This window comes from Allofrancisella frigidaquae (genome assembly GCF_012222825.1).
GTDB lineage: Bacteria > Pseudomonadota > Gammaproteobacteria > Francisellales > Francisellaceae > Francisella > Francisella frigidaquae.
In genome coordinates this window covers 173,015-403,700 of record NZ_CP038017.1, presented here as the reverse complement: position 1 = coordinate 403,700, position 230,686 = coordinate 173,015, and the positions used below count along the sequence as shown (strand labels likewise).

Genomic DNA, 230,686 nt, shown 5'->3' with positions numbered 1-230,686 from the left:
TCTCTCCTTTTAAGACTCCAGTATCTTTAAGGTTATTATACTCTCTCAAAGCAGAACAAAAAATTATAGACTTACCGAAAATATTTTCTTTATGTTGTAAGTAATATTCATATAGCTTTTGAATATGATGCCCCGCCCAAAAAAGCTTATCGAACCTGGCTTGTTCGTGTTTATATTTCTTTACACGACCGTTAACTTCTAACATTATAGCCCATGAATAAACAGACATAGCCACCAAAGCTAACATTATCAATTGTACAATAAAATTTGCGTGCCATATTAACTGAATCAACGATAACGAGTTATCTTGCATAAATTTACCCTAAAAATTTTATGTTTATAATTTTTATAAATGCTACGAATATTATACGTAAACTGATATAAATTATAAATACTTTAATTTACTTATCAAATTATAGTTTAATATTAATAAATAATTCTGCTATTATTTTAGTTATCCAACAAAATTATAGTATTAAAAAATGTTAAATATAAAAAAACCTTATAGATCTCTTATATTTTGTTTAGTAAGCTTTGCTTTAATATCATGTTCAAACTCCCAAGGAGACTCATTTGGATATGCTTCACCTCCACCTACTCAAAGAGATATGTACTCTAACGAAGCAGGACCCTTACAACAACCAGGTGGTGTAGCTGCTGAAATAGAAAGTGAGCAAGGAAATCCTATGGATAATTCGGACTTTACAGTAAGATACTAAGATTCTGCATCAATTATTTTTTACCATCTACACTTGATGATTTATTAATATAATCATTTTCTGTTTTTTTCTTATATTTATAGTGAGAAACTGGTCCTGAAAGTGCATAACCTATCATTATTAAATAAAGGAGTTTCTCAGGCATAGTAAACAACATCAAGATTATAAGTATAAAACAGATTACATATAATTTACTAATATTACCTTTGCCATCACTATCCTTAAAGCTTCTAAACTTAATATCACTTATCATCATAAAAGCTAAGTACAAAGCTGTAAATGAAGTTAATAACACTGTAACAAAAGCGTAGCCACCTACAAATGTTTCTTGGCCCAACCAGATAAGTCCAGAAATAGTAACAGCACCAGCAGGACACGGCATACCATAAAAATATAGCCTTTTTTCTATTAAGCCTTCTTCTGTAAGCTCTTTTGGCTCTTGCTGGGTATCAAACTTAGCTAATCTAAGAGCTACTGCTAACAAATACAAAAATGAAATCGCCGCCCCTAAAGGACCAATATTATGCAAACTCCAAAAATATATCACTAATGCTGGAGTTGCTCCAAAAGAAACAACGTCAGCTAGGCTATCCAATGCTGCGCCAAACGCTGTTTGAGTTTGTGTGTAGCGTGCAATCCTCCCATCAAAAGCATCTGCAAATCCTGACAAAAGCATATAACCCGCACTTGATATAAATTTGCCTTGGAAAGCTGCAATAATTGCTAAAAAGGCAAATAACAAACTAGCACTAGTAAATAAGCTAGGTAGTATGTACTTTGATTTTTTCATATCGATATTTTCTAATAACCACATAAGTATAACCTCTTATTTCTTCGTCAAATCTGGTCTTAAGATTTTAGCACCATGTAAATATATGTGGCTAATTTCTTTTTGATCTTTGTTAGTATTATAAGTCAACATTATCCTGATACAAAGATCTAAAGCATCTTTAACTTTCATTTGTTGACAATCTAATAACGGTACATCTACTAAGCCTAACTCTCTTGCAGCTACAGCAGGAAATTCTGAACTTATATCAGATGTTACTGTAAATATAATATTTACTATATCTTTATGTGCTACAACGTTATCTTCAAGCATTTTTTCAAGCAACTCTTTAGTAGCAGCCAGTACATCTTCTTTTGTATCTTTATTTATAGTTGTAGCACCCCTGATAGATCTTTGCATTATCTATACCTTAGTAAATTTTTGCTTTAGTAATCTAGGCAATGGAAAATAAACTTCCTCTTTTATGCCCTCAAAGTCTTCAACATCAACATCTTTATCACAAATATTTGATATTTTAGCTACTATTTCCTGTACCAAATACTCTGGTGCTGACGCTCCAGCACTGACTCCACAAGTGTTTTTGTTATCAAACCATGATCTATCTATATCTAAAGGATTATCAACCAAATAGGAATCAACACCCTCTAATTTAGCAAGCTCTCGTAATCTGTTTGAGTTTGAACTATTATGAGAGCCAACCACAACAAGTATATCTATATGTCCTAACATTGCTTTAATTGCTGCTTGTCTATTTTGAGTAGCATAACAAATATCCTCTTTTTTAGGACCTTTAATGTTAGGGAATTTTTTGTTTAAAGCTTCTATAATATTTTTTGTTTCATCTACAGATAAAGTTGTTTGTGTAGCATAATATAAGTTATTCGGGTCTTTAACCTCTAGTTTGGCAACATCGCTCTCATTCTCAACCAAGTATATCGCTCCTTTTTTGCTACGATATTGTCCCATAGTTCCTTGAACCTCTGGATGTCCCTTGTGACCAACTAGTATACATTCAGCATCATTATTGCTAGCTAGTCTAACTCCTCTATGAACCTTTGTAACAAGTGGGCAAGTTGCATCATACAATATTAGGTTTTTTGTCGCTGCAGCTTGCTCAACCTTAAGCGAGACACCATGAGCACTAAATATACACACTGAATTATCAGGAACTTCATCTATCTCTTTAACGAAAATGACTCCTTTTTTCTTAAGTGAGTCTACGACAACTTTATTATGCACTACCTCATGTCGTACGTATACTGGTGATTTTTCTACTTCTAAAACTTTCTCTACGGTTTCTACTGCTCTACTTACACCCGCACAAAAACCACGTGGGTTAGCCAACAGTATCTTCATTTAGATCTTCCTCATTTTTTGCAATACTAAGTATTTTTGCCTCAAACACTATTATCTGACCAGATAATGGATGGTTAAAATCAACCGTCACATCATCATCACCAATTTCAGTTATCAGACCTGGCAACTTTGTACCATCTTTTTGACTAAAAGAGACTATAAGCCCCTCTTCTAACTCTATACTTTTAGGAAACCTAGTTTTTGGAACTGAGTAAATACTCGCTGGATGCTTCTCACCGAATGCTTCTTCTGGCATTAAAACCACCCTTTTACTAGTACCTACTTCTGCTCCTATAAGCTCTTTTTCAACTTTTTCAGTAAAACATCCTTGCCCCATTTGAAAAACAAAAGCACGGTTATAATTTTCTGTATCTTCAGCTATAGAGCCATCTTTTAGTCTAAATTTAAAATGCATTTTAACAAAACTATCTGTAGTTACTTTCATTACAAAAACCACATTAAAACCTTTTTGAACAAGATACCATATTTACGTAAGTTAGTCATCTTATTGATATAGAAATTAAAGTTTATGCTAATAGAAACCACCAAGCTCCAAAATAAGTGTTATAAATACTGCTAGTTATAGTACAAAATACTGGTGTCACATAGTTTGACAACAGTGACTTCTTTCTCTACTCTTAATATTATCTTATATTACACGCCTTTAATTTTCTTAAAACACAGTAATTATAAAAAAGGGGAAAGGTAATGAATAAATACACAAAACAGCATTTAGAAAAGCATGAAATTTTAGAATATAGCGCCGAAGTTAGCAATTGGCTTTTCCTTATCCCAGCTACCATGGCTTTATTTTTCATTTTTGCAGGTACAGCAGAACCAAAAACTGCTGGAATAATGTATTTTATAGCTCTTTGCTACATTTTATACCCTTATATTATCAAAACATCTACTGAGCTTGCTATAACTAATGAGAGAATTATAGGAAGAGTTGGTTTTCTACATGCTAAATTTTTGAATTTAAGGTTTAATCAGATTGAAAGTGTTAAACTGTCTCAAAGCCTTTTTGGTAAACTTTTAGATTATGGAGATATCACTATTTATAGCTCAAATTCTACTAGATACAGGTTTAAATTTCTCTCTAATCCAATAGCACTTAAAGCTTTTATAAGTGAAAAAAATATAATTAAGAACTTTAACTCTAATATTTAAGTGATATATTATGGACAAAAGTTTAAACTTACAATACCTACCTTCGCAAGTATAACGGTCTATTTGTCATTCTTACTTCACACTGTCAGTAACATAGTTGATGATGGGATGTATAGTACACACTAAGCTTTCACTGTTTTATTCAACAATTTTTATAAAGACTATTTTAAGGCGAACGTTTATAGTAAAATTATTAGTTAAGAAATAATTTTAAGTTTTATCAGTATGAAAAAGCATGTATACACTTTATCTGTAGCACTTCTATCAACACTCCTAATAAGCTGCGCTTCTATGGATAAAGATCAAAAACCTACAACTTATCCCACTCTTGACTCATGTACTCCAGATTTACTTCAATCTCAACAATCCTTCATATGTCTAAAAAGAGTAAAAGGACCTGACTTCATAGAGACAAATATTAAATTTAGTGCAGATAGCTTTACTTTAAACGACCAAGCTAAAGAAACTCTTAATAAATTATATGCGTACCTAAAACTAACTGGTGATACTAACTTTGTAATCAAAGGGTACGCTGGAAAAATAGACTCTAAACTAATAAAACATAATGATCTATTGACAAAACACGATCTTCGCCTTTCTAAAGATAGAGCTTCTAGCGTTAGAGAATACCTAATAAACAAGGGTATAAAGCCTGACGGTATCGAAATTCAAGCTTTAGGATACCAAGACCCTATAGCTCCTAATGATTCTAATGATAATAGAGGGATCAATCAAAGGGTAGAAATAACCCTCAAGAGTAAACTTATAGATCAAATTGACAATATTAATGATCGCATCAAACACGTTAAAATTAGCAATTATACAAAATTTTTCTCAAACATTTATCTACTTAACGATAATCAAGTAGATGAAATGGCTAAGATATATGACAGTCGTGAGAAAAGACCTGTTTTGGGTATTAATTTCAAAATCTTTGTAGATAAACAGTATCCTGCTAGAGAGGACAATAAAAACTTTAGTATCATCTCTGAACCAAAACCTATAAACGCGTATAACCCTGATAAAAAAGTGTATAAAATAGGGTCAGCTCAATACAACTATACCTACAAAGGTATAACTGCTCTTACTATCAGCGATCTTAAACAGGAAGCTTCTGTAGGTGACTACGTAATTCCAAACGACATCGTTTTTTCCAATCCACTACCAGCAGAAAGCTTTAAAATGGACAGTAAAATAACTGCTAATGTAATGCAAGATATTATGAATACAGGTACATTCTCGTTTAGCTACAATAGTATCTTAATCAACAAAGGAGCCACTGATGGTCTAAAACTTGGTGCTGAAATGATACTTTATGAACCAGAATCAAGAGCTGATGGCTATCCAGTTCCTCCAAAGTACATTGGTCATGGCTTTGTATATCGTCAATCAGACCATTATGCCCTTGTTTTGATAGTCAATTCTCTCCAAGAGATCACAAAAAACTCTATGGCTACTACAATTTTGTAATGAAAACTACAACAAAAAATTGCCTAATACTAACTATATCTCCTTACTTTGGTAATAGTCGCTTTAATGCTGCTATTAGTAACGGTATTGATTTGGAGGATTTGGTAAATAGCCCATCACACTATCAAAAACAATTATCTCTCCATAAAGAAACTTTAGATTACTTAGTAGAGAAAAAATATTTACCATATTTGGACAAAGTTAATAAGTGGCTAAGCAAATCAAGCAACTCTCTGGTAACGTATTTTGATAAAAAATATCCTTTTGAACTAAAGCAAATTTCTAATCCGCCTATAGTATTATATTGTTTGGGTAATGTTGATTTACTTGATACTTACCAACTAGCTATTGTCGGGGCTCGTAATCACACTAATTATGGAAAAAATGTTACACAGAAAATCATTAGTGATCTAGCTTATCACAACATAACTATAACCAGTGGCTTAGCTTATGGTATTGACACTTTGGCGCACCAGTACGCTTTGGAGAATAATCTTAAAACCATAGCAGTTATAGGCACAGGCATTGATGTTATTTACCCTAAATCTAATACCATCTTACACCAAAATATCCTATCTAACCAAGGTCTTATTATTTCTGAATTTAGCCTTGGAGTAGAGCCTCTTAGACACAATTTTCCGCAAAGAAATAGAATAATTAGCGCTTTGTCTAAAGGTGTTTTAGTAGTTGAAGCAGCACAAAAAAGTGGCTCTTTAATTACTGCTGAGCTAGCACTTGAGCAAAATAAAGAAGTATTTGCAGTTCCTGGAAGCATTTTTAATACCTCAAGTAGTGGTTGTAATGAACTAATAAAAAAAGGTGCAAAATTAGTTAGTAATGCTTCTGACATCCTAGAAGAACTAAATATCAATAATAGCCCTAGAATTATTAATACTTTCGATACTATAGAAATTAGTGATGAGCAAAAAGCAGTTCTTAATAGTATCAATACCAGTCTAACCACTATTGACCAAATCATTAATAATACTTGTTTACCTTACCATAAAATTAGTGAGATACTATTTGAACTAGAAATGAAATCTCTTGTTGAAACAGTGCCCGGTGGATACACCAGAGGACAACTATCTTAGTCTTGCTCTTTTATTGTTTGGATTAGGGTTTGGGGATCATCAGCATTACCAGGTAACTCAGCTTTTGCATTACGAAGCTGGATGCTTATATCTTTAGACTCATCAATATCATTTGCTTTAGTGTCACCATCTAAGTTAGCCAAGTCAATAACTTTGCTATCATTAGAGTAGCTCTGATCAAAAGCTTCATCCACCTGAGAAGCTTCATTTATTTTATCTAACTTACTCTTAAGCATCATAGGCGGTTCTACAGATTTATTCGTAGACACATTCCCACTTGATGCCATTTGTGACGCCACATTGTCACCCTCGTAACCTAAAACACCAAGTACAGCCTTATCTGTCTCTAGAGCATCACTATCTGCTTTTAGTTCTTGTTTAAGAATCTTTGCCATACCATAGTCATAGTTTTGTAAATACGCATTACGCATAGCTATATATGGATCTATCGAAACTTCTTTTAAATTAGAGTATGCTGGTAAGTAAGCCACTCCTTGGTTAATTTGGTAGGTTCCATATATACCCCAGGTTACTATATACGATGCTGCTGTACCAATTGGCGCGAAGAAAAATACATACGTAAGAGGATTAAACAAAGCATCCACACCATTTGCTACATCCTCTAAAGTGCCTGGACCTAAAAGTGGCCAAACAACATAAGGAGATGCTTCATTCTCATCATAGACACCCCACTTATGTAAAGTTACAGCAAAACTTTGATGGTATCTCATCTGCTTACCAAACCAATCATCTGCTACATCAAAGAAACCTAAAACCCCAAAAGTTGTATTTGTTAAAAACCTAATACTATCATCACCAGCATAGCTTAACTGCCCCTGAAACATATCATTGACTACTCTTGCAGGTTCAAGCAGGTTCTGAAACATATTAAAAATTCCTGTTTGTACAGAATCTGGCATCACATAATCATAACCTTTCGCAACTGGAGTGAGAGCATCATAAGCTTTATCATTAAAAGAATACATGCCTCTGTTATAGTTTTCAAAAGGGTCTCGCTTATCCTTTGTAGTTTTCATATTAGAACAACCACTAATTGTTATTCCAACTGCTGAAAGTAATAATATAAAATTTATCAACTTCATTAAGCTTATCTCTTTTTATAGTTAGTAAAAACACAACCTACCAATTATAGTAAATTAAGTCCCAAAACTCTAATAAAAATTTTCTTAATAGCTGATCTTTGATATCATTGGTTCAAGTATTTTAAAAAAATCTATAGCTTTAGTGGCCATGAATAACTTAGATAACAATGAAGTGGATAAATTTTCACGCTTAGCAAACGGTTGGTGGGATCCAAATGGTGAGCTAAAGACCTTACACCAAATTAATCCTTTACGTTTAGAATTTATAAAACAACATACTACTTTTGATAATAAAAAAGTTTTTGATATAGGCTGTGGTGGTGGAATTCTTACAGAGTCACTTGTCACAAAAAACAATAAAGTTTATGGTCTTGATGCCTCAGGTGAAGCCATAAGTGTGGCCAAAGGGCATGCTAAAAGTAATAATCTGGACATAAACTATATAAACTCAACTATAGAAGAGTTTGCTGCAGTTACAGAGGATCAGTTTGACGTTATTACATGTATGGAAATGTTAGAACACGTTCCAGATCCTGAGAGCGTGGTAACCTCGATATCCAAACTTGCTAAACAAGGAAGTTTATTTTTTGCCTCAACGTTAAATAGAAACCTTAAATCCTATCTATTATCGATAGTAGCAGCTGAACACATTTTAAAAATAGTGCCCAAAGGCACTCATCAGTACAACAAGTTTATAAGGCCCTATGAGCTAATAAAAGTAGCCGAAAAATATGGTTTTAAACCTTTAGAAATAATTGGCATTCACTATAACCCTATTACTGATTCTTTTAAACTGGGTAAAAACGCCGATGTTAATTACATAGTAGCTTTTGAAAAGGTATAAAATGCAATATAACTATTTTCATTATCCAACTGATAAATTACCAAACTACGGAAGTGTTGTATACTTCGCTTACCGTAAACTTAATGATGGTAAAAAAGAAATACTTTACTTATTGGATCAAATAAAATCGCAAATTATATCTTGCACAGAGCTGTATAATAATATTGAAGTTGCTAATGAAAAAATGAACTGGTGGTTAAAGGAAATAAATAGCTTAAAAGATGATAGAACCATATCCTCACCACAACTAAAAAAATTAGCTGAAATCTTTGATAAAAAGATATTATATAAACACCTGACAGCAGATATCAGCTATTCAATAGAAAATAGTAGCAAAACTGAGAGAGACTTTTATTTTCATATTTACAACAATTTCTTAGGTATAGAAACTCTTAAAGCCCTTTTTTTAAATAATTTTAATGATGTAAACATTGATGATGTAAAACAATCAAATGCTAATAATGAAATAATCAGACATATTTTTTGTATACCTAAACATTTTTATAATCATATAATTTTTGATGAAAGGATAATACCTAACATATCTAAAACTGAATTTGACCAAATTGCTCTACAATGGTTAAGTAATTACAAACCAGTTAAACTAGATAACAAATATAAACCTCTAGAAAAGATAAATAAAATTCACTACAAAATGCTCAAAAAACACCTCAAAAAAGTTAATAATCCTTTTAAGGAGGCTATAGATTTTAGTCCTTTGGCTTTGTTGTATTATTCGATTTAGAGAAATGTATTGTAATTTCTTAAATTGTAGTCTCAAAGTTATAAAATAGTTGAAAGAGAGTTCCAGATGTAGTTTATTAGATTTTGACGAACAAAATAAACTTATAAGGAACTAAAAAATGTAAGTAGAATATCGTAAAATGTCACTATTCCTATTCCTTAAATTCTAGGCTGTATTTTAAGTTTCAAACACTTCGTTACATGTAACACCAGTTATAGGAGTTGACATTCCACTCTCACTATAGCTATTGGTGTATCCTAACCAGTCCATATCGTAAAAATCATCAACATATACTCCGCCATCTTGTCTTAGAAAAAATGCCGCGTCCCGACCAGGATAACTATCCTCTACCTTATTACCCGGAGTTGGAGAAAGGACTGAAGCTAAAATCCCATAACCACTTGGACACGTAAAAGTAATTGCACTTCCAGTATTTACCCAAGTAATACCTGTAACCTCACCGACTCCGCTTGATGCTATCTGAGAATAATTACCGCCTACCATAGTCATTTTTGGTACGAAAGCGTCTCCTGTATTGATGGGAGTAGCAGCTGTTACAGCTCCGGAACCACCTGGTGGTGTAGCTGTCAATGTTACAGTATAAGTTGTATTATAATTATCAAATGTTACATTTGTATAAGCTGATGTAGGTGCAGAAAATGTTGCCGATGATGGATTTGAACTCCACTGTAGTGTCCAAGCATCAGTTATCCCAGTACCTGCTAAATCTACCGATAAGGAATAATCTAAAAATCCAAATCGAGAACTACTTAATCGTGGTGCTACAACTGTCCCAGTAGTTATATTTTTTGTAGATGTCGTTACTACTTCTCCATCCACAGAAACCTCCAAAGTTACATTATAGGTTGTATTTATGTTTGGAAAAAGATAATCTATCTCTTGGCCTGTACCGATTTCAGTACCATCTACTTTCCAAGTAAAGGTTGCATCATCTGGTATACCTGTATCTGTTATATTAGCTGTAAATTTATAGTCTAATACAGAGCTCCCTATAACCTCAGATTCTATTTTAGCTTTACCATAATTAATATTTACTGTTTTTACTAAATCAATTTTTTCAATAGAACCATCTGGATTTGTTAGCGTCCCAGAAACACCAATCTGATGTGAGCCTACTGAATTAAATATCCAGCTGGTCGGATTAGAGTCATATGTACAATCACCATTACATGTTGCTAAATCATTATCACTTAACTGTTGGTCTGTAGCAAACTGACCATCTGACATAACCCAAGTTATGTTATATCTTGGCTCAGATACAGCCTCTTGCTTTAGTACCTTATCCACAGATTTGCCTACTACATTTGTATATCTAAGCAGGTCAACATTATCTAATTCTATACTGCAAATTATACCTTGACAATTTGTTAATATCTGCTGCTCACTGTGCTCCTCCTGTGTGCAGCTATTTAACAGTGAAGCTAATGCCAGCATAATAGCCATTGCTCCTATTAATTTTTTATTCATAACACAGCCCTCATTATTGTAATTAACGCATTTATTTTTACAACAAATTATTCTTATATTTTAAAATAAAAAAATTTATTCTCAAGTTAAATCGTTATATTGTGTTAAATTTAAAAATTTATTCCACACTTTATTTTAAACAAGCTTAATATATGTTTTATAAATTTTATTGAATTTATCGTTAAAACAACTAACTTGAGATTAACGTAAAAGTGACAGCAATAAGCAGAGTTGATTATATTGTCACTAACGACAAATCTCAAATCACTCAACCTTTCACTTTCAGGTTATATATTAGAGACAAAGCAGTAGAAGATATCGTTACTAACTTAAAAATTTAAGAGCACTAGATCTTTCAAGTTGTTACATTAACGACCAAAAGCTCAACATTATAGCTACAAACCTAAAACGTTTAAAGTCACTAAATATTTCACATTGTGAATATAATATAGAAAGTGGTGTTATCGATCATGAAATAACAAATCTTATTCCAAAATTAAAAATATTAGGATGCACGGACGTTAATTATCATAATCAAATCTCAAGACACCCTGCTTCTGATTTCCCACTTTTATTGCTTAATAGTTCAGATTGCCGTAAGTATTTTAATAAACAATATCATATATACTCAAACTAATAAGAACTAAACTTTACTTTTTTTATAAACATACTTTGGGTTTATAGTATCTGCTAAAAGCTTGTTTTCAAAGTCAATTCTAAGCAAAATACCTATTGTGTAACACATAATCAACAAACTACTACCACCGTAACTTTATAAATGGTAATGTTAAGCCTTTTGTGGGCAATATTCCTGTATTAGCTCCATCAGAATATGACTTACTTTTAGTTAATTTCTCGTTCATAAAAATAAATTAAATGACTACATTTTATTAATATGAAAATTTATATTTAAATTAAAATTTTATATAAAAATTTACAAAAAAATTACTTTTTAAAAAAATTTATGTATTATTAAATAATAATAAAAACAAATATAACTAAGTTAATATTATTAAATGATATGTAGTGATAAAAAAGAGAGTAAAAGTGGTAGCTTCTGTCAGTCTATAAGCTTATCTTATAGCGGCTCATCTGGTGAGGAAATTTTAACAAAGCTTAAATACGAAACTGAAGCTAAGAAAAATACTATAACCGAACTCTACCTTTCAGATTGTAATATCGGAGATATCAGTATAATGTCTATTCCTTGGTACCTGAGAGAAACAAGGTCGCTAAAACTTTCAAATTGTTATATTGGACACAGAGGAATAGAAGCTATTGCCAACCTAGCAGAAAATCTAACTTCGCTAGAGCTCTCAAGTTGCAATATTGGTGATAAAGAAGTAGAGCTTATTACTAAGAACCTAACAGATTTGAAAACCCTCAATCTTTCAGATTGCAATATCACCCATGTAGGAGTAGAAGCTATTGCTGACAAATTACCATTTCTAGAATCTTTAAACCTCGCAGGTTATGTGGATAATGAAGATGGTGACGGACTTATTGCAATTACTAGTAAACTATCAAATCTTGAATCACTTAACCTTTCAGGCTGCAATATTGGAAATGGTGGAGCATTTGGTATTGCTAATAAACTAAAAAAATTAGTATCACTAAACCTTTCGGATTGTAATATCAGTGAGAGTGGGGCATCTAATATTGCCAGAGGGCTAAAAAAACTACAAGTGCTCGACCTTTCAGGTTGTCTTATTGAATACCAAGGAGTAGAAATTATAGCTACACAATTAAAACAGTTGAAAGTGCTAAATCTTTCAGTTCGTAAGACTGGAATACTTGGGTTATCCAATATAAATAATAAACTTACGTTCTTAAAAGAGTTAACCCATTCAGATTGTACTATACACTCAAGTTTCTTTAACAATTTAAAAAATTTGGAAGCGCTAGATCTTTCAGGTTGTAAAATTAAGTATTTTGACCTCCTTGCAGTGTTAATTAGCCAAAAAAACTTGAAATCACTTAACCTCTCAGGTCTTTTAAAGCGTAGTATAGATATATTACCTGCGGCTTTTGGTATATCTGAAATCCAAAATTTGGAGGTGTTAGATCTTTCAAGTTGTAACCTTACGGACCAAGCAGTAAGAATTATAGCTACAAAATTAAAACATCTAAAAACACTAAATCTTTCAGGTTGTAATATTGGAAACCAAACAGTAAAAGATATCGCTACAAACCTAAAATATTTAAGGTCCTTCAATCTCTCAAGATGTGGAATAGGATATAACGCCGTATTTAATGTTATTGATAAACTTACAAGTTTGGAAACACTAAATCTTTCAGGTTGTAATATTGGATATAACGCGGTGCTATATATCGCGATAAAGTTACCAAATTTGAAAGTGCTAGATCTTTCAGATTGTAAGATTGGAAACCAAGCAGTAAAAGATATCGCTACAAAATTAAAACATCTAAGAGCACTAAACCTTTCAGGTTGCGAGATTGGAGGCCAAGCAGTAAAAGATATCGCTACTAATTTAAAACATTTAAGAGTTCTAGATCTTTCAGGTTGTAGGATTGGAATGCAAGGAGTAGAAGTTATTGCTACAAATTTAAAATATTTGAGAGCACTAAACCTTTCAGGTTGTCTTATTGAAGACCAAGCAGTAGAAAATATCGCTACAAATTTAAAATATTTAAGGGCGCTAGACCTTTCAGGTTGTGACATCAAAAACCAAAGGCTCAACATTATAGCTAAAAACCTAAAACATTTAAAGTCATTAAATATTTCAAATTGTAAATATAGTAAATATATTATAGAAAACTATAATATAGATAACGATATAGTAACCCTTGTTTCAGAATTAAAAAATTTAAAAATATTAGGATGCACTGAGGTTAGTTATCATAATCGAATCTCAAAATACCTCTCTTCTCATTTCCCACTTTTATTGCTTAATAGTTCAGATTGCCGTAAGTATTTTAATAAACAATATCATATATACTCAAACTAATAAGAACTAAACTTTACTTTTTTTATAAACATACTTTGGGTTTATAGTATCTGCTAAAAGCTTGTTTTCAAAGTCAATTCTAAGCAAAATACCTATTGTGTAACACATAATCAACAAACTACTACCACCGTAACTTATAAACGGTAACGTTAAGCCTTTTGTGGGCAATATTCCTGTATTAACTCCTACATTTACAAATACCTGAAAACCCATCCAAAAGCCTACGCCATATGCTAAAAATGCTTGATAATATCTTTTTAATTCAAATGCTAATTTAGCAATATTAATAGCTTTTAAAACTATAAACAAATACACCACCAATAATATCATTAGACCAACTATGCCTATCTCTTCAGCTATAACTGATGTAATAAAGTCCGTATGAGCTTCTGGTAAAAAAAACTGCTTTTGTACACCATTTCCTAGCCCATCACCAAACCAACTTCCTCTACCAAATCCAATAAGTGCTTGAACTAACTGATAACCTGAGCCGTTGGCATTTTCCCAAGGATCTAAAAAACCTGTGATTCTATGCATACGATAAGGTGAGATAATCACTAACATAGCAGCCATAGTTACCATAGCCACTAAAAGTAAGCCATACCATCGTACTTTACTACCAGCAACAAAAAGCATCCCCAAAACACAAATTGATATAACCACTGTTGAACCAAAATCAGGTTGCATGAGTAAGAGCATCGCTATACAACCTAATAGAGTTATAGGTACTAAGATACCTTCTTTAAAATTTCTCATTTTCTCAAGGTTTGTAGCAACATACCCAGAGAAAAATATTATTGCTAAAAGTTTAGCTAATTCTGCAACTTGAATATTAATAATTACCAAAGGAATCCAGCGTCTTGCTCCATTAACGCTTTTACCAACTCCAGGCACTAATACAGCTACTAGCACTATAAGCATTATAAAAAAGAAAGCGTTAAAATTTTTCTCATAATTTTTTGTAGGAACTAGTAAAGCTAATAAAAATAAAAATATCGACACAATAGCAAAGAAACCTTGTCGGATGGAATAGAAAAAAGGATTGTTATAATCATCTAATGCAACAACCATTGATGCAGAAGTTACCATAATCCAACCAAATGCAAGTAACCCTAGCATTATAAAAACTAAGGAAATATCTATCTCAAGTTTTGCTCTGACTCTTTCTCTCTTTGCGTTCTGTTTTGTTAATAAAAGCTTTAATCTATAGAGCATTAAGTTAATTTCCTAATTACTGTTTCAATTGTAGAACTAATTTTTCAAATACTTTGCCACGTTCAGCATAACCACTAAATTCATCAAAACTAGCACATGCTGGAGATAACAATACTATATCACCATTTTGAGACTTTTGATGTGCTAGAACAAAGGCATCTTTCATGTTATCATAAAGCTGATACTCACAGTAGTTACTAATTTGCTGTTTAATATAATCTTTATCCCTACCGTATATAACTACAAATTTCACAAATTTTTGTAAAACCTCTTCCATCAAGGTAAAATCACCTCCCTTAGCGATGCCACCCAATAGAAGAATAATATTTTTACTAACTGTAATACTCTTTAGTGCTGCTATTGTAGCACCAACATTTGTTCCCTTAGAGTCATTAATATAGCTAACATGATTAACCTTATCGACAAATTTACAGCGGTGATCAAGACCATTAAAAGTTTTTATTATCTCAATAGCTTTATTGGTATCTACATTTAGTTTTTCTAGGATGTTGAGTGCCACTACTATATTTTCTAAATTGTGTAGACCATACAATTTTGTTTGTGTTGTATCCAATAACTTTGAAGAGCCGTTGTAGATACTATTATCTACTAAAGTATACTTTCCAGTATACTTTAAGCCTTTACCCTCAACATCATATATAATGAAATCTTTGCTAAAATTCGCTAAATTTAGCTTCGATTGAGTGTATTCGGCTAAATCTTTGTATCTATCTAGATGATCTGGGGAAATATTAATCACGCACCCTATTGCAAAACTTGCTTCTTGTAATAAATCAATTTGAAAACTTGATAATTCTATCACACAAAAATCAAACTCATCTGCTAGCTTAGAAAGTGGCGATATACCAATATTACCAGTAAGAATGCTTTTATGACCTAATTGGTTTAAGACATAGTTAAGTAGTGTTACTATTGTACTTTTACCATTAGATCCAGTAATTGCTATAGTTTTTACATCTGTATGTTGTATTTGTTTATAGAAGATATCTATATCGTTAGTTAATTTAGCCTTATAGTCTTTAAGTTGGTTATATGGATATTTATTCGTTGGAATACCAGGGCTTAATGCTATTAGATCATAAGTGTCCAAGTCATAATCTAGAAACTCTTGATCGTTATGGGAAATATCTATCTTTAAATTATTAAACTGTTGCAAAAAATCATATATAGCTTTTCCAGTAGTACCAAACCCCACTAGTAAAATTTTATTGATTTTATATCCATTAAAATAAAAGTCAGACACTATCTAACCTTAATAGCGATCAAGCCTATTAGAAATAATACCACTGAAATTATCCAAAAGCGCACTACTACTTTTGTTTCTGGCCAGCCTTTTAGTTCAAAATGGTGGTGGATTGGAGCCATTTTAAAAATTCTTTTGCCATTTCTCAGCTTATATGATCCTACTTGAAGGATTACAGAAATAGCCTCTACTACAAATAATAATCCCATGATAAAGAATATTAACTCTTGACGGATCATAATAGCTATTACACCAAGTACAGCTCCTAGCGTGAGTGAACCAACATCCCCCATAAACACTTCCGCCGGATGAGAATTAAACCATAAAAAGGCCAAACCAGAACCACAAATAGCCGCGCAAAATACAGCCACTTCTGCCAAACCTTGTTTACCAAGGTAGTTAAATAACAAATAGCTTGATAAGTTATAATTAGTTTCAATATATGCGTATATTCCTAACCCAGCAGCAACAAGCACAACTGGCAAAATTGCCAACCCATCTAAACCATCTGTTAGGTTAACAGCATTACTACTACCGTTTATAATAAAAAAAGTTAATACGGTAAAAAGCACTATTCCCATAGGAATGTATAAATCTTTAGAAAACGGTATAGACAAATTCATTTGGCCGTTTTTTTCTAATAGAACAAATAAAACAATCGCTAGGATAATAGAGAAAACAGATTGTAAAGCAAATTTATGTTTTGCTCGCAGTCCTTTTGGATGCTTAAGCACAAGTTTCAAATAATCATCGAAAAAACCAATAGCTCCAAAAAATAAAACTACAAAAATTAAAATCCAAAGATAGATACTACTTAGATCACCCCATAGTAGTGACGATATAACTATAGATGATAAGATTAAGACACCGCCCATTGTAGGGGTATTTTTTTTAGAAAAATGACTTTTTGGACCTTCATCACGAACTACTTGGCCAATTTGCATTTTTTGAAGCCAACGTATCATGGGAGAGCCGAGTAATAAAGTTATAAGTAACGATGTAATAGTAATCATAAGTATTCTCATAGAAACATAACTACTAAATACGTCAAAAGCCGAGAAATACTGACTAAGCCATTTTAAAAGATAGATTAACATACAATTTTTATCTGAAAATAAATTAGCTACATTATAATATATCCTGTAATACTTTTACAGAGCTTTAGAATCCTTAAGTTAACACTATATATAGCCAGACCCATTACAGCAAGTGCATTTAGTATTTTGTCCAATAAAACCAGCTCCTTTACAATAAACACAAATAGGATGAAATTTAGCATTATGTTCTCTACCTACAGTTACTCCCCCTTTTTGCTTATTTGGAAGGAATTTAACATCTTCTCCTCTACCTATAGTTATTCCTCCTTTTTGCTTATTTGAATAAAATTTATCGTCAGATTTTTCTATAGCTATTCCCCCTTTAGAAATACGCGTTTTTTCCATTTGCATCGCGCTTCTAGTAGCCTGCCCTCTATATATAGATTGAATTTTTGTAACTGCTTTTGTCCGTGTTTGCTGTTCTTTATACCACTGCTCATTTAGCCCCGGAAATGTTGGAGTTAGGCATTCATCGTTATAATCATCCTGGTTATAAAAGTTACCTCGTCGCGTATTTATAAATCCTTTCTTTTGTTTTTTTTCACTCTCTAAAATCTCTTCGGACGAACGAAACTTATTACCATAGAATATTGCATTCTGCTCAACTATAAGCCAATCAAGAGCTTCTTTATGTAATTTAAATACCTTACCAGTATCAACAAAATTATAGCCTGAATCATTCAAATCATAGTATTTTGAGGTCTGTAAGTATGCTCTTATAATCTCAGCTGTACTTGGGGAACACTCTGAGAAACCCTTATAGTTCCAAAAACCTCCTCCAATTTTAAGTGAAATACAAGCTGTTTTTATATTTCCTAGCCTACAAAACTGTTCTTTTAGCAACTCATCAGGAAAATCTTCATACTCAGGTCCTATTTTATTCTCATAGTAACCAAAAAAATCATCACCCATCACTAATTTAATTATTTCACTATTAGAAGAACTTCGTCTGGGAATATATGGTTTGACAAACGAACCAATTCCTGATTCCTCTAAACCTCTTATCGGAACCCAAGTATTAGTAAACCCAGCTTTAGCAGAATTTTTACCACTTGACAAATAAAAAATATACCCCTCTATAACACATATTTTCCTTTCCTTAAATGTTGCCAATAAAATATTCATTTTCCTTCCTCTATCAATTACTATTTTAAACCGCGGTCAGCAATCTAACGAATACTAAATTATAGTTAATCCGACCGTATATTAGTTACAAAATTTATCATCTCCATACTTATAGCCGCTATCCTACTAAAGTAAGAGTATACAAATATAAGAAATTCTTTATAGGTAGTAAATTTAACAAGAGATTGTTTTTTTAAATAACAATGTGACGTGTGTGATACGCAAAAAAACATTTATATACAAAGAAAAAATACTATTCTTACTATCTTTTATAGCAATTTTATAATATTATCATCTTTGTAAGGATAAAAGAAACTTCATTGATTTGATTTTTATGTGTAATTTTAGTTTTTGTTTGAACCTGAAATTATCATTACTTCGTCCATACAACTAGTCAGATTTAATATCTGGATATAATAAACCAATAAAAATTAAAGAGAATAAAATGAACAATAAATTACAAGGTACAGTTAAATTTTTTAATGAACAAAAAGGTTTTGGATTTATAACTCCTGACAACGGAAGTAAAGACGTTTTTGTACATATTACTAAACTAAATGGCTCAACTCTTTCTGAGGGTCAACAAGTTGCTTTTGAAACACAAGAAGGTAGGAAGGGTCCTGAAGCTATAAATATTGAGGTGCTATAATGCCTAGTATTAGAGTAGATGAACGTAAGCCATTTGATATAAGTCTAAGAAACTTTAAACGTGCTTGTGAAAAAGCGGGTATAAAGCAAGAGCTACGAGACAGGCAACACTACACCAAACCAACAGAAAAAAGAAAAATAGCTAAGCGCTTAGCTATTAAAAGAGCTAAAATCGCTACTAGAAAAGCTTTTAGTTACTAAATTATAGAACTCACTTCTACTTATATGTTTGGTAGTATAATCTAAAAATTAATCTCTTCATGCAAGCTAGAAGATGTTAGGTCTATAGCTAATTTAATTTTTTGAACTCATTGTAACCTGTTTTTTTTACCATATTGTTTAATATGGTTAATGTCCTCATTTCATTCCTATATTTGTTCACTGTACTGGTAAAATATAGTTAATCCGAGTAATTAATGTAGAAAAATGCTCGTTATTCCAGACTCTGATCTAAAACTTACTTACCAAGAGCTGCTGCAAGCTAAATTTAGAGCTCTAAGGTTAAAAATACACATCCCCTAAAAAGTTAATAACATGGTTGATTTTACGATAAGCATTAATTTTATTGAGATCGGTCAAATGAAACCAAGGTGACAAAGTGTATTAGTTTTATATAAAGTTAGCTTAATTATACAAATTTTTGTAATAGTAGGATTTTTGTGTAGTAATAATTCCTTATGGTTACCCTATCTTTATTATTTAAATCTTGTCATAAAAAGCCAGCCTTAAATGTCTCCTACTTTAAATCAACAACCCTTTCCAACTAATTCCATCACTCAACATTTAAACAAATAATTAATCATAAAATCTTTTTATTTAAAATATAAAAAATTATACTTAATATTAAAATACACTTGAACAAAAATATAAAAAAGTATATTATTATATAATTATAAAGTTAGTATTAATACACATATAAATTTAAGAAACAAAAGGAGTATAATATAAATCATGTCAGTTAATGAAACTATACCTAAATCTCGTGTCAATATCACTTATGATATGGAAGTTAGTGGTACAAAGAAGGCTAAAGAATTGCCACTTAAGCAATTAGTTATTGGGGATTTTTCTCAAGGCTCTTCAAAAGAGAAATCTCTAGAACTAGCAAATCGTAAAGTATATGAAATAGAAAGTAATAATCTAGATTCTGTTATGCAAGAAATGGGTATACAACTTGATATTAATGTTGAAAACCATGTTGAACCTGCTAGTGGTGTACTAAATGTAAAGATCCCTCTAAAGTCTATGAAGTCTTTTAACCCAAACAGTATAGCTCAAAACATACCTGAACTTTCAAAATTACTGAAAGTAAAAGAACTTCTAAAAGAATATATTTCCCTAATTGATAACAACAGAAAATTTAGAAATCTAGTGAATAATTTATCAGCTAGCCCAGAATCCCTAGAAAGCTTAATAAAACAGTTAAAGCTAGACGATAATAGTGGCTATCGTATAGAAAGTTCTCCAGAAAACAAAGAGGTGTAAATATTATATGAGTGAAATAAAAGAGAAACTGGCATCTTGTAGTGATATTTTACAGGCGGCAAACTTGGAGCCTAAAGAAAATTTCGAAATAGTCAATTACGGAAGCATTGATACTATTGAACCAACAAATTATGAAGGCAGAATGCTATCGGCATTAGCTTTTTTGCTATCTAATTCAAAAGACTCTATAAATAAGGTATCTGCTCAAGATTTAATGGATAAAATAGATAATGTTATATGCTCCCAAGTCCAGGAAGTCTTACAAGATGATACTTTCAGAAAGTTGGAAGAAAGTTGGCGCAGTATTTATGAATTAGCAAGTTCTATAGATAATAATAAAACTAAATTAGCTATTCTAGATGTGGATAAAGAAGAATTAGCTGAAGATTTTGAAATGAACGCAGCTGATATATTAAGTAGTGATCTTTTCCAAAAAACATATGTTCACGAGTATGACCAATATGGTGGAGAGCCTTTTGGTTCTATAATAGGACTTTATGAATTTGATAAGACTCAAGAGGATATTGAATGGCTTATGACCATGGGTAAAATAGCTGAGGCTTCCCATGCTCCTTTTATAGCTGCAATCTCCCCTAATTTTTTTGGTGGTGAAGATTATAACTCTCTTTCTGAAATAAAAGATATAGATAGTATGATGGCTCATCCACGCTTTGGCAGATGGAACGCTTTTAGAAAGACTAAGTCAGCAGGTTACATTGGCCTGACACTGCCTAATTTTATGCTAAGAGCCCCATACCACCCGGATACAAACCCAGTGGGTAAAGGAGTCATCTCTAACTTTAAAGAAAGTGTAGATATTTCTAAACCTTATGAAAGTTGTCTATGGGGTAATGCAGCTGTTTTATTCGCTAAGAACTTATATAGATCATTTACAGTAACTGGGTGGTGCCAATCTATTTGTGGGCCTACTAGTGGTGGATTAGTAGAAGGTCTACCTATATATAATTATAACAGTCATGATGCTAATGCTTATGTTTTACCTACTAATTATTTGATTCCAGATCATAAAGAGTATGGTTTAGCTAAAGCAGGATTTATACCTTTGGTTTATGAGAAAAAGACTGCTAATGCTTGCTTTTTTAGTGCTCAATCACTTAAGTTGGCAGAGGAGTTTGAAAATGATAATGATTCAGAAAATAGCCAAATGGTAACCAAGTTACCTTATACATTCTCTATGTCAAAAATAGCACACTATGTTAAATGTATGACAAGGGATGTTATAGGGTCAGAAGCTGATGAAACCGTGGTTAAAAATAGTATAACGTCATGGTTAAATCAGTATGTAACCACAGCACCAAATCCTAATTCTTTAACTAAATCCTACTATCCATTTAAAAAAGTAGATGTAGGAGTAGAAAGGAATAGGGGGATGGCGGGTCACTACAAGTGTCATATTGAAGTTTTACCACATATCAAATTTGAAGGTATGGAAGTAACAATGAAAATAGATACGCGTTTAGATTCGTAAAAAATAATAATTAAATCAAACAAAACTTAGAGGAACAAAAATGAAACCTACAGAATGTGTAAAATACGATAGATCAGGTTTAGATATAAACAGCTATTTTGGGTGTGCAGAAAGCGAGATGTTTATTAAAAATGAATCCCCTTTACTATTGATTGAAAAGGGAGGACTTGAAGTAAAATCTGGCAGCTTAAAAGTAACTATAGAAGATATAGCAGGTATATATAATAGAGAAAAAGATGATGGCTCAACAAAAGCTATTGCTGGTGCTATATTAGGGCTTAGAGCAAGACGCAATCCAGGTGAAGTTTATGATTTAAACATATGTTTATCATCAAAAACTAAGATTGAAAAAAAGCAAGGTAGTTCAGACTCCCTAACTATCACTATAAAATCAGGAAAATTGAATAAAGAGCAAATAACGCTTGAAAACAATAATGGAACTGTATGGGCGAGCGTATTTGATGTGAAAACTGACTTTGAAATAATAGTATCAGCTGATGACTACTATGTTGAGAGTGCATCACATCCTGGACTACAAATACTTCGTATCAATTATGGACGTATAAAAGGTGTGACTCAGCTTAGTATCCCAGCAACAAATGAAGAAAACTCTGTTCAAGTTATAGAAATGGGTGATCCAACAGTAAGCAGGTAAATAACATGTCATTAATACACTGGCAAATAGGTCAGTATTTATCACCTGAACACTTCTCTTGTCAACAAGATGGAGTTTTAGGTTTAAACACTGACATTTCTTTAAAACTTCTTAATTATAATGATGGGTTGTTTGATATAGCTTTAGATATGGAACAATTCATTTATAATATCGTTGATTTAAAAAGCCTTATCCTAGTACTTCCTGAGTTTAAGCCGGTAGTACTAGGACATAACGCTAGAGTAGAAAAATATAATCTAATAAAGAAAAGTAACAATAATCACGTATCACTACATTTAAACATTAGCAAAGAAAAAATTATTGAAAATGTAAAAGTTAATGGTACCAATATTAAATTAGAATATTTAAGCATCTATTTTTCAGAATCATTTGATAACGAGGCTAAATTTTCGTTTAAAATAATGGACCTAGAGTTTGCTGAAGATACACATAAGTGGGAAGTAAAACAAGGTTTTTTTCCTAGGCTTATAGCTTTACCATACATGTACAGTAAAGAGATATTAACCCGTATGAGTGTTTGTATTAATGAAATTAATTCTTTTATTAATATAGAGGTTTCCAAAACTAATAATTTTTGGCGCTATGCTCATTTATATCTAAAGCTTTCAGAGATAGATAATTGGCTTAAGTCTAGTATTAACATAGAAGGTCAACCCCCTATTTTATTTAAAGATATAATAAAACATATTCAAGGATTATCTTCGATAGCATTTATCCTTAAAGGGCAAAACCCTAATTTGTTTATTCCAAACGGTTTAGATATTTATAATACACTTGAAGCTCTTAAAGAATTACAATTTCAAATAAGGAAACTTAATCTAATAGAGCATAAAATTTGTCCTCTTGAATATAGAGAAGGTATATATAGAAGTAAAATTTTACCAGCTAACTTCTTTGAATCTAATAATAAATATATAGTCATTGAAAGTAGCCAAAATTTAGATTCCTTAGACCTCTCTCTAATGAAAGTTTTCGCGCCTTCTGAAATTAGAGATATTGTTATAAACTCTATAAACGGTGTTGAAGTAGATAGTGTTGAAGACAACATTTCACAAAAAATATTCCCTGAAGCAAAGAAAACTTTACTTATAAAGCCTTATGGAGATAGGTGGAATGCAATACTCCATGACAAGTTAATATGCATAAAAAGCTTTCAAGAAAAAAATAATACTTTTGATAGGGTATATATAGCGTATGATTAGAAAAGAATTAAATATAAATATTTTAAACTTATTATCAAAAGCCAGTGAGGCTGAAGAAGTAGCCTATATTGCTCTACCAGATGAGTTTGAACAGGCATATATTTGTATCAGTGAAGAAGACTATTTAGCTGCGCAAGATATATGTATAAATATCATAAATAAAGGCTGTATAGATGCAAAAATAATTTGTTATCTAGTTTTTTGTATGTGGTTTAATAGTCAAGATGTTAATGAATACAGTTTAATCTTAGAAGAGCTGTACCAAATTTATTTATTTTTAACAGAGCTCATCAACCAAAAAAAAATAAAACCAAGATATTGTAAGTCTGCTACAAAATGGCTATATAACATGTTGTGCATGCATGCAGATTTTCTAAAATCTAAAGAAACTTTTTTACCCGAAGATAAAGCGTCCATAATAGCCGCAATAAAAGTATTTATTGATCAGACTAGTAAATTAGAGTTAGATGAGCAAGAACATTTTGCCTTATTGAATAAGTTTATGCAAAAATGGCAGGAAATAAAAACAAAACAACTAAATGATGATCTTAATGATATAGACATCTCTAATAACCAAAATCAACAATGCAATGTTCAAGTCAAATCAACTTTAACTACTGATCAATTAGTAGATTTGACAAACTCGGACGTTAAAAATGAACTTCAAGGTAGCTACGAATGGAATAAGCTTTTAAATGAAATCAAACAATTTGATAATTTCATTATTAACGATAATTTTCTTCCTGCTGCTATATTACAGAAAAAAATACAGTCTAAAATAGAAAGTTTTGACCCTTTGGTATACTTCCCTAACTTTTTTAATTCTTATTTAAATTCCAAATTAAAAGGTTTTGAAAAAATTGTAGAAACATCTACTCTACAAAACCATTACCTTTGGAGTTTATTAGATAATTTATATGAGGTAGATAGAATAAGTTTCTCTAAATTAGACTTCGAACAGTATATAAATATTATGATGAAAGAAAATATCGCTAGTAGTTATCCAGAGGATGAACACGATAGGTTAGATAATGCTGAACACCGCTACAATCGTGGTATGAGCCAGCATGATGATGATTTTAATAATGATGATTTTTAACTTTTAAAGGCATATATGAGTACAGCAATACCTAAATATTTAGAAGCCTCTATATTCAGTCTACAAGATGATAGATCTATAGATAATGATAGCGAGAAAAAGATAATTGCTTCAGATATAAAATCTTTTGATATCTGTTTTGACATGTATGGTTTTCGTGGTGAAATAACGTTCCAGTTACCATATAACAGAAGTAAAGAACCTTTATGGGATAAGCTTATAGAGGAAGATTTTTTTGCTATTAAGCTTAAATATTATCAGGAAATAATAAAAGATAATAAATACGAAATAGATGAAAAATTCCAATGGCAAATAATAGGTTATACTGACACCTCAGAACGTGGTCACTGTCAACTAGTTGAAAAATTCGAAGCAAATTCAAGTTATTTAGAAATCTCTGTAAAATTCACAGATTCTATCAAAGCTTTTTTTAATAACCATTATATACAAAAAATTTTTTTCCAAAGAAGCTATCAGCAAATTTTTAAAGATACATTAAAAGATTTTTCTAAGATTTTTGAACTAAAACTTGAAGGCCAACTGCCACCTGAAATAAAAGAAAGCAGGCCATGGTTAGCAGTAAATTGTGAAAAAAGTTGTCAATGGTCATTTTATAAATATATGATGAACACTTTCCAATATTATCATTTACAGCCGTATTATGTTTATAACAATGAAGACAACGAAGAATACAAAGTTAAAAGCCTAGATGAGTTTAAACAAGATTTTGATAATAAAGATGCTTACAAAATAGATAGATTTTATATCGATAATATCTATTTTAATAAAAATTCTAGCAATCTAGCTTGTTACACTATCAATAATTCTTTTTGGGATAAAAATAAACAGTCTACAAATTCGAAAGAGTTAAAATTAGAAAAAACAAAAGATTCTCCAATAAAAGCTCAAGAAAGTTACCAGTATGGAAATGGAAAAGATTTTGATGCATTTGTCAAAAAATATGAGAAAAACATTGAGCTGGATTCAAAAAATGGGAAGTCGTACGAGCTTTATTTCAAGTCTCACCTAGCGGAAATTAACTTTTTACCCATGAACATCATAAGCTTAAAAGATGGCAATAAAGATGAAAACAAAGTTATAGATGAATATCAGTACCCTAATTTCTTTATTACGATAACACATCTTAAATATGTTAATTTGCAGGTAAAAAACAAAAATGTTTATATCGAAAATCATAATAAGAGTTTAGGTAAAGATGATAATAATCTTCATAAAGATTACTTTCAGCTAAAAGGCGACTTTTCTATAAACATAGAAGCACAAAATAAAAAAGATATCTCCAGATACTATCCAGTATTTAAAAAGGAAAATCCAGCAATAAAAAGTTATGGCGAAATTTTTGGTACTGATGACGATAAGAAATTAGATTATTTTTTAGGCGTAGAAAGTAAAGATGAAATTAAGGAAAGTAAAGTCAATGATTCTTTAGTGAAAAGTTTTGGTATGAATACAATGTCTCCATTAACGGTAACAAGCTTATATTATCTAGTGTCTATACCTGAAAACCTAAGTCCTGGGACAAAAGAAAAACAACGCAAAATTTCTGTACCGTTTTCTTTTAGTAACAGTTATGGATTTATGCCACTGAAAAATAAAACCCCTGTTAGACTTAACATATTCCAAGAACACTCAAATATAGAGAGTGTGGTTTGGATGCCTATGACAGAAAATAAAAACTTTGAAACCACTGATAAAGAAAGCAAAAATACTATATTTATGGGTATGGATGATAAAAGTTATACGAAAATGGAGCATTTATCCTATGAAGAAAAAGATAAATCTAAATTTTCTATCGAATCAAAAAACAACAAAATCAAAACGAACCTAAATTTTGACGCTAAAAGTTTTAATATAACTATTTCTAGCACAGAAAAAAATAAGTAAAGAGGATAATATGAAAGCGCTACTCTGTTTGATTACTCTAGCAGTAATAATTATCGTTAGTTATAAATTAGTAAGAATTTGGTTAATGAAAGTATTTAAAAAATACACCTTAGGTAAATATAGAAAACTTATATTGTATATATTTAAAGTGAATGAATTAACCGCTATATATTCAGAATTTCGAAGAACACTACCTATAAAGTATAGAATATTTAGTTCTTTTAGGCTTAAAAAAAAGGTTATTGTAACTGAAACTATAACCTCTGAGAGAGGATTTGAACTCACCTTGATATCAAATAATATTGTGCTATCAATAAACCCTGACCAGTTTTTAGGTAGTAACCTCGACATAAAAGAAATTAGAGCGTTTTTTAAGTTTTTTTCAAAAGGTGTGTTAAATAGTATCATATATGAAGTCAATTTATCTAAACATCTTAGTGATACTGGTATAAACGAGAAAAAAATTAATAATATCGTACAAGTATTAACTATTTTAGCTAATCTCTTTAGGAATAAAATTTCTTTACAAATAGCTCTAATATATAGTAAAAAAATTCCTGGTGCAGTAGCTTGGGATAAATTACAAAAAGGCCTTTCTAGCTTCCCGTTTTGGCAAAAATTTTTACCGGATGAAGGATGGGCCGAATCGCTGCTAACTCAAGATCAGTTAAAGACTTTAGTAATGGATGAAGGATCTAATACCCAAGAAATTACTGAATTATACAAATTCTTGATGAGCTGTACAAAAGTTACTCCTTATTTACAAAAATTATACTCTGGTCTTGAGGAAAAAACAGCGCCTAAAGTTAAAGGTTTTTATTTGATTGAACAAGAAAATATTAACAGGTTTGTAGGATCAAATGATAATCTTGATGAAATTTATATGACTTCTAAAATTATTAAGTATGGTGGGTTAACGGCTCTAAGTTTAGGGATAGCAATATCCTTACCTATGGCTTATCAGTTAGAGAAACAAGAGCTTAAAGACAAGATACAGTATGGTTTTGAAACTCGCAGTTTAAAATTGAATAAATTTACTTCTGATTTATATTTTCATATTCTCAATGAAAGTTTTTCCGTAGCTGCAAAACCAACCCTTTATTTTAGAAATCATCAAAAAGATTATGACGAAATTTTTGATAATAGTCTTTATGAGAATTTCTTTAAACAACAAGAATATACAAAAGTTTCTGCTATCAATATGCTAGCATTAGCAAGTATTAAGGACTATAGAACATTATCTTTCTTAAGTAAAAATATCCCTATAAGTAGTAATTTTTGGGCAGACCTAACAGATCTTCCTTTGTCAGTTATAATATCTTCTAATATTTTAAATGAAAGATTCGGAGTAAAAACTGGTCAAGGTCTCTCATTAAGCGTTGACATGATTAATAGTAATAAAATAGCTTTAAATAAAGCTCAAATACTTGATGAAGCTGAAAAAAATATAAGTAATATTGCCCAGACTAACGATGCAGTTGTAAGTAAACTATATACAGATATATCAGAATTACTATTTTTGAATATTTTAGGTAGTAACTACGTGGTCAACGATTCTCTGGTAAAAAAAGATATTAGAAGTTTTGCAAAAACATTATTGCTAAATTCTAACCTTGTTTTAACTTCCCAACAGATAATAACCTTGAGTAATAAATTAGCTATCTTGAACTCTATAGTACTGTTACAAGAGTTACATAATTCACAAGATCTATATACATTTAATTACATATTAAAAGAATTTGCGAGCCAGACTAAATTTTTGGGTGAAGAAGATAAAGAATACTTGTTAGAACAAATTTTAGTAGCTATGGATAATTTAGGTACACTTGATATAGTACCCTATACTGATCCTTCAAAGATGTATTCTAAAAGGTACTACTTAAACGTGATTCTTCCTTTTTATAACGAATACACAGATACAATACAACTTTACGAAGGTAACAAGTTTAAGGAAACTCTAGAAGCTTTTTTCGTCAGATCAAAAAGTGCATATGAGTTAAAGTATTTAGTTTACAACTTAAATCGTATAAAAGACCAACTGGATATAGCTTCTTCATCAAATAAGGAAAGTATAGATAAATTATATAGCTTAGCTAAAACACAACTTTTAAACAATTTGCTCGAAGAAGTAAATAATAATTTATCCTTCTTTGCTAAAAACAATAAAACTATAAGCTCTTATATAATTAGTTTGAACGCCTTTGAAAAAACTTTAAATAAATATAAAGAGATCTTGGAAGAAATGGGCGATATATTATCTAAACTTTTTTCAGATCCTAAATCGTATATAGAAAAACGTGATGAATTAGAAAAAGAAATTGACATAAAATTTGACAAATACATTTCTAGCCTTAGTTTAGATCCTAAAATATCTACGATAGTCAGGTTACCGATTAAACAGCTTCGAGAGGTGGCTAATTCACTTATATCTTTATACATAAATGAATATTGGACGATACATATATCTCCTATATACAACCATGTTTACTCTAAATTTCCTTTCAATGTGAATTCAACTGACGAAGCAACGACAACATATCTGACAGAAGTATTAGCTAAAGGTGGCGCTTACGATGGAGAAATCCACTTATTGAAAACTCAGTTTGCATTAAATGAGGATATTATTAGCTATTTGTATCCAAGCAATAAAAACCAACTTTTAGCACTAGAAGAAATTAAAAATACATTATGGGATAAATCAGGTGTTATAAAACCTTTAAGCTTAACCGTTACCTCTGTTAATGGATTAGTCATAAATAGTCTAGATACAAACCCAGCAAAACCTCTAGCTTATATTGGCTTATTCTCTTATGACAACGAAGATATTTATAATATGGGAATAAATAATATAAAGAAAACGTTTAAAATCAACTGGTGGGAAACAGGTGTATGTAGTATTGAGATAGTAGATACAAACAATAACATGTTAAATTTTAAAACAAACTCTGGGAGTTGGTCTTGTTTTAAACTACTAAAGCAAGCTTCAAACAATAATGATGTATTTACGTGGAAATTTAAAGAAGGAAATGTCAGCTTTTATATTCCTTTAAATAGTTTCATGTTTAATCAATAAAATAGGAACCGGTATTTTTGTAAAAAAGGAAATAGAAAAACATATGAATAATAATATTGAAGTTGATAAAGTTGCAAATAGCATATTAACAAAACTATCAGAATGGAAAGAGAATGCTAACGCGAACTTTGTTAAATATGCTCACCAAATATATGCTTCTAAAATACAAAACAAATATAGTAGTTTACTAACACCCTGCCCTAAGGGGGTCTTTCTTAAGGTTACAGATATCGAATATAATAACGATTCTGAATATATTGACCTTTATCAAGAGCTTCAGGTTAATCGTCCAAACTGTCAGGGTTCTTTGTTTTCTATGTTAGATACTAGCTTGATGCCATTTGGTGTCCACCGAGTTCGAAAACTTTCTGATAACTCTATAAACCTAACTTTTAGTAATAATGATAAAACATTCACTTTAGCTAACCAGCGCTTAGTTTTTTGGATTCACTCAGATACTAGTAATATTAAGCGGAGCCTGCAAATATTTAATAATCTAAAGGAAAAAGCCAAGCTAACATACTACAGTGGCTCAGTTGAATCTTGCCTGGAAGTTAATTTAGAACTTGGTCACTCATATAAACAAAAAGTGAACATGGCTATTAAAAATAATATCTATGACCCTAGACTCCAATTTATAGTTAGTATTGATTTTAGCGCAATAAAAGAAATATCTTTTGAGAAATTAGACTTAGAACTAAAGTTTGATACACTAAGTATTCCTGAACATGAATTAATAAAATGTTTTCATACTAATTTAATTCCTATGATGAACCAAGCTGTAGTTAATATTAAGCCTTTTAAGCTAGATGGTAATGATGACATATATTGGCTAAGAACTGATTCTGAGTTAAAGTATCAAGCTTGTGAGTTACGAGGTTTATACTCAAATAATTATTTAATAAACCCCAGTGCGTATCGTATCGTGTATAACGATAACCAGATTGGAGTTGAGTTTAACCAGATAGAGGAGTATTTTAATACTAATATAACAGGCTCAATGTATATCGATTATAACCTAGATGATTCTTTGTATGCAACAGACACAAATTTAAGATGGTACGGGCATAACATTAATCGCTATAAAATTAATGCTATTAGCTCTATTCACAATCATTCTACTAGCGTGGATGAAATAAAAATACGGGCTCTCATCTCATTATTGAGTATCTCCGAGCTAACTAAGTGGACGGTTGATATGTGGAAACACTTATTGACATTTTTTGACAAATTTGCCTACATTAAAATAAACTACTTATTAAATAAAGTTGAAGTCAAAGGAAAGGAAATCGTATTGAATTTTATAACTGATGACGCGGTTATACAAAAATGGATAATATTTTATATACATCAGCTTAAACTTTTTATTAGTCACAATGTACCATATTTAGATACTAAATTAGAGGTGGGCTTTTAGAATGGAAATAAAAGAGATACCTCTTAGCTACCGTAGTTGTATAAAATTTTTGCAAGAAACTTATCCTGACTATCGCTTGGATTATAAGATAAATTGGGATATGGTTACTAGCAAATACATAATCTGTAAAGTAGAGTTATTAGATAATGAAATAATAGTTTATATAAATGCATCATTTTTTATCCACCAAACTACAGATATGTATGATTTATATAACAATATCGAATATATAGCTAGTCATGATAAGGAGTTTGAAAAAAAGCTTTGGACTATGTGGTTTGAATGTTTTAATTACTACATGTATCCATGTTTAACAGATCTTAATAAGTATTATTTAGATTCATCACTATTTTTCTCTTCTCTAGATTATAAAAAAAACTTATTAAGCTTAATAGAACATCAAATTATTCAACTATTTCCTAAAATATTAGTATCTGTTGATATCCATTACGAAAAAGCTACTCTTAATAAAACTTCTTTACTAACTAAAGCAAGCTTTATAGAAAATGTCCGCCTAGCTATAGATATAGAACCTAATTTGTATGTTTGTGGAGTAATTACTTTTTATTTGAAAGATCAAGAGGATGACTATAAAAATGATATAACGTTGTTAAAAGAGAAATTAATTGAAATGTCCCAATTTTCTGGATTAAAGTTTAATAATTTAATGTGCTTAATAGACTATGGACCATTACAATGTAGCATTAATAGTAAATTACAGAATTGCTATTTGGATGGTGGTAAATATTTGGAGAGAATAATATGATTTTTAAGAAAAAATGCCTACTATTGTTAACAATAATTTTGTTATGTTCGTGTGCAAAAGACATTACTGTTGAAATTGCAACAAATAAAAAAGTAAATAAAGGAGCTCCCTTTTTTGTTCTTATCAATAGAAATGATAATATTGCTGACTTCAAAAAAATTACTCCAGATAAGCTACAAAACCAAATTCTCGAAGATGCTTCTTTATATCTATCATATTTAGTAACACCAGGTGTTAAGAAAGATATTACACTTAAAGACCAAAGAGGTGACTTTAGTATATTTTTTATGCTACAAGATGCTGGTACCAAAGTAAATAATTGGAACTATTATATAAAAGATCCTATTGACAAATTTTATAAATTCACTCTAGACAACAATAAAATAACCTTAAATAAACAAAAGGAAGAAAATTATGTGGAAGACTTGTTTTTTTAACATTATTAATGCAGTTGATGATTTTGTGCCAGAAACACAAGGTACGTTTGATATATGTAGAAATACTATATTATCAAAAATCAATAAATTAGAATCAATATTCTTATCGGAGAATGATACTACTGATAATAGCTTTTGCCATTTAATAATTTTTGCTACTGTAGCTTATTGTGATGAATTATTAAGCTTGAAAGCTATTGAACATAACTTTAACTATAAACCAATGCAAGTTGAGTTATTTAATGTTGCTAATGCTGGTGATGTATTTTACGAATATGTTGATTCTATTTTGCAAAGAAAGAAAAATTTAGACTTTATATACCTAATTTACTATTTTTTATTAGAGCATGGATATAGAGGACGTTATGAACTTAATAACCCTAAAAGGTTAATGTATATTAGGCAGTTAGCTTTTTACATTAAACCAACAATAAAGGTTACAAAGTTTGCTTTTAATCAAGATACAAAAAAAAACCTGCTCTGGGCAAAAGTACCAAAGAATATTTTTGCGTTTTCTTCATTTATAGTGTTGATAGTAACTTTCTTTGTTACACAGTACATTTAATAACCCATATGAGGATGTAACCTATGTCAGATACTTTTAACCATACAATTGACGCAGATAAAGATAAAATTGAAATTTCTGGAGAAGCACACAGCCACACCCAAAAGATAACTTTGGATTTTAAGTCAAAGAAATTAACCTTAGAAAATAAAGAATTAAAGGTTTGTATCGATTCCGAAGAAGAATACATCACCCTCCATAATGGCGAATCTAGCATTAAAATAGAAAAAAATAAAATTACATGCAAGGCACCTACGTTTGAAATAGACTGTGATAGCTTTGCCATTAACTCGAAAGAAACCGAAATTAAAGCTAGTAAGAGTGTTGATATAAAATCACCTAAAGTAAATACAGGTTAGTTTTCACCAACGTTACAAATGATTTTTTATTCTATAACAATTTAATACAGGATTATTTTATGTTTGACATTAATAAGTCTAAAGCTACTATAGCTAAACTTGAAGAAGTTTATAATAAGTTACCTTCAGAGGTTGCTAAAACTATTGATTTAAATAAATTACTGGAAAAAGAAAAAACTTTCGTTGAGTATGATAATTTTCTTAGCAAAATTCCAACGGATAATCTGGAAGATATCTACCAAAAATTATCTGACCAAAAACTTACTTTTTTAGATGATGGATATACTGATGGCTTAATGGAATCTATAGAGACAGATCTACACAAGTTACTAACGTTAGCAGATGAAAACTTGAATCGTTCTCCCAATATAGAGCTAAAAGGAATATTTAACGAGATAGATTTTCAACAAATATCCAGAGAAGAGTTATATAAAATTAATTATAAAGCTTTAGGTAATGCCATCCAAGCTCATAGTGTCGATGTTGTAGCTCCTGGAGTTGCCATATTACAAAATATAATTAATAATTCAAACGCATTATTTAATATTACCGCACCTCAAATTCTTCTAGACAACGAATTGTTTCAGCCGGCTACCTCATACAACATTGAAATTAATAAACTAGGCTCTTATTTAGCCAAAAACTCTGCTAACCCTGATGTAGAAAAAATAAAAAATAGTATACTTAATTCCTTACAGCATTTTGAACAGATAAAAAATAACCCTAACATAAAGGGATATGCAGATAAAAATGTAGAAGCTTATTATACCATATCAAATTTTAAAAATAATTTTAAAGGTAACGTTAATGACGAGGTTAGTGTTGACAAAGTAAGTTCTTTAATTAATACATTAAGCTCCCAAGTTACAGATGTTAAGAATCTTAAAATAAATAATAGCTTATTACTTAATCAAACCAATAGCATCAATCCTGATTTATTACAAAATTCTCTTACATCTTTAACTAGTCTAAACAATATCAATCAAAAATTAGATTTTTTAAGTACTGCAAATTGCTGTTCTGATTTTGAAAAACCAGAATTCCAGCTTGAAATAGCAAATGTTGATACAAGTTTTGAAGAATTTACTTCAAGCTTAGATAATATAAATCAACTTTCTGAAATCAACCCTTTAGGAGAAGAGTTAGTCGATTTAAATAGTAAAGTTTCTGATATGCAGCAACTACTCGATACTCAAAATCTACAGAATATTAATATAAATGATATGGATATAAATGCTAATGTGTTAAATCAAATGGACGCCTTAAGTGGGGACATCCACAGTTCTTTTTGTGACTTAGATCATCCAAATATGAAGTTAGATTTAGGAATGACACCAGCTCTACCATCGTTTCTAATTCCAGATATACAAGATTTATTACCAGAACTTCCTGCAGACCTCTCAATTGATTTACCTGTTTTAGATCAACCAACCTTAGATTTACCATCTTTAGATTTGCCAGACTTACTTTTAGACTCAAAATTTAAATTAGCTTCGCTACTTAATGATTTTGGTTCATGTCCTAACTTATCACCCAAACTTTCAGGCTGGTTAAATAAATTGGATACGCCTATACCGTCCATAGATAGCCAATTTGGTACAGCTAAGCTAGCTGTTAATTTACTCTCTCTTAATACTAGGGTTATGGATTTGTCATTAGCTTCACCTACGTTAGATACGCCTACGTTAAATATACCTACGTTAGATATACCTAACTTAATGGTTTCTTCAGTTGCTATGCCTGCGTGTGTGATTGGTTTACTTGGTAAAAATCGTAGTACTACTTCTGGTTCAAAAGAATTATACGTAGTTTCTGGTGCTAAAGTTAAATGTTCTTTTGGGTCTTCTGAAATGCCTTTAAATGTACTCCCTACAGGTGTTTTTATAGAAAAATTGGCTCCCACATTACCTATTAACTTTATTCCTTACCTTAATATCCCATCATTTGGTACATGCAAAAATCCTATGCACCCAGTTGTGATGGCAACAGGTATGCCACAGCCTTGTATACCTATTGTTTCACCTTGGTTACAGTTAGCTCAAAAATCTCAAGTTAAAGGTTTGCCAGTTGTTAGAGCTAATAGTTGTTCTTATTGTATTTATACAAGCATGACTGGTAAAGTAACAATAAGTAACCCAGGACAGAAGAAAACCGTTGCAGAATAAAAACCAATATAAGTAGCCATCAAATTTATTTGTTCTTAAATAATAGCCAAAGTCTTAATCCCTTATACCTGTATTAAAATATTAAACGGCATCAAAAAAAGTTTGCACCCTAGCTACTCAACTGTTACAGATTTTGCTAGGTTTCTAGGTTGGTCAACATCTGTACCTTTGATAATAGCCACATGATATGAAAGAAGTTGTAATGGTATAGTAAATACGATCGGAGCACTAAAGTCACTACCTGCATCTAGCTCTAACACTATACTGTTATCAAAGCTAACTCTATCTTTTATTGCTTTGTCAACGAAAAGAACAAGCTTGCCTCCTCTAGCATGAACTTCTTGGAGGTTAGATAAAGTTTTATCCAATAACTCATCATTAGGTACTACTGCCACAATTGGCATATTTTTATCCACTAAAGCTAAAGGACCATGCTTTAACTCTCCTGATGGGTAAGCTTCTGCATGTATATAAGATATTTCTTTTAGTTTAAGTGCTCCTTCTATAGCTATTGGAAAATACAATCCTCTACCTAAAAATATCGTATGTTCCTTATCAGAAAAATACTCACTTATTCCATCAATTTCAGCATCTAGCTTAAGGGCTCCTAAAGCTAAAGCTCTAATGTTTTTTAACTCTTGTGTATAACGCGATAATTCGCTATCTGAAAGTTTTCCTTTTAGTTTTGCCATAACTAATGTAAATAAAGCTAAAGCCACCAGTTGTGTAGTAAAAGCTTTTGTAGATGCTACACCAATTTCCACTCCTGCTTTAGTCATAAAAACAACATCTGACTCACGCACAAGAGAGCTATTTGGCACATTACATATACACATACTCCCTATGTAATTTTGTTTTTTACTTTTTCTTAGTGACTCTAAAGTGTCAGCTGTCTCTCCAGATTGAGAAATACTCACAAACAAAGATCCATCTACTACAACATTATCTCGATATCTAAGCTCACTAGCAATCTCTACACTACATGGAATTTTAGCGTACTTCTCTATCCAATATTTTGCTGTTAAACCAGCATTGTAACTTGTACCACAAGCAACTATACAGATATGTTGTGTTTTTTCAAACAGCTCTTGTGTCTGTTTATTGAAATTTTCTAAACAAATTTCGCCATCCTCACTAAGGCTTGATGTAATAGTATTTGATATTGCTTCTGGCTGCTCATATATTTCTTTAAGCATATAGTGCTTATAACCATCTTTTGAGGTACTCATAGAAGAGTAGTTATACTCTTCTACTTCAAGGTTTTTAGGTGCCCCTTGACTATCAAACACCTCTATATTATCCCGAGAAATTATCGCAATATCGCCTTCGTCAAGGTAAGAAAACTTATTTGTAACTGGAAGCAATGACAAAGCATCTGATGAAATAAAATTCTCATCAATGCCAACTCCTATAACCAATGGAGACCCCGAACGAACAGCTACAATCTTGTCTAAGAATTTTTGTGAAATTATAGCTAGAGCATAAGCACCCTTTAACATTGAAACAGTATGTTTTATGTTTTCTATTATCGTCTTATCATCACTCCACTCTCTATCTAGTAAATGTGCTACCACTTCTGTATCAGTGTCTGATTTAAAGGCGTAACCTTCAGCAATTAGAGACTTTTTTAATTCTGCAAAATTCTCTATTACACCATTATGAACTATACAAAAATTATTTGATGCATGAGGATGAGAGTTGGCTTTAGATGGCTTACCATGAGTCGCCCATCGAGTATGAGCAATACCAATATTACCCTTTAACTGCCCTACTAAAGCATGAACTGATTTTTCAAGCTCTACAACTTTACCAACTTCTTTACACACATCTATTTTATCGCTTATTACAGCAAGACCTGCTGAGTCATAACCACGATATTCTAGCTTTTTAAGCCCTTCAATCAAAATGTTTGTTACATTTCTCGTTGAATTTGCTCCGACTATCCCACACATAAATTAATATACCCTATGATTTTTTTATTTATCTTACTTAGTAACTTTTTTAACAGGCCTTTCCCATGTATCTATATGACGCTGTCTAGCTCGTGAAATTGCTAGATTATCAGCAGGCACATCTTTAGCTATCGTTGATCCTGCTCCTATTGTAGCTCCTTGACCAATATTGACAGGTGCTATAAGTTGTGAATCTGAACCTACGAAAACATAATCCCCAATTATTGTTTTATGTTTATTTGCTCCATCATAGTTACAAGTAATTACCCCTGCGCCAATATTGCAATTTTGCCCTATCTCACTATCTCCAAGATACGTAAGGTGTGAAGCTTTTGACCCCTTACCAAGAGTGACTTTTTTAGTCTCAACAAAATTACCAATAACTGCTTCTTCTTTAATATCACATTCTGGACGCACTCGTGCAAAGGGTCCAACTATAGCTCCATTTCTAACAATAGAACCATCTATCATGCTATTTGCCTTTATCTTAACATTATCCTCAATCGTGCAGTTTTTGAGGATACAATTAGCTCCAATAACAACATTATTGCCTAATTTTACATTTCCTTTAATTATTACATTTATATCTATCCAACAGTCTTTACCAACTTCTAGATTACCTCTAACATCAAATCTATTTGGGTCAGCAATACTCACACCTTGTGCCATAATTTTTTCTGCTACATTTCTCTGCCATACTCTTTCTAAATTTGCCAATTGAGCCCTATCGTTGACACCTAAAATTTCGAACTCTTCTATCGGATGAGTTACATTTATAGAAACTGAGTCATTTTTTGCAAATGTAACTATATCTGTTAAATAATATTCTCCTTGGGCGTTATTTGCTTGTAGCTTAGGTAACCATTGTTGCAATAAGTTTTTATGAACACAGTATATGCCTGTATTAATCTCTTTTATTTGACGCTGGACATCATTAGCATCTTTTTCTTCGACTATACCAGTCACAGCTCCAAATTTATCCCTTACTATACGTCCTAACCCAGATGGGTTATCAACAAATGCTGTCAAAACTCCCAAATCATGATTATGGGTAGTACTTACTAAGTTATCTAAAACCTCAGTTGAAATAAGTGGTACATCCCCGTAAAGTATAAGTACTTTTTGCTCCTGCAGATACGGTAAGGCTTGTAACACGGCATGACCTGTACCTAACTGCTCAGCCTGATGTACAAAAGTAATGTTTCTATTGGAAAGTGTTTGCTCAAGTTGCTCTTTTAGATGTCCATTTACTACTACAATATTAGTAGGATTTAATTTCTCCACAGACTCAATAACATGTTTTATCAATGGTTTAGAAGCTAAAGTCTGTAAAACTTTAGGTTTATTTGAATTCATTCTAGATCCTTTGCCTGCTGCTAAGATCACTACTGATAAGCTCATAAAAATCTCCTTATAATACTTTGCCACATTGTTCTAACAAAATAGTGATTATCTGGTAATGATCATCAAACATTTTATCATACATGTTTTCTACTATAGACTTTATATCAATCCATTTTGCACCTTTAGCATCATCTGCTGGCGCTATATTTGGTAGACTATTATACCCCTCTAATACAAATAAACCAACGTGTGTAATAGTTTGCCCTCTTATAGAACGTGATGGATAATCAAAAACAAAATTGCCTCTATTAGCTAAAGCCAGCTGTTCTGTAGATATATCTATATTTGTCTCTTCATATAGCTCTCTAACTATTGCTTGTGCGATAAATTCCCCATGATCCAGGAATCCACCTGGCAATGCCCATAAATTTTTACCTGGAGCTTGCTTTCTTTGAATAAGTAAAACATGATCATTTACCATAACTAAAGCATCTACAGTTACAAATATTGGTTTATGTGGTGCAAATGCCCACTTAGCTTTATAGTCTACTACTAGCTGATTCTCTTCTTTTAAAAGATGGTACTGATCGGTAAGCATAAATTCCTGTAGCATTTTGTAAGTACCAGCTGTTGGGTCTTCACAACACATGTATTCTGCTAAAATGGTACCTTTATAATACTGCTTCCTAAAATTTGTTGCATTGAACTTCTTATAATTATCAACGGATAAATAGTCCCACTCACTGAAGCTTTTTAGATAGTAACTTGATGCATCCTTTTCATGTCCTACTACTACTATGCTATCATTAAATACAGTATGTTTATTTACATTAGCACGTAAATCATCTTCCCATTTTTGCTCTTGGTAGTAATAATCAGCCAAAGGTTCTATCTCTACCAAGCTTAGATCTATACCTAAAATATCTAAATCAGCTTCTATCATCTGCTTTCTTTGCTCAAAAGAAAACGGGTTTTTTATATTAGAAGCGCAATAAGAACTTCCCACGTTTATAATTATTCTTTTACTAAGAGATAGAGCCTTTAAAATATTATGCAAATGCCCCTTGTGAAAAGGTTGAAAACGCCCTATAAACACTGATACATCATACATTTTTCTGCCTATGTGCTTAAAACTTGTGGTGTAACATCGCTATTATATACCTGACTACCAGACGGTGCTGTTATATTAGTATAGTTATCTTGACTTTCAATATTATCATCAGTATCTTGTTGTTTACTTTTTTGAATAGTTCTATCATACGAACCAAAACCTATAGAGCTTATTGCTCCTGCCAAACCACCTAAACCAGACTTACTATTAGATGTATCTGATAAACTTGAAGGCTTTAATGAACTTGAAGTAACACTAGCTTGGGCAGCTTTTGCTAAATTGATATTATCCTGACTTTTTAGTACTTGTCCATCCAAGGCTTTACGAATTTGATTTAATAATCCAACCTCCTGATCTATATGGTTATCTGCCAAAGTTTTACCATCAGCATTAAATACCGCCGGTACAGTCACGAGACTTGATAACTCATCTATTTTACGTACTTTTATAACAAAAACTAAATTTTTTGTATTATCTTTAACTGTTATAATATGTCCTGTTAAGACCTTATCTTCTAACGATAAAATTTCATAACGGTCCGAATAGTTTTTAAAATAGCTTTCTAACAAATTAATAGTTACTAGCAACGGTTCACGAAATACTAGCTTAAGCGCTCCTTTATCATCATAAACTACACTGATAGATATTTTAGATATTTGATCAGCTACTATCTTACTCATATCAAATTTATCATTGTAATTTGGAGGCAGCATTCCTTTTTCTGCTTCTTCTACTTGAGACTTGGCAAAAGTATTATCACCTTCTGGTAAGGTAAACTTAGGATCTATTAGTTCACCATTTAAGCCAGCAGGCATTTTTAAAGATGGGTTTTCAACTACTTCTGCTCGGGCATAATCAAGCTTTCTATTTCTAAATGGAGAACCTTCAACAGTATCTGATAAACTTTCGTAAGAAAAATCGTTCTCTACCTGATTCATCGAGCAACCTTGTAGTAAAGTAACAAAACTTACCAAAACTACTATTTTGGTTATTTTTTTCATTGTTTAACACTAATTAACTTAACAAAATTTGTTAGCTAAACATTATAACACAGTGCTATACTTAAATATAATAAAAAGCTTAGGTTGTAGACAACATAGGAAGGTTATGCAAGATTTTTTATTTATATTTATACAGTATATTCTACCTCATGGTTTTATATCACGCCTGGTAAGCAAATTAGCTAACTCAAAAAACAAGTTTATAAAGAATTTCCTAATAAATGCTGCTGTTAAAAAATTTAAGATAAATTTAGCGGAAGCAAAGTACTCTGAAATTAGCAAGTATAATTCTTTTAATGACTTTTTTACCAGAGAATTGGCAGATGACTTTAGACCACTAGAAGATGATCCTAAAGTAATCAGCTCTCCGGCTGAGGGTGTACTAAGCCAGTTTGGACAAATAGATAATAGAACAACACTCATACAGGCTAAAGGAAAATTATTTTCTCTTGATAAGCTAATCGCAAATAGTTCTAAAACTCACTTCACTAAATTTGCAACTATATATTTATCACCTCGTGACTATCATCGTGTGCATATGCCTATTGATGGAAAACTTACTAAAATGGTTTATATACCTGGCAAATTATTTTCGGTTAATAAACTTACTACTGAGAAAGTAGATAATATTTTCGCTAAAAATGAAAGATTAATTTGCTACTTTGATACAAAAATTGGAGAAGTTGCTGTAATATTTGTTGGGGCATTATTAGTTGCTGGAATTGAAACTATTTGGCATGGCAAGATAGCTCCTAATTACTACAGTGAAATACAAACTTGGTTTTATAATGATAGTAAATATAACCTTGAGTTTAAAAAGGGAGATATCTTAGGATGGTTTAATTTTGGTTCAACCATCATACTATTATTGCCAAACGACAATGTAGCCTTTACACTTAAAAACAACAATACCCCTATTCACGTTAATCAAAACTTAGCCTTTATTACTGAATAAAGTTTTACGTTAACCCAACAACGACTAAAGATATTTGAATTACTTACTCTTTTTGACCTACATTCATTAATATAAGCTTCTTCATTTTGGTTTTCTCTGAACTGATTCTCTTGAGTTCTAAACCTAGCAGGCAATTTAATACCAAACCTTTTTGCCCATTTTCTAATAGTTACATGTTTAAATCCAAGTACTTTTTCAGCGTCTTGGTAACTAAGTCCTTGTTTTTGACATTTTAATAATACCTCTTCAGCTGAACAATTAAATCTATCCTGAATTATTAGTTCAAAATTACCTGTGTATTGGTTTGCCATAAATAAGTCTCCCTTAAACTTAGGTTTTATTACTGTTACAACCAACTATAAATATCGATATTATAGAGTAGTATAGTTTGAGCCCTCACTTTGATATTACAAGCTATCAAGAAATGGCTATAACTTTTTATACAGCAAATTTTAGAGTTTAATTTTAAGGGAAAAATTATTTAACTTTCAAGTTAAAAAAAATTATGCCACAGCTGAATAGACTGGTTTGTCCTAACTTATAAGTAGCTTTATATGTCTGTAAACTTAAACTGCAGCCCAAGCCTTTAAATTACAAAGGTTTTTTACCTATATTAGTCAATCTAAGGTACTCTAAATTCATAAAAAACAAATTTTTATTTAGGTTTTTTTTAAACCAAAAAATTAAATAGCTAATTTTTAGTAAATAAAAAGATTTAGCGCGTTTTTGAAGTAATTTGAAAGAGTAATTAAAAAATTTTATTTAAGTGAACTTTAATCAATAGGAATAAGTCCAGCTAAGTAAGTTTTTTGTATACAGTCATTTTTATCTAGGTATTTTGCACCATTTGAATCAGTTTTAGTTGGACATTGATTACTTGTTACACATGAGCTTAAGACTATAGAACATAAAATAATTATTGCGATTTTTTTCATAAATACTCTCCTTTACTTAGCTGTTTGTTGCTCAGTAGGTTTGTTATCAGCAGGTAACGGTTGGTATGTTGATACACATGAAGCTAATATGCTAGATATTAGAACGATTAATGTAATTTTTTTCATGATACATCTCCTCATAGTTTATTCAATTTTGAGTAGGTCATTAACAAAAAGCCTCTCACATATGTATTATTTATAACACATAGTTTATATATACTCAACATTTTATATTACTTTTTAACAGGATTTAAATCTATTAGTTTAGAGATATTGGAGAACCTTCCTGGATTGTTTGTAATAGCATATTCCCATATTTCTTTATCTGAAACTATAGTAACAGCTAGCTTAGCTCTAGTTACGCCAGTATAAACTAGCTTATTTGAAAGAATTTTATTTGCTTTTTGAGGCAAAATTAGCATTACTTCATCAAACTCGGAACCTTGAGCTTTATGTATTGTCATTGCATATGCTATTTCATGCTTTGGTAGCAGAGATATATTTATTTTTTTAAAACCAGTATTTGAATTTTCAAAATAAACCTCTTGATTATAAACCAAACCGACATCTCCATTAAAAACGTCTAGAGTATAATTATTTTCTGTTATCATAATCGGCTTACCATCATAATAATCAGTATCTTTTTTACCTAAAAGTTTTACTATCTTCTTATTAAAGTTATCTACTCCTATCTGAGTATTTTTATTAGCCAACAATATCCTGAAAGATTTTAAAATTTCAAAAGATTTTTTAACATCCTTAAGTTTCGAAAGTTTAATATAATATTTATGGACAAAATCAGATAAAACAACGTCTAGTTTACTAAGTGAATGGAAATTTATTGAACCATAAATATTACTTTCGGAATACAAATTTTTATAATTTTCATTAATTATACTGTTAGCAAATTCGGATATCACTCTATTTGAACGGTAATTTTTTTGTAGATATATGATACATTCATTAATCAGCTCAAAATCACTGTAGCCAGTTACTTGGCCAATAACTTTCTTAGTCTCATTAAGATTATCTCTAATACTTTTTATTTTAGTAAATTCCACTAATAAATTACCAACTTCTACTGCAGGTAGTTGATTAACATCTCCAACTAATATAAGTTTGCAACTAGGTTTAATCGCTTGAAGAATTTTCACGAACAAACCTATATCTAGCATAGATGCTTCATCTATAATCAAAGCATCACAATCAGCTAGATTGTCTTTATGGTATTTAAGTTTAGAAGAATTATTTCGCACACCCAAAAATCGATGTACTGTCATAATTTCTATATCAGTATTGACATTAAGTTGATCTAGTTCTAATGATTCTATTAATCTATTAGTTGCTTTACCCGTAGGGGCTAATATTTGAATGCTTAACTTAGTATTTGAATTTATATATTCTAGGGCTATTAAAAGCTTCATGATAGTAGTAGTTTTCCCTGTACCAGGGCCTCCAGAGATAATACTAAAACCTCTAATAAGACTATTTGCTACTGCTATCTTTTGGTAATTAATAGTCTCAGACTTATCAAATAACTCTTTTAATATTTTTTTAGCTTTTTCAAAATCTAAATTTTTAAGGTCTAGTTTTAATTTACTGGATACAACTTCTGCAATTTCATTTTCATATAACCATAGCCTTCTAAAATATAAGCAGTCAAATTTATAAACTATTGGATATTCTTTACTAGCAAGGTTCAAGCTTTCAATTTTTTGCTGTAACTTAGCCAAGCTTTCAAATTTATAACCCACTTTGGATGTATCTTGTTGAGGTTCAGACCATAAAGTTTGATCTGCTATCTCAATTAAATCTAAACAGCTATGACCTTGTCTATAACTTTCGCTTAAAGCGATTAAAAGATGAAAAATATCAGGGTTATCGTTGTTTAAGAAATCAGAAATTTCTTTTGCAAGAAAATAATCTATAGCCTGTATGTCTGATAAATAGCTTTGACAGTCTTTAAGAGTTTTATAAACCATTATCCTCTCCAAACAAACTGTCTAAGGTTAGAACGATTTGCTTTTCTAAAATAACACTATAAACACCGTATCCATCCTTGAAACCTCTTAAATAAAAATAATACACTCCACCAAAGTTTTTATCAAATTCATAATTTTCTAGATTTTGTCGTAAAAAGCGGTGTAGTGCTACACCATATATTAAATATTGTAAATCATACATGCTTTGCTGATTTTTTATTTCCATAGCCTCTTGATTATAGTCACTTATTTTATCACCCAGGTAATTAGTTTTATAATCAGCCACATAGAAACGTCCCTCATACTCAAATATAAGATCTATAAAGCCATGTAACATCCCAAATAATCTTTGGTAATCACACTCTAAACTATTTGAATTTCTATACTTAGCTAAAATTTGGTAAATATCTTTTTTAAATAGTGATACATTCGTTACAGGCAAATAAAACTCAGCCTCTCTTAAGGTTCTTTCCATAGTTAAATTTTGCAACTTGAAATAATTATCTCTTTTATATAAGTTTGGAATATCAGCTCGTACAATCTCTTCTATCCAAGCCTTTAAATGAACAAAATCAGCTTCCTCTATAACCTTATAAATCATCATTTGTTCTTTTATTATCTGATCATCTAAAGGCTTACTAAAGTCACTTAACTCAAGTATATTATGTAGTAAATTACCTGTATCAGCTCCTTTGGCCGCCCTAAATTTTAGTTCTGAACTAGTGTTGGTACCTTTATCATCTTCCTTTAATTCATCAATTTTAAAATCTAAGGGCTGTTCATATTGGGTATGAATTGATCTAGTAATACTTGAAAATGACATCAGCTGCCAATCTTTTTCAACCTTTTTTGTAAATCTTTTTGCTACAAGCTTATCTAAATCTATAGAGCTATTTCTAGATTTATATCCAATAAAATCGATCTCATCAAAAATTATTAACTCACTATAATTATTTGGATTATTCGTCACTTTTTGAATCTTATCTTTCCAGCTAGCAGTCTCTGTATACTCCAAAAATAATGCTAATGGACTATATTGTGACTTATTAAAATTAGCAACACCAATATAGCATCTATCAACTGCTCTAGTAACTGCTACATATAAAAGCCTCATAGCCTCTTCTAAGCCTTGTAATCGAATGTTTTTTATAACTAACTGGTCTTCACCGATCTGATAGTAAGTTTTCTCAAGCATACTAATTTTATTTATAGGAGAGTTTTTTTCTAGTTTAGCATCACTAGCAAATGGCACAAAAACTACAGGATATTCAAGGCCTTTAGAGCCATGAATAGTAACTATTTTTATTAGCTTTTCATCACTTTCTAGCCTAAGTTCAGTTTGACCTGATGAACTTTGATTATTCATCTGCTTTTCTAACCAATTAATAAGCTGATCTTTTGATTTATACTTGTTTTCAGCTATTTTTATTAACTCTGCTAAATGTAAAATATTTGTAAGGATTCTTTCTTTGTTAAATTCTCGGACAACAAAATCATTATGCAAAAGCTCCATAATCAAAGCCATAACACCTTGAGTAAACCATATTTTCCTTAATTGCTTAACTCTTTCGACTATTTGCTGCCATTTCAAGCTTGTATCAAAGCTTCTATAATCTAAAAAATCATCTGCCGTTTTACCAAAAAATGCTGTAGCTAAAGCTTGCCTTAGGAGTTTTTGGTCTTGATGATTGCTAAGACCATTTAATAAAGTATATAACTGACAAGCCTCATCTGTAGCATAAATATTACTTCTTTCACTTAAATATACTGAACTAAGACCAACTTCCTTTAAGTTTTCTGTAATAAGTTTAGCTTGGTTTGAATTTTGTACTAATATAGCTATATCTTCTTCTTGGACTTTTTGAGTTTTTAATAATTTAACTATCTCACTTGCTGTCCACTTAGCAAGTTGTAGTCTTAAATCATCTGTTGTTAGGTTTTTTTCAGCATCCTCATGCTTTGGATCATAAAGAAAATAGTTAATTGCTGCCAAGTTATCATCAAAGTTTCTCTCACCTAAAGTTTTAGCAGCTTTGATTACTTGATAACCAATACCTTGACTAAAAACATCTTCTTTATAATCTTTAGATGCTGATAAAATGTCACTTTTATAAAATAATCTATTATAAGCTGCTATCATCTGATTAGTAGAGCGCCAATTTGTATCCATTGTCCAAATATATTTTGCACTTTGCTTAGCTCTTAGATAAGTATAGATATCTCCACCCCTAAATCTATAAATAGCCTGTTTAGGGTCACCTATCATCACTAAAAATAGCTCTTCTTTTTTAAGGGGATAAATAGTATCTAATATTTCATATTGCTCATTATCAGTATCTTGAAATTCATCAATTAGTGCTACAGGATACTCTTTTTGTAAAAATAATGCTAACTCTTGCGAAGTTTTTAGAGCGTCTCGTAACTTTATAATCAAATCGTCAAAATCTAAAACAGCGTTTTTGGCTTTAAGGTTTTTGAACTCTTCTCTAATATCCAAACAAATTTGTTTTGCTAAAACATATGCTTTGAAAACCTGCTTGTAAGTATCAATATCTTTAATTTCTTTAATGTATTTATCTTTAAGTGCTTTTAAATTACAAAAAATCGGCTCAAACTCTTCTTTTAAGTTTCTATAACGATTACCATTTACAAAATTTAAAAGCTCTTTAGGAATACTAGTTAACTTATAATCTAAACACCATTCTTTTATAATGTTCCATTCTTGTTCTCTTTCACTCTTCTTACTATGATTATTTACTAATTTCTCAAATATAAAATCGCAATGAATAGAGACCTCTTCAAAAGCTTTTAGCTTCTCTTCATATAATTGTTTTTCAATAACCTCAAAAGATAAAGCTTCAATTTCATTATTAGAAAGTATAACCTCCCTGAAACCTTTAGAGCTTTGACCAGATCCATTTATAAAATTTTCAGGAGTGTGCCAATTTGCAGACCTAAGCAGATTAAACTTTGCTTCGTTAGAGTTAATGTATTTACGAAAATATTCCCGTGTGGCTTCTAATAATAGCTCGGATGTATCAACTTCCATAGATACATCCATATCTATACCACTTGCAAAAGCTTGCTCACTTAGAACTTTTTTACAAAATCCATGTATGGTAAAAATAGCAGCCTCATCTATTTCTAAAAGTGCTTTTTTTAGGTGCTTACGCTCTGAAGAATTATTATCATAAGTTGTTAACTTTTCTCTAATTTTACTTTCTACTCTACCAATAATTTCTTGAGTAGCATCTTTCGTAAATGTCATCACAAGGATATTTTTAGGTAAAAGGTTTTTCTTCAATAATAAGCGAACGTATAGTTCTGTAATATTATAAGTTTTACCAGTACCGGCACTAGCTTCTATAATATGGCGACCGGTTAAAGGCATTTCCTTTATATCTAATGGTTGCATCAATAAGATTGTCCCTACTTATATTTCTTTAAATATCTTACAGCTTCATATTTACCCTAACAAGTACTATAATTCTTTTAACATTTAAAAAATAATTATTAATCATGGATATAAATCAACTACTTTTAACTATCTTAATGGCTGGTATTCCTCTAATATTTGCTATAACTATGCATGAAGCTGCTCATGGGCTTGTAGCAAAATTACGCGGAGATAATACAGCTTATATGCTTGGTCGTGTAACGCTTAATCCTGTACCTCATATAGATCTAATAGGCACAATTCTAGTTCCTGGGCTTATGTTATTATCATCACTTACTGCTGGCTTTCCTTTTATCTTTGGTTGGGCAAAACCTGTACCTGTTGATTACAGTAAGCTTAAAAATCCTCGTTCAGATATGGCTTTAGTTGCTCTAGCTGGTCCTATGACAAATTTTCTAATGGCTTTACTTTGGGCTTTAGTTGCCAAATACGTAACTTTACGTCCTTATTTTCAGAGCATGGCTTTATATGGTGTGATGATAAATGTAGTTTTAATGGTGTTAAATTTGCTACCAATTCCACCATTAGATGGTAGTAAAGTTATTTCAGCATTTTTATCACCTAACGCAGCCCATAAATATAATAGTTACCAACACTATGGGTTTATTATTCTATTGGTACTAATTATCATCCCTTTTGCTGGCTCAAATCTTTTATTTTATATTATGGATCCATTTATAACTGGTGTTATGAAGCTTATACAACTAGTTATTTTTTAATTTTAATAACGTTTTAGACATGCTACTTTGAAATTAAATATATAAGATGGTGCCGGAGGCCGGACTCGAACCGGCACTCTGTTGCCAGAACCGGATTTTGAATCCGGCGCGTCTACCAATTTCACCACTCCGGCAAGAATGGTTGTTTTATTATAAACTATTATAAGCCTTCTGGCCAATTATTTATGATAGTACCTAAAGATAAATCCAATTCTACTAATTTATCTTTGATTTCATTTAAAGATTTTTTACCAAAATTTGGTGCTTTTAGTAACTCTGTTTCTGTTTTTTGTACAAGCTCACCTATATACCTAATATTTACTGCTTTTAAACAGTTTGAGGATCTTGCTGTTAGATTCAACTCTTCAACGTGCTTTAACAATAAAGGATCTATATTTTTAGTAGGGTCTTCTACAAAAACACCTTGGTTTATTTCATCAACATTAACCACATTAACTAATTGACTTTGAATCTTAGCAGCTGCTAGTCTTAAAGCATCTTGAGAAGTTATATTACCATTAGTTTTAATATCAAAGCCTAAACTATCAAGATCTGTACGTCTGCCAACACGGGCATTTTTAACTTCAAACTCACAAAAAGTGACTGGCGAAAAAGTAGCATCTAGCAAGAATTCACCATCTTTGAAACTTTCTAATGCTGGTCTATAGCCAACGCCCTTTTCAACTTTAGCTTCTATTTTAAGTTTTTTACCACCTATGTAGCTACAAATAAACACATCTTCATTTATAGTCAAACCTTCAGTTAATTTAGCTTCTTCAGAAAAAATCTCTTCAGCAGAACCTGATAAATCAAAAATAATAGTTCCTGTATCTACATTATCAGCTAATGTTACAGCAAGAGCTTTAACATTTAGGATAATATCAGCAACAGTTTCTTCACATGGAATTATATCTTCTAAAGAAGTAACTTTACCATCGTTAATTTTGATACTAGTAATACACGCTCCGCCAATAGAGTAAAGCATAGTCTGCTTTAAGGCAAAACCAAGAGTGTAACCAGCACCTCTATCTAGCGCTTCAAAAGAGAATTTAGTTGCATTTTTACCGTAGTCATTTATCTTAATATTAGTAGGGTGTAGTAAATTTTCTATAGCCATAGTTGTTGAGAAACCAAGTATATTTATGTAGAGATATTTTCAATTCCAAAGATTATAACACATAAATTCAATTTTTTAATAGATTAATTGAGCCTTATTTTATTTATACTATCAAGCTTTGTTTTAATCTTACTTTCAAAACCATTTGCTGTGGGTGTATAAAAATGCTGATCTATATCTACAGGTAAATATTGTTGCTTCACATACGAGTTTGGGTAATCATGAGGGTATAAGTATTTGCTGTCTTTATAATTTTTAAGATGTTGAGGTACATCTATATTTCCTTTACTCTTAATTACCTCTAAAGCTTTCTTATATGCCTTATAGCAAGCATTACTTTTAGGTGCTACTGCTAGGTATATAGCTGCTTGAGATAAAGCTAACCTACCTTCAGGCATACCTAGTTTCTCATAAGCATTCCAAGCATCTAACGCGACTCTTAAAGCTTGTGGATCAGCATTACCAATATCTTCAGAAGCTATACAAAGCATTCTTCTAGCTATAACTAAAGGATCTACTCCATTTTCTAACATCAACCCTAACCAAAATATAGCCGCGTCAGAATCAGTCCCTCTTATAGATTTATGAAAAGCTGATAATTGCTCATAAAATTCTTTACCATCACGGTGAAAATTTCTAGTTGTTTCACCAACAGCCTTATCAAACAACTCTTTGTTGAAAACAATAGTATCTGACTGGTCACTAATCAAAAACATTCTTTCTACTAAGTTTAAAATCTTACGACAATCGCCTTCACTATAATTATATATCGCGCTAGTAAGATCGTTTTCTAAAGAAATATTATATTTTGAAAGTATAGCATCTTGTTTTAGTGCCCTTTGAATTAAGTTTTGCGTACCTAATTGATCTAGTCTTTTTAATCGTAGTATAAACACTCGAGAGATTAAAGCATCATTTAAGTAATAAGTTGGATTCTCGGTAGTAGCCCCTATTAAAATTATTCTTCCTGACTCCACATACGGCAAAAGCAAATCTTGTTGAGATTTATTAAAGCGATGAATTTCATCTAAGAATAAAACAAAACTATCTAAATGCTCGTTATCAGCTATTATTTTTTTAACCTCTTTCACCCCTGAGTCTACAGCTGATAATTCAAAAAATTCCAAGTCTTTTGATTTAGCTATAATCCTTGCAACAGTAGTTTTACCAACACCTGTTTTGCCGCATAAGATTAGAGAACAAACACTATCAGCTTTACTAAATATCTTGGTTAAAACGCCATTTTCAGTAAGTAGATGCTCTTGCCCAGCTACTTCCTCAATATTTTGTGGTCGCAATCTAGCAGCTAGTGGAATGTGTTTCATATTTTAAGCCTTATAAAAACATGTAATGAATTCTAAAATGTTGTGTCATTTCTGGCTTGATCCGGAACCTCTTTACTATTGGCTATGATTTAAAAGATTCCCTCTTTCGTGGAAATGACAATTTTTTATTATAATTTACTTACTATTTTCAATTTAGTTTATAACAATCTTATACTTACTCTTAACCAACTCATAAAGCATACCTTCTCGTACCGCACCATTTGATAAATTCATTTGAGAAACTCCCAAACAGTCAAATATCGCATATAGGATAGCCACACCACCAGCTAATACACTTTCTCTGTCTTCACGCAAACCTTCAAAGCTGATATTTTCAACTTGCCTCTTATCCATCATCATGGTGATCAAATTGTTCAGAAATTCTTTAGTAATAGCTGATGACCCTGTCATTTGCTGACAAATATTCGTTACTGATATAATTGTTCCCGAAGATCCTAATACCACATCCCAACCAACTTTTTTATATTTAAGAATAATCGGTCCTAATATCTTTTTAGCTCTAGCAACTGTTGTGTAAAAATTACTAAAATCCAACTTATCATTGCCAAAAAAATCTTTCTGCATCCCCACACAACCCATATCCAAGCTACGCGCTATCAGTATTTTATTACCTCTACCAATTACAAGCTCAGTTGAGCCACCTCCGATGTCTATAACTAAAGTCTTCTGATGAATATCTTGGTTATCTCTAGCACCAACATAAACTAATCTTGCCTCTTCTGCACCTGAAATAATTTTTATTTTTGTGCCTAATGCCTTATCAAGCCTTTTTTTAAACCCTTTAATGTTATTCTTGGCTTTTCTTAGAGTATAAGTTCCTACAGCCCTAATGTATTCTACATTATAAGCTTTTATTTCCTTTGCGAAGAACTCTAGACATTCAATAGCACGGTCTTGCGCTTCTTTACTTATTGTAAGATTGTTATTTAATCCTGCTCTTAGTTGTACTTTTTGTTTTTGTTTAGAGAGTATAACTACCTCACCACTAGTTTTGATCTCACTTATAAGCATGTGAAAACTATTTGAACCTAAATCTATGGTAGCTACTATCTTAGACATTTTTAAAACCTACTTTTGTTACTATTACTCATTATAAAAAAATATCAGCAAAATAGCTAAAAAAATTTGTTTGAAGAGTTTTTTTGTTTATAATGAACATTATAAATTTAACAACTAAACTAGTCTTTATATAAAAAACAAATCCATAACTAGTTTAAAGTAATCCTACAAAAATCAGCTTTTTATAAAATCAATGTATTAAAATAAAGGAAAAACAAAATTATGTCAAAATGCATCAATATAACAGACAGCCAATTTCAAGATGAAGTGTTAAACAGCAATATCCCAGTTTTATTAGATTTTTGGGCTCCTTGGTGTGGGCCATGCAAAATGCTGTCTCCTATACTTGACCAAGTAGTTGAACACTACGGTGATAAAATCAAAGTTTGTAAGATAAATATTGATGATAATGAAGAAACTGCAACAAAATTTGCCGTTCGTGGTGTTCCTACTCTTATGGTTTTTAAAGATGGTGGACATAAAGAAACTAAAGTTGGTGTAGTACAAAAAAGTCAACTTGTATCAATCTTAGATAAGTATCTATAAGTCATAGCTTCGTTCAACCTATTATTATTTACAATATATACAAACAGAGAATCACGAATGAATTTAAATGAATTAAAGTATAAATCTGTAAACGAGCTAATGGATATAGCTCAAAGCTTAGATCTTGAGTCACTACGTGCAAGAAAACAAGAACTTATTTTCTCTATCTTAAAATACCATGCTGATAATGGCGAGGACATTTATGGTGAAGGTATTCTTGAAGTTTTACAAGACGGTTATGGTTTTTTAAGATCTTCTGATAGCTCATACTTTGCCAGTCCAGATGATATTTATGTATCACCTGCTTTTATTAGAAAACTAAACCTACGCACTGGTGATAGTATTGTTGGTAAAATTCGACCTCCTCGTGATAGCGAAAAATACTTTGCTGTTAAACACATCGATAGTGTTAATTTTGATTCTCCTGAACTTGCTAGAAAAAAGATTCTTTTTGAAAACTTAACGCCAGAGTATGCTAAAGAAAGGCTAACCATGGAGATCGGCAACGGTTCTAGTGAAGATCTCACAGCCAGGGTTATAGATTTAGCAGCCCCATTCGGTAAAGGTCAACGTGGTTTGATTGTGGCACCACCTAAAACTGGTAAAACAATTATGATGCAAAATATCGCAACCTCAATTGCTAAAAACCATCCTGAATGTAACTTAATTATGCTTTTAATTGATGAACGCCCTGAAGAAGTAACTGAAATGCAACGTTCAGTACGTGGTGAAGTTGTAGCTAGTACTTTCGATGAGCCTGCTGCACGCCACGTTCAATTAGCTGAAATTGTGATAGAAAAAGCTAAAAGACTAGTCGAGCATAAACAAGATGTTGTAATCCTACTAGACTCTATCACAAGGCTTGCACGTGCTTATAACACTGTATCACCAGCATCTGGTCGTGTGCTATCTGGTGGTGTTGAAGCAAACGCTTTACAAAAGCCAAAAAGATTCTTTGGTGCTGCTCGTAACACTGCTGAAGGTGGTAGCCTAACAATCATTGCTACAGCCCTTGTAGAAACAGGTTCTAAGATGGACGAGGTTATTTTCGAGGAGTTCAAAGGTACTGGTAACATGGAGCTACACCTTGATCGTAAGATTGCTGAGCGTCGCGTGTATCCTGCGATTAGCTTTGATAGGTCTGGTACGCGTAGAGAAGAGCTACTTACTACTCCAGAAGAATTGCAGAAGCTTTGGATTTTACGTAAGATTCTTGGTGGTATGGAAGATGTTCAAGCTATGGAATTTTTGACTGAAAAAATGAAAGGCACATTAACAAATGAAGAGTTCTTTGAGACTATGAAGAGAGGGACTATTTAATTTTAATGTTTGCTAAATTGTACCTCTCAACGTTTAGGTTGATTCTAAAAGCAATTCATTAAGCTCATTAGGCGCTAAGTTTAAGTTGTTTTTACTCAAAAATTTTACCATTTGAATTCACACTATTGGGGGCTCATAAACTAATATCACTAAAGCATATCATTTTGCTTTTTCATATGTTTTTTTGAAAAAAGTATATTGCTCCTGTTGATTTCTAGATTGGCAATACTTTTCTGCTTTTTCTAAGTTTTTATGGTCTACTACAATTTTTTCTTTTCTAGCTTTAATATAATAATCAGCTACCCCTATTCCACAATACAGATTAACCAACAGATTCTTTTTAAAATCCTCTAACAATTCATTGGTTGATGATTTCTTTATATCATCAATTCTAAAATTCATAACTATAATTGGATTATCTAGAGCTTGTATTTTGAAATAATATGTACCATATTTCACAACATCACAATAGTGACAATTACCACCCAAATCATAATGTTTTTTATATTCATACTTATAATTTAATAATTTAAATGGCTGATTATATTCTTGTTTAAGGAGTTGCATAACTTCTTGCTTAACTTGTTCTTGTTGCTGTTTTGTTGCTTTATCACTAAGCTTATTACCTAGCCATAATGATTTAGCACATGATGTGAGCAACATAATACTTAACAACAAAGTTAAAAATAAAAACTTTTTGAAATCTTAGTTATCATCCTTAAATGCCTCTCTAAAACTTTGTATATCTTTATAATTTGCTGAAAGCTTAAATATTTTTAGATTTTTCTTATCGATCTGATTAGGAATTAAGTCACCGTTCTCAGCATATGCATTATATCTATACCAACCTATCTTATGTATAGTCAATCTTCTTAACAACTCAAATAAAAACTGTGGTACAGCTATTAATCCACTTGTTTGCTGTGGTATATAGTTATAGTAATTATTATTAATGTTTGTTGCTAATTTTATTGAATCACCTATTTGCGCTGACAACTCAGCTATTATATCGCCTTGCCTTATAAAATTCTTAATATTGTTTGCTATAAATTTAGCATTTCTTTGATACTTATGGATTAATCTATCACTTAGTTCTTGCCAACTATTACATTTCCAATCTATACCCACATTACATACTTGAGAACGAAAACCCTTCCATAAGTTAATATCAGAATAATAATATTTATTTTTAAACCTAAAGCCAAAACTTGGATCAACCTCTGACTTGGTTCCAAAAGGCTCAAAACACTTAGTCGGAGCTAAGCTTAAGCCTTTTTTATAATCAAAAAATCTTATGCTTTGGATTTGCGCTATTGAGCCACCTAAACTATGACCGCTAAAACCGATACTTCTTACTTGGTATTTAGCTAATACCTCCCCTGTAAATTTTATACCTGCTATCATATGCGGAATGATTTCAGCACTTGGTATTAATTTACCGTGACCCATTTTTAAATCTGACCAATAATCCCAGGCTTTGTCAGTACCTCTATTAATAATATAAATACCTTTATTCTCTTTATCATTAACATTCGCCACTACAATTGCATAATAACTTGGTGCTGTACCAAAAAAATTTGATTGAGTCTTTGATACAAAATCAAAACTTGTAGCTACTAACTTATATTTTGCTAATATTGGATAGTAGTGATGAGAGTATTGTTCTAAGGCATCTTTTATATCTGAAATAAAAGAGTCGTAGAAATTTTATTTAAAGTTTTTTTATCTAGGTTATAAATAAGATTCGAAATAGTTTTTTCTTTCCCTGCTCTATTATTAACAATATTCTCCAGCATCATACTCTCATACACCAACTCACAAAGCACGCTCGCATCTTTATCTGGCAAGTTTGTTAATATTTTATTTTTATAATACTCTATAGTTATATCATTATTATTCTCATATGGGTGAAAACGCATTAAACACCGCCAACACATTTTTTTAGTTTTAAATTATTTATACATAAAATTAAATAAAAATACAATATTTAAAATTATTATTAATATAACTTTAGAGACATTTTGCGTCTGTGAAACTTCAAATGTTATTACTATTAGCTGATATATTTTTTTATAAATATAATTAATTTATTATAAGAGTTTAAGTAATTTACATTTTTTTTAGGTTTATAATTACCAAAATACTAACAAATGTTTAAAATTTATCTTGTGCACGTATTTCAGCTAAGGTTTGTTCAAGAATAATACGACCATTTTCATAATAAGTTAGTAGCTGACTATCAGGATGGTACTGCCCAAGTTGATAATTTTCATCAAGGTGTATAGTCTCATACTTTCCATCAGTATTTTTAATAAGGTCTAACCTACCTTTTTTTGATTTTTTAGCAGGATCTGTACTAGGGTTTTTTAGTACACCAATAACATTATTTTCTCGCTTTATAGCTGAACATTTTATTGCAAATTTAAAACTGTCACGATTTACAGATGACTCAAAATTACCCTGTAATAAAGCTCCTCCCATACCAAAAGCAATATTTTCAGCAGAGTATCCTTTTTCTTTCATTAGACTCAATACTCTATCTATCAATTGAATATTAACTCCATCTCCCTGTATTAGGCTTACCTTATTTATTACTTTATAACCTTTTGAGTTAACAGTGCTACCATAGCCTTTTTCTAACTCTTCTAAAGCATAAATAATATTTTTAACTGCATCACCTGAATCAGGGCGTATTACAAGGTTTGCTTTTTGAGCATTTACTTTATCTTTTAAAGCCACCCAACTTTTTATTGCTTGTTTAAAATCCCAACTATCAGAAACACAAGCATAGAGTACGCTATTATCTCCAAATTGCTCTATCATATTTTTAAAAGCATGATATTCACAATGACTACCCTCACCCCAGCTAGTCATAGTTGAGTGCTCACTTGCTGGTATTGAAAAGCCTGCCATGTTGTCATAATAGTATTGCTTACAAAACTGTAAAGCTGCCAAAGTATCTGTACCTAAAAAATTAACCAGATGTGCTGCTGACCCAATGCCGGCTGATTCCTCTGATGAAACCCCTCTATAGCCAAAATCATGTAGCATAAATCCAAGCTTATCTAAACTATCTGCTGTCTCTAATAGATATTTTTTTATAAGTTTTTTTATATTAAAACTAACAGTAGCAACAGTGGTTGGATACCATACTTTTAGTAATAAAGTTTCTAAAAAACCAGGTAACCAAAATAATTCTTCATCCGTACTTTCTATAGTCATCAAAACATTATGTACTGGAACAACACTTCCTTCTTTAACAGCTCTAATACGTATAGGCAAAAAACCACTATATTTTCTAATTACTTTTTCAAACCCTTGTCTATGAAATGGCAATCCATGAGCGTTTAAAATGTTCTCAGCTTCATCAACCATATCTATAGTTATTGGTTTGGACAAATACTTTTTAATGTAATATTGCAACCCAAAAAATTTCGTTTGAGATCCTAAACTAGCATTGTTAGCTCCTCTACTTTCTAAGTAAAAATGTAAATAATTAGTATCTTTCGGATATTGAAAAGGATGAGAATGTTTATAGCTATCTGTCATTAAAAGGATATTGTTATGAGTCATTATCTAGAGTAAAACGCTAATAAAGAGTTGGTTAGATAATTATATAGTTATAAAAAATAGAACACAAAGTTATTATAGTTTTAGATTTTTGATCTTGCCCTCAACAAGCCTTAAAACCTTCTCCATGTATTCTAGAGAAAGCCCTGTTTTATCTAACATAGGATTATATTCCGCCACTTCAAAACAGATTAATTGACTATAATCTATTTTAGAAAGAGTTTCATAAAATGTTTCAGGCTGTATACCATTTTCCACAGGAGTGCCAACAGCATCCATTTTTAAAGGATCTAATCCATCTAAGTCAAAACTAATTCCTACATTTCCATTTGTAACTTTTGCTAAACGCTCAAATTCCCTCAAAAAAAACTGCTCAAAATTTTGGCTATTTAAATCTCTCTGATAATAAATTTTTACACCTAATGAGTTTAAAAATTCCTCTTCTGCTGGTTCATATGATCTTATACCAAAAAAAACTATATTTTCTGGTTTTAACTTTGGTTGTTTATTCAAAATGTTTTTAAATTCTTGGTAACCATAACCTAGCAAATGTGCAACTGGCATACCATGAATATTACCAGTTTCTGATGTATCTGGCCTATGACTGTCCATATGAGCATCAATCCATATTAAGCCCAACTCATTGCCATGCTTTTTAAGGTGATCATATACCCCACTCCATGTTGCTATCGCGCAAGAATGATCCCCACCTAACACTAATGGGAAAACACCTTCATCAAGCTTTTGTGATATTGCTTTAGCAGCCTTTGTAAAATATTTTGCCATCGCTTTAATCTCTGTACGACCGCCGATATAATTGATTATCTGAGAGTCTAATTTTCTATCTCTTATAGCATTCAAAAAAACATATGGCGCTTTAGCACAACCTACCCTTCTACCAGCGTTACCAATAGCAACGCCTACTGCTTCAACTTTTTTCATTAAGTCCTCCAGATAAAAACCACACTCCTATTTACACCCATATCAAGCCTGTATTTAGCAATAATGCTAGACTCACCTTGCGTAGATACTAACATCATATTTCTCAAAAAATAAATTCAAATCTAGCATTTAAAAACATCTAAGTAATATCACATTGTTAAAGCTTCTGATAGTGGGCTAGTTACTTATAATAATTGAAAATAATAGATAACTAATGAATATTACCAAAACATATTTGAACGCATTGGCTTTATTGCAAATACCATTATTAATAGCAGATAAATATACCACGGCACTAAACTTAAGATTGGCACTAAAGTTACTAGCATACACCCAAAAAAGAATTGGGTAAAAAATAACAATACCTGATAGGCTGGCTTATTTGTTTTTAGATATTGTCTTGCTTTTTCTAAATAAGAACCTTGAAATGAAAATAAATGTAATATAAGCGGCATTGCTGCGATTAAAAACATTACTAAATAGAAAACCCAGCTAACTTCACTAAGTGCAAAATAACTAGTTGCTACAAGCAACCCTACTAAAAGATATACTATTTTAACTAAAACCAAATCTACTAGTGTAAATTTTTGCAATTTCTCTGATAAATAATCTTCTTCAAACATAACCTACTCCATAGTTTATATAGTTTAATTCTAGTCTATGCTTTAAGAAGTTAAAAGGATTTTTAAATAGAGCAGGCAAAAAAGTAATTAGGCTCACCGTCAAGAAAGATAACTTTAAGCTGGCTTGCTGGAACTTATTTGCTTTTTGCAATTAAATCAACAGTCTCCATTATTTTTGCTATAATATAAACACTATATCAGCAAATTTACGGCTGCCCTTAAATGACTATAAAACCCAAAGTTTTAGTTGCTGATGATGATAAACAAATTGCCGAATTTATAAAAACTAAATTTGAAGAAAATAATATCGAAACGACTCTAGCCTACGATGGTAAAGAAGCTTTGTTTCTTATTAATACTAATGAATATGATATTATTGTTATCGACTGGATGATGCCATATTTAGATGGGATATCATTACTTAAAATTCTTCGCAAACAACAATTAGTAACCCCCATTATCATTTTAAGTGCTTTAGATAGCACTGAAAATAAAATACAAGGGCTCAAATCTGGTAGTGATGATTACCTAACTAAACCTTTCTCTATTGAAGAGTTAATTATCCGTGTAAACATACTCTATAAAAGAACTAAATTAATTGCTCAAATAAATACTCACAAAATAATTTGTAGTGACATAGTGTTAGATGAGCTAGCTCACGAGGTAAGAAGAAATAACGTGCTCATACCTCTTCAGCAAAGAGAATATAAGATTTTACATTTACTTTTAAAGCATAAAAACGAAGTAGTTAGTAAAAACATGATTTTGAAAGAAGTCTGGGATTATGAGTTTGATCCCCAAACTAATGTAGTTGAAGTACATATTTCACGTTTACGTAATAAGCTTACTGAAAATAACCTTCCTGACCCCATAAAAACCATGCGCGGATTTGGATATGTCATCCAAGAACAATCTTAATAAAACTATTCAACGTAAATATATAATAAGCTCTAGCTTCAAAATGGCTATGCTTTTTACTATTTTGCTGAGCTTAAGTATTATTTCTTGGATTTATGTAGTAGTTTCATCTATTAGTGGTGATAAAATCTCTCAGCACGTTATACCTCTAGTCACCGGACTTAGTACGGCAGCTAGCGTTGTCATTATTAGCTACTTTGTAAGCATATTTGTTGTAAGAAAAATAAATCATATAGCAACAACCGCTGCAGCTATAATAAATACACAAGATTTTAGCTGTAGGATAGAATCTAAAGCAAACTGGGATGATTTAAGCAATTTAGCTAATATTTTAAATATCCTGTTCGAAAATATTGAAAACCTTCTTACAGATATAAAAAATGTGTCTAACAATATAGCTCATGATTTAAAAACCCCTCTGACTCGTTTGAAAAATAAACTAGAAATCTTAGAGGAAAAGTACCCTGACCAAGATACTGAAAAAGCTTTAGAAGAATGCAATAAGCTTTTAGAAGTATTTAATAGCCTATTACGCTTAAACAGACTCGAGCATGGACATGAAAAAATTATAAAAAACTACCTAAATATAAAAAATGTGATTAGAGATGCTATAGAATTATATGAGCCAATATTTGAGCAAAAAAATATTACTGTGAAAACAGATGTTACAGCTAAACCACTTAATCTAGATAAAAACTTATTTTTCCAAAGTATTATAAATATCTTAGATAATTGTTACAAATATTCCGATAAAAACACTTCTGTAACCATTCTAGGGACTATAACAAAAACAAACTATAAACTAACTATCAGTGACACTGGAGCAGGAGTAGCTAATCAAAACTTTGAAAAAATATTTGAACGGTTTTTTCGTGAAGAACAAAGTCGGACTCAGCAAGGTAATGGACTTGGGTTAGCTTTAGTAAAAAAAGTTATAGAGCTACATAACGGCAATATCACAGCAAAAAACAACTTGCCCACTGGTTTACTAATTACTATCACTATCCCTTTACATTAATTTTTTTTAACTAGGCTTTTAATGCTAAAAGAATTATTTTAGGTATATATATTGATCTATATTGATAAATTATGGAAAAAATAGCTATAATAGGCAGTGGCATATCAGGATTAGCAATTAGCTATCTTCTAAAAGATAAATACGATTTAACTATTTATGAGAAAAACAACTATTTTGGAGGTCATGCTCGTACACTTAATATCGAAAAAGGCATTTCCATAGATACTGGATTTATAGTTTTTAATTACCACACATATTATCACTTAACCAGGCTTTTTACTCACTTAGACGTACCTGTAGCTAAGAGTAATATGTCTTTTGGAGTATCTATAAAAGAAGGCCGATTTGAGTATGGCTCCAGTAACCTCAAAAGCTTATTTTGTCAAATATCGAATATCTTAAACCCTTACTTTTACAAAATGGTTTTTGATATCTTAAAGTTTAATAAAATATCAAGAAAGCATCTTAAAAATAATACCCTTGATGAAAGCATAACTTTAGAAGAATACCTCAGTAATCTAAAAGTCAGTAAATATTTCAAAGATTATTATTTATTAGCCATGGGAGCTTGTATTTGGAGCACTCCAATAAATCAAATGTATAAGTTTCCTGCTCTTAGTTTTATTAGATTTTTTAATAATCATGGACTACTTACTACAAACAAACCTATCCAATGGTATACAGTCCCAGGTGGTAGTAAAGTATATGTAGAGAAAATTGTCAAGAAACTAGAAAATGCAAATGTTAAGTTTGCTCCCAGTGCAATTAAAGTTTTACGTAAAACTAAAGTATTTATTACAGATGAAAGAAATATTATAAATGAATTCGATAAAGTTATATTTGCTTGCCATCCCAATGAAATTCTTGAAATATTAGATGATCCTTGTATAAATGAGAAAAAACTACTCACAGCAATAAAGTATCAGCCAAACACTGCTATCTTACATACAGATGAGAAGCTAATGCCCAAAAGATCTAAAGCTTGGTCAAGCTGGAATTATCTAAACAAAGAAACTAAAGATAATCGTAAAGTTGTATCCTTAAGTTACTGGATGAATAATTTACAACCTTTAAAAACAACTAAAAATTACTTTGTAACTATTAATCCAGATGAAAAACCAGAAGAATCTAAAATAATTAACGAGCATATCTTTGAACATCCTGTATTTGATAAAGCAGCAATCAGGGCTCAACAAAATTTCGATATTATTCAAGGTTTAAACAGCTCTTATTATTGTGGCGCATATCTTAGGTATGGTTTTCATGAAGATGGTATATTTAGTGCTGTAAAGGTAGCAGAAAAATTAGGAGTAAAAACTCCATGGTAAAAAATTTTGTTTTAAGCTCTAAAATATTTCATAAAAGGCATCACCCGAAACAGAATTCTTTTTGTTACAATGCTTACTATGTAGTGTTAGATATGCTCGATATAGATAAAAACAAGTTAAAGATATTTAGCATCAACAAGTTCAATCTATATAGTTTTTATGACAAAGATCACGGCTATAGGAACAAGAAAGATAGTTTAGATTGGATAGCCAACCTACTCCAAAAATATAAGCTTAATTATGATGATACTAGATTATTAACTATGCCTCGGGTCCTTGGATATTTATTTAATCCAGTCAGTTTCTGGCTTTGTTATAACAATGAAAAGCTTATAGCCGTAGTAGCTGAAGTTAACAATACTTTTGGTCAAACCCATAGCTATATTTGTCATAAAAATGGTATGCAAATAACTAAAGATTCTTGGTTTGAAGCCCAAAAAGAATTTCATGTTTCACCTTTTTATCAAAGAGAAGGTTTCTATAGATTTAACTTTTTTATTAACTTAAAAAACAATTCAAAAAACCAAATTACTATAAATTACTATAATAATGATAAGCTTCAACTTAGTACGCAGATAACTGCGGTTACTAAAACTTTTTCAAGTAGCAACCTATTTAAAGAGTTTCTAAGATCTCCATTATTAACATTTAAAGTCATTTTTCTAATACACTATCAAGCTCTAAAAATCCTTTTAAAACAAATCAAGTACGTTTCTAAACCAGTACAAATCAATAATAAAATAACTGAAGCAAAATACATTAACAAAATTTAATTTTTTGGCAATATTACCTCAACATTTATCTGCTAATATTTATCTTAACTATAGACTAACTTGGCAGATCAAATGTTTGAAAAGACTATCAGGAAAAATATCCTAAAAGCCTTAGATAATATAGAATTTGGTGAAATTTGCTTAACTACACCAGAAGGTGAAGTAATATATACAAAAGGCCAAAAAAATGGACAAATAGCGGACTTAAAATTAAAAGATTGGCGTACAGCCATTAATCTCAAATTTAAAGCTGATATAGGATTTGCGGCAGACTATCGAGATGGATATTGGGAAACATCTAACCTAAAAGCTTTAATACTTTTTGGTCTAGAAAATGAGCAAGCCTTTGGTCAATACATGAAGCCAAACGTCATCTTTAAGTTTCTGCATAAAATAGGCTATCTGACTAAAAGAAATACTTTAAAGCAAAGTAGAAAAAACATCCAAAAGCATTATGATTTAGGAAACCAATTTTATAACCTCTGGCTAGATAAAACTATGACTTACTCATCAGCTATGTTTAAAAACCAGAATGAAACCCTTGAGCAAGCTCAGATCAATAAATACTCTAATATCATTAGTAAATTTAACAAGCCTCAAGGTTCTATTATTGAGATTGGTTGTGGCTGGGGTGGTTTTGCAGAAACCGCAATTAACCACAGTAATTACTATCTTAAGGGTATTACCCTTTCAACTGAGCAGTACGAATTTGCCAAACAGCGTTTAGTAGGGAAAAACGTTGATATAACTATAGAAGATTATCGAATACAAGAAGGGCAATATGACTATGTTGTTTCTATAGAGATGATAGAGGCTGTTGGTAAGAAGTATTGGAATACTTACTTTTCAAAACTTAAATCCTTAGTCAAACGAAATGGTAAAATCATTATTCAAAGCATAGTTATTGATGACAAGCTTTTTAACAGCTACGCTAAAGGTACTGATATGATTAGAACTTTTATATTTCCAGGTGGTTTTCTACCCTCAATACAACAAATAGAAGTTGAACTTAAAAAAGTTGGGTTGAAATGTGTTAATAAAGAGTTTTTCGGTAAAGATTACGCTAAAACTTTAGATATTTGGGATAATAATTTTGCAAATACTGGTCAAGAGCTTTTAGAACTTGGTTTTGATAAACGATTTCAAAGGATGTGGCGTTTTTATCTAAATTCTTGTAGCGCTGCTTTTACTCATGGTCGTATAAATGTTGCTCAGCTGGAAATAGTACATGCTTAAAAGACTATTCGGAATATTCTTTATTTGTTTACCTATACTCATAAGCGCTCAAGAACTTGAGTTATCAACTATAAAAGCTCAAAATTCTAACCTGGTTGGCAAGGTTCATTTTAAAAAATGGTTTTTTGATATTTATGATGCTGAACTTTTTACAAATACCGGTAAATTTAATTGGGATCTAACTTTCTTACTAAAAATACATTATTTAATAGATCTCCAAAGTAAAAGCATAGTCACTCAAACATTAAAAGAAATATCAAAACAACACCCAAATGAAGTCAAAGATAACTACCAAAACTATCTGGATACTTTTAAAATGATAATACCAAACGTAGCTAAAAATACAGACCTCTACGGGTATATGGATAAAGATGGTTATGCAAACATTTATTCTGATACAAGGTTACTAGGAACTATACAAAATAAAGGTTTATCAAAATATTTCTTCGAAATATGGTTAAGTGATAAATCCTCTAATATCAAATTATCAAAACAACTGAGAGGCATATGAAAGGACTAATACTTAAAATAGGAGCAATTATTATGGTTTTTGGATTATTTGGATGTTCTATCAATATTTCTGATTATAAGGAGGAAACTCCTAAGTTAGATCTAAAAAAGTACCTACAAGGTAGAATAGTCGGCAATGGAATTATTCAAGATTATAAAGGCAAAGTTATTAAAAAATTTGACTTTTCCGGTGATGCTAGTTGGGATAACGATACTGGTACATTTGATGAGCATATGACATATTACGATGGACAAAAAGACCACCGTATATGGAGAATCAAAAAAATATCAGACAACTATTACGAAGGTACAACTGATGATGTAATTGGCATAGCAAAGATTTATGTAGAAGGTAATGCTATGAATTGGCAATACCAGATGCGCATCCCTGTTGGAGATAAAAAATACACGATAAATTTTGATGATTGGATGTATTTAATGAATGATGACGTCCTAATAAATAAAAACTCATTTAAAAAATTTGGCTTAAATGTTGGCTCGCTAACTTTGTTTATGCATAAACAAGAAACTGGAAAATAAAGGATGCAAAAATTTGAAAATAAAACCATATGGATAATTGGTGCTACTGACGGCATCGGTAAAGCTATTTTAGAGAGATTAGATAGCTCAGTAAACGCAAACTTTATAATATCTTCACGCTCACAAAAAAAATTAGAAACCATTGGTATGAATCTAAAAAATGAATCTATATCATTAGCTTTTAATGTTACTGACTACTCAGAATTTGAGAAACAAGCAGCCAAAGCTATACAATACAAACCTGACTTTATAATATATTTACCAGCTTTTTACGAACCCTCTCTAATAACTGATATATCGTTATCTAATCTTGATAAAACTATACAAACCAATTTAACTGCTGTTTTTTATCTTATAAGATTTATTTTGCCATATATAAAGAAAAACCCACACTGTCAATTAGCGATAACTGCTAGTGTGGCTGGTTATATAGGGTTGCCAAAATCTCAGCCCTATGCTGCCACTAAAGCTGGAGTTATCAATCTAGTTGAAAGTTTAAAAGCTGAAAATCAAGATTTGGACATTAGACTTATAAATCCAAGCTTTGTAAAAACAAAACTAACAGACAAAAATAATTTTAAAATGCCCGCTTTGTTAACCCCAGAAAAAGCTGCCAAAGAAATTCTCAAAGGGTTATTATCGAATAATTTTGAAATTCATTTTACTAAAAAATTCACCTTAATCTTAAAATTTATCGCAAAGTTTCCATATAGGTTGTATTTCAAAATAGCTAAAAAATTAATTTAAATTCATGGAGCAAAATATGAAAAGTAAGTCAAACAATATTACTAAAATAGCTTTTGCTGGATTACATCTTAGCTGTTTAGGTGTATTTTTTGTAAACTTTAACTTAACAGCTTTGTTAGTATTTACTATTACGTTTAGCATGAGAACTTTTGCTTTAACGGCTGGGTACCACCGTTATTTTGCACATAGATCTTTCCAAACATCGAGGTTTTTTCAATTTATATTAGCCCTAGTGGGAACATGGGCTTCTCAAAAAGGGCCGCTATGGTGGTCTGGGCACCATAGATACCATCATATTCACTCTGATAAAACTACTGATCTTCATTCACCTGAAAATGGTTTTTTTCAGTCGCATATAAGCTGGATTTTTAACCCTAATAACAATTCTGTAGAGTTAAAATACACAAAAGACTGGTTTAAATATCCGGAACTAGTTTGGTTGGATAAATTTTCTCATTTATCATTTTTTTTATATCTTGTTGGGCTATTCGTTATTGGTAGTTTTGTAGCTTATAAATACCCAAATCTAGGAACTTCTGGTCTAAACTTTGTCTTTTTTGGGGGGATATTAAGCACTGTTTTACTATATCACACAACTTTCAGTGTAAATTCAATTTGCCATATCTTTGGGTCCAAAGATCATCTAACAACAGATAATAGTAGAAATAACTGGTTTATTGCAATTCTCACTTTTGGAGAGGGTTGGCATAACAATCATCATAAATTTGCTTATTCAGTTAGAAATAACCTGAAGTTTTGGCAGATTGACATAACTTACATTATCTTAACTATACTGAAAAAATTAAGAATCGTATGGGGGTTCAAACAACCAAAAACTTAACGAATTTGTTGGTCATTAAGATTGTTTAGTTTTATTTTTTCTTTTATCACGCTTTGGCTTTCTCTTTTTAACTTTCTTCTTAGTACTATATTTTTTAGAGCTGTCAAAATCTTTTGCTGATTGCTCTGGAGAATATAATTCAAAATCTATATGGACACTTTCTAAATCTGCCCTTATTACTCTTATGGTTATTTTTTGACCTATCTTAAAAACTTTGTGGTTTCTTCTACCAATCAAAATGTCTTTAGTTTCATCAAAAATATAATAATCACCAGGAATAGTTGAAACATGAACCAAGCCTTCTATGAACATATCTTTAAGCTCAACAAACAATCCTAGACCATTGATATGTGTGATTTTTGCCTCTAAAACATGCCCTATATAATCTTGCATAAAGTAACACTTCAACCAATCTTCTACTTGTTTGGAGGCTCCATCTGCATTTCTTTCTTGAAAAGATGCGTTGTCGCAAATATTAGCTAACTCACTAGACTTATAGTCACAACCACCATGATTATATTCATTGATAATAGATTTAATAATTCTATGAACTACTAAATCAGGGTATCTACGAATAGGTGAAGTAAAATGAGTATACTCATCATAAGCAAGACCAAAATGCCCAACATTATCAATACTATAAACAGCTTGATTCATGCTACGCAAAGTCATCATTTGAATATCTTCATAATCAGGACGACTTTTAATACTTTCTAGCATTTGTGCTAAGGCTTTTGGTGTTACTTTACCATCTTTACCATAAGATAGATGGATACCATGACGAGATAAATGTTTTTTTAAAGCATCCATCTTATCCTCTTTAGGCTCGCTATGTACTCTAAACGGAGAAGTTTTTTTATGCTTTATTACAAACTTAGCTGCTGCAACGTTTGCTACTAACATGCACTCTTCTATTAGTCTATGCGCATCATTGCGTTGCCTTGGTATTATTGATTGTATATGGTTATGCTTATCAAGGATGATTTGTGTCTCTATAGTATCAAAATCTATTGCTCCTCTTTGATCTCTGGCAGTATGCAAGACTTTATACAAATCATATAAAACAAATATATCAGGCACTAACTCTGGAGTATTTTCTACTATAGAGTTTTGTTTCTTATCTAATAGTTTTGCTACTTCAGTATAAGTTAAACGTGCTTTAGAATTTATAACAGCTGAATAAAACTTATATCTAGTTAACTTACCAGTGCTACTTATATTCATCTCACAAACTAAAGAATACCTATCAACATTTGGCTGTAAAGAGCATAAACCATTTGATAATTTTTCTGGAAGCATAGGTATCACATATCCAGGAAAATAAACTGAGGTTGAACGGCGTTTAGCATCTAAATCTAAAGCAGAATCTTTCTGAACATAACTTGAAACATCTGCTATTGCAACATATAATTTCCAACCCTCAGCTTTAGTTCTACTAGCAAACACGGCATCATCAAAATCTTTTGCATCTTCGCCATCAATAGTAACAAAATTAAGCTTTCGCAGATCTACTCTTTCTTTAGTTATTATATCATCTGAAAGAGTATCTAAGTATTCAAGAGTTTTTTTACTCCATTGCTCTATTAAATCAAACTTTTTAGTAGCTAGCATCATAGCTTGTTTAACTGGAGATATCGCTTCAACTTCTTGCTTGAACTTAGCAACTGCAACACTATTAATACTTGGTTGAACTATTATTTCAGCTTCTATTAGTGAATCCTGATCGATCTTTTGTCTAGGAGGTAATAAGACTATATCACTAGTTATATTCTTATTTATTGGCTTGAGAAAGTGCCCATCAAAAATTTTATAATAATAACCTGTTATGGTTTTTTGGGCTCTTGAAACTACTGATTTTATCTCTGCTTCAATTTTACCTTTTTTATTTATTCCTAATACCCTAGCTGTAACTTCATCACCTACCATTAACATTTTTGCTTGGGAGGAAAGAATACTAACTTTAGTATTTAATGTATGGCTAAATATTTCTAATCTACCATCTCTATCAACCGAAACTTTTGAAGTTACATAAACATTTTTTATTTCCGGAAGGCTATAATATGATTTATCTTTAACTAATTGACCGTCTCTAACCATAGCTCCTAGTCTATTAACCAACCCTTCAAATGAAGATTTTTTGTTAATTTCTAAAGCTAAAGCAATATTTTCTACGCTTACTGGCAGCTGCATGTCCTTGATATAGCACAATATCATCTGGCGACTCGCAATGGGGTTTTCATACTTTTGTGCTTCTAGATCCCTATTAGGATCATTATTTATACTGTACTTACTCACTTATTAATTTTTCCTGCTCAAAAAATTTTTTGCTAACTAAATTACCTTTATCAAATTCAGCTACTGCAATAAATTTATTCTCATCATATATTCTAAAAACTCCATTGATATCTGCTTGAGTTGTTAGGATACCTTTATTGTATAAATCATGCTTTTGATTTACATCTAAAGTGTATATTGGTTTATCTTTAAATACACTTTCTATGTGTTCTATAGTATCAAGTTTTTCTTCAAAACTTAAATCTTTCAAACCCTCAATTTCGTATGCTTTATCTAGAGAAAATGGACCACTTTGAGTCCGTTGTAATGCTATTAAATGACCTCCACAACCAAGTTCCGTACCTATATCCATAGCTAAACTACGGATATATGTTCCTTTAGAACATCTAACCTTAATCTCTAGTGTATCATCTTTACTACTTAGCAACTTAAGTTGATATATGGTTATTTTTCGTGGTCTTATTTCAACTTGTTTACCCTCTCTCGCCAGCTTATAGAGTGGTTGCCCATTATATTTTAAAGCTGAATATATTGGTGGGGTCTGATCACTTTGGCCTCGAAATTTATCTAATATGTTTTCTATAAGTGTATTTGATAGTTTAGGAACATCCAAAATTGTAACTATCTCACCTTCTGCATCACCGGTAGTGGTTTGTATACCAAGTTTAATTGTTGCTATATACTCTTTGTCAGCATCAAGTAAATATTGAGCTATCTTGGTTGCTCTACCAAAACATATTGGCAAAACACCTGTTGCCATAGGGTCTAATGTGCCAGTGTGGCCAGCCTTTTTAGCGTTATATAAATATTTTAATTGCTGTAGAATTTTATTTGAGCTAATACCTTTAGCTTTATTTATTACTATTATACCATTTAAATTTAGCTTATTTTTTTTCATGTAAACCCTGACTTTCTAGCAACCTTATCATTTCTTTGGCTGCTTTTTGCTCGGCTTTTTTTCTAGAGGTATCTTGTGCCTTAGTCTCAAAACCTAATTCTTTTACAATTGCAGCAACTTCAAATATTTGTTCATGATCTTTACCGGAAATAGCTATAATGTTATATGCTGGAAGGCTCATGGAATTTTGCAGCAATATCTCTTGTAGCCTGGACTTATTATCTTTAACCTTCACAATATCTACATCTAATCTAGAAAAAATGTCAGCGTACCAACCAAGTATAACTTTTTTGACATTAGCAAAATCACTATCTAAATAAATCGCACCGATTACAGCTTCAAAAACATCCTCTAAGATTTTCTCTCGTTTTTGTGAACCTGTCTCACTACCTCCCAATATCACAAACTCATCTATTTTATAATCTAGAGCTAATTTTGATAATGTAACGCCTTTAACAAGTTTTGAGCGAATTTGGGAAAGCTCACCTTCAGTGAATTTGGGAAATTTCTGATACAACGACTCTGCTATAATAAAACCTAATATTGAATCACCTAAGAATTCTAAACGCTCGTAATTTTTTTTGGCTTTACTTCTATGTGTTAATGCTCTAGTTAAAATTGTATGATCTTTAAAAGTATAGCCTAGTATTCGGTAAAGTCTGGAGTAATCTGGAATCATCTACCTAAAAAACCTTTCCAATTTCATTCCAACGGATTTTTTTATCAACCTTATCCCAACTCATCCAAACAAGTTTAGCTTTACCAACTAAATCTTGTTCTGGAACAAATCCCCAATACCGACTGTCCTGACTATTATCTCTATTATCGCCCATAACAAAATAATGACCTTCTGGAACTTTCAAACTTTCAAAGTCTTGAGATTTAACTGATTTTATCCAATCTATTTCATGAGTAACATCTCCTAGATGCTCCAGACAAACAATATCCCCACTATTATCTGACAACGATTTATTATTATAATTCATAACACTTCTATCACAATCAGTATAGTCAAGCTGTTTACCATTTATGGTTAAAGTCTTATTTTTATAAGATATAATATCCCCAGGCAAGCCCACAACTCGTTTTACATAATCCACATTAGGGTTAACTGGAAAGTGAAAAACCACGATATCGCCTCTTTTAGGGTAACCTGTATTGACCAGTATTTTATTAGTAAATGGTGCTCTAATACCATATGCTGTCTTATCTACAAAGATAAAGTCTCCTACTGGTAACGTAGGAGTCATGGATGCTGTAGGAATTAAAAAATTTCCCACCAAAAATGTTCTTAATATAAAAACCACAAAAAACACGCTAAATAAAGATCTAGCTTGATCTGCTATAAAAGGAGCTTTTAAACCATGATCTTTATAAAATTGGCGTTTTTGCTTTTTATTAAGAGCTTTAAGTTGCTCTCTATATGAAGCTAATCTATTTTTTTGAAAAAAAAGATAATCTATTAAATAAATAATACCGCTTGCAAAAGTCAAAAATAGTAACCAAAAAGTAAACCCTAGACTTAAGAAATATTCCATAAAAGTTATTTAATTACTTTGTCCTTTTGTACAAAATAACCAACGCCTCTTATTGTTTGAATAAAATTAGAGATATTAATTTTCTTTCTCAGGTTGTGCATATGCACTTCTAAAGTGTTAGTATCCATCTCTTTATCAGTTGAGTAAACTTCTTCTAAAAGTTGTGTTTTTGGAACAACTCGACCAGCGTTTTGAACCAATATAGATAACAATGCTAATTCTTTTTTAGAAACTGGAATAATTACACCATCCTTTGTAACTGTCTCAGAACTAGGGTTAAAACTATAATCACCAAACATGATTTCTTCGTTAACACTTTTACCAGATCTAACATCTATCCTACGGGAGATAGCTTTAACTCTAGCAACTAACTCTTTAAGTTCAAAAGGTTTAGTCATATAATCATCAGCCCCAAAATCTAAGCCTTTAACTCTATCTTCTAAACCATCTCTAGCTGTAAGTAAAAGTATAGGCGTTTTAATACCTCTACTTCTTACGCTTTTTAAAACTTCTAGACCAGTTTTAATTGGTAAACCAATATCCAGGATAGTTATATCGTATAAACCAGATTCTATAAAAGTCTGAGCAGCCTCTCCATCAGAAACCAAGTTCACATTAAAACCTTCTTTCTGCAAAGCTTCCAGCAAGCCTTCCCCCAAGTTTAAATCATCTTCTGCTAATAATAATCTCATGAATCTCCCTCTACTCCTATTTAAAACTTAATAAACTCAAATTGGCATATTTTTCCGTGAAAGTATACATTACAAGATACATAAAGTAAACATTCATTTTAAATTACCATCTTTACATCATGTTACTATAAATTAATATTATTCGAAACCCTCTATTCCAAAATATATTCACAATTAAATTTAAGCCTTCAAAACAACAAAATACTTTTTCATAAAGCTTCACCAAACTCTTTTGTTAATTCTTGCGACCTTCTTATGTTAGCTTTAATCGCCTTATCTACTATCACCTCCAAGCCAAAATCTTCAAAAACCTTTAAAGCCTCTGCTGTAATACCTTTCTTAGATGTTACATTTTTTCTCAATGTTTCTATACTATCACCACTATTTAATGCCATCTGTGCCGCCCCTAAACAGCTTTGTATAACTAGTATACTTGCCTGGTCTTCCGCCAAACCATTTTTAACAGCAGCTTTAACCATATGCTCCATAAATTGCAAATAATAAGCTGGAGCAGAACTAGCACATGCTGCTACAACATCTATCTTATCTTCATTGTCTACTACAACTATTATACCCATAGCTGACATTACATCCATCACTATATTTCTTTGCTTAGAGTCTACGTTTTCATTAAAGTATATACCTGTAGCGCCATAACCTAAGCTACTTGGTGTATTCGGTATTACTCTTGCCAAAGCAACCTCTTTACCAAACAGTTTAGTATAAACACCTATCTGAATACCTGCAGCAACGCTAATTATTAGCTGAGTACCACTTACATACTCCTTAATACTTTTAATAAGCTCACCCATTTGCTGTGGCTTAATAGCTAAAACAATAATATCACTTTCAGCTATAGCATCACTTAATGGCTTTGATACTTCTACCCCATATTTATTAGATAAAATCTTAAGCTTATCAAGATTTCTGTCAATAACAGTTATGTTTGTCGGATTAAAATTACTTTTAACTAAACCAGAAATCATCGCTTTAGCCATATTACCACCACCAAGAAAACATATCTTAGTATTCATAAATTAATTCCTCAAACATTTTGCATTAAATAAAATGATAACATTTCATATAAATATTGCTAATATATCACTTATGCATATAAGTTATTTTTATAAAAAATATGAAAGAAATAGTACTTGCGTCAAACAATAAAGGAAAAATAAAAGAGTTCAAAGAGAGTTTTTCAAAATTAAACATAAATGTATTACCGCAATCTGAGTTTAACGTACCAGAGATTGAAGAAACAGGATTAAGCTTTATTGAAAACGCTATACTTAAAGCTCGCAATTGCTGTAAGCATACCGGGCTCCCAGCGATCGCTGATGATTCTGGTTTAGAGGTTTTCACGCTTAACGGTGAACCTGGGATATATTCTGCTAGATATGCAGGACAGCATGGTAATGATTTAGCAAATATTGAAAAATTACTAGAAAGATTAAAAAAATCAAATAACACTGATGCAAGATTTGTATGTACTATTGCCTATTTAAAACATGAGAATGACCCTACTCCAGCTATCGCATTAGGCACATTACATGGTAAGATTATTAATCAACCTATAGGAAATTATGGATTTGGCTACGACCCTGTTTTTTTACTACCCCAATTAAACAAAACTCTAGCTCAAATAACTATACAAGAAAAAAACCTCTGTAGCCATAGAGCAAAAGCTTTGAATAATCTCCTAAATAATTTTAAAGATGATAATAACACTTAATAATTTCTAACCTCATTGAAAAAAAATATATGCTATAATCCTTAAAAGAGTAAATAAATTATTACGCCGGTAAGATTAAGTTGGACTACTTAAAAAAAATTACATACAGATTTTTAGCTTATGTATATTCTAGCTTATTTATAGTCTATATTCCTATTCTATATGTCAAAAAACTAAAACGAAGTTTCAAAAATATCCATTATAGGCAACGTTGGGCTGAAAGATTTGCTGTAACAAAAACTCGACTGAATAATTGCATTTGGATACATTCTGTTTCAGTTGGCGAGACATTATCTGCAGAACCTCTAGTAAGAAAACTAATTCTAGAATATCCTAACGAAAAATTTGTCATTACAACTACTACCCCTACTGGTAGTGATGTAGTAAAACAATTATATGGTAATTGCGATAATGTATACCATATGTATATACCATATGATGTACAGCCTTTTATAAATAGCTTCTTTGCGAAACTTAACCCAAAATTTTTCATAATCATCGAAACAGAAATATGGCCAAACATCCTACAAAAGTGTTTTGATGAGAATATCCCTGTAGTTATAACAAACGCCAGACTGTCTAAAAAGTCTATGCGTAACTACACAAAAATCCCATTTGGCAAAGAATTTTTATTTAGTAAGCTCTCTCATATTAATGCCCAAACTGAAAAAGACGCAAAACGCTTTATCTCTCTGGGTGTCCCTAAAGAAAAACTTACGATAACTGGTAATCTCAAATATAATCTAATAACCCCAGAGAGTCTACAAAAAGACATGATGGGTTTAAAGGAAAGTATAGCTAATCGCGCAGTTTGGGTTGCAGGTAGCACTCATCAAGGTGAAGAAGAGATCATACTTAAAGCCCATTTAGAAATTTTAAAACTAAAACCAGAATGTTTACTTATAATAGTTCCAAGACATAAAGAAAGATTTTCAAAAGTTGAAAAACTTATAGCTAAACACAAATTTTCATTTCAAAAAAGAAGCGTATCAAAAGACTCCATACAAAAACAAACCCAAGTTTACCTTGGAGATACCATGGGGGAACTTATACACCTTTATCATGTTTCTGATATTACATTTGTTGGAGGTAGCTTAAACAACACAGGTGGACATAATCTACTTGAACCAGCAGCCTTAGCGAAGCCTATTATTAGTGGTAGTAGTCTTTTTAACTTTAGCCAGATATCAAAAGATTTGATTAAAAACGATGCTCTGATTATTATTAATAGTCCTGACGAACTTGCTAATAAAGTAATTGAACTTTTTGATAATACCCAAATTTTAAATACTATGTCAAAAAATTCATACTACACTTTTAAAGCTCATAGTAATGTTTTAGAAAAGCAATACAATCTAATAACCAAATTTTTATGAAAGAAAAAGATAAACTAGAAGATTTTAATAAATTTATTCTAGAAACGTTTACAACTCTTAAATGCAGTTCTAAAACTCTGCTTGAAGCAATAAAATATAGCTTCTTAGCTGGAGGCAAAAGAATACGTGCTCAATTTGTTTATGCAATTGGAGAAGCTTTAAATGTCAATATTCAAGACTGTCATAAATTAGCTTTTGCCGTCGAAGCTATACATACATACTCTCTAATCCATGATGACCTACCTGCTATGGATAATGATACGATTCGTAGAGGTAAACCAACATGCCACATTAAGTTTAATGAAGCCACTGCAATTTTAGCTGGAGACGCTTTACAAGCTTTAGCTTTCCAAATAATTCAAACAGTTAATGTTAAAGATTTACTTACCTTAAAAAAAATAAATTCCCAGTTAGCACAATTTTGTGGCTTAGGTGGCATGGTAGCTGGTCAACAGCTCGATATAGAAGGTGAAAATAAACTCCTAACCCTAGATCAGTTAGAATGCGTCCATATCCATAAAACAGCAAAAATGTTTAGCGCTAGCATTTTATTGCCATATTATCTCTCAACGAATACAGATGACTCTACAGAATTCATACTTAACGATTTATCTTTACTTATAGGACTATGTTTTCAAATCAAAGATGACATTCTTGATGTCACAAAAACCACTAAAGAATTAGGAAAAACTCCTGCAAAAGATATAGATGCTAATAAATCAACCTATGTTTCGTTATTAGGCTTAGAAGAAGCTATAAACTATTTAGATGAAAAAAAGACTTTGCTGGCTTCTCTAATAAGCCAGCTTAAAGCTAAAGATATAAATTGTCACAATATAGAAAAACTTATAAACCTAGTTATAGATAGAAACTATTAGTCATTTCTGTTAAAATTTCAAAAATTTATCAGAGCCAAATTTAAATCGATGCAAAATTTACAAAAAATATACGCTTGGTTAGTACACCTTTTTACTTCACTAGGTGCTGTGTTTGGAATATTTGCAATTATATTCTCAATAGAAGCGGCGAAAGCAAATGTTTTAGGAGATACAGATTTATATTATTATAATATGAGACTATCTTTATTCAGTATAATAGCTTCCGTATTCATTGATTCTGTTGATGGAAGCTTTGCGCGCCTTGTTGATATAAAAAAACTTGCTCCTTTAGATGGCGGACTTTTAGACAACATAATTGACTTTAGTACTTACTCTATAGTGCCATGTGTTTGGATATATGTTTCAAACATTGTAAGTCATGAGTGGTTACTAGTTGCTATAGTCCTCATAACCATCTCTTCATCATACCAATTTTGCCAACCCAATGCTAAAACTAAAGATTGCTTCTTTGTCGGATTTCCTAGTTATTGGAATGTCATAGTTATATATATGCTGTGTTTTCAGTCACCACAGTGGCTTAATGAAATAACTATATTAATTCTAGCAATTTTCTCTTTTGTACCTATAAAATATATTTATTTATCAAGAACAGAGTATATTAGTGAAAGCAAAGCGGTCAAAACATTTACGTTTTTATTTACTATGCTTGCCTCTATAGCAACCTTTATTGCTGTACTAATGTACCCAATAAAGACACCAAGTTTACTAATTACTATAATAATTATTTTTAGCATTTTTTATATAGTTTTTAGTCTTAAGTTAAACTTTAAAACCCCAAAGGTTAACTAGCTTTACTAAAAATAAACGGTTTATGCTAAGATATTCAAACGGTTGTTTATTAGAAAGATTTCAATATGGAAGTTTTAAGTCAAACAGAACGTCAGAAGCTTTTTCTGGAGAATATTTTTCCATATAAGCATAAAATACCTCGTAAAATTTACGAAAAGCAAAAATACCATTTACAAATAGAGTTACTAAAATTACAAAGGTGGGTAAAAGAAAATAACAAAAAAGTTTTAATTATTTTCGAGGGCAGGGATGCTGCAGGCAAAGGTGGAACCATCAAAAGAGTTATGGAACATCTAAACCCACGCGGCGCTAAAGTTGTAGCTCTTGAAAAACCTACAGAGAAAGAGCGAAACCAATGGTATTTCCAAAGATACATCAAATATCTGCCATCCGGAGGTGAGATAATTCTATTTGATAGATCATGGTACAACCGTGCTGGCGTAGAAAGAGTTATGGGGTTTTGTACAGAAAAAGAGTACTTCTCTTTTTTAGAACAAGTTCCTATGCTTGAAAAAATGTTAGTTGATAGTGGCACTATTATTATTAAATTTTGGTTCTCAGTTAGTCAACAGGAGCAGAAAAATAGATTTATTGCTAGAGAAGCGCATCCTCTAAAGCAATGGAAACTTAGTCCAATTGATAAAGCATCTTTAGATAAATGGGATGACTATACAGAAGCTAAGGAAAGAATGTTTATGTATACTGACAAACCATATGCACCATGGGTCATAGTAAAATCAGATGACAAAAAAAGGGCTCGTTTAAACGCTATTAGATATGTTCTTAACACTATAGATTATGATAACAAATCATTAGAAGTAGCTATACCTCCAGATCCTTTGATAGTTGGCTCTTCTGCAAAAATATACAAATAGCTCTTTAGAACAATTTAACCGAAAAAAATAACAAATACATATTGACTAACAATAAGCTTTAAAATATAATTGTGGCTATGTTTGGGCCTATAGCTCAGTTGGTTAGAGCGCCGGACTCATAATCCGTAGGTCGTAGGTTCGAGTCCTACTGGGCCCACCATTATCACCTAACATATATTTAAATATCAAAACTTTAATTAAAATAACTCAAACTGACAAAAAAATTTTTCATAGTTTTATAAAAAATATTATATGATTTTAGACTACTCCTGCTTAAACCAATTAGGCGCTTTATATGAGGGCGTATTCTGATTATAATCGCTAAGAAATTCATTAACATTTAATGTTCTATCTTCTTTGATGTCAGCACCTTCAATATTAAAGATAACAAAATTTCTTAAATCATTATAACTCATATAATTCTTATTCTTAACAATAAGCTTCCTTAAAGCAGCAAATTTTGGTTTTTGAAGGAGCTCTAAAGCTCCGTTGCCAGTTTTGGTTTCTTCACCTACCTGAAAATTAAATCTCTCAGTATTTCTACTTCTTTTAACTAAACATATAGCAATTACATATGCCAGAATCGAATGAGCTATAGCAAATGGTAAATAATCGGAACTAATTTCATTCAACGATTCCAAAAGACTATTAAAATAGTCTTTTTTCGAAAAATTAGAAGTAAGATTCGACCAAGTACTCGTTTTACTTTTCAATTTTTTTAAAAAATCAATTATAAGAGAAGCTGGTATCATATTTGACAAATCAAGAAAAGTCGATTTACAGTTAATCTCCTCATACATAGCTTGAGTTGCCATCCTATTCTCATTTTCATAAAATGTTGTATTATAATATTCACTATAATTAAATTCACTGTAATTAAAAGGCCCCTTTTTTTCTGACGAAGAAGCACAATAGATTTTGTTACATAACTTACCAAAAAGCTTATTATAAAAATTTTTATACTTAGTGTCTGCAACTACATCACTTCCTAGCTCTTCAATACAGTCGTATGTTAAACCCATATACATTTTTTGACGAAATTCTTCTACTATCATATCATCTTGTTGATGAAGAGCTTTACGTACTTTATATATTTCAGCGTATGTATTAAACTTGATTTTTGTTCCTAAATTAAGGTATGTATCTAGTAGCCAAACATCAAGGTTAGACGTTCTTACATAAGTAAGAAAGTTTTCAAAAGTAGGAGTAAGTTTTTGGTTTATATAACTATTAATTCTCTCTCTATCAGAAGTTTTATAAAGAATTACAAAATGGTGAGTATTTATATTTAATCTTACTATACATACAGTATACCCTCTTAATGACTCTATTTTTGTATTTAAAAACTTTAAAGTAACATAACAGATCTTAGATTGCTCTGTACAATCTCCAATTTTCCCGATTAAAGATGATAAAGCAATCCTTTCACAAGAAATTTCTTCATCATTGCTAGTTGGAGCGGCTAATGATAATTTTAATAATCCACGAAGCTTTTTACTCTGCTGAAAAATAGGAAGATTACTTGAGTAAGGGACAGATTGCCTTATTAAGGTGACTATTTGTTGGGCTAATATTTCATTCATTATAATATCTCCTTTTTTATACACTTAAACAACTTAAGAAAATTAAGATGTAAAAATTAAACAAGCTTATTGATTGTAATAATTAAAAACTTAATACTAAGAACTCTCTTATGCTAGAACCAAATGATATCAGTTAAGTATATGATTTATATAAGGGGTTTTTAATAAGACTTAGGAATTTTTAATAGCCCATATAAGTTTATGACATAGCCTACTAGGTATAAAAGTAATATTTGCTTAAATAGCTTCGAGAAATTTTTGCTTATCTTTCTTTGTTAATCTAACCCTATGCTCATTCATTAAAGTGCCGTGATAAGATTTATTTAGAGTTTCTAAAATATCCATCAATAATTCATAACATGTTTTTACGTCATATCCTAAAGCTGAAAGCTTCTTAAAATTCATAACAGCTATTATGCCATTTATACTACCATTATTAATTCTTTCAAATTCTTGCTTATCATTATCTGGCAATATGCTAAATATGACGTCTTTATAATTAATCTTTTGAAAAACTTTCTCCTCAGTGTACCTAAGATCATAGTGTTTCAACTGCATAGCTAAATTTTTTATTTCAATAGGTTCTATGCTTTCAAAATACAGCAAAAGATATCCTTCTCTTAATAAAGGGTACTCAAGCTGTATTTCTACAACATCTTCAGAAAAATCATTTTTTAGTTGGCTTGTTAAAAATTCACTACTTGTTCTCTCCATATTCTCTAGTGTCAGTTTTTGTTTTAAACGCAAACTTTTACGAAAAAGATCAATAATTATTAATACAACTAAAATTAAAACCAAAATTAAAATCAACGACATATAACACCCACACTACTATCTTTTATTAAACTAATATTATATATATAAAGGCTATAAAAATTAAGATTTTTGAACAATTATAGAGTCTAATATACCAACTATTTTTTGATCAGTATCTACTATCATGTTTTCATGAATACTTGTAAACTCCCGCGTTATATAGTCATTTCTTTGCTTATCATCAAATAGTCTTCTTAATTCTTGATATAAATTATCTACTGTACAATCTTCTTGTATTAACTCTTTTATTATTTCACTTTTATGTAAAATATTAGGAAAAGCCCAGAAGCTATGATTACCTATCAACAATCTTCCTAAAAAAGCAGATAATGCTGAGACCTTGTATCCAACCACCATTGGTAATTTACATAACATAGCTTCTAGAGTAGCTGTACCAGAAGCTAGTAAACTATAATCAGATGCTTTTAAAATATCATGGGATTTAGCATTGAACACTTTTATGTTTAGCTTTTGTATTTGCTCATCATACTGGTCAAAAATTGACTGTAAAGATGGTTTTGCTAAAGGCATCACAGCTTGAAACCTATATCCAGAGTCAACTAGTTTCTGTAAAGCTTCAAGAAATAAAGGCAAAAGTCTAGATACCTCATTACTCCTACTGCCAGGTAAAACTGACAATATTGGTAAACTTATATCTCCTAAACCCAACTCTTTTCTATAGTTAGCTCTATCTATATTTATTGAGATATTTTTTGCCAAAGGATGCCCAACAAAAATAGCTTCAAAGTTATGTCTTTTTTTATAATAATCAACTTCAAAAGGCAATATTGCCAATATTTTATCTGTAGCTTTCCTGATTTTTTTAATTCTATATTCCCGCCATACCCATATTTTAGGGCTAACATAATGTATAGTTTTTATACCAGCTGCTCTAAGTTTTCTTTCAACAGTAAGATTAAAGTCTGGAGCATCTATCCCTATAAAAATATCCGGCTTAGTTTGTTTAAAATGATTAATAACCTTTCTACGTATATTTAAGATCTGCCAACCTTTTGAAATTATCTCCAAAAAACCTATCAAAGAAAGAGCATCCATAGGATAAAGACTTTTAAAACCAGAAGCCTCCATCTTAGGACCGCCTATACCCTCTATAACAGCATCAGGATACTTTTCTTTAAGCTTTGCAACTAAAGTACCACCTAACTGATCCCCTGATAATTCACCGGCTACTATACCTATTCGCATTATCTTAATATACCTCTTCTAGAAGTACTCATTAGCTCAACAAAAGGCTCTAAAACAGGATCTTCTGTAGCCATATTTTTTATAATTTCAAAAGCTTCATTTATCATTAAGCCACGACGATAAAGTATTTTGTAAACATCTTTTATTTTTTTTATCTGCTCTGCTGTAAAACCTCGTCTTTTAAGACCTTCAGAATTTATACCACAAGGAGATGCGCCAGCAGTAACCGCTGTCACCATCAGATATGGTGGAACGTCTTTTCCTATCAACGCAGCATGAGCGATAAATGCATGCTTACCTACAGTACAGAACTGGTGGACCCCGGTATTAGAGCTCAAAATAGCATAATCCTCGATATGAACGTGTCCAGCTAGACCAACACCATTTACTAAGTTAATGTTATTCCCTATCTTACAGTCATGACCAATATGCACATAACACATAATTAGATTATTATTGCCAATCGAAGTTACTCCAGATTCCTTTAATGTACCACCATGTATTGTCGCACATTCTCTAATAACATTATTATCACCTATAACAACTTGAGAAAAATCTCCTTTTTTATAAGTATAATCAATAGGATCATCTCCAATAGATGCATACTGAAAAATACGATTATTTTTACCAATAACTGCATTATCACCTATAGTAACATGGCTTTTAAGCTCAGTGCCTTCACCAATAACTACATTTTCACCAACAACACAAAATGGACCAATTATAGCACTATCTGCTATCTTAGCACTTTCGTGAACTACCGCTAGGCTATGTATCACTATTAATAATCCTTATAAGCTGCCATTAATTCTGCTGAACAAACAATTTGTCCATCAACTTTTGCCACAGACTCAGCTGTACATATAATATTCTTTTGTTTAACCATTCGTGATTCAATAATCAGTACATCACCAGGGACAACTGGTCTTTTTACTCTAACCTTATCTATACCTGCAAGCATAAAAGTTCTTCTACCACCACCAGCTTTAGCAACTACATGTGCAAATAGTGTCTCAGCCATTAGCTCACCTAATATAGCTGTAGCTTGAGCCATCGCTTCAACGATTAAAACTCCTGGCATTACTGGGAATTCAGGAAAATGTCCATTAAAAAAATCTTCATTAATTGTAACGTTTTTTTGAGCTATTATACTTCTTTCTTCAATATTCCAGTCAACAATTTTATCTAAAAGAGCAAAAGGATACCTATGTGGCAAAATCTTCCTAATTCCCATCACATCTATTTGCTTATTATTTTCATCAAATTGACTCATTACAAATCCTCATTACTTAATTAATTTATTTTCTAAATCTTTAACCCTAGCTATTAATTTATCTATTTTTGACAATCTAGCTACAAACCTACCCCATTCAATTCTTGGTTTTACTTCAAAAGCGGCATAATACATACCCGGTTTTGTCACGGATTTACCTACATTAGAGGCGCCCCCTATTACAGCATTATCACAAATACTAATATGACCAGTAATAGCAGATTGACCACCTATAAGACAGTTACTACCTATCTTAGTACTACCTGCTACTGCTGTCACACCTGCCAAAGCTGTGTTTTCGCCGATAACCACATTATGAGCTATCTGTACTAAATTATCAATACGTGCCCCTTTTTTAATGATAGTGTCATCAATAGCACCTCTATCAACCGTCGTATTAGCACCAATTTCAACATTATCTTCAATAACTACTCTACCTAGCTGCGGTATTTTAGTCCATGAACCATCATCGTCACGTGCATTTCCAAACCCATCACAGCCTATAACTGCATTCTGATGAATAATACATTTTGCCCCAATGATAACATCATGTGCTATAGATACACTACTCTTAATAATTGTAGAATCCCCTATTTTCGTTCCATCCTCAATAGTAGCGCAAGCACCTATTACAACATTATCGCCTAAAACAACATTTTCACCAATAACTGCATTTGCGTCAATAGTTACATTATCCCCGATAACTGCACTAGCTGCTATAACAGCCTTACTATGTATCTTACCACTAGGTTTTGGAGATTTATCAAAAATCTCCATTACTTTAGCTAATGCCATATATGGGTTAGATAATACAATAGCGTTCGTATTACAGTAATCTAAAGCTTCTTCTGTAATTAAAACAGCAGAAGCTTTTGTGTTAGATAAATCTTTTAAGTACTTAGGATTAGTGCAAAAGGATATATCCCCCTCTTTTGCTTGAGATAAAGTAGCTATTTTAGTTATTTCAATACTACTATCACCCTTAATCACACCATCTAATTTTTCTGCTAATAAATTTAAGCTATACATTATTTTACCCACCAATTATAGTTTTTGGTTTTTCTAAGAGTTCTTGTTCATCATAACTACAACATCGTCAGATATGTCATCAACACCATTTACGTAAGCAAGAGCCTGAGTAGTTAGTATAACATTATAACCTTTCTGTTTTGCTATTGTCTCCACTGATTTATCAAATGCAGCTTGGAACTTTTTAGATAATTCATCTTTTCTTGAGTATTCTTTTTGTTGTAAAACTCTAGCTTTTTCTGCAAAAGTTTGTTGTTCTTGTTGTATTTGCTGTTGTTGTTTCTCTAACTCAGCTTTTGTCATAGTAGTAGATTTTTGCTGTAATTCTTTAACCTTTGCCATAATGTCACTTTGTTGTTGCTGTAACTTTGAAGCCTCTGGCTTAAGGTCATTTTCTAATTTTTTAACACTTACTGAACCAAGGTCTGTGTCATTAAATATCTCTACTGGATTAACTACAGCTATCTTAGTATCTGCATACAAAACAGTAGTAGCCACTGTAAAAAGCATCAACGTAATTAAAATTTTCTTAATTATTTTTTTCATATTTTTCTCCTTTGATTTTTAGAAATTTTGTCCAAGTGAAAACTGGAATACCTGAGTAACATCACCTTTTTGAACATTAAATGGTTGAGCAAAAGATACTGCTAGTGGCCCCATTGGTGAAGCCCATCTAAACTCAACTCCAACTGAATATTTAAGGTTACCCAAAGATGGTGATGTAGGGCTAGGTGGAGTTGGATATAGTACCCCATTTAGATCATAAGTTATATACGTGTTACCCACATCTAAGAATGCACCGATTCTCATATTAGAACTATCCTTAATAAAAGGTACTGGAAACAATAAATCCCAATTATTATATATATTAAGATTACCACCAATTGAGTTACCTGGCTGAGGATTATTGGGATCTACTAAGTTAATATCTCTAGGGCCTAATGAACCTTGTAAGAAACCACGCACTGATCCCCAACCACCTCCATAGAAGTTCTCATAAAAAGGTAGTTCTTTAGTTTTCCCATAACCTCCACCATACTGCACTCCTGCTCTAATTGAGAGCGCCGATAAATCTGTATTTGGTACAGCAATATTATAAGTCCCACCGACTTCAACTTTATAAGAATTAATATTACTTATTCCAGGTATATTTATTGAGCCATTTAAATTAAATGACCCTCCCTGTGTTGGGAACATATATTTATTAGAGTTATTATAGCTCCAACCACCTGTTATAGCAGGCTCATTAAATACATTTCTACCTCCTTGCTGCTGAATAAACCATTCAACTATAGAAGATTTGTAACCTTCCGACTGTTTAAGGGTATTGTTAGCAAATGTCAATCCCCAAGATACATTACTAAATGTTGATATAGGCAAACCATACATCAACCTAGCACCAAGCGTATCTAATTGGTATGCAGCTATGGCATCTGTTTTAGCAAAGTTTGAACGGTTAACATATGCTGAAACACTTTGGCTGATCCCTGAAGTAGTAAAAAAAGGATCGATATAACTTATATCTAATTGTTGGAACGGTATGGAAAGCTGAGCATTAATATTAAAAGTATTACCTGTACCAAACACGTTAGGCATATTAAGCCTACCGCCTATCATAAAACCATATAAATCCGAATAACCTAAGCTACCACTTATTGAGTTGGCGTTACGCTCCTTAATATTGTAGTTTATATCTACCAAATCATCTGAGCCTTCTACAGGAACAAGTTGCATGTCAGCAGAACCAACATAAGGTAACTGATCAAGCCTTCTTTGTGACTTATCTATAGCCTCTTTATCATATGTGGATTGTTCATAATATTGAAGCTGCCTACGAAATACGTAATCATTTGTGACATTATTACCAAAGAAATTTACCCTATTTACATAAACTTTTTTACCCGCATCTACAACAAATTTAAAAGAAACTACTCGATTTTCCTTATCAACATCTGGAATAGGGTTAACTGTTGCAAAAGCATAACCCTTACTTCCTAATAAAGTTCTTATTGACTCTACAGTATCTACAAGCTTCTTTTTTGAAAAAATTTCACCTTCTTTTAGCTGAATCAAGGATTCAACTTCTGATTTAGGTATTATAAATTTACCATCTAGAGATATATCACCAACCTTATAAACTTCACCCTCCTGGATACCAAGAGTTATATAAGAATGTTCACGATCTTTCGACATAGAGGCTTGTTTAGAAGTAACTTTAAAATCTAGAAAACCTCTATCAAGATAATAATTTGTCACATCCTGGACTGATTTCTCCATACCGTTAGGCGAGTAACTATCAAATTGAGCTAAAAAACCCCACAGATTCCAAATAGATGGTGTTTGAAAAGCTAAGCCACTTTTTAGATCACTATCGTCAAAATTTTTGTTACCGACAAAATTTATGTCTCCAATTGTTGCAGGTTTCCCTTCTTTAATTGTTAAATTAATGTTTATTCTGTTGTTCGGTAGTTTTCTGATATTTTCATCAATTTTGGCACCATATAATCCCATCATTGAATACTGGGAAAGTAACGATTGTTTAATTAAAAACATTGTATTAGGATTATAAATATTACCTACATAGACCCCAGCATCAGTAAAAACTTTTTCAAGATCCTCTTTTTTGATTTTTTTATTACCACTGAAACTAAAATCTGCAATTATTGGTCTTTCTTTTACATTCACAAAAAGATTACTACCCTTCCGATATAGGTCTACACTATTAAAAAAACCCGTACCATAGAGATTGTTAATAATCTGGTTTGTATCTTCTGGTGTGATATAACTACCCCTCTTAAAACCTATACGGCTTTTAACTACATCACCCTGTAATCCTTCTAAACCAACTATAGATACTTTGTCTAGTATAAAGCTACCTGTTTCTGCCCAGCCAGCACACGCAATACCCATAAGAATAGAGGTTAATACAAACTTCTTTCTTAAAAAAAACACTTAATTCTACCTCAAAATAGAATCTACTAAACATCGAGCTTTTTTATCAATCTCAAAAACTTCTTCTATTTGTTTAGGATTCTCAAACTTTAATTTTTTTAATATTTTTTTATTGATTTTTATAATATCTAAATATTTAATTTTACCATCTAAAAATGCTTCTACCAATTTTTCATTAGCAGCATTAAATACTATATTTGCTGCGTAATCTTTATTTCTTAAATTTTCAAAAACTAATTTTAAAGCTTCAAACCTACTAAAGCATGCTTTTCTAAATGTCAGCTTTATTTTTGTAAAATCCAACTCTGCAACATTGGCACACCCTCTAGCTGGATAATACAAAGCATTTGCAATGGGAGTTTTCATATCAGGAACACCCAATTGAGCCAGAAAACTACCATCTACATATTTAACCATCGAGTGAATAACACTTTGAGGATGAATTAAAACGCTAATTCTATCAGCTGGCACACGAAAAAGCCAATATGCTTCTATCACTTCCAAAGCCTTATTAACCATAGTTGAAGAATCAACTGAAATTTTTCTTCCCATATTCCAATTAGGATGAGCACATGCTTGCTCAGGGGTTATATTAACTAGGTCATCTAACTGCTTATCTCTAAAGGGCCCTCCTGAGGCTGTAAGAATTATCTCAGCAATTTCTTTTTCATTAAAAGTCTTGCTTTGATTATCCAAACACTGAAATATTGCATTATGTTCGCTATCTACAGGTATAAGCTGGGCATTATTTTTTGCTACCTCTTCAATTAACAAATGCCCTGCAGCTACTAAAGATTCTTTATTAGCTAAAAGTATTTTCTTGCCTGCCTTAGCAGCTGCAAAAGTTGGCTTAAGTCCAGCCACTCCAACTATGGCAGACATTACTATATCAACTTGTGGATCACTAGCAATTTGCTCTAAGGCTTCCTCACCAACCAAAATCTCAACTTCTCTAACAAGTTCTCTAAGCTTTTGGTGTTTTTGTTGGTCAGGTACAACGACGTACTTAGGCTGAAATTCTTCACATAAACTAGCAAGCTTTCTTATATTACTAAAGGCACTTAGGGCATACACCTCAAAGCTACTACTCTCTCTAATTACGCTTAATGTGCTATCTCCTATAGAACCTGTAGCTCCTAATATAGTAACCTTGCTTTTCATAGACATAACCTTTATTCTGTTAAGTCAACATCTAAAGCTATTTCAGTTTCTTCTTCTAAGCTTTCCTCTATATCTGTATCATCTTGTTTTACAACCTTCAAACCTATAAGTTTTTCATTGTTTCGAAGGTTGATCAATCTAACACCTTGTGCCGAACGACCACACTCTCTAACTTCAGATGATGATGTTCTAACTAAAGTACCATTATTTGTAATCATCACAATGTCTTCATCTTCAGCAACAAGTACAGCTACAACTACTTTACCGTTTCTTTCTGATGTAGAAATTGCTATAACTCCTTGACTAGACCTTTTTGTTTTTCTATATTCAGAAACTGGAGTTCTTTTACCATAACCATTTTCTGTAGCAGCTAAAACAACTCCTTCATCAGAATTTGTCACAAGCATAGAAACTATCTTTTGATCATCTTGTAAACGCATACCTGTAACGCCAGCGGCAGAACGACCCATAGCTCTAACATCAGATTCATCAAAACGAATTGCTTTTCCTGCATCTGAAAACATCATAATCTGCTTATTGCCATCTGTAAGTGCAACATAAGATAACTCATCGCTATCATTCAAGCCAATAGCGATCTTACCTGTAGAGCGTGGTCTTGCAAACTCTGATAAATCAACTTTTTTAACTCGACCTAATTTTGTAGCCATAAATACATACCAGCCTTCTTCAAACTGTGAAATTGGCATAAGAGCAGTAATTTTTTCATCTTTTTCTAGTGGTAGAATATTATTTATTGGTCTACCTTTAGAGATTCTACTAGCTACTGGGAAATCATAAACTTTTGACCAATAAACTCTACCTAAGCTTGAAAAACAAAGCATAGTATCGTGAGTTGATGCTAAAATTAATTTAAAAATACTATCTTCTTCTTTAGTTTTGGTTGCAGACTTTCCTACTCCACCACGTTTTTGAGCATTGTATAAACTTAATGGCTGAGTCTTAACATAACCATCCATCGATAACGTTACAACCATTTCTTCTTCTGCTATTAGATCTTCTCTTGTCAAATCCAATCTTGAAGAAATAATTTCTGATTTTCTAGCGTCGCCAAAGTTTTCTCTTATTTCAACAAGTTCTTCTTTGACTACTCTAATAAGCTCATTTGTATCACTTAATATCGATATTAGATACTTAATTTTATCAATTAATTCTTTAAACTCATTTACTATCTTATCTTGTTCAAGACCTGTTAGTCTATGTAGCCTCAAAGCTAAAATTGCATCAGCTTGCTCTTCTGTTAAGTTATATGACGAATCTGTTTGGATACCATAATGAGAGGCTAATGTCTCTTTACGATACATTTTAACATCAACACCTTCCAGCATATTTTTGACAAGAATACCATTCCATGACCTAGCTAGCATAGATTCTTTAGCATCAGCCGGACTTGGCGAAGCTTTAATAAGTTCGATCATCTCATCTATATTTGATAAAGATAACAATAGTCCTTCTAAAATATGAGCTCTTTCTTTTGACTTTCTTAGCTCATATATAGTACGGCGAGTAACAACTTCTTTTCTATGCTTTATAAATTGCTCTAAAATCTCTTTTAGGCCTAAAAGTTTTGGTCTATTGTCACTAAGAGCGACCATGTTGATACCAAAACTGCATTGTAGTTGAGTTTGAGCATACAAAGTATTTAATACAACCTCTGGAGATTCATCTCTTTTTAAATCTATTACTACTCTAATACCATCTTTATCAGACTCATCTCTAAGTTCTGAAATGCCTGTTACTTTTTTATCTTTAACAAGCTCAGCAATTTTTTCAACTAGTTTTGCTTTATTTACCTGATAAGGTATCTCTGTAATTATTATTTGCGATTTACCTGATGCTTCATCTTCTTTTATATCAGCCTTAGCTCGCATTATCACACGGCCACGACCTGTTTTATACGCTTCTAAAATACCATCTGTACCATTTATATAGGCACCTGTTGGAAAATCTGGTGCTGGAATGTATTGTATTAACTCTTCAACGCTTAAACTAGGATTGTCTATAAGAGCTATTGTTCCATTAATTACCTCTGTCATATTATGAGGAGGGATATTTGTGGCCATACCAACAGCAATACCTGATGAGCCATTAACTAAAAGATTTGGTACCCTTGTTGGTAAAACATCTGGAACTAACTCTGTGTTGTCGTAGTTTGGAGAAAAATCTACCGTCTCTTTATCAATATCTACCAAAAGCTCATGAGTAAGCTTTTGCATTCTAATCTCTGTATAACGCATAGCTGCTGGTGAATCACCATCAACTGAACCAAAGTTACCTTGACCATCTACTAATGTATAACGTAAAGAAAAAGGTTGTGCCATCCTAACGATAGTATCATAAACCGCTGTATCACCATGTGGGTGGTATTTACCTATAACATCACCGACAACCCTAGCAGACTTTTTATAAGGTCTATTATAATAGTTTGATAGCTCATTCATCGCAAAAAGAACTCTTCGGTGAACTGGCTTTAACCCATCTCTGACATCTGGTAAAGCTCTACCAACTATAACACTCATTGCATAATCAAGGTATGATTGCTTTAATTCTTTTTCTATATTTATTGATGATGATTCTTTAGTCGTTACAGACATTACTTACCGTTTTTAATAAAGATATGACATATGGGTGATATTTTAACATACTCAAGCCTAAAAAGCATCTTTTGATAATAAGTAAGAAACCAGTAAAAATTCTTAAGAATTTATGACTAATCAGTTAATTTCCAATTTATAGTCTTAAGTTTATGATCAAGTAAATACTGGTTACAAAGTATAAAATGGTTACATCCTAGAAAGCCACGATGTGCTGATAAAGGAGATGGATGGGTTGATTCTAAAATCAAATGTTTAGAATTATCAATAAGACTTTTCTTTTTACGTGCGTGAGAACCCCAAAGCATAAAAACAACATTTTCCTTATACTCAGATATTTTATTGATTACTGTATCTGTAAAAGTTTCCCAGCCAATGTCTTTATGTGAGTTTGCCTTATGAGCCTCTACAGTTAAAGTTGTGTTTAACAAAAATACCCCTTGCTTTGCCCAATCGACTAAGCAACCATGATTTGGAATTTCAAACTCTGGAACACTACGTGCAAGCTCTTTGTACATGTTACGTAAAGACGGTGGGATATCAACTCCCTTTTGCACTGAAAATGCTAAGCCATGAGCTTGATTATAATTATGATATGGATCTTGACCAAGAATTACCACTTTTAAATCTTCTAATTTAGTATACTTAAAAGCGTTAAAAATATTCTCTTTAGCTGGAAATATAACTTTACCTTTATTTTCCTCACTAGCTAAAAATTCTAATATTTGCTTAAAATAAGATTTTTGTTTCTCTTCTGATAAAATATCTGACCAGGTCATATCTAGTTTAAACCGACTCCCAACAATAAGTATAAAGATTGATTATAATTATAAAGTATAATTTTTATTAGATATAGATAATACTAAACTTTGCTCTTTATTTTTTTGAAAGTAATGATTTGAAAGCCGAAATCCTATCACTATCAAGCTCATTAACGTAATTTATTATCTCACCGTACGTATTAAAGCTAGGGTTGTCTGATTGGCTAACTTTATCCATTAAATCATGAAACCACGCTTTTCTCGGGTTTTGTTTATATAACGCACTCACAGCTCTTGACTCCATAACGATATTATCGCTTTTAATATAAGTATCCTGCCTAGCACCAATAGTTTTATATTCGTTAATTCTTTTTAACTGACCTAATTCTTTCTTATAATACTTATTTTTATCGAAACTGGCAAAAGTGTCAATATCTTTTACTAAAAGTTCTATCATATTATTGATTATAGTTTTCAAATCACTTTTTAATACACTACACTCAGGCATTGTTATATCCTTAGAGTATTCATAAAGCTCACTAAGCAGTTTATATGCCCTTGTATATTTTATAATTTCTATAGCTATCTCTTTAAGTTTATTAGCATTATAGTTTATCAATTGTAATTTACAACTCTGTTTTAGAAACTCTGCCAAACTACATTTTAACCAAAAATGATTGTAATCTTTTGGAGCACTAACGTACACATTAGTTACCAGCTGTTGTGGTCTAGTTTTTACAAAGAAAGTGTTGCCATACGGTGTTTTGTAAATATCTTCAAGGTTTCTTGGCCTATCTTTCTCATAAATGAATTTCTCAGGGTTATTGATCATTTTCTTATGCAATTGAGATATCTTTACTGGAGTAAACTTATCAAGGTTCATTGTATCAACAAGCCCAAGCTTAACATAATGAGCTAAAATATTAAGAGCCCTAGTATAATTTCTATACGTATATTTTGTATCTGTACTCTCGCTATGTATAACTTCCAAAATCATATAGGGTATTTGCCTAATATATGTAATTATACCCAATAGCACATAATCATCTAACATTGGAAATACTTTCTTTATTTCTTTTAACTTATTTGGGTAATACTTTTTAGTGTTAGTAAATAGCTCACCTTTTATATTGACCGGTATCGTATCACTACTTAAGTTAAATTGAAATTCGGCACCTGAATCACTTTTAGCAACTGGTTTAATTTTTGAGTTAAGAGCTTGTTTATTTACCACGTCAAGATTATATCTGACATGTTTACTAAAGAATTCCCCCAATCTATCGGTGAATCCTCTTACTCTAACATCGTTTTTAGCATACTGCTTATGCCAAATTTTATGCTGCTGAATGTTTGGAGCATAACCAAATATTTCTTTATGTATCCAAATATAAACTAATACACATATATATAAAACTCTTTCTAAGTAGTCATCTTTCTTAATATACCTCGGCGAGGTTACATACTCCAAGGTGTTACCAGCATCAGTTTCTAACGCTTCTTGGAAATATTCTTTAGGTTCAAAAATTGCTACGACTTTATGATCTTTATAAAATTCAGCTGGAGAATTTTGTGCATATTCAGTAATGCATGCCAATTCAAACTCAAGTCCTGTAAAAATATGACCGGTGGAGGCTTTGATATGAGAGCCTATTAAATTATTTAGATTGTATTTAATATCTAATGATTTTCTGCGTGCACGCGGATAATCTTCCTGCAACATAATAAGCGGCCGACCTTCTTCTAATTTAGATAGAATTGGATTAGATAATGACTGTCTTCGAGTATGTTTTTTCATATCAATACTATTACCTAACTTAGACTGCTCTACTCTAATTTCATTAATCAATTGAGAATTTCTAGAAATTTGCAACTTTACTTCTTCTTTATTTACTGTTCTCTCATAGTCTTCATTTTGAGGCAAATATGCTATATATAAATCTCTAATATTTGGAAATCCTTTTATTGATTCTGATACATTTTTAAAACCAAGTTGGTTTAATAGAGGTAATATCCTCCCTCCTAAAGTTCCATGTTGTAAAAATTTAATATCAACATCTCCTGGTACCAAATCTCCTACTGTTATAAAATTCCAGTAGGCATCAACAGCACTAAGTTTTTCAGTTTTTGAGGGGCTGCCAAACAGATCTCCTATTATTCCTCCTTTATAATTTAATCCCTTCTTCCTAGTATTTTTATAATCTTCCAATGCATTAAATAAATCTTTAAATATTTTATATTTCATAAATAAATAGTTTTTATTTAAAATTATAAAGCAATTTAAACAAAAAGTATACTAATATTTATATAATTAATATTAAATAAAAACTTTAAACTATTTTAAATTTTCTGGACTACAATCTAACATTTAACATGTTAATTTGAACTTACGCAGTTTGTTGAGAATATGAAAAACAAGTCAAATGTAAGTTTAATTGACAACTGTTCCTAAGCCACCTTCTTAAATTTAGAGAAAACTGGAACCAGGAATAAAAACAAACTAAAACCTGTAAAAGTAGCAAGTAACATATATATTGTAAAGGCTGTTATATTTGTCTTACTTAATATACCTACTAAATAAACTGAGAGTGCTGCACTACTTAACTGCATAGTTCCCATTAATCCAGAAGCATAACCTGATATTTTTTCAAAGCTACTAACAAGCCCTGCTGTTCCCAAAGGAAGTAAAAAACCATTACCAAATGTTAATATTGTAGCTGGCAATATTAAATCAACAGGAGTAAAGCTTACCCCATGGTTAAGTACAATAAACATTATTCCACCCAATCCAAAAAAGCCGTACCCTATAAAAATAGTCCGATCTATACACATAAACGATAGTAAACGCTTTGCTACTTGATTTCCAAATAAATAACTAAGTGATAGTGAAACGTAGAAAAAACTAATTTCTATAGCTGTATACTTAAAGTGGTGAAATAAAAAAGGCGATTCTGCTATGTAACCAAAATAAGTAATATATGCAAAGCATACTATCGATGTATAGGCCCAAAAGTTTTTACAAAAAAATAATTCTTTATAATAACCAAATATAATTTTAGGATGAATAGATACTCTATTCTCTCGAGATTTTGTTTCATGTAAAAATAAAATTATCATAAGGAATAAAATGCTCGAAAGTAGCACTACGAAAGCAAAAATAATCCTCCAATTTGCGATACTTCCTATTAACCCACCTATTACTGGAGATATAGCTGGAGACAGTCCAACTATTGGAAATATAACTGTAAAGATCTTTGCTGATTCTTGTTTGGTGTAAGTATCACCAACAACAGCTCTGCCTATAACCATACCTGAGCTTGCTCCTATAGCTTGTAGAAGCCTTGAAGCAATAAACATATTAATAGAAACCGATAACATACATAAAAATGTACCAATAACAAAAATTACCATGCCCATTAATATAATAGGTCTTCTACCATACCTATCACTTAATGGACCATAGATTAATTGTGATATAGCTAAGCCAAACAAATATACACTTAAAGTTAACTGTAACGAGTGTTGAGAAGTCTCAAAATAATTACCAATCTGTGGCAAAACAGGTATATAAATATCTGTTGCGATTAAGCCTATTGCACACATCAACCCTATAATAAACAAAAAAATTATATTATTTTTCATAACATTTTACCTTAAACTTTTAACAGTTGTAACGGGTTACTAAGAGTAATATCTTTAATCCGTTTTTTACTTAACTTCATACTCTCAAACCACTCTTTTGATTTTAGATACCAGTCAGCGATACTAGGTTGAGACTTTTGTCCAAAGTCTGAGCTATATATCACTCTTGGAACATTTTTTAAAACCTCCACCATATCATCCCACGATTGATATTTTAATGTATAGGTTAAAGCACACTGCTCAACCCATAAAAATCGATATTGGTCTAATAAAACCAATAGTTCTTTAGCTGTTAACCCAGTCATAGGGTTTGCTGGTTGATTGAGCATAAATTTATCAACTTTTAATTTTGCACACTCTTCTAACAATAACAAAATTTCATTTTTACTTGCATGACCACTTGTAACTACTATTGGATAGTCTTTACTCATCTTTAATATATCAATTACATCCTCTTTTAGTGTATTTTTAATGCAAATAGAGGATGGCTCTGATGCATACTTTTCAGCCCATTGATTACTATACGATCTAATTAACTTACTCTTATGTTGAGTTTTTCTTAAAGTAGGTAAATGGACAAGTATTCGTAACCTATCAGCATATGTATATTCCGATAAAGCATGTAAAATGGTTTTTCTACTTAACCCTCCAGCAATATTGTTTAAGACTATTGATGGTAGCACTGGTAAACCTTGAGTTCTTGCAATTTCAGCTGCCTGAACTGTTGATCCTAAATGGCTCTTTAGAATTACTGCTCCACCCAGATCTTGGTATTTTTTTCCAGCTGAAATTGAATTCTCTCTTCTTAAAAATAGATCTGGAGATGCATGGTAGTGTATATCAATAAAATTTATGTTCTGCATTTTATGAGTTCCATGGCTGCGCATAATTAAACTTAGATCTAGCCTCTGATAGACCCATTCCCAATTCTATAGCTTCTATGATTTTCTTTTCTGTTTCCTCTATACACCTTGCTCTTTTACAAACCTCTTTAATTTTATCCTTAGGTATAAAAAGGATTCCATTTTTATCACCAAAAACAAGATCTCCATGGCTAACTAAAACATCCCCCATTTTTACACAACACTTCTCGGCAACCTTTTTGACACGATTTTTCCCAGAAGCCATAAAGACATGACTACTATAAACTGGTAAGTTTGAGCTTTCTATTTCTTCTATATCTCTAACTGCACCGTAAATAATAGCTCCACCGATCTTTCTTAATGTCGAAACTCTAGTTAGTATCCCTCCCCATGTTGTACACCAATCTCTTGCCGCATTATCTATTAGTATTATTTCGTCTTCTGCTACATTATCAATATAATTGCCAGCATTTTGAAAGTCTTTATCCTCATCTAAAAGATCATATTTAACTGTGTAAGCAAAACCTATTAAAGTATTATTTGAGCTTCTTACACTAAACCCGGTAACTCGATCCTTAATACCTAAGCTATCTAAGGCGTCAGAAACTACTGATGTAGTTAGTTTAGAAAATTCATGTTTAACCTGCTCAAGCTTCATTTATTTTCTCCCAACATTTTTTTTAAAGATGATAAGATACTGTGACACACAAAATGTAACGCATATTTTTGAACTTCTGGACCTCTATAAGCAATTTTTAGTTTATTATAGTAATTTAGATTGTTAGACCTAGTATTACATTCAAGAATAGTCGAACCACTATAAGGAAGCTTTTTCTTAAATTCCTCTAAGCCTTTCATTTCTACATAAATAAGTTCTTCTGATTCGTCTGTTATGTCACTAATATATGGTGCAACTAGTTTCCCTAACTCTCCATCTGTCAGGTAGTCTATTATTTTTATATTCAATTTACTTTTACTTACAAAATCTAGTAATCTAGTTTTACTATCTCTTCCATCATTAGAAACTGTATATTTAGCTAAATGCCTATTAACTTTACTGATAATATTTTGTAATTGAAATTCTCTTGATACTGGAAAAGAAAGCTTTACATCAATATATGGGTAGCTCCACCTGTATGCAACCTCTACTTCAGATGCTAAAATTATTCTATCGATATCATCTGCTATATCTGCTTCAATAACTCCCAATAATTTCCATGTAAGACTTTTTCTCTCTATTAAAAACTTTTGTTCTTCTAAATATGGTATTACATATTTTTCAAACATTGGTTGATTTTCACTAGGAGGCCCAGGTAACATAAAAACGACCCTATTATTAATATTAATTTTGCATCCAGCTGCAGTGCCATTTGGGTTTTCTAGTATTTCTGAACTTTTTGGGAAAAATGCTTGCTGCTTATTTACATCATGCACTGAAATATTAAATCTTTTAAACCTATCACAAACAAGTTTCCAACTTTTTTCATCAAAAACTAGCTCCTTACCAGTTGCACCTGCTACAGCATCTCTTGTCTTATCATCAGAAGTTGGACCTAATCCTCCTGTAATTATTACACAATCACTACTATTTAAACCAAACTCAATTGCTAACTTAATATCTCTTTGGTTATCAGAAACTAACTGGTGTCCTTTGACACTACCTCCTAAGGAGGCGATCTTTTGTGAAAAATATTGTGCATTTGTATCTAGTCTATCGCCATTGACTAACTCAGAACCCGTGGAAATAATCGAAATAACTTTGCTACTTAGTGGAGAATCTACTAGATCAATTATCCTATGAGCCATCTCTTTAGTAGATGTAGTTCCTCCCATATCATAAGTTAAATATTTACCCTTTTTTATTATTTCTTTTATAGCTTTTTTAATTTTTTCTGATTGTAATGTATAATTATAGCTCTCTAATAACATAGCTATAGTCAAGAATATAGCGCAAGGATTTGCTATATTTTTTCCTGATAATCTAGGAGCACTTCCATGTACAGGCTCAAAATAGGCACCTTTATTACCATAATTACCACTTGGAGCAAAACCTAATCCTCCCATAACAGCTGCTCCAACATCTGAAAGGATGTCCCCAAACATATTTTCAGCAACTATTACACCAAAATTTTCTGGCCGACGCACTAGCCACAAGCCAACAGCATCAACATTTAAAATTTCAGCCTCTATATTTCTATAATCTGATGAAATCTTATCAAAAATAGTTTTCACAAAATGCGAACTATGTCGCATTACATTTGGTTTATCTGCCAAGGTAACTTTATTAAGACCATGCCTGCTTGCGTACTCAAAAGCAAATTTAAATATCCTTTCTAATCCGAATTTAGTTTGTAGTCTCAATGTAGCACAAGCCTCGTCAGAATTTATATTTTGCCACCTACTGTTACTAGACACTATAGACTTAATCTCATCAGGTAAATAACCATAATCGAACCCTGAATACAACCCTTCTGTGTTTTCTCTTATTACAGCTAAATTAAAATCTTTAGATCCATCATTTATATTAAATATAGGTCTGACATTAGCAAAAAGATCTAAGGTCTGTCTAAGTTGAATAACTGGAGAAATATACATAGGAGGATCATCAATTAAATAACTTGGGAGCTCTGATATTGCTTGTTTATATGGTTTACTTGTAATTGCTCCTAGTAATGTGGCATCACTTTCATTTATAATCTCCCATGTTTTTTGAGGAACAGGGTTGCCTTCCTTTCTCCAACACTCCCATCCTATTTCTCCATAAATAAAGTCAAAATCTAGCGATAATGCTCCAAACACAGGCATAGCTGCCGAAACCACCTCCTGGCCCACCCCATCACCAGGTAATATAGCTATTTTTCTCAAAGAGTTACTCACAACACTACTCCTTTATAGTTTTGTCTAATTCATTAAGCATAAAATCAAGGTTATCTTGAAATAGTCTCATACTTGCATTTGGTACAATTACCTGTTTATTAGTAGGCAATCTAACGTTATTTAGTGTTGCCAACTGAGATTTCTCACCAATATATACCTTAGTATTTTTTGGCACCTTTTCTAAAATCGATAAGTTAGCTTGTAATATCAAATTAAATCCTAGTTGCATACGTTCAATAGCTTCTTTTTCTTCTATTTCACTTAATTCATGTTTAATAACATAATCATCTAAATTAGCTGCTATTTTCTCTTTAGTTATCAATGCATTAGTTAAGTCAGCTTTATCTAAATATTCTAATATCTTGCCTATCTTGGTTTTTAATCCTTTATCTGCAATAGATGGTGAAGAAAATAATATAACTTTTTTATCATCAAGGGTTCCATCATCAAATACGGTTTGAATAAGTGTTCCACCCAAAGCAAAACCCATGAAAATATCATACTCATTCTTATTTAACTTTAACCAACCTAAAAAATTATTTCTTGCTTGCTCTAATGAATCGCAACCATAACAAAAGGTTAAAGGATCTATTGCTTCAAACCTTAATTCTTGATTTAATAATTTATCAAATGGTTTCATGAGATAAACATGATCTTTCCATCTAGCTAATATAGGCCCTATGACAGCTACTTTTTTCATATATTTTCCTCTGCATAACTAAATTTAATTCTCTATATTTATTCTGAAAATTAGAGTAGTCATACCCTACAAGCGCCTTTCTTTGGTCAGCTGAGAAGTTTAATGCTGCAGCTATAATATCTGATGATGAAAATTCTAAATTTGATTTTTCTACATTCTCAGAAAAATAATCTGCCAGCTCTAGTATAGGTCCAAGATCATATTTAAATAACCCATGTTTCATTAAATATGCTATCCAATACTCTGTCTGTAAATTTCCTGGACCTTTACCCATACCCCTAATAGAAGTATCAAAATATGTTGCTCCGGCATCTAATGCTGATATTGAATTAGCAACTGCTAAATTGAGATCATTATGAGGATGAAATCCTATTTCTATATCTATGTTTTTAATTACACTACTAACAAGTTTAGATATTTGAGTAGGTAGCAAACTTCCATTAGAATCTGCTAAATATACCAACTCAACATTTTCTTTTTTTAACTTTTCTATAAAAAGTAAAATATCATTTATATTATGCTGACTTATACGAGTCAAATTAACACAGTTTTTAATACCCAGATTATTGCTTTCTTTTATATACTCAATTGAATTTCCCGGGTTATCGATAGGAACACAACATCTTAAAAAATCAATCCCATTATCTTTCATCCTTTCTAATTCTGATATATCAACATTTCTAGGGTGATACATCATTACCAGTTTAGCTAATTGAGACACTTCTCTTACTCGCTTAATATAATGATCACTTCCAAGTCCACATTTTCCTATGTTATTAATTTTCTTGAAAGATCCATTTCTATAGCCTACTTCTATATAATCTATCCCAGCTAGAGAAAGCTTTTTTACCACCATATTAATTAAGTTATCAGAAAAATTGAAATTAACTCTATATCCACCGTCTCTGAGAGTTACGTCAATAATCTTTATGTTTTTTATACCTTCCATTGTCCTTCCCCTTACACTTATACAATTTCTGGGTAATTTAGGTCTTATGGATATCTAAACTACAAGATTGTTTTGATCTACCAAATTTTGTTTCGATCATCACTACTAATAATCTGAATGACCATGAAGCATTTATTGTTATAATGGTCTATTAATAGTTCATTTCCAATTTTTTTTACAGCACTTTAATTTTATAACTTAGTTATTTTTCTATTAAGTAAATGTCATAAGCTGGAATTAGATGGATGCTAAGAAGATAAAATATATAGTGCACGTATAGTAAATGAGCATTTTAAGGATACAATCTGAGAGCTAAAACCAATCAGGTTTATATTTTAAATATTTAGTTTTTTCATATAACCTATTTTTGTCAAAACCATTTTCTGAGTAATTCATCGGTAGAATTGTACGAGTAACATAATCTCTCAAATCATCGTAGGTAAGTTTTTCTTCACTTTTATCCAGTATATTTTTTAAATCAATAAATCTTTGGCTATTTAATAGACTTAATGCTTTATTTCCTGTCTTTGTCTGTATTGAATAAGAATAATTATTATCATCTTTTATCGTTCTTTCTGATAAGCATATGGCTAATATGTTTGATAGATGGCCCTCAATAATATTTAACTGAAAAGATTTACTAATATTTTGCTCATAAAAATGTTTATATTTAATCAGGTGATCTTTTTTTGTTTCAGATGAGAAATGATTCATCCAAAAGCTAGTTGCAGCTACAAGTTCTTTAACAAAAAAGTACATTAGATTTACTTGAATTCGTGGATACTTTAATGTAATAGTAGTATATAGTTTAGGTCATTGAATCTACCCATTCGAGTATATGGTTTACTATCATAATTAGTATTTTCATTACTCATGTACCTACCTATTGATGATTGTCGCATTGAATCTTTGTAATCGGTTTGCGATAGAAATAAAGAGCTATTTAATATTTCATCTATAAGAGGAGAAAAAGCATCTAAAAAACGCTTTCTATACTCGTGGTCTTGATTATGTAGCTTAATTCCTCTTTCGTTATCATTTATTACTTTAGTTGTATCTTCCAGGTAAACTAGATCTTGTTTACCAAAGAGACTATCGTTTAGTGGTTGTAGTTTGCTTGCTTTGGAAGAAATTTTTTCTAAAACAGAATTATCAATTTTACAGCCTATTTTGATCCAACCATCAAGCATCCATACATCATAAGGCTTATTGGCTATAGATGTTATCCAATCAGGGAAGCTAACTTTTTTATCCATTCCAAGTTTGCTTAATGATTCATGTATATCTTTTGTATACTGCTCAGGATATAAAATATTAAAATGGTGAGCCCAGTCATTTATTCTTATAATATCACAACGATAATTATTCAGATTTGGAATATTTATAAGTTTAAATAAGGTTAATATTACTTTTGATTGTTCTGTACAATCCCCTACTCCGCATAATAAACTTGAGAGAGCTGATAATTCCTTACATATGCTTAATGGTGTATTTGGAGAGCACGAAGGAGCATTAATTTGCATTTGAGTCAAATGGATTGGATTATCATTATTTTCTATTAGAAAAAACGGTAAGTTTGTAGAATATGGAATAAACTTACGAACTTTACAAACAATAATATTACATAATTCACTTAATTCTTTTTCTGATAATGACATTTGCTTTCAACTCCTTTTTTAATTAATTTTTTATAAATAATTATTGGATCTACTTCATCAAATACTTCTAGAGTACTTAACTTCTGGTTTTGTTACAATTATCAGAAATTCTTACGTCTTATCAAAATTACTGCCGTCCTTAGGAAAGTAACAGCTTTTTAAGAAAATTTACTTAAGTGTGATTGTAAATTTTAAGTGATGTATAGCTTTTACAAAAAAAATAATTATTAATTTGTTTCTATACTAAGCTTCTTATTTTGGAATTATTGCTTTTTCAAATAGTGTTCTATTTTTTCTTTTGAGGCGGAAGGTCTGTAGCTGTACCTTCAAAAACTTCTGTAGCCATCATTAAACTTTCAGAGAGTGTTGGATGTGGATGAACCGTAAGAGCGATATCTTCAGCGTCACAACCCATCTCAATAGCTAAAGCTGCTTCTGAAATAAGCTCACCGGCATTAGTACCAACGATAGAGGCTCCAATAATTCTATGGTTCTCATCAAATAGCACTTTTGTCATACCTTCTGATCTACCAATACTTAATGATCTACCACTAGCAGCCCAAGGAAATACTCCTTTTTCATATTTGATACCTTTTGCTTTAGCAGAAGTTTCCGTTTCACCAACCCAAGCAACTTCTGGATCAGTGTAAGCAACCGCTGGAATTACTAGAGGATCAAAGCTATGGTTTAAGCCAGAAATAACTTCAGCAGCAGTTCTTCCTTCTGGCACAGCTTTATGAGCAAGCATAGGCTGGCCAACTATATCACCAATAGCAAAGATGTGCGGCACATTAGTGCGAAGCTGTTTATCTACTGGGATAAATCCTCTTTCATCAACTTTTACACCAGCTTTTTCAGCGTCAATTAACTTACCATTTGGCTTACGACCAATAGCCATAAGAACTCTATCGTAACGCTCTTCTTTTGCTGGATGATCACCTTGCATAGTTACATAGATACCATCTTTACGCGCATCCATAGCTGTAACACCCGTTTTTAGACGAACTTCATAACGCTTATTCATTTTTTCATAAGCTTTTACTATGTCTTTATCCACACCATTCATAAGCTGATCAGCAAATTCAACTACTGTAATCTTAGTACCAAGTTCAGAATACACTTGAGCCATCTCTAGACCAATAATTCCACCACCAACAACAAGCATAGTTTCTGGAATTTCTTTCATCTCAAGAGCACCTGTTGAGTCGATAATTCTCTCATCTTTTGGCACAAATGGTAGATTAATCACACTAGAACCAGCTGCTATAATACAATTATCAAAAGCGATTTTAGTAACTTTACCATCAGCTGCTTCTACAGCAAGCTCTTTATCAGATGTAAATTTACCGTAACCTTGTACGATCTTAACTTTTCTCATAGCAGCCATGCCTTTTAGGCCACCAGTAAGCTTACTAACAACGTCATTCTTATACTTAAGAATTTTATCTTTGTTGATTTTCATATCACCCATTTCGATGATACCATCAGCTGCTAAATGTCTAGCTTCATTGATAACTTTTGCAATATGTAACAATGCTTTTGATGGAATACAGCCAACATTTAAACAAACACCACCAATGTTTTCATATCTTTCTACTAAAGTAACCTCTAGTCCTAGATCAGCTGCTCTAAAAGCTGCACTATATCCGCCAGGACCACTACCTAACACTACCACCTGTGTTTTAATATTACTCATTTTTTTAAAACTCCGCTTACATTATTATTTCACGTAAATCAGATAATATCTGACAATATCTAGTTAAGAACTTCGCAGCCAACGCACCATCTATAACTCTATGATCTGCTGACATAGATAAAGGCAACATAGTTCTAGGAATAAACTCTTTACCATTCCAAACTGGTTTAACAGCAGTTTTTGAAACGCCCATAATAGCCACTTCTGGCATATTAATAATTGGTGTAAATGCTGTAGTACCTAATACTCCGATACTTGAGATAGTAAATGTAGCACCAGCCATATCTTTTGCACCTAATTTACCATCACGAGCTTTGCCAGCTAATTCCATAATATCTTTTGATATTTCAATGATACCTTTTTTATCAGCATCTTTAATTACTGGAACCATTAGACCAGCTGGCGTGTCTGCAGCAAAGCCAATATTATAGTATTTTTTAATAATTAAATTTTCACCATCATTTGAAAGCGAGCTGTTCATTCTTGGGAACTCTTGCAATGCTACAGCTGCCGCTTTAACCAAGAATGATAAAGGAGTAATTTTTATACCTTTTTTCTCAGCAAATGCTTTTTTAGAACTTCTAAATTCTTCAAGGTCCGTAATGTCAGCATCATCATAGAATGTTACATGAGGAATCTTAACCCAGTTTCTGTGTAAGTTTTTAGCACTAATTTTATTAATTCTTGATAGCGGCTGAGTTTCAATCTCACCAAATTTAGCAAAATCTACTACCGGATCGTCTAAAAGATTCAAACCACTACCACTTGCAGCTACTTTACCAGTTTGAACTTGAGTTACTGCATGTTTAATATAGTTATAACAATCTTCTTTAGATACACGCCCCTTACGACCTGTAGCTTTTACCTTACTTAAATCCACATTTAAAATTCTAGCAAGTTTTCTAACTGCTGGCGAAGCGTGTGCATTTGAGTTATCTACTTCATATTCATTTACTGAACTGGCTGTAGCTTGAGATGGTTTTGTCTCTTGTTGTTTTTTAGAAGCTTCTTGTTTAGCAGGAGTAGGTTGTGAGCTAGCTTGTACTGGAGCTGAACCTTGTGTTTTAACTTTAAGTATTAAACTACCTTGAGAAACCTTATCGCCAACCTTTGTGATAACTTCTACAACTTCACCAGCTACTGGGGATGGAACCTCCATACTAGCTTTATCTGTTTCTAGTGTAATTAAAGAATCTTCCTCTTGAACTTTATCGCCAACTTTTACAGATACTTCAATAACATCAACACTATCATAGTCACCAATATCTGGTACTTCAACATCTATAATTTCTAAAGATTCTTGAGATGCATCAGGTTGTGGCTTAGACGCTTCACCAGAAGCAGCTTGTGTAGATTCATGTTGTTCTTGCTTTGGCTCTTGAGCCTTTTGCTCACCTGCAACTTCTATTTCCATAATCGCAGAACCTTGTGAAACTTTATCACCAACTTTCACCTTTAGCTTAACAATTTTACCGGCTACTGGCGAAGGCACTTCCATACTAGCTTTATCTGTTTCTAATGTAATCAAAGAATCTTCTTCAGCGATAATATCACCTTCAGCCACATTTACTTCAATTACATCTACACTATCATAATCCCCAATATCAGGGACTTTAACTATCTCTATAGACATTAATATCTCCTTACCAATTAGCTGTATAATGGAGCTACACGCTCTGGATCTATATTATATTTTTTAATAGCTTCTTTTACTTGGCTTACTTTAATTTTGCCTTCTAAAGATAAAGCATAAAGTGCAGCTACTACTACATGGTATCTATCTACTTCAAAGAAACTTCTTAAAGCTGCTCGAGTATCTGATCTACCAAAACCATCTGTACCTAAGTTAACAAATGTATGTGGAATAAATTCCCTTAACTGATCAGTATACAACTTAATATAGTCAGTAGATGCTATCACAGGACCTTGCTCATTTTTAAAGCATTTTTCTATATAGCTTTCTTTTTTCTTACTTGTTGGATGAAGCATATTTGTTCTAGCTGTATCTTTAGCTTCTCTATAAAGCTCATTTGCACTAGTCATACTCCAAATATTTGAGCTAATATCATACTGATCTTTAAGCATCTTAGCTGCAGCTTCGACTTCTCTTAGAATAGAACCAGAACCCATTAATTGAACATGGTTTTTAGCAGGTTTATTATCTTCTAACTTATATAAACCTTTGATAATACCATCTTCACACCCTTTTGGCATAGCTCTATGAGAATAATTTTCATTCATAACTGTGATGTAATAATAAACTTTATCACCATCAACATACATTCTCTTCATCCCTTCATGCAATATAACAGCAAGCTCATAAGCGTAAGTTGGATCATAAGACACACAGTTTGGTATTAAACCAGCTTGGATATGGCTATGTCCATCCTCATGTTGTAAACCTTCACCATTTAAAGTTGTGCGCCCTGATGTACCACCTATAACAAAACCTTTTGCCATAGAATCACCAGCTGCCCATGCCAAATCTCCAAATCTTTGGAAACCAAACATAGAATAGTAAATCATAAATGGAATCATTGGCACCTTATGAACACTATAAGAAGTTGCTGCGGCTATCCATGAGCAAAAACCTCCCTGCTCATTAATACCTTCTTGTAAAATCTGACCATCTACAGATTCTTTGTAGAACATAACTTGTTGTTTATCTTCTGGAACGTACTGTTGACCTTTAGGATTATAAATGCCTAGCTGTCTAAACAAACCTTCCATACCAAAAGTACGTGATTCATCAACTGTAATTGGTACAAGATACTTACCTAATTTTTTATCTTTTGCTAACGTTGACAAAATTCTTACAAAAGCTGTAGTAGTTGAAAACTCTCTATCGCCACTATCATCTAAAAGATTTTTAGCAAAATCTGTGTAGTGAGGTATTTCTAATGCTTGGTTGTTCTCAAGCCTAGCAGGTATATAACCACCTAAGTCTTTTCTCTTAGAATGAAGATATTTCATTTCAGGAGAATTTTCATCTAACTTTATAAGTCTATAGTTTTCAACATCTTCTTTTGTAGCAGGAACATCAAATCTATTTCTAATATAATCTAACGCTTCTGTATCAAGCTTTTTAACATTATGAGCGATATTTTTTGACTCTCCGGATTCACCTAAACCATAACCTTTAACAGTCATAGGTAAAATAAGGGTCGGACGCCCATTTGCATTTTCAGTAGCTTTTTTGTAAGCGGCATAGATTTTAAGTGGGTCATGACCCCCACGGCGAAGTGCTGCTAAATCAGCATCTGACATATCTTTAGCTAGAGCTTCTAAGTCTTCATCACCACTAAATACCACTTTGCGGCACTCTGCTCCACCATGAGCTTTGATAGTATGAAACTGACCATCATTTAGTGAGCTTAATCTTTCTTGTAATTTCTTGCCAGCTTTTGGATCATTTAGTAATCTATCCCAATCACTACTCCACAGTACTTTGATAACGTTCCAGCCTGCACCCATAAACACATCTGCAAGCTCTTCTACAATGTTACCATTACCATTTACAAGCCCATCTAATCTTTGAAGATTACAGTTAACTACAAATATAAGGTTATCTAGACCTTCACGACCTGCTCTAGTGATAGAACCAATTGACTCTGGCTCATCCATCTCACCGTCACCACAAAAAGCCCAAACTCTACGATCAGAAGTTTTAGCTAAGCCTCTTGCTTCTAGATACTTCATAAATCTAGCCTGATAAATAGCCTGTAGTGGACCTAGTCCCATAGAAACTGTAGGAAACTGCCAATATGTAGGTTGTAAATAAGGATGTGGATAAGAAGATACAGCATTCTCACCATTAAAAGCTTGTTTTCTAAAATTATCTAATTGCTCAGATGAAATTCTGCCCTCTATGAAAGAGCGAGCATAAACAATTGGAGAAAGATGGCCTTGATAGAAAATCAAATCACCTGCATGATTTTCATTTGGAGCTTTCCAGAAGTGGTTAAAACCAACTTCATACAAAGTCATAGCCCCTGCACCAGTACCTATATGGCCACCAATTGAGCCATCTTTTTTATTAGCATGCGCTACGATAACAGTTGAGTTCCATCTATTTACTGCTTCAATTTTCTTTTCTAACTCTATATCACCAGGATAACTAGGCTGATTACTAACATCTATAGAGTTAATGTATTTTTTTACTTTAGCTGTTGCATAAGCACTCTCTACACCAAGCTCAGCTCCTTTAACTAGAAGCTGGTCAAATAAAAACTTAGCTCTATCAACACCTTCTCTTTTAACCACATCTTCAAAAGCTTCAAGCCATTCTTGAGTTTCTAAAACATCAATATCTTTAGTGAAATCCGACATCACTTTCCTCCGAATTAATCGAATATTATGAAATTAAAATATATACCCAGCTGATTATAAGTCAATAACAATACAACATCAACCAGTAAAACTTGCTTTGGCTGCCAAAATAATTGTCAACCTCTATTTTTAGTTGCTTTAGGTTTTATAGTTAAGAGATGAAGCAATTTAGCAAAGTAAAGATAGAGGAACTAGAAATATTTACAACTTATGTTTATCTAGTATTTATAAATTATAAATTACTTTAAAATTTATTTTGGAGCTATAATACATTCATCTAATGCGTCTGAGATTGCTTTGTTAGCTTCTATTTGTTTTATCGAGCAATAATGCTCAGTAAGCCTTTTTTTGTATAATAGTTTATTTTCTCCAGGGGTTCCAACTGGCCAATCTATAACCCCAGACTTATTAATTTCTTTTAGAAGCTGCAATTTATTTTTGATAATCGTACTCTGTGGTTTATTTTCTAATTTGGCTATACCTGTAGCTAAATCAAATGTAAGAATTTTATTTTGTTTTTCTTGCAACAATAGTGCCATCTTACTTTCTTCTTCAGCAGCTTTAAGTTTCATTCTATTATCAATAGAAACTCGAGCCTTCTTTATTTGTATACCTAGATCCATACCTATCAACTTACAATAGTATTTATTATAAGAAATTGTCCTTTTCATTGCTATATTACATGCAGCTTCATTATTAATATAAAACAAATCAGAAACAGAGTTTACTTTAATAATAGGAGATAAATCTTTACTTAACTCGTCTAGTGTAAGAGGGACTACAAATTCATATAGCGTATGACCACCGCTTCCATACAACATGGCTGCTATAAAACATCTTAGATAATTGTTATAGTCAATGTTAGGCAAAGTTCCACGTTCCATTAAAGCAATAATCAACCTCAGTTGACATAGCATTGTTCCAGAAGGTGAATTGGCATACGGCAATACATGCAAGCTAAAAACTTTATTAGGCCAATTATCACCTTCTATCAACATTGGATTAGAATTATCTGTAGGTCGTTTATAAGTCTGAGGTCTAAGACTTGTTGCCAAATCATTTCTAGGGATCGGCATTTCTGTACGCATAAGTCCTAAGTTTCTATTATAAAGCGTTTTTCTTTCTGGCCGTATGTCACGTGCTCTATAGTGCTCTTGATATAATTTAGCAGTTGAATAAATATCATGAGGTAGAAGTTCACCAGAATTCTTTGCAACATCAGTTGCGTATGCTCCTAATTTACAAAGGACCTGACATTTGGATAGAAAATCTTTAGGCATCCCAATGTTTGGTCCTTGACCAAGAATACCTTCAGATCCTATATGAAGATATTCTCCTTGACTAAGAGTTTTTTCATGATGTTCTTTCACAGCAGGACCACCAAACTTAATTGCAGCAGCATATAAACTATTCAAATCTGATAAAGTTAAATATGAAAGGTGATGAAATAAAGTTTCACAACATAAATGGGTTTCAAAATACCGGCGTGTTGGATCATCGTTAATCCTTACAGGGTCAAATTGCAAATTATTTTTTTTAAAAAATTTTAAGTATTGTTCGGTATTAGTTAAATTATTAAGAACATTATCTTGTCTTATTATAAATTGATTTAACGCATTAGTAGATAAACCATCCAAATATAGGCGAGTATATTCCATATATCTAGGATCGTTATTGTCATAACTTGAAATTGTCTTTATTACATATTGAGATGGTGTAAGTTTCATTATATTCTCCTACTTTGCTTATATTGGTCTAAACACTAAACAATCAAAACTTGAAAGAAGTTTATAGATTAAAGATTTTGATTTATATATAGTGAAATTGATAGATATAGTAAGTTTTTGATAGCAGGTTACTTATGGGTTACCATATATAACCTCATTTCGAGAATTATTTCATAGTTAAGCTCTTATAATTATTGATTTTAATTGGACTAATAATAAACTGAGCCAAAGCAGCCATGGTGAGTAAAAGCATTGTTTATAGATCTGTGCCTTGTGTGCCATAAAGTTAGATTATTTTTGAGATAGTCAAAGATAGTCTCAATGATAAATCTCTTAGCTATTGACCAAAGATGGTATAAATTCAAAAACATGCTCGACTACAAAAGCAAATGGCGTGGTGGTGAAGTGATAGAGGTAAACCCACGCTATACCAGCCAAACATGCTCATACTGTGACTATAAAGATAGCACCTACCGTAAAATCACAATCCTAATTTGAATACTTACAATGTGGCTTCAATCTCAATGCAGATCACAATGCAGCGAGTAATATTTTGGCGGCAGGACTATGCCGTGTCGGTCTGTCAAGCGAACCACATAAGTGGTCGGCAGCAGAAACCAGTGGGAAAGTGTGAACAAGTACCAACCTAGTCGTAAACTAGGAATCCTCTTCGTTCACTGAGAGGGGGATGTCAAAATGAAATTTTTGAACCAATTTTAGAAAAATCCAGTTTTTAATAGTGATACCTGCATTGAGCAATAAGAATATTATTATCCTGAATTTTATAAACTAAGCGATGTTCTCTATCAATTCTTCTTGACCAATATCCAGTCCAACTATGTTTAAGTGGTTCTGGATCACCCAAACCTTCAAAATAATTTCTTTTAATATCTTTAATTAGCTGATTTATACGCTTTAACTTTTTCTTATCATTTGCTTGCCAATAAAGATAATCATCCCAAGCATTAGTTGACCAAGATAATATCATTCTTCAATAAGCTCTTTTTGTATTGAAATACCAGACTCAAGTTCTTTTATTGATTGATCAAGCCTATTATAGTTATTTATGCTAGACATCAAATGAGCTGTTTCTTGATATGATTTAAAATCATCTAAAGACATAACAACAACAGCTTTTTTTTCAGAGCCTCTTGTAACAACAATAGGCTGATGGTCTTCAACGACGCTATCCATAGATGATGCCAGTTCACTTCTGAATGATGTATAGTTTAAAGTTCTCATAATTACCTCCAACTTATTGAACTAATGAATAGTATAGCATAAGTACTTATATAAGTACACAAATTATTGCTATAGATCTTTGGCTGATTTGATTAAACTTTTAAAGATGGGCAATTCTCATTGCCTGGACGTAAGGCATTATTAAAAAGTGATGTTGACTATGAGGTTGTACTGATAGATGCGACAGAAACACCCCTTGAACGACCTAAAAAAACAAAAAACAGTTTATTCTGGCAAAAAGAAGCGACATACGTTAAAGACGCAAATTATCGTGGATAGGAAGAAAAAGGAAATTATTTGTACCAATTTTTTGCAATGGCAAGAGGCTTGACTTTAGATTAAGTATAAGATTTACCATTTTTCTTACGTGAAGGATGAAAAAATTTTCTTTTATCAAACCTAGATATTGGTATCTCTGTAACAAGATCTCCACCCTGCTCCAAAACACTCCAAAGCTTTTTATCATCATCAATGCCCTTAGGCAATACAAAACTATAACCTATTATTGCAATTTTTTTCATAAAAATACTCTTCAATAATTTAAAATGATATTAACACAAATCATATATAACATAGATTACAAAAGGACTTCATCACTTGCCATCACTCTCAAAAAATTTAAAAGACACATTTCTAAGTGTAATCTGATTATCAATATTTTATCATCTTTGCCATTTTTTATAATAAGAGCAACAAATAAATCCACTTTGGTGTAGTTAATAGAGTAAATTTTAAGAAATAGTTTTCTTAACCACACTCATAAATTTGGTTCTGATTAATTCTAAACTCTCTTGACTATCAGCCTCAAATCTTAAAACTAAACAAGGAGTTGTATTTGATGCGCGAAGAAGCGCCCAACCATTCTCAAATTCAACTCTTACACCATCTATCGAAATAATATTTGCATCAGAAAATTCTTTTTTACATGATTGTAAAATAGCCTCTACTATTTCAAATTTAGTGTCTTCTGTAACATCCATATTAATCTCTGGAGTAGCTACACTTTGAGGAATCTCTGCAAAGATTTCATCTAAAGTTTTATTAGTTTTAGAAAGAATATTTAAAATCCTAACGCCAGTATATAAACCATCATCAAACCCTGGCCACCTATCATTAAAAAATATGTGTCCACTCATCTCACCTGCTAAATCCACAGGCTCTTGTTTCATCTTTTTCTTAATTAATGCATGTCCTGTTTTATACATAGTTGCCTTACCACCAAGACTTTTAACAAAATTATCTAAGTTTTTGGTAGATTTAACATCATAAAGAATATGAGCTCCTGGCTTGTTGCTAAGCACATCTTTTGCATAAAGCATAAGTTGTCTATCAGCTGCTATAATATCGCCACTATTAGTAACTAAGCCAAGCCTATCACCATCACCATCAAAAGCTAGGCCAACGTCTGCCTTTAGTTCTCTTACTTTAACAATAAGATCTTGTAAATTCTTAAGTTTACTTGGATCTGGATGATGATTAGGAAAATTACCATCAACTTCACAATACATTTTAATAACATCGCAGCCTAGTTTTTCAAATAATTCAGGAGCTATGTTACCTGCTATACCATTACCAGCATCTATAACCACTTTAAGCTTTTTGCCAAGAGTTTCTCTCTCTAAAATAAAGTTTATATATTCTTGTGAAATATCTTTCTTAGTAGATACTCCTTCCCCTTGTGAAAAAATATTTTTTCTTATTAGGTCTTCTATTTCCAGTATTTCCTCATTCGCTAATGTGTTATCAGCCAAAGTCATCTTTAAACCATTATAATCTGCTGGATTATGACTACCTGTCAGCATGATGCCTGTGCCATTGGTTAACTTTTTAGCAGCAAAATATAAAACTGGTGTTGGTACTGCGCCAATATTAATAACATCGCAACCACTTGCCAAAATACCACTTTCTAAAGCAGCTAATAAACTAGGTCCAGATAAACGCCCGTCTCTAGCAATAGCAACTTGGTTTTGGTTTAACTCTTGTGCTTTTGTTCCAAATGCTAAACCTATATTAAAAACAACATCCTCATTAAGATCAGTTGGAACGATCCCTCTAATATCATACGCTCTAAATATATATTTAGACATATTTTGCACATTTTTATACATTAAATTTCCCTATAATAAATAATCAATATTATCCTCGTTATCAAAAACTTCTAAAATGGTTTCAAAACCAAGAGAAAAACAAATAACCTTAAAAGTCTCTGCAAGTTTATCACCCAGTAAAAGCTCCTTTAGGTCGCTATTATATATTAGTTGATCCTTTTGTTCTAAACTTTGAAACAAATTAATAAATACCTTATCTATACCTGCTCTTTTTAAAAAATTAGCTTGATTCATATAACCGTCTAACTCAAAGTCCACTTCTGTAGCAGCTTCAGCAACTGTTGTAAAGTCAACATGCGAAGTTATATCTTGCAAACCTATATTTATAAATGGATCAAAGTTAACTTGATGCTTATGATAACAAGCTAAAGTACCCATATTACGTGCTGGTGTATAATATAATTTTCTGTGGTATCCATAGTCACACAAAAATACAACTGCCCGCTCTAAACAATCTCTTAAAGCTTTAATCCATGGACGTATCCAAATATTTAATTCACTAACATAGCCATCTTCAAAACTTATATCGTCTTCTAATATCCTTTGAGCCTCATATTCAAAAAGAGAATCATTAACTTGCAAATCTACAAATTTAAATTTACTACCATCAAAAGTTACACCTTGTTGGATAAGTTTGTTATCTTTTACATTAAAAATATCAACAGGCATAGCATCCAAAACTTCATTAGCAAAAACTATAGCTTTTAGTTTTTGTTTTGGAAGTTCTTCCAACCAGACAAACCTATCAAAAAGGTTAGGAATATTTTGCTTAATATATTTTTGCTGCTTTAGCTTAAGATCCGTACTTAGTTCGACTATAAAATATTTTTCTGGAAGTATCCCAAGCTTACTTAGCTCATCCATACAATCAGCTGCAAACTTACCTGTTCCAGAGCCAAATTCTACAATATTACCTTGTTGCTCAAATTCACGCAGTATGGTTGCAAACTGCCTTGCAAAAGTTCGTGCAAATAATGAGGTTTGTGAAGTTGCTGTGATAAAATCACCACCGCTTGATATCTTATCCCTAGAGCTAGAGTAATATCCATAATTTGGATAATACAAAGCTAGCTGCATATACTCTCTAAAACTGATACTTCCACCCTGAGATTTTATCTTTGCTACAACTCTTTCTTCAATTCCCATCACTAGTGGATATATTCTATTAAATAAACATATTGTATGGCGAAACTATCTTTTAATCAAAAAATATATGACTTTAACAAAAAAAAATATTAAAATCTTCTTTTAAAATAATTTTTAGTTTAAGAATAATGACGACTATCAACACATATCCCGTAGGTATAACTGGTGGAATAGCTAGCGGAAAGTCTACCGCTACAAAAATTTTAAAACAAAGACTTAATCTAAATGTGGTTTGTGCTGACACGATAAGCAGAGAAATAACCAAAAAACCTTCTGTAATTAAAAATATAGCTGAAAAGTTTGGTAATGATATAATCATAAACAAACAGATTAATAGAGCCATGCTTAGAGCAATTATTACAGAATCAAAAGAAGCTAAAAAATGGCTAGAAGATTATTTACATCCTGTAATTAATAGAGAAATAAAAAAACAAGTTAATGAATCCCCTACAGTTTTAACTATAATTGATATACCTCTACTTGGTCCATATAATATTCGCCACTATGACTACTTAAAAAAAGTTATAGTAATAAAAGCAGATCTTGAGACAAGAATAAAAAGACTAATGGAACGTGATGGTAAAGACAGACAACAAGCTGTAGCTTTTATAAACTTACAAATATCTGACCAAGAAAGAGAAAAAATAGCAGACTATGTTGTAGATAACACAAACTTAGATGACCTAGGGTTTGAAAATAGACTAATAGAAGTTATAAATGATATAACAACGCTTGACTAGACAAACCCAAAAGATTATAATAGCCAACAATTATTTAGCACCCATAGCTCAACTGGATAGAGTACTCGGCTACGAACCGAGCGGTTGGAGGTTCGAGTCCTTCTGGGTGCGCCATTAATTTAACGTTGCGGGAATAGCTCAGTGGTAGAGCACAACCTTGCCAAGGTTGGGGTCGCGAGTTCGAGCCTCGTTTCCCGCTCCAAAATTCTCTAAACTTTATTCATCTAAGTACTTATTTACTCATGCTTAATGTGATAAAATCTTGTAAACATTTATAACTTATGGATTTAATTGTTTTTTACAGCTTTTATTTAAGTTTAATTTAAACAAAAACTTAAATCTAAACCTAAGTAAGCTATATTTTACATTAAACATTCATCTAGATTTTAAAGAGTAATAATATGACAAAAAAGATTATTTTAACAGGGATTACACCATCTGGTTCGCCACATTTAGGCAACTATATAGGTGCCATTAAACCAGCTATCGAGCTATCTCACAATGATACTTATGAATGTTTATATTTTATCGCTGATCAACATTCTCTAGTCAAATTATGGGATAAAAACCTTAGACAGCAATATATCAAAGAAATAGCTTGTACATGGCTAGCTCTTGGACTTGATACAGATAAAACCACCTTTTATCGTCAGTCTGATATCCCTGAGATTATGGAACTAAACTGGATTATCGCAACAACTACTGCCAAAGGACTACTTAACCGCGCTCATGCATATAAAGCTTTAGTTGATCAAAACCTCCAAGAAGAAAATACTGATCCTGATAAAGGTATTACTATGGGGTTATTTAACTACCCTGTTCTTATGACTGCGGATATTTTGATGTTTGATGCTGATTTAGTCCCTGTTGGAAAAGATCAGATTCAACATTTAGAAATAGCTAGAGACATAGCAAATCGTTTTAATCATATTTACAAAAGTTCTTGCCTTAAAGCTCCTCAAGCTTTAACAAATGAAGATACACAAACAATTTTAGGCTTAGATGGACGCAAAATGTCAAAAAGCTACGATAATACTATCCCTATTTTTTCAACTGAAAAGAAATTAAGAAAACAGATAATGAAAATTATCACAAACTCACAAACTCCTGAAGAAAAGAAAGACCCTAATAGCTGCACTATATTTGCCATCTACAAAAGCATAGCTAATACAGATGAAATCAAAACTCTTGGGGACAAATATCTAGCTGGCGGACTTGGCTGGGGTGATGCTAAACAAATTCTGTTTGAAAAAGTAAACCAACATCTTTTATTAGCACGTGAAAAATATGATTACTTTATAAATAATCCTAACATAGTTGATGAAATACTTGCCAAAGGTGCAGCAAAAGCGCGTCCCTATGCTATAAAAAAACTCAAAGAAGTTAAAGACACTATTGGAATATAGTTAATGGGTCAAGCTAAGAAAAATATAATAATAGCAAACTATAGTATTCATTCTTTAGCTCTAATCTGCTGGGCCAAACAACACTTATCAAGTAATTTTTTTGTACTATCAGTTGACACTGGTTTTGCATCACATGACTGGAATAGTTACTTAAAAAATGTATTTAGCTGGCTAGAGCAACAAAAAATTAACTATTTTCATTTAAAAGCTGAACACTCTTTCTCAGAGCTTGTTAATGCTCGTAAGCAATTTCCTTCTCAACAATTTAGCTGGTGTGCTGGATTTCTAAAAGGAATAACTTTACTAAATAAGATTGATACGCTTGATCCAAATGCTGAAGCTACAATCTTACTTAGCCACCGAAAGGATTTATCTAAAGTTTCACAACTGTTAAAAAATGTAGATGAAGAAGAAAAATATGATTATAGAAGACTCGAGTATCCACTTTTAGATAAAACCTTTGAAGACATAACTCAACTTACTAAAGATTTGCCTTTTAAGCCAGCAAACCATAGCCTTGAGTGTCAACCATGCATTCATATGACACAACAAGAGTTTAAAAATATTTCTTCAGAAGATATAAAAAAAGTAATATCATTAGAAAAGCAGATTAATGCTTATATGTTTTTTGGTCAGCCTTTTGATAGTTTAAAGGATGAATTTTTAAGTGAAAAAAATATCTTACAGGAGCTCTCAAAAGCTTGTAGTTGGGAGTATAGCTGTGGTTTATAAGGAATATTGCCTATGAATGAATATTTTTTATTTAGTTTACTAACTGTAGTAGCTGCTATGATGAGCTATATAAATACCAAATTCCTCAAACTGCCAAAAGCTATAGGTTTGACCATTCTTTCAATAACTTTTTCAGCAATTTGTGCATCTTTTTTAAGTACTACTAACTTTCTGGTAGTTGCCTTATCCAGTTTTGATTTCCAAACTACAGTCTTAGATGGGATGCTATCATTTTTACTTTTTGCAAATGCCTTACATTTTAATATGATTGAGCTAAAAAAAGAGTTAAAAGCAATTTTTGGGTTAGCTAGTGTTGGACTACTTCTATCTGCATTTACTACTGCAGTTTTAATATATGGCTTTTGTAAACTAGTCGGCTTTGAGCTTAGTTTTGGATATTGTTTAGTCTTTGGAGCATTAATCTCACCAACAGACCCTATAGCTGTAATTAGCACATTAGCTGGAAACAAAACTATACCAAACTATATAAAAACTCGTGTTGTTGGCGAATCATTATTTAATGATGCTACAGGTATCGTTTTATTTGTAATTTTGTCAAATGTGGTTTTTTTTGGTAGCGGTGGAGAATTCGGGCAGTATATTGATAATAATGTTGATTATCTTTGGCTTATCACTAAACAGATTTCTATAGAAGCTGGCGGTGGGATTATCTTAGGTTATATTTTTGCAAGAATAGCTTTAGTCTTTTTAAAAACCAATAAAGATGCTGAAACATCTATTTTTGTAACACTAGCTGTTGCAAGCATGGGTTACCTAATAGCACATAGTCTACATGTTTCTGGTCCTATTGCCATGGTTATAGCTGGTCTTTTTATTGGCAATAATTTATCAGATAACAAAAAATCTTGTCCTGACCAAGTTAAGAAGGTAGATAACTTTTGGATGATTATTGATAATATGCTTAACTCTTTTTTATTTATCTTAATAGGACTAGAGTTAACTAGCATAACTTTCAACCGTGTTGCTCTTTGGATTGGCGTAGTTGGCATATTCATAGTCACTTTCGCAAGGTTTATTAGTATTTCAATACCTATTACTGTTATCGATAAGAAACTCACTAGAGCTTCGACAAAAGATAATATACTAGTAGCATGGTCAGGAGTTAGAGGTGGAATATCTTTAGCATTAGCACTATCACTTCCTGACGAAGGCCACCTTATTGTTAGCGTGACATATATAGTAGTTATACTTTCTATATTAGCTCAAGGATCAACACTAAAGATTGTGTTAAATATGATCTATCCACCCAAAACTATCAAACGTGCTGCCAATGATGAAATAGAAATAAGAAAAGCTTAAAAAACTCTGTTAATTTAAAGGTTTATCCATACTTATGGGTATAATAATCAGTACCAAGGTGTCTAACTAAAGCATTATCTATAGCTATTGCATCTGGGGTTGAGTCAGTTGGCCTTCTTGGATTTACTCTATCATTTACCCACGTATTATTATCCCAAAGGCTAGTTGTGTTTATACACTGTTGAACATAATTTGCTACCAAATACCTATTTTGAATTTCCATACACCCTTTAATAAATATATCAACGTATGACTGAATAATTGGGAATTCTTCATTAGGTTTTTGTATCGCTTTTGCATCTCTAGCATATATCCAGTAATCTCCTTGTTGAAGGTTTTTTAACCCTAAAGCTTCTACATCTATACTAGGCACCTTATAACGGCAATAATCGCTTTCTCTTTTATCAGTAGCCTCAACCGCTTTTTCATTTGTTAGATAATACACCGCATTTAATGTGCTACCTGTCGATGGAACTGCTAATAAGAATGTACCCTTAAATGAGCCTGTTGCTCTTAATCCCCAAATTCTTTTAAAGTTTTTTACTTCTATTGGATAGGCATTTACCGCTTCAGGATTTGTTCTTTGACGTGATTTATCGTTTACTAAACTACCATAACCAATTATAAAATTTTGTTTAGAACCATCTATAGGTGGATGACAAGTGTCTGAAAATCCAGATTTCAAACCACATAAAAAAATCGCTAAACTCAAAAAACTTTTTTTCATATTACTATCTTCCTCATCTAGCTTTATTAGAAACTCTAGTAATTATTTTCTAATCTAGAATTATTAGCTCCACCTTGAGTATACATACTCATACCCATAGTTGAAGACATTAAGTTTTGATATTGAAAATTACGACCGTAAAAATCATAATAGTTATCTGTGAATACCTCAGGAAATGATCCTCGCAAAGTGTCTTGATTACTGTAATTACTGTAATTATTGTTATAGCTATTATCTTTATAAGATTTATCAGTGTTATCTAAATATATTTTTTGTGAATAATTCTTTAATCCAACCGTCTTAACCACCGTAATAGGCTCTGATGAAAGATTTATTTCTTTAGAGCCTTTAAATTCAGTATTAGAAAAAGCAGCCACACCATTTTCTTGACCTTCATAAACATTAGCATACAACATAAATATTGACATTAACGCAAATATAAAAATCAGTAATACTTTCATTTTCTTATCTCTTTATAAAATTATTATTATTCTTTAATATTGCCAAAGCCTGATCATAATCACAATCATTTAATATCATTACTATAGCTATTTTAACTGACTTATTTGCTTTTATATAAAATGCTCCTGCTGTAGCATACTCAACGCCAGTAGCTTCACAAATTATTAACTTCGCTCTTTCGACTAACTTTTCATTAGTTGGCTTAACATCTATCATAAGGTTTTGATAAACTTTCCCTACAGATACCATGGACAAGGTCGAAATCATATTCAAAATTAATTTTTGAGTTGTTCCAGCTTTTAACCTAGTTGAGCCTGTTAAAATTTCTGGTCCAGGTACTGCTTCTATACTATAGTTTGCGCACTCTGAGATCTTTGCTTTTTTCGTGCAACTAATCGCTACAGTTTCAGCTTTGACTAGCTTTGCATATTCAAGTGCTCCTATAACGTATGGAGTCCTACCGCTAGCTGCAATACCTATAACCATATCATTTTCACTTAAACCTATTTTCTTTAAATCTTGGTAAGCCAGTTGCGGATCATCTTCAGCTCCTTCTTGGGCTTTAATAAAAGCTTTCTCACCACCAGCTATAATTCCAACGATTGTATTATAGTCCACACTAAACGTTGGTGGACACTCAACTGCATCTAAAATACCTAGCCGACCACTTGTACCCGCTCCAACATATATAATCCTACCGTTATTTTTAAGCACTTGAGAGCTTCGGGTAATAACTTGAACTATATTGTTATGTTGCTCTTTTAAAGCTTCGATAATGTTATATTCCTCATTTATCATCAAAGTTACTGCATCTGAAATAGACATTGTATCTAGATCAAAACTTTTTGAGTTTCTCAGCTCAGTATTTATATCCTTTAATATACTCATAATGTTATCTGCTTAACTACGCCTAATGGATAAAAATATTTACTATCTAAATATACAGGAGCCGGTATAGGTTCTTCTCCAGAACTATCACCTTGATCTTGTTGTTTATCCGGTTGCCTGCTTTTAATATCTATTCTATTATCCTTACTTTTTTCAAATCTATCCTCAATTTCATTTTTGTCTTTTGGTTCAAGCTTATCCCCTAGTTCATCACGTATTTCTTGAACTTTGGCATCTAACGCTTTGGATTGTATATAAATCTTATTAATAGTGTTCTTGACAGCCTCTAAATCAGCTAAGATTTGAGGCTCTTCACCGCTTAAATCTATTTCCTGTAAAATCTCTAAGTTTTCGTCCATCTGTATTACTTTTGTTTTAGTGAAAACAAATAAATAACCAAATTTAGGTATAATTTGCTCTACAATATCTTTATTCTGTTCATTGTTATCGTCTTTGGATGAGAAAAGTTTAAAAACATCGTCTTCTTCGTCTTGCGTTTTGAGTTCTTTTTCTAGACCATTAATGCCAAAATCTAGAGATATAAAACTACCTAAACCTTTTTTGTACTCATAGCGATGTACTTTATCCGGCTCAAAAGTTACTATAAATAACGAATTGTCTGATTTAGAAATAATAACAGGCTTACCAAAGCTTTCTCCATCTATGTAAGTATCTAGACTTTTACCGACTCTATGATCACCATTATAGTTAAAATCACTTATACCCATAAGATTTTTACTTTCGTTATTTGGATGAAATATAAAAGCCATTTTTGCATCAAGATTATTAGCAAAATCTGGCACTAAAAGTTTCACATTTTCTTCTTTAAGACTAGCTTTTAAATTTAAGCTATCACCTAGTTTAAGGCTATATTGATTATTAGTAGTTGAATAAGTTGAATAATAAACTTCTAACACTTCTTGATTACCCTTCTTTTGATCAGCTTTTCTTGCTAAAAGTATTTGGGGAGGACCATCGCTATCCTCAAAATACCATGCTGCATCAAAAATATTTTCTCTAACAAATTGTGCTGCTGACGAACCACCTTTTGAATCTCCAGAAATAACTGGCTGCCACTTACCTATCTCATCACCTAATGCTTTTGTATCTGCTTCTAAACCTTCAATATTATCAGCTAGTAAATCTTCAAGAACAACACTAGTTGTAAAAAGCTTGTTTATATCATACATCAGTAGCATTAACTGCCATTGTCCATTTTCAAGGTTCCAACCAACCTTAATTTTATAGTCTGTACCCATACCTTGTGGAATTGGCACACCAATTTTTGCTTTATCTGTAAATATATTTATCTGTTTATTTTGTTTTTCAATAAAGCCAATAAAGCCTTTAGGCGCATCTTTTAATAGCCCATCGATTGTTAAACGATAATTTCTTGCTTGGTAATCTGTCATCGCAGCAATGTCTATCATTGGTACATTAATAGGCACGTAATCTGTATTATAATTTTTATAAGTATTAGCCGATGGAACGTTATAAATAATTTTTTTGGCTAAATCAACTTTTGAACCATCATTATATGCTTTATATGTAGATTTAAAACTACTGTATTGCTGCGCTTGGAATAGTTCAGCGTTACTATTTTTTGGAAAAAATGTTGAAATATCATCTTCATCTACTGTTATTTCAAAGGTACTATTACCTATTTTAAGCTCGCTTGGTTTAGAAAAGTCAATATCGTCCTTAGCACTTGCTATATATGTTTCCCCAATTACTTTTTCATCGCTATTTTTTATAATACTTTTGGTAGTAAGTAAACCCATTTTAAAAGAATATAAAAGCGCGGTAAGCATCACCATAATCACAAAAGAGAATATCAATGCCATAAGTAATACAGATCCTGAATTTTTATTACTTTTTATCCTCTTGAACATTAAACTAATCTCTTTATGTATTTTCTAACAAAAATATCTTACTAAAAATATCATCCGCAACTTTAAAAGATATTCTCAAAGCCGCGACTGAATCACTTTTAACACTAATAGGCTGTGTTGCTATTTGCTTCCAGTTAAGGTTAGCACCACCTTGACTAATATCTGCATTTAAAACATACTCAACCTTCAGGTTACTTACATCGTTTATCAACTCATAAATCTCAGAATCATTAGCATTTTGTTTCACATACTCGTACAATGAATAAATTTTATTACCCTGTTTATCTTTTTGACCAGAATCTGCCACAAAAAATATTTCTAAAATATATTTACCAACATAGTCACCCACTTTAAACTTATCCTCAACGCGTGAATAAGTTGATACAAAATCACCTGTAACAGCCATAGTCTTTACCAAATCACACTCAAAAACATTACACAAAACCAAATAATCATCCATAGAAATATCTTTTTCTGGTACAACTTCTTTTTGAAACCTGTTTACCTTGAAAATATTATTTGATGAGTTAGTTTTTAGAGTTGAACTTAAGCTGGCACGCTGGATAGCTATATAATCTGTATTAGGTTGAATGCAGTAAATACTGTTTTGCTGACTGAAATATTTTTCATTTTTTACTCTCTCATCACAAGATTCTGGATCTAATGTTAAATTTTCTGGCAGGCTCTTAATGCCTTTTATAGGGCTTTTTCCTATAGTTAAAATTCCAAATTTCCCGAAGATATCACCAGAACTATCCCCTGAGTTATCCACAAGCTCTTGATACATATCGCCATACTTTGTAGCAAAGCCTATTTTTGAAATAGCGTTGTAGAAAATCTGTTTCGTTATAAGCTGTTTAGAATTGATCTGGTGTTTACTATTAAGCTTATTGTATTGATTTTTCATATCTATATAGACATTTATTGCCATCGCCATAACTATAGCTGCTATAACTATTGAAACCATTAGCTCTGGCAAGGTAAATCCAGCGATTTTTTTACTGTTCTTCGCCATCATTTTGCTTTATTTCTCTTTGTATAATCTTGACTCTATCTGCTACACCAAGCTTATCATCAAATGCAGCTATGTTTACCACCTTATATATAATTTCAACATCGTTAGCTTTAGCTTTTTTGGCCTCATAATCAGCTCTTTTAGCCATCTCTTTTATATCTTTTATTCCCAAAATTTTAAATCTATTCACAGGCTTTTCCTGCCCTAAAGACATAGCATTATTGCTTTGCTCTGTTACAACTGTTTTTTTAAATTTAATACCGTCTTTAGTTGCTGAATCATCAAAAACACCTGTTAGTCTATATACACTAACACGATCATCTAAAACACTTGATATCTCATTACGTCTATTATCTAACGTAATACTTACTAGAATACTATTTAACAGTAAAAAACCTGAAGAAAGAACAAACAGCAAAATTAATGCTGCCAACATTGCTTCGACAATACCAAGACCTGCTTGTGACTTTTTTTTATACAAAATTTTCCTAGCCTAAACCAAAATAAAAATAGATAAGAATTAAGCCTCTTTAAACTTCCCAAAAGACATTAATTTATCATACCTTTGTGAGTTGCGTTCTTCTACTGACATTTGGCATAAATCTTTTAACTCTTTAGTTAATGCTTTTTTGATATTTTCAGCTGTAGTTACGAAATCTCTGTGAGCACCGCCTAATGGTTCAGGGATTACTTCATCAACTATGTTTAACTCTTTCAACCGCCCTGAAGTTATATTCATCATTTGAGTAACTTCAGATGCTTTTTCCGCAGTTTTATGCAGAATTGAAGCACATCCTTCTGGGGAAATAGTAGCAAAATAGCTATATTGAAGCATCAAAAGTTTATCTCCCACACCAATTCCTAGTGCCCCGCCAGAACAACCTTCACCTATAACTGTACAAACTATAGGAACTTTAAGAGCACTCATCTCAAAAAGATTCCTTGCAATAGCTTCACTTTGACCACGCTCTTCTGCTTTAATACCTGGGTAAGCTCCTGGGGTATCAATAAAAGTAATCACGGGCATATTAAACTTCTCAGCTAATTTCATAAGCCTTAAAGCTTTTCGATATCCTTCTGGGTGCATCATACCAAAGTTATGTTTTATCTTGCTTTTTGTGTCACGACCTTTTTCTTGACCTATAACCATAACAGGATGATTATTGAGTTTCGCTAACCCCCCTATAACAGCTAAATCATCACCAAAAGCTCTATCACCATGAAGCTCCTGGAAGTCAGTAAAGACTAAGGGTAATAAGTCTTTGAAGTATGGTCTATTTGGATGTCTTGATAACTGTACTACTTGCCAGTCAGTCAGTTTTGAATAAATCGACTCCATTAATTCTAGTCTTTTTTTGTTTAGTTTTTTTAATTCTGCTTCCGTTTTTTCATCATCAAAAACATGAGAAAGCGAAGTAATTTTATCTTCTACTTCCTTAATTTTTGTCTCAAAATCCAAGTAATTCATCCTAGGTTCCCTACGTGTGCTTACAATATCTTAAAATAAGTTACCAAATATGATAAATTATTTTCGCAAAATAAAAAACAACTATGTATGATTTTGTTAGTTTGCTATGTCATAGATGTATTATATAATCATTGTTTAACTAATCACAATTTTAAGCTAGTTTAGATATGTCTAATCACACACCGATGATACAGCAGTATCTAAAGATAAAATCACAATATCCAAATATACTTCTTTTTTACCGTATGGGGGATTTTTACGAATTATTCTTTGAGGATGCTAAAGAAGCTGCCAACTTACTTGATATAACCTTAACAGCTCGTGGCAAGTCCAGTGGAGAGCCTATCCCAATGGCTGGAGTACCATACCATGCAGCTGAAGGTTATATTGCTAAAATTATTAAAAAAGGCTTATCTGTGGCCATATGTGAGCAAACAGGTGATCCTGCTACATCAAAAGGTCCTGTTGAGCGTCAAGTTACTCGTATTATCACCCCTGCTACAGTTTCTGAAGAAGCTTTTTTAGATACAAATCAAGACAGTTTACTACTAAGTATTTTTGTTAAAAATGATAAATACTACTTAGCTTATACAAGCTATACTCAAGGAAAGGTTTATTTACTTAAAACTATCAGTAATTTACCCGAGTTAAAAAATGAGGTGCTTCGACTTTCACCTAAAGAAATTATAACTAACTGTAATAATCTTGCTGTAGAGGGCTTTTTAAAAGTCCCAATAAAACACCTTGAAGAGTGGTACTACAGTAGTTATGAAGCAAAGAAACAAATCAATAACACTTTGGATATTTCTCTAGCTACAACTGTGTTACAAAATAATAAGACTGAACAATTGATAGCTATAGGCTCGATATTAGCTTATTTAACAGATATTTTAAAACAATCTCCTAAACATATTACAGATATTAGTTTTGAAAAAGATATTCAAATACTTAAGATAGATGTAAACAGTCGCAATAATCTTGAAATAGATAATAATTCAAAATCTAGTCTAATAAGTATAATTGATAATTGTAAAACCAGTTTAGGTAGTCGTTTAATTAAAAGATATTTTAAAAATCCAATCAAGAATCTTGATAAAATAGCAATTCGCCATAACGTAATCAACGCATTAAAAGATAAACAAAGTTTTTTGAAGATCCAAGAGACTCTTAGATACATTAGTGACATAGAAAGAATAATTTCACGAGTTGCTTTAAATACAGTTAAACCAAAAGATTTGGTTTCATTACAAAATACATTAGAAGAAATACCTAAACTAAAGAAATTATTAGAAGAAATATCTTCACAAGATATAAGCAATATAAACCAAAATATTTACCAGCTTGATGATCTAGCAGAGCTTCTTAAAAAAGCTATTGTAGAAAACCCTCCAGCAACCATACGTGATGGTGGAGTTATTAAAGAAGGTTTTGATCCTGAGCTTGATGAGTTAAAAGGCATTAAAGATAATTCTTACGATTTTTTACTAAAATTTGAACAACTCCAAAAACAAAAAACTGGGATTAGCAATCTTAAGGTTGGTTATAACCGTATCCATGGCTACTATATTGAGCTTTCCAAACAATATGCTGATAAAGCTCCTCTTGAATACGTAAGACGACAAACTCTTAAAACAAGTGAACGTTATATAACTGATGAACTTAAAGACTTTGAAAACAAAATCTTATCGTCTAAAGAAAGAGCTTTAGCTAGAGAAAAGCTAATCTACGAAAATTTATTACAACAAGTGCTTAAATATTATATTCAAATCCAAAAATCAGCGCAAAGTATTGCCAAAATAGATGTTCTAGCTAACTTTGCAGAACGTGCAGTCAAGCTTAATCTCGTTCAACCAAGCTTTAATAGTTCTGAAAAACTTAAGCTTAAAGATGTTCGTCACCTTGCTATAGAGCAAAATATAGATGAGACGTTTATACCTAATGATACTTTTCTAGGCAAGGATACTCATACTTTAGAAATTATAACAGGTCCAAATATGGGTGGTAAATCAACTTACATGCGTCAAGTTGCTCAGTTGATTTTCCTAGCACATATTGGTTCATTTGTACCAGCAAGTTCTGCGGATATTTGTGATATAGATACCATTTATACCAGAATTGGGGCTTCTGATGATATATCAAGTGGTAGATCAACTTTTATGGTTGAGATGACAGAAACTGCTTATATCCTTAATAATGCCACCGATAAGTCTTTAGTGATTATGGATGAGATAGGTAGAGGTACTAGCACGTTTGATGGCTTATCATTAGCAGAAGCTTGTGCTGAAAAATTTGCTAAAATAGGAGCATTTACACTATTTGCTACACATTATTTTGAGCTTACAGAATTAGTTAATAAATATACTAATATTAAAAATACTCATTTTGAGGCTAAAGAGTACAAAGACGATATTTACTTTATGCATAAAGCTGTAGCAGGTGCTGCTAAAAAGTCTTATGGAATCCAAGTTGCAAAACTAGCTGGAATACCAACCGATGTTTTAGAATCAGCAACTAAAAACCTCCAAAAGCTAGAAAATAAAAACTCTTTAATCGACACTCAGCCAACTCAACAAGCTACTTTAGAACTAATTTCACCACAAGAAAGCTTGTTACAAGCAAAATTAAGTAAACTTGACGTTAATAGTATCACCCCACTAGAAGCTCTAAATATTTTATTTGAATTAAAAAAACTTTCTTACTCATAGAAAAACTGAAAAAATTAAGAGGTATAAATCCATATGTATCAAAATGTTTGTCTTAACTGTGGTGACATAATCTTAAAAAAAGTACATGAATATTGCCAAAAAAAGGAGCAGCAACTTAAGGCTACATACTTACAAGATATTCGTTTCTCAAAAATGTCTAAAAATATCGCGCTTTTTGTTCTTGGGGCACCTGGTAATGGTTCACAGCATAGAAAATTAAAATAACTGTTTTCAATATAACTAAGTTAACCATATAGCTATTAATCTAGGCTAATTTTAAGGAAAAACCATCAATTACTAGTAATTTAGTTATACAATTTCTTCTAATTTGTTATAATTTTTTAAATCTACATTTATAATATTTTAGGTGAAAAATATGCAAACTGATAAAAACCAACCCTCTTTTTTAATTCAAAAGGTATATACAAAAGATGTATCATTTGAGACTATCAACTCCCCAGTAAGTTTTAAAGAACAATGGGCTCCAACTTCGGATTTTAATATAGATATAAATACAAAAAAGATAAATACTGAAAATTTTGAATTAGACCTAACAATCACAATAACTACAAAAAATAATAATAATAATGTATATATTGTAGAAGTGACTCAATCTGGGCTTTTTACAATTACAAATATGCCTGAGGAACAAGTAGAATCGGTGCTTAACACTTATTGTGCTAATACTTTATTTCCTTACGCTAAAAGAGTCATTGACTCGTCTATTATAAAAGGTGGCTTTCTACCTCTGAATCTAGCTCCAATAAATTTTGATGCAATCTACCATATGAAAAAAAAACCCCAACAACCAAAACATTAAAAAAGAGTAGCAAATGGATAATGCACAGAATAGCTTAATTAAAATCTTAGGCTCTATAATGATAATAGTTGGCACCATGATAGGTGGAGGAATATTAGCTTTACCAATAATTACAGCTAAGCTTGGTTTTGTGATAGGCTCGATACTAATTATTGTCATCTGGAGTATCATGACATACACAGCTATAGTAATTTCCGATATTTCTTGCTCTATGCCATACGGAAGTAGCTTTAAAACTATAGCCCAAAGATACCTTGGTCAAACTGGTGGTATAGTAGCAAGTATAGCTTTTTTAGTACTTATGTATTTTATTAGCACTGCATATATTTCAGCTGCTGCTTCCTCATTATCAACTACCTTCCCCATGTTAGAACAAAAACTATCAGCTTTAATTTTTGTAATAATATTTGGTAGCATAGTCGTTTTGGGAACTCGTTTTGTAGATTATGCCAATAGATTTTTCATAGTTTTAAAAATTTTAGTTTTAGTCGTACTATGTTTAGTTTTCAATAAATATATAGAGCTGTCAAATTTACTTGAATCTCCTATTGATCTTGGCATATCTCTTGTAATTGCGATTCCTGTTTTTACTACATCATTTACTTCACATATCATTGTACCCGCTCTTTCTGACTATCTAGCTAAAAATACAAAAGATATGAAAAGAGTGATTATTATAGGAAGTATAATCCCTTTAATTCTTTATATAACCTGGGTAGTTACTATATTAGGAGTTCTTCCTTTGCATGGACCTATAAGCTTTATGACCTCTATATTTAGTCATATACCAGTTACAGAAGCCAATATTGGAGATATATTAACAACTCTGAGTCATAAAATTAAAACCCCTGTTACAGATATTGTTTTACATATATTTACTTATGTGGCAATTATGACTTCTTTCTTAAGTGTTAACTTATCACTTTTTCACTTTAATATAGACACTTATAAACTATATAAAACCAAAAGAGTTATAAGCTATTCTATTGCAACAGTACTGACTTTTGGTATACCTTTGATTATAAACCAACTTAACCCAAACATCTTTATATATGCCATGACTTGTGTTGGGCTTTCTATAGCGATATTGCTTATGATCATGCCTGCTCTAATGGCATTTAAAACAAATAAGCTTAAAGAAAGCTTTAACTATAAGATTTCTAGCTATAAAAGTTTATGGCTAGTATCTATAGTAAGTGGTGTAATTGTTGTACTGTGTGTTATCGCTTAAAATGTTACTTAACCTAAATTCTACTCTTATAAATAATTTTCTTGATAATATCCTATATCATAAAAGCTACTCTAATGAGACTATTGATAACTATAAAAGAGATTTATACCAGTTAAGTGATTTTATCGGGAATACAGATATTGCTAAGCTAAAATCTCAAGATATACTTGGTTGGATAAAAAAATTACATTCTCAAGGAGCATCTCCAAAAACATTACAAAGAAAACTCAGCTCAACAAGAAGTTTTTTTAACTTTCTAATTAACAGTGAGATAATTAACACAAATCCAGCTAGCAACATTAAAGCCCCAAAAGGCTCTAAAAAACTGCCAAAAGCTTTAAATATAGATGAATTAGCATATTTACTTGATATAACTCCTGGTAATGATATTGAAGCTCGTGACATAGCCGGTTTTGATTTACTTTATAGTTGCGGAATCAGACTTAGCGAGCTTTCAGCTATACAGCTAAAAGACATAAGTATGTCCCAATACAGTGTACGTGTAACTGGTAAAGGCAATAAGCAACGTATAGTATACTTTGGTGAAAAAACAACTAATAGTTTAAAAAGGTGGCTAAGCATTCGTGAAAAATACAAACCCCAAACTGAACATCTACTTATCTCCCGTGACGGCAAGCAACTTACAAATAGATCTATCCAGAAACGTCTAGAGTTATTTGCCCAAAAATACGCATCTCGACACATTCACCCACATATGCTTAGACACTCTTTTGCAAGTCATGTCCTTGACTCTTCAAAAGATTTACTTGCTGTAAAAGATCTGTTGGGTCATGTTGATATTTCTAGTACCCAAATTTATACTCACCTTAACTTTCAACAACTAGCTAGTGTTTTTGACAAAGCACATCCAAGAGCTAAGAAAAAATAATTTATGATTACTATTAATGTTTTTGATAACAATACAATTGATCAAATAAAAGATTTAAATTTACGGTTTGATTTTTCAATTTGTAAAGAAGATAAATACCTTTTTTATGGAAATGGTTTTTTAAAGTTGTACAATAAAAATAAAGAGCTTTATATAGACTTTAACTGCAATGATATTTTAAATAGAATAAACCCTCAGGCTAAAAAGTGTAGTGTGATACAAGCTGTAGAAGGTAGAAACAAATCCAAATTACATATACTTGACACCACAGCTGGTCTTGGTAGAGATTTTTTTACACTTGCTGCTAGAGGGCATAAAATCACTGCTATCGAAAAAGATCCTTATATTTTTTTACTACTTAGCGACTCTATAAAAAGAGCAAAAGATATACCAACTTTAGGACTTATTACAAAAAACATCACATTAATTCATAATGATAGCTGTGATTACATATCAACTACTAATGAGTTTTTTGATTGTATATATATAGATCCTATGTTTCCACCACGTAAAAAAAGTGCTAAGGTAAAACTAGATATGCAATCCCTTCACGAATTATTACAAAATAATGAAAATAGCAATAAATCACTTTTTGATAATGCTTACTCGAGTGCAAAAGCTAAAAAGATTGTTGTTAAAAGACCTATTAATGGCTCTTTTTTATCTGATAGAAAGCCAACATCTCAATTAAAAGGAAAGACTAATCGTTTTGATGTTTATAGTTTATGATGCTCTAAATACTTCTCTTTACACGCGTATAAACACTAACTAATAGAATACCTGCTACAAACAAGAATACTGCCGAGAACCAATAGTAAATAGTGAAATCTCTAATATACTGTGGTGGAGCTTTTGAAGCTACTAGTGCCGAATTTGCATAGTATAGAGCATAACTTATAAAAACTGTCGCAACAATTATTAGCCCTTGGGAAATTCTGTATACTAGTAAAGCTCCGCCCAAAACAAACAACATATAGCAAAAATACTCAAAACCAAATAAAAACTCATAAGATAAAATAGCTGGGTTTATAAAAGCATAAACTAACCAAACCCATATCATAATCATAATCACACTAGTTAATAAAGCTAAAAATATTCTATTTACTTGTAACTTTGTATAGCTTGGTTCTAAAATCCAGACTATTGCTGCCAAAAAAGTTACACATAGTTGCATTGACAAATATGCAAATGACAGAAGCATACTATATTTACCATATAGGAAAAGCTTAATTATTAAAGCGAGAACCACCGCTAACCAAGCAAATCTGTTTTTCCTATAAAGTAGCAATGCAAATATAAGAAAGCAAAAATTACCAATACTATCGTATATAATATCATTTAAAGTGACCATTCTAATCTTTAGATTATTTACTGTTTTAAATATTATCTCATAATTTAAGTCTATAGTTTAATTTTAAGCTTTTGCTTACGCTATATTTTAGCTATACTTGGCATATAACTACTATTTTTTGAAGATTATCAACTAGAGATGTATAATTTAAATAAGATATTGATGAGTTTCATAATCATTGCCCTAACTAATATACTAGCTCAAGCAGAAACTGAAGTTTACTCATGGAGAGCTGAAAATGGAAACCTTGTTTTTTCTGAAACTAAACCACCTGAAGATGTTGAATATAAAATCATAAATGTAGGCAGCCCTACAGTTGTTGATACAAAATCACCCGAGGAGCCTGAAAGTAGCGAGGTCGTTAAGATTAAACAAGGCGATATACAAAAATTAGATGACTCACAACTTGCTAAAAAGAATAAACAAGCTCTTAAAGAGAATCAAAGTGATTTAGATATACAAGTAACATCACCAGGTAATGACGCAAATATATTTACAAAAGAAGAATACATACCTATAAAAACAACTCCAGCTCTTACAGCTAATGATAAACCTTTGTTTACAATTAATGGTAACGTTATAGCAGCAAGTTTTGAAGACGAAACTTGGCAAATTCCTAGACCTGATCCAGGAAAAAATGAACTTATTATATCTGGCCATACAGCTGATGGCAGAAACATCAACCAAGCTAGTATTTCTGTTTTCTATATCAAAAATGGTTGGTTACAGCAATCTAAAAATACGGGAAACTTACAAACAAACAGTAAATCATAAAAATTAAATTAAATTATTTCAATCTATTCCCACCTAACATCTATAAATTTATCTTGGTTTTTTTCTTTTAAATGTTTCAAGTTAGGGCATTTAATCGTATGTACTACAACTCCTTTGGATACACTCATGTACCCTTCGATTCTATCGGGATATATAGGTTGACAACATCTTGCAAACTCATATTTCATGCCGTCAAAACCTGAAACTAGAACTTTCATAAACTCTGGCTTCTGTAAAGGGCTTTTTTTAGTTTGCTGCCTTTTTATTAGCTTCTCTTGGGCAGAGTAAGTATCAATTATGTAGTTAACTATACTTTTTATACGTACACTACCATTTTCAATAGCTGCAAATAAACTATCTGCCATCTGCATATTAAATTTATTAGCAACCTCACTAAAATCTACTTCTTTAAGGTCGTAACCTTTTAGCTCCTTTAAAAGCCTATCCCTACCAAGGGCTACGTTATCTTCTTTGTTTTGCTCATTAAACCACTTTATAACTCTTGATCTATTTCGGGCTGAAGTTAAGTATCCTAAATTTTCAGACGCCCAATCTTTACTAGGATTTGGTTCTTTTTGAGTTAGTATCTCTACTTGATCTCCTGTAGTGAGCTTAGTAGTTAAAGGTACAATTTTACCATTTAACTTAGCTCCTTTTGTACGATGTCCCACCATAGTGTGTACAGAGTATGCAAAATCTAACACTGTTGAGTCTTCTGCCAGATCAATAAGCTCATTAGCTGGAGTAAATACATACAGTCGTTTGGTTAATTCTTTAGACACCTTACTATAGTCATTAATTTCTTTCTCCCATTCAAGAAGTGATCTCAACCAAGCAACTCTTGCCTCATAAGAAGCATCAAATTTAACACCTTCTTTATAACGCCAGTGTGCTGCAAATCCAAGCTCAGACTCCTCATGCATTTTATGAGTTCTAATTTGTATTTCAAGATTTTGACCATGGGCTTTAACAACAGTATGTATAGATTTATATCCATTAGACTTCGGGCTTGCTATATAGTCACTAAACTCTTGCGGTATAGGGCAATATAGATTATTCACTTCTGCTAAAACTTTATAACATTCATCAACGTTATTTGCTACAACCCTAATCGCTGTAATATCAAAAAGTTCCTCTATATCTTTATAGTTTTTGTTTTTTAGCTTTTTATATATGCTGTATATATGTTTAACTCTACCTTGTACACCAGCATGTAAGTTATACTTTTTTAATATAGCTTTTAACTCTTCTATAACCTTATGTAAAAACTCCTCTCTCTGCTTACGAGTAGCTCCTAGACTTTCAGCAATCTTTTTATACTGTTGGCGCTCTAGGAAAAAGAATGCTCTATCTTCTAATTCCCACTTTATAGCACTCAAGCCTAATCGATTTGCTAATGGTGCATATATATCTAATGTTTCTCTAGCTATAACTTGCTGGGTTTTATGGTTTAAAGATTTTAAATGCCTAATAGTACACAATTTATCAACTATCTTTACTAAAACTATTCTGACATCTTCTATAATAGTCAAAAGCATCTTTCTAAATGTATCTATTTGCTCAAGAGATATACTATCCGAACGATACATCCTAATAGCAGACATCTTACGTGTGCCTTGTAATATTTTTAATACAGTATGGTTACAAGTCTCTACTATTTCTTCATCGCTGACATCACCAAAATTGTATAACTCATAAAGAATACCAGCAGCAACCGAATCTTCATCTGCCCGGATTTTAAAAAGTATATAAGCAATCTCTATAGCATATAAAAATGAACTAATACCTGTTGGATGGCGTACTGAGTCCGCACTTTTTATTTTTAATAATTCTAATGATGAACTTATAAGCTCAAACTTATCATCAGAATAAAAGCTTTTTAATTCTGCAATCAAAGCTTGATCATTTATCTGACCATCACTATCAAGCAATTTCGAATCAATAACTTGCATAAATATCCACTCTTTATAAAAAAGTACAAAGTTAATCTATAAGCCGGGTTCTGTAATAAGCAGCCATTTATCTAGGCTTGCTGTCACCAACAAGCTCAAGCGACCTACCCTGCTACAGTGCGAGCAACACTATTGTAGCACTATTTGGTCTTGCTTTAGATGGGGTTTACAATGCCATTGAGTGTTACCACCAATGCGGTGTGCTCTTACCACACCTTTTCACCCTTACCTTTTAACAAGGCGGTATATTTTCTGTTGCACTTTCCGTAGGCTCACACCTCCCAGATGTTATCTGGCATCTTGCTCTATAAAGCCCGGACTTTCCTCATCTAACCGCTAAAGCTATATTATATAAGTCTATTAGCTATATTTAATAGCCACATATAATAATAAAACTCTTTTCGTGGTCAGACGCGACTGCCCGATCAACTTTGTAACCTTTAACCTTGCCTAAGCTTAGCTAATTCAATCATGGTATTAGATTTTACAGAATTATATTCTTCCTGCAAAGTAACTATCTTAGCATTATAAGCCTTTTTTATTTTTATAAGTTCAGTTCCAAGCTCCATTCTATCGTTATTTAGCTTTTCCCTATAATCATTATACTGTTCTTGTAGCTGAATTCTATCGTATCTAACAGCCTGAATAAGCTTAAACAACTCTACTATATCCTTTGGATATTCATTTAGCTTATTAATACTAAAGCCTTCTTCGGCTTTATAATTGCAATCATCAGGTTGATCTATCATATCAAAACTTGGTTTCTTCATGAGCATGTATAATGACTTAAATTTAATAAAAACTATATGTATGCCAATCTATCAAAAGCTACTAATAATTGCAATGCAATAGTAGCTATTCCAGATAGTAATATCATAACAAGGTACAGTTTACTTAACAAGTGGTTTCTGGATTCTCTATTTCTAAGTATCCAAACCATAATAGCTGGCTGAATAATCAGCAAGAAAGCCACAAAAATACTTGCATAACCTAAAGCAGCTATAAAACTATTAACAAAGTATATTGCAAAAATTAGAGGAGGAACTAACGTTATGATCACAGCTAAGAGTTTTTTTAATTTTTTCGAAGTATCTAACTTATATAAATCCTTATTAAAAGAAAACAATGCCAGTGCAACCCCTAAGAATGAAGTTATAGTAGCAAAATTCTCAAAAAGCTGAATAAATAACAATGGTTTAGTTTGTCCTAATCCTTTATATGCTTGTGTTAGTGTTTGAGCTTTACTGCTTAAATCAATAAAGCCATTAGTACCATATAAATTAACTGTACCTAAGGTAGTAATAACCCAAACTATATATACCAACAAAGGTGTTAAAGCACCTATTGCTACTGTTTTTTTGAATACTTTATCATTACCAAAGTAGTTCCGAATAGAAGGAATAACTATATGAAAACCAAAAGATGTAACTAATATTGGAATAGCAAACCAGGCGTACTCAATGCCCAAAGTTTTGTTTTCTAACAAAGAACTTTTGATTTCAGGAGCAACAAAGGCTACAAATAGTACAAATGCTAGGATTTTCAAACTCAAAAACAACTCATTAACTCTAAAAACTACTCGTATACCCTTGAATATAAAAAAACCAAATACCACACAGAATACGAACTTTGCAACGTTACTATCAGTTATTCCACATAAGCTAAATACATAAGTTTGAAAAAGTTGTCCTCCCATAAATATATAAGCTGTAAGTAGAGAATATAACAATAATAAATAAAACAGAAAATTTAATACTCTACCAAACTTTCCTAGTAGGTTGTAAGTAATAGAATCCATATCTGTACCTAAAGGCTGCGAAGTATTAGCCTCAACCATAAGCATAGCTGTAGCAAACATGATAATCCAAACTAAAAACAGCAACACTATAGCATACTTAAAACCAACAGCTGCCACAGCAAATGGTATACCAAGCATTCCTGCGCCAACTGCTGTACCAGCTATTATAGCTATTGCGCCTAACTGTTTTACGATAGAAACTTCTTTCATGATTATCCCAAACGCTATCCAAACGTCAAATTATAACAACAAATAACTAATGTCTCTAATGAAATCCAGCTATAAAACTTGATTTACAAGTTAAAACCTAACATAATAAAACCAAGTGTAAATATAAATAAGTAACAAATTAAACTAAAATACGTCTCAAGTAACTCTACCGTTTTTGCCTTTGAGCCAGTTTTGCAACGTTTTTTGGTAAAGTAAAATGATGAAAAATATACGTTTCAACTATAGTTAGTGACGCTTTTATACTTACCAGTTATTTCAAAAGCAAACAATAAAAAGATGCTGACAAAGCGCTAATTTCTAGGATCAAAATCCATTTTTTCTTTCATTTGTCGATAAAACTCTTTTTTATCTTCAGTATCTGCTAAAGGTAATTTAACATCGTATACTATATAAAAATCTCCGCCAGCAAGACCTTTGCCCTTTATACGCATTTTACGCCCAGATTGTGTACCTTCTGGTACCTTCATCCTTTTTTTACCAAAAGGCGTATCTATCTCTAAAGTTGTTCCAAGAGCTGCTTCCCATGGTGCTACACTAACATGCTCATAGACATCATTGTCATCAATTTCATAATTTTTATGCGCAACCACTTCTATCTTTATATATAAATCACCACTAGGAGCATTTATACCTTTTCCTTTAGCACCTTTTTCTTTTAATCTAAGCTTTTTGCCATTTCCTATAGCTTCAGGGATATTTACCTCTACAGTTTTGTGTTGCATAGTTGGCATTCCTTGAGCCCCAGCCTCTTGATAACTATAAGACACTGTTCGCTTACCACCTTTAATAGCCTCTTCAACACTCAAGCGTAAAGATACTGTCATATCCTCACCTTTTACTGCTTTTGTTTGACCTCCACCAAAACCTCTTGAACCGCCACTTGCTCCGTTAAATAGATCTCCAAAAATATCACCTAGATCCTCAAAGTTAAAACTTTGTGAACTTGAACTTGCTCCAGAAAATCCGCTAAAACCGCCTCGACCTCCAAAACCACCTTGTTGTACTTTGTCCCAATTCTCACCATAATTATCATACAGAGTTCTCTTTTCTTTATCTTTAAGGACTTCATATGCTTTTTGAATTTCTTTGAATTTTTCTTCAGCTCCAGCCTCTTTGTTTACATCTGGATGATATTTTTTAGCTAACCTTCTATATGCTTTTTTTAAATCTGCTTCAGAGCAATCTCTACTTACACCCAATAATGAATAATAATCTGCCATTTAGCTTAAAACTCCCAACTGTCATTTATTCTATGTGTCTAATTATCTTATTCTAACAAAGTTATATATAAAAATGTTATACATATAGTCATTTCTATGTATATTTTATCTGCAATTCAACCATACCCACCTTTAGCAGGTATAACAACATACCTTCAGACTAAATACAGGCATTCATATCTAAGGTTAATTACACACACTTAACTTTACCAGGTTAAAGATAAGGTCATCTTAACCAAAAACAAGTTATATTGATTAAAAATTAGAACATTTATCATCTAATTCTTAATCAATATAACTGCAATCTCCAACAATACGCTATATATGTTTCCCGCAACATAGCTTATCTTAGTTGCAAATAAACAATAAATCTTAGTTAAAATTTTTATTAATTTTATTATTGTTTAAATATTTATCTTATTGTGTATAATATGTAAATAATAAATTAAACAAAAGTTTTTTATGCGTAAAATAATGTTATTAATTGCTTGTGGTATATGCTCTTTGGGTGTAGCTTATAGTGGCGATTCGGTTATCAAACTATATTTTGTCAATGATTCTATAGACCCTATTGATTTTAGTTTAGATATTTATAGTGGAGGTGGTGAAGGCCCAGGAGCTTTTTTTCGTTTACAAAATGGGCCTCATGTAGGCTCTATGTATCATGCTGGGTTTGGAAAATTAGGTACAAGTTTAACCAATGGCAAATATTTTTTTCCTGACCAAAAAACTTTAGTAAGAAATTATACGCAAAGGGATGGCTATAATGATTATGTAGCGTTTGGTGTACTTAACGGCTTAACTGGTAAAGTAAAGGGGTTAAACTATAAATCATCCCCAAGTGGATGGCATTATTGCAATCTTTTTCCAGGTGATAGCCCAACAGTTTATATGTATAGGGGAGATGAACTTGTGGTAATACCAAAAAAATCTGGAAAATGTACCTTTAAAGTAACTGAAGAGAACGGAGAACTTGCATCTTGGGTTGGTGATGATCACTCCCCAACAAAAATCACTCCCGATAACCCAACAGGCAAGTTAGGTAAGTCAACAAATAATATAGATAGTTCTGTTGAAAATATTACTAATAGTTCAAACTCTAGCAATAAAGTCACCAACTCAAATCAATTTGACATATCAGTAAGTGGTGAAGATGGGAGGGTTAACTATCAAATAAAACTACAAGAAAATCCTGAACTAGACCAACAACTAGATGATAAATACTTCGCCATAACTGGTATACATAGAGCTCACATTTAAAAAATTTATAATAAGAAAAAAGAGATTGTTATATGAAAAAAATTATAAAATACTCTACATTAGTAGCAGTAATCTGCCTTAGTAATTCAGCTCTTGCAAGTTCAAACGATATTACAGAACAAAAATCAGACCGTGATACAATAAATGAATATATTGCTCAACATTTTAATCTTGATACGTACAAACACTTTTATCAGCCATTTCCAAACTGGCTAGACCACCTTCTTGAATTGGAAAATTCATATATCTATGACCAAGATTACTCTTATGATGATACATATACGTCTTCTGTTGATAAACCTGAAATATATGAAGAGAATACAACAATAACACAAATTGGTTCTACTTACATTTTTGAGAACACTACTGACGAAACTAAAAAAATCACCGCTGCTGACCTAAACAACAGAATTGGAAAAATAACTCTAACACTAGATAAAGAAACAGGATTTGCAACAATTGACAGACTATGGTCTATAAAAGATCTTAAAGGTTATTATAACTTTACATACTTCTATGGTGAAGCTATACTCAATCTACCAGGAGTAATAGAAAACCTGGTATACCGGTTATATACTTGGCCAACTTCTCCAAATGAGAATAATAAATTCTATTCACATAATCCTATAGATAAGTCCTATACTATAGACGAAAACCGTTATGGTGGTCAAACCATAATAGAAATTGCTCCTCATTCATCATCCGAGGTAAAAATATACCTAAATTTATCTAAAGTAAAAGGAGGGTTTGACTTTATTACTCCTATGCATGGCGACGTATCCGTATTCTTTAACGCTGTTGGTCAAGACGATACAACAAACAAAGTAGGAACATATTATGATCAATCAGAACATAAAGGATACGTTGCGAAGTTTTCAGTATATGATTTACTAGACAGAATCAACCTTAATATAGTCCATAATAGGATGCCTGAATACTCATCTTTACCAGATAATATAAGCTTATCTAATGATATCCATAGTTTAGTGTTGCTAAAAGGTCATGGAACTTACTATACCGAAGAAGCTACTAGCGTTAAAGTAGTAAAGCAAGCATATGATTCCAAAGGGGATCCTATTGGAGTAGCAACAACCTCCATTCTAGCTACTAAAAAAATTTAAGCTTTAATGTTTATTAAGTGGTACAGATGATAGATTTAAACATATCATCAAGAACTATGTTTTATTGACGTCCTAGTACTTAAAGGCCCAATCTATGATTACTGTGCTAAAATAATTATGATTAGTTACGTAAAATAAATAATAGTTGGGAGTTTTAAGCTAAATGGCAAATTATTATTCATTATTAGGAGTAAGTAAAGATTGCTCTGACTCTGATTTTAAAAAAACATATAGAAGGTTAGCTAAAAAATATCATCCAGATGTAAACAAAGAAATCGGAGCAGAAAAAAATTTAAAGAAATTTGAAAGATTATATTTAATGTTAAATAAAACTCATGCTATTTTTCCAGCACTCATTGATACGCAAGCTAAGTATTATGTACAAAAAATAAGTACACCTATTGGTTTTATGCTTGCTATAGCAGATAATAACTATCTCTATTGGCTATCATTTATGAATGACTTAAAACAAGACTCCTTAGGAGATATACCAAAATATTATCGTGAGACAATATTGTTTCAAACAAATACTATTTTAAACAACCTAAACAAAGAACTAGGTGAATATTTTAAAGGCCAACTAAAAAGTTTCAATATACCATTAAAACTAGTAGGTACTGACTTTCAAAAACAAGCCTGGCAAGAATTACTAAAAATCCCGTATGGTAAAACTATCAGTTATCTGGAACAAGCTCAAAATATTGGTAAAGCTAAAGCATATCGTGCTGTAGCAAATGCTAATGGAAAAAATCCTATATCTATAATAGTCCCTTGCCATAGAGTTATAAATGCTAATGGAAAATTAGGTGGGTATACTGGAGGGATAGAGAAAAAGATTTTTTTACTTAATTGTGAAAATAACACGCCTTAAAATCTTTAGATAATACGTTTCCTATGCAACCATATCCAAACTAAAGGTATAGCTATAATTATTATGTCTGCTATTACTAAAATTAATGTGTATTGAAAAACATTACTCACCCGAGAAAAAGCAGGTGGAAATAACCCTAATATAAAGCCTAGTATACACATCACTATCGCAACTACTGACATCGCTATAAGTAACCAATTTGTACTTCGTTTGCCAACATAAAATACCCTATAAATATCTGGCCTAATAAACCTAAGCCTGATAGCAGAGATAAATACCATAATCCACATAACTACAGTAAACTGCGATGTAATAGCTACCAGTAGAGCAAATGCTGCGTATACCGAAGGCATAATTAAAAAAGTTAAAGATAAAACCATAACAATAAGTACCTGAATCATTAACATATTAACTGGCATACCAAATCTATTTTTTCCTGACATAATTTTTGGGAAAAATTTTTGCTCTGCTGCTGTTTGCATACCTCTAGCTGGACCTAAAATCCAGGTACTAAGAGCTGCTAACATTCCTACAGTTATCAACACTACTATTATTGGTTTAGCATTTGCTAAACCAATAATATTTAACACTTGTGATATCCCTTGTATTAAACCATTTAATACATTTACGTCTTTTACAGGAATAATAATTGTTAAAGATATTGTGGCTAAAATAGTTAAAGATACTATAATTACAACTGCTATTAATATTGACCTAGGAATATTTTTTTCAGGGTTATTGATATTAGTCATATGAAAAGCAACCGACTGTATACCTGAGTAAGAAGAGAATGTCTTGACTAATAATGCATATGTACTTAAAGAAAAAATAGGTAATACCTCATTAAAGCCATGATACTCTAAATTGCTTTGTCCTGTTGCTAGAAAATATATCGCTCCAGCTATTAGCAAAATTCCAGGCACAATCATACCAAAAATAGCCCCGGTTATATTTAAGATAATAACTCTTTTAAATGGTAAACAATTAAACAAACTGATAACTATAAACACCGCTGCCATAGCTAGCCAAAAGAAAAAACTAGTCTGTGTATTTTCAGCAAACCCACGAAACCCTATGTAAGAAAAAGTAGCTATCAATGCAGTAACTGAACTAGGGAAGCCAACCACATTATTAAACCATTCCAACCACATAGCTAATACACCTGCCTTCTCACCAAGGCCTGCTTTAACCCAACTAAAGACACCGCCGTTATTGTGCGTAATCATGCTACTAAGCTCAGCACATATAAGCGCTGTTGGTAGCAAAAATGTAATAGCCGCTATTAAATAAAAGAAAATGCTTTGAAGTCCTATAGTTGCCATATAAGCAATAGAACTTAAATTTATTATTGCAGAAATATTTAACATGGTAAGTGATAATGTTGAAATCTTTCTATTTAACTGCTGCATACCAATCCCTAAATAAAATACTCTTTAACTTCTGATCCTAGATTATAATGATTATGTAATATCAAATATTTTGCAAAGATATTTTAAACGATAAATTGGTAACCTTTCATTTCTAATACTTAAAAATTTATTATAAAATGATACCAATTAACTCAACTTAGTTGTAGACTAGTTTGGTTTAAACAAAAAATACTAAAATGAGGTACAAAATTAAAAATATGTACCTTACGAAATGCTAAACAATAAGGAGAAGCATACATGCAAGCACAAGAACATATCGAAAAGATTATAGCTGAAGTTGAAAAGAAAGACTCTCATGAAAAAGAATTTATTCAAGCAGTAAAGGAAGTTCTTCATACTTTAAAACCAGCTTTGGAAAAAAATCCTAAATATATAGAAGAAAATATTTTAGGTAGAATAGTAGAGCCAGAAAGAGGAATTTCTTTTAGAGTGCCTTGGGTCGATAGAAATGGTAATGTACAAGTAAATAGAGGTTATAGATACCAGTTTAACGGTGCTATTGGACCTTACAAAGGTGGTATTAGATTCCATCCAAGCGTTTACTCTGGAATTATTAAATTCTTAGGCTTTGAACAAATTTTTAAAAATAGTCTTACTACTTTACCTCTAGGTGGTGGTAAAGGTGGTGCTGACTTTGATCCTAAGGGTAAAACAGATGCTGAAATTATGAATTTCTGTCAAAGCTTTATGACTGAATTACAAAGACATATTGGCCCTGATATTGACGTTCCAGCTGGTGATATTGGAGTTGGTGGAAAAGAAATTGGCTACATGTATGGTCAGTATAGAAGAATCCGTGGAGCTTTTGAAAATGGTGTTTTAACTGGTAAATCTTTAGAGTCTGGTGGAAGCTTAATCCGCCCAGAAGCTACAGGATATGGTGCTGTTTTCTTCTTAGATGAAATGCTAAAGCACGATGGTGCATCACTAAAAGGCAAAACTGTTGTTGTATCTGGTTATGGTAATGTATCTTGGGGTGTATGTAAAAAACTTGATCAACTTGGTGCTAAAGCTGTTACAATTTCGGGTTCAAAAGGTTTTGTACACGATCCAGCTGGTATCATCGGTAATGAGAAGATCGAGTTTTTATTAAAAATTCGTGAAGGTAAAGCTAGCATGCAAGATTATGCTGATAAGTTTGGCGCCACTTTCCATGCTGGTCAAAAGCCTTGGGGAATTAATGCTGATATTGCTATCCCATGTGCCACTCAAAATGAAATCGATGTTGCAGATGCTGAAAAGCTTATCCAATCAGGTGTTAAATATATAGTTGAAGCTTCTAACATGCCTACAACAAATGAGGCGATAGAATTCCTAATGAGTAAAGGAGTAATTCTAGCTCCTGGTAAAGCTGCTAACGCTGGTGGTGTTGCTACTTCGGGTCTAGAAATGTGCCAAAACTCTGCAAGAATTGCTTGGACAGCTGAAGAAGTAGAAACTAAACTACAGCAGATTATGGCTAATATTTTTAACGCTTGTAGAATAGCGAGTGAAAAATACGGTCTCGGTTATAATCTAGTTGCTGGTGCTAACTTAGCAGGATTTGAAAAAATAGCTGAAGCTATGATTCAACAAGGCAGATATTAATTTCTCACTCTTTTATACATTTCTTTTTCTAAAAAAATTTCAAACAACTGGTATACTTACTAAATTTATTAAGAGTATATATTTTTATTTTTCTGATGTTAACACAACACAACAGTCACTACGATGTAATCATAATAGGCGCTGGAGCTGCTGGACTTATGTGTGCTATAGAAGCAGGCAAAAGACAACGTAAAGTTTTAGTTATAGATCATGCTAACAAAGTTGGCAAAAAGATTTTAATGTCTGGTGGTGGACGTTGTAATTTCACAAACTACAATGTTGCTCCTGATAGATATTTATCTGATAACCAACATTTTATGAAATCTGCTCTTAGCCGTTATACACAGTGGGATTTTATTGGTTTAGTCAGTGATTATAATATTCCCTACCATGAAAAAACTTTAGGGCAACTTTTTTGTGATAATAAAGCTAAAGATATCGTAAATATGCTTCTAGCTGAATGTGATAAATATAATGTCAAGATAAAACTAGAAACTAAAATTAATAAAATTTACAAACAACAAATCTGTTTTAATGTGATAACAGAAACTTTGGATTATAGTTGTGAGTCACTAGTTATAGCAACTGGAGGTCTTTCAATACCAACTATGGGAGCTACTGGATTTGGTTATAAAATAGCAAAACAATTTGGACTAAAAGTAAACTCCCAAAGAGCTGGGCTTGTGCCTTTTATTTTTAGTAAAGAAGATCAACAAAAGTTTGCTGAGTTAAAAGGCATCTCAATTTTCTGTAATGTCTCTAATGCTAAAGCTAGCTTTGATGAAAATATTTTATTTACTCATAAAGGTTTAAGTGGACCAGCCATTTTGCAGATATCTTCTTATTGGAATACTGGCGAAGCTATAAATATAAATTTATCGCCTAAGATTAGTATTCAAGATTTCTTAGTAGAGAAAAAACAATCTGGTCTTAAAAGCATACTTAAAAATACTCTAACTGAATTATTGCCAAAAAATTTTGTGACTACTTTTCTTGACGAAGAATTTTTGTCTAAAAGAATATGTGACCTATCCAATGAAGAAATAAACCAGGCAGCCTCTAAGCTACACAACTGGGTTATTTACCCACAGACTACCGAAGGCTACCGTACCGCAGAAGTAACTCTAGGTGGTATAAACTGTGATGAGCTTTCCTCTAAAACTCTTGAATCTAAGAAAGTTAAAAACCTGTATTTTATAGGTGAAGTTGTTGATATAACTGGTTGGCTTGGAGGCTATAATTTCCAGTGGGCTTGGTCTTCTGGTTGGGTTACTGGACAAGTTGTATAATTTTTTACTCTAAGCTATAATAAAATTTAACTCACCTAAATATGTTACTAATCTTATGAGAATACCAGCTGAGAGAGAGTTTGTCATAAAGAAAGCTGTTTTTAAGGCTATAAAAAAAAATGAAAGCCCAGCAAAACTTGCTAATTCATTTGGAATTTCTAAAAGCACTATATATAAATATCGTCGAGCTTTGAGAGATCAAGGATTTATCAAGAAAAATGAAAATGGCATATATGTTGCCGTAGAAAATAAATTTTCAATAAAAAAGGCTATTCCACAATCTGGTGATTTATTTTCAACAACTACAAAGAATCACTTTGCAGAACCTGAGTATACTAAAATAACAGATATCCCAGTCCGTGATGATATAGAACAACGACTTCAATCAAAAGTTCAAGAAATGAGAAAAATAAAACAAGAACATGACAATGAAAAAGGCGTATTTAAAAAATTACTAGGAAAATTTAAAAAGAAACTCTAATATCTATAACATTTACACAATAGTATTTTTATCTTAAACTAGCTCTAACTATTGAATTAACATAAAAAATTTAGTGAAAAAATTTAATATACTTATAACAGGTTGTTCCCACGGTGGTATTGGTTATGTTACAGCTGTATACCTCAGAGATTTAGGACATAGAGTTTTTGCATCAGCACGACAACAAAAAGATGTTAATGCCCTAAATGCAGAAGGTTTTGAAACATATCTAATTGACGTAACTAACTATGAGCATATTGATAATGCTTTAGATGACATTTTACAGAAAACTAATGGAACTCTTGATGTCGTATTTAATAATGCTGGCTTTGGGCAAGCTGGAGCTTTAGAAGATATTGAAACAAAACACCTTAAAGAACAGTTTGAAACTAATGTTTTTGGATTGCATAATTTAACGGTAAAAGCTTTAAAAATAATGCGTAAGCAAGGATATGGTAAAATTATCCAACACAGCTCAGTATTAGGTCTTATAGCAATGAAATATCGTGGAGCTTATAACGCTAGCAAATATGCTGTTGAAGGCTTAGCCGACACTATGAGGTTAGAGCTTAAAGGCTCTGACATATACATGAGCACTCTAAATACAGGACCAATTACGAGTAAATTTAGGGAGAACTCATTAAAAACTATCAAGAACGTTGAATTTGAAAAATCAGCCCATAAGCTACAATATGAAAAAATACTAGCTGGTAAACACAAAAAAGTTCCTTTTAATGAACCTGCTATTTCCGTAGCTAAAATAGTAGAGAAAATAATAAACTCAAACAAACCAAAACCAAGATACTACATAACAAAAGCTACTATAATCATGGCTATTTTTAAAAGAGTACTTCCTAGCAAACTTATGGATACTTTCCTTAGTAAATATTAGGTTTTAGGCTTATTAATATTTAGCTTATGATTTCTTTTTTTATCAGGCTCTAATATTTCTGGAGAACCTATTCTATTAAATAAATAGTAACTTAAACCTCAGTTCGGAATTAAAAGTATTGAAAACTAAAGGTTTGAGAATGTTTTTAGGTTAAAATAAGCGAAAAACCTTTAAATTCTGACAAGAATGATAGATCAACTTATTTCAACCTTTTGCCGTATAGACGACTTTTGTATTATTTATCATAAAGAATTACAAAACAAGTCAATTGATTACAAAAAGAAAAAAGCTGGTTTAAAACCAAATTTATCTTTAAGCGAAATAATGACTATTTTGATTATGTATCAAGCTCTTAGATATAAAGATTTTAAAACCTATTATGTTGAGTTTATAAAAACCTACTGGAAGCAGTACTTTCCTACAGCCCCATCTTATAATCGTTTTGTAGAATTAATTGATATAGCAATGTCACCTTTAATAGCATTTATATCAAGTAACCATGGTAAGCATACAGGTTTATATTTTATAGATGCTACTAAATTACCTGTTTGTCATAATCTAAGAGAGTCTAGACACAAGGTGTTTAAAGGTTTGGCAGCTAAAAGTAAAACTAGTACTGGCTGGTTCTTTGGTTTTAAGCTTCATTTACTAACTAATCATATTGGTGAAATTGTTAGTATCAATATTAGCTCAGGAAATAAGGATGATAGAAGCTTCTTAACTAAATTATGCCATGGACTTAAAGGATTGGTGTTTGGTGATAGAGGTTATATTTCAAAAGATAAAGCTCAATTACTTGAGCAACAAGGCTTAAAGCTTATAACTACTCTAAAAAAGAATATGAAAAAAGTTCCTAGAACCAGATTTGAAAAAGCTATGTTAGCTAAGAGGTCTATCATTGAGACTATTTTTGACTATCTCAAAAATAATCTAACTTTGTGGCATACTAGGCATAGATCTATAAACAATGCTTTTACTCATCTTATGGCTGCTTTGGCTCAGTTTATTATTTCTCCAATTAAAATTAATAACTACAAGTATTTAGGTATGAAATAATTATCGAACTGAGGTTAACTTAACCAATTAAAGCTAACAACAAATTTATTTCTTATGCTAACCAAAAAAGTTATATGCACACCACCCCATATAAACCAACCTAATTTACCTGTAAGATTTAAACCAAATATCCTAGCTATAGCAGAATGTTTTTGTATTATAGCCATTGTACCTAGATCTTTGTATTTAAAATTTTTATATTTTTTTGCCTTATTTCTATTTACAATATGGTTAGCAATATATTTGCCTTGCTGCTTAGCTACAGAAGCTAATCCAGGCAAAGGGTTATCTGTACATCTAGAAATATCACCACCAAAATAGATATTATTGTACTCACTATGGGTCAAATCTGGTAAGACGTTTACTTTACCTTTTGACATTTGTTTCTCCATCCATGGTCCTAAGGGCTTTCCTTTTAAAACGGTACTCCATATAATAGTAGCACCCTTATAGATAGATTTATCTGTTTGCACACAATTTTCAGAGATATTAGTAACGGTTTCATTTAAATGGATTTTCACACCACGTTTTACCAATGAAGAATAAGCATAATCAGATAATTTCTTAGGAAAAGCTGATAGGATTTTATCTCCACGATCAACCATATAGATATTTATGTCTTTTTTAGTAAAGCTAGTGTAAGTATGAAAAACATCGGTTGAAAGTACATCCAACAAAGCGCCTGTAATCTCAACTCCTGTTGCTCCTGCACCGATTATAATAAAAGTCAGATGCTTAAGGATTTCAACCATAGAGCTAGAACTTTCTGCTAACTCAAATTGCTTTATAATATGAGATTTAATCTTTTGAGCGTCATATGCTGTTTTTAAAGAAAGCGTATAATTTTTCCATTCATCATTACCTAAATAATCGTACTCAACTCCTGGAGCTACTACTAGATAGTCATATTTATAAATATTTTCTGAAGTTTTTACTATTTGTTTACTGGGGCATATATCTATTACTTCGCCCATCTTAAATTTCACGCTAGGTTTATTATGCAATACTTTTCTAATAGGTGCTACGACGGAGTTTAAAGGGATAAAAGCAGTAGCTGCCTGATATAACATAGGTTGAAACACATGATGGTTACTTTTATCCAATAAAGTGATTTCAAATTGGTCACTACATTTAGATAGTTTTTGTATACAATTTATACCAACAAAACCAGCGCCTATTATAACTATTTTTTTCATTTTTAGCACCCACTTAGTTGTAACTAATATATAAGGTATTGAATAAATAATATTGTTAGCTACCAAGCATACAATAAATTATATGTAAACTGACACTAGAATTTAAGGACTATTTTATAAACATTACTTTCTAAATTTATATAATACCCACCCTATTAATATAAATATAGCTGGACCAATGATAAGCTCTAATTCATATATAAGCATTTCACTTAATGTCTGAATATCACTTGGTGGTTGAAAGCTAAATAAAATACCTAGCGTTGTTGAAACGAATACTAAAAAACCTAATAAATACCTAAACTTATTACTCATAAGCTTTATATAAGCAACTACCAAATATAAATAAGGTATAAAATAAAGTATTGTTGCCATCAATATTAGTGCTTGATACATCACATTTACCGATGGTAAAAAACTAGTCAACAACACTATAACTGTAACCAAAACACCCATAGCTACTAGGGCATTTTTTGGAGAATCATGTTTGTTTGTTTTATGTAACCACTCTGGCAAAATCCCTCTCGGTGTACATTTAAAAAACATAACAACAGGGGCTAACAACCATATACTTACAGCTGCTAATTCAGCAAACGTTAATAAAAATGCCATTAATTTTGGGAACCATGCCCAATCAAATCTATGACCAATTATTTCAAAAGCAGTCATTAATCCAGAAGTCCCATTAATACTATCTGGAGAAGAGACTAAATTTAAGGCTACAGTCCCCAATATATATAGACCTAACAGTATAAAGGCAGATGCTAATAATCCATAGTAAAGATTCTTTTTTACATTTCTAACTGAATTAGCAAATGTAGGGATAATTTCTATACCAGCCATAGCAAACATTATAATAGTAAGCGTAGACAGATTCCCCCACGTGCTACCTTGTGGTATAAAATTAGAAACTGAAAAATCAGTAGCACTTTTGCCAGCTACAAAATAAGCAGCAAACCCTAAAACAATAATAGCTATAGCAGGTATAAATGAACCAAGTATCCCACCAACGTCAACAAGATATTTATTGACTTTTAGACCATAAAAACTAACAAATGTAACTAGCCAAAAAGCACTTAATACTACTATAACAATATAATAATTATTATTAACTAACTCTGGGTGACCTATAAAATAAGCAAAGTTAGTTGCTAAGAACATTAGTACAGCTGGATAATAAAATATAGTGTTTACCCAATATAGCCAAGCAACCATAAAACCAGATTTTTCACCTAATGCTCTAGTTGTCCAAGCATACATACCACCTTCATCAGGATACTTCCTGGATAATTGAACAGCTATAACTACTAATGGTAGAAAGAAAATCAAAGCTCCAAGTATCCAAAAGAATACTGCTGAAGCTCCTAAACACGCTGCTACTGGTATCCATCTAATACCAAAATTAGCTGTAACAGCCATAATAGTAACATCTTTAAAACCAAGAACTTTATTATTATCTGAAGAAGATAAATCCATAAATAATACCTATTTTGTAATCAATAGGTATTATTATAGGTCAAAATAAGCTTAATAATAAGAAAAAATTATAGAAGTATTAGAATAAATTACATCATACCTGGCATGCCGCCCATGCCGCCACCCATAGGCATAGCTGGAGTATCTTCTTTGATTTCACCAACCATAGCTTCTGTAGTGATCATCAAACCTGCAATTGAGGCTGCATGCTGTAAAGCAGAACGAGTAACTTTAGTAGGATCTAAGATACCCATCTCAACCATATCGCCATAAGTGTCATTTGCAGCATTGTAGCCATGATTACCTTGCTTAGCTTTTACTTCATTTACAACTACAGAAGGTTCTCCACCAGCATTCGCTACGATCTGTCTAAGAGGAGCTTCTATTGCTCTTTTTAGCAACAAGATACCATGATTTTGGTCTTCATTGTCACCTTTTAGACCTTCTAAAGCTTTCTGAGCTCTAATTAAAGCAACCCCTCCACCAGGTACGATGCCTTCTTCTACAGCAGCACGAGTAGCGTGTAAAGCATCATCTACACGGTCTTTTTTCTCTTTCATTTCAGCTTCTGTAATAGCACCAACTTTAATTACTGCTACACCACCAGAAAGCTTAGCTAATCTTTCTTGTAATTTTTCGCGGTCATAATCAGAAGTTACTTCTTCGATATTCGCCTTAATCTGCTTAACTCTATTAGCTATTGCATCTTTATCACCAGCACCGTCAATTATAGTGGTATCGTCTTTGGTTACTTGTACTCTACCTGCTGTACCTAGATGCTCCATATTAGTTTCTTCAAGTTTCATACCAAGATCTTCAGAAATTACTGTAGCACCTGTTAAGATTGCAATATCTTCTAGCATAGCTTTACGACGATCACCAAAACCAGGAGCTTTTACAGCACATACTTTAACAACTCCTCTCATATTGTTTACTACTAGAGTTGCTAAAGCTTCACTTTCTACATCTTCTGCGATAATTAATAATGCCTTACCAGACTTAGATACACCTTCTAATACTGGAAGTAACTCACGGATATTAGAAATTTTCTTATCTACAAGCAAGATGAACGGGCTTTCTAAATCTGTAGTCATGTTCTCTTGGTTTGTAGCAAAGTATGGAGATAAGTAACCTCTATCAAACTGCATACCTTCTACTACGTCTAGTTCATCCTCAAAACCTTTGCCTTCTTCTACAGTTATCACACCTTCTTTACCAACTTTTGCCATCGCATCAGCGATAATCTTACCTACTGTAGAGTCAGAGTTAGCAGAGATAGTACCTACTTGCTCTATGGATTTAGCATCTGAACAAGGCTTTGAAAGTACTTTTAATTCTTCTACTAGTTTACCAGCGGCTTTATCAATACCTCTTTTTAAATCCATAGGGTTCATACCTGCAGCAACAGCTTTTAAACCTTCTGTAAGTAAGGCTTGAGCAAGAACAGTAGCTGTAGTAGTACCATCACCTGCAACATCAGCTGTTTTTGATGCTACTTCTTTTACGATTTGAGCACCCATGTTCTCAAATTTATCTTCTAGCTCAATTTCTTTAGCTACTGATACACCATCTTTAGTTATAGCAGGAGCACCATATGCCTTATCTAATACAACGTTACGACCCTTTGGTCCTAGAGTTACTTTAACTGCATTAGCTAGTGTGTTTACCCCGTCTAACATCTTTGCACGTGCTTCATCCGAAAATAAAACTTTTTTTGCTGCCATATTATTTCTCCTTTAAAATTTGTAAGACTTTTAAGTTACCCAATAATACCCATGATGTCATCTTCTGACATCATCAGAAGAGTTTCATCACCAACCTTTACTTCACTACCTGAATATTTACCAAATAGCACCTTATCGCCAACTTTTACATCCATAGGCTGGGTAGCACCACTTTCTAGCTTTTTACCGTTACCAACAGCTACTACCTCACCTTGACTTGGTTTTTCTTGAGCACTACCAGTTAAGATAATTCCACCTGCAGATTTTGTTTCTTCTTCTGCACGACGAACTAACACTCTATCTTGTAATGGTCTAATATTCATAACGATCTTACTCCTTTGTTATTTATAGAAAATCTCAAATCTTATGCAACTATAGACTCACCTAAATTCTATAGACTTGCAAAGCTAGATATTGTGACTAAAAATTTCTTTTCAAGGTAATTTTTTGTTTTTTTATACATCCTAATACAGTTTACGCAACTTTTAGTCTACAAAAGTTTTAAAACCAAATTAGAAATTAATTCATTTCGATCTCATGAAAGAAAAAAACATTCTCATTTTTATTAATAAGGTCATAATATGCATATAAGCATGAAAAAAAAGATTCTATATTTCTTATATCTTGGTTTACAATTCCTATATTAGGATCAAAAAAAAGAAAAGAATCTCCAGAAATATATAGTAAACAAGAATGGTTCTTACTAGATGCCGCTTCTATATTTTTATGAAAATTTCTACCAGCATAAGAAACTATTGCTGGCTTAGAATCTTTATTAATAAATAAACCAAACGAAAATGATACTATAAACAAACCTTTTCTATCCCTATAATCATTTAAGCTTTCAGCTATACGACTAATTTGGTTATAAATTGTATTCTGTTGAGATATTTCATTTAAGATATACCAACTTTTAACAATCTTAGAACTATGTTTCGCAAATAACTGTTTTGATATAGTATCTATACTGTCCGTTAACTGTTGTAGTGTAAAATCTCCCCATAAATCGAATATATTAAAATTTTTGTCTAGATTATTACTAAAGAAGTCGATATCAAACTTCTTATTATAAGAATTTTGCTGTTTATGTGCAGCGCTCAATGATTTACCAGATCTAATCAAATCACTTTTTATTTTTGATGCGTTTTGAGAAATATAATTAAATAATAAATGTGTAGGCTTCTTTTGACCTTTTATTAACTCTCCAAGTAAAATACTCAAAGTTAGACATAGTCCTTCAGAAAACATTTCTCCTTGGCTAAATTCTGTAAAAAATTTAGAAATATCTAAAAATTGTCCCTTACAACCGATGTTTCTTATTTCATTTTGATAAAAAAATCTAGGCATATCAGCAGCTCCCCTTCGGTAAATATTAACCGTCATATGTTTAAAGTCTTAAAATTATTTAATTGTACCAAGTTTTGGATACTTATCATCTTGGCTTTTTTTAATAAGATTTAAGGATTTTTAATAGGCATAATATGCCAGAAATGGCACAGCCTAGCACAATAAATCTACTGGAGGTGGCTACTTGCTTAGAAAATGATAACTTAATTATGTGAGCTAATTTCATAATTAAATTGACCAAAAGCTGGCCAAAAGGTTATTTTATTTATATCATATGCTTATACACCCATAGCTTAACTGGATAGAGCGTCGCCCTCCGGAGGCGGATGCGGGGGTTCGAGTCCCTCTGGGTGTGCCATAAATTAAAACATATAAACACCTTAAAACTCATTGGGTAACAAATAGGTAACAACTCGTTTACTTTTTCATGTAAATAAATTTTAAAATCTCTGAAACGCTAGTTGTTGATTTAGATAGCCCTGAGGCTATATAAAACTTTTACAATAGCGTTTCTAAGCATAGCAGACTAATACCTGGAGATAGGAGCTCAACTATGAAATAATTCTCGAACTCAGGTTACTTTTAGATTTTTTGGTCGGAAGTCTAAAATTTTATTAAAAATTTTCATAAGACTTTTATCATCAGTATCTTTTATAACTTCACGACAAATATACATCTTAATAATTTTTTCAATGTTAAGATCCATTTTAGCTACTTCATTACCAGACTTTTCCCATTTTGCTATAGCTGTATGAGATTCATTTACTACTTCTGAAAACTGGCGTAATGACATTTTAAAGTAACTACGGATGAATTTTAATTGGTTACCAGTTATACGGTCTTTAGATTCACCTATTTTTTTATCCATTCATTAGCTATAGCTATATCATCGATAATTGGACACCATTCATTGTCATATCTAACCATCTTCACATCTTTTAATGTAACTGGAAAAATCATTCCTGTATATACATACTCTTTAACTACTTTTTCTTCTAAATTACTCATGACGCTTCCTCCAAATTAATAGCAGTAATAATTGGCATCATATCTACTATGAAAGTTATTATTACTCTTATATTTGTATCTCTAGGTTTGCCCTAAATACAATATTTCCAATCTTCTCTATCATGCTCGTAATTATCTTTCTTTTTATTCCTAATACGTTTTGAATGTCCTTGTAATAAATATAAAACATCAATAGCAGTAATATTTCTCTCTAACATTCTTTGTCTAACATGAGGTAAGAAAATATATTTTTTTATCTGCTATTTTCTGTTCTATCAAAGAAAATAATTCCTTATCTGATTTCTTTGATGGTTTCATAGTTACAGCTCGATTTTATTACTAAAGTAATTATATAATCAACAGAATATTGTGTAAACTATGTTTACAAAAAATAATTATAAAAAAGTCTTTACAAAGATATCATAATAGCAAGTTATGCAAGAGGTCTATTCTAAGTTTTTGGGTATCTTTTGTGTGTAGACCTTTTTGAGATTTAAGAAATGTCAAAATAGTTGACCAGTTTGTCTCTGAGATGTAATATTTCATTCCTGTTAAGTGTGTTATTTATTTCGCAAAACTATTTAAATACACTTAACAACTTTTTTCAAAAATTTTGTTCATGGAACCTAGGTTTATAGAAAATATTTTCTATAATTTAATTTTGATACCATGCAATAATCGTTATATATATTTTCAAAAAAATTATTAACATTTGTTATATTTTTCAAACTTTCATTCAAACTTTTATTAACAGAAATGCTTGCTGGTGATCCAGCTAAAATCGTCGTCTTATAAAAATTTCTCATATATATCTGTGCTTCTTCTTTATAATGATGTAAAGCAAAACTTACTAATTGATCTAGACCATTTTTATTAAGTTTTACAGTTTTACCAAGCCATGTGTCTACAATATAAAACTCACTATCACCAAACATATGATTAATGTTTTTTAGTAAATCTTCATAAGTTCCGATTTCAATAAATATTGTATTAGCACTACACATCAAAATATTATGAAAAATCTTATTATCATGAACTAACAACAATTCATGTTGGCCAGGACGTAATACCACAGTATAATAGTTATGATCAAGATTAAAATCATATAATTGCAAATATATATGAATTAAATTTGTTAGATCTCCACAATTACCAATCATATATTTTAATACCTGTTCTGCTTGTATATGTACTTCTTTAACATGTGTAGGTTTAATATACGAAGAATAAATTTCAAACAAATTAAATGTTGGCTTATGCCTAAAAGTTAAATTTTGAGATTCAATTGAATTACGTATATATCTAGATGAATGTTCTAAAAGCTTTTCTATTTGCTTCATATAGTTAACCTCAGTTCGGGCTTAAAAGCGTTGTAAATAAAAGGTTTTGTGAGTATCTTTAGGTTAAAATAAGCGAAACATCGTGAAATTTCGACAATAATGATAGATCAACTTATTTCAACCTTTTGTCGTATAGACGACTTTTGTATTATTTACCGTAAAGGATTACAAAGCAAGTCAATTGATTACAAAAAGAAAAAAGTAGGTGTCAAAGCAAGCTTATCCTTAAGTGAAATAATGACTATCTTGATTATGTATCAAGCAGTTAGATATAAAGATTTTAAAACTTACTACATTGAGTTTATAAAAACTTATTGGAAACATTATTTGAGCCTTTCCACTTAACTGTGTAAATTCACTTACATGAATCTCTGAATTCTATGCTCAAACTCGATAGCGAAATAAGGCATAGCCTCATTCCAATATTTAACAGGCATAGACCATTTTTTAGTCAAATAATCTATAGCCAAGTACAAAGATTTGAAAACAGAGTCATCTTTAGGAAATAGCTTTTTATTCTTAATGACTTTCCTAAACTGGCTATTAAGCGATTCAATCGCATTAGTAGTGTAAATAACTTTACGAATTTTTGGAGGATATTGCAAGAATACAGTTAAATTATCCCAATTATTTATCCATGACTTTGAAATTAAAGGATATTTAGTATCATATTTATTTGCAAAGTTATCAAGCTCAGATTGAGCTATTGCAATGGTATCAGCATCATATATTTTCTTTAACTCTCTAGCTACCTCTTTCTTGTCTTTATATGGCACATACTTAAGACTATTACGAATTTGATGAACGATACAAAGCTGATGCTTTGTCTCAGGGTATATAGCTTGTATAGCATCAGACATGCCTTTTAAATTATCAGTACATGCTATAAATATATCCTGTAAGCCTCTATTCTTTAATTCAGTAAAAACACTAAGCCAATATTTAGCACCTTCATTTTGACTGATCCAAAGACCTAATACATCCTTATGACCAGTTAACGATATGCCAAGAGCCACATACACAGCTTTATTAATAATATGCTTGTCTTCTCTAACTTTAACGACTATACAGTCAAAAAACACTATTGGATAAACTGACTCTAAAGGTCTATTTTGCCATGCTTTAACATCATCAATAATAGCTTCTGTAACATCACTTATAAAGCTTGTACTTATCTTTGTATCATATAACTCAAATAACTGTTGTTGGATATCTGTAGTACTCATACCTTTAGCATACAAAGATATAATTTTTTGGTCTAAGCCGTTTATCTTGGTGACTCTTTTGGGAACTATTTGAGGTTCAAAGTCACTATCTCTATCTCGTGGAACTGATATTTCCAAATTACCTGTGTCTGTAGCTAATGTCTTGTTACTATAGCCATTCCTAGCATTTGATGAATTAGTCCTTTGGTGTTTTGAATAACCAAGATGACTATTCATTTCTGCATCTAGTGCTTTTTCTAATAATCGTTTTGTTAGTTGCTTTAGCAAACCATCTTTCTCAAACATTTGATTAATATCAACACCTGAATCTATTATTTGATCTGCAATAGCTGTGTAAATATCTTCTGACTTCTTATTCTTAGACATTGTTTCTATCCTTAATATTTCGCTAGAAATAATCTAGCAGGTTAATTAAGAATTTACACATTTATTTGGAAAGTCCCCATTATTTCCCTACAGCCCCATCCTATAATCTAGCAGGTTAATTAAGAATTTACACATTTATTTGGAAAGCCCCAAAAAATATGAAAAAAGTTCCTAGAACTAGGTTTGAAAAGGCTATGTTAACTAAGATCTATCATTGAGACTATCTTTGATTATCTCAAAAATAATCTAACTTTATGCCACACAAGACACAGATCCATAAACAATGCTTTTACTCATCTTATAACTGCATTAGCCCAATTTATTATATGCCCAATTAAAATTAATAATTACAAGAGCTTAACTATGAAATAATTCTCGAACTCAGGTTAAATAGTTAGATTTAATAAAGAACTATGTATAAGAAGTCGCTATTTCTAAAATTTCCTTTAATCTTTTTTCTGTGTCAGCCATAACTAGAATCATCACCTTATTATTAAGATCAAGGTTACCTATACATGTTATTACCACACCTTCACTATCGCCATATTTGTAGTCAACCTTGTTTGACTTAAGATACTCATGATAATCTTTTATAGTAGCACCTTTGGGCACAATAACATTATTATGTCCTATCCAAGGCTTATGCTCACCTTCACGCAATTCGTACGCAAGAAAACCAGCGTATATTGCTCCAGTTTGACGCGCATTAACCTCCAAAATATAAGGTACAATTTTACCATCTATATTTCTAATCAAAAGATCAACTCCAATAATACCTCTAACTCCCATATCTCTGAGTATTTCTGTTATCTGGTCACAAATTGCAATAACAGCTGGTTCATCACTAAATTTTGATTTATATTTATTGCCCAAATGTGTTTGGCCATCTAACATTTGATCGCTAAGTCCTAGACATATATCATCTTCTTTTTTATCTGCTATACAAACCTGAAATGCCGGTGAGCCAACATTATCTAACCAAGGGTCTAGCATAAAAACTTCTACGTTTTCCATTAATTTTAAGATATCTCTTAATTCTTTTTCACTCCCAAAACGGTGAATACCATACCCAGAACACGCTCGGGGTATAACTACAGCACACTCATAAATACCCTCACTTTCATATCTATGATATATTTTCAAAGATTTCTTGACATAGTCTTCACTTATTGTCGAAATTATATCTACACCAGGTACTAATATACCTTTTTGATCTAACAACTGCCGTAAAAAAGACTTATCATTCAAAAATTGTGATAAAGACTCTGAAAGACCATAATATTTTTTATATTTTATACCTAGCAACTCTATTGCTGCTGCTGAGGTAAATGGCACGATATGTGTATAGCTAGGATCGCTAAATTCTGGAATTTGGTTAGCGTAATTCATAACTAAAGTAGATAAGCTATAGTAATCTGTGGCTTTATCTATAAAAATAAAATTACTCATATTTATATAACTTAAACCTATATCTGTGAAATATTCTATAACCTGCTTAATCTCTGTCTTAGCATTTTTAGACAAAATTATCTTATGGTCTTTTGCTAACAAACAGACAGTACGTGTGGCATATTTATCTACAAAAGAACTTACCAAATCTGCTCCGTGTATATCTGTTGTATTAGGTATATGGATAGCTTTTTGCCCCCAAATTCTTTCAGCTATCTTATTTGTAGTCTTGTTTATCATACATGGAATCCCTTTTTTGGTTGTAACAAATCATAAGCGTCAACCAAAGCTTTAGCAAATGCTTCTACTATTAATTTCAGCTTACTATTATCTACTGTTAACTCTGCGATATTGTAATTGTCATTATCTGTAGTGGTAACTGATAATAAATCTTTAGGAATGTCTACACACACTGTATTAAGTTCACTCACAAGGTAATGTGCAACTAAATGCTCTGCTAAGATATAAGGTCTATCATACTCTACAACTATGCCTTTACTCTGTAACTCTACAGTTAATGTGTTTAGTAACTCTTTAGATGCAAAAATACCATTAGCATGGTCACCAGTAAAAAGTTCCGTTACCCTTTTTACTCCTTCTTTATGACTGTTTTTATATAGGTTTATGTATTCTAGAAGATTATCAGGATTCTCTTTTACTGCTTCTGAATAATATTCTTGTTTTAAGTTTGGGGAATAACTTGACATAGTATGTAACTCTATTGATAAAGCGTTATAACTCTTTGCTAGAGCAACTACATGACATAATTTAGCCATATAATCATTGTATAGTTTAACTAAAGAGTTCTTTAGTTCTAGGTGTTTACTATAATCAATAATGTTTCTTAAACAATTAGGATAAAGCCTATTTGCATCCAAAACTGAACGAGGAAAGGAAGGCTCTAATACCAAAGTGTTTAAACCGTAAGTGGTATAGAGTTTTTCTGCAATAGCATGACTAAGCTGCTGAGCCCCAAAATCATATTCTATTGATAAAAAATCAGCAAGATCTCGTATATTTAGTTTAACCAACTCTGCTATAACTGGATAATCATAGTTAATAAAATCCATACCTATCTCAGCATGCGGACAAGTTATTAGTAAATCAAATTTGAGATTTTCCTGAGTATAAAAATATAAAGTAGCACAATCGTAATACTTAATGCAGAAAGGTTCTTTTGTTAATTTATTTATTTGACTCATTAGACTACTACAAAAACACCATTTTGTATTATTATTGCTACAGTAGTTAATTATAACAACTATAAAACTAATAATAAAATTTAAAATTCTTTATAATAATTAATAACTAAGACATATATGATAAATTTAAAGCCATGTCCACTAATAACAAAAGAGAAAGTTCAATATTAGGTTTTTTAGCAATATCTTTTGCTAGTTTCTTTATGATACTAATGCTAGTTATATCGCTGCTTGGGTTTTATCAAATCAAATATCAAAATGACGCTTTTGCTGATGATCAGTTAAAAATTACTGCTCAAATAATAGAAACAATATTACATAAATACCCTATAGATAAACAAAAAAATTATTCTAAAAACATTTTAGATGATATCTCAAAATCATTTATAGATATTAAAAGTTATAGTGAAAACATAGGATTTACAATTTATGATCGAAAGAAGAAAAAAATTATTCTAAAAACAAGTAATCTTCCTGTTTTTAAAAAAGGCTATCGAGATATTTCTCTGACTGTTGGTTATGAATGGCTATATACAAATAAAAACGAAAAACACCAATGGTATACTTATACACTAGCAGCAGACGATAACAGGTATTTTATTACAGTTTTTGCAAGCCACCATGTGAAAGATAAACTAACTCGACAAGCATTTCTTAGACTTACATTATTATCTATTATAACTTATATAGCCTTGATTATTTTTACTTATTATATACTACACATAGCTTTACAACCGTTAAAACGTATAAATAATAACGTCTCGAAAATTAATCCGCGTAAAAATGAAAAACTTCAAGAAAACATCGTTCCCCATGAAATAAAATCTGTTATAGAACAAATAAATTCTCTGATTGAAAAGTTCCATCAAACCATTGAAAGAGAGAAAAAATTCTCTGGAGATGCTGCTCATGAGCTTAAAACCCCTATTTCTGGCATTAAAACTTTAGTAGAAATAGCTTTAGCCTCAGATGATATTAGCGAAATCAAACAAAAACTAAGAAGAATCAGAAACTCTGCCGATAGATATTCACATATTATAGATCAATTACTTATACTAAGTAGGATTCAACCCGATGAGCAAGTAATATTTGCAAAAAAACTACTCGTTAATAAAGTTCTAGAAACTTTTATTGCTGAAAGCGCAATCAAAGCTATAGAGAAAAATATTGAAATATCTTTTTACCCATCTGAACAAGAACTTTACTGTTATAGCAACGAGTATCTTTTAGGCATCTTGTTCAAAAATTTACTATCAAATGCCATAAAATATACTAAAAATGGTGGTCATGTAGAAATAAGATCCTTTGAAAAAAATTCTAACGTTATAATTGAGGTTAAAGATAATGGTATAGGAGTACCTCCAGAAAATATAAATAGAATATTTGATAGGTTCTATCGAGAAGTTGGCACTGGTGAGGAAGGTAGTGGTTTAGGATTAGCTATTGTTACAGAGATTGTTAGGTTGCATAATGGTAAGATTTTTGCTAAAAACAATACTGATCAAAAAGGTATAACTATTACTGTTAAAATACCTATGGATCACAAATTAGAAGACTAAATGTATCTCTCTATAGCTTTTTGTATTTCTAGGTCCTCAAAAATAAACCCTAAAGATCCTAGTTTCATAGGTTTGATGTTTTGACTTGACAATAATAACTCCTTTCCCATTTGACCAAACATAATCTTTACTATAGTCGTAGGTATTTTGATAATATATTTTTTAGCTAGATATTTTCTTAGGAGCTCAGCTAACAGCTTATGCTGACATGCATTTGGTGCGGTTAAGTTAAAGGTCTCTTTAGCAGCTAATTTATTAGCTATTATAAACTGAATCGCTCGTGACAAATCATAAGCGCTTATCCAGCTCATGTAGTTATGACCATCTCCAAAAATGGCTAAAAAGCCAAACTTAGCTGGCAGTGCTATTTTCTCAAGCACACCTCCATTACCAATAACAACCCCAAAGCGCAGAATAGTGTATCTTTTTAATTGAGAATCAACTAAGCATTTTTCCCACTGATCAACAACTTCTTGACCAAAATTAAGCTTATCATAACGCCTATCATGACTATCTTCATCTTGTGGTAATTTAGAAAAATTATAATAACCAATCGCACTAGCATTTATTAACCAAATATTTTTATTACCTATTAACTCTATAAGTTTATTTGTTGGCCCAACACGGCTTGATATTATTTTCTTTTTAACTTTTTTACTCCAGCGTTTTTGTCCAATATTATAACCACATAGATTTATAACGATATCGTAATTAATAATATTATTTTCTGTCAATTGCTGCCAAGTTATAAGATGTTTATAGTTACCTAAAGTTTGTTTTTCTGTCCTAGTTAAAAGAGTTAGCTCGTGCATACTACTTAGATATTTAGATAACTCTGTACCAACAAAGCCTGAACCTCCTGCGATTAAGATTCTCATAACATTTCTCCAAAACTTTCTATTTAGTTGTTATGCTTTATATTATATTGACAGAAACATATTAAATAACATTACATTTTATTAATCTTACCGTGATAGTATTGAGAATACCACTAAGATATGCCAAGCTTAACAATGTAATGTTATTCAAGATCATTCTCCCAGCTAAAAAACTAATTATAAAACTTGGATAACAAAATTAGTTTAATAAAACAACAATAAAGAGGTTTTTTTATGTACTGGGTCGAAATTCTATCAAGGATACAATTTGCATTTACAGTTAGCTTCCATATTTTATTTCCTGCCTTTAGCATTGGTTTATCGACTTTTTTAATGATTTTTGAAGCTTTGTGGCTGATTACAAAAAATAACACGTACTTGTCTATAGTGAAATTCTGGACAAAAATATTTGCTCTGACATTTGGTATGGGAGTTGTTTCAGGAATCGTTATGGAGTTTCAACTAGGTGCCAACTGGGCAGGCTTTGCTCAAAAAGTTGGACCGGTGTTGGGATCGCTATTTACCTATGAAGTTTTAACAGCCTTTTTTATTGAAGCTGGAGCTTTAGGTATAATGATTTTTGGATGGAACAAAATAAATAAATACGCCCACTTTGCAGCAAACTTTACAATTTTTGTTGGAGTCACACTATCAGCATTTTGGATTTTATCTGCTAATTCATGGATGCAAACGCCTGATGGAATTAAGTACGCAAATGGACAATTTAATGTTTACAGTTGGCACCATGTTATATTTAACCCATCAGTAGTACCTAGATTTATACATATGCTTTTAGCATCATATTTAAGTACATTATTGGTTACTCTAGGTGTTGGTTGTTATTATATATTAAAAGAGAAGTTTCACTCATTTGCTAAAACTTGTATTAAATTTTCTGTGGTTTCAATTTTAATCCTTAGCATAAGCCAACTCTTTGTAGGCGACGAGGTTGGTCTTAAAGTTCATGAACACCAACCACTAAAAACAGCTGCTATGGAAGGCATTTGGGATACTCAAAAAGGTGCGCCTCTTGTGTTATTTGCGTATCCAAGTGAGTCCCAAGAGAAAAATCTATTCACTATAGAAATTCCTAAATTAGCATCTCTTATAAATACCCATAACTTAAATGGTGAAATGCTTGGATTAAAATCTGTAGATAAAAAAGATAGACCTTTAGTTGCTGTTGTATTCTACAGTTTTAGAATAATGGTTGGTATAGGCTTACTTATGATTTTAATTGGTTTAGTTGGCTCTATTCTGTTGTTCAAGCAAAAAATATATAAAAATAAATGGTTCCTAAGTATTTGTACTCTGTCAACTCCCCTTGGTTTTGTTGCTATAATTACAGGATGGTTTACTGCTGAATTTGGTAGGCAACCATGGGTTGTTTACGGAATAATTAAAACACAGTATTCTGTAAGCGATATTAGCTTTTTACAAGTCTTTAGCTCATTGGCATCGATAATTATTGTTTATTTTATTATATTTGGATATTTCTATTTTAAGTACCTACTTAAGATAATTAAAAGTGGGCCAAATACCATTGGAAATGAACGTATGCCTTACTCATACTTCCAATCTGTTGAAAAAAATATTAAAGGTGAGGAGTAACATGGATTTAGGATTAATTTGGTTATTTATAATCGCTTTTGGATTATTGTTATACGTGGTCTTAGATGGTTTTGCATTAGGTATGGCAGCTCTTTTTCCTTTTTTATCACAAAAGCAAAGAGATATCGCTACAAGTGTATTACTGCCAACTTGGGATGGCAACCAAACTTGGCTAGTTTTTTCTTTAGCTTGCTTCTATGGCATGTTCCCTTCTGCTTTTGCATATATCTTTCCAAAAATATATTTACCCGCAACTCTTCTAGTGGTAATGTTGCTTTTCAGAGGTATTTGTTTTGAATTTAGACTGAAATCTTCAGCTGCAGGAATCAAGAATTGGGATTATTTATTTTTTATTTCATCTTTAGCTGCTGCATTTCTACAAGGTTATATAGTAGGAGATCTTATTGTAGGTTATCCAAAAAATACTATCACCAGTGGTATAAGCTTTGGGATCATTACAGGTTTAACACTAATGGTAGGCTATATGCTTTTAGGTGCTACACGATTAATTTTAAAAACAGAAGATGAACTATTAGCAAAAGCAAAATTTCTAGCAAAAAGGCTAGCTTTTTGTCTAATTATTTTAATGTTACTAATAGGAGTAACAACCCCTTTTTATACTCTACTACCTTTGAATAATATTTATAAAACCCCTATTTTAATAACTTTTTTTATACTAACGATTATTGGTTTTATTTTTCTATTTAAAAATTTCAATAGCAAATATCATGCTCTGCCTTATTGGATTACAGTTGCGATATTTGTATTTACTTATGCGAGTATGCTTACTCTTATCTTTCCTTTCATAATACCTTATAAAATAACTTATATAGAATCGCAAGCTAACAATACTACTCTGTTATTCACTTTAATACCTGCAACTATCATGATTCCTTTGTTACTTTTATATACTAGCTACGCTTATTACGTATTTAGGGGTAAAACCAAAGAAAAACTTGACTATTAATTTGACCTAGCACTTTAAACAATATCTTTTATTTAGTCTACCTCACAATTATATATTTAGCTGCTTCTTCTGGTGTAATTGCTCCAGCCTTAAGAAGATTCTCAATACTCTGCTCCATAGTAGACATACCCTTAGATGTACCAGTCTGCAAAGCGGTATAGATCTGGGGAAGCTTGTTTTCTTTGATCATATTTCTAATACCAGAATTAGACACTAGCACTTCATAAGCTGCGACACGCCCCCCACCTTTTCGTTTAAGCAACCTTTGAGAAATAACTAATTGTAAAGATTCCGCTAACATATTTCTAACAAGTTCTTGCTCAGCTGGTGGGAATACTGATATAACCCTATCTACTGTTTTTATTGCAGACATTGTATGTAAAGTACCTAAGACTAAATGCCCTGTTTCAGCTGCTTCTAAAGCTAAACGGATAGTTTCTAAATCACGCATTTCACCAACAAGTATACAATCTGGATCCTCTCTAAGCGCTGATTTTAAAGCAGCATTAAAGCTTTTTGTATCTCTTTTGACTTCACGTTGGTTTATCAATGCTCTTTGGCTAACATGTACAAATTCTACTGGATCTTCAATAGTCAGAATATGAGCATCTTCATTGTGATTTATCTCATTGACTAATGCCGCTAATGTACTACTTTTACCAGAACCAGTGGGACCTGTTACTAAAATTAAACCTCCTCTTTTTGCTTGAACTTCTTTGAGTACCTTTGGAGCACCAAACTGATCAAGTGTTGGGATAGTATTTTCTAAACGGCGTAACACAGTTCCATAACCACGATTGTGAAAAAATGCATTTACCCTAAATCTAGCATCATTTTCTTTATCATCTATCGAAAAATCGCATTCGTAAGTATTTATTAACTCATCTTTTTGGTCATCTGTCATTATTTCCAACAGCATTTGAGAGATCATTTTGTCATTAAGGGTAGGTGATGACTCTATATCTATCAAGTCACCATCTACTCTGTATTTGGCCTTACAACCAGATGATAAATGTAAATCTGAAGCTTTCTTTTGCACACAGAGAGTAAGGAGTTTTTTTATCATGTTTATTTATATTTATAGAATTAGTTATAGTATGTAAACTTTACCATTATTAAAGAATAAAAAAAATAGAGAAACAATAATCTCATGAAACCACAAGTACACAGCTGCCAGGTTATATCACGAAAACTAAGTTTTCAAAACTCTAAATACCGGGACGTTTTATTACTTTCTCTACTGCTCTTTTAAAGAAATTAATCTTTCTAACATTTGTGACATACCTATTAAAAATTCTTCGCACTCCTTAGTGTTCTTACCAACCGTTTCTTCAATTGGTCCAGAGACACTTAGAATATCTTTGCGAAAGAGCTCTATAGTTTCTTCTGTACCTATATAAATAGCCTCATATAAACATTTAGCTGCAAGTAAGCATTTTGAGTGAATTGAAATCATATTATCAACATCATGAAGAATTGCTGCTCGAACCTTAGGATATAAGGTTTCAAAATCATAAGGGATTTCTAAAGGGTAAGTAAACGAATCTTCAACAGTTGTTATATTTCTGATATCAAAAAGTCGAATAGCTGTTTCATATTGCTCAATTAACTTTTTTTCCATAAAATCTTCAGGAGTGGTTTTACTCATAAAATTATTACTTTTTGGTTTTCTTGTAGGACTAATAGGTGCATTCATATATTCAACACAGTAATAGTCATATATAATATGACATTGTGCAGAATATATAAAAATTTTCTGTTTTTCAAATTCTTTTTCAAATTCCTTATTTATTAGTAAAGAATGTTGTGACCATAACTCCCATTGCATAAGCTTAAAAGCAAAATTTTCTTTTTTATTCATAGCTAAAAAATGCAAATTCTTTTTTGGAAGTTATTACAATTATATATAGAGTTTAGAGAAAGGCAGAAATTTTCTACCTAAATAATTTTTTAAAAAAATTAGCCATTTTTGCAAAGATACAACCTGATTCTGTATCACAAGAGCTATCAGAACTTACTGGAGTTTTATCCATCATATCTTTAAGTACTGTCTGCAAAATACCACCATTTTTTAGATAATCGACATCAACATCAGCATCTAGTCTAGCTAAAGCCTCAAATGTTGTTGTATGCGCAGTACTTGGATGTACAGCTTCTACTACAACTCTTTGACGTGGCTTAATATCATTTAATTTTTTAATATTAAACATCTCCGTACCATCTAAACCTAAAGTTTTAGCATTTTGACCATCTACATATTCAAGTGGTAAAACACCCATACCAACCAGATTTGAGCGATGAATTCTCTCGTAGCTTTCTGCTATAACTGCTTTTACCCCTAATAGGAATGTACCTTTAGCAGCCCAGTCACGAGACGAACCAGTACCATACTCTTTCCCAGCTAATATTACTAATGGTATACCTTTTTGTTTGTATTTCATTGCGGCATCAAACACATACTGTTGAGAACCATCTAAGTGATACTTAGTAAAACCGCCTTCTACACCGTCTAGCAATAAGTTACGGATACGGATATTTGCAAAAGTACCTCTCATCATAACTTCATGATTACCACGACGTGAGCCATAGGAGTTAAAATCTTTTTTGTCCACTCCATGTGATTTCAGGTATTGACCTGCTGGGTATTCTTCTGGAATATTACCTGCTGGTGATATATGGTCTGTAGTTACAGAATCACCTAACATTAGAAGAGTTCTAGCACCTTTAATATCTAAATCGTCATTACCTTCAGCAAATTTCTCAAAGAAGTTAGGGCATTGGATATAAGTGGATGATTTATCAAACTCATATAGTTTACCTGTAGGTACCTGAAGTTCTTGCCAATCTTTTGTGCCATCAAGTACCGTTGCATATGCTTTTTTAAACATATCAGAGTTAACCACATCTGCTTGTATAGATGCAATCTCTTCTGTAGTTGGCCAAATATCAGCTAAAAATACATCGTTACCATCAGCATCTTGACCAATAGGGTCTTCTACTGGGTCAAAGTCTACTGTACCTGCTAAAGCGTATGCAACCACATGTATAGGTGATGCTAAATAGTTGGCTTTCACATGCGGGTTTATACGGCCCTCAAAATTACGGTTACCTGAACTTACAGAAGCTACAACTAAATCAGCTTCATTTATAGCATTAACAACAGGCTCATCTAATGGTCCTGAGTTACCAATACAAGTTGTACAACCATAACCAACTAGATTAAAGCCTAAGTTTTCAAGCTCTGGTAATAAACCTGCTTTCTCAAGATATTGAGTAACAACTTGGGACCCAGGAGCTAACGATGTTTTTACAAATGGTTTAACTTTTAGACCTTTTTCATTTGCTTTTTTAGCCAGTAAACCCGCACCTAAAAGTAGTGATGGATTAGAAGTATTAGTACAAGAAGTAATAGCAGCTATAGCAAGTGAACCATGAGTTATAGTTTCACCTAAACCTTTTACTTCAGTTGCTTTTTGTAATTTTTCTTCAGTTAGCCCAAAACCATGTAAACCTTGTTTATGTACTAAAGCTTCTCTAAAAGCTTTTTTCATATCATGGAAAGCCACTCTATCTTGAGGTCTCTTAGGACCTGCTAGATTAGACTCCACATCTGATAAATTTATCTCGACTATACTAGAATACTCAGGCTCTTCAGCTGAATTTTCTCTAAACAAAAGTTGCTCTTTGTACATTTGACGAGCAGCATCAACAAGCTCACTACGGTTAGTATTGTTAAAGAAGTCTAAAGTTACTTCATCAACTGGGAAGAAACCTATAGTAGCACCATACTCAGGAGCCATATTTGCAATTGTAGCTCTATCTGGTAAAGATAAACTTTCTAAACCTTGACCGTAATATTCTACAAACTTACCTACTACACCATGTTTTCTAAGCACTTCGGTAACCTTAAGTACCAAATCAGTAGCGGTAACACCAGTTTTTAGTTTGCCAATAAGCTTAACCCCTACCACATCTGGTAGTACCATATAGTATGGTTGACCAAGCATAACAGCTTCAGCCTCAATACCACCAACTCCCCAACCTACTACACCAACACCATTGATCATAGTAGTATGTGAGTCTGTACCAACTAACGTATCAGGGTAGATTACAGCTTCACCATCAATATTTTTAACTAAAGCTCCTTTTGCAAGATACTCTAGGTTAACTTGGTGAATAATACCCATTCCTGGTGGTATTACAACAAAATCATTAAACGCTGTTTGTGCCCACTTAAGTAAGCTGTATCTTTCACCATTTCTTTCAAACTCTTTAGCTACGTTTTGAGCTAAAGCTGTTTTTGTACCATAAAAATCTACTTGTACTGAATGATCAATAACCATTGCTGTATCTACAAGAGGGTTAATTTTATCAGCATCACCACCTGCATCTTTGATAGCCTTTCTCATCGCAGCTAAATCAACTACTGCTGGTACACCTGTGAAATCTTGCATAACCACTCTAGCTGGCATATGAGGAATCTCTGGCCTAGACTCTGCTTTTGCAGCCCAATCTAAAACCTTATGCAGGTCATATTCTTTTACTTTATAACCATCTATATTTCTTAACTGGTTTTCAAGTAACACCCTGATTGAGTAAGGAAGACGAGAAATATCTTTGCCTAACTCTTGACCAAGTTTCTTTAAGCTATATAGCGAATATTTTTTGCCTTTATCCTCTATTTGTAGCTTAGTGATATTTTTAATATCAGACATGCCTTTTAACCTCCGTAGATACTAATTAATTTTTGTAAAATACGAATATATTTTAACCTGTTAATAAAGGTTTGTATATAAATAAGATTTTATTGATATCTGATTTATCAAATACTTGAAAGCCTATTGCTTAAATAAATTATTTCTTACCTTTTAAAGCTTTTAGTAACTTAATTATATATAAACCTTGGGCATAAATAAGACTTATACCATGTGACATCTATTGATTGGTTGTAATTACTCAAATCATCAACGTGTATTGCTTCTAAACCAAGCTAAAACCTTGTATCATATTTTAAAAATATCATTTTAAGCAGAGTAAAAAATGTACGATAAAGACAGTAGAAATGTTATTTTACTAGCAGGGATTGGAGCAATATTAGAGTTTTTTGACTTTGTGCTATACATGATTTTCTCTAAAGAAATATCAGCAACTTTTTTTGCACAAATTCATAATCCAACAATTAAATCTTTTTTAACTATTTTAATATTTTCAATAGCTTATTTAGTAAGACCTTTTGCCGGAACTATCCTTGGTATAGTTGGTGATTTAATTGGACGTAGAAGACTTTTATTATTTACAATACTACTTATGGGTAGTTGCTCATTATGTATGGGCTTAATGCCAGGGTATGCACAGTGGGGGCTGTTTGCAAGCTTTGCTTTTGTAGCTTTACGTATAATGCAAGGGATCGCTTTAGGTGGTGAATTACCTGGGGCATATGTAATAGTTTATGAATCTGTCAAAGGCAAAATAGGCTTTGCTACTGCAATATTGTTTACGTTTGTAACTGGTGGCTTTCTGTTTTCTGATTTTGTTGGATTTGCCTTGGAGTATGTTTTTGGAAATTATGGATGGAGAGCAGGATTTATAATTGGTGGCTTATTAGGTTTTATAGGATATTATGTGCGTAGAAATCTACATGAAACTCCAGCGTTTGAAAACATCGATAATCAAAAAAGACATTCTTTTGGATCTTTAATATCTACTTATAGAGCAAATCTGTTTGCTGGGATTTGTGTAGTTATTACAGTAGCGTTTGGTGGTGTAATGCTAACATTATATATGCATAAATTTGTTGAAGACATCTTACCTAGTTATAATTCTGGACAGATATCTTTGATTTTGATACCTAGTGTTTTAACACTTACTTGCTTTACTTTCTGTTTTGGATTTTTGTCAGATAAATTAGGCATTGCTAAAATGTTTACAGTAGGTGCTAGTCTTATAGTTATTTGTGCTTTACCAGTATTTTATTTAATGAGTTACTTTGGTACAACCTTTTCTATAATTTTAGCTTCGGTAGCTATCATGCTATGCTATACTTTAGTCGCAGCTACATTTATATTTTTATTATGTGATCTTTTCCCAACAGATGTAAGGCTTTCTGGAGTTGGGATTAGTTACAACCTAGCTTTTGCAATAGTTGGGGGTATAGCGCCTTTAGTAAGCACTACTATTATTGCTACGACCAAATATCACTTTTTAGGACCATCAATAGTCGGATTAGTTTGTGGCGTAATCGGACTAGTTGGAGTATTCATATATTTTAAAAAAGGTGGTTACTATAAATATAATAAAGATATAGTCGTCAAGCTTTAAAAAAATACGAACCAATATGTGACTGTTATAATATAACTAAAACATAGTTGCCAAAGTTATACTTTTAAAATCAACTCTACTTCTTTAGTAAAGATAAATCTAACCTACCTTTCTTAAATGGCGGGCACCAAAGATAATTAGTTTCAATAATTTTAGAAAACTTAAACACCCCGTCTAGTACACCATCATCACCGCCAAGCATATTCCACATTTGTAGGTTAAAAGATCTAAATGATAGAGCAAAACCTGAAAACATAAATCCGCCATTTAAGTGATCATCCGACCATGGCATAGATTTTCTAAGGATTTGAGCTTCTGGGGAAAAGTTTTCTTTTGCTGATCTTTTGACATGAGCAAAGTCTTTTAAATTTTCAAATTGATGTGAATCATCTAAAGACCTTCCTACACATTCTTCCTTTTCAGATTGACTTACACTAACTAACCAATCAAAATCATGTAACCATTGTTGCAAGACCCAAAAGCTTGAGCCTTCTAATTTACCATCTGTCACTATTGCAGCAGGCACAACCTCACCACCTTTAGGATTTTCTATGCCATCCTCAAACCCTGAAAGATCATACTTACCGCGATATGTATAACTTGATACTACTTTTTTTAGCTTAAAAAAATCCTTAAGTGCTTTTCTAACGGCTATCGCATGGTGAAATAATTCTCCTCTATCATCTACCCTTAACCACAACACCAAATCATGTCCACTGTGGTCTGACATTTTATCACTATCAAACGTAGCTTTTTGAAAGTCTAAATCTTTAGGTAGATCAAACTTAACTAGAAGCTCATTACCAAAACCTGCAACTATAGATTGACCATCAACAAATTTTTGCAGAATTTTCAAACCAAACTCAACCTCACTACCAGCATTTAGATCAAACATCATAAATAATGCTGATGAAGGAAGTCTATCTACAATCCCTAATTGATACTTAAGTATCTCCACAATTTTACCTTATAAATAATCCCTATTTACCGGTATAATATAAATAACAACTCAAAAACGCTACAACCAATGATAAAAAAACAGGCTTTTTATTTTTTAATAATAGGTGCTTTAGCTTCTTTAGTAAACTTTATACTGGTTTTTATAATTGTACATTTAAATATTACTAAACCACTTATTGCTAACTTTTTTGCTTATTTAATAGCTTTTAATGTGAGTTATTTTGGTCATAGATACCTCACTTTTTCTACTACAACACAATCTCATAAAAAAGCTGCTTCACAATTTTTTATAAATGCTCTAATAGGTCTAGCTTTAAATGAAGGAATATATTATATATTCTTACATATACTTCATATTCAATATCTAATTGCTTTATTTATAACTATGCTGCTTGTTGCAATCTATACTTTTATTGTAAGTAAATTTTTAATCTTTAAAGCCTAAACCTAGAAGGATAAAGCCCCTCTTATGTCTAACATAAATAGTCAAATTAGCATATATATTCATTTTCCTTGGTGCGTGCGTAAATGTCCTTACTGTGACTTTAATTCACATGCTATTAAAGATGACCTTTACCTATCTGAAAACTACTATAAAAAACTCATAGCTGATTTTGAGTACCATATAAACGATATTCAAGATAGAGAGATTATTAGTATATTTATTGGAGGTGGTACACCTTCTTTATTTAAGCCAAAATATCTAAGCAAAGTTTTAGAGCATATTAAATCACACTCAAAACTAAGTCAAAACTGTGAAATAACTCTTGAAATGAATCCTGGAACTGTTGAAAGAGGCTCTATACAAAGTTACCAAGAGATAGGGATAAATAGAATATCTTTAGGTGTGCAAAGCTTCCAAGATGACAAACTCAAAACTCTAGGTAGAATCCACAATTGCACAAATGTGTACTCCACTATAGAGGAAATCCACCAATCTAAAATTACTAACTTTAACATTGATATAATGCATGGCTTACCCGACCAAAGTATAGAAGATGGTATATTTGATATATCTCAAGCTATAGCCATGCAACCTACGCATATTTCTTGGTATCAGTTAACTATAGAACCAAATACACTATTTGCAGCAAAACCTCCTATACTTCCAGACGAAACAACTTTAGAAAAAATAGAAATATTAGGTAAACAATTACTAGAAGAAGCAGGCTTTAGACAATATGAAGTTTCAGCTTATGCAAGAAATGATTTAAATTCTGTACATAATACTAACTACTGGGAATTTGGTGACTACATCGGTATAGGTGCTGGGTCACATAGTAAGATTACAAACCTTCAAACAAAACAAATTAAACGTATTTGGAAACATAAACATCCCAAAATATACACACAAGCTGACAGTTTTATAAAAGGACAAGACGTAATTTCAAAAGATGATTTAATATATGAATTTATGTTAAATGCACTAAGGTTAAAAAATGGTTTTGGTCTTAAAACCTTTGAACAACAAACTTTTTTAAATAAGAACGATATTGAAAATATATTACAGCTTGGGGTTAATAAAGGTTTATTAGAATCTTCTAATAACCATGTTAAGCCAACAGATAAAGGATATTTATTTTTAAATGATTGTATCAACCTATTTGCCTAATCAAACTTTCTAGCATTTTAAAATAGATTTCTCCTCAATTACAATCTAAAATGTAATTTTAAAAAAATTTATTATTTTGAGTAAACTTATGGAAACCTTTTTTAAACTCAAAGAAAATAACACCTCGATTAAAAAAGAATTTTTAGCTGGGTTAGCCACTTTTCTAGCTATATCTTACATTATAGTTGTTAATCCTAAAATACTTGCTACTACTGGTATGCCAACTAATGCTTTGGTTACCAGCACGGTTTTAATATCTGTTATTGCAAGTATCTCTATGGGGCTATTTACACGCAATCCATTTGTAATAGCTCCTGGCATGGGAATGAACATTTTTTTTGCTTTTACAGCTGTAAAGATATATCACTTACCATGGCAAAGTGTTTTAGGTGCAACTTTTTGGTCTGGAATCATTTTTAGCTTACTTGTGATTCTTAATATCAGAACGAAAATAATGCTTAGTTTACCAAAATCCATAAAACAATCATTAGGTGCTGGTATAGGACTATTTATAGCATATATCGGGCTTATCAATAGTGGCTTTATAACCAGTAATTCTGGTATGCTTGCCTTAGCTGATTTAAATATTCATACTGGATTATTTCTGGTTTGTTTAGTAGCTTTAATAGTTTTATTCATAAAGAAAATACCAGCTCCAATAGTTATCGTTATAATATTTGGCTATATATTAGCTCTACCTTTAGAATATTTTTCTTCTGAAAAAATAATTACTCTACCAAACCAACTTGTAGCTCTACCAGACTTTTCATTACTTGGGCAAATTGATCTTGTTAACGGTCTTAAGTTTGCAATTTTACCTACCATCTTTACTTTTTGCTTTTTAAGTCTATTTGATGGCACTGGGACCATATCTAGTTTGTATAGCAGTATGAATAAAGAACATGACCACAAAGATAAAGAATTAAAGAAAACTTTCCTTGTTGATGCTGCTAGTGCAACAGCAGCAGGATTTATTGGCAGCAGTCCTTCTACCGTCGTTGTAGAGTCAGGTGTAGGTATAGCCCAAGGTGGACGCACAGGATTAACAGCAATATTTGCTGGAATAATATTTTTGCCATTTCTATTTTTATCACCTGTAATAACTTCTATACCGTTAGAAGTAGTTTCTCCCGCATTAGTTTTAATAGGAATAATGATGATGCAACAAGTAGTCAAGGTTGACTGGAATGATTTCGTTCAAGCAACCCCTGCTTTTTTCACAATTTTACTAATGACTTTATCTTCATCAATCTCTACAGGTATTGCTGGTGGGATTTTAGTTTGGTTTTTAGTCTCTCTATTTTGCAATAAAAAAGAATTAAATATTACAGCAAATATTATTGCTATATTCTGCTTGATAATGTTTTTACATGCTATGAATTTTTTTAGCTAAATTCGTCATTATGAAAGATGGGCCTGACCTGAAACTGTATATCAAAATGCCAAAATCTTCAAATTGTAGCTTTCTGATTAATGAAGGTTTTGATCCATACCAAGAGTTTCAAGAACCTCCTAGTAGTAGCCAAATAGTAGATAGCTACTATAATAATACTATGTATGAAAATGAAGATAATTCTCCTTACAATGAAGAATTTTCCCCAGGACATATTAATTATCAAATAGATGTCGCTAAAGAGCCCGACCTTGAGAAAAAACTAAATACCATATATGAAAAATATGCTCATAACGCCTAGCTAAGTCTAAATAATTTGTAAAAGTCTAGAGCTGAGTTTTTTACTATTGATTATCTAACCCCACATCTCTTCATACTCTTTTTTATTCCACCCTGTTCTAGCATAGTTACCATCAATTACTAGTGGCCTTTTAAACAATAGAGCATCTGTTACTAAAAGCTTAAATGCTTCTTCTTCTGATAGCTTGACAAATTTTTCTTTTAGATTCATTTCTGCAAAAAGTTTGCCATTTGAGTTAAATAAATCAATAGTTTCAAAATTGCCTAACTTTTTAATTTGTTGCATTTCTCGCCAAGTAGGCTTCTCTTTTCTTAAATTTACATATTCAACTTTTTTACCCTTTTCCTCAAAAAACTTAAGCGCATTTCTTACACTTGTACAATTATTAATTCCAAAAACTTTTATCATATTCCTCCTCCTACTCAAAAAATATTTCACCCGATTTATATGCCTGTAGAATAATATCTAACTCTTTTTTAGTAACTTTATTAGATAGCTTAGGCAGATTATCCATATCAAAAAACTTAACTTCATTAACTTCAAAATTAGGATTATTCTCTCCACCTATTATTTCCGCTAGAAACACTATACTATAAACGTTATAGATTTCACTTTGAATATGCTTATTGCGGTCTATCAAAGCCAAAAATTTCGTTACTTTTATATCAAATCCAGTCTCTTCTTTAACTTCTTTTATACAAGTTTCAACTGGAGATAAATCTATATCACACCAGCCCCCTGGTATTGTCCATTCATCTGGAGTATCAACATCTTGTGCCATTAAGAGTTTATTATTTTCAAAAATAACAACACGTACTCCCGGTTGAGGCGTTGGATAATATATATCTCGATAAATATTATACGGTTGTACATCAGAGTTAATATACTCATGGAGCATTTTTGTACTTAAGTCTAAAAGCTCATGGTAATTATCCAAAGCATAGGGACATTTTGAGTAAGTTACCCCAGTATGTGATATTGCCTGGACTTTTTTTATAAATTCAAAAATCTTGTCTTTCATCTTCTAACTATCTCAACCAACTGTAAATTTTTATCTTATAACTAATCCTTAATCAACATCATTTTCTGTGGATTGATGGTAATTGTATTCATACATAAGTTACTTTTATTCTAACAACTAAGAAGGTCAAAAAACTTTTGAAATTAGCAATAAAAAGCAAAATTTATGGGTTTGACTTAGTACTTTTAATCTCTGCGATCTTAGCTTTCCAAATTTTAGGCCCCTGCTGGTGTGCAGATACTCCTAATGAATCAACAGCAACTGTAACTGGCATATCTTCTACTTCAAACTCATAAATTGCTTCCATCCCAAGATCTTCAAAAGCCACAACTTTCGCTTTTTTGATAGATTTTGAAATTAGATAAGCCGCTCCACCTACTCCCATAAAATAAATTGCTTTATTTTCTTTGATAGAATCAATAGTTGCCTGACCACGCTCAGATTTACCAATCATTCCCATAATACCAGCTTTTTCTAACATAAATGGAGTAAATTTGTCCATACGTGTAGCTGTTGTTGGACCAGCTGGGCCTACAACCTCATCACCAACAGGATCAACAGGTCCCACATAGTAAATAAACTTATCTTTTAGGCTTACTGGAAATTCTTGGCCAGCTTCATACATGTCTTGCAAACGCTTATGAGCAGCATCACGCCCTGTCAGAATTTTACCACTTAAAAGCACATTATCACCTGATCTTAAATCTTCAATTTGCTCTTTAGTTACAGTATCCAAATTTATTCTCTTAACGTCGAGGTTTTGAGCTTGCTCTATCACAGGCCAATCTTCAAGCTTAGGTGCTGGTAAATCCACAGCTCCTGAGCCATCTAAAACAAAATGCACATGGCGAGTAGCAGCGCAGTTTGGAATAAGAGCTACAGGTTTACAAGCAGCATGTGTTGGGTATTCTTTTATCTTAACGTCAAGCACCGTAGTTAAACCACCTAATCCTTGAGCTCCTATACCTAGTGCATTTACTCGATTATAAATATCTAATCTTAGCTGCTCGGTTTCATTTTGCGGACCATTTTTTATTATATCTTGCATGTTTATTTCTTCACCAAGAGACTCTTTTGCAAGAAGCATTGCTTTTTCTGCAGTACCACCAATACCTATACCGATTATACCTGGAGGACACCAACCTGCTCCCATAGTTGGTAGCATCTCTTCCACCCAATCAATAATGCTATCACTAGGATTTAAAACCTTAAATTTAGATTTAAACTCAGATCCGCCACCTTTTGCAGCAATATCAATTTCAATTTTATCTCCATGCACCATATCAATATGGACAATTGCTGGAGTATTATCTTTGGTGTTTTTTCTAGCGCCGTGTGGCGGAAAAACCATAGATGCTCTAAGAGGATTATGTTCATCAGCATAACCACGACGTACACCTTCGTTTACAAGCTCCGTAATAGTTCTATCCGTTTTATCAAGCTTAGCATCCATACCAACTTTAACAAAAGCACAGACCATCCCCGTATCCTGACAGATAGGACGCTTACCAATAGCTGACATTCTCGAATTTATAAGTATTTGAGCCATAGCATCTTTAGCTGGTTTAGACTCCTCACGTTGATAAGCCTCATACATAGCGTCAACAAAATCTTTCGGATGGTAATAAGAAATATATTGCAATGCGTCTGCAACACTATTGATCAAATCTTCTGCTTTTATAATAGCCATTTAAATAAAACCTCTTTGATTAAAATAAAAAATTTCGATGTCACAAAAAGATTATATCAGCTATCAGCTTTGGTTTTAAGCGGAGCTTTATTTTTTAGATTTATAATATGAGTTTAATAAACTTATCGTATTATAGGCTATCACTATAACTAATAGCCATTGTAACTGCTCTGTTGATAGTGCTGTGACGACATTGAAACCTATAAAAACTCCTATTATACCAAAAATTCCCACTATAAGGGCTTTTTTCAAGGGAATAGCATTATTCACAGTAAATGCAAAGGTTGTTACTGGTTGCTGAATAGCACCTGCTGCAGTCATAATAGGAAAAGCAACAAGAGGTGACATCCCCAGTAAAAAGAGTATAGCCTGAACCAAAGCAAAAAGCCCCACACCAAAACACACCAAAAAACCCGCCACAAACATTCCAATAAAACCTAACACTAGTTTGATACCGGAAAGCTTCATCAAAGTGCCACCTATTGGTAAAAAATTTAGCAATTTACCAAGTAATAGAAATATAACCAAGATAAAAGCAAACATCATTATTAGCCTAATTGTTGCTGTGTTAATTTTTGAGGTAAATATCCCACCTATAAAGCCACCTAAGGTTGTCCCTAACACTAGTACAGTTAATGTTAGTATATCAACATGTAAAACGCCTAGGAAAAATATGGCTTCTATAGCTCCCGGTATTACTTGGGCACCATTAACAAAACCTGGAAGTTCAGCATCTTTTACAAGCTTAAAAGTTTTAGCTATTGCTATATTTACAGCAAAACTTCCAACCCCCACAGTATCTGCTAAAAATGCTATGACCCCAGAACCTGCTAAGATAACACTCTCTTTAAGAGTTGGCGCAGATGCATCATCTTGTTTTATTATAAGCTTATACACCATATACACAGTGCAAAGGATAGAAAGCAAAATAATCAAAGAAATTATAAAGAAATACATAGTCTAACTCTAAAGACTCATAAAGTATGCTAATGCTAATATTTTTTACAAAAATAAACAACTAGATAAATAATTTTTGACATTTTCAAGTTTTGTTCTTCTACTTCAAATTTCACTTAATTTATTCATACGTAGTTCATCTTGAGATTACTAAATGTCTTAGTAAAATTCATAAATTAAGCACAAAAAGTAGGGTTCAAAAATTAACCCGCATATACAGCATATACAATATTATGCAATCCGTCTTTAGTCGGAAAACTATAATCAAAAGATGGTTGACATACATGAGTATTTTGAAAGTTTGGAGCTGGTATATTCTGGCACCTTTGTGCCAAAACTTCCATTCTACTTTTTTTATGTGGACAATTTAATATCCCTGTAGTTATTTTTCTCACAGTATGTATATTTGGATAAGAAAAATGATGCTTCCATAACACTGATCTTGCATGTATTGGCCATGCATCTACAGCAATATCTTCAAAAGAATTGTCTAAAGCAGATACGACCACTAAACAATGTCCAATAGGAGACAAGCTAACTATGAGACTTATTTTCACATTACTACTCAACATATCTTTACATAAACAGTAAGCTATCGCGTTAATATTATCACATGTCCCTGCCTGTGCCTTAAGGGCCCAAGCTGCAGCCCGTAACGGATGTGACTGATTATTGTCAATAATTTTTCGTTTGTTAATATCATAAGTTTTATGATTACCATAGCTCCAAGCTGCCCTTGAGGTAGTTGAACAATTATAAGGGTTATCATGGTAATGATTTTTCTGGTTAGAAGCTCCAAATAGCATCAATGATTTAGTTTTTCTAATTACCTCATCAGCTATTTTTAGTATTTCTAGAGTGTTTGGAGAAATTTTATATACATTGGACTTATTTAACGTTTTATCCACCACGGCTGGGCTGTATGGATTATTTACAATATGAGAAGGATTCTTAGTTTCATGACCTTTGACGTAGTTTATTATATGTGGCTTATTTGTTGGTTTAGCCTCTACACCTGGACCATATGTGTTCTTTAAAATATGAGGTGGGGTGGTGATTTCATGACTTTTAACGTGGTCGATTCTTAGTATACGAAAGTTATAATCATATTTTATTAGTAGCTTGCCACAATTTTTGGTTACGCAATTACAAAATACCTGATTTGTTGGTATATCTCTTGCATATAGATGGGATCCGATCATTGGTAAATTAACAGACATTAAAACATGGCATTTTACACATCTAATTACTGGAGCTTTAGGTAATATTTTCATTATCTTCATATCAATTAATTAAAAAAAACAACCTTGATTAGAATATAGACTAGTTAAAATATAATACACAGTCAATTAATATATGATACCTAGCCTGAAAACAATTAATGTTTAAGCAATTACAAACTGGATATTTTTTGCTTATCCTTGCTATATTAAATGGTCATTTTGAGGTTATTTTTAACATAGTTAGCGCCGTATAATTTCACTTTGCAGCAATCTCTAAATGATTTTAGATGCTAAAAGTATTTATCATAAGAATATAAAGTAAACTACTTACACAAAAAAATACAAACCCAACAATTATAGCATTGATAATATAATCCTTTCTTGACTGGAGCATGCCTTTCCTAAAGCTAAGCCTATACAACACTCTTGCTATTACCACTGTAAACACTAGAGCTATTACTATAGCCAAAACACTTGCTATAACCATAATTAAACATCCACATACGTTATTCTTCGTTTAAACCATCTAGCTACTAGCTGAGGTATTGCTTCAGGATAATCCTGCCTTATTTGCTTAGCTAACCTAGATACCAACTGGTAATTGTCATAGTACTCGTTTATATCAAAAGTTATAAACGTTGATATACCAGACTGTTCCTTACCTAAAATGTCACCTGCTCCACGTATTTCTAAATCTTTTTCTGCTAAATAAAAGCCATCTTGAGATTGACGGATTAAAGATAGTCTTTTTTTACCAATTTCACTAATTTTATCACTATACAAAAGTATACAATAACTTTCTTTTGAGCCTCTACCGACTCTACCTCTTAACTGATGTAATTGTGAAATTCCAAGCCTTTCAGCATTGTCAATTATCATAATACTTGCATTAGGAACATCAACACCAACTTCTATAACCGTTGTTGCAACCAAAACATCGTATTTAGCTGCTTTAAAATCGTTCATAACTTGGATTTTTTCTTTGGACTTCATACTACCATATACTAACCCAACTTTATCATCTCCAAGCTCACCTGTAAGCTCTGCATACAATGTCTTTACATCTTGTAAAAAATCCATACTTTCAGATTCCTCAACAAGCGGACAAACCCAATAAACTTGCTCTTTTCTAGATATTGCTTGCTTTAATTTTGCTATTAAGTCTAATTTTCGTGAACGATTAAGAACGGTAGTAACTATAGGTTTTCTATTTGGTGGCAACTCATCTAATATAGAAAGTTCAAGATTTCCATATAAAGTCATTGCTAAAGTTCTAGGAATAGGGGTTGCTGATATTATAAGCTGATGAGGAGCTATTTTTTTTCCGTTAATGCCTTTTTTAATCAATGCTAACCTTTGCTCAACACCAAATCTATGTTGTTCATCTACAACTACTAGCCCAAGGTTATTATATTCAACACGCTCTTGGAATATAGCATGAGTTCCAACTACAATACAATTTGATAAGTTTTTTATCCTATCTAAACTAGTTTTAGTTTGCTTTGCCGTTAATTTACCTAGCAGCGGTATAACCTCTATCCCAAAATCAGTCAAATAATCTGATAAAAACTTATAGTGTTGCTCTGCCAAAATTTCTGTTGGTGCCATAATCGCAGCTTGATAACCTGATACTGCAGCAGCATACAAAGCTACAGTTGCAACTATAGTTTTACCAGCTCCAACATCTCCTTGTAATAGCCTTATCATTGTATTTGCTTTTCTAATATCAACTAAAATTTGCTTGATCGCTTTCTCTTGAGCATTAGTTAAACTATATGGCAATTTATTATAGAACTTCTCTACATCACCATCCTTTAAAGTAAGCTTAGGAGATAAAGTTTTTGAAAGATCTTTTTTTATATTTTCTTCGGCTAACTTATAAGCTAACATCTCTTCAAATTTAATAGAATACCTTGCTTTTGATAAATAGCGTTCATCTATAGTATCTGTTAGAGCATGGAGATAATATAAAGCATCAGTAAGCTTCATCAAACTATATGATTTTAGATAGGTTTGTGGAATTAAATCTTTTATTTGACTATCTTGCAAAATTTTGGTGATTATATTAGCTATTACTCTATCTGGTACTTTTTTTAGTCCATAAACTGCAGATAGTTTCTGCTCAAGTAAACATTTACCTTCTTTTATTACTGACCATTCTGGATGAATCATTTGGAAATCTTGTGATACATCTATTTTACCATAACACCTTACATACTGTGCGTTTTCTAGCATAGCAATTTGGTTTGGGTAAAATTTAAACAAAATCACAGAGCAAACACCTGTACCATCATTAATCAAAAAGCGTAAAAATTTCTTTCCTGTTTTTTTATAAGTAACATTTGTGATTCTACCTTCAATAACACTTTTTTTATCTACTACGAGATTTTTGATAGAAGTTATAAACCTAGTATCTTTATAAACTTTTGGAAAAACAAATAATAAATCCTCTGGCTGGTACAAGCTGTTTTTAGCCAAAGCCTTTATAGTAGCATCACCAACCCCTAAAAAATCTAGAAATTTCATCAAATTTTCTCTAACTAAATCCTTCTTTTGCTCAAACTTATTCTATCATTTTAAAAGCCCAATAAACAAAGCATTTGCCAAATTACATGATTACTGTTAAATTAGTCCTACTAACAATATTTTAGAACTACATAAAAAATCATGAAAAAATTATTTTTACCAATTTTTATTAGTTTCTTCCTAACCGGATGTGGACAAACAGGCCCTCTATATCTTCCTGAAGATCAACAAAAAGATAGCGATCAAACAACTAAAATAACATCTGGATCTACATTAGCTACTAAGCAAAGTACCTCAAAAGTAGATGATGATCCGACTTCACCATCTAGAAATACAAACACACCTACAAGCGAGCTTGTAGATAGTGGCGATAATTTTAATTACGACGCTAATATTCAAGACTCATCAGAAGCTGGTGGAACCCCGTAATCAATAGGTTAAGTCACCTATTAGTAAGTTTTAATATAAAATTTCAGTTTACTTTTAAATTCAAACGTAATAAAATCTTGAAGATATATGTAAAAATAATAAAAAAATTTTGCCCAAGGAGAGTTTCTAAATGTCTAAAGTTTGTATTATTACAGGTAAAAAACCCATTACAGGGAATAACGTATCACACGCACAAAACAAAACTAAAAGAAGGTTTTTACCAAACCTTCACACGCATAGATTTTGGGTAGAAAGCGAAAACAGATATATAAAATTAAGGGTTAGCTCTAAAGGTATGAGAATAATCGATAAAAAAGGTATTGATGTTGTTCTTAATGACTTAAGAACTCAAGGTCATAAAATCTAAATTCTAGAAAAGGAATTCAAACAATGAGAGAAAAAATAAGATTAGTTTCTTCTGAAAAAACAGGTCATTTTTATACTACTACTAAAAATAAAAAGAATATGCCAAACAAAATGGAAATCAAGAAGTTTGACCCAGTTGCTCGTAAACACGTAATTTATAAAGAAGCAAAGATCAAATAAGCCCATAACTAAAATTAAGGCCTTATAACCATGAAGCAAGCTTTTCATTTCAAAGGTGGCAACTATACTATAAGTGCTATCAATATCAACGTAACAGAGTTTACTCAAATTGAGAGCTTACTTAGTTCAAAGGTTGCCCAATCGAAATCTTTTTTCAAGAACACCCCCTTTGTAATCGACGTCTCTGAAATCGATCAAGATGATAAATGCAGTGTGGTTTTTTTGGAAAAGGTAATATCTTGTTTTAGGTCTAATGGTATGATCCCCGTGGGCTTTGTCGTTAACAATCAAGAGCTAAAGAGTAAACTAGCGAAAGCCGGACATAACATTTTAAAAAACGGCAAGATCAAAGAAAATTCTTCTGAAGAGACTCCTCGCACAACAACTAAGATAATCACTTCTCCTGTGCGTACTGGGCAATCTATCACTGCTCGTGATGCTGATGTAATAGTGACAGCTAATGTGAACAATGGTGCTGAAATTATTGCCGATGGCAGTGTCATTGTATATGGAAGGATCGGAGGAAGAGTTCTTGCTGGTAGTTCGGGCAATAAAGAAGCAAGAATCATTTGTAAAGACCTAAAAGCAGAACTTGTTTCAATAGCTGGTAAGTATGTGACTCTTAACAATGAGAGCATTCCTGTTAATGAAAAAAGTACTGATGGATATATCATTTATCTGAAAGATGATAAAATCCATATAGAAGGTTTTTAGAAATTAAATTTATAAGAGGTTATAGCCAAAATGGGTGAAAAAAAACAAGGTAAAGTATTTGTAGTTACCTCTGGTAAGGGTGGAGTTGGTAAAACAACTTCAAGTGCTGCCATTGCATATGCTTTTGCTAAAAGAGGGCTAAAAACTGTAGTTATAGACTTCGATGTTGGACTTAGAAATCTTGATCTAATAATGGGTTGTGAAAGAAGAGTAGTATATGATCTAATAAACATAGTAAAAGAAGAAGCCACAATTAATCAAGCTATTATTAAAGACAAACGCATCGAAAACTTATATATAATACCAGCTTCACAAACTAGGGATAAAGACGCCCTAACAGAAGGTGGTGTTGACAGAATTGTAGAAGAACTAAAAAATTCTTTTGATATCGTTTTATGTGACTCTCCTGCTGGCATTGAAAAAGGTTCTTTGATGGCTATGAGATGTGCTGATGCAGCAATCATAGTTACTAACCCTGAAGTATCTTCAGTAAGGGACTCTGACAGAATCCTCGGCATGCTTTCAAGTAAAACTTTGAAAGCTCAAAGGGAAGGCGAATTCAAAGAAATATACTTATTACTTAATAGATACGACGCTACTAGAGCAAAAGCTGGAGCGATGCTAAAAGCTGAGGATGTAAGCGAACTATTATATACTCCTATTACTGGCATAATTCCAGAATCAAAGGACATATTAGAAGCTTCAAACAGCGGGCACCCTATCACCCATTTTGCAGACTCTGTAGCTGCTAAAGCGTATTTTGATGCGGTAGATAGAATGCTAGGTAAAGATGTTCCTATGAGATATACTGAGCATAAAGTCGGTTTCTTTAAAAAATTAATAGGTAAGTCATAATTATGTTTGAAAAGCTTTTCGGACCAAAGAAAAAACAAAATAGTGCTTCTTTAGCAAAAGAAAGATTACAGATTATAGTAGCACATCAAAGAAATGAACTGCAACCTAGAACTTCAAGGATTAGTAGTCATTTGCTTGCTGAACTAAAAGACGAAATAATCGAAGTAGTTAAAAAATATATTGCTCTTTCAGAAGAGAATATTAGGGATATAGATTTGAAGGTAGAAGATAACAGCAAAAACTCAACAATCGAAGTTAATATACCTTTCAACTAGATAGATACCTACTAATAAATGAGCAATATTAGCTTTAATCAAGTTTCTTTTTATAGAGGAGCTTCTTGTATATACGATAATGTTACCTTTACCATTCCATCTAAAAAAATTACTACTATCCTTGGTCCATCTGGTGCTGGCAAGACCACCATCCTGCAACTAATCGCAGGACTTATCAAGCCTGATTATGGAAATATTTGTATAGATAATATTCATGTAAATAAGAAGACCACCGAAAAACAACTTGCGATACTCCGCAAAAGGATGGGTTTTTTGTTTCAATCAGGTGCCCTTTTTACTCACCTTAGCGTTTATAACAATATAGCCTTTCCATTAAGAAAAAATACTGACCTAGATGAAAAACTAATAAAGGATATTGTGTTATTAAAATTACAAGCTGTTGGGCTTGCTCATACCGTAGAGATGATGCCTAGCGAGCTTTCTGGTGGCATGGCTCGTAGAATTGCATTAGCTCGCTCTATTGCTTTAGATCCTAGTATTATGCTGTATGATGAGCCATTTACAGGACAAGACCCAGCTTCTTTTAACAAACTACTTGAATTAATATCTACACTTAATAAAACTCTAAAAATGACTTCTATAATTGTTTCTCACGATATACAAGAATCTCTCAGCATTTCAGATCACATAGTTATAGTAGCAAATAAAAAAATTTTAGCTAGCGACTCACCTGAAAATATAAAAAATAGTAAAAATGAAGACATAAAAGCCTTTTTAGCTGGCAAACCTCTTAAAAGCGGTGAACAAAACCAACAACACTCAGATAAAGACTTTTTTATTAAAGAAATTTTAAGGGCTTAGTATGTATATTTTTGGTAAAGTTTATAACTTAATGATTTCTTTTATATACAGCAGCCTAATATCTCTACGTTTAATTATAAGCGTTCTAAGTAGCAAATTTAGTGTTCGAGATTGTATAGATCAAACAAACACTGTTGGTGTTAATTCGCTAGTTATTATAGTAACTTCAGGTGTTTTTATAGGATTAGTTTTAAGCTTACAAGGCTACTATACCTTAGCCAAATTTGGAGCTCATTCTCTATTAGGTACCATGGTAGCTTTAAGTGTATTGCGAGAGCTTGGACCTGTTGTCACAGCTATGTTATTTGCAGGTAGAGCCTGTAGTGCAATAACTTCAGAAATAGGGCTAATGAAAGCTACTGACCAAATTAATAGCTTAAAGATGATGAATGTAAGCCCTATTAGCTTTATTCTTTCAACTAGGTTTTGGGCATGTATGATAAGTGTTCCTATACTAACTTTGATTTTTTGTTCGGTATCGATTATAGCATCGTATATACTAGCAGATGCTAGCCTAGGAATAGGCTACGGAGAATTTTGGAGCAATATACAAACCTCTGTAAGCCTTTCAGATATATCAAATGGATTAATCAAAAGTCTAGTTTTTGCTTTTGTAGTAGCTTGGATAGCATTATACCAAGGATACTATTGTACACCCAACTCAAATGGTATAGCTACGGCGACAACTAAAACAGTAGTATACTGCTGTATGAGTGTTTTAGGAGCTGACCTTATTTTAACATCAATCATGTTTGGAGAAGTCTAATGAGGAGTAAATATTTTGAAACCTCTGTTGGTATTTTTATTATTTTAGGAGTTTTATGCTTAGTTTTCTTGATTTTTAAAGTAAGTGGTAGCTCATTTAAAGCTTTTAATACTAATCACTATTCTATTCAAGCACAATTTAAAAATGTAGGTTCATTACGAGTAAATGCCGCTGTTAAAATAGCAGGCGTAGAGATCGGCCAAGTAACTAACATATCTCTTGAGAAAACATACAATGGTTTTATGGCTTTGGTCACTATATCTATGAATGATGGTAAAAAAATACCTGCAAACTACTCTGCTGCTATAGCTATGAGTGGTATTCTTGGAGATAACTATATTGCTCTTAGTCCGCCACAAGAGGATATTATGGCAATAGCTGGCCTAGCTGATAACTCAGCAACTGAAGATCAATACCTACATCAAGGTAGTATAATACCATTAGAAAATACTGAATCCGCTATTGATTTAGGATCATTAATTAATACTTTCGTTGCTAACAAAGATAATGAAAATAGTAAATAACATGGACATTAGATTGTATTCTCAAAATTTACTAAATATTTGAAAAAGAGTCAAAAGCAGTTTAAGAGACTACAGTTATAAGCTCAAATTAAACAGATGTTAATAATATAAAAGAGCAAAGGTACACTTTATAACTTTAATATATACTGCATTTGGGTATTTGATATAGGCTAGTTATGAACTTACTTATAAATATAAGAAATTATTTTTCAAAAAGGCCTTGACTAAAGTAAAAAAGAGCTTATAATATCCCACATGTCGCTAGCGATAGCAACTTAAGTCTTATGTCCCGTTCGTCTAGAGGCCTAGGACACCGCCCTTTCACGGCGGCAACAGGGGTTCGAATCCCCTACGGGATGCCAAGTTTAAATTTTGTTTATTAACTCATAAAAACTATTTTACATTAGCTTTTTTATAAAGCTAACAATTTAACGATTTCTTATATATTTTTGTAAAGATATTTACTTTTTTTGTCTAATTGCTATCATTAGGTTTTGTTATTTAGTGAAATTAGGAAACTTAAATGAAAATAGTGACTGCTGAATATATATGGATTGATGGAGCAAATCCTGTTGCTGGACTTCGTTCAAAGTCTAGAATATTACCACATAAAGAAAATATCAAAATAACAGATTTCCCGGAGTGGAGCTTTGATGGATCTTCTACAAACCAAGCTACTGGTGATAATTCAGATTGTATACTTAGACCTGTCAATTTTGTTATAGATCCGTTAAGAGATAGTGGTTATTTAGTTTTGTGTGAAGTTTATAACCCTGACAATCAAACACCTCATAAAACTAACCACAGAGCAAAATTAAAAGAAGTCTTAGAAAGTCTAAAAGCGCATGACATATGGGCAGGTTTTGAACAAGAGTATACTATGTTTGTTGATGGTAGACCACTTCAATGGCCAGTAGTAGGTTTTCCGGGGCCTCAAGGGCCATATTATTGTGGAGCAGGAGCTGATAGAGTGTTTGGTCGGGAACTAGTAGAAAGACACTTAAAAGAATGTATAAAAGCAGGTATTTTGATATATGGTATTAATGCTGAAGTTATGCCTAGCCAATGGGAGTTTCAGATAGGTTATAGAGGTATGGATGGTGAAGATGCAGGGATATTAAACGTTGCTGATCATACCCATATTGCTAGATGGCTACTAATAAGATTAGGTGAAGAGTATGGCATCACAATTTCTTTTGATAATAAACCTATCAAAGGTGATTGGAATGGTGCTGGTATGCATACTAATTTCTCTACTAAAGCAACTAGAGATCCAAACCTGGGCAAACAAGAAATCCAAAGAATAGTTAAAAACTTAGAAAAAAACCATAAAAAAGACATCTTAAATTATGGTTTTAACTTGCATGAAAGATTAACTGGCTTACATGAAACTTGTGATATAAATACTTTTAAAGTTGGTGATGCTGATAGAGGTAGTTCAATTAGGATTCCAAAACCAGTTGCTTTAAAAGGGTATGGTTACTTTGAAGATAGAAGACCAGGCGCAAATGCAGATCCATATATAGTAGCTTTAGCTTTAGCTGCTGCTACTGAAGCGTGATTTCTTTTGACTCTAAAAATATTAGCTTCACAATAAATAAAATTTGATAGGTTTCTCAAATTTTATTCTTCTTTTTTGTAAAATATAGTTAATCAGTTATAATATTATTACAGTTAAGAACAGTGAAGCAATATAGCTAGCCTGTTTATTTTATGCGGTCTTAGTTTAATAAACGGTGTTTAGTTATCCTATGGTTTGACCACTTATATGAACTTGCTTCAGTATCATAGAATGACAAATCTATCCCGGCTTAGCTACTAGCTGATAATTAACATTAATCTAATATCTACCAAAGTTTTTAGGATAAAGGAACAAAAGTGAAAATTAAAACTAAAATGAACGCAGGTTACTCTGCAGGTCAAGATCACTATAAAAATATTTTCCATGTTATCTGTAATGATAATGAATGTGTTACAAAATCAGGAATTCTAGGAATTTTAGACGATTTCGGTATAGCTAGGGATGATGTGCGTATAAAAACGTTAATTGAAAAACTAGGTAAATTTTCACGTACAGAAAATATTGACTTTGAAACTTTTAAAGATGTAACTTCGGACAGTATAAACCTTATAGAAAAGGCGATTAGTAAAAGTTTTGTGATCCCAGATTTCATAGCTTTCAAAACAGAAATTCAGAATATTTTCGAAGAGACTAAGAAAAATACCTCTGGAAAGGTCGCAAACTATATTCCACAATTAGCCCGTGTTGATCCTGAGTTATTTGCAGTAGCTTTTTGTAGTGTAGATGGTCAGATGATTACCTTAGGCGATTATAACCACCCGTATTGTGTCCAGTCTACAGCAAAAGCTATAACCTACTGTATCGCTACAGAGTTAAATGGAGAAGATAAAGTTCATGAGCATGTTGGTAGAGAACCCAGTGGAGTTACGTTTAATGCTATAGCTTTGAATAAATATAATCTTCCACATAATCCCATGATTAACTCTGGAGCTATCATGACTTGTTCATTAATTAAACCGGAATGGAATATAGCAGATAGGTTTGAGTATATTACTAAAGTTTGGAAAGATTTGTCTGGTGGAGAGCCCGTAAGTTTTGATAATGCAACCTACCACTCAGAAAAAGAAACGGCAGATAGAAACTATGCCTTAGCTCACTATATGAAAGAGGTGGGAGCTTTCCCTCCTAAAACTGATATACATACATCATTAGACTTTTATTTTCAGACATGTTCGATTGAAGTTAATGCCAAGAAAATGGCAAAAATCATGTCTACTATAGCTAATGGTGGTATATGCCCATTTACCAACAAAAAGATTTTTTCACCCACAACTATTAGAAACTGTTTATCAATGATGTACTCTTGCGGGATGTATGATTTTTCAGGAGAATACGCCTTTTCTGTCGGACTACCAGCTAAATCTGGAGTATCAGGAGCTTTGGTTATAGCTATTCCAAATGTTGGCGGATTTGCAATATTTTCGCCTAGATTAGATTCTAACCATAACTCAGTTAGAGGTGTAGAGTTTAGTAGAAGATTGATAAATAAATTTAGTTTTCATAATTATGATCATATTGATAGGAATGACAAAATAAACCCCATAGAAAATCGTATGTTAGCAGAATCAAGTTTAGTTTTTGAGTTGATTTGGGCTGCAAGTACAGGAGATCTTTCTGAGGTTAAAAGAGCCGTTGCCTTGGGGGTGGATATTAATAAAGGTGATTATGATAAAAGGACAGCGCTACATTTAGCAGCAGCTGAAGGCCATGAAAATATTGTAAAATATTTAGTCAGTAAAGGTGCTGATATCACAACAACAGACAGGTGGGGTAAAACGCCTCTAGATGACGCAAGGATAAATAATAATGAAGGTATTATAAATTTGCTAACTAGTAGTTAGCTAACTAGACTAAAAACTATTTCATTAAGTTTAAGATTGATATTTCCTTTTTTTGCTCCTTTTATACATAAATCTGTATCTAAGCATTTTTGTAAACAGGATAATACAGTCTCAGAACTAACTCTATTGGCTAAACTTGTATAATATTTTTGCTTAGACGACCAAATATTATTATCCTTAAAAATCTTTTGATGATAAACATTCTGTGTTGATTTTAACTGAGAGATGACTCGCAGCTCTCTTTTTAAAGTCCAAAGTATAAGAGGAGGTTTATCACTCTCAGTAAGAATACTATTTAATATTGTTAAAGCTTTTGACTTTTGTTGACTTAAAATAGTGTCTGATAAATCAAAGACATCAAAACTAGTATGCTCATGTAAAAAAGGTCTTAAGGTTTTATCATCAAAATTTTGAGTGTTTTGGCGTGAAAGGAGCTTTATTATTTGCTTAGCAGCTATTAGATTTCCTTCAGTTTTTTGAGCTAGTAACTGAGCTGCTTCGGTCGTTAAAGTCAAACTTGACTGCTGTAACTCATGATTTATTATAGTTATAGCATTAGTTATATCCGGCTGATGTATGTGTATATGAAGAGCATTTTGGACTAAACTTTGAAACCATTTACTTGATAAATTTTGTTTCTTAAGCCCATTAAAAGCCAATAAATAGACATTATCACTAGGCTTTAAAATACTTTCAATAAGAGCTTGCTGCAAAGGTTTTTGAGGAACTTTTTCAAAACTGAACTGTATAAACTTATCTACGCTAAATAGACTAAGGCTATCAGCTTCTTGATAGAGAGTATCATAGTTTTGCTCACTTAAATCATGCCTAACTATTTCAAAATTCCTGTTTTTGAACTCATTTGTAATTTTTTCAATAACATTATAACGCTGTAAAGGCTCATCTCCTGTAATTATAAAAAGTTTGTATTTTGCCAAGTCTGTCATTTTTATAAAGTCAAAATAGCTTAATTCCATAAATTACAAATATTTAAATATGTTTATTTCACTAGTTAGTCTATTATATTAATAAAGTGTTACCAATACAAAGATGTTATGAAAGCAAAACTATTAATTATTTTAGTATTTTTTTCTTTATTAGTGGGATGTGTGACAAAGCCTGCAGATATTCAACCAGTAGATAATTTTCAAGCAAATAAATATTTAGGTAAATGGTATGAGATAGCTCGTTTTGACAATAGCTTTGAAAAAGGAATGACTCATGTATATGCCGAATATAGCTTAAATCCTGATGGTACAATAAAAATTATAAATAGTGGTGTAGATCCTGAAAGCGGTAAAAGAAGTTATGCAAAAGGGGTGGCTAAGTTTGTTGAGGGAGAAAACATTGCATACTTAAAAGTATCTTTCTTTAGACCTTTTTATGGGGCTTATGTAGTGTTTAATCTTGATAAGGATTATAAGTATGCTTATGTTGCAGGAGCAAATAAAGATTATCTATGGTTATTATCTCGTACCCCGACAGTTTCTGAGAATATCAAAAAAGACTTTATTACCAAATCGAAAGCCTTAGGTTTTGATACAGACAAGCTTATTTGGGTTAAACAATAAGCTTCATATTTACTAATTATTTAAAAAAATCCTTTTTACTTATAATTTATAGTATACATACAGTTGTTTATACAATTTTTATCAAATAGAATAAAATCTATTTAAAAATCTAATCTGAGTGAGATTTGAATCATGCAAGATATTTCTAAGATCAATAAATTTGATCTTGGGTGGCTAGTAGTTAGTTTCGGTATGGCAATAGGTGCTGGTATAGTGCTAGTCCCTGTGAGTATCGGGGTAGTTGGTTTTGTGGTTTTTGCTATTTCTATATTAATAGCTTATCCAGGGATTTATTTATTCCAAAAGCTATATATATGTACTTTATTTGCCTCAGATAAACCTAAAATCTATAAAGATGTTGTGGGAGAGCTTTTAGGAAAAAACTGGTCTATTTTTCTAGGTATTCTGTATTTTTTAATGATGTTAATATGGACAGTAATATATGCACAAGTTGTTGCTAAGTCTTTGGCAGCATATTTGTATTTATTTAATATCACTAATAATCCTCATCTTGAGCAGAACATTTTATATAGTGCCATTTTGATGGTAGTTTTAATTTTTGCTGGAATGAAAAGTCAAAGAATTCTAATAAGAGTATCAACTATCTTTGTAGTAGTTTTAACTGTAGCAATTATTGTAGTTTCTTTATCTTTAATCCCTCTATGGACAACAGTAAATATTACGACACTACCTAATAATAGCTATGAGCTAGTCACTAAAACTATTATTATGCTACCATTTTCTCTAACATCTATTCTTTTTATTCAATCACTAAGCCCAATGGTGTTAGGTTATCGATTACGTTATCCTAACTTTGATAATAATTTAGTGCTTAAAAAATGTTTACGCACTATGAAATTAGCTTTTGTTTTTCTAGCTATATTTATAGGGTTTTATGTATTATCATTTTCTTTTGTTATACCTAAACAATTTGCTTTAGAGGCATCAGCTAAAAACCAGTCAGCATTTTTACTATTAGAACAACATGGTATGTCCAATATAGTTTTATATGTTTGTGGCATAGTAATTAGTATATGTGCTATTTTGACTTCTTTTTTAAGTATTTTAGCTGGTATGGCAGAATCTTTAAAAGGGATGTTGAGAATAAGTTTTAACCAACCAAGAGTAACCGAAAAAATAAGCCCTAAAGTTATAGATGTAATCGTTATTTTAATAATCTTTCTTTTAACTTGGTTATCTATAGTGTTTGACGCTCCAGTTTATACACTTGTACCGTTGTCTGGCCCAATATTTGGTATTTTAGGTTGCTTAGCGCCAGCGTATATAGTTTTCAAAGTTCCAGCTCTTAAAATATATAGAACAAAGAGTATTTATTTTGTTATTTTTGTTGGGATTATCTTAGTGATATCACCGTTATTAACTTCAGCTTTTTCTTAGTGTTTATCAATATATTTACTTGTAATATGGGACTGTTAAAAGCTGAAATTAAAATTAGTGTTGTATAATTTTAGTTTTCAACGGTTCCAATATGGTTAGTTTAAAGAACCTCTAGCAATATCTTATAAAATATATTAAATTAATTATTTACAAATATTTAATTTTTTATGTTTTTTTGTTAATAATTTATAGTTGTATTTTTTTATTTATGGTTTAATATTATGTTTTAACTTAGCATAAAATAATGGTTATTTAAATTATGGGTAAAAAAAGTAAACTGCTTAAAAATGCTGTCAACGACTTTATTGATGAATGTATAGTGGACTTATCTAGCAGTAATCTAACTGAAGACGATGTTAGAACCTTAGTTGATGAAATTCTAGAAAACCCAGTATATACAGGAAAAATAAATAAAGGTATTAAATTTATAAAATCTTATCTTAATCTTAACGATAATAACGAAATTGGCGATCAATCAGTAAAGCATTTATCTAAACTAAAACCCCTTAAAAACCTGTACCTTTCAAACTGTGGTGTTACTGATAAAGGTGTAGAGTATATAGCTAACAATTTAGCAAAGTTGGAAGTATTAAACCTTTCTAAAAATAATATTAGTAAAAATGGTATAGGAGCTATTGCCAATAAACTACACAAGTTAAAATCTTTAGACATTTCAGAGAATACATTTGGGTGGCCAGGAGTCAAAGCTCTTTCTGAATTTAAAGAATTAAATTTAAAAACTTTGAACATTTCTAATGACAAGTTACTTAAAGAGGACCTCCCGGGTCTAATAGATATATCTTATGGGGACGTGTTTCTTGAGCTCATCAAATGTCTACCTAAATCATTAGATTCCTTAAGTATAGCAGGTTATCAGCAATTAGATGATAGGATCGCAGGTGCTATAACAAATATGCATAATAAACAAGCAAAATCTACAACTCAACATCTACAAGGCTTAAGCAGTCTAAATCTTTCCGGCTGTAGTATTAGTGATCAAGGAGTAAAGATTCTAATTGCAAACCTATGGATATTAAGCTCATTAAACCTTTCAAATTGTAAGAACATTACTGACCTAAGTTTAGCCCATATTGCAGAAGGGGCAAACAATAAGTACGGTGACACTTCAAACCCCACACAATTAAATCTTTCCAACTGTAATCAAATTACTTCAAAGGGAATAGAATATCTTAACAAATGTAAAGTTCCTTTAACGCACCTAAACCTTTCAGGTTTTAAACAAATTCATATTCGTGACCTTTTAAGACTAACATCGTTACAATCATTAGACCTTTCAGATAGCGATATCCTTTCGAATACCCCGAATGTACTTATTCATGATTTAACATATTTAAAATTCCTAAATATTTCAAACTGTAAAAATATTACTCCTGAAGAGTTAAAAAAACTTCAAATGAGCGCTAAAAAAAGAGGGATAAAAATAAAATGTTCAGAATTACCTTATCAAAATTATCCAACCTCTAGGTTTAATATAAATTACTGCAGTTCATCAGATTCTGAATAGAAATGCAATAAGAGTTGGTTAAAAAGGAAAGTTTATTATCAGAAGGCTTTAAAGAAAATATAAACTCATGCTTTTAGGTAGCCCATAAATACAAGACCCTTATTGCTCATTAGCAGCTACAGTCTTCATTGATAGCGCGTGTAGCTCCCCAGATAATATATATTCGTTAATTTTTGAATACACTAATTGCTGTCTTTTTACCTTGCTTTTAATATCGTTAAATTCTTCGGCAACTATAGTTGCTGTAAAATGTACATTATCATCGCTTTGAACATCAGCTGTACAATTTTTTAGAGATTCTTCTAGAATTTCTTTTAGTTGCTCTTTTGTCATTTCTTTCTCCGTTTTCTAAACTCAAATATAACTGGAATTTATAGATATCCTCTATAATTTATAATTCTAGCTAGAGTATTGCTCTAAAATACTTTTTATGCCATAAACTTTAGATAGTGAAATAGTATCTTTACTAAGGTTTTTAAGCTGCAATTCTATACCCCTGTTTTTGGCATATTTTATATACTCAATTATAAGTGCTAATCCAGCACTATCAATTTTGTTACAATTTGAAAAATCAATAATCCAGGTACCTTTCAGTTTTTCTAAGTGCTTAACGTATTTTTTAACTACGCTAGGCACATTTACCATAATTAGGTCTGTATAAATAGACCAAATATTATCAGTTATCTTTATCATTCTATGTTCTGAAGTTTATAATTATCATCTAAAAGTTTAGGGTAGTTTTTCTTTTTAATATTGGTAGTAACCCTTTCAGCCGCTTTGGTCATTTCTGGAACCGTTGCATAAGGAGCAAATTGCTCTTGGTATGCTTTTAAGATACTTACTCCAGCAACATCAAAATCATAAATATGCCATTTACCATCTTTTTGAAACATTTTCACAGCAAAATCAGAACTTTGATTATTATCAATATTTATTATTTTGCCGTTTACTACAACTATAGCTTTTTTTTGCCAACTACTATCATCTTTATTGAAGGGGAATAAACTTATTTTATATTTGCCAGCATACGCAACGTTTTTAGCATACATAAATGTCAGCATTTCAGTAGCAGAATGGATAAAATCTTTTTGTTCTTCAGAGGTTGCTTTTTTCCATTTTGCGGTACCAACTACAAGTTGAGCTACAACTTTTGGTGCAACGATAGGAACAATCTCTTTATCTACTAACCCTAAAAGTTTATAAGGGTCTTGTTTATATTCAGCAGAGTTTTTGATTAGCTTATCTTGAGTTTTGACTATTGTATTGTTTAGCATATCTACAGGATTTTCTATAGCAGCCCATGCAACTGATATTGTTATAGCCAATAAAGCTATTAAAATTATAAATTTGCGTAACATAATTTAAGTTTTCTAACCTTTTCACTTAGTTGATAAATTCTAATATAAAAAATTAACTTTTTAAAGATGGTATTATTAAGAGTGTAAAACTACAGATAATTTAACAACAAAATTTACTTTATATTCTAGTTTTGCGAATATTTATACCATGGAATATAAAATCTAATTCTGTCAGTTTAAAGACCTTTATAAAAGTTAACTGGTGGACCAATCAGAATCATTTTAACAACGATCTAATTATCAAAAACTCTTACCTCTTATTAAATATACTATCTATCAAGTTATACTTTAAACCAATATATTTATCCATGCAAAGTAAAACAATTTGAAAAAGGAAAAACCTATGGCTATAAATCATCAAATAAATAATTTAATCGAAATTCTTTCTTTTGCATCCTCTATTTGTAACAGCAATAGAAAAAAGCTTCTTTTACAAAACTTGATTAATATTTGTAGGGTTAATAAAATGGTTGTTAATATGTCAGATATTTCTACCGTTTTAGAATTACTAATAATTATTTCTTCTATTAATCGACATTTTACTTGGTACCGAAATAATGATACCAATATGCTAAATGCTCTTTCCCAAAAAATTAATACCAATAATAGCTTTAAAAACCTTTTAGAAATACCTGAAAACACAAATGTTTCTCCAGAACTGTTAAAAAGTTTATTTTTAAACATATGGGAAACTTTTAAAGACGGCAATAAAAACTTAAACATAGACCAGGTTTACCAAAAACTCCAGCAACATGTAGAGACATTAGCTGAACATATAAATAAGAAACAGCACGATAAGGAAATAGAAGCCGCAGGAATTATAGTAAACGCAATAAAAAAATATCTACAAAAACCATTAGATGAAAGAATAAAAATAGAATTTGATGATTATATAGAACAAGTAGAAATATCTTCTACGGGGGTAGATCCATCTTGGGCCAATCATATAGGAGCAAAAAGGCTTGCTCAGTATCAAAAAACTTCTAGAAAAGAAGCTGAAAAATTAATCAACCTAGTAAGAAAAGGAGGCTTTAATCCGGGCCTACAAAGTTTACAAAAAACAAAACACTATCGCGCTGGTAACTGTGGAGACCAAGCAGTTGCTATGGCTCATATGTTAAACAGGAGAAAAAATAAAGGAGTCGCGCATCCAGTAGGTTTAATAAATGAAGATCATGCATTTGTTTTATATGACACAACTGGAATAAGCCTACAAGAAAATGGAGTTTTCAATTTTAGACCAGGAACAGTTTATGTGATAGACCCATGGAAAGGAGCTGCGTTTTTATTTACAAAAGGGGATATCCAACCAATGAATCTAATTACTCAAACAGGGAAACTTAAAAAAATAAGTTTTAATGCCCCAAAAGGCAACTCTAACATAGATTTTGCATAACAATCTGACTTAACTAAGCCTATGTGCTTCAGTTAAAATGAGCCTTTCCACTTAACTGTGTAAATTCACTTACATGAATCTCTGAATTCTATGCTCAAACTCGATAGCGAAATAAGGCATAGCCTCATTCCAATATTTAACAGGCATAGACCATTTTTTAGTCAAATAATCTATAGCCAAGTACAAAGATTTGAAAACAGAGTCATCTTTAGGAAATAGCTTTTTATTCTTAATGACTTTCCTAAACTGGCTATTAAGCGATTCAATCGCATTAGTAGTGTAAATAACTTTACGAATTTTTGGAGGATATTGCAAGAATACAGTTAAATTATCCCAATTATTTATCCATGACTTTGAAATTAAAGGATATTTAGTATCATATTTATTTGCAAAGTTATCAAGCTCAGATTGAGCTATTGCAATGGTATCAGCATCATATATTTTCTTTAACTCTCTAGCTACCTCTTTCTTGTCTTTATATGGCACATACTTAAGACTATTACGAATTTGATGAACGATACAAAGCTGATGCTTTGTCTCAGGGTATATAGCTTGTATAGCATCAGACATGCCTTTTAAATTATCAGTACATGCTATAAATATATCCTGTAAGCCTCTATTCTTTAATTCAGTAAAAACACTAAGCCAATATTTAGCACCTTCATTTTGACTGATCCAAAGACCTAATACATCCTTATGACCAGTTAACGATATGCCAAGAGCCACATACACAGCTTTATTAATAATATGCTTGTCTTCTCTAACTTTAACGACTATACAGTCAAAAAACACTATTGGATAAACTGACTCTAAAGGTCTATTTTGCCATGCTTTAACATCATCAATAATAGCTTCTGTAACATCACTTATAAAGCTTGTACTTATCTTTGTATCATATAACTCAAATAACTGTTGTTGGATATCTGTAGTACTCATACCTTTAGCATACAAAGATATAATTTTTTGGTCTAAGCCGTTTATCTTGGTGACTCTTTTGGGAACTATTTGAGGTTCAAAGTCACTATCTCTATCTCGTGGAACTGATATTTCCAAATTACCTGTGTCTGTAGCTAATGTCTTGTTACTATAGCCATTCCTAGCATTTGATGAATTAGTCCTTTGGTGTTTTGAATAACCAAGATGACTATTCATTTCTGCATCTAGTGCTTTTTCTAATAATCGTTTTGTTAGTTGCTTTAGCAAACCATCTTTCTCAAACATTTGATTAATATCAACACCTGAATCTATTATTTGATCTGCAATAGCTGTGTAAATATCTTCTGACTTCTTATTCTTAGACATTGTTTCTATCCTTAATATTTCGCTAGAAATAATCTAGCAGGTTAATTAAGAATTTACACATTTATTTGGAAAGTCCCGTTAAAATTATAATTCGTTAAGCATTATACCATCACAGTTACATACATAACTTTAGAGCTTCACTTAACCTTGAGATCACCTTATTTTTACCGAGCAACTTCAAAGTAATACCAATATCAGGAGACTGGCCGGAACCTGTCACAGCAACTCTTACAGGCATACCAACTTTACCCATACCACACTCACACTCTTCTGCTGTTGAGCTTATTATAGAGTGTAATATAGCTTCATCTTGCCAGTCTTGGTCAGATAGTGATTCAAATTTAATTAAGGCAACCTTCAAAATATCACCTGTAGTAGCTTTAAAGTGTTTTTTTACTGCATTTTCGTCATAAATTATATCTTGTATATAAAAATAGTTAGAGTTTTCAGCAAGCTCTTTAAGCGTGTCTACTTTTTCTGCCATAACAGCTAGTAAATCTCTTAAATCAGGGCCGTTAGAAAGATTCAATCCTGCTTTGGTGAAGTGATATTCTACCTCAGCCTGAATATCCTCGAATTTTGATTCTTTGATGTAATGCTTATTTAACCATTTTAACTTCTCAAAATCAAAACGCGACGGTGAAGTACTAATATGTTCAAGATTAAAACTGTCAATCATTTCATCGATTGAAAATATTTCTTGATCGCCATTTGACCAACCTAACCTTACAAGATAGTTAAGCATAGCTTGTGGTAAATAGCCATCATCACGATACTGCATAATATTTACAGCACCATGACGCTTGGAAAGCTTTGTTCCATCTGGACCTAGTATCATCGGCACATGTGCAAACACTGGAACTTGAGCTTGTAAAGCTTGATAAATATTAATCTGCTTAGGAGTATTATTCACATGGTCATCGCCACGTATAACATGTGTAATCCCCATATCCACATCATCAACAACTACACAAAAATTATACGTTGGTGAACCATCAGCTCTTTGAATAATCATATCATCAAGCTCTTGGTTAGCTATTGAAATTTTACCCTTTACAGCATCATTCCAACTTACCACACCTTGTTCTGGGTTTTTAAATCTTACAACAAAGCTTTCACCATGATTAGGAATATAGTTAGCGTTTCTACATTTTCCATCATATCCAGTTTTTAGATTATTTGCTTGCTGATTTTCTCTTAACTTTTCCAATCTCTCTTTAGAACAATTACAATAATAAGCTTTATCTTGATTTATAAGCTCACCTATAACTTGATGGTATCGATCAAAGCGTCTTGTTTGATAATATATCTGATCATCATTTTTTAAACCCAACCAACTCATACCATCTAAAATAGCGTCTACTGCTTCCTGGGTAGATCTTTCTAAATCTGTATCCTCAATCCTTAATAAAAATTTCCCGTTGTTTTTTTTAGCATATAGCCAACTAAATAGCGCTGTTCTAACACCACCTACATGTAAGAAACCTGTCGGGCTTGGTGCAAATCTTGTGACTGTCATATTTATATCTACTGTAAATAAAAGATTATTGCTAGATTAAACCAGTTCGATAAATGTTTCAAGGTCAAAGACAACCTAGTAAACTATCAAAAACCCTATTTTAGAAATTTTTAATAACGTCACTTTCGAAAAGTGTTTTCAAGATAAGTGACGGACTTCGATATAAAAGTTTAACGTAAATATCTCTAGAGGTCAAAATTTTTGTATTTTTAAGAGTGTTACTTACAGTTCTAGTTTGAGATTTTATTTCTTTAGCGAAAGCTTTTATAAATAAGTTGGGTGATAAAGCTAAAGTATTAGCGTCACGCTGAATTTTGGTTATTACTATTGCAAGATTATCAGGTAATATTTCATTATTAACCCTTTTCCCTGCGTAACCAAAAGATATTTTTCTATTTCTGACTTTATTTCCGTATTTATTTATGACAGCTTGTATTAACTGTTGGTTAATCTTAACATTTTGTTCTTTATCTGAACTACCCCAGACTCTTACATCCCCGCCGCCGTTATGCCTGTTATACGTTATACTTAATATCTTTCCATTTGGTAATAAAAATACTCTTACTGACTTAGGATAGAAACTACTAGCACGGTATTTTAGCTCCACAGGTTTGTTAGGTCTGGATAAATCCCAAATTTGGATGTTAATTTCAAATCTTTCTCTCTTTAAAGTTACTATTCTTTCATCTGGTAATACCCCAACCAAATCACAAGGATAATTATCTATTTCACTATTATCTACTAACACGATAGGATTGTGGTTATTTATAGGCTTGTATACATCCCAAACCAGTATAGTAACTCGGTCTCTTCCTTCTACTCTGTTTATTCTGTCTACTAATTTACCTATTATTTTTCCACTTGATAGTACATGTACTTTGTCAAAGCACAAGCCTAAACCTCGATGTGTACTTAACACAATAGGGTTTTTTGAACTTGTAGGCTCATCTAGATTCAAAATCCCTATACGGCCACCCACTGCTTGGAATACTATTGTTCTATTTGATACTACCTTCAATTCCGAAATAAGTTGGTATTGACATTTAAACACGGTAGGATTTGTTAGGCTTATAGGCTTATCTAAATCCCAAACTCGTATAATATCAGAATAATAGTCTACCGCTCTTCCATCTGGCAATGTCACCATTAGTAAACCAAAGTGGGCTTTTAAATTCCTTTGTTCAATACAATTTATAGGCTTACCCAAACTCCAAATTCGCCTATTAAAATAGTGGCTAAGTGTACCAATATTCACTCTATCACCCAAAGTTTGGCTTACTATTTTACCACTCGGCAATATTTTTAATTCTAGAATATTATCCTGATGACTTAATACAATAGGGTTAGTGCCATAATCTCTGGGGCTACTTAAATCCCAAACCCGTATAGTTTTATCACTCGAGGCGCTTACTATTTTACCATCCGGCAATACATCTAGTATTGAAATTTTATCTTGATGACCACTTAATAAGATAGGGTTGGTATTATCTATAGGCTTCTTTAAATCCCAAACTTGGATATTCCGCGCTAGCACATCATTATCATTTTGTGGTTGCCATGCACTTGCTATTTTTCCATCTGGTAATATTATGGTCATATGTTTATGGGCATTTTTTAACGTCAGAGGGTTGTTATTAGATATAGGCCTATCTAAATCCAAAACTAATTTGTATGGTTCAGACTGTGTGTTGAGTAATATCTTTCCATCTGGTAGTATCTCTAATTTCATAATAAAAATACCTGGGAACGTTTTCAAGATAGGATTTTCAAGACTTTTAGATTTATCTAAATCCCAAACTCGTATAGTATCAGAATGATAATCTACCGCCCTTCCATCTGGCAATATCAAGATATTGCTGTCCATATCTTGTGAATTAGAAGAACCTAGTATATTGCAGTTCTGGTAATTTATTGGTAATAGCGGTAAAGGTGGTAACTTTTGATATGTTGATTTATTTGTTCTTCTAAATTTCTCATAACTTGAACTATCCAAATAGTCACATATCAAGCCTACTAATCCTCTTGATATAAATACTTTCTCTCTGTTACTAACTTTTAAACCTGCTCCTGACTTTTTATCTGAAGAAGGTAACATTAGATATGTTGATTTATTTGTTCTTCTAAATTTCTCATAACTTGGATCATCCAAATATCCTCCTATTAAGCCTAGTAATTTTTTTGTTGTAAATACTTTCTCTTTGCTACTAATCTCTTTGTTACTAACTTTTAAACCTGCTTTTGACGTTTCATAATTATTGAATATAAGCTGACTTTTGCTTAAACGACGAGCGTACAAAGCGTATAGCAACTTAAGCTCATCTCTTATATTATCATGTATTTCTGCCAAATCAGGAGCACTTTTTTCTTTACTATTTACTACATAAGATATTGCATTTAAAAGCTGGGCTAATTTTTTGTAATTTGCCGTAGGCTTAGTCACCTTTTTATGATCATTTTCTAGAGAAAACATAGGTTCTATAGCTTTTTTATTTAGAGGTTGTAAATCATTTTCCAACAGTTTTGCTACAACTACTGATAAGATTTTATACCAATATACATCAAACTCATGGTCAGTCATAAAATTTCCAATTTTATATATCTTAATAATTAATATTATATTATTAACTTAATTTTTTTTCAAATTTTATTGTAATTTATTATAATTTTTTGATAACTTTATTTTTCTGCCAATATATCCGCTAATATTCATTAATGCTACTATATTTTGCTGGTGCCAAAATTACCAAATTTGTCACCATGAATTTGTTTGATTGATTTCAACTACAACTGAAAAATTTAAATTATTTATACCAATTCCAACATAAATTGATGCATTTATCACAAAGGAGTTTATGACTAATTTAAGCAGGCAATAACAGTCACTATTGGCAAATATTAAAGGATTAAATTAGATATAAAATACAAAGTTAGAAAGTAATAATATGCGTTGGAATTGGTATTACTTAATAACAGCTTTTAAGATTGAAAAATATGTTGTAAAAAATGATTTTGGGAGGTTTATTTCAAGAGTAATTAGCTAAACTAACAAAACAAAAGGTTAATCCTTCGAATAATATAACCCTTTAGAAGAGTTAAGTGCTTTTAAGCGAGCATCAGCCTCTCTTAATCTTTGATGAGCAGCTTCTATGTCAAGTTTTGATGCATCTGGATTTTTTAAAGCGTCCTCTGCTCTTGCTTTTGCTTTTTCAGCTTCTGCTTGATTAAGATTTTCTGCCCTTTCCATTTCATCAACCATAATAGTAACTCTAGTAGGAGTAACCTCTATCAGCCCACCGGATACATATAAAACCTCTGTATCGCTGTCTTTTTTAATATTAACCACGCCTGCTGGCATAGTTGATAAGAGCTCTGTATGTCCATATGCTATACCCATCTCACCAGCTGAACCACGCAAGCTGACCATGTCAGCTTCACCTGTAAAAACTGAACCTGAAGGGCTAACAACACTGACTTTTAGATAGTTCTTAGACATATCAGTTTACCTTATAAAGTTTTTGCTTTTTCGATAGCTTCTTGGATAGATCCTACCATATAAAAAGCTTGTTCTGGTAAGTGGTCATACTCACCATTAACAATAGCCTTAAAGCTAGCAACAGTATCTTTCAAAGATACAAACTTACCAGGGTTACCAGTAAATACTTCTGCTACATGGAAAGGCTGAGATAAAAATCTCTGAATCTTACGAGCTCTATCAACAGTCTTTTTATCCTCGTCTGATAACTCATCCATACCCAAAATAGCGATAATATCTTTTAACTCTTTATATCTTTGTAGGGTCTTTTGCACTGCACGCGCTGTTTCATAATGGTCCTGACCAACTACTAATGGATCTAACTGTCTAGATGTAGAATCTAGAGGATCCACAGCCGGATAAATACCCAATTCAGCAATTTGACGTGATAGTACAATTGTGGCATCTAAATGTGAGAATGTAGTTGCTGGAGATGGGTCAGTTAAGTCATCAGCTGGTACATATACAGCCTGTACAGATGTAATCGAACCAGTCTTAGTTGATGTGATTCTCTCCTGTAAAGCACCCATTTCAGCTGCTAGAGTTGGTTGATAACCCACCGCAGATGGCATACGACCTAAAAGAGCTGAAACCTCAGTACCTGCTAATGTATAACGATATATGTTATCAATAAACATTAACACGTCACGCTTTTCATCACGGAAACCTTCTGCAATAGTTAAGCCTGTTAGTGCAACTCTTAATCTATTTCCTGGTGGCTCATTCATCTGACCATATACTAGGGATACTTTATCAAGTACGTTAGAATCTTTCATTTCATAATAGAAATCGTTACCTTCACGTGTTCTTTCACCAACACCAGCAAATACAGAGTAACCACTATGCTCTTTTGCAATGTTGTTGATAAGTTCCATCATAGTAACTGTTTTACCAACACCAGCACCACCGAATAAACCTACCTTACCACCTTTTGCAAAAGGGCAAATAAGGTCTACTACTTTGATACCTGTTTCTAAAATTTCTGTATTAAGAGCTAGTTCATCATAAGCTGGAGGAGCTTGATGGATAGATCTTTTCTCAGTATGCTCAATTGGACCTGCTTCATCTATTGGCTCACCCAATACATTCATGATACGACCTAACGTACCATGACCTACTGGAACTGAGATAGGAGCATTTGTATTTATAACTTCCATACCACGTCTTAACCCATCACTAGAACCCATTGCGATAGTACGGACCACTCCATCACCTATTTGCTGCTGTACTTCTAATACTAAATCTGTCTCTTGAACTTTCAGAGCATCATATACTTTTGGAGTGTTATCACGAGAAAACTCTACATCTATAACCGCCCCGATTACTTGAATAATTTTACCTGTATTCATTTATTTTATCTCTCCTAAACTGCTGCTGCACCTGAACAAATCTCTGCAAGCTCTTGGGTAATCATAGCTTGCCTTACTTTGTTATAATCTAATTTTAGTTGATCAATAATATCACTTGCATTATCTGTAGCATTTTTCATAGCCAACATACGTGCAGCTTGCTCACATGCCGCATTTTCTAATATTGCACCTCTAACTTGGGCTTCTATATACCTCATACATAAAGCGTTTAGAACTTCCTCTATATCTCTTTCATAAATATAGTCCCAATGCCCTTTGGATACATCTTTGTCATCTGCCTTTTGCTCTTGTGTAAGCACATCTTGTATCGGAAGCAACACTTGTTGCCTTGGCTTTTGTTTTATTGTGCCAATAAACTGGTTACTAGATAAATATAATTTATCAATTTCACTATTTGTGAACTTATCGAGCATTACTTTCACAGCTCCAGAAACCATTCTAATACTAGTTTCTAAATCTTTATCATTATAGTGAGCAACAGCCACAACATTAACGCCTTTTAACTTCCTAAAAAAAGTCTCTGCTTTAGATCCTATAACACATATATCCACTTCGATTCTATCATCAAGATGTTTCTTAATATCTTTCAGAACGTGTTTAAAAAGATTAATGTTTAGACCACCACACAGACCTCTATCTGTTGAGGTAACTATATAACCAACTCTTTTAACCTCTCTTTCAAACAAGTAAGGGTTAGGATAATCAATACTAGCTGCTACAACATTTTTAATAATTGTATTAGCACAGTCTACATAAGGACGCACGTTATTCATCTTAACGATCGCTCCTCTCATCTTACTAGCTGCTACTAATTCCATAGCGCCAGTGATTTTTTGAGTATTTTTCACACTCTGCACTTTGGAACGTATTTCTCTAGCATTAGACATAGTCTACTCCTACCAAGCTTGAGTTGCTTTACAATCTTCTACGATTGCTTTTAGCTTATCAGCAATTTCAGCATCGTAGCCACCAGTTTTATTAATCATTTCTATCACAGCTGCGTACTTATCTGTCGCTAAAGCATGTAATGCTGATTCAAACGGTATAACCTCTGAAACTTCTAAACTATCTAAATAACCATTATCAGCAGCATATAAAGATAATGCCATCAATGCCACAGATAGTGTTGAAAACTGCTTTTGTTTTAGAAGTTCAGTAACCCTTTGACCTCTATTTAACTGTGCTCTTGTTGCCTCATCAAGATCTGATGCAAACTGAGAGAAAGCTTCCAATTCACGGTACTGTGCTAAAGCTAAACGTATACCGCCACCAAGTTTTTTAATAATCTTAGTTTGAGCAGCACCACCAACACGAGATACTGAGTTACCTGGGTTGATAGCTGGTCTTAGACCTGAGTTGAATAAGTCTGTCTCTAAGAATATCTGACCATCTGTAATAGAAATTACGTTTGTAGGTACAAAAGCAGAAATATCACCAGCTTGTGTCTCGATAATTGGTAAAGCTGTAAGTGAACCTGTTTTACCTTTAACTTCACCGTTTGTATATCTTTCAACATACTCTTCATTTACTCTAGCTGCTCTCTCAAGAAGTCTTGAGTGAAGATAAAATACATCACCAGGATATGCCTCACGTCCAGGAGGTCTTTTCAATAAAAGTGAAATTTGTCTATAAGCCCATGCTTGTTTAGTTAAATCATCATAAACAATTAAAGCATCTTCGCCACGGTCTCTAAAGTACTCACCCATAGAACAACCAGCGTACGGCGCTATATATTGTAAAGCTGCAGAATCTGACGCTGTAGCAGCCACTATAATAGTATGCTCCATAGCACCGTGCTCTTCTAGCTGTCTTACAATATTAGCTATTGATGATGCTTTTTGACCTATTGCCACATAGATACATTTAACGCCTGTACCTTTTTGATTAATAATAGTATCAATAGCAATAGCAGTTTTACCAATTTGTCTATCACCAATAATAAGTTCTCTTTGACCTCTTCCTACTGGAACCATCGAATCTATAGACTTAATACCAGTTTGTAATGCTTGATCTACTGATTTTCTCCAAATAACTCCTGGAGCAATTTTTTCAATTGGTGAGCTATGATCTGCAGCTATCTCACCCTTACCATCAATAGGGTTACCCAAAGCATCAACCACTCTACCAAGTAAAGCCTCACCAACAGGAACTTCTAGTATTCTGCCTGTGCAGTATACTTTATCACCCTCTTTTAGATGCTCATATTCACCTAAAACTACTGCTCCAACTGAATCAGTATTTAAGTTAAGTGCCAAACCATATACATCACCTGGCATTTTTATCATTTCACCAGCAGTTACATCATTCAAACCGTATATAGTTACAATACCGTCAGCAACACTAACTATAGTACCTTCTGACTTTAATTCGATAGAATTATCAAACTTTTCTATTCTCTGTTTAATCAAACCACTAATTTCTGATGGACTTAGTTGCATAAGCTCACTTCCTATAATTTATGATAATAAAATACTTTTTAATTTTTCTAAACGTCCAGACACTGAGCTATCTATAACTGTGTCTCCGACTCTAACAATCGCCCCACCAACTATAGCCGGGTTTATCTCAACCTCAAGACTCATAGAGCAACCAAATTTTTTCTCTAGACTTGCCTTTAAACTATTTAACAAATCTTTATCAGTAGCATAAGCTAAAGTTACTTTGGCTACTTTGCTATTGTTTTGAGCATTTTTAAACAACTCAAATTGTTCTGAAATTAAAGGCAAAACCATTAACTTTTTATTTTGAGCAATCAATGTTAGAAAATTATAAAAATTTTCATTTAGCTGACTTTTTAAAACTTCCACAATCTCAGATTGAGAAAATATAGGACTAATAATAATGCTTTGCATTGAATCATCTTGTACCAACTTGGAAAAAGTTTTAAGTAACATAGACCATTCTTGCGATAAGCTGTTTTCGTTTGCAAACTCAAACGCTGCTTTTGCATATGGTTTTGCAATTACGCTTAGATCTGCCATGTATTTACCCTATTATTTTTATATCTTAGCAACAAAATCTTTTAAAAGATCGTTACTAGCCTTTTCATCTACCTTTGCAGATATAATTTTACTAGCTCCCGCTATAGCAAGACTTACTAATTCTTGCTTAAGCTCTTCTCTTGCCTTGATTTTCTCTTGATCGATTTCAGCCATAGCCATGCTTTTAACCTTTTCAGCTATAGCAATAGCTTCTTCTTTAGCCTGCTCATCAATTTTATGAGCTCTAACATAGGCATTTTCAACTATTTCCGTAGCTTTTGCTTTTGCTTCACGTAGAATTTCAGCAGACTGTCTTTTTGCAACTTCTAGCTCTCTAGAAGCTCTATCAGCAGAAGCCAAGCCATTAGCTATCTTTTCTCTACGCTCTTCTAAAGCTGTACGTAGCGGCGGCCATACAAACTTCATTGTAAAAACAACAAAGATTGCAAATGTTATCATCTGACCTATTAAAGTTACGTTGATATCCATCTACTTATCCTTTAGATAATTTATCTTGATTTATATGAAAGTAATTATGCACCAACAACTTTTTGAGCCGCATCAACTAAACCAGGTATAGCCAATGGGTTTGCATAAAGTACTAAGAATCCTATAGCAATTGAAATAGCAGCAAATGCGTCAACAAAAGCAGCAACAATAAACATACGACCTAAAAGCATACCGCCTAATTCTGGCTGACGAGCAACACCCTCTAGATATTTACCACCTAGAACACCAAAACCAATAGCTGTACCTAAAGCTGGTAAAGATATCAATAAAGCTACCGCTATAGCTGTTAAACCATTTAAGTTACCTAAAACCTGTAAAGACATATCCATTTTATTATTCTCCTATTTTATATATTATATTATTAAAGGTTAAATCTAAACTAGTGAGCTTCCTGTGCCATATTTAAATAAACAACAGTCAACATCATAAATACAAACGCTTGTATTAAAACTATCAATATGTGGAATATCGCCCATATACTTCCCAATACCACTCCAGCTCCACCAGCTATCCAGCCTGAAACATATAAAAGAGCTATAAGGATAAATATAAGCTCACCTGCAAATATATTACCAAATAAACGCAAAGATAAAGATACTGGCTTAACTACTTCATCAACCAGTCTAAAGAAAATATTTAAAGGAAATAACCAAATCCCAAAAGGAGCACTTAAGATCTCTTTAACAAGCCCAAAACCTTTTGCCCTGATATTATAAAAAATAACCAAAAAGAACACTGCTATAGACATAGCAAAAGTAACGTTTGGATCAGCAGTAGGTACAACCCTAAAGTAAGCCTCATGACTATTAGTGAAAAATCCTATGATCCAACCAAAAATATCAACTGGTAGCAGATCCATAAAATTCATTAACACTACCCATACAAATACAGTAAGAGCTAAAGGAGTTACGAAGTTTCTTTTATAATGGTAGTTCTCAGCAACTAATCCATCCATCCATTCCCAAATAGCCTCTACTATATTTTGGAATTTTCCAGGCACATCAGCACTAGCACGCCTTGCCACTAGGAACATTATAAATATAAACATACTCCCTAGCACTATACTAACCAACAGTGAATCAACATTAAGTTGCCAAAAGGAACCCTCACCTAAGCTTACTTGCCAATGTTGCAAGTGATGTTGGACATATCCGGTTGCAATTTGAGAGCTAGACTCAGTATTTGCCATTATTTTTCCACCAATTACTAATAATTAACCAAATAAACACACAAAAAAGACCTATCTTACTCGCTTAAGTAGAAAAGGTACAAAACACACCGCTAATTGTAACAAAACTATTCCAAAAATGTAAGGAAATAATTTGGGTTTTACGTAAATAGCTAGCAATATAGTGGCAACACCTACTATACTTAATTTTAACACTTCACTAAGAAAAAAAATCATAATTTCTATCGTCGGTGAAAACTGTTTATTTACAAATAACCTGACAAAAAACACAAAATTTGCCAAAAACATGATTAGTCCACCTAATAAAAATGATTGAGAATATGCCCACCCATAAAAGATCAATGTAACTGTACAGCCAAAAAAAAGTAATAACATTTGCACCAATAAAAATTTTTTAAAGTCAATTTTTATGTTAGCTAACATGTTTTATATATGTAGATTTTAATTTGAGATTTATCATACCAGAAAAGTAAAGATTGACAAAGAAAAAGAATTCTTTCTTGAATTACTTTACTATCAGACATAAAATAATATCTTATTTAACAATTTTTTAATTTTACTCCATGACTCAGAAAATACACAATATACGTGGCTATGCTTGGATAATAATTGCTTTTAGTTCTTTTTTACTATTTGACAAATATATTATGCAAGTTTTCCCTAGCCTAATCACGGATGATATGATGCAAAGCTTTGGTACTAATGCAACCCAAACAGGAGCACTTGGATCAGCGTATTTTTGGTCAATTATTATTTGCCAACTTTTTATAGCTGGACCCATAGTAGATAAGTTTGGCTTTAGACTTATTAGCCCGATATCTATAACTATTTCAGCCGCAGGAGTAATATTATTTGTTGTTGCAGCTAATTTTGGTAGCTTAAGCACAGCCTATATTGCTCGTATAATTACTGGTATGGGGGTATCATTCGCTACAATATCTTATTTAAAAGCTGTATCGGTGTGGTTTGATCCACGTAAATTTGCTTTTGCTGCAAGCTTTCTCGCTACTGCCGCTATGATTGGAGCATTGTGTGCTCAAGCACCTTTAGCATACTTGATAGCTTTGTGTAATGATTGGAAAATGGCTATGCTTTTAGTTTGTATAGCTAGTTTATTTATAGCAGTTACTTACTACATTGTTGTTCGTGATTATAACCCTCAGCAACCAGAAGCTAGCTCATCTAATAATCAACTAGGTACCTTAGAGGCTTTAAAACAGGTTGTAAAAAATAAAAACAACTGGTATTTAACATTATATGTTGGCTTAAGTTTCACTGCAGTTGATGCCTTTGCTGGTTTTTGGGGAAATGCATATTTTCGAGAAGCTTACAATATCTCTAAAGAACAAGCAGCCAGCATAATATCTATGATCTTTATTGGAATGGCAATAGGCTCGCCAATACTAGGTAAAGTATCAGAAATTCTTGATAACCGGAAATGCGTAATGGTTGTTTTTCACATAATTGGAACTATTGCTCTAAGTATAGTACTGCTCACCAAAACTAGTACTTTTGCTTCTGCGGTACTATTATTTATTTTTGGGATTTGTTTAGGTATTTACATGTTATCTTTTGCCATAGGAAATAGAGTAAATCCTATAATAATAACTGCTACCGTAGCTGCTTTTATAAATACAGGTGAGCCAATACTAGGTGCGATTTTTGATCCTTTAATTGGATATTTTCTTGATTGGTCGTGGACTGGTAAGTTTATGAACTCCACTGGTGAAATAATCTCCCAAAAAACTAGCTCTTTGGATATAAAATACTTTGAGTTAGCTTCTTACCATTTTGCCTTTACAACCTTAGTAGCGAGTATGGCAATATCTTTAATTATCCTGCTGTTGATAAAAGATAGTAAGGAGTAATTTTATTTATAAAAACTTATAAAACCTTTCATCTAAATTAGCTTCTATAGTAATTTTTTGTTGTTGCTTTTCATCAAAAAATTCTAACTTACTAGCATGCAACAAAAGCTTATCTATACCTTGTTTAGCCAGCTTTTCATCAACACTAACAAACCCATACTTTTTATCTGCAACGATCGGGTGTCCCATAGCTTTACAATGCACTCTTATTTGATGTGTTCTCCCTGTCTCTAACTTTAACTTAAGTAAGCTATATTCCCCAGGTAAATGTTCAACAGACAAAATATTAGTAATAGCTGTTTTACCTTCTTTTTTATCAACTTTAACTATTCTCTGCCCATCTTTTGTTTCTGTTCTTTTAAGAGGCAAATCTATTCTTTTAATATTCTTATCCCAAAACCCATGAACTATAGTATAGTAAACTTTGTCTACTTTTCTTTGTTTAAATAAATCAAAAAAATATACCAATGCGCTATGCTTTTTAGCTAACAGCACACAACCAGATGTTTCTTTGTCAAGCCTATGAACCAAATCCAGACGCCTAGCTTGTGGACGCAGCTGCCTAAGTCTTTCAACAAGCCCAGAGTTAACCCCTGAGCCACCATGTACAGCTATTCCAGAGGGTTTATTTACTACTATATAGTCATCCGTTTCATATAAGATAATCTTCTCTAAAAAATCTAAATGTGACTGATTGATTTTAACTGGTTGCGTATCATCTTGAACACTAAAAGGAGGAATCCTAATTATATCTCCAGAACTTACACGGGAAGTTTGCTTAACTCTTTTTTTATTTACCCGCAACTCACCCTTTCTAATCCAGCGATATATCAAAGGTTTAGGTAACTTAGTAAATCTGCCAATCAGATAATTATCTATTCGTTGCTCAATAACATCATCAGAAACTTCTAAATATTGTACACTAGCCATCTAAGACTCCAAAACCAGGGTTCTGCATATCGTTAAGTCGGCTTATAGTTCGTTGGAACTCAAAGCTTAATCTCTTGCCCTTATAAATTTCTTTAAAGTCACAATCTGCCAAAATTATAACTTTTTTATTTTGATCATAGCATTCATCTATTAACGAGATAAATCTCCTAGCCATATCCTCATTTGCCTGACTAAAACTTTTTAGATTGTAGACAAATATCTGTCTATAGATTTTACAAATTTCAATGTAATCATTAGCACTACGTCCATCACCACAAATTGCCTTAAAATCAAAGCAAACATCTTTGAAACTAACTAAAATAACATCGATATCCCTATTTAAAACGTTTATCTTCAAATCTTTATCAAAGTATTTATTACTTAAAAAAAACTTATCAAAAAAATTTTTCCTGTTAGCTTCATTATATGGGTATAAATAATTAAGATATTCATTTGGTAAGCGAAAACGGTAATCTACTCCTGAATCAAGGTTTAAAACATCAACATTTGCTATCAGCACATCTATTGCAGGTAAGAACAGCTCTCTTTGTAAGCCATTTAAATATAGTCTTTGAGGTTCGATATTTGAAGTTGCTACCAAGACCACACCTAAACTAAACAGCTCTTTAAAAATATTACCTAAAATCATAGCATCCGCAATATCTTCAACAAAAAATTCATCAAAGCAAATAAGTTGAGTATCTTTTGCGATGTCATAAGCTACCTTTGAAATAGGGTTTTTACTCCCTTGGTAACTACGCAGACGAGTATGAATATCTTTCATAAAATGAGAAAAATGCTGACGTTTTTTCTTTGATGTAGGTACTTCATTATAAAAAATATCCATAATGAAAGTTTTACCTCGTCCCACACCGCCCCACATATAAAATCCTCTAATGTGGGGGTAAATAAATTTGTTAAAAAAAAGTTTTTTAGGCTTTTTTTTTGTCGTCAGCTCATCTATTATTCTCTGCAAAGACTGTATAGCTTCAAGCTGTAGTGGATCAACTTTCAACCCTAACTGTTTTATTTTTGCAAAATATACTTGCTCTAAGGTCATATTGATTTATTTAACTTCCTTATCCTTTACTAATATTAGTAGGAAAAACGATATAAACATGCTAAACACCAATATTAAAAACGCTCTATGATAAGCATTAATACTAAAGTATCTATGAGCTCCGTCAGTGGCGATATTTACAATATTATTATGCATATCTATGTATTGACCACTCCATGTCATATCTAAGAAGTATCCTATAAGTGGGTCAAATAATGCTCCCAATAATGGTTCGCCTGTATTTATAAGAGCAGCTACAGTTGCAGCTACTACTATAGGATTAATACGATTGCCTATTGCAAAAGCTAACATATATACACCCAAGCAAAAACCAAATATAAATAATAAAGTACCAGATATTGCCGGAGTAAGTTTAAATTCAAGCACTACTGCTAAAGCTACTGTAGCAATAATATGAAAGAAAACCATTATATTAACTCTATTATCAAACTTCTCTGATAATTTCCCTATAACAGGCGAACCTATAGCTAAACCTAAAAACATCATAGAAACTATATAAGAAGCTTCTTTAGCATCAACACCATATAATCCTCTAAAGTAATTATTACCCCAAATACCTCCAAACACATCTATAGTAGTAAAAGTCAGACCTGTATACATGGTTAGATACCAGTTGTTTTCGTTTAACAATACTTTTTTAATACCTTCAAGAGTGCCCGTTTTTTGCCTTAATTGGTTTGAAAATGAAGCATGAGGATTATAATCTCTAACTAAAGCTAAATATAGAAAAGCTATAACTATACTAAAACACGCATAGCTAATTAAAGCACTATGCCAAGAACCTGTTAGTTCTATAAGATAAACCAAAGGAACTTGCCCAAGTAAAGCACCTGTCATTGCTGCTGACATTAAAAAGCTACACACAAAAGCAAACTTGCGCGGATCAAACCATACAGCTGCTGCTTTGATATATCCAACAGTAGCAAAAGATGCTCCTACACCTATCATCAGTCTTGAAACACACCCCAAGAGAAAACTATGTATATCAGCAGCAAGAACAAATAGTAATAATCCTATAGCTGACAATATAAGAGAAAAGAAACTTACTTTCCTAAACCCTAGTTTATCGATGATAGGCCCAGCAACAAAAAACTGACAAAAAACAACAGACCACAGAAAAAGCGAAACCATCGCGCTCATTTGTGTAGCATTGATAGAGAAACTACTCATCAATTCGTTAGCTATTAAGCTAGGAGAAACATTCATAATATACTTATCAATAAGTAAAAATGAACTTAACCCTACCACGATCCAGGCATAACCTTTTATGTTGTATAATTTCATAGTTTATTTTTCTAAAAAGTTTATTAGCTCTTCAAATCCAACTTGGTGCTGGGGCTTATTTTCTTGCAAATACTTTATCACAGCTTGACGTTTTTCTAACTCCTCAGAACCAATTATTACTGCGATCTTCGCTCCAGATTTATCTGCTTTCTTAAATTGTGATTTGAAACTACCAAACTTCAAATCCATATCAAATTTTAAACTACTAAGCTCATAACGTATATAATCAACTAGAGCTAATGTTTTATACAAACTTTCTTTTTCTAATATGAAAAATACGTCACATACACTATTTTGTGAAGGTAATTTACCTAGAGTTTCTAACAAAAGTAAAAGTCTTTCTATACCTATTGCAAAACCTATGGCGCCACTACTTTGGCCACCAAGATCATCTATTAACTTATCATACCTACCACCGGCACAAACTGCACTTTGAGCACCGAGCTTATCTGTAGTCCATTCAAAAACTAAACCACTATAATAGTCAAGACCACGCACCAAATTCTTATTAACCGTGTATTTAATACCTAATGACTCTACATATTGACACGTTTGTTGAAACCTTTCCAATAATTCAGTCTCTATAAAATCCATAAGCTTAGGGGCATTTTCAAGGATTTTTTGTGTAGTAGAAACCTTTGAGTCAAGTATTCTTAAGGGATTTTTAGCCAGCCTTTTTATAGAATCGTCATCAAGTTGATCATGAAATGGTTTAAGGTAATCTAATAACGCTTTAGTATACCTTTGCCTATCTAAACTAGAACCTAAACTATTTAGCTCTAAGGTTATATGATCCACCAACCCAAGTTTTTTAAATAAATTCCAAACTATAGATATAACTTCTAAATCTATAGCTATACCATCAAACCCATAAGCTTCTACCCCAAGTTGGTAAAACTGCCTATATCTTCCTTTTTGTGGCCTTTCGTATCTAAACATTGGACCACAATACCAAAGTTTTTGGGTTTGCCCTCTATTTATAAGATTATTCTCTAGAACCATTCTAACACATCCTGCTGTACCTTCAGGACGCAAAGTTAGACTATCACCATTTCTATCAGTAAAATCATAAGTTTCTTTTGAAACAATATCTGATGTCTCACCAACGCTTCTATGGAATAATTCACTTTTCTCTAGAATCGGCAGCCTAGTTTCATTATAGTTATATTGGTCTAAAATCTCTCTTATCTGTGACTCTAGATATTGCCACTTATAACTATCGTTAGGTAGAATATCATTAAAACCCCGGACAATAGTAAATTTACTCATAAATTCAACCTATCTTAATTTCTCTACGTCATCATCTTTAGGTTTTCGGTAGTTATCTTCCAATGAATCATCATTTTGACTTATAAATTTGGCATCTGCATCCAGGGCTTTTGAAATTTTTTCTTCCATTTGCATACCATAATCAAGGGAACTATCATAAATAAATTTAAGATCCGGAACCACCCTTAAACTCAATGACTTTGCAATAGATGATCTAAAAAAACCTTTTGACTTTACAAAGGCTTTTGAAATATAAGCGGTATCTTCTGGAATCAAACACGTATAATACACTTTTGCAAAAGATAAATCCTTAGAAACTTCTACTTCTGTAACCGTTGCACTTGCTAGCTTTGAATCCTTAATCTTAGAACGTAATAGCAAAGATATCACTTTCTTAAGCTCACTTGCTACCCTTTGCACTCTACCTTCTGTTGCCATGATTACAACTCCTTAGCCACCTCAACGACTTCAAATACTTCTATCTGATCTCCAGCTCTAACATCATTATAGTTTTTAACGCCTATACCGCATTCAAGACCTTTTTTAACCTCAGCAGCATCATCTTTGAATCTTTTCAAAGACTCAAGGCTTCCTTCATATATAACAACGTTATTTCTAAGTACACGTATAGGATTAGCCCTTTTGACTAGACCCTCTATAACCATACACCCAGCTATAGAACCAAACTTAGAAGATCTGTACACTTCTCTAACTTCTGCTATACCAACTATTTGCTCTTTCATCTCTGGAGATAAAAGACCGCTCATAGCTTTTTTAACATCATCTATCAAATCGTAGATAATATTGTAATAACGTAACTCTACACCGTCTGCTTCTGCTATTTTTTTAGCAGCAGCATCAGCACGAACGTTAAAACCAACAACTACCGCCATAGATGCTACTGCTAGAGTAATGTCTGATGAAGTAATTCCACCGATACCACTAGCAATAATCTCAACCTTGACTTCATCTGTAGATAATTTAAGTAAAGAATCCCTAATAGCTTCAACAGAACCTTGAACATCTCCTTTGAGAATAATTTTTAAAGTTTTTTGTTCGCCATCTTTACCTATATGGTTAAACATATTTGATAATTTCAAAGTCTGCTCATGAGCTACCTTAGCGTCTTTTTGTTTTTGAGCTCTTTGGGAGGCAACCTCTTTTGCTTTTTTCTCACTTTCAACAGCTATCACTTGGTCACCAGCAGCTGGCACCCCTGACAAACCAAGGATTTCCACTGGGGTAGATGGTCCTGCTGATTTAATATTTTTGCCCAAATCATCATACATAGCTCTAACACGACCAAATTCTGTACCACACAGGACAACATCACCTTGCTTTAAATTACCATTTTGGATAAGTATAGTTGCTACAGGGCCCCTTCCTTTTTCTAACCTTGATTCAACAACAACTCCTTCAGCATAACCATCAGCGAAAGCTTCTAACTCTAAAACTTCTGATTGTAGGAGAACTGCATCAAGCAAATCTATAATACCCTCACCTGTTTTAGCAGAAACATTTACAAACATAACATCCCCACCCCAGCTTTCTGGTATAACATTTCTCTGAGTAAGCTCACTTATAACTTTTTCAGGATCAGCTTCTGGCTTATCGATCTTATTTACTGCGACAAGTATTGGAACCCCTGCTGCTTTAGCATGCTGTATAGCCTCTTCAGTTTGTGGCATAACACCATCATCCGCAGCAACGACTAAGATAACTATATCTGTTGACTTAGCCCCTCTTGCACGCATAGAAGTAAATGCTTCATGCCCTGGAGTATCTAAGAAAGTGATAGATCCTTTGTTAGTTTTTACAGAATAAGCTCCTATATGTTGAGTAATACCTCCAGCTTCCCCAGAAGCAACTCTAGATTTACGAATATAGTCTAATAAAGAAGTCTTACCATGGTCTACATGTCCCATAATTGTTACAACTGGCGCTCTTGATAACTTTTGGGTACCACTTCTATCAACCACAGTTATAGCTTCTTCTAAAGCATTTTCATTATGCAAAGTATATTTATGACCCATATCTTCAACTATCAATATAGCTGTATCGTGGTCTAAAGACTGATTAATAGTTGCCATAACTCCCATGTTAAAAAGAGTTTTAACTATCTCTGCACCTTTTACGGACATTTTTTGAGCTAAATCACTTACTGTGATACCTTCATATATTTCTACAATCTTTACTGTATTTTCAACTGGTTTTGTAAATTCTTGTTTTTTAACTTTTGGAGCTTTAAGCTTGCCTTTTTTAGCTCCAAACTCATCAAAAGACTCTAAATCTCCAGCTAGTTGTGATAACTGTCTTGGATTTGCTTTTTTAAATCCTTTACCAGCCGCCTTTTTAGTTTTTGCACGTTTGTCTTCTTCTTCTCTTTTATATTTAGTATTTGTCGTAGAAGTGCTAGCAAACTCTTTTTTGACTGTTTTCTTTTTAGCCGCATTTATTACACTAGACTCAGTATCAGTTGTTGCTATTGGTTCTGGTATAGAAATAAACTTAAAACCACTATCTTTTGGCTCTATAATTTTTTGCTCTTTTGTATCTGCCACCACAGAACTCTCTACTATAGCAATATCCTTAACAAAAGTTGTATCTTGTTTTTTTAGCTCAAGCTCTGTTTTTTGAGTTAGTTCTTTCTCATGAGGCTTACCAACTACTTGAAAGCCTTCTTTTTGTGTAATCAAAGCTTCCTCATTAGCAATAGTCGATTCTTCTATCCTTCCAGCAACTCGTCTTTTTCTTTTAACAGAAACATTTATTTTATGTTTGCCATCAAGTTTCATTGTAGTTGTCACTTTTTTTCTAGTTGCAGAACTTTTTGCGCTATTTATTTTTTCCAAAAGTGTCTTCATTTCTACTGGGGTTAAAGTATCATTTTCACTAACTTTATTAATACCAAAAGACTTTAACTGCTTTAACAAAGTCTCAACATCTTTATTTGTTTGTTGTGCCAATTGCCCAACCGTAATTTCTGCCATCTCTCTCTCCTTATGTACTTTTATCTCGGTACTTTCTTACTCAAACCAAGGAGCTCTTGCTTGCATTATTAAGTCTGTAGCTTTTTGTTCATCAACTTTTACAATCTCAAGCAACTCATCTACTGATAACTCTGCTAAATCTTCCATAGTTACTATATTCGCTTTCGCTAACTGCTTAGCCAAATCTTCCTGCATACCCTGCATATTTAAAAGATCTTCTGCAGGCTCCTTATCACCTAACGCTTGAGATAAAAGAGCTGTCTTAGCTCTTTCTTGCAACTCATTAACTATATCTTCATCAAATCCTTCGATTTCTAAAAGCTCTTCTTTATCTAAATACGCTAGGTCTTCTAATGTCTCAACCCCTTCTTCAATTAAAACTAAAGCAAAATCATGATCAATATCTAAAACTTCCACAAATTTTTCTACTATAGACATTTGTTTTTCTTCTTGCTCAGCATCTGAAAGGACGTTAATTTTCCAGCCAATTAAAGCACTTGCTAATCTTACATTTACACCATTTTTACCAATAGCTTTAGATAAGCTTTCTTGTTTAACAACTATATCCATAGAGTTAGTTTCTTCATCAACATTAACCTCTAAGATATCCTCTGCAGCAACTGGTGATAAAGAATTAATAGCATATTGTACAATATCTTGGTCCCATAATATCACATCTACCTTTTCACCATTTAATTCACTCATTATGGAATGAATCCTAGAACCTCTAACTCCCACACAAGCACCACAAGGATCTATTCTTTGATCATTACTTTTTACTGTGACTTTAGCTCTAAACCCTAATTCGCGAACTACATTAACTATAGTAATAATTTCTTCTTCAACTTCTGGAACCTCTAGCTTAAATAAAGCTTTTAGCATAGTGTTACTAGCCCTACTTAGCATAATAGTGTTAGGCTTACCTTCATCGTCACAGTCTACACTTTCAACACAAGCTCTAATTTTATCACCAACACGAAATCTTTCTCTCGCTATTAAATCTTTTTTTGGCAATATCCCTTCAGCATTGTTACCTAAATCTACAATTAGCAACTCATATGTAGCTCTTTTAATTTCTCCATAAACAATATCACCAATTTTATCTTGATATATTTTTGCTGTTTTCTCTCTTTCGAAACTTTTGATTTTTTTCATTAAGATTTGCTTCGCCGTAGCAGCAGCTATGCGTCCAAACTCTTTGACTTCAACATTTTCTCTGAATACATCACCCGCTACAACATTGTAACCTTTCTCTCTAGCAACATCTTCGTATAATTCTTTAGAATAATCTATTAGATCCTTATCTTCAGAAACAATATGCCATACACGTTCAGCCTTAAAATCACCTGTAACTCGATTAATCTTAACTTCTATATTCATCCTATCATCAAGCTCTTTCTTAAGTATCGTGACTAAGGCTTCCTCCATAGCTTCAAATAGAAGATTTTTTGAAATATCTTTTTCATTTGCTACCGTTTCTAATACTAATAGTAATTCTTTACTCATATTCTTACCTCTATTAACTAAAACTCTGGTGAAACTCTTAATTTCTTGAGTTCTTGAAAATCAAAACAAACTTCTTTACCATCATCTAACTTTAAAACTATATTATTGCCTTCAACTTTATCTAAAACTCCTTTGAATTTTGTTTGTGAGTTTACTGGTTCAAATGTTACAGCCTTTACAGTGAATCCTATTAAAGCTTGTGCCTGATTAATATTGAAAATCTGTCTATTCATACCCGGTGAAGACACTTCTAGTACATACTTACCAGAAATAGGATCCTCAACGTCAAAAATAGCACTTAACTCTTTACTTACTGTTTGACAATCATTTACAGACACTCCGTTTTCGTGATCGATAAACACTCTCACTGTAACCGTGCCACTACCAACAATCTCTATTCCCCAAAGAATATAACCTAAATCTGCAGTTATAGGCTCTACTATATCATATAATTTATCTAATAACATTTTCACCCCTTAATTTTGCTTATCTCCAGATAGCAAAAAGGCCCTTGAAGGGCCTTTAAATAAAAAATTCTATTTGGTAGCGGGGGCTGGATTTGAACCAACGACCTTCGGGTTATGAGCCCGACGAGCTACCAAGCTGCTCCACCCCGCGTCTATATGGATATATAATAGCACTATTTTATACTATTTCAAGTCTTTCTTAGCAATTAAAATTTCTAATAGCATAAATCATAGCTTTTACGTGTTCAGGATTAATATCTGGATATATGCCATGACCTAAGTTAACTATATAATTATTAGCTTTATCTGACTGGATAAAATTCATATGTTGCCTTACTGTTTTTTGAATACTTTCTTTATCTGCATATAAAAATGCTGGATCAAGGTTTCCTTGTAAAACTTTACCACTACCTATCCTTTGACGAGCTTGTTCAATAGTTACACTCCAATCAACACCAACTCCATCACAAGACAAATCTTTATATTCACCAAAAAAGTTTGAGCCTCCTTTTGTAAAAAACACTATTGGTACTGATGGTACAACCTGTTTGACATTTTTAGCTATGTATTGCATATAGTCTAAAGAAAAATCTTTATATTGAGCTAACGGTAAAATCCCCCCCCAAGTGTCAAATATCATCAAAGAATCAGCTCCTGCTTTTATTTGCTCTAACAAATAAATAATAGTAATATCTGCTAGTCTTTGTAATAATTGATGCATCAATTGTGGGTTTGCATACATCATTTTTCGTAATTTATTAAACTGCTTGGAACCTTTGCCCTCTATCATATATGCAGCCAATGTCCATGGACTACCAGTAAACCCTATTAGAGGAACATTTATAGCAGCCTTAGTTGTTTGAACGGCAGCATAAACATACTGTAACTTACTTACACTTTCATCAACTTCAAGTAGCTTATTTAGATCGTCATTAGTCTCTATAGGATTTAAAAAAATAGGGCCTTCTCCTTTTACAAACTTAAGATCTAACCCCATAGCTTCTGGGATAGTCAATATATCCGAAAAAACAATTGCTGCATCTAGGTCATACCTTCTAAGAGGTTGTAAAGCCACCTCACAGCATGCATCTGGATTGCGACACATATCCATAAAATCTGCAAATTTAGACCTAACCTCTCTATACTCTGGTAAGTACCTACCAGCTTGACGCATTATCCAAACAGGCGGCTTCTCTAATTTCTCATGCTTAAAAGCATCTAAAAATAATTTTCTCATACTATTCTGCTTTAATATAATAAACCAACAAAAGGCCGGCACACAGGCACGGCCCCTACATTATTTAATAAACTTATCCATTTTCCTGTAACTTATAGCTTCTTGAATTGCTTTTTTATCAACCTCATCATTACCATTAAGGTCAGCTATAGTCCTAGCTACTTTAAGTATCTTATAATATCCTCTTGCTGATAACCCCAGCTTTTCTATTGCTAATTCAAGCATTTTTTTACTATCCTCACCAAGCGAACAAACTTTATCAAGCTCTTTACTACTTAGCAACGCATTAATTTTATTCTGACGTGATATTTGCAACTGTCGTGCCTTTTCAACTCTAGCTCTAACTAAGCTACTTTTTTCACCCTTAAGATTTTGGTTGGTAAGGTCTTGTTTAGACAATTCTAAAACTTCCAGATGTAAATCTATCCTGTCCAGCAAAGGACCCGATAACTTACTTTGATACCTACGTATTGTTTGTATAGAGTCTGTACATTCTTTAGTTTGAGACCCTAAATATCCACAGGGACAAGGATTCATCGCAGCAATTAGTTGGAAGTTTGCTGGATACTCTACTTGACATCTAGCACGAGAAATATTCACAACTCCTGTTTCTAAAGGCTCCCGCAATACTTCTAAAACTTTACGGTCAAACTCAGGTAACTCATCCAAAAACAATACCCCATTATGAGCTAAAGAAATTTCTCCTGGCATAGGGTTACTACCACCGCCAACTAAAGATACTCCTGAAGATGTATGGTGAGGGTGTCTAAAAGGTCTTTTATAAAAACTCTCTGCTATATGAGACTCTCCTTTTATTGAAGCTATCATTGCTGATGAAAGAGCTTCTTGTTTATCCAATGGTGGTAAAATTGAGTTTAGTCTACTAGCTAACATTGTTTTACCCGTTCCAGGTGGTCCTACTAAAAGAATATTGTGTCCACCAGCTGCAGCTATTTCTAAAGCTCTTTTCGCCTGATATTGACCTTTTACGTCCTCCAAGTCTTGATAAAGACTATCAAAGTCAATATCTAGATTGGGCTTTACTTTTGACTTGTTAATTTCACCTGATAAAAAATCCACAACCTCTTTTAAGTTAACAAAACTATAAGCTTCAACGCCTTCAACTAAACCTATTTCTTTTTCATTCTGAACAGGTAAAATAAGTTTTTTAGTAGCATGCACACACTTAATAGCCATCGGTATAGCACTAGATATTCTTCTAAGCTCACCACTTAAAGATAACTCTCCAGCAAATTCAAAATCTTCAACGTTCTTACTAACATCTATTTGACCTGATGCGTAAAGTATTCCTAAAGCTATCGGTAAATCAAATCTACCACTACTTTTAGGTAAATCAGCAGGAGCTAGATTAATAGTAATTCGCTTATTAGGAAAGTTAAAACCTGAGTTTATAATAGCACTACGAACTCTATCTTTACTTTCTTTAACAGCAGTTTCTGGTAATCCAACGATTGACAGGCTTGGCAAACCATTTGATAAATGAACTTCTATAGAAACTGAAGGAGCCTCTATACCAAGCTGAGCTCTACTTTTTAGTACCGCTAAAGACATAGCTATTTTTTCTCTGCTAACAGCTGATCTAATTTAGCTTCTATACTTTCAAGCTTTTGACGAGTTTTTAAAAGTATTTTCTTTTGCACTTCAAACTCCTCTCTACTTACTACATCAAGCTTTTTAAGGCTTTTTTTCAGGATACTTTCTTTTGAATTTTTAATTATATCATTTATTGGGCTAAGAACTTTTTTCATAATATATTTAAGTTTTTGCGTAGTATTATTAAAAGTATAGTTTGTATAATTCAAATAGGCAACTAAAGATCATCCGCTCCTTTAACATGCCACCTAACGTCACTTACAATCGCTTGCATAAATAAATCATTAATTTTACCTGACTCTATTTCATGGTTTGATAACGTTATGATTTTCTGTAAAGTCAGCTCCACTGCGTCAGCGTAAATGTTTGTAGCTATACTCATATTTTTATAATCAATTGAAAAACTTCTTGGAAGCTTTACGCGTATTGAATCATAATCAATAAAACTCAATAAGCTTTTGATTTCTAATAAAGTTGCTTTTGTTAAGTATAAATGTGCAACACTATTAATTTGAGATATCCCAGACATCGCAGTTGACCTAAATTCAAATAAAGTTTTAGGAGACAAATCAGCATCTACTATAAAAAATTGTTGTTTTACTCCTCCCCAATTTCCTAGGTTTATAGCTATATCATTAATGTACAAACAAGAAAATGCTAGTTTTGCTAAACCTATCTCACCACCAATATTTTTTAGAAAAGTTTCTCTTATAAATCTTTTCTCATCAGTTATAGGTATTTTTTTTACCAAAAATTCTCTATTAGCTTTTTTTACAAACTGTGAAGCTGGTTGAAATTGATATTCAAATTTAGTCCCATACAATTTTTCTGCTGGGATATTTTTATCTCCATGAAATACAGAACCACCTTTTTCATAAAAGAATTTACCCTCAGGAGCATCAATACCAATGCTCTTTAGAAATGCAAAATTCAAATGCCCTTTAATCATATCAGGAGAGACATTCAATCCACTAGGTTGCTTTAAAGACTTAAATACATATCTTTCATTATTATATGTACATACTTTACCTGCACTTACACCTGCTGACTTACTTATACAATCTGACAATATCAGCGATACATCTTCAAATAAATTTTCATCAAAAACTAGCGAAGTCGAAGTTGTAATTGCACTAGATTTTGCAACACGAGGAAGCATCACGATTAGTAACATAATTAACAATGCTTTTAGTGTAATAGGGTACTTATATTTATAAGCCAAAGGGATTGTATTGGTTGCATAAGTTTTTTGTTTTTCAGTTTGAATATTACTAAAAGCAATTTCTTTTAATATTTTATAAACATCGGCACTATGAGCCTGATAAGTTTTATCAATCTTCATATGAAAATCCTGATTTGACCTCTCTAGAAATTTCAACTGACGCTTAGAGATTTTCCTATCTGGAATCTTATGAAGGTATGGTTTAAACATAAATTAGCGTATGACTTATCTTCAAAGTAATATTAATGTGCAATTTTAACTAAAAATTTAATAGTATACGACAAATAGTATTCATTTATATTTAATGGCGTTATTAAATAACATTCACAACCCGAGAAAGAACGCCCAAAAGAAGCATCGGCATAATACCTAAAAATAGTAATACCAAACCGTTTACACTTAATGCCACTAAAGAGGTAAGTGGTGCTTTTACTGTCTCTTCATTCTCAGGTTCGTCAAAATACATCATCTTGATAATACGGATGTAGTAGAATGAAGCTATCACCGCCATAAATAATACAAAGCAAGCTAAAACATAACTACCATTATTTATCAGCCCCATAATAACAAATAGTTTTGCTATAAAGCCACCAAATGGTGGAATACCTGCCATTGAAAACAATACTATTAACAAAATGAATGCCAACCAAGGATCTTTGGTATTAAAACCTTTTAGATCATTAAAGCTTTGTACCTCATAACCACCAACACTTATAGTGGTCAAAACACCAAATGCTGCCAAAGTTGTAAATACATACACAATCACATAGAAACTAGCTGCTGTCAAGGCATAACCTTGTGGTTCCAAAGTCGTTGCTAACAATACAAAACCAATTTGTGAAACTGTTGAATAACCCAACAGTCTTTTTATATTAGTCTGTGATAATGCTACTAAACTACCAAAGAATATTGATGCAATACCAATTACTCTAAACAAATATACCCATGATGCCTTAAATTCTGGAAAGCCAACAAATAAGATATTTACCAACATAGCAAATGCTGCTACTTTAGGAATAGTTGCTACAATATTAGCAACCGCGTTTGGTGCTCCTTCATACACATCTGGTAACCACATATTAAATGGTGCCGCACCAAGCTTAAATAAGAAAGTTGCTGTCATCATTACTAAACAGATTAGTAAGAATTTGTATTCTAAACTGTCAAAACTATGCGCAGTTATAAATTTAGCAATATTGACGATATCTAGCTGCCCTGTAATACCATAAACGAATGACATACCAAAGAGTAATAACCCTGAAGCAATTGCTCCAAGGATAAAATACTTAATTGCAGCCTCTAAACCTTTACCAGATTCACGATAAATGGCAATTAAAGCATATAATGGCAATGACAATAATTCCAAACCAATATAAATAGTTATCAGATTATGTGCTGCAGTTAGAACCATTGATCCTAAAATAGCTAACATTAGCAATGTATAAAAATCGCCATCGGAAATTTTTCTATCTTTAACATACTCACGTGAGTATAAGGCAACAAACAAAGATAAAACCAAGATTACCAGCTGTAATGTATAGGCAAAACCATTAAAGACTACTCGTCCTTCAAAGGCACTTCCTGCTTGTAAGATATACTCTTTAGCAAAAGTAGCTATTAGTGCTAAGCTTACAAATACCTGAAAAAAGATATAATTAATATTTTTAATTTTACCATGTAAAAATAGCCCAGAGAACATTACAATCAAAACACCTACTGCTAACAATATTTCTGGTAAGATAAAAAGAACAGATAAATTCATAACACCACCTTATAGAGATAAACCAACAATATGTGCCGAAGCTGCTGCTGAAAGCTTAAGTATCGGCTCTGGATATAAACCAAACAATAATGTTGGTATCGCTAATAATATAAATACTAAAATTTCCATTTTATTTAAATCTTGTAAATTAGCTACTTGTGCTGAAACTACTTCACCAAAAAAAACTCGCTTATACATCCACAGTGTGTAGATTGGAGCAATAATCAGAGTTAGACCAGCTATCAAAGCCACAAGTGAAGAGTACTGAAAAACTGCCAACAATATCATAAATTCACCCACAAAACCACTAGTGCCTGGTAAACCAACGTTAGCCATACAGAATAGTAAAAAGAACGTTGCAAATATTGGCATAGTTTTTGCCACTCCTGAAAATGATGAAATTTCTCTTGTATGCATTCTTAGGTACAAGTAACCAATACCTATAAACATACCACCAGAAGAAAACGCATGAGCTATCATCTGAAACACTGCTCCTTGTATAGCAAGTTGCGCATGAGTTGCTCCTAAATTAGGGTCTATATTTTTTAGTATAAATATAGAAAATAATCCTAAAGTTACTAAACCCATATGGGAAATAGATGAGTAAGCTATAAGCCGCTTAACATCTGTTTGTGCAACAGCCACTATCCCGACATAAACAATTGCTATTAAAGATAAAATCACCAATACATATTCTAATGAGGTAGTAACCTCTGGTAACATTGGGATTGCAAACCTTAAAAAACCATATGCCCCTAACTTAAGCATAAGTGCTGCTAATATTACCGAACCTCCGGCAGGTGCTTCAGAATGGGCATCTGGTAACCATGAATGAAAAGGCCACATCGGAATTTTTACAGCAAATGCTAAGAAAAAAGCTCCAAACACTAACCACTGTGCCGTGAGTGTAAACTTAACGGTATCAGCTAAACCTTGCGACTGCGTAGCCCATGCTATAAAGTTTTGAATAGAGTAAGTATCAGCATTGATTAAAATATCTGTAGAAGAATTAGCTACTCTAGTCTGTAAATACAATATAGCCGCTAGTAAAAACACTGAACCAAAAAATGTATACATAAAATATTTAACAGCCGCATAAGCTTTACGCTTACCGCCCCAGATACCTATACCTAAACAAGTTGGAATAAGTAAAGCTTCCCAAAATACATAAAATAAAATTGAATCTGTTGCAGCAAAAACACCATTAGTTAAACCACAAGTTATCAAAAAGATAGCCATATACTGTCTAACTTTGACTTTAATAGAAGTCCAAGCAGCTAACACTATTACTAAAGTAGTAAAAGATGTTAATACAATAAATAAAACTGAAAAGCCATCAACACCTAAACTATAGTAAACATCGTGTAAACCAAATACTTTGAACCATTTTACACTTTCTTTGAATTGCATCGCTGAACTAGAAGGATCAAACGCGCCTACTAAAGAAATA

General features: G+C 32.1%; 214 protein-coding genes, 7 tRNA genes, 1 other RNA gene and 7 pseudogenes (2 of these 229 cut by a window edge). 93 read left to right on the top strand and 136 right to left on the bottom strand.

What is annotated here, in order from left to right; genetic code table 11:
- Positions 1-313: the beginning of a protein TolQ gene (tolQ, locus tag E3E15_RS01870; protein ID WP_035721351.1), read on the bottom strand. Its footprint begins 413 nt before the window's first position; 313 of the gene's 726 nt are visible here — the first part of the coding sequence; its start codon is at positions 311-313; its stop codon lies beyond the left edge, outside the window.
- A gap of 169 nt (positions 314-482) precedes the next feature.
- Between tolQ and E3E15_RS01865 the strand changes: the two genes are divergently transcribed.
- The gene (locus tag E3E15_RS01865; RefSeq protein ID WP_172106372.1) at positions 483-719 is read left to right on the top strand and encodes a hypothetical protein; all 237 of its coding nucleotides are present in this window, start codon (positions 483-485) and stop codon (positions 717-719) included.
- A 13-nt stretch (positions 720-732) separates the two neighbouring features.
- On the opposite strand, the gene E3E15_RS01860 is transcribed toward E3E15_RS01865, so the two are convergent.
- From E3E15_RS01860 to fkpB, 4 genes are read right to left on the bottom strand one after another with little or no spacing between them, the layout of a single operon-like run.
- The gene (locus E3E15_RS01860) at positions 733-1,533 is read right to left on the bottom strand and encodes a CDP-alcohol phosphatidyltransferase family protein (RefSeq protein WP_172106371.1); all 801 of its coding nucleotides are present in this window, start codon (positions 1,531-1,533) and stop codon (positions 733-735) included.
- 12 nt (positions 1,534-1,545) lie between these two features.
- Positions 1,546-1,908 carry a chorismate mutase gene (gene aroH / locus E3E15_RS01855; RefSeq protein ID WP_035721342.1) on the bottom strand — a complete coding sequence of 121 codons (363 nt, stop codon included), beginning with the start codon at positions 1,906-1,908 and terminating at the stop codon, positions 1,546-1,548.
- Positions 1,909-1,911: 3 nt separating this feature from the next.
- A complete protein-coding gene (ispH, locus tag E3E15_RS01850) occupies positions 1,912-2,865 on the bottom strand; it encodes a 4-hydroxy-3-methylbut-2-enyl diphosphate reductase (protein WP_172106370.1) in 954 nt (317 codons plus the stop codon).
- On the bottom strand, positions 2,846-3,310 hold the full coding sequence (fkpB, locus tag E3E15_RS01845) for an FKBP-type peptidyl-prolyl cis-trans isomerase (RefSeq protein WP_172106369.1): 465 nt from the start codon (positions 3,308-3,310) through the stop codon (positions 2,846-2,848). Before fkpB ends, ispH begins: the two co-directional genes overlap by 20 nt.
- Positions 3,311-3,573: 263 nt before the next feature.
- Here fkpB and E3E15_RS01840 point away from each other — a divergent pair, with 263 nt between their 5' ends.
- The 3 genes from E3E15_RS01840 (at position 3,574) to dprA (ending at position 6,596) form a co-directional block, all read left to right on the top strand.
- The gene (locus tag E3E15_RS01840) at positions 3,574-4,035 is read left to right on the top strand and encodes a PH domain-containing protein (RefSeq protein ID WP_172106368.1); all 462 of its coding nucleotides are present in this window, start codon (positions 3,574-3,576) and stop codon (positions 4,033-4,035) included.
- Positions 4,036-4,260: 225 nt separating this feature from the next.
- Positions 4,261-5,505, top strand: a complete 1,245-nt coding sequence (locus E3E15_RS01835) for an OmpA family protein (protein WP_035721332.1) — start codon at positions 4,261-4,263, stop codon at positions 5,503-5,505.
- Complete coding sequence (gene dprA / locus E3E15_RS01830; protein ID WP_172106367.1) at positions 5,505-6,596, top strand: DNA-processing protein DprA; 1,092 nt, start codon at positions 5,505-5,507, stop codon at positions 6,594-6,596. Before E3E15_RS01835 ends, dprA begins: the two co-directional genes overlap by 1 nt.
- On the opposite strand, the gene E3E15_RS01825 is transcribed toward dprA, so the two are convergent.
- Positions 6,593-7,699: an MlaA family lipoprotein gene (locus E3E15_RS01825; RefSeq protein WP_172106366.1), complete on the bottom strand. Its 1,107-nt coding sequence runs from the start codon at positions 7,697-7,699 to the stop codon at positions 6,593-6,595. The genes dprA and E3E15_RS01825 overlap by 4 nt on opposite strands.
- A gap of 148 nt (positions 7,700-7,847) precedes the next feature.
- On the opposite strand from E3E15_RS01825, the gene ubiG reads away from it, so the two are divergent.
- Together ubiG and E3E15_RS01815 are read left to right on the top strand one after the other, a co-directional pair.
- Positions 7,848-8,543 (top strand): bifunctional 2-polyprenyl-6-hydroxyphenol methylase/3-demethylubiquinol 3-O-methyltransferase UbiG, encoded by a 696-nt coding sequence (gene ubiG / locus E3E15_RS01820; protein WP_172106365.1) that lies wholly within the window; start codon positions 7,848-7,850, stop codon positions 8,541-8,543.
- A gap of 1 nt (position 8,544) precedes the next feature.
- Entirely contained in the window at positions 8,545-9,288 is a 744-nt protein-coding gene (locus E3E15_RS01815; protein ID WP_172106364.1) for a hypothetical protein, read from the top strand.
- Positions 9,289-9,465: 177 nt separating this feature from the next.
- Here E3E15_RS01815 and E3E15_RS01810 read toward each other — a convergent pair whose 3' ends face one another.
- Both E3E15_RS01810 and E3E15_RS01805 read right to left on the bottom strand, forming a co-directional pair.
- On the bottom strand, positions 9,466-10,776 hold the full coding sequence (locus tag E3E15_RS01810; RefSeq protein WP_172106363.1) for a DUF3281 family protein: 1,311 nt from the start codon (positions 10,774-10,776) through the stop codon (positions 9,466-9,468).
- A gap of 643 nt (positions 10,777-11,419) precedes the next feature.
- Positions 11,420-11,600, bottom strand: a pseudogene (locus tag E3E15_RS01805) (FtsW/RodA/SpoVE family cell cycle protein); the annotation flags it as partial.
- Positions 11,601-11,792: 192 nt separating this feature from the next.
- Here E3E15_RS01805 and E3E15_RS01800 point away from each other — a divergent pair.
- Positions 11,793-13,745 carry a leucine-rich repeat domain-containing protein gene (locus E3E15_RS01800; protein WP_172106362.1) on the top strand — a complete coding sequence of 651 codons (1,953 nt, stop codon included), beginning with the start codon at positions 11,793-11,795 and terminating at the stop codon, positions 13,743-13,745.
- 6 nt (positions 13,746-13,751) lie between these two features.
- On the opposite strand, the gene ftsW is transcribed toward E3E15_RS01800, so the two are convergent.
- The 4 genes from ftsW to E3E15_RS01780 all read right to left on the bottom strand — a co-directional run bounded on the left by ftsW (position 13,752) and on the right by E3E15_RS01780 (position 18,446).
- A complete protein-coding gene (ftsW, locus tag E3E15_RS01795) occupies positions 13,752-14,960 on the bottom strand; it encodes a putative lipid II flippase FtsW (protein ID WP_172106361.1) in 1,209 nt (402 codons plus the stop codon).
- A 16-nt stretch (positions 14,961-14,976) separates the two neighbouring features.
- On the bottom strand, positions 14,977-16,224 hold the full coding sequence (murD, locus tag E3E15_RS01790) for a UDP-N-acetylmuramoyl-L-alanine--D-glutamate ligase (protein ID WP_172106360.1): 1,248 nt from the start codon (positions 16,222-16,224) through the stop codon (positions 14,977-14,979).
- On the bottom strand, positions 16,224-17,321 hold the full coding sequence (gene mraY, locus E3E15_RS01785; RefSeq protein WP_035721314.1) for a phospho-N-acetylmuramoyl-pentapeptide-transferase: 1,098 nt from the start codon (positions 17,319-17,321) through the stop codon (positions 16,224-16,226). Before mraY ends, murD begins: the two co-directional genes overlap by 1 nt.
- A gap of 84 nt (positions 17,322-17,405) precedes the next feature.
- Entirely contained in the window at positions 17,406-18,446 is a 1,041-nt protein-coding gene (locus E3E15_RS01780; protein ID WP_172106359.1) for an IQ calmodulin-binding motif-containing protein, read from the bottom strand.
- 445 nt (positions 18,447-18,891) lie between these two features.
- On the opposite strand from E3E15_RS01780, the gene E3E15_RS01775 reads away from it, so the two are divergent.
- From E3E15_RS01775 to E3E15_RS01705, 15 genes are all read left to right on the top strand, one after another.
- A complete protein-coding gene (locus tag E3E15_RS01775) occupies positions 18,892-19,095 on the top strand; it encodes a cold-shock protein (RefSeq protein ID WP_035721307.1) in 204 nt (67 codons plus the stop codon).
- On the top strand, positions 19,095-19,295 hold the full coding sequence (gene rpsU / locus E3E15_RS01770) for a 30S ribosomal protein S21 (protein ID WP_035721306.1): 201 nt from the start codon (positions 19,095-19,097) through the stop codon (positions 19,293-19,295). Before E3E15_RS01775 ends, rpsU begins: the two co-directional genes overlap by 1 nt.
- 750 nt (positions 19,296-20,045) lie before the next feature.
- Positions 20,046-20,579 carry a type VI secretion system contractile sheath small subunit gene (gene tssB, locus E3E15_RS01765; protein WP_051686801.1) on the top strand — a complete coding sequence of 178 codons (534 nt, stop codon included), beginning with the start codon at positions 20,046-20,048 and terminating at the stop codon, positions 20,577-20,579.
- Positions 20,580-20,586: 7 nt separating this feature from the next.
- Positions 20,587-22,068, top strand: coding sequence for a type VI secretion system contractile sheath large subunit (tssC, locus tag E3E15_RS01760; protein ID WP_035721303.1), 1,482 nt, complete (start codon positions 20,587-20,589; stop codon positions 22,066-22,068).
- Positions 22,069-22,108: 40 nt separating this feature from the next.
- Complete coding sequence (locus E3E15_RS01755; protein WP_035721301.1) at positions 22,109-22,723, top strand: hypothetical protein; 615 nt, start codon at positions 22,109-22,111, stop codon at positions 22,721-22,723.
- A 5-nt stretch (positions 22,724-22,728) separates the two neighbouring features.
- The gene (gene tssK, locus E3E15_RS01750) at positions 22,729-23,946 is read left to right on the top strand and encodes a type VI secretion system baseplate subunit TssK (protein WP_172106358.1); all 1,218 of its coding nucleotides are present in this window, start codon (positions 22,729-22,731) and stop codon (positions 23,944-23,946) included.
- Positions 23,939-25,045, top strand: coding sequence for a type VI secretion system protein IglI family protein (locus tag E3E15_RS01745; RefSeq protein WP_035721297.1), 1,107 nt, complete (start codon positions 23,939-23,941; stop codon positions 25,043-25,045). The genes tssK and E3E15_RS01745 overlap by 8 nt, the downstream gene beginning before the upstream one ends.
- A 15-nt stretch (positions 25,046-25,060) precedes the next feature.
- Positions 25,061-26,950, top strand: coding sequence for a hypothetical protein (locus tag E3E15_RS01740; protein WP_172106357.1), 1,890 nt, complete (start codon positions 25,061-25,063; stop codon positions 26,948-26,950).
- Between the two features lie 10 nt (positions 26,951-26,960).
- Positions 26,961-30,023, top strand: coding sequence for a hypothetical protein (locus E3E15_RS01735; protein WP_172106356.1), 3,063 nt, complete (start codon positions 26,961-26,963; stop codon positions 30,021-30,023).
- A gap of 43 nt (positions 30,024-30,066) precedes the next feature.
- Entirely contained in the window at positions 30,067-31,440 is a 1,374-nt protein-coding gene (gene iglH, locus E3E15_RS01730) for a type VI secretion system baseplate subunit TssF/IglH (protein WP_035721292.1), read from the top strand.
- A 1-nt stretch (position 31,441) separates the two neighbouring features.
- A complete protein-coding gene (locus tag E3E15_RS01725; RefSeq protein ID WP_035721290.1) occupies positions 31,442-32,206 on the top strand; it encodes a hypothetical protein in 765 nt (254 codons plus the stop codon).
- Entirely contained in the window at positions 32,203-32,643 is a 441-nt protein-coding gene (gene iglE, locus E3E15_RS01720) for a type VI secretion system lipoprotein IglE (RefSeq protein WP_035721288.1), read from the top strand. The genes E3E15_RS01725 and iglE overlap by 4 nt, the downstream gene beginning before the upstream one ends.
- The gene (locus tag E3E15_RS01715; protein WP_035721286.1) at positions 32,621-33,208 is read left to right on the top strand and encodes a DotU family type IV/VI secretion system protein; all 588 of its coding nucleotides are present in this window, start codon (positions 32,621-32,623) and stop codon (positions 33,206-33,208) included. The genes iglE and E3E15_RS01715 overlap by 23 nt, the downstream gene beginning before the upstream one ends.
- 23 nt (positions 33,209-33,231) lie before the next feature.
- Entirely contained in the window at positions 33,232-33,567 is a 336-nt protein-coding gene (locus E3E15_RS01710) for a hypothetical protein (RefSeq protein ID WP_035721284.1), read from the top strand.
- Between the two features lie 59 nt (positions 33,568-33,626).
- Positions 33,627-35,732, top strand: coding sequence for a DUF4280 domain-containing protein (locus E3E15_RS01705; RefSeq protein WP_172106355.1), 2,106 nt, complete (start codon positions 33,627-33,629; stop codon positions 35,730-35,732).
- A 113-nt stretch (positions 35,733-35,845) separates the two neighbouring features.
- Here E3E15_RS01705 and glmS read toward each other — a convergent pair whose 3' ends face one another.
- The 4 genes from glmS to E3E15_RS01685 are packed head-to-tail and all read right to left on the bottom strand — an operon-like array spanning position 35,846 to position 41,140.
- The gene (glmS, locus tag E3E15_RS01700; protein WP_035721282.1) at positions 35,846-37,684 is read right to left on the bottom strand and encodes a glutamine--fructose-6-phosphate transaminase (isomerizing); all 1,839 of its coding nucleotides are present in this window, start codon (positions 37,682-37,684) and stop codon (positions 35,846-35,848) included.
- Between the two features lie 33 nt (positions 37,685-37,717).
- Entirely contained in the window at positions 37,718-39,085 is a 1,368-nt protein-coding gene (gene glmU, locus E3E15_RS01695) for a bifunctional UDP-N-acetylglucosamine diphosphorylase/glucosamine-1-phosphate N-acetyltransferase GlmU (protein WP_035721280.1), read from the bottom strand.
- 10 nt (positions 39,086-39,095) lie between these two features.
- Positions 39,096-40,139 carry a bifunctional nicotinamide-nucleotide adenylyltransferase/Nudix hydroxylase gene (locus E3E15_RS01690; RefSeq protein WP_172106354.1) on the bottom strand — a complete coding sequence of 348 codons (1,044 nt, stop codon included), beginning with the start codon at positions 40,137-40,139 and terminating at the stop codon, positions 39,096-39,098.
- An 8-nt stretch (positions 40,140-40,147) separates the two neighbouring features.
- Positions 40,148-41,140 (bottom strand): hypothetical protein, encoded by a 993-nt coding sequence (locus E3E15_RS01685; RefSeq protein ID WP_035721275.1) that lies wholly within the window; start codon positions 41,138-41,140, stop codon positions 40,148-40,150.
- Positions 41,141-41,246: 106 nt separating this feature from the next.
- On the opposite strand from E3E15_RS01685, the gene asd reads away from it, so the two are divergent.
- The gene (asd, locus tag E3E15_RS01680; RefSeq protein WP_172106353.1) at positions 41,247-42,095 is read left to right on the top strand and encodes an archaetidylserine decarboxylase; all 849 of its coding nucleotides are present in this window, start codon (positions 41,247-41,249) and stop codon (positions 42,093-42,095) included.
- On the opposite strand, the gene fevR is transcribed toward asd, so the two are convergent.
- From fevR to recB, 4 genes are all read right to left on the bottom strand, one after another.
- Entirely contained in the window at positions 42,068-42,406 is a 339-nt protein-coding gene (gene fevR / locus E3E15_RS01675) for a transcriptional regulator FevR (RefSeq protein ID WP_035721268.1), read from the bottom strand. The genes asd and fevR overlap by 28 nt on opposite strands.
- A 462-nt stretch (positions 42,407-42,868) precedes the next feature.
- The gene (locus E3E15_RS01670; RefSeq protein WP_172106352.1) at positions 42,869-43,030 is read right to left on the bottom strand and encodes a hypothetical protein; all 162 of its coding nucleotides are present in this window, start codon (positions 43,028-43,030) and stop codon (positions 42,869-42,871) included.
- Between the two features lie 233 nt (positions 43,031-43,263).
- Positions 43,264-45,012: an exodeoxyribonuclease V subunit alpha gene (gene recD / locus E3E15_RS01665; RefSeq protein ID WP_172106351.1), complete on the bottom strand. Its 1,749-nt coding sequence runs from the start codon at positions 45,010-45,012 to the stop codon at positions 43,264-43,266.
- Positions 45,002-48,427 carry an exodeoxyribonuclease V subunit beta gene (gene recB / locus E3E15_RS01660; protein ID WP_172106350.1) on the bottom strand — a complete coding sequence of 1,142 codons (3,426 nt, stop codon included), beginning with the start codon at positions 48,425-48,427 and terminating at the stop codon, positions 45,002-45,004. Before recB ends, recD begins: the two co-directional genes overlap by 11 nt.
- A gap of 104 nt (positions 48,428-48,531) precedes the next feature.
- Between recB and E3E15_RS01655 the strand changes: the two genes are divergently transcribed.
- Positions 48,532-49,188, top strand: coding sequence for a site-2 protease family protein (locus E3E15_RS01655; RefSeq protein ID WP_172106349.1), 657 nt, complete (start codon positions 48,532-48,534; stop codon positions 49,186-49,188).
- 47 nt (positions 49,189-49,235) lie between these two features.
- On the opposite strand, the gene E3E15_RS01650 is transcribed toward E3E15_RS01655, so the two are convergent.
- The 4 genes from E3E15_RS01650 to E3E15_RS01635 all read right to left on the bottom strand — a co-directional run bounded on the left by E3E15_RS01650 (position 49,236) and on the right by E3E15_RS01635 (position 52,710).
- Positions 49,236-49,322 (bottom strand) — tRNA-Leu (locus E3E15_RS01650).
- 26 nt (positions 49,323-49,348) lie between these two features.
- Positions 49,349-50,305 carry a DNA-directed RNA polymerase subunit alpha gene (locus E3E15_RS01645; protein WP_172106348.1) on the bottom strand — a complete coding sequence of 319 codons (957 nt, stop codon included), beginning with the start codon at positions 50,303-50,305 and terminating at the stop codon, positions 49,349-49,351.
- Positions 50,306-50,388: 83 nt separating this feature from the next.
- Positions 50,389-51,630, bottom strand: a complete 1,242-nt coding sequence (locus tag E3E15_RS01640; RefSeq protein ID WP_035721256.1) for a replication-associated recombination protein A — start codon at positions 51,628-51,630, stop codon at positions 50,389-50,391.
- 153 nt (positions 51,631-51,783) lie between these two features.
- Positions 51,784-52,710: a Ppx/GppA family phosphatase gene (locus tag E3E15_RS01635; protein WP_172106347.1), complete on the bottom strand. Its 927-nt coding sequence runs from the start codon at positions 52,708-52,710 to the stop codon at positions 51,784-51,786.
- 222 nt (positions 52,711-52,932) lie between these two features.
- Between E3E15_RS01635 and trxA the strand changes: the two genes are divergently transcribed.
- Positions 52,933-53,256, top strand: a complete 324-nt coding sequence (gene trxA, locus E3E15_RS01630; RefSeq protein ID WP_035721249.1) for a thioredoxin — start codon at positions 52,933-52,935, stop codon at positions 53,254-53,256.
- Between the two features lie 57 nt (positions 53,257-53,313).
- Entirely contained in the window at positions 53,314-54,576 is a 1,263-nt protein-coding gene (rho, locus tag E3E15_RS01625) for a transcription termination factor Rho (RefSeq protein ID WP_035721246.1), read from the top strand.
- Between the two features lie 159 nt (positions 54,577-54,735).
- Here rho and E3E15_RS01620 read toward each other — a convergent pair whose 3' ends face one another.
- The 6 genes from E3E15_RS01620 to E3E15_RS01595 all read right to left on the bottom strand — a co-directional run bounded on the left by E3E15_RS01620 (position 54,736) and on the right by E3E15_RS01595 (position 59,711).
- Positions 54,736-55,239 carry a hypothetical protein gene (locus tag E3E15_RS01620; RefSeq protein ID WP_172106346.1) on the bottom strand — a complete coding sequence of 168 codons (504 nt, stop codon included), beginning with the start codon at positions 55,237-55,239 and terminating at the stop codon, positions 54,736-54,738.
- Positions 55,240-55,281: 42 nt separating this feature from the next.
- Positions 55,282-56,115 (bottom strand): lipase family protein, encoded by an 834-nt coding sequence (locus E3E15_RS01615; protein ID WP_172106345.1) that lies wholly within the window; start codon positions 56,113-56,115, stop codon positions 55,282-55,284.
- Between the two features lie 137 nt (positions 56,116-56,252).
- Positions 56,253-56,495 carry a hypothetical protein gene (locus tag E3E15_RS01610; RefSeq protein ID WP_172106344.1) on the bottom strand — a complete coding sequence of 81 codons (243 nt, stop codon included), beginning with the start codon at positions 56,493-56,495 and terminating at the stop codon, positions 56,253-56,255.
- Positions 56,496-56,730: 235 nt separating this feature from the next.
- Positions 56,731-58,149: a nicotinate phosphoribosyltransferase gene (locus E3E15_RS01605; protein ID WP_172106343.1), complete on the bottom strand. Its 1,419-nt coding sequence runs from the start codon at positions 58,147-58,149 to the stop codon at positions 56,731-56,733.
- A 72-nt stretch (positions 58,150-58,221) separates the two neighbouring features.
- Positions 58,222-59,088, bottom strand: coding sequence for an arginase (locus E3E15_RS01600; protein ID WP_172106342.1), 867 nt, complete (start codon positions 59,086-59,088; stop codon positions 58,222-58,224).
- A gap of 221 nt (positions 59,089-59,309) precedes the next feature.
- On the bottom strand, positions 59,310-59,711 hold the full coding sequence (locus E3E15_RS01595; protein ID WP_172106341.1) for a hypothetical protein: 402 nt from the start codon (positions 59,709-59,711) through the stop codon (positions 59,310-59,312).
- Between the two features lie 222 nt (positions 59,712-59,933).
- Here E3E15_RS01595 and bfpR point away from each other — a divergent pair, with 222 nt between their 5' ends.
- From bfpR to E3E15_RS01550, 9 genes are all read left to right on the top strand, one after another.
- Positions 59,934-60,629, top strand: a complete 696-nt coding sequence (gene bfpR / locus E3E15_RS01590) for a two-component system response regulator BfpR (protein ID WP_172106340.1) — start codon at positions 59,934-59,936, stop codon at positions 60,627-60,629.
- Positions 60,607-61,647: a sensor histidine kinase gene (locus E3E15_RS01585; protein WP_172106339.1), complete on the top strand. Its 1,041-nt coding sequence runs from the start codon at positions 60,607-60,609 to the stop codon at positions 61,645-61,647. Before bfpR ends, E3E15_RS01585 begins: the two co-directional genes overlap by 23 nt.
- A gap of 71 nt (positions 61,648-61,718) precedes the next feature.
- On the top strand, positions 61,719-62,975 hold the full coding sequence (locus E3E15_RS01580; protein ID WP_172106338.1) for an NAD(P)/FAD-dependent oxidoreductase: 1,257 nt from the start codon (positions 61,719-61,721) through the stop codon (positions 62,973-62,975).
- Positions 62,969-63,748, top strand: coding sequence for a DUF1365 domain-containing protein (locus tag E3E15_RS01575; protein ID WP_172106337.1), 780 nt, complete (start codon positions 62,969-62,971; stop codon positions 63,746-63,748). Before E3E15_RS01580 ends, E3E15_RS01575 begins: the two co-directional genes overlap by 7 nt.
- Before the next feature lie 72 nt (positions 63,749-63,820).
- Positions 63,821-64,984, top strand: a complete 1,164-nt coding sequence (locus tag E3E15_RS01570; RefSeq protein ID WP_172106336.1) for an SAM-dependent methyltransferase — start codon at positions 63,821-63,823, stop codon at positions 64,982-64,984.
- Positions 64,977-65,495 carry a chalcone isomerase family protein gene (locus E3E15_RS01565; protein WP_172106335.1) on the top strand — a complete coding sequence of 173 codons (519 nt, stop codon included), beginning with the start codon at positions 64,977-64,979 and terminating at the stop codon, positions 65,493-65,495. Before E3E15_RS01570 ends, E3E15_RS01565 begins: the two co-directional genes overlap by 8 nt.
- A complete protein-coding gene (locus tag E3E15_RS01560) occupies positions 65,492-66,034 on the top strand; it encodes a DUF3833 domain-containing protein (protein ID WP_172106334.1) in 543 nt (180 codons plus the stop codon). Before E3E15_RS01565 ends, E3E15_RS01560 begins: the two co-directional genes overlap by 4 nt.
- Before the next feature lie 3 nt (positions 66,035-66,037).
- On the top strand, positions 66,038-66,781 hold the full coding sequence (locus E3E15_RS01555; protein ID WP_172106333.1) for an SDR family NAD(P)-dependent oxidoreductase: 744 nt from the start codon (positions 66,038-66,040) through the stop codon (positions 66,779-66,781).
- A gap of 16 nt (positions 66,782-66,797) precedes the next feature.
- Positions 66,798-67,622, top strand: coding sequence for an acyl-CoA desaturase (locus E3E15_RS01550; RefSeq protein WP_172106332.1), 825 nt, complete (start codon positions 66,798-66,800; stop codon positions 67,620-67,622).
- Positions 67,623-67,637: 15 nt separating this feature from the next.
- Here the strand turns inward: E3E15_RS01550 and rnr are convergent, their stop codons facing one another.
- The 6 genes from rnr to proC form a co-directional block, all read right to left on the bottom strand.
- Positions 67,638-69,917: a ribonuclease R gene (gene rnr / locus E3E15_RS01545; protein WP_172106331.1), complete on the bottom strand. Its 2,280-nt coding sequence runs from the start codon at positions 69,915-69,917 to the stop codon at positions 67,638-67,640.
- Positions 69,910-70,815 carry a tRNA pseudouridine(55) synthase TruB gene (gene truB, locus E3E15_RS01540; protein WP_172106330.1) on the bottom strand — a complete coding sequence of 302 codons (906 nt, stop codon included), beginning with the start codon at positions 70,813-70,815 and terminating at the stop codon, positions 69,910-69,912. The genes rnr and truB overlap by 8 nt, the downstream gene beginning before the upstream one ends.
- A complete protein-coding gene (gene rnc, locus E3E15_RS01535; protein WP_172106329.1) occupies positions 70,802-71,494 on the bottom strand; it encodes a ribonuclease III in 693 nt (230 codons plus the stop codon). The genes truB and rnc overlap by 14 nt, the downstream gene beginning before the upstream one ends.
- A 4-nt stretch (positions 71,495-71,498) precedes the next feature.
- Positions 71,499-72,353 carry a signal peptidase I gene (lepB, locus tag E3E15_RS01530; RefSeq protein WP_035721191.1) on the bottom strand — a complete coding sequence of 285 codons (855 nt, stop codon included), beginning with the start codon at positions 72,351-72,353 and terminating at the stop codon, positions 71,499-71,501.
- A 5-nt stretch (positions 72,354-72,358) separates the two neighbouring features.
- Positions 72,359-73,045 (bottom strand): response regulator, encoded by a 687-nt coding sequence (locus E3E15_RS01525; RefSeq protein ID WP_035721187.1) that lies wholly within the window; start codon positions 73,043-73,045, stop codon positions 72,359-72,361.
- Between the two features lie 209 nt (positions 73,046-73,254).
- Positions 73,255-74,079 carry a pyrroline-5-carboxylate reductase gene (gene proC, locus E3E15_RS01520; RefSeq protein WP_172106328.1) on the bottom strand — a complete coding sequence of 275 codons (825 nt, stop codon included), beginning with the start codon at positions 74,077-74,079 and terminating at the stop codon, positions 73,255-73,257.
- Between the two features lie 101 nt (positions 74,080-74,180).
- On the opposite strand from proC, the gene rdgB reads away from it, so the two are divergent.
- The 6 genes from rdgB (at position 74,181) to E3E15_RS01490 (ending at position 78,876) form a co-directional block, all read left to right on the top strand.
- Positions 74,181-74,777 (top strand): RdgB/HAM1 family non-canonical purine NTP pyrophosphatase, encoded by a 597-nt coding sequence (gene rdgB / locus E3E15_RS01515; protein WP_035721182.1) that lies wholly within the window; start codon positions 74,181-74,183, stop codon positions 74,775-74,777.
- Positions 74,778-74,857: 80 nt separating this feature from the next.
- Entirely contained in the window at positions 74,858-76,153 is a 1,296-nt protein-coding gene (waaA, locus tag E3E15_RS01510; protein ID WP_172106327.1) for a lipid IV(A) 3-deoxy-D-manno-octulosonic acid transferase, read from the top strand.
- Complete coding sequence (locus tag E3E15_RS01505; protein WP_172106326.1) at positions 76,150-77,031, top strand: polyprenyl synthetase family protein; 882 nt, start codon at positions 76,150-76,152, stop codon at positions 77,029-77,031. The genes waaA and E3E15_RS01505 overlap by 4 nt, the downstream gene beginning before the upstream one ends.
- Before the next feature lie 48 nt (positions 77,032-77,079).
- Positions 77,080-77,841 (top strand): CDP-alcohol phosphatidyltransferase family protein, encoded by a 762-nt coding sequence (locus E3E15_RS01500; protein WP_172106325.1) that lies wholly within the window; start codon positions 77,080-77,082, stop codon positions 77,839-77,841.
- Between the two features lie 65 nt (positions 77,842-77,906).
- Positions 77,907-78,716, top strand: coding sequence for a polyphosphate kinase 2 (gene ppk2 / locus E3E15_RS01495; protein WP_035721169.1), 810 nt, complete (start codon positions 77,907-77,909; stop codon positions 78,714-78,716).
- Positions 78,717-78,799: 83 nt separating this feature from the next.
- Positions 78,800-78,876, top strand: a tRNA-Ile gene (locus tag E3E15_RS01490).
- 103 nt (positions 78,877-78,979) lie between these two features.
- Here E3E15_RS01490 and E3E15_RS01485 read toward each other — a convergent pair.
- The 25 genes and pseudogenes from E3E15_RS01485 to E3E15_RS01365 form a co-directional block, all read right to left on the bottom strand.
- Positions 78,980-80,299 carry a hypothetical protein gene (locus E3E15_RS01485; RefSeq protein WP_172106324.1) on the bottom strand — a complete coding sequence of 440 codons (1,320 nt, stop codon included), beginning with the start codon at positions 80,297-80,299 and terminating at the stop codon, positions 78,980-78,982.
- A gap of 237 nt (positions 80,300-80,536) precedes the next feature.
- The gene (locus E3E15_RS01480; RefSeq protein ID WP_172106323.1) at positions 80,537-81,115 is read right to left on the bottom strand and encodes a cell division protein ZipA C-terminal FtsZ-binding domain-containing protein; all 579 of its coding nucleotides are present in this window, start codon (positions 81,113-81,115) and stop codon (positions 80,537-80,539) included.
- A gap of 60 nt (positions 81,116-81,175) precedes the next feature.
- The gene (gene lpxB, locus E3E15_RS01475) at positions 81,176-82,321 is read right to left on the bottom strand and encodes a lipid-A-disaccharide synthase (protein WP_172106322.1); all 1,146 of its coding nucleotides are present in this window, start codon (positions 82,319-82,321) and stop codon (positions 81,176-81,178) included.
- Positions 82,321-83,100 (bottom strand): acyl-ACP--UDP-N-acetylglucosamine O-acyltransferase, encoded by a 780-nt coding sequence (lpxA, locus tag E3E15_RS01470; protein ID WP_172106321.1) that lies wholly within the window; start codon positions 83,098-83,100, stop codon positions 82,321-82,323. The genes lpxB and lpxA overlap by 1 nt, the downstream gene beginning before the upstream one ends.
- 2 nt (positions 83,101-83,102) lie before the next feature.
- Positions 83,103-83,594, bottom strand: a complete 492-nt coding sequence (gene fabZ / locus E3E15_RS01465; RefSeq protein WP_035721154.1) for a 3-hydroxyacyl-ACP dehydratase FabZ — start codon at positions 83,592-83,594, stop codon at positions 83,103-83,105.
- Between the two features lie 12 nt (positions 83,595-83,606).
- Positions 83,607-84,623, bottom strand: coding sequence for a UDP-3-O-(3-hydroxymyristoyl)glucosamine N-acyltransferase (gene lpxD, locus E3E15_RS01460; RefSeq protein WP_035721151.1), 1,017 nt, complete (start codon positions 84,621-84,623; stop codon positions 83,607-83,609).
- 33 nt (positions 84,624-84,656) lie between these two features.
- Positions 84,657-85,169 (bottom strand): OmpH/Skp family outer membrane protein, encoded by a 513-nt coding sequence (locus E3E15_RS01455; RefSeq protein ID WP_425352913.1) that lies wholly within the window; start codon positions 85,167-85,169, stop codon positions 84,657-84,659.
- 18 nt (positions 85,170-85,187) lie between these two features.
- Positions 85,188-87,575 (bottom strand): outer membrane protein assembly factor BamA, encoded by a 2,388-nt coding sequence (bamA, locus tag E3E15_RS01450; protein ID WP_035721149.1) that lies wholly within the window; start codon positions 87,573-87,575, stop codon positions 85,188-85,190.
- A gap of 6 nt (positions 87,576-87,581) precedes the next feature.
- Positions 87,582-88,742 (bottom strand): 1-deoxy-D-xylulose-5-phosphate reductoisomerase, encoded by a 1,161-nt coding sequence (gene dxr, locus E3E15_RS01445; protein WP_172106320.1) that lies wholly within the window; start codon positions 88,740-88,742, stop codon positions 87,582-87,584.
- A gap of 5 nt (positions 88,743-88,747) precedes the next feature.
- A complete protein-coding gene (gene gyrA, locus E3E15_RS01440; protein WP_172106319.1) occupies positions 88,748-91,348 on the bottom strand; it encodes a DNA gyrase subunit A in 2,601 nt (866 codons plus the stop codon).
- A 116-nt stretch (positions 91,349-91,464) separates the two neighbouring features.
- Positions 91,465-92,127: a uracil-DNA glycosylase gene (gene ung / locus E3E15_RS01435; protein ID WP_172106318.1), complete on the bottom strand. Its 663-nt coding sequence runs from the start codon at positions 92,125-92,127 to the stop codon at positions 91,465-91,467.
- 97 nt (positions 92,128-92,224) lie between these two features.
- The gene (locus tag E3E15_RS01430; RefSeq protein ID WP_172106317.1) at positions 92,225-94,351 is read right to left on the bottom strand and encodes a hypothetical protein; all 2,127 of its coding nucleotides are present in this window, start codon (positions 94,349-94,351) and stop codon (positions 92,225-92,227) included.
- A gap of 203 nt (positions 94,352-94,554) precedes the next feature.
- Positions 94,555-95,748: a multidrug effflux MFS transporter gene (locus tag E3E15_RS01425; RefSeq protein WP_172106316.1), complete on the bottom strand. Its 1,194-nt coding sequence runs from the start codon at positions 95,746-95,748 to the stop codon at positions 94,555-94,557.
- 11 nt (positions 95,749-95,759) lie between these two features.
- Complete coding sequence (locus E3E15_RS01420) at positions 95,760-96,611, bottom strand: DUF6282 family protein (RefSeq protein WP_035721135.1); 852 nt, start codon at positions 96,609-96,611, stop codon at positions 95,760-95,762.
- A 1-nt stretch (position 96,612) separates the two neighbouring features.
- Complete coding sequence (locus E3E15_RS01415) at positions 96,613-97,269, bottom strand: RraA family protein (protein ID WP_172106315.1); 657 nt, start codon at positions 97,267-97,269, stop codon at positions 96,613-96,615.
- A complete protein-coding gene (locus tag E3E15_RS01410; protein ID WP_172106314.1) occupies positions 97,266-99,488 on the bottom strand; it encodes an isocitrate/isopropylmalate family dehydrogenase in 2,223 nt (740 codons plus the stop codon). The genes E3E15_RS01415 and E3E15_RS01410 overlap by 4 nt, the downstream gene beginning before the upstream one ends.
- A 4-nt stretch (positions 99,489-99,492) precedes the next feature.
- Entirely contained in the window at positions 99,493-100,188 is a 696-nt protein-coding gene (locus E3E15_RS01405) for a hypothetical protein (RefSeq protein WP_172106313.1), read from the bottom strand.
- A complete protein-coding gene (locus tag E3E15_RS01400; protein WP_172106312.1) occupies positions 100,151-101,137 on the bottom strand; it encodes a beta/alpha barrel domain-containing protein in 987 nt (328 codons plus the stop codon). Before E3E15_RS01400 ends, E3E15_RS01405 begins: the two co-directional genes overlap by 38 nt.
- Before the next feature lie 312 nt (positions 101,138-101,449).
- Positions 101,450-101,896: a hypothetical protein gene (locus E3E15_RS01395; protein ID WP_172106311.1), complete on the bottom strand. Its 447-nt coding sequence runs from the start codon at positions 101,894-101,896 to the stop codon at positions 101,450-101,452.
- A 26-nt stretch (positions 101,897-101,922) separates the two neighbouring features.
- Positions 101,923-102,795, bottom strand: coding sequence for a hypothetical protein (locus E3E15_RS01390; RefSeq protein ID WP_172106310.1), 873 nt, complete (start codon positions 102,793-102,795; stop codon positions 101,923-101,925).
- A gap of 286 nt (positions 102,796-103,081) precedes the next feature.
- The gene (lpdA, locus tag E3E15_RS01385) at positions 103,082-104,491 is read right to left on the bottom strand and encodes a dihydrolipoyl dehydrogenase (RefSeq protein WP_172106309.1); all 1,410 of its coding nucleotides are present in this window, start codon (positions 104,489-104,491) and stop codon (positions 103,082-103,084) included.
- Positions 104,492-104,507: 16 nt separating this feature from the next.
- A complete protein-coding gene (gene aceF, locus E3E15_RS01380) occupies positions 104,508-106,124 on the bottom strand; it encodes a pyruvate dehydrogenase complex dihydrolipoyllysine-residue acetyltransferase (RefSeq protein WP_172106308.1) in 1,617 nt (538 codons plus the stop codon).
- Positions 106,125-106,141: 17 nt separating this feature from the next.
- Positions 106,142-108,820 carry a pyruvate dehydrogenase (acetyl-transferring), homodimeric type gene (aceE, locus tag E3E15_RS01375; protein WP_172106307.1) on the bottom strand — a complete coding sequence of 893 codons (2,679 nt, stop codon included), beginning with the start codon at positions 108,818-108,820 and terminating at the stop codon, positions 106,142-106,144.
- A 251-nt stretch (positions 108,821-109,071) separates the two neighbouring features.
- The gene (locus tag E3E15_RS01370; protein ID WP_172106306.1) at positions 109,072-110,547 is read right to left on the bottom strand and encodes a hypothetical protein; all 1,476 of its coding nucleotides are present in this window, start codon (positions 110,545-110,547) and stop codon (positions 109,072-109,074) included.
- Between the two features lie 166 nt (positions 110,548-110,713).
- Positions 110,714-110,888 (bottom strand): annotated as a pseudogene (locus E3E15_RS01365) (transposase); the annotation flags it as partial.
- Between E3E15_RS01365 and E3E15_RS01360 the strand changes: the two are divergent.
- Positions 110,869-111,045: a zinc ribbon domain-containing protein gene (locus E3E15_RS01360; RefSeq protein WP_342589353.1), complete on the top strand. Its 177-nt coding sequence runs from the start codon at positions 110,869-110,871 to the stop codon at positions 111,043-111,045. The pseudogene E3E15_RS01365 and the gene E3E15_RS01360 overlap by 20 nt on opposite strands.
- A 235-nt stretch (positions 111,046-111,280) precedes the next feature.
- Here the strand turns inward: E3E15_RS01360 and E3E15_RS01355 are convergent, their stop codons facing one another.
- On the bottom strand, positions 111,281-111,535 hold the full coding sequence (locus E3E15_RS01355) for a Txe/YoeB family addiction module toxin (protein WP_172106304.1): 255 nt from the start codon (positions 111,533-111,535) through the stop codon (positions 111,281-111,283).
- Entirely contained in the window at positions 111,532-111,789 is a 258-nt protein-coding gene (locus tag E3E15_RS01350; RefSeq protein WP_035721097.1) for a type II toxin-antitoxin system Phd/YefM family antitoxin, read from the bottom strand. Before E3E15_RS01350 ends, E3E15_RS01355 begins: the two co-directional genes overlap by 4 nt.
- A gap of 102 nt (positions 111,790-111,891) precedes the next feature.
- Here E3E15_RS01350 and E3E15_RS01345 point away from each other — a divergent pair.
- Positions 111,892-112,130: pseudogene (locus tag E3E15_RS01345) on the top strand (transposase family protein); the annotation flags it as partial.
- On the opposite strand, the gene E3E15_RS01340 reads toward E3E15_RS01345, so the two are convergent.
- From E3E15_RS01340 to E3E15_RS01330, 3 genes are all read right to left on the bottom strand, one after another.
- A complete protein-coding gene (locus tag E3E15_RS01340; RefSeq protein ID WP_172106303.1) occupies positions 112,128-112,310 on the bottom strand; it encodes a beta-ketoacyl synthase N-terminal-like domain-containing protein in 183 nt (60 codons plus the stop codon). The pseudogene E3E15_RS01345 and the gene E3E15_RS01340 overlap by 3 nt on opposite strands.
- 210 nt (positions 112,311-112,520) lie before the next feature.
- Positions 112,521-113,876 (bottom strand): phosphomannomutase/phosphoglucomutase, encoded by a 1,356-nt coding sequence (locus E3E15_RS01335; RefSeq protein ID WP_245313673.1) that lies wholly within the window; start codon positions 113,874-113,876, stop codon positions 112,521-112,523.
- A 30-nt stretch (positions 113,877-113,906) separates the two neighbouring features.
- Entirely contained in the window at positions 113,907-115,043 is a 1,137-nt protein-coding gene (locus E3E15_RS01330; RefSeq protein ID WP_172106301.1) for a class I SAM-dependent methyltransferase, read from the bottom strand.
- Positions 115,044-115,171: 128 nt separating this feature from the next.
- On the opposite strand from E3E15_RS01330, the gene coaE reads away from it, so the two are divergent.
- The 6 genes from coaE (at position 115,172) to E3E15_RS01300 (ending at position 119,241) form a co-directional block, all read left to right on the top strand.
- A complete protein-coding gene (coaE, locus tag E3E15_RS01325) occupies positions 115,172-115,783 on the top strand; it encodes a dephospho-CoA kinase (RefSeq protein ID WP_172106300.1) in 612 nt (203 codons plus the stop codon).
- Between the two features lie 37 nt (positions 115,784-115,820).
- A tRNA-Arg gene (locus E3E15_RS01320) sits at positions 115,821-115,897 on the top strand.
- A gap of 13 nt (positions 115,898-115,910) precedes the next feature.
- Positions 115,911-115,985: transfer RNA gene (locus E3E15_RS01315), tRNA-Gly, on the top strand.
- 199 nt (positions 115,986-116,184) lie between these two features.
- Positions 116,185-117,189, top strand: coding sequence for a tryptophan--tRNA ligase (gene trpS, locus E3E15_RS01310; protein WP_172106299.1), 1,005 nt, complete (start codon positions 116,185-116,187; stop codon positions 117,187-117,189).
- A gap of 3 nt (positions 117,190-117,192) precedes the next feature.
- On the top strand, positions 117,193-117,921 hold the full coding sequence (locus E3E15_RS01305) for a hypothetical protein (protein ID WP_172106298.1): 729 nt from the start codon (positions 117,193-117,195) through the stop codon (positions 117,919-117,921).
- Between the two features lie 12 nt (positions 117,922-117,933).
- The gene (locus tag E3E15_RS01300) at positions 117,934-119,241 is read left to right on the top strand and encodes a cation:proton antiporter (RefSeq protein ID WP_035721076.1); all 1,308 of its coding nucleotides are present in this window, start codon (positions 117,934-117,936) and stop codon (positions 119,239-119,241) included.
- Between the two features lie 22 nt (positions 119,242-119,263).
- On the opposite strand, the gene E3E15_RS01295 is transcribed toward E3E15_RS01300, so the two are convergent.
- The 7 genes from E3E15_RS01295 to E3E15_RS01265 form a co-directional block, all read right to left on the bottom strand.
- On the bottom strand, positions 119,264-119,968 hold the full coding sequence (locus E3E15_RS01295; protein WP_172106128.1) for a gamma-glutamylcyclotransferase: 705 nt from the start codon (positions 119,966-119,968) through the stop codon (positions 119,264-119,266).
- Between the two features lie 35 nt (positions 119,969-120,003).
- On the bottom strand, positions 120,004-120,429 hold the full coding sequence (locus E3E15_RS01290; RefSeq protein WP_172106297.1) for a hypothetical protein: 426 nt from the start codon (positions 120,427-120,429) through the stop codon (positions 120,004-120,006).
- Between the two features lie 4 nt (positions 120,430-120,433).
- Positions 120,434-121,318: an N-acetylmuramic acid 6-phosphate etherase gene (gene murQ / locus E3E15_RS01285; RefSeq protein ID WP_172106296.1), complete on the bottom strand. Its 885-nt coding sequence runs from the start codon at positions 121,316-121,318 to the stop codon at positions 120,434-120,436.
- Complete coding sequence (locus tag E3E15_RS01280; protein WP_172106295.1) at positions 121,315-123,210, bottom strand: hypothetical protein; 1,896 nt, start codon at positions 123,208-123,210, stop codon at positions 121,315-121,317. Before E3E15_RS01280 ends, murQ begins: the two co-directional genes overlap by 4 nt.
- Positions 123,211-123,223: 13 nt before the next feature.
- Positions 123,224-124,228 carry a PilW family protein gene (locus E3E15_RS01275; protein WP_172106294.1) on the bottom strand — a complete coding sequence of 335 codons (1,005 nt, stop codon included), beginning with the start codon at positions 124,226-124,228 and terminating at the stop codon, positions 123,224-123,226.
- A complete protein-coding gene (locus tag E3E15_RS01270) occupies positions 124,209-124,661 on the bottom strand; it encodes a pilus assembly protein (RefSeq protein WP_172107220.1) in 453 nt (150 codons plus the stop codon). The genes E3E15_RS01275 and E3E15_RS01270 overlap by 20 nt, the downstream gene beginning before the upstream one ends.
- Before the next feature lie 84 nt (positions 124,662-124,745).
- Positions 124,746-125,693: an acetyl-CoA carboxylase carboxyltransferase subunit alpha gene (locus E3E15_RS01265; protein ID WP_035721056.1), complete on the bottom strand. Its 948-nt coding sequence runs from the start codon at positions 125,691-125,693 to the stop codon at positions 124,746-124,748.
- A gap of 167 nt (positions 125,694-125,860) precedes the next feature.
- On the opposite strand from E3E15_RS01265, the gene mutS reads away from it, so the two are divergent.
- The 6 genes from mutS (at position 125,861) to E3E15_RS01235 (ending at position 132,067) form a co-directional block, all read left to right on the top strand.
- Complete coding sequence (gene mutS / locus E3E15_RS01260; RefSeq protein ID WP_245313671.1) at positions 125,861-128,398, top strand: DNA mismatch repair protein MutS; 2,538 nt, start codon at positions 125,861-125,863, stop codon at positions 128,396-128,398.
- Between the two features lie 33 nt (positions 128,399-128,431).
- The gene (locus E3E15_RS01255) at positions 128,432-128,623 is read left to right on the top strand and encodes a hypothetical protein (RefSeq protein WP_035721049.1); all 192 of its coding nucleotides are present in this window, start codon (positions 128,432-128,434) and stop codon (positions 128,621-128,623) included.
- Between the two features lie 151 nt (positions 128,624-128,774).
- On the top strand, positions 128,775-129,218 hold the full coding sequence (secB, locus tag E3E15_RS01250; RefSeq protein ID WP_172106293.1) for a protein-export chaperone SecB: 444 nt from the start codon (positions 128,775-128,777) through the stop codon (positions 129,216-129,218).
- A gap of 13 nt (positions 129,219-129,231) precedes the next feature.
- Positions 129,232-130,449, top strand: a complete 1,218-nt coding sequence (locus E3E15_RS01245; protein ID WP_172106292.1) for an amino acid permease — start codon at positions 129,232-129,234, stop codon at positions 130,447-130,449.
- Position 130,450: 1 nt separating this feature from the next.
- Complete coding sequence (locus E3E15_RS01240) at positions 130,451-131,338, top strand: tyrosine-type recombinase/integrase (RefSeq protein ID WP_172107218.1); 888 nt, start codon at positions 130,451-130,453, stop codon at positions 131,336-131,338.
- Between the two features lie 12 nt (positions 131,339-131,350).
- Positions 131,351-132,067 (top strand): class I SAM-dependent methyltransferase, encoded by a 717-nt coding sequence (locus E3E15_RS01235; protein ID WP_425352917.1) that lies wholly within the window; start codon positions 131,351-131,353, stop codon positions 132,065-132,067.
- Between the two features lie 4 nt (positions 132,068-132,071).
- Here E3E15_RS01235 and E3E15_RS01230 read toward each other — a convergent pair whose 3' ends face one another.
- Positions 132,072-132,689, bottom strand: a complete 618-nt coding sequence (locus E3E15_RS01230; RefSeq protein WP_172106290.1) for a hypothetical protein — start codon at positions 132,687-132,689, stop codon at positions 132,072-132,074.
- 162 nt (positions 132,690-132,851) lie between these two features.
- Here E3E15_RS01230 and E3E15_RS01225 point away from each other — a divergent pair, with 162 nt between their 5' ends.
- Positions 132,852-133,463, top strand: a complete 612-nt coding sequence (locus E3E15_RS01225; RefSeq protein WP_245313670.1) for a DUF4124 domain-containing protein — start codon at positions 132,852-132,854, stop codon at positions 133,461-133,463.
- Positions 133,464-133,486: 23 nt separating this feature from the next.
- On the opposite strand, the gene E3E15_RS01220 is transcribed toward E3E15_RS01225, so the two are convergent.
- From E3E15_RS01220 to E3E15_RS01200, 5 genes are all read right to left on the bottom strand, one after another.
- A complete protein-coding gene (locus tag E3E15_RS01220) occupies positions 133,487-135,415 on the bottom strand; it encodes a RelA/SpoT family protein (RefSeq protein WP_172106288.1) in 1,929 nt (642 codons plus the stop codon).
- Positions 135,416-135,438: 23 nt separating this feature from the next.
- Positions 135,439-135,848: RNase P RNA component class A (gene rnpB, locus E3E15_RS01215), an RNA gene on the bottom strand.
- 7 nt (positions 135,849-135,855) lie between these two features.
- Entirely contained in the window at positions 135,856-136,185 is a 330-nt protein-coding gene (locus E3E15_RS01210) for a hypothetical protein (RefSeq protein WP_035721089.1), read from the bottom strand.
- A 32-nt stretch (positions 136,186-136,217) separates the two neighbouring features.
- On the bottom strand, positions 136,218-137,423 hold the full coding sequence (locus tag E3E15_RS01205; RefSeq protein ID WP_172106287.1) for an amino acid permease: 1,206 nt from the start codon (positions 137,421-137,423) through the stop codon (positions 136,218-136,220).
- Positions 137,424-137,734: 311 nt separating this feature from the next.
- Positions 137,735-138,664 carry a DnaJ C-terminal domain-containing protein gene (locus E3E15_RS01200; protein ID WP_172106286.1) on the bottom strand — a complete coding sequence of 310 codons (930 nt, stop codon included), beginning with the start codon at positions 138,662-138,664 and terminating at the stop codon, positions 137,735-137,737.
- 462 nt (positions 138,665-139,126) lie between these two features.
- On the opposite strand from E3E15_RS01200, the gene E3E15_RS01195 reads away from it, so the two are divergent.
- The 4 genes and pseudogenes from E3E15_RS01195 (at position 139,127) to E3E15_RS01185 (ending at position 141,916) form a co-directional block, all read left to right on the top strand.
- Complete coding sequence (locus E3E15_RS01195) at positions 139,127-139,924, top strand: hypothetical protein (protein ID WP_172106285.1); 798 nt, start codon at positions 139,127-139,129, stop codon at positions 139,922-139,924.
- Positions 139,925-139,956: 32 nt separating this feature from the next.
- Positions 139,957-141,045: a hypothetical protein gene (locus tag E3E15_RS01190; RefSeq protein ID WP_172106284.1), complete on the top strand. Its 1,089-nt coding sequence runs from the start codon at positions 139,957-139,959 to the stop codon at positions 141,043-141,045.
- A gap of 163 nt (positions 141,046-141,208) precedes the next feature.
- Positions 141,209-141,370: pseudogene (locus E3E15_RS07880) on the top strand (DnaJ domain-containing protein); the annotation flags it as partial.
- Positions 141,365-141,916 carry a methylated-DNA--[protein]-cysteine S-methyltransferase gene (locus E3E15_RS01185; RefSeq protein WP_209451688.1) on the top strand — a complete coding sequence of 184 codons (552 nt, stop codon included), beginning with the start codon at positions 141,365-141,367 and terminating at the stop codon, positions 141,914-141,916. The pseudogene E3E15_RS07880 and the gene E3E15_RS01185, both read left to right, overlap by 6 nt.
- A 5-nt stretch (positions 141,917-141,921) precedes the next feature.
- Here E3E15_RS01185 and E3E15_RS01180 read toward each other — a convergent pair whose 3' ends face one another.
- Entirely contained in the window at positions 141,922-143,325 is a 1,404-nt protein-coding gene (locus tag E3E15_RS01180) for an APC family permease (protein ID WP_172106282.1), read from the bottom strand.
- Between the two features lie 258 nt (positions 143,326-143,583).
- On the opposite strand from E3E15_RS01180, the gene gdhA reads away from it, so the two are divergent.
- The 5 genes from gdhA (at position 143,584) to E3E15_RS01155 (ending at position 148,651) form a co-directional block, all read left to right on the top strand.
- Positions 143,584-144,933: an NADP-specific glutamate dehydrogenase gene (gene gdhA, locus E3E15_RS01175; protein ID WP_035721021.1), complete on the top strand. Its 1,350-nt coding sequence runs from the start codon at positions 143,584-143,586 to the stop codon at positions 144,931-144,933.
- Between the two features lie 95 nt (positions 144,934-145,028).
- Positions 145,029-146,222, top strand: a complete 1,194-nt coding sequence (locus E3E15_RS01170) for a BaiN/RdsA family NAD(P)/FAD-dependent oxidoreductase (RefSeq protein ID WP_035721020.1) — start codon at positions 145,029-145,031, stop codon at positions 146,220-146,222.
- A 55-nt stretch (positions 146,223-146,277) separates the two neighbouring features.
- Entirely contained in the window at positions 146,278-146,703 is a 426-nt protein-coding gene (locus tag E3E15_RS01165) for an FTL_1293 family small RNA FtrC-regulated protein (protein WP_035721018.1), read from the top strand.
- Positions 146,704-146,776: 73 nt separating this feature from the next.
- A complete protein-coding gene (locus E3E15_RS01160; protein ID WP_209451681.1) occupies positions 146,777-147,595 on the top strand; it encodes an SDR family NAD(P)-dependent oxidoreductase in 819 nt (272 codons plus the stop codon).
- 186 nt (positions 147,596-147,781) lie between these two features.
- On the top strand, positions 147,782-148,651 hold the full coding sequence (locus E3E15_RS01155; protein WP_172106281.1) for an IS982 family transposase: 870 nt from the start codon (positions 147,782-147,784) through the stop codon (positions 148,649-148,651).
- A gap of 14 nt (positions 148,652-148,665) precedes the next feature.
- On the opposite strand, the gene E3E15_RS01150 is transcribed toward E3E15_RS01155, so the two are convergent.
- The 5 genes from E3E15_RS01150 to E3E15_RS01130 all read right to left on the bottom strand — a co-directional run bounded on the left by E3E15_RS01150 (position 148,666) and on the right by E3E15_RS01130 (position 154,394).
- A complete protein-coding gene (locus E3E15_RS01150; protein ID WP_172106280.1) occupies positions 148,666-149,847 on the bottom strand; it encodes an NAD(P)/FAD-dependent oxidoreductase in 1,182 nt (393 codons plus the stop codon).
- Positions 149,848-149,970: 123 nt separating this feature from the next.
- Complete coding sequence (locus tag E3E15_RS01145) at positions 149,971-151,323, bottom strand: APC family permease (protein WP_172106279.1); 1,353 nt, start codon at positions 151,321-151,323, stop codon at positions 149,971-149,973.
- 89 nt (positions 151,324-151,412) lie between these two features.
- Entirely contained in the window at positions 151,413-153,047 is a 1,635-nt protein-coding gene (gene groL, locus E3E15_RS01140; protein WP_172106278.1) for a chaperonin GroEL, read from the bottom strand.
- Positions 153,048-153,082: 35 nt separating this feature from the next.
- Positions 153,083-153,370 carry a co-chaperone GroES gene (locus E3E15_RS01135; RefSeq protein ID WP_035720971.1) on the bottom strand — a complete coding sequence of 96 codons (288 nt, stop codon included), beginning with the start codon at positions 153,368-153,370 and terminating at the stop codon, positions 153,083-153,085.
- Between the two features lie 196 nt (positions 153,371-153,566).
- Entirely contained in the window at positions 153,567-154,394 is an 828-nt protein-coding gene (locus E3E15_RS01130) for a hypothetical protein (protein WP_172106277.1), read from the bottom strand.
- A gap of 282 nt (positions 154,395-154,676) precedes the next feature.
- Between E3E15_RS01130 and E3E15_RS01125 the strand changes: the two genes are divergently transcribed.
- A tRNA-Arg gene (locus E3E15_RS01125) sits at positions 154,677-154,752 on the top strand.
- 213 nt (positions 154,753-154,965) lie between these two features.
- Here E3E15_RS01125 and E3E15_RS01120 read toward each other — a convergent pair.
- From E3E15_RS01120 to E3E15_RS01110, 5 genes and pseudogenes are all read right to left on the bottom strand, one after another.
- Positions 154,966-155,262: a helix-turn-helix domain-containing protein gene (locus E3E15_RS01120; protein WP_172106276.1), complete on the bottom strand. Its 297-nt coding sequence runs from the start codon at positions 155,260-155,262 to the stop codon at positions 154,966-154,968.
- Positions 155,247-155,402, bottom strand: coding sequence for a hypothetical protein (locus E3E15_RS01115; RefSeq protein ID WP_172106275.1), 156 nt, complete (start codon positions 155,400-155,402; stop codon positions 155,247-155,249). Before E3E15_RS01115 ends, E3E15_RS01120 begins: the two co-directional genes overlap by 16 nt.
- Positions 155,403-155,494: 92 nt before the next feature.
- Positions 155,495-155,620, bottom strand: a complete 126-nt coding sequence (locus E3E15_RS07935) for a hypothetical protein (protein WP_280954104.1) — start codon at positions 155,618-155,620, stop codon at positions 155,495-155,497.
- A 229-nt stretch (positions 155,621-155,849) separates the two neighbouring features.
- Positions 155,850-155,948, bottom strand: a pseudogene (locus tag E3E15_RS07895) (IS5/IS1182 family transposase); the annotation flags it as partial.
- An 86-nt stretch (positions 155,949-156,034) separates the two neighbouring features.
- Positions 156,035-156,742: a hypothetical protein gene (locus E3E15_RS01110; protein ID WP_035720965.1), complete on the bottom strand. Its 708-nt coding sequence runs from the start codon at positions 156,740-156,742 to the stop codon at positions 156,035-156,037.
- A 99-nt stretch (positions 156,743-156,841) separates the two neighbouring features.
- On the opposite strand from E3E15_RS01110, the pseudogene E3E15_RS01105 reads away from it, so the two are divergent.
- Positions 156,842-157,069: pseudogene (locus tag E3E15_RS01105) on the top strand (IS982 family transposase); the annotation flags it as partial.
- A 32-nt stretch (positions 157,070-157,101) separates the two neighbouring features.
- Here the strand turns inward: E3E15_RS01105 and E3E15_RS01100 are convergent.
- Complete coding sequence (locus tag E3E15_RS01100) at positions 157,102-158,334, bottom strand: IS256 family transposase (protein ID WP_172106156.1); 1,233 nt, start codon at positions 158,332-158,334, stop codon at positions 157,102-157,104.
- Between the two features lie 152 nt (positions 158,335-158,486).
- Between E3E15_RS01100 and E3E15_RS01095 the strand changes: the two are divergent.
- A pseudogene (locus E3E15_RS01095) lies at positions 158,487-158,706 on the top strand (transposase); the annotation flags it as partial.
- A 39-nt stretch (positions 158,707-158,745) separates the two neighbouring features.
- On the opposite strand, the gene E3E15_RS01090 reads toward E3E15_RS01095, so the two are convergent.
- Both E3E15_RS01090 and E3E15_RS01085 read right to left on the bottom strand, forming a co-directional pair.
- The gene (locus tag E3E15_RS01090) at positions 158,746-160,023 is read right to left on the bottom strand and encodes an ATP-grasp domain-containing protein (RefSeq protein ID WP_172106274.1); all 1,278 of its coding nucleotides are present in this window, start codon (positions 160,021-160,023) and stop codon (positions 158,746-158,748) included.
- Positions 160,020-160,985 carry a hypothetical protein gene (locus E3E15_RS01085; RefSeq protein ID WP_172106273.1) on the bottom strand — a complete coding sequence of 322 codons (966 nt, stop codon included), beginning with the start codon at positions 160,983-160,985 and terminating at the stop codon, positions 160,020-160,022. The genes E3E15_RS01090 and E3E15_RS01085 overlap by 4 nt, the downstream gene beginning before the upstream one ends.
- Positions 160,986-161,119: 134 nt before the next feature.
- On the opposite strand from E3E15_RS01085, the gene E3E15_RS01080 reads away from it, so the two are divergent.
- A complete protein-coding gene (locus tag E3E15_RS01080; protein WP_172106272.1) occupies positions 161,120-162,544 on the top strand; it encodes a sensor histidine kinase in 1,425 nt (474 codons plus the stop codon).
- Here E3E15_RS01080 and E3E15_RS01075 read toward each other — a convergent pair.
- Positions 162,541-163,422 carry a TIGR01777 family oxidoreductase gene (locus E3E15_RS01075; RefSeq protein WP_172106271.1) on the bottom strand — a complete coding sequence of 294 codons (882 nt, stop codon included), beginning with the start codon at positions 163,420-163,422 and terminating at the stop codon, positions 162,541-162,543. The two genes, E3E15_RS01080 and E3E15_RS01075, sit on opposite strands and share 4 nt — an antisense overlap.
- Before the next feature lie 234 nt (positions 163,423-163,656).
- Between E3E15_RS01075 and E3E15_RS01070 the strand changes: the two genes are divergently transcribed.
- A complete protein-coding gene (locus E3E15_RS01070) occupies positions 163,657-165,033 on the top strand; it encodes a cytochrome ubiquinol oxidase subunit I (protein WP_172106270.1) in 1,377 nt (458 codons plus the stop codon).
- 1 nt (position 165,034) lies between these two features.
- A complete protein-coding gene (locus E3E15_RS01065) occupies positions 165,035-166,000 on the top strand; it encodes a cytochrome d ubiquinol oxidase subunit II (protein ID WP_172106269.1) in 966 nt (321 codons plus the stop codon).
- A gap of 37 nt (positions 166,001-166,037) precedes the next feature.
- Here the strand turns inward: E3E15_RS01065 and E3E15_RS01060 are convergent, their stop codons facing one another.
- The 3 genes from E3E15_RS01060 to acnA all read right to left on the bottom strand — a co-directional run bounded on the left by E3E15_RS01060 (position 166,038) and on the right by acnA (position 170,715).
- Complete coding sequence (locus E3E15_RS01060) at positions 166,038-167,066, bottom strand: type IV pilus twitching motility protein PilT (RefSeq protein WP_172106268.1); 1,029 nt, start codon at positions 167,064-167,066, stop codon at positions 166,038-166,040.
- A gap of 171 nt (positions 167,067-167,237) precedes the next feature.
- On the bottom strand, positions 167,238-167,861 hold the full coding sequence (locus tag E3E15_RS01055) for a hypothetical protein (RefSeq protein ID WP_172106267.1): 624 nt from the start codon (positions 167,859-167,861) through the stop codon (positions 167,238-167,240).
- Positions 167,862-167,934: 73 nt separating this feature from the next.
- A complete protein-coding gene (gene acnA, locus E3E15_RS01050) occupies positions 167,935-170,715 on the bottom strand; it encodes an aconitate hydratase AcnA (RefSeq protein WP_172106266.1) in 2,781 nt (926 codons plus the stop codon).
- Between the two features lie 325 nt (positions 170,716-171,040).
- On the opposite strand from acnA, the gene E3E15_RS01045 reads away from it, so the two are divergent.
- Positions 171,041-172,318, top strand: coding sequence for an MFS transporter (locus E3E15_RS01045; RefSeq protein WP_172106265.1), 1,278 nt, complete (start codon positions 171,041-171,043; stop codon positions 172,316-172,318).
- A gap of 76 nt (positions 172,319-172,394) precedes the next feature.
- Here E3E15_RS01045 and E3E15_RS01040 read toward each other — a convergent pair whose 3' ends face one another.
- On the bottom strand, positions 172,395-173,276 hold the full coding sequence (locus tag E3E15_RS01040; RefSeq protein WP_172106264.1) for a Dyp-type peroxidase: 882 nt from the start codon (positions 173,274-173,276) through the stop codon (positions 172,395-172,397).
- Positions 173,277-173,345: 69 nt separating this feature from the next.
- Between E3E15_RS01040 and E3E15_RS01035 the strand changes: the two genes are divergently transcribed.
- The 4 genes from E3E15_RS01035 to E3E15_RS01020 all read left to right on the top strand — a co-directional run bounded on the left by E3E15_RS01035 (position 173,346) and on the right by E3E15_RS01020 (position 176,584).
- Positions 173,346-173,723 (top strand): GtrA family protein, encoded by a 378-nt coding sequence (locus tag E3E15_RS01035; RefSeq protein ID WP_172106263.1) that lies wholly within the window; start codon positions 173,346-173,348, stop codon positions 173,721-173,723.
- Positions 173,724-173,747: 24 nt separating this feature from the next.
- Positions 173,748-174,890 carry a radical SAM family heme chaperone HemW gene (gene hemW / locus E3E15_RS01030; RefSeq protein ID WP_172106262.1) on the top strand — a complete coding sequence of 381 codons (1,143 nt, stop codon included), beginning with the start codon at positions 173,748-173,750 and terminating at the stop codon, positions 174,888-174,890.
- A gap of 73 nt (positions 174,891-174,963) precedes the next feature.
- Entirely contained in the window at positions 174,964-176,283 is a 1,320-nt protein-coding gene (locus E3E15_RS01025) for an NCS2 family permease (protein WP_155960895.1), read from the top strand.
- Between the two features lie 10 nt (positions 176,284-176,293).
- Positions 176,294-176,584 (top strand): hypothetical protein, encoded by a 291-nt coding sequence (locus E3E15_RS01020; protein WP_172106261.1) that lies wholly within the window; start codon positions 176,294-176,296, stop codon positions 176,582-176,584.
- Between the two features lie 54 nt (positions 176,585-176,638).
- Here E3E15_RS01020 and E3E15_RS01015 read toward each other — a convergent pair whose 3' ends face one another.
- From E3E15_RS01015 to E3E15_RS00985, 7 genes are all read right to left on the bottom strand, one after another.
- Positions 176,639-176,992, bottom strand: a complete 354-nt coding sequence (locus tag E3E15_RS01015; RefSeq protein WP_035720929.1) for an arsenate reductase family protein — start codon at positions 176,990-176,992, stop codon at positions 176,639-176,641.
- Between the two features lie 10 nt (positions 176,993-177,002).
- The gene (locus tag E3E15_RS01010) at positions 177,003-177,605 is read right to left on the bottom strand and encodes an NUDIX hydrolase N-terminal domain-containing protein (protein ID WP_035720928.1); all 603 of its coding nucleotides are present in this window, start codon (positions 177,603-177,605) and stop codon (positions 177,003-177,005) included.
- A gap of 163 nt (positions 177,606-177,768) precedes the next feature.
- The gene (locus E3E15_RS01005; protein ID WP_172106260.1) at positions 177,769-179,295 is read right to left on the bottom strand and encodes a fumarate hydratase; all 1,527 of its coding nucleotides are present in this window, start codon (positions 179,293-179,295) and stop codon (positions 177,769-177,771) included.
- An 87-nt stretch (positions 179,296-179,382) separates the two neighbouring features.
- Complete coding sequence (locus E3E15_RS01000; protein ID WP_209451680.1) at positions 179,383-180,252, bottom strand: sulfite exporter TauE/SafE family protein; 870 nt, start codon at positions 180,250-180,252, stop codon at positions 179,383-179,385.
- A 203-nt stretch (positions 180,253-180,455) separates the two neighbouring features.
- Positions 180,456-181,535 (bottom strand): hypothetical protein, encoded by a 1,080-nt coding sequence (locus E3E15_RS00995; RefSeq protein ID WP_172106259.1) that lies wholly within the window; start codon positions 181,533-181,535, stop codon positions 180,456-180,458.
- 223 nt (positions 181,536-181,758) lie between these two features.
- Positions 181,759-181,962 carry a hypothetical protein gene (locus E3E15_RS00990; RefSeq protein WP_172106258.1) on the bottom strand — a complete coding sequence of 68 codons (204 nt, stop codon included), beginning with the start codon at positions 181,960-181,962 and terminating at the stop codon, positions 181,759-181,761.
- 2 nt (positions 181,963-181,964) lie between these two features.
- On the bottom strand, positions 181,965-184,001 hold the full coding sequence (locus E3E15_RS00985) for an ATP-dependent DNA helicase RecG (RefSeq protein ID WP_035720920.1): 2,037 nt from the start codon (positions 183,999-184,001) through the stop codon (positions 181,965-181,967).
- A 141-nt stretch (positions 184,002-184,142) separates the two neighbouring features.
- Between E3E15_RS00985 and lptM the strand changes: the two genes are divergently transcribed.
- From lptM to glsA, 12 genes are all read left to right on the top strand, one after another.
- Complete coding sequence (lptM, locus tag E3E15_RS00980) at positions 184,143-184,430, top strand: LPS translocon maturation chaperone LptM (RefSeq protein WP_051686791.1); 288 nt, start codon at positions 184,143-184,145, stop codon at positions 184,428-184,430.
- A 130-nt stretch (positions 184,431-184,560) separates the two neighbouring features.
- Positions 184,561-184,797, top strand: coding sequence for a 50S ribosomal protein L28 (rpmB, locus tag E3E15_RS00975; protein ID WP_035720917.1), 237 nt, complete (start codon positions 184,561-184,563; stop codon positions 184,795-184,797).
- A gap of 23 nt (positions 184,798-184,820) precedes the next feature.
- A complete protein-coding gene (rpmG, locus tag E3E15_RS00970) occupies positions 184,821-184,976 on the top strand; it encodes a 50S ribosomal protein L33 (protein ID WP_035720914.1) in 156 nt (51 codons plus the stop codon).
- A gap of 30 nt (positions 184,977-185,006) precedes the next feature.
- Positions 185,007-185,690, top strand: coding sequence for a septum site-determining protein MinC (gene minC, locus E3E15_RS00965; RefSeq protein WP_035720912.1), 684 nt, complete (start codon positions 185,007-185,009; stop codon positions 185,688-185,690).
- A 30-nt stretch (positions 185,691-185,720) separates the two neighbouring features.
- Positions 185,721-186,545, top strand: coding sequence for a septum site-determining protein MinD (minD, locus tag E3E15_RS00960; RefSeq protein WP_172106257.1), 825 nt, complete (start codon positions 185,721-185,723; stop codon positions 186,543-186,545).
- Positions 186,546-186,547: 2 nt separating this feature from the next.
- On the top strand, positions 186,548-186,820 hold the full coding sequence (gene minE / locus E3E15_RS00955) for a cell division topological specificity factor MinE (RefSeq protein WP_035720907.1): 273 nt from the start codon (positions 186,548-186,550) through the stop codon (positions 186,818-186,820).
- A gap of 18 nt (positions 186,821-186,838) precedes the next feature.
- The gene (locus E3E15_RS00950; protein WP_172106256.1) at positions 186,839-187,642 is read left to right on the top strand and encodes an ABC transporter ATP-binding protein; all 804 of its coding nucleotides are present in this window, start codon (positions 186,839-186,841) and stop codon (positions 187,640-187,642) included.
- Position 187,643: 1 nt separating this feature from the next.
- Positions 187,644-188,408, top strand: a complete 765-nt coding sequence (locus tag E3E15_RS00945; protein WP_172106255.1) for an MlaE family lipid ABC transporter permease subunit — start codon at positions 187,644-187,646, stop codon at positions 188,406-188,408.
- Complete coding sequence (gene mlaD, locus E3E15_RS00940) at positions 188,408-188,932, top strand: outer membrane lipid asymmetry maintenance protein MlaD (protein ID WP_172106254.1); 525 nt, start codon at positions 188,408-188,410, stop codon at positions 188,930-188,932. The genes E3E15_RS00945 and mlaD overlap by 1 nt, the downstream gene beginning before the upstream one ends.
- Before the next feature lie 286 nt (positions 188,933-189,218).
- Positions 189,219-189,294, top strand: a tRNA-Glu gene (locus tag E3E15_RS00935).
- A gap of 161 nt (positions 189,295-189,455) precedes the next feature.
- A complete protein-coding gene (locus E3E15_RS00930) occupies positions 189,456-190,493 on the top strand; it encodes a glutamine synthetase beta-grasp domain-containing protein (protein ID WP_172106253.1) in 1,038 nt (345 codons plus the stop codon).
- 335 nt (positions 190,494-190,828) lie between these two features.
- A complete protein-coding gene (gene glsA / locus E3E15_RS00925) occupies positions 190,829-192,355 on the top strand; it encodes a glutaminase A (protein WP_155960897.1) in 1,527 nt (508 codons plus the stop codon).
- Here glsA and holA read toward each other — a convergent pair.
- A complete protein-coding gene (holA, locus tag E3E15_RS00920) occupies positions 192,352-193,332 on the bottom strand; it encodes a DNA polymerase III subunit delta (protein WP_172106252.1) in 981 nt (326 codons plus the stop codon). The two genes, glsA and holA, sit on opposite strands and share 4 nt — an antisense overlap.
- A 78-nt stretch (positions 193,333-193,410) precedes the next feature.
- On the opposite strand from holA, the gene E3E15_RS00915 reads away from it, so the two are divergent.
- The 3 genes from E3E15_RS00915 to E3E15_RS00905 all read left to right on the top strand — a co-directional run bounded on the left by E3E15_RS00915 (position 193,411) and on the right by E3E15_RS00905 (position 196,849).
- Positions 193,411-193,926, top strand: coding sequence for a lipocalin family protein (locus tag E3E15_RS00915; RefSeq protein ID WP_172106251.1), 516 nt, complete (start codon positions 193,411-193,413; stop codon positions 193,924-193,926).
- 132 nt (positions 193,927-194,058) lie between these two features.
- On the top strand, positions 194,059-195,324 hold the full coding sequence (locus E3E15_RS00910) for an amino acid permease (RefSeq protein WP_172106250.1): 1,266 nt from the start codon (positions 194,059-194,061) through the stop codon (positions 195,322-195,324).
- A 259-nt stretch (positions 195,325-195,583) separates the two neighbouring features.
- Entirely contained in the window at positions 195,584-196,849 is a 1,266-nt protein-coding gene (locus tag E3E15_RS00905) for a hypothetical protein (RefSeq protein ID WP_172106249.1), read from the top strand.
- A 99-nt stretch (positions 196,850-196,948) separates the two neighbouring features.
- Here the strand turns inward: E3E15_RS00905 and E3E15_RS00900 are convergent, their stop codons facing one another.
- From E3E15_RS00900 to E3E15_RS00890, 3 genes are all read right to left on the bottom strand, one after another.
- Positions 196,949-197,182 (bottom strand): BolA family protein, encoded by a 234-nt coding sequence (locus E3E15_RS00900; RefSeq protein ID WP_035720886.1) that lies wholly within the window; start codon positions 197,180-197,182, stop codon positions 196,949-196,951.
- Between the two features lie 66 nt (positions 197,183-197,248).
- Positions 197,249-197,542, bottom strand: coding sequence for an STAS domain-containing protein (locus E3E15_RS00895; RefSeq protein WP_172106248.1), 294 nt, complete (start codon positions 197,540-197,542; stop codon positions 197,249-197,251).
- Positions 197,539-198,207, bottom strand: a complete 669-nt coding sequence (locus tag E3E15_RS00890; protein ID WP_172106247.1) for an MlaC/ttg2D family ABC transporter substrate-binding protein — start codon at positions 198,205-198,207, stop codon at positions 197,539-197,541. Before E3E15_RS00890 ends, E3E15_RS00895 begins: the two co-directional genes overlap by 4 nt.
- 343 nt (positions 198,208-198,550) lie before the next feature.
- Here E3E15_RS00890 and E3E15_RS00885 point away from each other — a divergent pair, with 343 nt between their 5' ends.
- On the top strand, positions 198,551-199,603 hold the full coding sequence (locus tag E3E15_RS00885; RefSeq protein WP_172106246.1) for a hypothetical protein: 1,053 nt from the start codon (positions 198,551-198,553) through the stop codon (positions 199,601-199,603).
- Between the two features lie 69 nt (positions 199,604-199,672).
- On the opposite strand, the gene E3E15_RS00880 is transcribed toward E3E15_RS00885, so the two are convergent.
- The 12 genes from E3E15_RS00880 to E3E15_RS00825 all read right to left on the bottom strand — a co-directional run bounded on the left by E3E15_RS00880 (position 199,673) and on the right by E3E15_RS00825 (position 212,429).
- Positions 199,673-200,905: an IS256 family transposase gene (locus E3E15_RS00880; RefSeq protein WP_172106156.1), complete on the bottom strand. Its 1,233-nt coding sequence runs from the start codon at positions 200,903-200,905 to the stop codon at positions 199,673-199,675.
- Between the two features lie 115 nt (positions 200,906-201,020).
- Positions 201,021-202,424: a glutamate--tRNA ligase gene (gene gltX / locus E3E15_RS00875; RefSeq protein WP_172106245.1), complete on the bottom strand. Its 1,404-nt coding sequence runs from the start codon at positions 202,422-202,424 to the stop codon at positions 201,021-201,023.
- Positions 202,425-202,524: 100 nt separating this feature from the next.
- Entirely contained in the window at positions 202,525-205,002 is a 2,478-nt protein-coding gene (locus tag E3E15_RS00870; protein ID WP_172106244.1) for a WD40 repeat domain-containing protein, read from the bottom strand.
- A 480-nt stretch (positions 205,003-205,482) separates the two neighbouring features.
- Positions 205,483-205,917 carry a F0F1 ATP synthase subunit epsilon gene (locus tag E3E15_RS00865; protein ID WP_035720872.1) on the bottom strand — a complete coding sequence of 145 codons (435 nt, stop codon included), beginning with the start codon at positions 205,915-205,917 and terminating at the stop codon, positions 205,483-205,485.
- 11 nt (positions 205,918-205,928) lie between these two features.
- On the bottom strand, positions 205,929-207,305 hold the full coding sequence (gene atpD, locus E3E15_RS00860) for a F0F1 ATP synthase subunit beta (protein WP_035720870.1): 1,377 nt from the start codon (positions 207,303-207,305) through the stop codon (positions 205,929-205,931).
- Between the two features lie 14 nt (positions 207,306-207,319).
- On the bottom strand, positions 207,320-208,213 hold the full coding sequence (locus E3E15_RS00855; protein ID WP_035720868.1) for a F0F1 ATP synthase subunit gamma: 894 nt from the start codon (positions 208,211-208,213) through the stop codon (positions 207,320-207,322).
- Between the two features lie 9 nt (positions 208,214-208,222).
- Complete coding sequence (gene atpA / locus E3E15_RS00850; RefSeq protein WP_172106243.1) at positions 208,223-209,764, bottom strand: F0F1 ATP synthase subunit alpha; 1,542 nt, start codon at positions 209,762-209,764, stop codon at positions 208,223-208,225.
- An 18-nt stretch (positions 209,765-209,782) separates the two neighbouring features.
- The gene (locus E3E15_RS00845; RefSeq protein ID WP_172106242.1) at positions 209,783-210,307 is read right to left on the bottom strand and encodes a F0F1 ATP synthase subunit delta; all 525 of its coding nucleotides are present in this window, start codon (positions 210,305-210,307) and stop codon (positions 209,783-209,785) included.
- Between the two features lie 18 nt (positions 210,308-210,325).
- A complete protein-coding gene (locus E3E15_RS00840; RefSeq protein ID WP_035720862.1) occupies positions 210,326-210,796 on the bottom strand; it encodes a F0F1 ATP synthase subunit B in 471 nt (156 codons plus the stop codon).
- A 44-nt stretch (positions 210,797-210,840) separates the two neighbouring features.
- Positions 210,841-211,146 carry a F0F1 ATP synthase subunit B gene (locus E3E15_RS00835; protein ID WP_035720860.1) on the bottom strand — a complete coding sequence of 102 codons (306 nt, stop codon included), beginning with the start codon at positions 211,144-211,146 and terminating at the stop codon, positions 210,841-210,843.
- Between the two features lie 50 nt (positions 211,147-211,196).
- A complete protein-coding gene (atpB, locus tag E3E15_RS00830) occupies positions 211,197-212,006 on the bottom strand; it encodes a F0F1 ATP synthase subunit A (RefSeq protein WP_172106241.1) in 810 nt (269 codons plus the stop codon).
- 51 nt (positions 212,007-212,057) lie between these two features.
- Complete coding sequence (locus E3E15_RS00825) at positions 212,058-212,429, bottom strand: ATP synthase subunit I (protein WP_172106240.1); 372 nt, start codon at positions 212,427-212,429, stop codon at positions 212,058-212,060.
- A gap of 140 nt (positions 212,430-212,569) precedes the next feature.
- Here E3E15_RS00825 and E3E15_RS00820 point away from each other — a divergent pair, with 140 nt between their 5' ends.
- Positions 212,570-213,874 carry an MFS transporter gene (locus E3E15_RS00820; protein ID WP_172106239.1) on the top strand — a complete coding sequence of 435 codons (1,305 nt, stop codon included), beginning with the start codon at positions 212,570-212,572 and terminating at the stop codon, positions 213,872-213,874.
- A gap of 6 nt (positions 213,875-213,880) precedes the next feature.
- Here E3E15_RS00820 and E3E15_RS00815 read toward each other — a convergent pair whose 3' ends face one another.
- The 15 genes from E3E15_RS00815 to E3E15_RS00745 all read right to left on the bottom strand — a co-directional run.
- Positions 213,881-214,804: an RluA family pseudouridine synthase gene (locus E3E15_RS00815; RefSeq protein WP_172106238.1), complete on the bottom strand. Its 924-nt coding sequence runs from the start codon at positions 214,802-214,804 to the stop codon at positions 213,881-213,883.
- On the bottom strand, positions 214,797-215,864 hold the full coding sequence (gene zapE / locus E3E15_RS00810; RefSeq protein WP_172106237.1) for a cell division protein ZapE: 1,068 nt from the start codon (positions 215,862-215,864) through the stop codon (positions 214,797-214,799). Before zapE ends, E3E15_RS00815 begins: the two co-directional genes overlap by 8 nt.
- Before the next feature lie 6 nt (positions 215,865-215,870).
- Complete coding sequence (locus tag E3E15_RS00805) at positions 215,871-217,169, bottom strand: MFS transporter (protein WP_035720847.1); 1,299 nt, start codon at positions 217,167-217,169, stop codon at positions 215,871-215,873.
- Positions 217,170-217,172: 3 nt separating this feature from the next.
- Positions 217,173-218,438, bottom strand: coding sequence for a histidine--tRNA ligase (gene hisS, locus E3E15_RS00800; protein ID WP_172106236.1), 1,266 nt, complete (start codon positions 218,436-218,438; stop codon positions 217,173-217,175).
- Positions 218,439-218,447: 9 nt separating this feature from the next.
- Positions 218,448-218,876: a 30S ribosome-binding factor RbfA gene (gene rbfA / locus E3E15_RS00795; RefSeq protein ID WP_172106235.1), complete on the bottom strand. Its 429-nt coding sequence runs from the start codon at positions 218,874-218,876 to the stop codon at positions 218,448-218,450.
- A gap of 2 nt (positions 218,877-218,878) precedes the next feature.
- Positions 218,879-221,428: a translation initiation factor IF-2 gene (gene infB, locus E3E15_RS00790; RefSeq protein WP_172106234.1), complete on the bottom strand. Its 2,550-nt coding sequence runs from the start codon at positions 221,426-221,428 to the stop codon at positions 218,879-218,881.
- Positions 221,429-221,464: 36 nt separating this feature from the next.
- Positions 221,465-222,934: a transcription termination factor NusA gene (gene nusA, locus E3E15_RS00785; RefSeq protein WP_035720838.1), complete on the bottom strand. Its 1,470-nt coding sequence runs from the start codon at positions 222,932-222,934 to the stop codon at positions 221,465-221,467.
- A gap of 17 nt (positions 222,935-222,951) precedes the next feature.
- Positions 222,952-223,401 carry a ribosome maturation factor RimP gene (gene rimP / locus E3E15_RS00780; RefSeq protein WP_172106233.1) on the bottom strand — a complete coding sequence of 150 codons (450 nt, stop codon included), beginning with the start codon at positions 223,399-223,401 and terminating at the stop codon, positions 222,952-222,954.
- Positions 223,402-223,475: 74 nt separating this feature from the next.
- Positions 223,476-223,552 (bottom strand) — tRNA-Met (locus tag E3E15_RS00775).
- A 48-nt stretch (positions 223,553-223,600) separates the two neighbouring features.
- Complete coding sequence (gene hemE / locus E3E15_RS00770) at positions 223,601-224,638, bottom strand: uroporphyrinogen decarboxylase (RefSeq protein WP_172106232.1); 1,038 nt, start codon at positions 224,636-224,638, stop codon at positions 223,601-223,603.
- Between the two features lie 60 nt (positions 224,639-224,698).
- Positions 224,699-226,210, bottom strand: a complete 1,512-nt coding sequence (locus tag E3E15_RS00765; protein ID WP_172106231.1) for a YifB family Mg chelatase-like AAA ATPase — start codon at positions 226,208-226,210, stop codon at positions 224,699-224,701.
- Positions 226,211-226,212: 2 nt separating this feature from the next.
- Entirely contained in the window at positions 226,213-226,407 is a 195-nt protein-coding gene (locus tag E3E15_RS00760; RefSeq protein ID WP_035720827.1) for an accessory factor UbiK family protein, read from the bottom strand.
- A 62-nt stretch (positions 226,408-226,469) separates the two neighbouring features.
- Entirely contained in the window at positions 226,470-227,594 is a 1,125-nt protein-coding gene (locus tag E3E15_RS00755) for a hypothetical protein (protein WP_172106230.1), read from the bottom strand.
- A gap of 193 nt (positions 227,595-227,787) precedes the next feature.
- Positions 227,788-229,236, bottom strand: coding sequence for an NADH-quinone oxidoreductase subunit N (locus E3E15_RS00750; RefSeq protein WP_172106229.1), 1,449 nt, complete (start codon positions 229,234-229,236; stop codon positions 227,788-227,790).
- Between the two features lie 9 nt (positions 229,237-229,245).
- Positions 229,246-230,686: the 3' portion of a complex I subunit 4 family protein gene (locus tag E3E15_RS00745; protein WP_172106228.1), read on the bottom strand. The gene runs 149 nt beyond the window's last position; 1,441 of the gene's 1,590 nt are visible here — the last part of the coding sequence; its start codon lies beyond the right edge, outside the window — the gene reads right to left on this strand; the stop codon is at positions 229,246-229,248.

What these genes read in the sequence shown, in the direction of transcription:
- E3E15_RS00905 (WP_172106249.1), top strand. Translation starts at nt 195,584, where the DNA reads ATGGGTAAAAAAAGTAAACTGCTTAAAAATGCTGTCAACGACTTTATT.
- glsA (WP_155960897.1), top strand. Translation starts at nt 190,829, where the DNA reads ATGAACGCAGGTTACTCTGCAGGTCAAGATCACTATAAAAATATTTTC.
- E3E15_RS01350 (WP_035721097.1), bottom strand. Translation starts at nt 111,789, where the DNA reads ATGAGAACTTTAAACTATACATCATTCAGAAGTGAACTGGCATCATCT.
- E3E15_RS01430 (WP_172106317.1), bottom strand. Translation starts at nt 94,351, where the DNA reads ATGAAATATAAAATATTTAAAGATTTATTTAATGCATTGGAAGATTAT.
- E3E15_RS01645 (WP_172106348.1), bottom strand. Translation starts at nt 50,305, where the DNA reads ATGGCTATAGAAAATTTACTACACCCTACTAATATTAAGATAAATGAC.
- E3E15_RS00760 (WP_035720827.1), bottom strand. Translation starts at nt 226,407, where the DNA reads ATGAAAAAAGTTCTTAGCCCAATAAATGATATAATTAAAAATTCAAAA.
- rnc (WP_172106329.1), bottom strand. Translation starts at nt 71,494, where the DNA reads ATGATTCCAGATTACTCCAGACTTTACCGAATACTAGGCTATACTTTT.
- E3E15_RS01255 (WP_035721049.1), top strand. Translation starts at nt 128,432, where the DNA reads ATGTATCAAAATGTTTGTCTTAACTGTGGTGACATAATCTTAAAAAAA.
- E3E15_RS00855 (WP_035720868.1), bottom strand. Translation starts at nt 208,213, where the DNA reads ATGTCTAATGCTAGAGAAATACGTTCCAAAGTGCAGAGTGTGAAAAAT.
- E3E15_RS01640 (WP_035721256.1), bottom strand. Translation starts at nt 51,630, where the DNA reads ATGAAACACATTCCACTAGCTGCTAGATTGCGACCACAAAATATTGAG.
- aceE (WP_172106307.1), bottom strand. Translation starts at nt 108,820, where the DNA reads ATGTCGGATTTCACTAAAGATATTGATGTTTTAGAAACTCAAGAATGG.
- E3E15_RS01170 (WP_035721020.1), top strand. Translation starts at nt 145,029, where the DNA reads ATGTTAACACAACACAACAGTCACTACGATGTAATCATAATAGGCGCT.
- tssB (WP_051686801.1), top strand. Translation starts at nt 20,046, where the DNA reads ATGTCAGTTAATGAAACTATACCTAAATCTCGTGTCAATATCACTTAT.
- E3E15_RS01295 (WP_172106128.1), bottom strand. Translation starts at nt 119,968, where the DNA reads ATGAAAAAAAGTTTTTTGAGTTTAGCGATTTTTTTATGTGGTTTGAAA.
- hemW (WP_172106262.1), top strand. Translation starts at nt 173,748, where the DNA reads ATGTCTAACATAAATAGTCAAATTAGCATATATATTCATTTTCCTTGG.
- E3E15_RS00885 (WP_172106246.1), top strand. Translation starts at nt 198,551, where the DNA reads ATGGCTATAAATCATCAAATAAATAATTTAATCGAAATTCTTTCTTTT.
- tssC (WP_035721303.1), top strand. Translation starts at nt 20,587, where the DNA reads ATGAGTGAAATAAAAGAGAAACTGGCATCTTGTAGTGATATTTTACAG.
- infB (WP_172106234.1), bottom strand. Translation starts at nt 221,428, where the DNA reads ATGGCAGAAATTACGGTTGGGCAATTGGCACAACAAACAAATAAAGAT.
- E3E15_RS01585 (WP_172106339.1), top strand. Translation starts at nt 60,607, where the DNA reads ATGTCATCCAAGAACAATCTTAATAAAACTATTCAACGTAAATATATA.
- E3E15_RS01690 (WP_172106354.1), bottom strand. Translation starts at nt 40,139, where the DNA reads ATGTATGATGTATCAGTGTTTATAGGGCGTTTTCAACCTTTTCACAAG.
- E3E15_RS01340 (WP_172106303.1), bottom strand. Translation starts at nt 112,310, where the DNA reads ATGAAAAAAATTGCAATAATAGGTTATAGTTTTGTATTGCCTAAGGGC.
- E3E15_RS01580 (WP_172106338.1), top strand. Translation starts at nt 61,719, where the DNA reads ATGGAAAAAATAGCTATAATAGGCAGTGGCATATCAGGATTAGCAATT.
- E3E15_RS01130 (WP_172106277.1), bottom strand. Translation starts at nt 154,394, where the DNA reads ATGCCTAGATTTTTTTATCAAAATGAAATAAGAAACATCGGTTGTAAG.
- bfpR (WP_172106340.1), top strand. Translation starts at nt 59,934, where the DNA reads ATGACTATAAAACCCAAAGTTTTAGTTGCTGATGATGATAAACAAATT.
- E3E15_RS01780 (WP_172106359.1), bottom strand. Translation starts at nt 18,446, where the DNA reads ATGAATATTTTATTGGCAACATTTAAGGAAAGGAAAATATGTGTTATA.
- rbfA (WP_172106235.1), bottom strand. Translation starts at nt 218,876, where the DNA reads ATGGCAACAGAAGGTAGAGTGCAAAGGGTAGCAAGTGAGCTTAAGAAA.
- glmS (WP_035721282.1), bottom strand. Translation starts at nt 37,684, where the DNA reads ATGTGTGGGATAGTCGGAGCAAATTCAACGAGAAATGTAACAAACATT.
- E3E15_RS00755 (WP_172106230.1), bottom strand. Translation starts at nt 227,594, where the DNA reads ATGAAGATTGATAAAACTTATCAGGCTCATAGTGCCGATGTTTATAAA.
- E3E15_RS01565 (WP_172106335.1), top strand. Translation starts at nt 64,977, where the DNA reads ATGCTTAAAAGACTATTCGGAATATTCTTTATTTGTTTACCTATACTC.
- E3E15_RS01165 (WP_035721018.1), top strand. Translation starts at nt 146,278, where the DNA reads ATGAGAATACCAGCTGAGAGAGAGTTTGTCATAAAGAAAGCTGTTTTT.
- E3E15_RS01240 (WP_172107218.1), top strand. Translation starts at nt 130,451, where the DNA reads ATGTTACTTAACCTAAATTCTACTCTTATAAATAATTTTCTTGATAAT.
- secB (WP_172106293.1), top strand. Translation starts at nt 128,775, where the DNA reads ATGCAAACTGATAAAAACCAACCCTCTTTTTTAATTCAAAAGGTATAT.
- minC (WP_035720912.1), top strand. Translation starts at nt 185,007, where the DNA reads ATGAAGCAAGCTTTTCATTTCAAAGGTGGCAACTATACTATAAGTGCT.
- E3E15_RS01280 (WP_172106295.1), bottom strand. Translation starts at nt 123,210, where the DNA reads ATGTTCAAGAGGATAAAAAGTAATAAAAATTCAGGATCTGTATTACTT.
- E3E15_RS01060 (WP_172106268.1), bottom strand. Translation starts at nt 167,066, where the DNA reads ATGATAAAAAAACTCCTTACTCTCTGTGTGCAAAAGAAAGCTTCAGAT.
- minD (WP_172106257.1), top strand. Translation starts at nt 185,721, where the DNA reads ATGGGTGAAAAAAAACAAGGTAAAGTATTTGTAGTTACCTCTGGTAAG.
- E3E15_RS01185 (WP_209451688.1), top strand. Translation starts at nt 141,365, where the DNA reads ATGTTAAATAAAACTCATGCTATTTTTCCAGCACTCATTGATACGCAA.
- rpmB (WP_035720917.1), top strand. Translation starts at nt 184,561, where the DNA reads ATGTCTAAAGTTTGTATTATTACAGGTAAAAAACCCATTACAGGGAAT.
- E3E15_RS00865 (WP_035720872.1), bottom strand. Translation starts at nt 205,917, where the DNA reads ATGTCTAAGAACTATCTAAAAGTCAGTGTTGTTAGCCCTTCAGGTTCA.
- E3E15_RS01360 (WP_342589353.1), top strand. Translation starts at nt 110,869, where the DNA reads ATGATAAATCTCTTAGCTATTGACCAAAGATGGTATAAATTCAAAAAC.
- ung (WP_172106318.1), bottom strand. Translation starts at nt 92,127, where the DNA reads ATGACCTGGTCAGATATTTTATCAGAAGAGAAACAAAAATCTTATTTT.
- E3E15_RS01635 (WP_172106347.1), bottom strand. Translation starts at nt 52,710, where the DNA reads ATGTCTAAGATAGTAGCTACCATAGATTTAGGTTCAAATAGTTTTCAC.
- E3E15_RS00915 (WP_172106251.1), top strand. Translation starts at nt 193,411, where the DNA reads ATGAAAGCAAAACTATTAATTATTTTAGTATTTTTTTCTTTATTAGTG.
- murQ (WP_172106296.1), bottom strand. Translation starts at nt 121,318, where the DNA reads ATGAGTATATTAAAGGATATAAATACTGAGCTGAGAAACTCAAAAAGT.
- E3E15_RS00890 (WP_172106247.1), bottom strand. Translation starts at nt 198,207, where the DNA reads ATGTTACGCAAATTTATAATTTTAATAGCTTTATTGGCTATAACAATA.
- E3E15_RS01525 (WP_035721187.1), bottom strand. Translation starts at nt 73,045, where the DNA reads ATGAGATTATTATTAGCAGAAGATGATTTAAACTTGGGGGAAGGCTTG.
- E3E15_RS01500 (WP_172106325.1), top strand. Translation starts at nt 77,080, where the DNA reads ATGCAAAATTTACAAAAAATATACGCTTGGTTAGTACACCTTTTTACT.
- E3E15_RS01005 (WP_172106260.1), bottom strand. Translation starts at nt 179,295, where the DNA reads ATGGCTATTATAAAAGCAGAAGATTTGATCAATAGTGTTGCAGACGCA.
- E3E15_RS01220 (WP_172106288.1), bottom strand. Translation starts at nt 135,415, where the DNA reads ATGCAAGTTATTGATTCGAAATTGCTTGATAGTGATGGTCAGATAAAT.
- E3E15_RS00945 (WP_172106255.1), top strand. Translation starts at nt 187,644, where the DNA reads ATGTATATTTTTGGTAAAGTTTATAACTTAATGATTTCTTTTATATAC.
- E3E15_RS07935 (WP_280954104.1), bottom strand. Translation starts at nt 155,620, where the DNA reads ATGTTAGAGAGAAATATTACTGCTATTGATGTTTTATATTTATTACAA.
- E3E15_RS01740 (WP_172106357.1), top strand. Translation starts at nt 25,061, where the DNA reads ATGAGTACAGCAATACCTAAATATTTAGAAGCCTCTATATTCAGTCTA.
- E3E15_RS01710 (WP_035721284.1), top strand. Translation starts at nt 33,232, where the DNA reads ATGTCAGATACTTTTAACCATACAATTGACGCAGATAAAGATAAAATT.
- E3E15_RS00820 (WP_172106239.1), top strand. Translation starts at nt 212,570, where the DNA reads ATGACTCAGAAAATACACAATATACGTGGCTATGCTTGGATAATAATT.
- E3E15_RS01605 (WP_172106343.1), bottom strand. Translation starts at nt 58,149, where the DNA reads ATGACTCATAACAATATCCTTTTAATGACAGATAGCTATAAACATTCT.
- E3E15_RS01715 (WP_035721286.1), top strand. Translation starts at nt 32,621, where the DNA reads ATGTGGAAGACTTGTTTTTTTAACATTATTAATGCAGTTGATGATTTT.
- E3E15_RS01015 (WP_035720929.1), bottom strand. Translation starts at nt 176,992, where the DNA reads ATGATAAAAGTTTTTGGAATTAATAATTGTACAAGTGTAAGAAATGCG.
- E3E15_RS01100 (WP_172106156.1), bottom strand. Translation starts at nt 158,334, where the DNA reads ATGTCTAAGAATAAGAAGTCAGAAGATATTTACACAGCTATTGCAGAT.
- E3E15_RS01705 (WP_172106355.1), top strand. Translation starts at nt 33,627, where the DNA reads ATGTTTGACATTAATAAGTCTAAAGCTACTATAGCTAAACTTGAAGAA.
- E3E15_RS01275 (WP_172106294.1), bottom strand. Translation starts at nt 124,228, where the DNA reads ATGATGGCGAAGAACAGTAAAAAAATCGCTGGATTTACCTTGCCAGAG.
- lptM (WP_051686791.1), top strand. Translation starts at nt 184,143, where the DNA reads ATGAAAAAATTATTTTTACCAATTTTTATTAGTTTCTTCCTAACCGGA.
- groL (WP_172106278.1), bottom strand. Translation starts at nt 153,047, where the DNA reads ATGGCAGCAAAAAAAGTTTTATTTTCGGATGAAGCACGTGCAAAGATG.
- E3E15_RS01555 (WP_172106333.1), top strand. Translation starts at nt 66,038, where the DNA reads ATGCAAAAATTTGAAAATAAAACCATATGGATAATTGGTGCTACTGAC.
- E3E15_RS01550 (WP_172106332.1), top strand. Translation starts at nt 66,798, where the DNA reads ATGAAAAGTAAGTCAAACAATATTACTAAAATAGCTTTTGCTGGATTA.
- E3E15_RS01330 (WP_172106301.1), bottom strand. Translation starts at nt 115,043, where the DNA reads ATGGGAATTGAAGAAAGAGTTGTAGCAAAGATAAAATCTCAGGGTGGA.
- E3E15_RS01265 (WP_035721056.1), bottom strand. Translation starts at nt 125,693, where the DNA reads ATGAATTACTTGGATTTTGAGACAAAAATTAAGGAAGTAGAAGATAAA.
- E3E15_RS01145 (WP_172106279.1), bottom strand. Translation starts at nt 151,323, where the DNA reads ATGGATTTATCTTCTTCAGATAATAATAAAGTTCTTGGTTTTAAAGAT.
- E3E15_RS01200 (WP_172106286.1), bottom strand. Translation starts at nt 138,664, where the DNA reads ATGGCAGATTATTATTCATTATTGGGTGTAAGTAGAGATTGCTCTGAA.
- E3E15_RS01120 (WP_172106276.1), bottom strand. Translation starts at nt 155,262, where the DNA reads ATGGATAAAAAAATAGGTGAATCTAAAGACCGTATAACTGGTAACCAA.
- E3E15_RS01085 (WP_172106273.1), bottom strand. Translation starts at nt 160,985, where the DNA reads ATGAGTCAAATAAATAAATTAACAAAAGAACCTTTCTGCATTAAGTAT.
- E3E15_RS00815 (WP_172106238.1), bottom strand. Translation starts at nt 214,804, where the DNA reads ATGGCTAGTGTACAATATTTAGAAGTTTCTGATGATGTTATTGAGCAA.
- E3E15_RS01825 (WP_172106366.1), bottom strand. Translation starts at nt 7,699, where the DNA reads ATGAAGTTGATAAATTTTATATTATTACTTTCAGCAGTTGGAATAACA.
- E3E15_RS01010 (WP_035720928.1), bottom strand. Translation starts at nt 177,605, where the DNA reads ATGAAAGACAAGATTTTTGAATTTATAAAAAAAGTCCAGGCAATATCA.
- E3E15_RS01135 (WP_035720971.1), bottom strand. Translation starts at nt 153,370, where the DNA reads ATGAATATTAGACCATTACAAGATAGAGTGTTAGTTCGTCGTGCAGAA.
- lepB (WP_035721191.1), bottom strand. Translation starts at nt 72,353, where the DNA reads ATGGAATATTTCTTAAGTCTAGGGTTTACTTTTTGGTTACTATTTTTG.
- E3E15_RS01835 (WP_035721332.1), top strand. Translation starts at nt 4,261, where the DNA reads ATGAAAAAGCATGTATACACTTTATCTGTAGCACTTCTATCAACACTC.
- E3E15_RS01225 (WP_245313670.1), top strand. Translation starts at nt 132,852, where the DNA reads ATGAGTTTCATAATCATTGCCCTAACTAATATACTAGCTCAAGCAGAA.
- ispH (WP_172106370.1), bottom strand. Translation starts at nt 2,865, where the DNA reads ATGAAGATACTGTTGGCTAACCCACGTGGTTTTTGTGCGGGTGTAAGT.
- tssK (WP_172106358.1), top strand. Translation starts at nt 22,729, where the DNA reads ATGTCATTAATACACTGGCAAATAGGTCAGTATTTATCACCTGAACAC.
- gltX (WP_172106245.1), bottom strand. Translation starts at nt 202,424, where the DNA reads ATGACAGTCACAAGATTTGCACCAAGCCCGACAGGTTTCTTACATGTA.
- E3E15_RS01065 (WP_172106269.1), top strand. Translation starts at nt 165,035, where the DNA reads ATGGATTTAGGATTAATTTGGTTATTTATAATCGCTTTTGGATTATTG.
- E3E15_RS01575 (WP_172106337.1), top strand. Translation starts at nt 62,969, where the DNA reads ATGGTAAAAAATTTTGTTTTAAGCTCTAAAATATTTCATAAAAGGCAT.
- asd (WP_172106353.1), top strand. Translation starts at nt 41,247, where the DNA reads ATGCAAGATTTTTTATTTATATTTATACAGTATATTCTACCTCATGGT.
- E3E15_RS01600 (WP_172106342.1), bottom strand. Translation starts at nt 59,088, where the DNA reads ATGAAAAAAGTTGAAGCAGTAGGCGTTGCTATTGGTAACGCTGGTAGA.
- E3E15_RS01505 (WP_172106326.1), top strand. Translation starts at nt 76,150, where the DNA reads ATGAAAGAAAAAGATAAACTAGAAGATTTTAATAAATTTATTCTAGAA.
- atpB (WP_172106241.1), bottom strand. Translation starts at nt 212,006, where the DNA reads ATGGCAAATACTGAGTCTAGCTCTCAAATTGCAACCGGATATGTCCAA.
- E3E15_RS01300 (WP_035721076.1), top strand. Translation starts at nt 117,934, where the DNA reads ATGAATGAATATTTTTTATTTAGTTTACTAACTGTAGTAGCTGCTATG.
- aceF (WP_172106308.1), bottom strand. Translation starts at nt 106,124, where the DNA reads ATGTCTATAGAGATAGTTAAAGTCCCTGATATTGGGGATTATGATAGT.
- E3E15_RS01810 (WP_172106363.1), bottom strand. Translation starts at nt 10,776, where the DNA reads ATGAATAAAAAATTAATAGGAGCAATGGCTATTATGCTGGCATTAGCT.
- E3E15_RS01080 (WP_172106272.1), top strand. Translation starts at nt 161,120, where the DNA reads ATGTCCACTAATAACAAAAGAGAAAGTTCAATATTAGGTTTTTTAGCA.
- nusA (WP_035720838.1), bottom strand. Translation starts at nt 222,934, where the DNA reads ATGAGTAAAGAATTACTATTAGTATTAGAAACGGTAGCAAATGAAAAA.
- E3E15_RS01480 (WP_172106323.1), bottom strand. Translation starts at nt 81,115, where the DNA reads ATGTCGTTGATTTTAATTTTGGTTTTAATTTTAGTTGTATTAATAATT.
- E3E15_RS00910 (WP_172106250.1), top strand. Translation starts at nt 194,059, where the DNA reads ATGCAAGATATTTCTAAGATCAATAAATTTGATCTTGGGTGGCTAGTA.
- E3E15_RS01775 (WP_035721307.1), top strand. Translation starts at nt 18,892, where the DNA reads ATGAACAATAAATTACAAGGTACAGTTAAATTTTTTAATGAACAAAAA.
- acnA (WP_172106266.1), bottom strand. Translation starts at nt 170,715, where the DNA reads ATGTCTGATATTAAAAATATCACTAAGCTACAAATAGAGGATAAAGGC.
- E3E15_RS00880 (WP_172106156.1), bottom strand. Translation starts at nt 200,905, where the DNA reads ATGTCTAAGAATAAGAAGTCAGAAGATATTTACACAGCTATTGCAGAT.
- E3E15_RS00870 (WP_172106244.1), bottom strand. Translation starts at nt 205,002, where the DNA reads ATGACTGACCATGAGTTTGATGTATATTGGTATAAAATCTTATCAGTA.
- E3E15_RS01195 (WP_172106285.1), top strand. Translation starts at nt 139,127, where the DNA reads ATGCGTAAAATAATGTTATTAATTGCTTGTGGTATATGCTCTTTGGGT.
- mraY (WP_035721314.1), bottom strand. Translation starts at nt 17,321, where the DNA reads ATGTTAATCTATCTTTTAAAATGGCTTAGTCAGTATTTCTCGGCTTTT.
- trpS (WP_172106299.1), top strand. Translation starts at nt 116,185, where the DNA reads ATGACAAAAAAGATTATTTTAACAGGGATTACACCATCTGGTTCGCCA.
- mutS (WP_245313671.1), top strand. Translation starts at nt 125,861, where the DNA reads ATGTCTAATCACACACCGATGATACAGCAGTATCTAAAGATAAAATCA.
- E3E15_RS01335 (WP_245313673.1), bottom strand. Translation starts at nt 113,876, where the DNA reads ATGTCTAAATATATATTTAGAGCGTATGATATTAGAGGGATCGTTCCA.
- E3E15_RS00765 (WP_172106231.1), bottom strand. Translation starts at nt 226,210, where the DNA reads ATGTCTTTAGCGGTACTAAAAAGTAGAGCTCAGCTTGGTATAGAGGCT.
- E3E15_RS01840 (WP_172106368.1), top strand. Translation starts at nt 3,574, where the DNA reads ATGAATAAATACACAAAACAGCATTTAGAAAAGCATGAAATTTTAGAA.
- E3E15_RS01270 (WP_172107220.1), bottom strand. Translation starts at nt 124,661, where the DNA reads ATGTTGGCAGCATTAATTTTGCTGTTTGTTCTTTCTTCAGGTTTTTTA.
- E3E15_RS00840 (WP_035720862.1), bottom strand. Translation starts at nt 210,796, where the DNA reads ATGGATATCAACGTAACTTTAATAGGTCAGATGATAACATTTGCAATC.
- E3E15_RS01745 (WP_035721297.1), top strand. Translation starts at nt 23,939, where the DNA reads ATGATTAGAAAAGAATTAAATATAAATATTTTAAACTTATTATCAAAA.
- truB (WP_172106330.1), bottom strand. Translation starts at nt 70,815, where the DNA reads ATGAAAAAAAATAAGCTAAATTTAAATGGTATAATAGTAATAAATAAA.
- rpsU (WP_035721306.1), top strand. Translation starts at nt 19,095, where the DNA reads ATGCCTAGTATTAGAGTAGATGAACGTAAGCCATTTGATATAAGTCTA.
- E3E15_RS01055 (WP_172106267.1), bottom strand. Translation starts at nt 167,861, where the DNA reads ATGAATAAAAAAGAAAATTTTGCTTTTAAGCTTATGCAATGGGAGTTA.
- lpxD (WP_035721151.1), bottom strand. Translation starts at nt 84,623, where the DNA reads ATGTATAGCTTAAATTTATTAGCAGAAAAATTAGATGGTGTGATTAAG.
- E3E15_RS01090 (WP_172106274.1), bottom strand. Translation starts at nt 160,023, where the DNA reads ATGATAAACAAGACTACAAATAAGATAGCTGAAAGAATTTGGGGGCAA.
- E3E15_RS01735 (WP_172106356.1), top strand. Translation starts at nt 26,961, where the DNA reads ATGAAAGCGCTACTCTGTTTGATTACTCTAGCAGTAATAATTATCGTT.
- E3E15_RS01155 (WP_172106281.1), top strand. Translation starts at nt 147,782, where the DNA reads ATGATAGATCAACTTATTTCAACCTTTTGCCGTATAGACGACTTTTGT.
- trxA (WP_035721249.1), top strand. Translation starts at nt 52,933, where the DNA reads ATGTCAAAATGCATCAATATAACAGACAGCCAATTTCAAGATGAAGTG.
- rho (WP_035721246.1), top strand. Translation starts at nt 53,314, where the DNA reads ATGAATTTAAATGAATTAAAGTATAAATCTGTAAACGAGCTAATGGAT.
- E3E15_RS01180 (WP_172106282.1), bottom strand. Translation starts at nt 143,325, where the DNA reads ATGCAGCAGTTAAATAGAAAGATTTCAACATTATCACTTACCATGTTA.
- E3E15_RS01620 (WP_172106346.1), bottom strand. Translation starts at nt 55,239, where the DNA reads ATGTTGCTCACATCATGTGCTAAATCATTATGGCTAGGTAATAAGCTT.
- E3E15_RS01070 (WP_172106270.1), top strand. Translation starts at nt 163,657, where the DNA reads ATGTACTGGGTCGAAATTCTATCAAGGATACAATTTGCATTTACAGTT.
- ubiG (WP_172106365.1), top strand. Translation starts at nt 7,848, where the DNA reads ATGAATAACTTAGATAACAATGAAGTGGATAAATTTTCACGCTTAGCA.
- minE (WP_035720907.1), top strand. Translation starts at nt 186,548, where the DNA reads ATGTTTGAAAAGCTTTTCGGACCAAAGAAAAAACAAAATAGTGCTTCT.
- E3E15_RS00845 (WP_172106242.1), bottom strand. Translation starts at nt 210,307, where the DNA reads ATGGCAGATCTAAGCGTAATTGCAAAACCATATGCAAAAGCAGCGTTT.
- E3E15_RS01020 (WP_172106261.1), top strand. Translation starts at nt 176,294, where the DNA reads ATGAAAGATGGGCCTGACCTGAAACTGTATATCAAAATGCCAAAATCT.
- ftsW (WP_172106361.1), bottom strand. Translation starts at nt 14,960, where the DNA reads ATGCTCTATAGATTAAAGCTTTTATTAACAAAACAGAACGCAAAGAGA.
- rdgB (WP_035721182.1), top strand. Translation starts at nt 74,181, where the DNA reads ATGAAAGAAATAGTACTTGCGTCAAACAATAAAGGAAAAATAAAAGAG.
- recB (WP_172106350.1), bottom strand. Translation starts at nt 48,427, where the DNA reads ATGCAACCATTAGATATAAAGGAAATGCCTTTAACCGGTCGCCATATT.
- hisS (WP_172106236.1), bottom strand. Translation starts at nt 218,438, where the DNA reads ATGAGTAAATTTACTATTGTCCGGGGTTTTAATGATATTCTACCTAAC.
- E3E15_RS00825 (WP_172106240.1), bottom strand. Translation starts at nt 212,429, where the DNA reads ATGTTAGCTAACATAAAAATTGACTTTAAAAAATTTTTATTGGTGCAA.
- E3E15_RS00950 (WP_172106256.1), top strand. Translation starts at nt 186,839, where the DNA reads ATGAGCAATATTAGCTTTAATCAAGTTTCTTTTTATAGAGGAGCTTCT.
- mlaD (WP_172106254.1), top strand. Translation starts at nt 188,408, where the DNA reads ATGAGGAGTAAATATTTTGAAACCTCTGTTGGTATTTTTATTATTTTA.
- lpxB (WP_172106322.1), bottom strand. Translation starts at nt 82,321, where the DNA reads ATGCGAATAGGTATAGTAGCCGGTGAATTATCAGGGGATCAGTTAGGT.
- E3E15_RS01755 (WP_035721301.1), top strand. Translation starts at nt 22,109, where the DNA reads ATGAAACCTACAGAATGTGTAAAATACGATAGATCAGGTTTAGATATA.
- E3E15_RS01725 (WP_035721290.1), top strand. Translation starts at nt 31,442, where the DNA reads ATGGAAATAAAAGAGATACCTCTTAGCTACCGTAGTTGTATAAAATTT.
- gdhA (WP_035721021.1), top strand. Translation starts at nt 143,584, where the DNA reads ATGCAAGCACAAGAACATATCGAAAAGATTATAGCTGAAGTTGAAAAG.
- E3E15_RS00805 (WP_035720847.1), bottom strand. Translation starts at nt 217,169, where the DNA reads ATGAAATTATACAACATAAAAGGTTATGCCTGGATCGTGGTAGGGTTA.
- rimP (WP_172106233.1), bottom strand. Translation starts at nt 223,401, where the DNA reads ATGTTATTAGATAAATTATATGATATAGTAGAGCCTATAACTGCAGAT.
- E3E15_RS01655 (WP_172106349.1), top strand. Translation starts at nt 48,532, where the DNA reads ATGGATATAAATCAACTACTTTTAACTATCTTAATGGCTGGTATTCCT.
- E3E15_RS01420 (WP_035721135.1), bottom strand. Translation starts at nt 96,611, where the DNA reads ATGCAGAACATAAATTTTATTGATATACACTACCATGCATCTCCAGAT.
- E3E15_RS00835 (WP_035720860.1), bottom strand. Translation starts at nt 211,146, where the DNA reads ATGGATATGTCTTTACAGGTTTTAGGTAACTTAAATGGTTTAACAGCT.
- E3E15_RS01075 (WP_172106271.1), bottom strand. Translation starts at nt 163,422, where the DNA reads ATGAGAATCTTAATCGCAGGAGGTTCAGGCTTTGTTGGTACAGAGTTA.
- E3E15_RS01485 (WP_172106324.1), bottom strand. Translation starts at nt 80,299, where the DNA reads ATGAATGAAATATTAGCCCAACAAATAGTCACCTTAATAAGGCAATCT.
- E3E15_RS00985 (WP_035720920.1), bottom strand. Translation starts at nt 184,001, where the DNA reads ATGAAATTTCTAGATTTTTTAGGGGTTGGTGATGCTACTATAAAGGCT.
- E3E15_RS01570 (WP_172106336.1), top strand. Translation starts at nt 63,821, where the DNA reads ATGTTTGAAAAGACTATCAGGAAAAATATCCTAAAAGCCTTAGATAAT.
- rpmG (WP_035720914.1), top strand. Translation starts at nt 184,821, where the DNA reads ATGAGAGAAAAAATAAGATTAGTTTCTTCTGAAAAAACAGGTCATTTT.
- atpA (WP_172106243.1), bottom strand. Translation starts at nt 209,764, where the DNA reads ATGCAACTAAGTCCATCAGAAATTAGTGGTTTGATTAAACAGAGAATA.
- E3E15_RS01425 (WP_172106316.1), bottom strand. Translation starts at nt 95,748, where the DNA reads ATGAAAAATAATATAATTTTTTTGTTTATTATAGGGTTGATGTGTGCA.
- E3E15_RS01685 (WP_035721275.1), bottom strand. Translation starts at nt 41,140, where the DNA reads ATGAAAAAAATAACCAAAATAGTAGTTTTGGTAAGTTTTGTTACTTTA.
- E3E15_RS01000 (WP_209451680.1), bottom strand. Translation starts at nt 180,252, where the DNA reads ATGTATTTCTTTATAATTTCTTTGATTATTTTGCTTTCTATCCTTTGC.
- E3E15_RS01610 (WP_172106344.1), bottom strand. Translation starts at nt 56,495, where the DNA reads ATGCGTTTTCACCCATATGAGAATAATAATGATATAACTATAGAGTAT.
- E3E15_RS01190 (WP_172106284.1), top strand. Translation starts at nt 139,957, where the DNA reads ATGAAAAAAATTATAAAATACTCTACATTAGTAGCAGTAATCTGCCTT.
- E3E15_RS01865 (WP_172106372.1), top strand. Translation starts at nt 483, where the DNA reads ATGTTAAATATAAAAAAACCTTATAGATCTCTTATATTTTGTTTAGTA.
- coaE (WP_172106300.1), top strand. Translation starts at nt 115,172, where the DNA reads ATGACGACTATCAACACATATCCCGTAGGTATAACTGGTGGAATAGCT.
- E3E15_RS01205 (WP_172106287.1), bottom strand. Translation starts at nt 137,423, where the DNA reads ATGAAAGAAGTTTCTATCGTAAAACAGTTAGGCGCAATAGCTATAATA.
- E3E15_RS01305 (WP_172106298.1), top strand. Translation starts at nt 117,193, where the DNA reads ATGGGTCAAGCTAAGAAAAATATAATAATAGCAAACTATAGTATTCAT.
- hemE (WP_172106232.1), bottom strand. Translation starts at nt 224,638, where the DNA reads ATGAGAAAATTATTTTTAGATGCTTTTAAGCATGAGAAATTAGAGAAG.
- E3E15_RS01405 (WP_172106313.1), bottom strand. Translation starts at nt 100,188, where the DNA reads ATGAAAAAAGTAGCTGTCATAGGGCCTATATTAGCTAGATGGAAAGAT.
- E3E15_RS00930 (WP_172106253.1), top strand. Translation starts at nt 189,456, where the DNA reads ATGAAAATAGTGACTGCTGAATATATATGGATTGATGGAGCAAATCCT.
- E3E15_RS01400 (WP_172106312.1), bottom strand. Translation starts at nt 101,137, where the DNA reads ATGGAAGGTATAAAAAACATAAAGATTATTGACGTAACTCTCAGAGAC.
- E3E15_RS01110 (WP_035720965.1), bottom strand. Translation starts at nt 156,742, where the DNA reads ATGAAGCAAATAGAAAAGCTTTTAGAACATTCATCTAGATATATACGT.
- E3E15_RS01150 (WP_172106280.1), bottom strand. Translation starts at nt 149,847, where the DNA reads ATGAAAAAAATAGTTATAATAGGCGCTGGTTTTGTTGGTATAAATTGT.
- E3E15_RS01230 (WP_172106290.1), bottom strand. Translation starts at nt 132,689, where the DNA reads ATGGTCACTTTAAATGATATTATATACGATAGTATTGGTAATTTTTGC.
- fevR (WP_035721268.1), bottom strand. Translation starts at nt 42,406, where the DNA reads ATGGCAAACCAATACACAGGTAATTTTGAACTAATAATTCAGGATAGA.
- E3E15_RS01245 (WP_172106292.1), top strand. Translation starts at nt 129,232, where the DNA reads ATGGATAATGCACAGAATAGCTTAATTAAAATCTTAGGCTCTATAATG.
- E3E15_RS01815 (WP_172106364.1), top strand. Translation starts at nt 8,545, where the DNA reads ATGCAATATAACTATTTTCATTATCCAACTGATAAATTACCAAACTAC.
- zapE (WP_172106237.1), bottom strand. Translation starts at nt 215,864, where the DNA reads ATGACCTTAGAGCAAGTATATTTTGCAAAAATAAAACAGTTAGGGTTG.
- E3E15_RS01210 (WP_035721089.1), bottom strand. Translation starts at nt 136,185, where the DNA reads ATGAAGAAACCAAGTTTTGATATGATAGATCAACCTGATGATTGCAAT.
- gyrA (WP_172106319.1), bottom strand. Translation starts at nt 91,348, where the DNA reads ATGTCTGTAACGACTAAAGAATCATCATCAATAAATATAGAAAAAGAA.
- E3E15_RS01560 (WP_172106334.1), top strand. Translation starts at nt 65,492, where the DNA reads ATGAAAGGACTAATACTTAAAATAGGAGCAATTATTATGGTTTTTGGA.
- E3E15_RS01595 (WP_172106341.1), bottom strand. Translation starts at nt 59,711, where the DNA reads ATGTTTGAAGAAGATTATTTATCAGAGAAATTGCAAAAATTTACACTA.
- atpD (WP_035720870.1), bottom strand. Translation starts at nt 207,305, where the DNA reads ATGAATACAGGTAAAATTATTCAAGTAATCGGGGCGGTTATAGATGTA.
- E3E15_RS01390 (WP_172106310.1), bottom strand. Translation starts at nt 102,795, where the DNA reads ATGTCATTATCAGAAAAAGAATTAAGTGAATTATGTAATATTATTGTT.
- E3E15_RS00900 (WP_035720886.1), bottom strand. Translation starts at nt 197,182, where the DNA reads ATGACAAAAGAGCAACTAAAAGAAATTCTAGAAGAATCTCTAAAAAAT.
- E3E15_RS01395 (WP_172106311.1), bottom strand. Translation starts at nt 101,896, where the DNA reads ATGTACTTTTTTGTTAAAGAACTTGTAGCTGCAACTAGCTTTTGGATG.
- E3E15_RS01370 (WP_172106306.1), bottom strand. Translation starts at nt 110,547, where the DNA reads ATGAAACTTACACCATCTCAATATGTAATAAAGACAATTTCAAGTTAT.
- fkpB (WP_172106369.1), bottom strand. Translation starts at nt 3,310, where the DNA reads ATGAAAGTAACTACAGATAGTTTTGTTAAAATGCATTTTAAATTTAGA.
- E3E15_RS00895 (WP_172106248.1), bottom strand. Translation starts at nt 197,542, where the DNA reads ATGATAAAGATAACTGATAATATTTGGTCTATTTATACAGACCTAATT.
- recD (WP_172106351.1), bottom strand. Translation starts at nt 45,012, where the DNA reads ATGGTTTATAAAACTCTTAAAGACTGTCAAAGCTATTTATCAGACATA.
- iglE (WP_035721288.1), top strand. Translation starts at nt 32,203, where the DNA reads ATGATTTTTAAGAAAAAATGCCTACTATTGTTAACAATAATTTTGTTA.
- E3E15_RS01045 (WP_172106265.1), top strand. Translation starts at nt 171,041, where the DNA reads ATGTACGATAAAGACAGTAGAAATGTTATTTTACTAGCAGGGATTGGA.
- glmU (WP_035721280.1), bottom strand. Translation starts at nt 39,085, where the DNA reads ATGAGCTTATCAGTAGTGATCTTAGCAGCAGGCAAAGGATCTAGAATG.
- fabZ (WP_035721154.1), bottom strand. Translation starts at nt 83,594, where the DNA reads ATGAGTCAATTTGATGAAAATAATAAGCAAATAGATGTGATGGGAATT.
- iglH (WP_035721292.1), top strand. Translation starts at nt 30,067, where the DNA reads ATGAATAATAATATTGAAGTTGATAAAGTTGCAAATAGCATATTAACA.
- E3E15_RS00750 (WP_172106229.1), bottom strand. Translation starts at nt 229,236, where the DNA reads ATGAATTTATCTGTTCTTTTTATCTTACCAGAAATATTGTTAGCAGTA.
- E3E15_RS01290 (WP_172106297.1), bottom strand. Translation starts at nt 120,429, where the DNA reads ATGAAAGTATTACTGATTTTTATATTTGCGTTAATGTCAATATTTATG.
- E3E15_RS01860 (WP_172106371.1), bottom strand. Translation starts at nt 1,533, where the DNA reads ATGTGGTTATTAGAAAATATCGATATGAAAAAATCAAAGTACATACTA.
- E3E15_RS01115 (WP_172106275.1), bottom strand. Translation starts at nt 155,402, where the DNA reads ATGAGTAATTTAGAAGAAAAAGTAGTTAAAGAGTATGTATATACAGGA.
- E3E15_RS01670 (WP_172106352.1), bottom strand. Translation starts at nt 43,030, where the DNA reads ATGAAAAAAATCGCAATAATTATTTTATGTTCTATAGTCTTAAGCTCA.
- dprA (WP_172106367.1), top strand. Translation starts at nt 5,505, where the DNA reads ATGAAAACTACAACAAAAAATTGCCTAATACTAACTATATCTCCTTAC.
- E3E15_RS00995 (WP_172106259.1), bottom strand. Translation starts at nt 181,535, where the DNA reads ATGAAGATAATGAAAATATTACCTAAAGCTCCAGTAATTAGATGTGTA.
- E3E15_RS01455 (WP_425352913.1), bottom strand. Translation starts at nt 85,169, where the DNA reads ATGAAAAAAATAATTAAGAAAATTTTAATTACGTTGATGCTTTTTACA.
- E3E15_RS01035 (WP_172106263.1), top strand. Translation starts at nt 173,346, where the DNA reads ATGATAAAAAAACAGGCTTTTTATTTTTTAATAATAGGTGCTTTAGCT.
- dxr (WP_172106320.1), bottom strand. Translation starts at nt 88,742, where the DNA reads ATGTCTATGAAAAGCAAGGTTACTATATTAGGAGCTACAGGTTCTATA.
- holA (WP_172106252.1), bottom strand. Translation starts at nt 193,332, where the DNA reads ATGGAATTAAGCTATTTTGACTTTATAAAAATGACAGACTTGGCAAAA.
- proC (WP_172106328.1), bottom strand. Translation starts at nt 74,079, where the DNA reads ATGAATACTAAGATATGTTTTCTTGGTGGTGGTAATATGGCTAAAGCG.
- ppk2 (WP_035721169.1), top strand. Translation starts at nt 77,907, where the DNA reads ATGGAAGTTTTAAGTCAAACAGAACGTCAGAAGCTTTTTCTGGAGAAT.
- aroH (WP_035721342.1), bottom strand. Translation starts at nt 1,908, where the DNA reads ATGCAAAGATCTATCAGGGGTGCTACAACTATAAATAAAGATACAAAA.
- E3E15_RS01355 (WP_172106304.1), bottom strand. Translation starts at nt 111,535, where the DNA reads ATGATATTATCTTGGTCAACTAATGCTTGGGATGATTATCTTTATTGG.
- E3E15_RS00990 (WP_172106258.1), bottom strand. Translation starts at nt 181,962, where the DNA reads ATGGTTATAGCAAGTGTTTTGGCTATAGTAATAGCTCTAGTGTTTACA.
- E3E15_RS01800 (WP_172106362.1), top strand. Translation starts at nt 11,793, where the DNA reads ATGATATGTAGTGATAAAAAAGAGAGTAAAAGTGGTAGCTTCTGTCAG.
- lpdA (WP_172106309.1), bottom strand. Translation starts at nt 104,491, where the DNA reads ATGAGTAATATTAAAACACAGGTGGTAGTGTTAGGTAGTGGTCCTGGC.
- E3E15_RS01415 (WP_172106315.1), bottom strand. Translation starts at nt 97,269, where the DNA reads ATGAAGCTTGAGCAGGTTAAACATGAATTTTCTAAACTAACTACATCA.